Raw genomic sequence first — 230,686 nt, forward strand, 5'->3', positions numbered from 1 at the left:
TTATACTACTTCCTGGAATTGGGGAGATGATGAAATATTCAACCCGGAAGGTGACAGCCACATGACGCATCAGGTCGATTTGGGTAACTTCCGTGCATGGTCTACCAATAATCAATGCTGGCTCTATCGTACCGGCAGTGATCCTACGGCTACTTATCATCCGAACAGTGACGGCAATGCTAAGTTTAAACATTCACTGTGGCCACATGCATGGTATTGTATACGTAAGGCTAACATCGGTATCGCTAATCTAGAAAGGTTAACGGAAGCTACGGATGAGGAGAAAAAATTGATTGCCGGTCAGCTTTATTTTTTCCGCGCATGGTGGCACTTTGAAATGATGCAATATTTTGGTGGCTTGCCTTATATTGATACAGTCTTATCTGCTACAGAGAAAATGTCTTTGCCACGTCTGAGTTATCAGGAATGTGCAGATAAAGCAGCAGTCGATTTCCGTATGGCAGCGGATTTGCTTCCTATTAATTGGGATAACACAACTGTTGGCAAACAAACCGCGGGTAAGAATGATTTGCGTATCAACAAGATTATGGCATTAGGCTATCTGGGCAAGAATTATCTTTGGGCTGCCAGTCCTCTGATGGAACATGGTGCACAGCTAGGTGGAAGCAATACTTACAATTACAATACAGAATATGCAAAAAAAGCAGCAGAGGCATTCGGAGAGTTACTGACACTTGTCGAAAGCGGGCAGACGCAATATGCATTGGCGCAGTTTGATTATAGTGATATTTATAATCATACCAAATCGGCATCTGCTTCTAATAGTTATTCTGAAATATTCTATACTACTGGTCAGAACTGGAAAATGCCGGGTACTACAGAAGCTATTTTCCGTGGTCCGTCCGAAGACTTCAACGGTAGTAACTGGAATATGACCAAGTTGTGGGGACCTAAAATTTATGGTTTGGTTGAACATGATAATATCATCCACCAACCTACTGCCAACTATGTGAATTTATATGGTATGGAGAACGGTTTGCCATTGAGTGAAGATGAAACAAAATCCGGTTTTAGAAAGAATTTTCCATTTAGAAATCGTGATGCCCGTTTTTATCATGACATAGTTTTTGACGGATTCCATTATGTCAATGCAGCTATTCCTGAAGCAGACAAGGAATTCTTGCGCTATTGCACTCTGTATACGGGCGGAGCTATGAGAGCCGTGGCCAATGCTAGCCGTACCGGCTATTTCATCCAGAAATTAGTACCGCATCAGGCTAATAAATATGACGGACTCTATAATTGGTCGGGTAACCTGCATACATATTTACCTTACATGCGTTTGGCGGATATTTATTTGATGTATGCTGAGGCTTGTGCGGCAGTAGACGGTGCTGCAGGTAAATCTACAAATTTTGGTAAAACGGCTGAAGATGCGATCAATACTTTGCGTAAACGTGCAGGAGTAGGCCCTGTTGGTGGAGGGGAACCGGGTGATGAAAAAGGTACTCTTTGTCCGGAATATATTTCCAATTCCCAGAAATTTATGGATGAAGTTCGTCGTGAACGTGCTGTCGAGTTGTCTTTTGAAGGTTTCCGCTTTAACGATTTGCAGCGTTGGTTGCTGCTGACCGAAGAGCCCTATACTATTAAGACTTCACAAGAATTCGAACGTGTAGAGAATGAAGACTTTTATAAGAATAATGATCCGGCAGAGGCAGAAGTGAGAAACTTCCGTGAGGAGACTATTTTGAAACGGGTATTTGGAACGAAGCATTACTGGTTCCCCTTATTGGATAATGACGTGTATCTGTATGCTGAATTCCCGCAGAATCCGGGATGGTAATCCCTTATGGTTACTGAATGTATAATTATAAATGAATAAACAATGAAACATATATATAGAAGATTCATTCTCAGTGCAGTGCTTGTTTTTCCGGTTGTTATTTCTGCCGGTGCACAAGAGTTGGCAGGGGAGAATGCAAGTTCGCTGCAAAACGATTCGTTGGTGCAGGTGGCTTTCCGAAAGGTTTCTCAGAACAATTTATTAGGAGGTGCCTCAGTAGTAAATGTAGAGGAATTGACGAAGAAAAATTACAATACATGGAGCTTGACCGATATGCAGGGATATGTCGGTGGTTATAATGGTAACTCATTGTGGGGAATGGATGAAAAGCTGATATTGGTGGACGGGGTACCTCGCAATATTGATTATATTTCTCCTACGGAAATCAGCCAAATAACCTTTTTGAAAGGTGCGCAAGCTGTGGTGCTCTATGGAAGTCGTGCGGCTAAAGGAGTAATTATGATTACAACCAAAAGAGGTAAGAGTACGGATCTTCAAGTAGATGTACGCGCCAATACAGGGTTTTATGTCGCAAAGAGTTACCCCGAATATTTAGGTTCGGCCGAATACATGACTCTTTATAATGAAGCACGTGCCAATGACGGGCTCGGTGCTCTCTATAGCGCGGAGGATATTTACCATTATGGATCCGGTGAGAATCCTTATCGTTATGCTAATGTGAATATGTATTCGTCGGACTATATCAAGAAGGCATATAATCGTTCGGATGTTACAGCTGAAATTTCGGGTGGCAATCATCGTGCCCATTTTTATACGAATATAAATTATCTTCGTTCCAATGACGTTTTCAAAATCGGTGAAGCGAAGCATAATGGGACCAATGGTTTAAATATTCGTGGTAACGTAGATTTGACATTAAATGACTTTATTACAGCTTATGTGAATGCTAAAGTATCTTTCTATTCACGTCGTAGTGCCAATGGGTCTTATTATTGGAGTGCGGCATCTACATTGCGTCCCAATCGTATTTCTCCGTTGATTCCGTTGAGCTATATTGATGCAAATGCAGTTAGTGCATGGGATTTGGTGGCGAATAGCAATAATATAGTTGATGGAAAATACTTTTTGGCAGGAACACAATCTGATATGACAAATGTATTTGGCGATTATTATGCTTCAGGTTATAGCAAAGCAACAGATCGTTCGTTCCAGTTTGATGCGGGAGTGAACATTGGTTTGGACAAGGTGTTGAAAGGACTCTCTTTTCATACTCGGTTTTCTGTAGATTACTCTACTGCTTATATTACTTCTTATAATAACAGCTATGCCACATATGCGCCTACCTGGTCTAATAATGGCGGGAAAGATATTATTGTCGGTTTGACAAAATACAATGAGGACAAGAAGTCCGGTGTGCAGAATATCAGCGGCAGTTCGGATAACCAGACTGTTTTATTCTCCGGCCAGTTCGATTACGAAAACACTTTTAATGATGATCATCATTTGGCTGCCATGTTAATAGCCTCTGGTTATCAACAAAGTTATTCAGGAGAATATCATAAGACAAGCAATGTAAATTTGGGCATGCAGTTGGGATATAACTTCCGCAATAAATATTATGCCGATTTTGGTGGGGCTGTTATACATTCCGCAAAGTTGGCTCCGGGACATCGTAATGCTTTCTCACCTTCTTTGACATTGGGCTGGAAATTATCAAACGAGAGCTTTCTGGAAAATTCTCCGGTAGTGGACGAACTGATGTTGAGTGTGTCCGGTAGTATCTTGAATACGGATTTGGGAATTGACAACTATTATATGTATGATGGTTATTACAATCAGTCGGACGGTGCATGGTGGGGATGGCGCGAGAGTGTATCCCTACACTCTACTAACTCCAAACAAGGGGCGAATGAAGACTTGAGCTTTATCAAGCGTAAAGAGCTTTCAGTTAATCTGAAAACTTCTTTATGGAACCGGATGATAACAGCGGATGCATCTTTCTTTGTTAATTCAATCGAAGGTAAAGTCGTGACTTCTACTACTCAGTATCCGGAGTATTTCTTCACTTATTATCCGACTGCTTCGTTTCGTCCGTACATCAACTACGATAATGACCGTCGCATGGGATTTGATTTCAACGTAAACTACAACAAACGTTTCGGCAAGGTTGATTTTACAGCGGGCGTTACCGGAACTTACTATACAACGAAAGCTACCAAGCGGGATGAATTGTATCAGGACAAATACCAATATCGTAAAGGATATGCTGTTGACGGTATTTGGGGATTACAGTGCATCGGATTCTTCAAGGATGAGCAGGACATCATCGATTCTCCAGAACAGCGTCTTGGCGGTACAATAAGACCGGGTGATTTGAAGTATGTAGATCAGAATAATGACGGTATAATTGATGATAAAGATCAGGTTTATCTGGCTCGTGGAGGTTGGTATGGAGCTCCCTTGGCGTTGGGTATAAACTTGACTGCTAAATGGAAAGGATTAACTTTCTTTGTATTGGGTACAGGTGAGTTTGGCGGACATGCCATGAAAAACAACGAGTCTTATTATTGGATATCCGGTGAAGATAAATACTCGGCAGTAGTCCGGGGGCGTTGGACTCCGGAAACGGCAGCAACAGCTACTTATCCGCGTCTGACTACAGAAAGTGGAACTAATAACTTTTATTCTTCCGACTTCTGGATGTATAAGACGGATGCTTTCCGTTTGGCAAAAGTACAGGTCACGTATGACCTGCCTTCCAAGTGGTTTAAGAATAGTTTTGTTCATGGAGTATCCGCATATATCAGCGGTTCTGATTTGCTCACAATATCCAAGGAACGCAAGGCGCTGGAATTGAATGTTGGCTCCAGCCCGCAATGCCGCTTCTATAATTTAGGTGTGACTGCAACTTTCTAATACAGATTATTTCAATAATTAAAGAACGAAATTATGAAAAATATATTCAAATTATTGGCTTTCTTACCTCTGCTGACTGCTTGTGACGATTTGTTTGAACCGGCACTGGAGAACAACAGAGATCTTGAGGCTATGTATAAAGAACCGAGCTATGCGCAGGGTATACTTGCGAACGCTTATATTATACTTCCTTACGAAACTTCACCTACAAGTGACTTGGCTACGGATGATGCTGTGACTAATGAGATTTCCAGTAACTATCTGCGAATGGCTACAGGTTCCTGGACTGCCAATAATAATCCGGTTTCCCAGTGGCAGAATCGTTTCAATGCTATCCAGTATATCAATCTTTTTTTGGAGAATGTAGATAAGGTAGAATGGGCAAAAGATGAACGTATCTCTACCATGTTTCTTGATCGTTTGAAAGGAGAGGCTTATGGGTTGCGTGCACTGCATATGTATTATTTGTTACGTGCACATGGTGGTAAGATTGCGGACGGCACATTGATGGGAGTACCTATTATTTTGAAATCGGAAGGACCGGATGCGGATTTTAATCATGCTCGTGCCACTTATTCCGATTGCGTGAAGCAAATAATGGAAGATGCTGATAAGGCTATCGAATTATTGCCGCTCGATTATAAGAAATTTGCAGATAGTGAGATACCGGAAAAATATAAAAACATCGGTGTGACGAATGCGAGTGATTATCGGCGTGTTTGTGGTGAAGAATATAGAGGGTTGATGAGCGGACGGATTGCATTGGCAGTCCGTGCACAAACGGCTCTGTTAGCTGCCAGTCCGGCATTTCAAAGCGGGTCGGGAATGACTTGGGAACAAGCTGCCGATTATGCTGCTGAAATTATAGAGAAAGCTAACGGTGGCGGCGGCTGCGGGCTGGATGCAGATGGATTGGAGTGGTATACACTTGCGGATAAAGATTATGGAACGGGCGGCAGTCCCGCCGAGGTTATTTGGCGTAGTAGTACAGATGATAATAATACATTGGAAACAGCTAACTTCCCTCCATCACTTTACGGAAACGGTCGTGTCAATCCTACCCAGAATCTGGTGGATGCCTTTCCTATGGCGAACGGTTACCCTATTTCTGAAACATCAGGCAATTACGATGCAGAAACCCCGTATGATAACCGTGATCCGCGTTTGGCAAAATACATCGTTTACAATGGTAGCAAGCAAGGTCCTAGTGATACGGAAATTATTACAGGGACTTACGGAACGAATACAGACGTTGTGAATAAGGAAAGCGGAAGGTCTACTCGTACAGGTTATTACTTGCGGAAACTATTGCGTAAAGAGTGTAACCCTAATTCACAGTATAATACAAAGAAGAAGCATTATACCGCACGTATCCGTTATACAGAGATGTTTCTGATTTATGCGGAGGCGGCTAATGAGGCTTGGGGACCACAGAATAAGCATGGACATCTTTTTAGTGCTTATGATGTAATCAAAGCCATTCGTACGCGTGCCGGTTTAGGTATCGATAATGGAGATGCTTATTTGGAGAGCATAAAGGATAATAAAGACAAGATGCGTGAACTAATCCGTAATGAACGCCGTATCGAACTTTGTTTTGAGAATTTCCGTTTTTGGGATTTACGTCGCTGGAATGTTGATTTGACCAAACTGAATGAAACTGCTCTTGGGGTGGAAATAAGCAAGAATGGTTCTGTAATGAACTACTCTCCGCTTACGGTAGAGAAAAGGAAGTATGAGGAGTATATGATTTACGGGCCAATACCTTTTGCTGAAGTAATGAAGTGGAGCAATCTGGAACAGAATGTCGGTTGGAAATAATTGTAAAATAATAAATAATGAAGCATATGAAATTAATTAAATTAATATTTGCCATGTCAGTTGGAGTCTTTGTTTCATGGACGATGACATCCTGTGAAAATCAAGATAATGAATTTCCTGATTATGAGGGCGGCACTTCAGTCTATTTTGCAACCCAGTATCCGGTGAGAACGTTGGTTATGGGTGAAGATGAGTATGATACGACGCTGGACAATGCTCATAAATGTAAGATTAATGCTACTATGGGCGGTGTTTATGCTAATAAGAAGGATATCACGATAGATATTGAAGTAGATAATACATTGTGTGATAACCTTTATTATTCGTATACTTCTGCATCTGAAAATGTGCCGGTAAAAGCTATGCCTTCCAACTACTATACATTATCTGATGATAAGATCACTCTGAAGAATGTATTGATGGATGGTGTGGAAGTCTCATTTACTGATGCTTTTTTTGCTGATCCCGAAGCATTGACCGCTACCTATGTTATACCTTTGGTAATGACAGGTGTGACTAATGCTGACCGTATTTTGAATGGTACTTTGTCCGAAGGGGCAGAAGCCGTCAGATGTAATTCGTCAGTGTGGTTGGTGCAACCACAGGATTATGTACTTTATTGTGTGAAATACATCAATAAATGGACTGGTAAGTATCTGCGTCATGGCGTGGACAAAGTGACAGAAAACGGGACAACTACCGAGAATGATCGCCATAACGAGTATGTAGAAGATGATGAAATATGTCAGGCTGTAACAAAATCTTTGACTGAAACCATTCTTACAGTTACTACCAATTTAGGGACAACAGACAATCCGCGTAATATCAGTTATAAGTTGCTGCTGGTTTTTAATGGCGATGAATGTGTGGTTTCCGGGTTGGACGGCGTTACGGCTACTGGTACTGGTAAGTTTGTTCAAGACGGTGAGAAGAATAGTTGGGGTAATAAAGACCGTGATGCCATTTATTTGAAGTATACTGTGGATTTCAGTAATGGATTAAAGCTTGAAACAGAAGATACACTGGTTGCGCATAGTCGTGGCGTGGCAAGAGAAGATTTTACGCCGATCTATGTGAAGAATTAATCGTTAAATCTAGAAGAATATGAAATACTATAATAGAATTTTACTGCTTGCTATGGTTGCCGGAATAACTGTATCTTGTGCGGATGCGCTTTTTGCGGACTACAAGACAGAGAAACCGGAGAGTCTGAAAAAGTATGAGTACTTGAACGAATATGGTGATTTGAAAACATATATTGACCGTATCTCCCATCCCGACTTCAAGTTGGGAACGGGGGTCACGGTGAGTGATTTCTTGAAGCAAGATTTGGTTTATACTTTGACTGTCAACAACTATGACGACGTGACGGCTGGTAATGCCATGAAATATAGCTCCTGTGTAGATGCCAAAGGAAATATGGATTTCGGCACAGTCAAGAAGTTTGTGAAAACTGCAAAAGAAACAGGAATTAGTATTTACGGGCATACGCTCTGTTGGCATTCACAGCAGCAAAATGCTTATTTGAATGGGCTGATTGCGGATAAAGAACCGGAACCGGTTCCTGGTAGTTCAGAAATCGCACTTCATATAAAAACCTCGAAGCCTCAAGTGAATGTATGGGATTGGGAATTGTATTATGATTTGGATGAAGCATTAATAGCAAATCAAGAATATACTATAAGTGTGCGGATGAAGGCTTCTTCGGCTATAACCTTTCCGTTCTGGCCGGGGAAGAAAGATGGGACTGACACTCAATATGGTGCAGGGACCTTTTCAGCGGGTGAGCAATGGTCAACTAACACATTCACGTTTACGCCTTCTGCTGATATCGATAGGTTACGGTTCTGTTTCGGTTTGTTTGGCGGTGATTTGTATTTTGATGATTTAACATTGACTGCCTCGGGCTCTGATAGAAATTTGATTATGAACTCTACTTTCGAAGAAAGCAAAGATCTGTCCCGATGGAGTAAAGCGAGTTGGATTGATTTTGCTTATGGGATAGAGGAGGTCCAGGAAAGTGGATCCGTGTTAACTAATGTATATATATTAGAGGATGACTTTTCAAGCGGAACAGCTATGATGGGTTGGGGAAATAACTCGACTCGGCAGGTGATTGACGGAGTACATCAAATGACAAATCCGTCGGAAGTAAATTCTTGGGAAGCACAGGCAGGCTATGATTTTTCAGCTCCTTTGACAGAAGGGACTACCTATTTTTTAAAGATGAAGATTAAAGGCAGTGTAGCAGGTAGTATTGGGGCGGTCTTTCAAAAACCGGACGGATTTGCCGGGCGTGGTGACTTCCCTTCCATACCAATTACAACAGAATGGGAAGAGGTTACTGTATTTACCAACTGCACGGGAGATGCGGCTACTCGTATTCTTTTTAATTATGGGAAGTATGCCGGTACCATCTATATTGATGATTTGTCTATATATTGGCAGAAGTCGGGTAATACGATTCCTCTGACTCCTGAAGAGAAAGAAGAAATCCTCACGAACGAATTGGAACGTTGGATTAAAGGTATGTTGGAATCTTGCGGTGGTTATGTTAAGGCATGGGATGTCGTGAATGAACCTATTTCCGGAAAAGATTCGGATGGGGATGGCTATTACGATCTTCAGTCAGCTTCTCAAACAGATGATAATGGTGTTTCCGGTGAAAACTTCTATTGGCAGGATTATTTGGGTGATGATTACGCCCGTATTCCGATTAAGTTTGCGCGTAAGTATTTTGCGGAGTCCGGTGGTAACCCTGATGAGTTGAAACTTTTTATTAACGACTATAATCTGGAATCCGACTGGGATCAGAATAAGAAGTTAAAGAGCTTGATACATTGGATCGAACGTTGGGAATCTGACGGGGAAACAAAGGTGGACGGTATCGGTACTCAAATGCATGTGTCTTACTATATGAATCCTGCTACTCAGGCTAGTAAGGAAAACGCCATTATCAATATGTTTACCCTGTTAGCTTCTACCGGTAAGCTCATAAAGATCACAGAATTGGATATGGGTATTGTCGATGCAGCCGGTGAAACGATACTGACGGAGAGTCTGACAGACGAAATGCAGCAGAATATGTCTGATTTCTATCAGTTCATTATTGAGAAATATTTTGAGATTATTCCGGTGGCACAGCAATATGGCATCACTCATTGGAGCCCGACAGACAGCCCTTCTGAAAACTCCTTCTGGAGAAAAGGACAGCCAATTGGTCTGTGGGATTTGAATTACAACCGCAAACCTGTTTATGTCGGTTTCCTTGAAGGTTTGAGAAATGGTACTGCCAGTAAATAAATGAGATAGAAAACTATCATGTAGTTTATGCTGATTTAGATTAGGCACGCTCGTCCGGATAGCGGAGTCTCTCGATAGAGCTCCGCTATTATTTTAAATAGATGTAATTAAATAGATTGATGAAATTATGAAAAGAATAATAGGTATATTAACTTTGTCTTGTCTGTTGTTTTCTGCTTGTGGCAAGGATGAAATTCCGCAAGAGGAAAACGAAAAGAAAACAGAAGAAACAACACCCGGTGGTGATACCGGCGGTGATGAATCGGATGATGATCCTGATTCTCCGAAGCTGGTTGTTCCTTTACATGTAGAGGGACGTTATCTGAAAAATGAACAAGGGAAAATTGTCAACTTGCATGGATTTACGCAGACTTATAGTCCTTATTTTAATAACAACGCATGGAGTAATTATGATGTAAGCAGTTGTCTTAGCTATAACAAAAGTATGGTGGATAAAATACTGGCTGCCGGATGGAAATTTAACTTTGTACGTCTGCACATGGATCCTTATTGGAGTGATGATACTACGTTGCCTTATGTGCGTTATGAAGGACATGAACGTTTCTCGGAAACACGTTTCAAGAAGTACCTGAAAGAGTTATTTGTCCCAATGGCGGAATATTTTATTTCTAAAGGGATGTATGTGGTGATGCGCCCGCCGGGAGTTTGTCCACATGCAGGTGATACTGAAGATAACAGGTATCTAGGTATAGAGTTGGGAGATTCTTATCAGGAGTTTCTGCTGAAAGTATGGGACATTGTATCGCAGAATGCTGTTGTGAAGAATAATCCCGGGATTATGTTCGAGTTGGCTAATGAACCCGTTCATATAAAAGGTACAGACGGTAAATATGGTGGTGACGGTGATGCTTGCTTCATCAATATGCAAAAGTATTTTCAGGCGATTGTTGATAAAATACGTGGAAATGCTTGTAACAATATCATTTGGGTACCCGGATTGGGCTGGCAATCTCAGTATAGTGGCTATAAAAACCATCGTATCGAAGGAGAAAATATTGGTTTTGCCGTACACTGTTATCCGGGCTGGTATGGAAGTGATGCCGAACAGGACAGTGGTGAAGGAAATGGCTCCTCTACAGGAGGGGGATATGAACCTTTCCAACGTGGTTGGGACAAGCAAGTAGGTCCGGTAGCTAGTTTTGCTCCTGTCATGGTGACTGAGATAGACTGGGCACCGAAGAAATATGATGCAACATGGGGGAAAAGTATTACGGGAGTGGCGAAAGGCGAAGGTTTTGGAGCTAATTTCAAATACATAGCCGATCAATCTGGCAACGTTTCCTGGCTGTTCTTTACTACAAAGTCTCATGAACTGGCTGCTTTTAAGGATGTAGCGGGTGAACCGGGAAACTATACTTTTTTGAATGATCCGGAAGCGTGCCCGTGGGCTATTTATCACTGGTTTAAAGAGTATGCCGAAATGGATGAATAATAATATCAGTTTTGTTACAAGATGAAGAAGATTATATTATTAAGTTGTTTATTATGTGCAGGCATATTTGCCTTTGCACAAGACCCTAATTTCCATATTTACCTTTGTCTGGGACAATCCAATATGGAAGGAAATGCAAAGATTGAGGCCCTGGATACATGCAATGTCAATGAACGCTTTCTGATGATGGCGGCTGTTGATTGTCCGTCTTTGGGACGCGTCAAAGGACAATGGTATAAGGCTGTTCCTCCGTTGGTACGTTGCCATACAGGGTTAACACCAGCCGATTATTTCGGACGTACATTGGTGGAAAGGCTGCCTGATAATATTAAGGTAGGTGTCATCAATGTAGCTGTAGGTGGTTGCAGGATTGAACTGTTTGATGAGGAGAATTGCGAAGAACATATTGCCTCTCAACCGGAATGGCTGAAAAATACCGCGAAAGCGTATGGTAATAATCCTTACCGTAGACTAAAAGAATTGGCTGTAGAAGCACAGAAAGCCGGTGTGATTAAAGGTATCCTCTTGCATCAAGGCGAGTCTAATACCGGTGATAAAGAGTGGCCTCAAAAAGTAAAGAGAGTCTATGAGAATCTGTTGCGGGATTTGAATCTTCAGGCAAAGGATGTTCCCTTACTGGCGGGAGAAGTGGTGCATGCCGACCAGAATGGTAGATGTGCAAGCATGAATGAGATAATCAATACGCTGCCGCAAGTGATTCCGACCGCATATGTGATTCCTTCTTCGGGCTGTCCTGCCGCAGAAGATAATTTGCATTTCACGGCAGAAGGATACAGAAAATTGGGAGTGCGGTATGCCGAGAAACGACTCCTTTTGTTGGAGAAAGAACCAAACTCCGGGATTACTACCGAACCGGCATCCACTAATATTCCGGGATATGACTATCCCCGGGTGGATAAAGAGGGGCGTGCTCATTTTCGTTTCTATGCTCCGCAGGCTACCAAGCTACAAGTGGATTGTTGCGGAAAGAAGTATGATATGTGGAAAGATACCGGAGGACTCTGGACGGTTACGACCGACCCTCTACCTGTAGGATTTCATTATTATTTCCTGATAGCAGACGGAATGTCGGTAACAGATCCTTCCAGTTACACATTCTTCGGTTGTTGCCGTATGGCAAGTGGCATCGAAATCCCTGAAGGTGAGGAGGGGGATTATTATCGTCCTCAACAGGTACCTCACGGGCAGGTTCGTTCCTGTACGTATTATTCGGAAACACAAAAAGAGTTTCGTCGGTGTATGGTATATACGCCGGCAGAGTATGAAACTCATCCGAAGAAGCGTTATCCGGTACTATATTTGCAGCATGGTATGGGAGAAGATGAAACCGGCTGGAGTACACAAGGACGTATGAATCATATTATGGATAATTTGATTGCATCCGGCAAGTGTGTGCCGATGTTGGTAGTGATGGATAGCGGAGATGTGGAAGCTCCGTTCCGGCCGCGTCCCGGAAAGGATATAAATGAAGAGCGGGCTCTGTATGGCGCAACTTTTTATGATGTTATCCTGAAAGACTTGATACCTATGATAGACCGTACGTTCCGCACCAAGACCGACCGCGAACATCGTGCGATGGCAGGATTGTCGTGGGGAGGACACCAGACTTTTAATACTACACTGCCCCACCTTGACAAGTTCTCTTATATAGGGAGTTTTAGCGGAGCAATTTTCGGATTGGATATGAAAACTTGTTTTAACGGAGTATTTTCCGATGCGGACGGGTTCAATAAAAGAGTGAATTATTTCTTTCTTGGTTGTGGTACGGAAGAACAAATGGGAACAAAAAAAATGGTAGAATCACTCCGCGAATTGGGAATCAAAGTCGATTATTATGAATCGAAAGGTACGGGACATGAATGGTTAACTTGGAGACGTTGCCTGAAAGAGTTTCTTCCAAACCTGTTTAAACATTAAATAATATGAATATGAAACTTAAACAAGCTGCGGCAGTATTGCTGTTTTTAGGGATATTGCCATATCATTTATCTGCGCAAAATCCGATTGTACAAACTTGCTATACTTCAGATCCTGCCCCTATGGTGCATGATGGTACATTGTATGTCTATACAGGACATGATGAAGATAAGGCTGATTTTTTCTGGATGCAGGAATGGCGTGTGTACTCTACCAAGGATATGGTGAATTGGACAGACCATGGTTCTCCTCTTGCTATTGAATCATTTGCTTGGGCGGACGACCGTGCCTGGGCGGCACAGTGCATCGAACGTAATGGTAAGTTTTATTGGTATGTCTGTTTGCACTCTAAACTGACTAATACCATGGCGATCGGTGTGGCAGTCGGTGATACGCCTGTCGGTCCTTTTAAGGATGCCATCGGTAAACCCCTTCATGACGGGAGCTGGGATTATATAGATCCTACCGTATATATAGATGATGACGGTCGTGCTTATCTGTATTGGGGAAATCCGAATATCTATTATGCAGAATTGAATGAAGATATGATTTCTTTGAAAGGTGAAGTGGGTAAACTGGAACAGACTGTTGAGAGCTTTGGTGCACCCAATCCGGAAAAGCGTGTCAAAGGTGTTAAGTATAAAGATACTTATACAGAAGGTCCATGGCTTCATAAACGGGAAGGAAAATACTATCTTCTTTATGCTGCCGGAGGTGTACCCGAACATATTGCCTATTCCATGAGTGACGGACCTCTTGGTCCGTGGAAGTATATGGGAGAAATCATGCCTTTACAAGATACAGGCTCGTTTACTAACCATTGTGGAGTGATAGACTATAAAGGCAATTCTTATTTCTTCTATCATACGGGTAAGCTGCCGGGTGGTGGAGGTTTCGGGCGAAGTGCGGCGGTGGAGCAGTTCAAATATAACGCTGACGGCACTTTCCCGATTATTAATGCTACCCGGGAAGGGGTATCACCGATAGGCACGCTCAATCCTTACGAAAGGGTGGAAGCTGAAACTATCGCGTTTTCTGAAGGTGTGAAGTCCGAGCCAAATGTGAAAACCGGTGTATATATATCTGACATTCATAATGGAGACTATATAAAGGTACGTGAAGTGGATTTCGGCAATAAATCTCCCAAACGGTTCACTGCTACCGTTGCCAGTGCCCTTCGTGGCGGGACACTTGAAGTACGTACAGACAGTATAAGCGGACCATTAATTGCGGAACTGACTATTCCTTCAACGGGAGGTTGGGAATGCTGGAAAACATTGCAGACTGATATTGTAAAACCGGTCACAGGAATACAAGATATTTATTTTGTATTCAAAGGACGTAAAGGCTGCAAACTGTTTAACTTTGATTGGTACAAGTTTAACAGATAAACATGCTAGAGAGCAGTTGGGTTACTCTTCTTTTTTACTCAACTGCTCTTTCATATACATTGAAGGCGGCATTCCATACAATTCTTTGAATGTTGTTGAGAAATTGTTAGGATCAGTGAATCCTGTTAACATGGCTATCTCGGATATGGTATGCTGTTTTTCGGACAATAAACGTGCGGCTTCTTTTAAACGTATATTACGTATAAAGTCACGGGTTGTCTGGTTGGTGAGTGCCTTGAGTTTCCTGTGAAGATGTACGCGGCTGATACCTACTTCGGTGGTGATTGTCTCTATTGTCAAGTTAGGATTACTGATATTTTCATTGATCACTTTCATAATACGTTCCATCAATTTTTCATCGGGTGATTTCACTTCCAGTTTCTGAACCTTGTTCTCCTGGTTTTGCTGGCCTGTAAATACTTTGCGTAACTGCTGTCGTGTATTAATCAGATTTTCTACCGTCTTTTGCAGAATTTCGATATTGAATGGCTTCATGATATAGGCGTCGGCTCCTGTATTCAGACCTTCAAGGTTGTCTTCTTCCCTCGTTTTCGCAGTAAGCAAAATGACTGGGATGTGGTTGAGGTTTACATTCTGCTTGATCTTCCGGCATAAGGTAAGTCCGTCCATTTCGGGCATCATGATGTCACTAATGACTAAATCCGGAGTCTTTTTAAATATTTGCTCTAATGCTTCTTTACCATTACGGCTTTCCATGATATGAAATTTGTCCCCAAACTCCTTCGCTATATAATTTCGGATTTCTTCGTCGTCTTCTACAACTAATACGCGATATTTAGTTTTTACCCTGACTTTCTTTTCTTCCTCATTTTCTATAATGGGAGAGATGACAGGAACAGTTGGTACGGTTACTGTTACCTTTTGCTCATTGTTGTCAACTTCTTCAGGGCGTAGATGCTTGTTACCCAACGGTAATCGGATAATAAAACGGCAACCCGGTTGTTCTTTATTATTTTCTACATAGATAATTCCATGATGTAATTCCACTAATGAACGAGTAAGATGTAATCCTATTCCTGTTCCGCCTTTCGGATTCTGTTGGCTGTTACGGATTTGATAGAAACGTTCGAAGATGTGTTCTTTTTCCTGTTCATCGATGCCTGTTCCGGTATCCGAGATAATTATTTCGGCATATTGTTTCAAGGGATCGGGCAGCGTATTATCTTCTCCCGTACGGATGGTAATATCTATGTTTCCTTTTTCAGGAGTAAACTTGAAGGCATTAGACAGAATATTCAGGATAATCTTATCAAAATTACCTGTGTCTACCCATACATTCAGTTCTCGGAGCGTACTGTGAAGTTGTAGCCGGATATTTTTTGTATTTGCCTGTTGACCGAAAGTTGTACATAAATCCTCAATAAAAGGAATAATGTTGGTCTCCCGGAACATCAGGAACATTTGTCCTTTATCAATTTTCCGAATATCCATTAGTTGATTGACAAGATTCAGAATACGTTCCGCATTTCTGTAGATAATATGATATATTTTCAGGCGTTCATTGTTGTCCTCATTCTTAATCAGTTTCTGTAGAGGGCTGATGATTAGAGACATCGGAGTGCGTATCTCATGAGAGATGTTGATAAAGAACTGCAATTTTGCTTCATTGATTTGTTCGGCATGGATATGTTGCAGCATTTCCTGATGCATTCTGTACCGATGTCTGATCTGAAGAATAATGATAAATATAATGGTCAGTAATAATAAATAGTAGATAACTTTGGCCCACCATGAAGCATACCATGCAGGAGATATAAAGATGGTAATTTCTTTTATATTTGAGTACACAGTGTTGTCTTTTGCTCTGATTTTAAAGTTATAGGTACCGGGTTTCAGATTGCTGAATGAGATACGGTTTACACCTTTGGGCAAACTGATCCATTTTTCATCGTTGATAGAATAAAGGTAGTTGATGTGTTCGGGGGCATTTAATTCCAGAGTGGCAAACTCGATACTGAACACATTGTCTTTATGGGATAGATAAAACTCTTTTGCGTTGAATACAGGGCAGTTGATAATATTATGAATACCGGATTTCATTCCTTTTCTAACCGGATTGTTATGCAGGAAAAAGTCGGTAATCCGGATATTCCATGTTTTTGCCGGATTGATAATGTCTTGCGGATTGAAATAGGTGATGCCATTCATTCCGCCAAACCAGATAATACCTTGTTTATCTTTGAATGAGGCATTCTTGTAGAACTCATTTCCCTGTAATCCGTCGCTGACATAATAATTGATAAATTTGTTGTTTTTCTTTTGGAATTGGGAAATTCCGGCATTGGTGCTTATCCAAAGAAAATCTTTTCCATCTCCTTGTATGGCATATATTGTATTACTGGGCAATCCGTCTGCAGTAGTATAAGTGGTTAGTTCTTTCGTTTTTTTATTCCAACCGGATAATCCTTCGGAACTGCCCAACCAGACAATTCCGTCGGCATCTTCAAAGATTGAATAAATAACGTTTTGTGAGAGTATCTTATGACTTTGAAAATCAGGGCTGTCAAGATCTATACAGTTGACGCCGTCATAAGTTCCGACATACAGTTTATTATCATCGGAATAGTGCAAGCAACCTATCCATTCGTTGATTAGAGATGTCTGAGATTGTACGGATGTAAATTCCTTAGTTTTCAGGTCATAGTAGAACAAACCGAATCCCATTGTCGCAATCCAAAGACGCTTGTTTTTATCTTCTGCGAAGTCATATACACGTTGTATATAGTTGTTGTTCTTATCTATCAGTTGGTACTGGTAATCGCATAATCCTGTCTGTTTGTTCAGCTTTCCCATACCGTTGATAAAGGAGCCGACCCAAATGTTGTACTCGGAATCTTCATATAGTTTTATAACTGTCGAAGGCACAGAATTAGGGTGATTAGTATGCGAGAAATGTTTAGCCGGTTCTAACTTTTTTGTCAGGGCATAAATTCCGTCATTGTCGGTTCCTACCCATAACATACCGTTGTTGTCTTTGCAGAATGAGGTTATACAACTGGAACCGATCATGTTTTTATCCATGGATTTATGTCCTATATACTTGAAACTGTTTGTTCGGGCAGGTATCTGCATGACTCCTTTCTGATAAACAGCCAACCATAAGTTACCGGAATTGTCTTTTAGGATAGAATGTATTTTTGAATTTTTTGAATCAAAATAGTTGTTGTCAAAATTGTATTCGGAGATTTCATGAGTTTGGTTATTGTAAACACTCATACCTTTACCGTCAGTTCCGATATATAATTCATTTTGTGGTCCGGAATAGAGGAAACAGATAGGAAATTCTCTCTTTTCTTTAAAATCAACAGGTATAAAGGAGTCTTGTCTTTTGTTATAGACGAATAGTCCTTTTCTCATACTTCCTACGTAAATATTTCCACGTGAATCTTCACATATACTTTTGATATATCCATTGTCTTTAGATAAATATAAAGTAAGTTGGTTATTAGAATCAAGACGATATATTCCTTCTTCTCCTTTTGCTATCCAGACATTCTGTTTCTTGTCTTCAATCATAAATCCTGTTGATGTTATGGGAATATCAATTTTTTGAACGGTCAACTGGTAATCTTTGATATTCAACTTACACAACATATTTCCGGATACCCATATTTCTCCATTTCTCCTTTCGATAAAAGAAACAATATTGCTTTCAAATATTTCTCCATTGTCTTCTCTTATTGCAAGTGGGGTAAAATTGTCTGTAGCCGGATCATACATTTGAATTCCCATATATGTACCGATAAACAAACGACCTTTGCTGTCTTCAAAAACAGTACGAACAAAACTGTGGGCTAACGAATGTTCATTATTGGGCTCATGTTTGTATATGGTAAATTTAGCACCGTCATAACGGTTCAGACCATCTTCTGTTGCAATCCAAATGAAACCGTTTCGGTCTTGATATATTTGATTAATCAAACTACTGGATAGCTCTTTGTCAGTAGTGAATAACTTAGGAGATTGCCCGTTGCATAACAAAGAAAACAATAATAATAGAAAAGTCAATACATTTTTCATAGTTTATAGATCGTTGTTTGTAGTACAAAGAAAACTAAAAACCTAAATATAACCTAATAAAAGATGAATATTTTCAATAGGCTCCGGGAGCGCAATCGGATGTTGTAACATCGTTCGTAAAAAATGTAACACGAGAAAAGATTCACCTCTCCTTATGTGTTATTGTTTTCATTCGATTGTATTTACAATATAGGTTTTACCGGCCTTTGTTTCGATGTCATATTCATAAAACTTTTGCAGTTTGGGAGATTGCGCACTTACCCCTTTGGCTACAAGAGGTTGTTTGATAGGAGTGGTGGCGAATAAACTATTTGAGCACTCTTTCCCGTTTACTTGTTTTAAGCCTTTCCCTTTCAGGGGGGCATAAGACCGGATGCGGAGCGTACCGCCTATATTCGATCGGATGATCGCTTTATTTAACACATTGTTTTTCCAGTCCATATCGACAGTAAAGTTTCCACGTGCCACCAACCCCTTCACACTTCCTTCTTCCCATGCATCAGGCAATGCTGGCAATAAATGTACGGCACCGTCATGACTTTGAAGCAACATTTCCGCTACTCCGGCTGTATAACCGAAATTACCGTCAATCTGGAAAGGCGGATGGGCATCCAGCATATTGGGATAGGTACGTCCGTTCGGATATTCTTTAGCCAAGTGATCGTTGGGCAATAGTTGAATCATATTTTTGATGATTTGGAAGGCATGGTTTCCATCCAGCATACGTGCCCAGAAATTGACTTTCCAGCCGATACTCCAACCGGTAGCCTTATCACCGCGTTGCAGCAATGTGTTTCTTGCTGCCTGAAATAACTCGGGATTCGAGTATGGAGAAATTTGGTTACTCGGATATAGCCCGTACAAATGTGAAATATGACGGTGCTCGTCCTTGGGATTGTCAACATCTTCCAGCCATTCTTGTAGTTGGTTATGTTTCCCTATTTGCATAGGTGGCAATTTCTCTAGCGTTTGTTTTAGGGAGTCTTGGAAAGAGGGGGCTTCACCTGCGATGTGTGAAGCCAATAAGGTATTATGCAGTGCATCAAAAGCAATCTGGTTATCCATGGTGCATCCGGCAGTGACCGGACCATGTTCCGGTGATACAGAAGGAGACACTACCAACCATTTATACACTGGATGTTCTACCAGAAAATCCATGTAGAACTGCGCTGTTCCTTTCAGGATGGGATAGTACTCTTTCAGGAACTCTTTATTTCCTGTAAAGAGGTAATGTTGCCAGATATGTTGTGCTAACCAGGCTCCCCCACTAGGCCACATGCCGGCTGCAGCAAAGTCTACAACTCCGCAAATTCGCCATAAATCAGTATTATGATGCGCCATCCATCCCCTACAATCATACATGGTTCGGGCTGTTTCTGCTCCTGTGGCAGATAAATCTTTCAACATAGAGAATAGCGGACTATGTGTTTCACTTAAATTAGTGACTTCTGCCGGCCAATAGTTCATTTCTGTATTAATGTTGATGGTGTATTTACTATCCCAAGGTGCATGAGTACTGTTGTTCCATATACCTTGCAGATTAGCCGGTTGTCCACCCGGTTGCGAAGAAGAAATCAGTAAATAACGTCCATAATGGAAAAGTAGAGCTGCCATTGCCATGTCTTCCCCATTTCCGAAGTTTTCAATTCGTTTGGGAGTCTCCAGTTGGGAAGTTTTGCCTGTCGGTAATGTAAGGCGTACACGGTCAAATTGTTTTTTATAATAAGCGATATGGCTTTTGAGAGCTTTTTCGTAAGGTATTTGCATTGCTCTTTTCAGATATTCGCTGGTCCGGTGGGATTCATCGGCGCTGACATCCTGGTAGTTTACGTAGTTGGTTGCTGCCGATATATAAAGGATGGCTTCTGTTCCTTCATTTATTTGGAGCGTATTTCCTGCCGGGCGGAGAGTGCCATTCGTTTTTACTTGGATTTGACATTCTGCCCGTAGTGCGGCTTTCAAACCTTCCTGTTCTTTTCCTTGACAGGTGACGGTCAGCTTATCATTCTGAACATTCACCTTATGTACTAAAGGGCAGTTATATGCAACAGTAAAGTTCAGTGCGTTTGCTTTACTTGCTTTGATATGCATAATAATGACATTATCAGTAAATGAAGCAAAAGTGGTGCGTGTATAAGTGACGTTATCCACTTGATAACGGGTAGTTGTCGTTGCGTTCTCCAGATTCAGATCGCGGTAGAAGCCGGATGCATTTTGGTGTTCCGGAAATTCCAGATAAAGGCTACCTAATGTCAGATAGCTCATACCGTGTTGCTGAGTTAAGAAGTTGGCGTCAATGAGTCTTTGCGCTTCCTTGTTTCTCCCTTCAAAAATCAGTTTGCGTACAACCGGTAGAACATGTACGGCATTCGGGTTATTATTATTGTATGGAGAACCTGCCCAAAATGTTTCTTCATTGAGTTGTAATTCTTCGCGTTCGATTCCGCCATATACCATGGCTCCAAGACGGGAGTTACCAATAGGGAGGGATTCCGACCAATTTTGTGCAGGTTGACTATACCACAGCTTCAGGTCCTGTCCTGAAACAAGGTTGCTTATTAATAGGAATAATACAAAAAAAGTGTTTCTGTTCATATTGTATGGATTTGTAGCAAAGGTAGCTCATTTCCCAATACAAAAGGCAAAAAAATGTTTCTGAAATCTACCTTGGAAGTAACTTCTTTTCATATTTATGTTACTAATATATATGATGTATGTTCCACAGGATAAAATAATAACTGCCGGTCCTTGTAAAAAGAAGCCGGCAGTTATTATTTAAGCAACTAGCAGGTATACCTGATCTATGTTACTTTTTAGCTACTAAAACTATATTATTAATATCTACTTTTTTGTTTTTTCCCATCCCAATGGTGACTTTGGTAATAGAGCCTGGATCAATTGTAATCTTACCGGCTTTTTCATCTTTAAAAGCACTGAATTGCACCTTCTTCTTGCCTTGTGTATAAAATCCCATAGAAACTTTTACCGTTTCACCGTCTTGGGTATATTCTATTTTTAATGAACAGATGGCATTTGTGGCATTTTCATCTAATTTTTTGAAGTTGGTCGCTTCAAAGTTTATTCCGGTGTAATTAGTGTAATCATTTTCTGGAAATACCAAGTTTCCATAACCGGTGGAAATTAAGGTCTGCCCTTCTACTGTCAGTTTGTTATTGGCTTCGCATTGACTGACTTCGATAGTCTTGTCTACTTGTGCATTGACACTTAAGATTCCCAAACATGCAACTAGTGCTGCTACTAAATACTTTTTCATGTTATTTTCTTTTAGAGGTTAATAGCTGATTTATTTTCTATAGGCAAAGTTAGGATATCTTTTCGGAGAGATAAAAAATCTGTGTTTCAATAGTTTTTGTATATGTTTCATTCTTTTTTTGGTGCAAAGGGGACTAAATTTAAAAACAAATGAAACGAATTAAATAGTCCGATTTTGAAAAGAATTACTTTCTTTGCACAAAGAAAGGACAGTTTACTATGAAAAGACTATTACTGCTGATGATTGTATTTTGGGGTGGAATTGTACAGGTGGTCGCCGAGAATACATTGTTCTATGATTCCAAACAATTAACTTGCGATCTGATTACTTCCATTTGCCAAGATAAAGATGGGTTTATTTGGATCGGGACAGATTATGGCCTTAATAAATTCAATGGTATACAATTTACTCATTATTATAATAATCCAAAGGATAGCACTTCGTTATCCGATAACTCTGTAAAAGCCCTGATGCTTGACAATGAAGGCACGTTATGGGTGGGAGGTATTGGCGGATTACAATATTACGTTCCGGAAGAAAATGCATTTCGAACAATTAAGTTTGAAGAAAACTCATCTTTCCATATCATGTGTATCACTCAATTGCGTTCGGGTGAAATATGGGTTGGCTCTTCCGGGAGAGGAATTTTCCGTATTCGGAAAGATACAGGAACAGGTGTGCAAATGACAGATATTCCCGATGTATCTGAACATGCCCATTATGGAGTAATATATGAAGACCGTCATGGGAGCATCTGGATTGGAGTAAACGGTATCGGTTTACTTCGATATGATCCTTCTACACGAACGAGTAAGATGTACACACGGGCTATTTTAGATGGCGGTTCTTCAATTTCCGGAATGGCCGAGGATCATTCGGGTAATTTCCTCCTTTCCACGGGTACTGCTGCTTATTATTATGATAGAGAGAATGACAGCTTTACCAAAATAGAACATAATGAATCTTGGTTGCCGGCACGTTCCATACTCGTAAGCCAAAAAGGGACACGTTATTTGGCAACCTTTGGCAAAGGATTGAAGGTTATTCAACCCGATTTGAAAGAACTTCGTTCCGAGGTGATCACTCTTCCTTTTATTGATGTCAATAATGCTAAAATACGTGCTATTTATGAAGATCATAACCAAAATTTATGGATAGGGTGTTATCATAGAGGAATGGTTATGGTGTCTAAAGAATCTACACCTTTCCATTTCTGGAGTATTCCTACCCGTGAATATCCGCAGGCTGGTGTGATAACTGCCTTGTATAAAGATGATGATGGACATATCGTTAGCGGTGTAGAAGGCGAAGGAGTGTTTAAAATTACTTCGGAAGGAAATATAACCGATCATCTGTTTTCAGGTAAAACGGTTTCATCCATCTATAAGGATTATAGTGGTAATTTGTGGTTTGGAGGCTATTATTCCGGGCTTTATATGCAGGATACCAAAGGGAACGTACGTTTTATGTTACCGGAAATTAAATTGAAGGATATAAAGAAGATCACAGGTGATGATAAAGGAAACCTATATATTTCTTTATTCGGTTCCGGATTCATACGATATCACCTACCCACTCAAACAGTCACGGAATATCAAAGTTCCTCCGGTGGGTTAAGGAACAATTGGATTTATACTCTACTTCTTGATTCCCAAGAAAGATTGTGGATAGGACACTGTAATGGAGTGGATTATTTCGATCCTGTAACCGAGAAATTTACTCCTGTATTGAGTCAATCATTAGGTAATTTCATCGCTTACTCATTATTGGAAGACGTACGTGGAAATATTTGGGCGGGAACGAATAAGGGACTTATGTGTTATCATCCCGAAACAAAAGAACTTCATTACTATGATGAAGAAGACGGACTTTCTAATAATTTTGTATATGGGTTGGCAGAAGATGAGAGGGGGAATATCTGGTGTAGTACCTTGAAAGGCATTAACCTGATAAAAGTCGCTGAAAATAAGATTGCTTCCTATTATTCCGAACGTGGATTGGTGGATAATGAGTATACTATTGGGGCCAGCTATCAGTCAATGAATGGCCTTATCTATTTGGGAGGTGTGAAGGGAATAACGACTTTTCATCCGGATAGCGTCACAGCTCAAAAAGGGAAGTCGACTGTGATATTATCCAATCTTTATTTAGGAGGAGAAGCAATGACAGCTAAAAGTAAATCCGGTGGAAAACCCATTTTGGATACTTTTGTAACTCGTGCCGACAAAATTAGTCTGGCTTATGAAGACAACACGTTTACGCTTGAGTTTTCCACATTGGATTATCGTAATTCAGGAAATATTTTCTATGAATATCGTATCAGAGAGTATGAAAAGAACTGGACCTCTACTCAATTGGGAATCAATCAAATCACATACAATCATTTAAATTCCGGCAAGTATACATTTGAAATACGCGCCTGTGAGAACGGGCAGTATACCCCTGTGAAGGTGATACGGATTGATATTGCGGCACCGTGGTGGCGTTCGTCTCTGGCTTATGTTTGCTATGCGTTGATATTGTTTGTTGTTGCATTCCAGATTTATTTGAGTGTTCGTCGCCGGCACCAAAAAGAAATGAATGAAGAGAGAATCAAACTATTTATCAACCTTTCACATGAGATTCGCTCTCCAATGACTTTGATTGTGAGCCCGTTGGAGAATTTGTTAAAGAGAGACTATGATACCGATACGATGAAGATGTTGCGCCTGATGCAAAAAAATGCGAATCGCATTATTAATCTGATGAATCAGTTGCTTGATATGCGTAAAATTGAAAAAGGGCAATTGAATATTCATTGCGTTGAAACGGACATGGTGGATTATATCAAAGAATTGATCTCTTTATTTACTTATCAGGCGGAGAAAAGGAATATAAACTTGTGTTTTGATTATGAACAAGAGGAGCTTCCGGCATGGATTGATCCTAATAATTTTGATAAAGTATTGGTAAACCTGCTGTCGAATGCTTTTAAATATACACCGGATGGAGGTGAAATAAAAATCAGCCTGCGTGAGAAGGTGAATGAACTTACTGTTGGAGATTTGCAGCATTTTATTGAGATTGAAGTAATTGATACTGGATCCGGCATTGACGCCAACAAATTGGAAAAGATATTCGAACGTTTTTATCAGGCACCTTCCAATGGTTTCAATGGAAGTATCGGTTTTGGTATAGGACTGAATCTGTGCCGGATGATAGTCAAATTGCATCACGGTACTATCAATGCTTGTAACCGACAAGATGCGCAAGGAAGTCGTTTCATTATTCATATTCCTTATGGGAAAGACCATTTGAAGAAATCCGAATGGACGGATGCGGAAAACAAAACTACTTCAAGAGTTCCTTCTGTCTTGGGACTTTCTCAAGAAAGTGAAGAAGAAACGGCTACGACAAGAAACCATAAAGCGAGTTATAGGATTGTGATCGTAGATGACGATGATGAGATTCTTCGTTTCCTGGAGGCGGAATTGAGCTCGCAATACAAGGTATATATTTGCCGTAACGGGAAAGAGGGTTTGCAAACCATTCTGAAACAACAACCGGATCTTATAATTTCTGATGTCGTGATGCCTGAAATGGATGGTATCTCACTTCTGAAAATGGTTCGCAACAATCCGAATGTGAGTCATATACCGTTTATCCTGTTGACTTCAAAAGCGGAATATAAAGACCGTATTGAAGGATTAAGTAAAGGTGCGGATGCATATTTAGGAAAACCGTTTGTCGTTGAAGAGTTGAGAGTACATATCAAGAATCTGATTGAGACAAGATTGTTATTGAAAGGAAAGTTCTCTGGTGTCAGGGATCAGGTGGGAAAGATTGAAATTGCTGAAAATAAATCTGGAGATGAACGATTGATGGAACGGGTTATGAATGTGATGAATAAGTTTCTGGATGATTCGGAATTCAATGTAGAAATGCTTGCCAGGGAAGTCGGATTGAGTCGTGTACAGCTTCATCGTAAAATGAAAGATATTACAGGAGTTTCAACATCAGTCTTTATCCGGAATCTACGGATGAAGAAAGCGGCAGCACTGCTTCAGGAAGGGAAGCTGAATATTTCAGAAATAGCGGATGCGGTAGGCTTTGATAGTCAGGCTAATTTTGCAACTGTTTTTAAGAAGTTCTATGGAGTATCTCCTTCGGAATATGCTGCGTCTATCAGAAATAAAGGCGAATGATGCAAATTTAAAACTGCGTTATACATATAGCTAACTTTACGTTACATTTTACCAAACGTTTTAAAATACAAGATTGTAGTTTTGTGCTGGTTGAGGGCAATCTAAAGAATCGACAGATGCAAAAGTACAATCTTGTATTTTACTCTTGACTCCTTTTCCTATATTTTAATAATGAATGCATGAACACACAAAGTTGTATGAACAGGCTTTTAAAACTGAATTTCAGAACATAGCCCGGCAAGTTGGCAACAAATCAATTATGATGGCGGAGAACTGTTCTTATCATCCTGTCGTTCCCGAAGATGCCTCCATAAGGAAAGTAATACAGGCTGATACTCCAAAAGAAAGTTGGTATCAGGAACTGAAAAACACTGATCCATTTGTCGAATTAGTATTGCCGAAAATGAGTGTTACCACCGTTTTTTTCAAATTCAAAACAAATTGAAACGTATTTAAAAAGCAAATAAACGTATGTGCAACTTGATGTTACATTTCAAGTAGTGTAGTAGAATGTAAGTTCATACTTTTGTGTCGGACATTTGCTAAATATGTGTGTAAAATAATAAAGCAATATTTTATAAATGTAATATATATGAAGAACAATTATTTTTCAAGATGTGTGCTGCTAGCCGGATTATGTTCGGTTATTATGTTTTTTGCAGTCACTCCTGTTTATGCGACCGGAGGTGCATTTTCTCCTCTTCCGCATGTTGTCTCTGAAGGAGACATTACTGTTACCGGTAAAGTGGTTGATGATGCCGGAGAACCTTTGATAGGTGTTAGTATTCAAGTGAAAGGTACTAGTAAAGGTGCTACTACCGATGTGAATGGTAACTATACACTGAATATATCATCAGCTTCTACCCTTGTATTCTCATATATTGGAATGAAGACCATTCAACGGAAAGTGACGAAAGGCGGCAAACTGGATATCACGATGGAGAATGATGAGAATATGTTGGATGAGGTGGTAGCGGTAGGATACGGCTCAATGAAACGTTCGGACTTGACAGGATCAGTCGTTTCCATCAATGCTAAGTCCATAGAAGAATCAATGGCTTCTACAATTGACCAGGCGTTGCAGGGACGTGCGGCAGGATTGCAGATGACGCAAAACTCCGGTGTCCCGGGTGGAGGTACATCTATTCAGATTCGTGGTGTGAATTCATTAAACAGTACCAATGAACCTATTTATGTAGTAGACGGAGTCATTATCTCCGGTGAAACAGGTTCGAATACAAGTAATGCTATTGCGGGTATTAATCCGGCTGATATTGAAAGCATTGAAATTTTGAAGGATGCTTCGGCTACTGCCATTTATGGTGCGCAGGCGGCTAATGGTGTTATATTGATTACGATGAAAGCTGGTGTAACAGGCAAGCCCCGAATTAATTTTCAAGTCTCTATGGGAAATCAGGAAATACCGAATACAATTGATATGATGAATTTGCGTGATTACGCTCGTCACTATAATGAATTGTATGCCCTTATAAATGCCAGCAGGGTGAAAGATGCTTTTAGTCATCCTGAAACTTTAGGTGACGGTACTAACTGGCAGGATGAGATATTCCGTAATGCTCTGTTGCAGAACTATAATCTGTCAATTCGTGGCGGAACAAAAACGGTCAGCTATAACCTGTCCGGTGGATATTTGAGCCAGGACGGTATTTGTATCGGTTCGGATTTTGAGCGTTACACCTTCCGTATGGGAACAGAGATACAGGTTACTCCTAAGGTTCGTTTTGGAGGTACGGTGAATGTATCTTATACCAAGCAAGGTACAGGCATGGCTAGTTGGTCTATCATTCCCAATGCACTTTATCAAGCACCGGATGTTCCCGTACGTGATGAGAATGGTAACTTTTCCGGGCCGGAAGAGGACGATCAGCAGAATTTAAGCAACTACAGTAATCCGGTAGCGTTGGCGGCGTTAACGCAGCGTAATAATGAAAAGGGAGGTGCTCGTGCCAATCTTTTCATGAAAATCAATCCGTGGAAATGGCTGACTTACCGTACTGATTTTACGGCAGACGGCAATATCGATAATTATCAATATTTCCTTCCCCAATATGAATTGGGATACTCAAAGAATCCTTATCCTACTAATGAACACTCCAAAAACTACGGGCTTTACTGGGGATGGAAGAATGTAGTGACGATGGAGAAGACGTTCAAACGTAAGCATAAGACAAGTTTGATGTTAGGACATGAGATGACTTCCAGAAATTCAGATTATCTTCAGGGAAAACGTACACATGGTGATAATCTGCTGACAGACTTGGATGCAGGTGATGCTGCGTATGCCACCAATAGTGGAAGGGCAAGCAAGGCAACGTATCTCTCTTATTTCAGTCGTCTGTTTTATAGTTACGACAACCGTTACCAGTTAACGGCTACGGTACGGCGCGATGGAACATCCCGTTTTGCCAAGGGAAATCAGTGGGGGACATTCCCATCAGTAGCTGTGGCATGGCGTCTTTCCGAAGAGTCATTCTGGCGTCCGCTGAAAGATGTGGTTAATAACTTCAAGTTGCGTTTGAGTTATGGTGAAGTTGGTAACTCCAATGTCACTGCATTTGCTTACCAACGGATGGGAACGTATGTGCAGTCTATCTGGGGGACGAGTTTGCAGACCGCCAATATCGCTAATCCCGATTTGACATGGGAGAGTACCCGTTCTTGGAATGCAGGTATCGACCTGAACTTTTTTAATAACCGCGTCGAGTTTATTCTGGATGCATATATCAAAAAGACAAAGAACCTCTTGTTGCAACAAGATTATCCGGGATATATGGGAACTACTGGTAATGGTGCTGCAACAGCCCAATGGGCGAATATAGGCTCCATGGAGAATAAAGGTTTTGAATTTACATTGAACACGGTGAATATCTCCAACAGGGATTTTCAGTGGCGTACAAATGTTACATTCAGTTTGAACCGCAACAAGGTAGCAAGTATGAATACAGAGAATGCCTTTATCGACAAGACTTATCAAAATAGTGGTCAGACGGAAGTGATTACCCGCACTGCAGTCGGAAAGCCTGTCAGTCAGTTCTATGGCTATAAGGCAATCGGCCGCATCAATAGCGCTTCCGATTATTTGATAGATAATGGTGATGGAACTAGTACGGTAAAGATTGCTACCCCGGTATTGCGGGTAGGTGAACAGGTGGTTAACTCGGGTACGGATAAAGGTAGCCTTATCAAACAAATTTATATTGGCGACTATATTTTTGAGGATTTGAATAATGACGGAGTGATTGACGAAAAAGATCAGACATTCTTGGGAAGTCCGTTGCCTAAATTTACCTATGGTATTAATAATACCTTTAATTATAAGAATTTCGATTTGACCATATTCCTATACGGCTCGTATGGAAACAAAGCGATGAACTATCTGTCCCGTCGTATTACTAACCCCAATTCGAGCGGTAATGTACACGCGTCCGTTGCCAACCATGCCCGTTTGGGATACCTTGATGGAAATCCGGATAATACCGATGTCTGGAACATGTATATTCTACCCGGTTCTAACGGTTTATGCCGTATGTCTGTTAATGATGCCAATGATAACGACCGTATCAGTAGTCGTTATGTGGAGGATGCTTCTTTCTTGCGTATACAGAATATCGCTTTGGGATATACGTTACCAAAGAATTGGTTGAAAAAACTGAAGATAGAGAATGCGCGCATTTATGCGAATATTAAAAATGTATATACATTCACAGGCTATGACGGTTACGATCCGGAGATTGGCTCTACACAGGCGCAATATTCTTATTCCGGTCAGAGTATGTTGATGTACGGAGTGGATACGGGGCGTTGCCCTTCTCCCCGGATTTATACATTTGGTATTGATTTAACCTTTTAAATAGAAAACTTCCATGAAAAAGAATATTATATTATCAGTTGTTTGTGGAATGGTCGCGATGGCAAGCCTAACTTCCTGCAATGACTTCTTGCAAGTAAGTGCCACCAACCAGAAAGAAATGGACAAATCCTTTACTACTTATGACGAGTTGCGTTTGGCAACAGCTTATCTTTATATGAAACCTTGGTTTGGTTTTCACAGTACCCGTCTGTTTGCGATGGGAGATGCACGTGGAAACAATATCTACGGTGACAACAACAACGAGACAGGCTATGCTCCTTATTGCCTCTTTACCGACAAACCCAATACACCCGGACTTGCCGATGCGTGGAATTCACTTTACATTGTTGTTACGCAGGCAGACTACATCATTAACGATTATGCGCCACAGGGACGCCAACATTTCAGTGAAGTACAAGCGAATGCTTGCGAGGGAGAAGCACGTTTCATGCGGGCGGCGGCTTATTACTATTTGGCTTCCTACTGGCATGATGTGCCCATTATGGAGAATCCAATTGCTCATACGGAAGCTTTCAATATGGCTCCCACACGCTTCGAGGATGTGATTCGCTACGGTATCCGCGACTTGGAGTACGCTGCGGAGTGGTTGCCGCTTGCCGACGCGGATGGTCGTGTGACTCGCTATTCGGCTTTGGGACTACTGGCACGCTATTATGTAACGCTGGCAGCGTATGCGCGTGGCGGACACTGTACACAGGCTACTATGGATTATTATGAGGCCAGCGGTTCTCACGATTTGGCTGACATTCTTTACGGCTTGGCCAAGGAGGCTGCCGGAGAAGTGATTCTTGCTCAGAACAGATATGGATTGATGGAAGAATATGAAGAAATCTTCCGGGTACAGAACAATAATTGCAAAGAGGTATTGTTTGCTTTGCAACCGCTGCAAGGTGTCGACTCCTACGGAATGGGTAACAGCAACGGAAGCGGTTTGTGTTCTTACACAGAATTGCTGAACGGCTTAAGTGCCTACAACTCCTCTTATGTATCTTACGACTGCCTGCGTATGCTGATTAATTCCGGCGGACGTTCCCGTCTGCGTGGTAATGTGCTTTGTCCGGGAGAGTTCTATGACTATATCGGTACACATTTAGAGGATGGTGGTTGGGCTGCCGGATATAAAGGCGGGCAGAAAGCGGCTGGATTGGAAACGAACAGAAAAGTTGCCTTCAAGAAACAGGTGGTAGGCAGTGCGGAAGATACCGACAATATAGCTATTTCCGGGAACTCCGGTTTTTGCACACCGATGTTGCGCCTTGCGGAAGTTTACCTGCTGTATGTGGAGGCTTGTATGGGAACCAGTGATGAGCTGACCGACCGGGGTGCCTTGAAATATTACGACGATGTCCGGAAGCGTGGCTACAAGATGGAGATAGAGAGTGGCGAATTGACCTACTATGACACCAACTATCTCACCCGTAATGATTTGTTGAGAGAATTTCGTGTAGAGTTCTTTATGGAAGGTCTTTGGTGGCCTACGTTGGTACGCCGTTCGTTTTACGACACAAAGTGGGTGACCGACTTTATCAATAATGAGTTGGTTATTATGACCGAAGGTGATGAAGGAGGACAGGTACGCAGTGACGAATGGGACAGCAACAGATGGTATGCTTACTATTATACGATAAACAAGAACACTCTTCAGGCAGCATTCAGCTCTGACAGTCCCCGCCAGTCCGACGGAGCCAAACTGGCGGTGCGAGCTACTCATACTCCATTGGCGGAAGGAGATTACGTACATTCAAATACCTCTGATGACAATGTATGGGCATTTTCTTATCCGGAAGTGGAAAGTACCCGTGACCCGTTATTAAATACAGCACCTGTTGCTTATGATTTTAACAAATAAGATGACTACTATGAAGATAACAGATAAGATATTAACGAATTTGTGTTTGAGCACTTTATTGTTGTTCTCGTTGTTTGGCATATTTTCTTGTTCTGACGACGATGATGATGTCCGCATATACAGTGTGTGGAGCAATATGCTTGGTGAAGAAGCTAAACAGATTACCTCTGTTTATACCGGAACCTGGATTCGGGTGGACGGTAGCGGCTTTAGTGGTTTGCAAGCTATTTATTGCAACGGTTTGCAGGTGAAGGAATACAATTCTACTTATATGAGTGACTCTCATCTTACGTTTAAAGTTCCCTCCAGCGTTCCGATGGCACATGAGATAGAAGAGGAATCAGTGAAAAATACCCTCAGGGTGGTAACTTCCCACGGTGAAGGAGTATACCGTTTCATCTTTAAGGATGTGAACAAGATGCCCGGTATTACTGACGTGTCATACACGCTGCCCCATCCGGGCGACTACATCACCCTTATAGGGAAGTACCTCAATGGTGCATCGGCCGTTTACTTTCCGGGCAATGACGGCAATGAAGTGCAGGTTCCCTATATCGAGGGCGCTGGGGATATGGTGGTATCCGAAGATGGAACGCGGATAACTGTTAAGGTGCCTGATGGAGTGGGCGAACGGAGCGGTTCCCTCCGGGTGGAGATGGCAGAATTGGGTGAGAACTATTATACCCCCAATTATATGTTCTACGACAAAGCAATGTTTGTGCACGACCATGAAGGAACCACAGCTTTGAACTATGGTGTGTCCGGAAGCGTCGTCTCTCCGCAGAAATGTGCCTATTACTCAATCAACGCGGTGGATGTGCCGCAAGTGCCCGCAGGTGCCAGAGCCTATGTCTTCAGTATACCCGAAACAGCTCCGGCCACTCTTCCGGTGGTAAGCGATAATAATTCGCCTTTCGGTTATTTCCGTTTCAATACAGGAATGCAATTACAGTATCTGATAGACAACAGTGACGGAGAATGGGCCAGAGAAACGGATGCCCGCAAGGCTGCTTTGCAGGCAGACATCTATATGAACCATGATTGGAGCACCGGTGTGGTAGGCTGGCGCATGAACAAGAATGGCGGAAAGGGTAATGGTGAAAGTGCATGGAATGTGGCTTCGTGGACTAACAATAAGCCATACGCATTTAACGGCAGCTGGAAGACTCTTACTTTCGAGATACATACCAAGTATGCCAACTTGGGCGAGGCGATTGATGCTTGGAGTGTGAGCGGTGTACACTCACTGTTCACTATCCTCAACTTCGATGTCCTGTCGGCCGGATTGACCATGAAAGAGGGATCGGATTTCCGTATGTTCATCACCAACTTGCGTTTGGTTCCCTATGTGACTCCGGAAGAATAAAATATAAACATGAAACAGATTAGATATGAAAACTTTTAAATCTATACAATCGGGAATAATTGCTTGTCTGATAATAACCTTTGTAATGGGATTATTTTCTTGCAGCGATGACAATGAAACGGTAGATAATCTGCTGCCTCCTACCATTGTAAAAGTGTGTGTTTGGGATGAAGACATTGAAGAATGGATTATTCCCGGAGCAGAAAGTAAAATTCGGATTGGTACTCCTTTACGTATTGAGGGTACTAACATGGCGCAGACGATTGCCGTCTATATCAATGGTGGGCTCATTTCCGTTTTTCATGCGGAAGACAATGCGATAGAGTTTGTTATTCCAGACATTCCTGTAGATGAAGGAGCGATTAAAGAGGTTAACCTCAATTTGATCCGGGTAGTGAATAAGGCGGGAGCCGCTACTTGTACGGCCGAAGATTTTCAATTCTTTGGCAGGCAAATTACTGTGACCGGTTTTTCGCTGACAGAAAATGAAGGAAGAACGTGGGAAGCAGCGCAAGAACTGCCGATAGGTGGTAAGATACGTATTGAGGGTAACGGACTGAAAACAGCCAATGAACTGTATATTAATGGTGCTTCTGTTGATTTGGCCGGTATCCCTGCCGAAGAAAAGAGCGATGCTTTCCTGATTGTGACTATTCCGGAAACTTTGCCTTTCGGGAATGCTGTCGAGAATCCGGACAGCCGGAATAAGATGCGTCTTGTGACGGCTTATGATGATCGCACGTTGGATTGTGTTATTGCGGGCAAGCAGGTAGAAATCAGCCGAATTACAGATGCAAATGGTAATGCCATTACGGAAGCCGGGCGCAACTCGGTGGTTGTCATTGAAGGAAAATACTTTGCCACTTTTCAAAAATTGTCTTTCAACAATCAGGAAATAGAGCCGACAACGATAGAAAGCAACCGTATCATTTTCACAGTACCGATAGATGCGGAAGATTTTACAGTGGGCGACGGAGAACTGACTGTTGTCAATGCGTATGATGAAAATGGTGTTAGCCGGGAATTTACTCTTTTAGGTTTTGTCCCTAGTGTGACGGAAATTTCATATACGATGCCTAAACCAGGTAATGTGATCCGGCTTACAGGTGTCAATCTGTACGATAAGGCGAAAGTCTTTTTCCCTTCTTCCACAGGTGAAAAGGAAGGTCTCGTTCAGAGTGCTTCATCGGATGCGACTTCCATGGATGTACTCGTGCCGGAAGGTGTAGGAGATAAGGCAGGATATATTCGTATAGAGAGCGAAGGTGCTGATGTTGAAGTGAAAGGAATCGTCATGTTCTACAAACAGGGAGTGTTCTTGCAAGAGTTTACGGATGAAGAGTTGAAACTGGGCAGTCCGTCAGGAAGTCCTATGGCGTATAATAAATCAGCATTGTATAACCCGGATAACCGTCCGGCAAATGATACTCATCCGGTGAATCCCGATTACTTTATTTACTTTAAGAGTAGTTCTGTTCCGGTAAGTACCAGTAGCCATGGAGCTTATTTGAGATTCTCGACAAGGAGTCAATTGGAAAAGCTATTGGAGAAAACGGATATTGAGATAACCAGAGAAACTCTGATTAAAGATATTGCGATGCAGGTCGATATATATATGCCTACCCCATGGATAAGCGGAATGTTGGCTTGGCGTGTGAATAAAGACGGAGGTGGGCTGAATGGATCCCGTAATATAAATATTGCTCCGTGGAGAGTGGATAAACCATTTGACTTTAATGGAGAATGGCATACCTTTACTTATAGATTCACAGACTTCATATTGGATACGGCAGGTGAGTCGGAAACAATGACGCTGGGAGCTTGGTTAAGTAAATATGCTATAACTTATACGTCATTGTTTACTTTCTCTAATGGTAATTTCATGCACAAAAATGGTCAGACTGCAGATCCTCAATGGAATTGTGTGAATATTACAGACTTTGAAATGGGACTTGCCAATATGCGTTTGGTTCCGCTAGTGCCAATAGAACTATAATAAAAGAATAATATGAGAATACGAATGAAAAGTTTCTTACTTATGTTTTGTTTGTTTGCCGCAATAGCAGCGAACGCAAAAGAAGAGCCTATTCAACTTTTCCCTCGGACGTATGGGTATTTCTCCAGAGGAGACAGCGAAACACAGACGATTACTTATGACCATGCTTACGGACAGTACGGTTGGAAGAATACGAAAAATGTGGACCTTTCCATTTATAATCATATTGTTTTAGAGATAGAGGCTACAGACTCTCGTGTGGAAATCTATGTACTTTATGATGGAGTTGAAAAGAGCACTTGTATAGGAGGAATAGATGCCGGAAAAACGAAAACCGTTTGTGAACTTGAACATATAGATAAGGTGCAGGCGATTTACATCGCTAAATCAAAGGTAGGTATAACCAAGATTGTCAAGTTTGTGCTGACAGATGAAATAGATTAAGTATTTATTTGTTGAAAGAAACAGTCCTCGCTACGGAATTATTCTCCGTAGCGAGGGCTGTTTTTGTGTATAATCGACCTCTTATTCGGAAAGTTATTAGCCTGTAAAAATCCTATCTAATTTATGATCTCATGCCTTTGAGTAAAATCACACTATTGTGCTCAGGTAATATATCGTGATTGGTGTTCTTTTTATTATCAGCCTTGCCTTCTTGTCAAGTAGCTTGTTTGCAGGCTGATTAAGTGAGGAAATATAAGAAGAGAAGCTGGTATAGTTGCGTTGGGATGCCGGTATCGTTCCATTAAAGTACCGGTATCATTAATTTCCCACGGCCGTGACAAGATCTTCCCACGGCCGTGGTAGGAACTCGTCACGGCTGTGGGAAGAAGCTACCACGACCGTGAAGAATTAAGTATACCGGTATCCTGATCGAACAATAGTTATTGAATGATATAAGTATGCCGGTTGTATGACGGATGTTTAATGGCGGCTTTTCTTGAAAGGTAAGTAAAGCTGGAGGATAGGAGATATGGGAGAGCAAAATCATAAAATAATAGGCTGACAATAACATTTTATAAGTTTTATTGTCAGCCTATTGTCAGGGCTTATTGTCAGCATCTAATGGGTTGAAAATCATTTATCTAATGAATAGGAATGACAGCTGACAATAAGAACTGCAAAATTTATATGTAAATACAATCAGTGTGTAGTAATTGACTTGTCTCTACATTGATCTTTTTATCTATTATCTCTCTTGCTTTTCGATTCATTCATAAACAGATAAGATTTCTTGTAGCCTCCGTAGTCTACAACCAACTTTTCCAGCACGATGCCCGGATCAAGAGGTTTGAAAGTGATTGTATGCATACCGTCCGATGTATTCGGTACATTCAGTTTGACCTTTTTCTCAACGATGCGTCGTGCGACTGTCGGATAGTATATGCTGTATACATTTTCAGGAAGCTCATTCAGATTATGATTGAAATTGATTATCTGATTCTTTCCTCCTTCGAATCCGATACTGTACTCATGCCCTTTCCGGTCGTGGAAAGCAAGAGTGGATTTCACTATCACGTGAACAGTCACTTTGTCGACTCCTTTGGGCAACTTTATCTTGTAGGAGATAGAAGCTCCGTCAGTAGGTTGTGTGTAAGGCATCAAAGCCATGCCACTAGGGGTACGCCCCATATAGGGAATCACTGTCCATTCCGTACCAGGCGCTGCTTTAGCGCTGTAGTAATGTTCGGCTTCTATGGCTATATATCCGTCTTGTCCGGTGAATACGTATCCACCGACAGCCTTTTCCGGATGCTCGATTCGGTAGATTTTAGGCAGTGTATCAGCAGGGAAATTATCATTCCATGAGGTATAACCGATATGTTTCTGAATCATCATGTTCTTCCATTTGCCGCCGGACATAACGTTGTTATAATCGTCACTCAACGCTTTATCCCGTGCAAAAGCCTGTTCCACTTTATCTGCCCATTCATTAGCTTGCGGATTGTTTTCTTTATACAATTTATGGTTCATGGCTTGTGCATAATACATCTCGTACAGGTTTGCCATTGCTTGAACAGGGAAGAGGATTAATTGCTTGTAGGCATCTTTATATTCCGGTTTCAGTGATATGTATTGTCTTAAAGCTTCCGCTTCCAGTTTCAGATATTCATCAGATACTTGTTTCCATTCGCCAGTTTCCAGGTTATAAGTATTCCGGTCGAGCATTTCTCCTGTCACGCGGCCGTTGTATTTGCTGTACAGGTTTAAGATTCGCATAGCTTCATCCGCCTGATCTTCGCCAAACTGTTGTGCGCAGAAACGGCGGGGATGATCCAGCAAGTTGGAGACGTTGAATTGCTTGGGATTCCATGCCATATCCATGAAAAGCGTGATCGGATATTCCATTGGTTTCAAATCGCCTACATTCAGTATCCACAGCTTTTCTACTCCGTAATCGTATGTGAGTTGAAGTTGCTCCCACATATTTTGTATAGGTGTTACGTTCAGCCATTTGGAGTTTCTCGGAGCACCTACGTAGTCTACATGGTAATACATGCCCCAACCGCCCGGATGCTTACGTTCTTTGGCATTTGGCAGGCGGCATACATTGCCCCAATTATCATCACACAATAGCATGATAACATCATCGGGCACACGCATACCTTTATCGTAATAATCCAATACTTCTTTATACAACGCCCATACTTGCGGAGTCTCTTTGGCCGGACGTTTGGTGACTTCCTCAATAATCTTACGCTGGTTTTTAACTACATTTTCCAGAAGTTTCACATTGGTGCTTTCGCTCATGGCAGCATCTCCGTCTCCGCGCATACCGATGGTTACGATATCTTCTGTGCCCTGCATCCGTTCGATGCCTTCACGGAAAAATTGGTCGATTACTTTTTGGTTGGTCGTATAATCCCATGCTCCATACTCTTTGCGTTTGCGTGACCATTCTTGATGATTGCGTGCCATCGGTTCATGGTGGGACGTGCCGATAATGACTCCCATTTCACTTGCTGTTTTACTATTCTGCGGGTCGTCAGCATAGAAAGCCCAGCTCCACATGGCCGGCCAAAGGAAATTACCTTTCAGGCGTAGTATCAGTTCACACACCTGTGCATAAAAACGATGGTCGCCATAGTTGGTGCTGTAAGTGTGTTTTACCCATCGGGTAAGACACGGTGCTTCATCATTCAGAAAGATACCGCGATAGGTTACGGCCGGCTCTCCGTCCGAGTATTGTCCGGGTTTAATATATACATTTGCTTGTTTCATGACAGGAACATCTGCCCACCAATGCCAGGGAGATACTCCCATCTGTTCAGAAAGCTCGTAGATACCATAAATAGTGCCACGTCTGTCGCTGCCGATGATAACTACCGCTTCATCTATTCCCTCACAAGGATGGGCGATGACTTGCAGGATGTATTTTTCATTTTTTCCATCCAATTCCTTTTTGTCTATTTTTCCTGCTGACACCAGCTTCTTTGTAAAAGGAGTGCCATAAGTACCTGCAATGATACACCGTTTCGAACTTGTGCTTGTGATGAGTTCGGGCTTTTGTCCGCATACTTGCAGTATGTCTTGTTGAAGATTGCCGGCAGCAATCATTACTCCTTTGTCTTCGGAAGAATCTACATATATCGGACAAGGAACTCCTTTGGATATCAACGGAAAATGATTACCGGTCGGTGTGAATACTACGAATTGTTCAGCGGCAAATGCCGCTATACTCACAACAGAGAGGTAGAAGAACAGAAATAATTTTTTCATGGTTTCAATATTTAATAGTTTGTTAATCATTTATCTTACGTTTCACTGTAACCGGATATTCTACTTTGTAGATGATTGGTAATTGAAAACTCGATGCGGGAAGTCCTTCTGTATTGTAGATGGAAGAGGGGGGATTGTTTTCCCATGCATAGCGGATGCTTGACGGTATTCCTTTTCCGTTCCAGATGGCGATTACATGATCGCCTTCGGTATAGGCTTCTACAAATTTATATTTTCCATCATTGGCAGCAATGGCAATGCCTTCTAATGATTTAGCGTGTTTTAAAGTGCCCGTTCCTTGCTTGAAAAAGACAACGATCCGACCGTCTTCTTTCAGTTCGGCAACCTCTGCCATAGGACCTTCTGCTATGATATTCTTCTCACCGAAAGCTAGCTTATTCATTTGAAGCACACAACGGTGTGCCAAGTCTTTTTTGTTGAGCGGATGAATATCATTACTTTCACCTAAATCAATGGCAGTAGCCAGTCCGGCATTCTTTAACTGAAGACTTGCTTTACGTTGTGCTTCACGCACTTGTGCGTTGCCGCTTTCTACAGGCACCTTGCTTCTTTGTTGGTAATTCGCAAGTTGCACGATGACGAAAGGCAGGTTTTTATTGTTCCATTGGATACGCCAGTCGTTTACAAGATCAATCAGATGTTTTTCATAATGTTTGCTACCTTCAGGACCCGTATCTGACTCTCCTTGATACCAGATTACACCTCGTATTCCGTAGTTGCGTAACGGATGAATCATGCTATTGTATAGTCCGGTGGGTTCATTTTGGAATCCTGTAGTAGAGGGAATACGCTTCATTATACAGCCTGTTTTATACTGCCACATAGCGGTCAGCGGAATTGTTTGCCCGGCTATTTCCAATTGGTAAGGCTTCCCTTTTACAAATTCCGGTCGGCCGGCACTGCTGACAAGACGGATGACAATCTCGTTTTCACCGGCACGGAGTAAGTCTGTCGGGACCTGATAGATACGCGGTGGATATTGATAACTTGTTCTTCCTATACAGATACCGTTTATATAAGTAGCATCCGAGTCTTTTAGTGTTCCCACGCGTAAAACAGCTTGTTGTCCGGCTAATGATTCGGGTATGTTAATTCGCTGGCGGAAGTAATGTACTCCATTGATAGGAGCGTTCCAACTACCTCCCCAGTTCGAGTTGAATACATCCACTTCTTCCCAATCTGAAGCATCGAAGTTTTTATGCGTCCATTTTTCTTTGTTTCCAAGATCATTGGACGATTGCTGTCGATGCCATTGATTCACTTGTTCTTTTTGGGCGTTCTTCACAGAATCCGGATAATCGGGATTGATGTACTGTGGGGATTGGAGCTTTTCCCGGAATCTGGCATATTTCTCGAGTGACTGGCGGGTAGACCATGATGCTATGTTTGTCCCTCCCCAGCTACTATTGATAATGCCAATTGCAACTCCTTTCTCTGCCTGCATTTCTTTTGCGAAGAAATAACATAGGGCTGCGAAGTCCAATGCATTCTCCCGGGTACAGATTTTCCATTCATTATTGCTATCTTGTTGAGGTTCGATAAAGTTGTAAGCATACGAAGTTTTGGTATAACGGATCAGATTATTTTCATACGATACGATTTCATCCTTGTATTTATCCATGACACGCTTTACGGTAAGTTCCATATTCGATTGTCCGCTGCATAGATACACGTCGCCGACGTATACATCTTGTATTATTTTCTGGTTGACTCTCAATTCGTAGGGACCTCCGGCCTTGTGCTTCTGCAGATTGACCGCCCATTCTCCTGTTTTAGAAGCCTGGGTTTTGTATTGCTTTCCGTTGAATTCGATAACAACTGTTTCTTTGGGATCTGCAAAACCCCATAATGGGATAGGGGTGTCACGTTGTAAAACCATCCTGTCGGAAAAGATTCCGGGAAGTCTTACTTCTGCCTGCATACCTATTGTATATAACAGCAGGCTCAAAATGATGCAAATGTTCTTCTTCATAAATAGTATATTGAATGAGATTATCTTCTTTGTGTCTTAAATTCTAAGAATGATTTATTTTTCGTCTGTACTGTGACACGATGCAAAGATAGTTGGTATTGATAAGAACGGGCTTTGGGTATGTTTCAATTATTTATACTGTTGATACCAATCCGCTTTTTCTTGAAGTTTTTTTTTCTTCGGGGATAAAATGAAGAAGTGTGAACAAACCGGTTTGTTCAATAAATATTTTTGATTTTGTTTCAAAATCATTTTGTATTGTATCTATGAGGCTGTCGGATGAATAATAATGGTTGATGTGCCATATTCCGTATTAATAAGATTGGTATGTGATGCGTATAATATAAGTTGGTTAAACAAGAGTAAGTAGAGATTTTAATGATCTTGAGAATATCGGTAAGAGTCAATCGCTTTTTTAACTGAACCGTGTAACAGCAACAATTTTTGTGCATGGTCATGATCTAATCCCAGTTCCTCCATAATCATCCTGGTTCCTCTTTCTACCAGTTTATGATTACTAAGCTGCATGTTTACCATCTTATTTCCTTTCACCCGTCCGAGTTGAATCATCACCGACGTACTGATCATGTTCAGAATCATTTTCTGTCCGGTGCCTGATTTCATTCTCGAACTTCCTGTGACATATTCCGGACCGACAATCATTTCGATGGCGACATCGGCTTCTGCCGCCATTGGAGAATCGGGATTACTGGTGATGCAACCTGTCAGGATACCATGCTTGCGGGCTTCTCGTAAGGCACCGATTACATAAGGAGTAGTTCCCGAAGCTGCAATGCCAATCACTGTATCTTTTTGATTGATATGATATTCCGTAAGTTCTTCCCATCCCCGGTTCATATGGTCCTCGGCACCTTCTACCGGATTGCGCAGGGCGGTATCCCCACCGGCTATCAATCCGATAATCCAGGTAGGGGGCATTCCGAATGTTGGAGGTATCTCTGAAGCGTCCAGCACTCCCAAGCGACCACTGGTACCTGCACCCATGTAAAAGATACGTCCACCCTGTTTCATGCGGGGCACAATTTGGTTGACGAGCAGTTCGATTTGTGGAATGGCTTTTTGAACGGCTAGCGCCACCTTTTGGTCTTCCCGGTTAATGTCTTCTAATATTTCCCGTACGGACTTCTTTTCCAGATTGTCGTAGAGCGACGGTTGTTCGGTTATCTGCATATTGATAATGGCAATTGAGTAAAAATACAAATTACAATGGTTGAGATGAAGCGGTATGATATAAAATTAACCCCTCCATCGGACTTTGGAGAATCTTTCCGATTCTGACTCCTGTCTCTTGTGCAGCTTCTTGTAATATCTCCCTGTAGCAGTGAGCCACTGATCCGATAAAGTGTACAGGATACTGCGTGTAATCATATTGCATTACGTTTCTTCGGAAGAAAGCAATAAAACTGCCAAGCACTAATTGTCGTATCCCCGGCTCTTCCAGATGTTGCGCTATAAAAGGGGACAGACTTGCCAGAAAACGATTCGGGAAGGGCTGACGGTAAACCCGGTCGATGATTTCGGGAGCTGTCAGGTCGAATTGTTTTAGAAATGCTTCTTGGATGGCAGGAGAAAGTTGATTCTTCAGAATGTCTCCCACCAGTAATTTGCCAAGGACGGCTCCGCTTCCCTCGTCGCCCAAGATGAATCCAAGAGGGGAGATGTTGTTGACAATCTCTTCACCATTGTAGAAACAAGAATTGGAACCTGTGCCGAGGATGCAGGCAATCCCTGCTTCATGTCCGCATAGTCCGCGGGCAGCGGCAAGCATATCCGAGTTGGCTTTGATATTTCCGATGATGGGCAGGCTGTCGGCGATGGCCCGCCGGAGAACAGGAGCCCTTTCGGGAGTGCATCCTGCACCATAAAAAAAGACGGAGTTGATCGTTCCTTCCGGTAGTTGTGGCAGAAGGGAATGTGTCAGCTCTTGTTGAATCTCTTCTTCTGATTGGAAGAAGGGGTTAATTCCTTTTGTTCCAATTCGTTTGATTGGGGTGCCGTTGAAAACGATGCACCAGTCGGTTTTGGTAGAACCACTATCTGCAATGAGTATCATATCTTTGAGCTTTTTATTGTTTCTTTCCGAAAGCATCTTCCAGTCGGTTGCGAATCATTAATGAGGCGACGATACCGGGTATGGTACAAATACAAACCCAGATAAAGAAATTTGTGTATCCGAGATGTTCTTGTATCCATCCTGCAGGCATCCCCGGAAGCATCATGCCCAGTGCCATAAATCCGGTTCCGATAGCATAGTGCGCCGTTTTGTGTTCACCTTCCGCAATATAAATCAGATATAGCATATAAGCGGTAAAGCCGAAACCATACCCCAGCTGTTCGATAGCTACACAAATGGCTATAAATATAGGATTGTCCGGGGTGGCGGCAGCCATCCATACATATAATAGATCGGGAATGTTGATGGCTAATGCCATGGGTAATATCCATTTTTTGAATCCGTCGCGGGAAACGAGGAAACCACTGATGATTCCACCGAGTAACAAAGCTACGACGCCTATGGTACCGTAGATCATTCCGACAGTTGCCGTAGATAAACCCAGTCCACCTTTATCGCTAGTGTCGAGCAGGAAAGGAGAAGCAATTTTGGCTAACTGTGATTCTCCCAACCGGTAGGTGAGGAGGAAAAAGAACATGAGACCCAGGTTTTTTTTCTGAAAGAATGTGACAAAGGTCAGGAGAAAATCTCCCAACAACTTACCCGGTGTGAGTCCGGGACGTTTAATATCCGAATCAGGATGGGGGAGGATAAGCCGATGATAGATAGTAAGAGCCAGAAATAATCCGGCGAGAAGGTAGAATGTAATACTCCATGCCAAGGGAATATTGTTCTGTGATGTTTCCAGCCATCCTGCCAGCATGACTAGAATTCCCTGCCCGAAAATATTAGCAAGCCGATAAAACGTATTTCGAATACCGACAAAGAAAGATTGTTCCTTATTATTGAGTCCGAGCATATAGAAACCGTCTGCTGCGATGTCATGCGTAGCGGAACTGAACGCCAACAACCAGAAAAAGGCAAGAGTCAACTGTACATAATGAGCAGTCGGAATAAAGAAGGCTATTCCTGCAAATCCGGCAGCGATGAAACCTTGCATGGCAATAATCCAGGCGCGTTTCGTTTTCACCAGGTCGACGAATGGACTCCATAGCGGTTTGATAGTCCAAGGAAGATAGAGCCAGGAAGTGTATAAGGCTATTTCCGTATTGGATAATCCCAAACGTTTGTACATGATAACAGCAATTGTCATTACCGCTACATAGGGCAGCCCTTCTGCGAAGTAGAGGGTTGGTATCCAGCTCCAGGGATTTCTCTTTATAGTGGGTGTTGTCATGGTATTATTCTTTTTTATTGATATTGTTTTTCGAGCGTACTGCCGGGGTAATAGTGAGACAGTATTTCTTCATATTTGTAACCTTGCTCTCCCATTACGGCAGCACCAATCTGACAAAGTCCTACTCCATGTCCCCATCCGGCTCCGGTAAGGATGAATCGTGAAGGTATTTTATCCTCTTTATGTCCTTTTTCTTCATATTCCTTGTCTACTACGAAGGCGGAGCTATACAGATGGGAAGTAGATAGGGTACGACGTATTTCCAGTTCTTTTCCGATAATAAGCGTTCGCAAAGTTCCTACAATTTTCAATCGCACAAGACGTCCCGACGTTCCACGTTCTATAGGAATTAAATCCAGAATTTGCCCGAAATCAATTCCCGAACGTTGATGAATCAGTGTTGAAAGTTCTTGTTGGGAATAGCTGACTTTCCAACGATAGAAGTCTGCCGTTTCCTGGTCATAGTTGTTTAATACCTGGCCTAGAATCTCTTTATCCTGCGTGTTGCAGAATGCGTCAGGTGAAGTACGGATCCATTTGTCAGCCTCTGTCTCTATTGTCAAATCGGGCAGTTGGTTTTCGACCTTACAATCCCGTTGACCGATGAGATAGGGGTGCTTTACGTTTTCCCAACAATTCTGGAACTCTTCAAAAGCTCCGCCGCAACATTTAGAGAAACGGGTGTCACAAATCGTTCCTGCATACATCAATACTTCACCCCGGGTAGCAATGACTGCCTCGATAGCTTGTGGTGTTGAGGCACGTGTAATTCCTTGATACCGTTGGCAGTGATCGTCTGCACATACGTCAAAGTTCTTGTGTGCTTCGTGGTCGTACCATTTGATAAATTGAGAATTGAGGATGGAGAATTGAGAATTGGCTACGCTATCCTTTTGTATAGACTTTCCTATTTTCTCGTTCTCCATTTCTTGGTTTCTACTCTCTGTCTTCCACTTATTCAACAGCCAGCTTCGGGAGATAACGGCATGTGCCTTTAGTAGTTCTAAAGAAGCAGTAGCACTCATTTCTGATGAAATCACACTGATGAGATATTCCTCGATGGAGATCACATTGATAGCAGTGAGTTGCTCTTCTTCAATGATTATTTTTAGCTCTCCTTTGAACCTTTGACTTTCTTTACGTTCCCAATGAAAGTTGATGCCGATAGTAACATCCTGCAGTTCGAAGAAAGAAGAAGTAGGCTGTTGAGGAGTGAAGGATAGTTTGTCATACTCTTTCCCCTGCCAACAGATTTTTCCTTTCTGATAGACGGTTTGCTGTATTCCGGAGATTACTATTCCATCAGAAGATATAAAGCTTTCCGGAAAAGAGAACCTAATCTCTTTTCCGGAAAGAATTCCAACTGCGATATGAGGTTCGGTCATAATACGGCTTTAATGCGTTCTGATATTTCTTGTAGCTTTTCCTGAGATATAGATACTTCCCGATAGATATCGTATATCTTTTCAATAGTCAGTTTCTTCATATCTTCTTCACGTACTATGGGAAATATTCTGTTCATTTCGGCAATGGCGGGACTAATAAGAATCTGTTCGGCTCCTTCTGCGTAGTAACAGTCCGGACGATGTTTGTTGCGTAGGAAGATATTACAAGAATAAGGGCGTGCGGCCACTGATTCAAATTCATAGTCGTAGTTATCTCCGAAGAATTCTTTGGTGCGTTCCAGACCATACCAGGCAAGAATATTCATCATGGGCTCTTTCCCGTGGCTATTTGCCGCCAAAATGTCGTAAATCTGATAAAAGGTTTCTGACATTGTTTTCTTATTGTCCGCCTGGATATTGATTAAACAGACAGGAGAATTTACAGAAATTATATTCACCTGATCGTTGTCTATTAATTTCGAACAAGTATTATCGTTATCGGTATCGTAAAACACTCCATATATGATTTCGTTTTTGCTACAGGCTTGAAAATGAGCATGGTCGGGAGCTGAGGCTCCACATTCCGGACCATTATACATGAGGAAGTAGTCTTTCATGATGTCGGTGAATTCTATCATGTCTTCAAAACGTCCGGTTATGGATTGCGGTTGATGTTTCTTATCCGCGATCGTGAGGTGGGTATTGAATATGGGGTAGGGATTTACCAGTATCTGATAATTCCTATAGCTGAGAAACTCTTGTTCCTGCGGGCGGTTTGTCTGGCAGAGGAAGCAAGACCGCGAGTGAATAGAGGTGGCATCTGTCTGTGCGGTAGTCGACAAAATACGTTTCGGATTAAAGAATAATTGTGCTTGTACATATTCGCCATCTATCTCTCCATTCATTTTTTTTGTTTGTTCCCGATATTGTTCCAGCGCTCGGAAATTCTCTTTGGCAAGTTCCCATGAAAGGATTTGCTTTTGGAATAACTGTTCGATTTCTTGCTGGAAATTCTCTAATAGCGCATCTTGTTGTTGGATGCGTTGTTGCAGTTCCCAGGTGCGAAGCCGGTCTTTATACAAATTGTTTTGGTTGACTTTCTCGATGGACAATGCAGCGTCCGAATTTCCTTCCCATCGGCGGCAAAGGTAAATCACGTCGTATATTCTGCCTATCTGATAATCGCGTGAAATTCTCAATCCAAGGGCATAGTCCTCTCCATAGCTTGTGTTCGGAACTTTGATTTCCCGAAGAATGGGCGTATAGAATGCACGGGGAGCTCCCAGACCGTTGATACGTAATGCGTTGTTCCGTCCGTTGTCGGGTGTCCATTCTTTATGGTCAATGATGCCGGGAGCAATTTCCTGCATCTCAAAGTCGGTCATCATATAAGTGCCGATTACCATGGCGCATTTCTGTTGATAGAAAGCGTCGACTATGATTTGCAGGGTATATTCGTCTTTGTACACATCGTCGCTGTCAAGCTGAACGGCAAACTTTCCACATTTTTCATGGTGGATGCCTACATTCCAGCAACCACCGATGCCAAGACTGTCCTTATCAGGAATTACGTGGATCAGCCGTTGGTCGGTGCTTAGTGATTGAAGTACTTCAGACGTGCCGTCTGTTGAATGATTATCAATCACAATGACATTGAAAGGGAAAGTCGTTTGCTGACTTAAAGCTGACTGAACAGCCTCTTTAATCGTGCGTATGCGGTTGCGCACGGGGATAATAACAGAAGCTTCATATTCGAAAACGGAACTGGAAAAGTCCACAAGTCGGGCATCCTGATTCAGATAGCCGCCGATTGCTTTTAAATGACTGGTACATGCCTGTTCCATTTCGATTTGTACCTGGCGATTTTTAGGGTCTACGTAGTCAAATTGTTTTTCACCGCTTTTTCGTAGGTCATTTTCTACTTCCGTGTATAGATATTCATTGATATGCACCAGTTCGCTCTTTTGAGAAACTTTGAGTCTTAAATCATATAGACCTGCATATTGATATTTCTCTTTTGTAGCTTTTGCTGCTTTCTTGAAATCATCGCTTCGGAACAATAATAATGAACCGAAATCGAAATCATCCCGAAGACTGCCGAGTTGATAGTCAATGGTTGGAGTCGGTTTTACTGTGCCGCCCACCTGTTGATTGTGATCCGCGTATACCATGCCTGCCTGACTCATTTCCATGATTTGAACCATTCTCTCAAGTGCAAACAGATTCAATTGCAGCGCAGTATGTTTGGTATAAAGCAAGGTATATGTTCCGTTTGAATGTGCGGCAATGGCTTGCATTGCTTCTGTGGATTGTAACTTCTCTACATTGATAAGTTCACATCCGGGAAGACAGACATTGGTAATAGGGGATGCTAATAAATAGATGTTATCTACTAACTCCGATGCACGTAATTCTTTCACCGTTTTCATGGTTTCTTCCAACCTGCTAAAAGGGAGAAAACAGTTGATTGTTGTTTTCATTATCTTATTTTTTAATGGGGTGTGACGTCGCTTTGTCTTGTTTTTTAATGAGCAAAGATAGCCCGATAAAGGTAAACAAAGCATTGATTATCAGTAATTCGTAGCTGATTTGATAACCGTTGAACCATGCTTCCGAATTCCTTTGCAGGACATAACAAAGTACAGGAGAAGCGATAGCTGCCAACGGAATATATTTGTCATAAACTTGTTTCTTGGTGAAGATACCGAAAGCAAATAGTCCGAGGATGGGACCATAGGTGTAACTGGCTAATGTATAAATAGCATCGATCACACTGGTATTGTTCAGTAGGTTGAAAATGAAAATAACGATTCCCATAACAATAGCCATACCGATATGTACATGTTTGCGTATCTTGCTAAGCGCTGTATCTCCTTTTCGCTGTGCATGTAAGATATCTACAGTGAAAGAAGTGGTCAGGGCCGTAAGTGCCGAACCGGCAGCCGAGTAAGCGGAAGCTATTAATCCGATGATAAAGAGTATACCTACTATTCCCGGAAAATAATCTCCTGTGGCAATCATTGGGAATATCTCATCACTCTTGTCCGGATTGGCGATTCCCTGCTTTGCCGTAAATGTATAAAGCAATACACCGAGCATGAGGAACAACAAAATGACAAAGAATTGCGAGATACCGCTTGTAATCATATTCTTTTGAGAATCCCGGAAGTTCTTACAGCTAAGATTGCGTTGCATCATATCCTGGTCGAGTCCGTTCATGGCAATGACGGTGAACACTCCTGCAAGGAACTGTTTGAAGAAATAGCGTTTGTCGTTCACGTCATCAAAGAAAAATGTTTTGGAGAAGTCACTATCTGATATGGTAGTAATCAGGCCGCTAAAGTTGAGGTGCAAGCTGGAAGCTATGTAATGAATGCATAGTACCACAGAGACTACCAGGCAGAATGTTTTCAGCACATCCGTCCATATCAATGATTTCACTCCGCCCCGGAAGGTATAGAGCCATACTATAAATACAGTAAGCATGACATTCAACAGGAAAGGAAGATGGAAAGGCTCAAAGATCAGCAGTTGCAGTGTCAGGCATACCAGAAATAGTCGAACGGCAGCTCCCAGCATCTTTGAGATAAAGAAGAACCATGCTCCTGTTTTATAAGATGATGCTCCGAATCTGTTCTCCAAATATTCATAAATAGAAACTAGATTCATCCGATAGAACAGTGGGACAAGTACAAAGGCTATAATAAACTGCCCGACTATAAAGCCGAGTACCATTTGCAGATAAGAGAAACAGCTGGTTTGTACCATGCCCGGAACAGAGACAAAAGTAACCCCCGAAATCGTGGAACCAATCATGGCAAAAGCAACAATATACCATGCCGATTTACGGTTTCCGACAAAAAATCCCTCATTGTCGGCTTTGTGTCCTGCTATATAAGAGATAGTGAACAGGATTATAAAGTATGCCACAATAGTAATAGATATAACGGCTGGACTCATATCTGCTATTTAAGTTCGTTTGAGGATGAATGATCCGAATCAGTTTTTCTTTGTCTACAAAAGTAGGGAATTTATCATATATATGTATACTCTTATATGTTTTTTATTCCCGGTGTGCCTCCGGTGACATGCTTGGAGGAACGCCAATTCTTATTGAGTGAAGACAACTCCGGTGATTTCTTTCCAAGTGAAATGCCGGTTGTCCTTTTGTTGTCAGTATCGTGCATCTCATCTCTAAAACGACAAGTATCAAAAGTTTGTCCTTTCTCCGGTTTCTCGCTACAAGAGAGTGCCAGATAGCCTCCGTCGTTATTAAGAGTCGGGAATTTGGATATTTCTATCAGGTTCTCTCCATTTACTTTATGTTTTTGAATGACCTTACCGGTGTATTTGGTGAAGCAAAGATAACTTTTGGATGGAATGGTGAGGGGAGCGGAGGAATTCTCCTTGTAAAGAGTTGTGGTGCTGTATACGGTGCCGCTTTCATACATTTTATATAGATAGAGAGCTGGCAGACTAATTGCTTTTTCTCCCGGATTGTAGATTTCTATATATTCTGCACCATCAGTAGCATTGTTATACATTATTTCATTGAAAAGAAGCATACCTCTTACATCTTCCGGTAATTCGGGAGTGTCAGGGTTGTCCGGTAGATCTGTTCCGGGATTATCAGGTGTTTCATCAGGTGTAGTGTCCGTTTCTACGTTATTAGATAGCTGTATGTGATGAAATGTGAATCCTTTACAGCGGGTTTTGGTATAAATGCAGTATATACCGCAATAGTGAGAAGTTTGTATATCGGTATCTTTTATTTGTTTTTCTTTTACGTATTCATTCTCGGATTCACGTCGTGTCCAAAAAGTCCAGTAACCATTATTGTCACATTCTACTTTTATATATAGTTTTGGTGAAGAGTCTCCTTTCATCAACTCTCTTCCCGAGGCCAGTAGTTTAGATTGGTCTCCGTTTTGACGATAAAGAGTTACATTATCTTTTGCTCCTCCTATCTGAATATAATAACCGTTTAAATTACCGGAAAGAATGTTTGAGGAAGAAGTCAGATAAAATCGTGCATAATTGTTGGCGGAAGGGTTGAAGGTAAGATGAACTCCAAATTCCCAACGGGTATTTTTTACAGAAGTGGAAGGAATGGTGACATAAGCTGTTCCGGCGTCTTCCTGTGGATCATTCAGATGGATTCCTTCTTTAGAATTGATGGTAAATTTGTCCATCTCTCCTTCCCAGGGAAGGTCGGGCGTGATAGTGTCTTCTCCTTCCAAATCTCCCTTTTCTTCGTCATCAGCAGGGAGCGAACAATTATAGAACAATATGATGAAGATACTTAGGAAAGCAAATGCTTGGTAAACTTTCATACGTTTTTTAATTTGAGTTTTTTCGTTTTACCGTATTTGTTTGTGTATAATGCAGAAGCAATTGCGGTTTTAATAGTTGAATGAGTTGACAAAGGTAGACTTCTTTGTTGGAAAAAGACCATATTTATTGAAGAAATAATTGTAAATCCTTTTGTTTTTTGTAAATGCGTGGAAAGGAAACAGTGAGGGGTTATCAAAAGTCAATAAATTAAATATGACTTTTGATAACCCCTCACTGATGTTACATTCAATATTGAGACATTATTCGAAGCGTGGCATTACATATTTATCAGTGTAAGATGTGAACGTAATACCTGGCATGGAATGAACGTTCGATTTGTTTTCCAACTTCTTTATCAACGAATAATCGTTGGCATCCAATGCGTAATAATTGTCTGAAGCCGGAGTTGTCACGCGGACTGTCCAGTCGAACATATTACCGATGATGGTGAGCGCATCCGTTTTTGGATCAAATGCCGGAATCCCAGTTTTTACGATTTCATATGTCCGGTTCTGCAACACATAGAAAGCGTTGTTGACATCGGTCATAAAAGCAAGTGTCTTTTTGTTTCTGAACTCGGTCAGATACAGATGTTCTAATGTCAGTCCTTCAGGCAAGGTGATGGCACGGACATACGGACGTCCTTTCACCTGTTTCAGATGAAACAGACGACGGTCTGCGTCCAACAGAAGATAACCTTCGTCATACTCCTTTTTTACTGTCGGATTTCCTACGATCTCCGTTGCCGGAAAACGAAAATCCTTCTTAGTCATAGCTTCGGTAAACTGAAGGCTTTTATCTTCCTTCACGCTGTTGGTAGCCATGTCGATAAATTCGATCCCTTTGGAGGTGATACGGAATACGTCATCCGGCATTTTCAGGTCTACACGTCCTGACATAGATTCCATCAGCGGGTAAAGTCCGATAGAAGGCGTGTTTATATCCGAAGGTACACTACGGAAGTTGAAGTTTTCCGTCTGCACCATTTTGGGAGTCACTGCGATTCCTTGAATGGTATCCGGAAAACGCTCATCAGACATCAACTGGCGGAAATAAAACATAGGCAGGATGCTGTCGAAAGCAGCTTCCGAATAAATGTTTCCTGCAAGGTCGCGGCGCACGGTTCCTTTCCCTTCTTCTTGTCCCATCTGGGCGAAATCGCCAATTACGAAACTATACAGGGTAAAGGGAGTCTTTTCCGGCTTTACGATAAAGAAATTGTAACACCAAGGCAACTGCCAAAGAAGCAGAAAAGCGATGGTTACATATAATAGTATGGTACTGAAACGTCTCATTTCTCAATCTTTTAATATTTAATCTTTTATTTTTATTGGTTAATCCTGTTTTCCGGCCTTGAACCGTACGATAGAGAGCCACGAGAAAGAGGCTGTCAACAAAGTATAGACCACTAAATAAGGGAGAAACTTGTTGTATGCTTCCGGTGTAGGCGACAGGAAGAAGATTCGGAGTAACAATACTGCGATAATGAGATTCAGGATACGGCGTTTCCATGCCGGTTCGAGGCAAATCCATGCGACGAGCAGATAGCCGGAGATGCCGGCGAGATACCACGTTAAAGCGGTTAGCAGTATGTGGTTTTTGAGTTCATGAGCAAGTATTCCGTTTAGATAGATCTCCATCAACAGGAAATTGGAAGCGAAGCAGACAAGAAGCAATATGAGTCCGGATAGTAACATATTGCCTGTCATTTTCAGTTCCGGATAAGGCAGATGGAGAGTCAGTTTCAAACATTTGCGTTGCATCTCGGGGACAAACTGCACGATTGCCATCAGGATTCCGGCAATCAGAGGGATATATTGCAGCATATCAATGAAGATGACATCCCGTTGCAGCATGACTTCCCATACATGGGCAGCCCCTTTCATTTCTACCACCCGGTTGATGCGGAGCATACAGTAGCCTGTAAAACCAAGTGTGGCGAGCACGGCAAGCAGAAAATACCACCGTGTCTTTATCCATTCTTTATAAAATATAGCGTACATTCTTGAGGATTTATGATTTATGAATGATGATTTATGGGTTACGAGTTGCCAACTCTTGTTCTTAATTTAATCAGTATTTCCCGGTGAGCCCGATAAAGGCATCTTCCAAATTCACTTGTTCACAGTGCAAGTCTGTGTAGGGCACTGACATTGATTTCAGTTTGGCTTCTGTTTCTGCCGGTTGCAGGAAGGAGAAAGTCTCCAACTGGTTCCGCATGACAGAAGGATGGTAGAAATCATCCGATGCAGGAAGTTCATAACCTTCGGGTATAGTGAAGGTGTAGCGACGTCCTTTTTCCAGTAATTCGGCGATTGGTTTCTGAATCAGTATCTTTCCGTAGTCCATAATAATGCAGTCGTCAACGAGACGTTCCATATCCTGAATGATATGTGAAGTCAGAAAGACGGTTTTTCCTTCCGAGCGGGCGTAGTCGCGGAGATAGTCGACAAACAGGCGGCGGTAGCCGGGATCGAGTCCGAGTGAGAAGTCGTCCAGTACCAGAAGTTCCGGATTTTGTGCAAGGATAAGTCCGAGAGCTACTTGAGAGCGCTGTCCGCAGGACATACGTGAGATACGTTGTCCGGGAGCTACTTTCAGTTTATTCATCAGTTCGTAGTACGCTTCTTTTTTCCACTGGCCGGGGTAGAAGGCTGCGTAGAATTTTTCTATTTCGGTGATGGTCATGAATTGGTATTGCACATGACCTTCGATGAGCAGTCCGATATTGCGGCGCAGAGCCGGTGCCATTGTTTGTATCTCCTGTCCGAAGATGCGGCATTCTCCCGAACGGGGTTTCAGGTAACCGCTCAAGATATTGATAGTTGTGGTTTTGCCCGTACCGTTCTTTCCCAATAGTCCCAGGATACGTCCTTTAGGCACTGTGAAACTAAGGTTTTCGTAAATCAACCGTTTGCCATAGTAGTGCGTCAGGTTGTTACATTCGATAATTTGTTCCATTTGATTTTATCTGTTATTTCGATTCAAAAGAAGAAAAGGAAAAGAATGGGAATCAAGATTCCGACAATGATTTCTATTCCTCCTCTGCCGATAATGCCCTTGTTCCCTTTCAGCATGATGATGCCGGAGAGAGTAATGATAATAAGGGCGATAGCGAAAATATCCGCGAAGTAAGTCCACCATTGTCCCGGATTGTAATGTAAACGGGACATTGCTCCGATAAGCGGGCGACGGGTGACAGATTCATATACCGCTTCTCCTGTCTTCACGTTTACCAGGAGGTTGGAACCGCCTTTCAAGAATACTTTCATTACATCCGTTTTCGGGAAGTAATATTTGGTATAGTTGCCGGTTTCTCCTAACGGTTCCAGTAGAGTAAGTACTTTCTCTTTACTCATTCCAGCTTTATCAGGTAGCTTTTCCGCTATTTTATATTCTTTCCGTGTGATGGAGAAGTTCGGATTAATCGTGTCGCGGTGATTCATTACAATTCCGGAAATGGCATATATCAATACCATTCCGGAAAAGAAAAATGACAGGTCACGGTGTATGAGCCGACTCCATTTACGGATGTTACTACTCCACTTCATACGAATTAGCTTCCATAAAATAGAAAGATAAATACTCTTTTCCCGTTTCTGCCTTGCGGTCGGCTATTTTTGCGCGGAAGTCTGCGATGCGGGCTTCGGGGCTGTTAGCCGTTTCGCCGCGTGCTTTCTTTTCAGAGTCGCATCCGGCTTCGCTTGTTCCGTGTTTCTCGGCAGTCTGTGCTTTCAGTTGCGCTTCCCAGTTTTGGAGGTAGGCTTCGTCGATGCGTTGTTCTTTTAATGTTCCGGTAACACGGACGATAGAGTTTACACATTTAGGATCGAAGGCTCCCAATGTTCCGGCTTCTACACGGATCACTTGTGTATCGTCACTACCCATCAGGAAGATTTTCTTTGCACCATGTTTGCAGGTATGTGTGCAAACGCCTTCAATGGTAACTTCTTGCCCTGCAAGGTTTTCGGCATTGGCAAGGAGAGAATCGATTTCCAAAGCGGAAGATGCAGACTGTTCTGTTGTCGCTTCTGATGCGCTTTTCTGTTGTTTGTTACCACATGAAGTTCCGATAAAGGTTATTGCCATAAGGGCAATTGCGATTGTTAACTTTTTTGTTTTCATTATTATTGCTTCGTTTTTATATAGTTTGTAATCAGTTTTTCGTTTGTTTATAGCTTATAATAGTTCGCCTTACGAGCGGGGAGTTTAAATCCTATTTGAAACCATTCGTTTCAAGCCTCGAAACCATTGGTTTCACGCCGAGAAACAAAGTGTTTCAGGGCATGAAACAAATATTAGTTCTTTAATTAGCGGCTTGGTCCTTTACACAACGGAGTTGCTGACCTGATTTAATGCTGATATAAGGAACGTTGATGCGTCCTTCGGGATAGCTTTTTGTAAATGTTGTCATTTGGGTGAAGAACTGGATATTGGTTAGTTTTGTTGGATCTGTCTTGTCTAGATAAAGTGGCGCGTAACAGGTAGAAGACATAATATATGTCAAAGCCGGTTGTCCTTTATATTTTTCTAAAGTTTCTGATGTTGTATTACCTGAATAGAACGTTGTTAACTGATATGTAGGTGTAGCGGCAAAAGTACTTTGCATTCTCACACCTGATAGAACATAGTTCCAGCCCGCAGCGTTGTATTTACTCATATTTCCTCCACTATATTCCTTGTCATAGAAAAGAGCATCTTCTTTAGTCGTATCACTTTCGCCTTGACCTCCTTTAGCAAGACCACATAAATCAAGGAATTCGGCACGGGTAGGAATATGCCACCCTTTAGGACAGATACCTTGAGCGCTTTCAAACTCATAGCAATTCTCAGCCGTCACTTCCTTACCGCCAAGTGCCGCATATATGTCATAGAAATAGCCTAGCTTTTTTATAGAGTTCTCATCGGTTAAAGCTTCTGCACCGGTAGCTGTAATTTTATCTGTAACTCCAGTAAGTTGATACGGATACCAAATATGAGCGTCAGCTGTCGGGTCACTTGACGGCGTATATCCTTCCGGCACATAACGTAATGGTTCTGCCATCCAAGTCGTTCCGTTAGCAAGTTTGATTGTTTTATAAGTCTCTCCATAATAGACGAAATATCCATCATGTTCCTCAAAATTAGTATCACCTGGTGTTTCGTCTTCTTTCGGTAATTTGTCATCATCACTACAAGATGCGAAGAGTGCTGCTGCGAGCATAAACATTAAGTACTTTTTCATGTTCTGATAAATTTAGTTTATATAATTATATTGATTAATTTAAAATGTATATCCTAGTTTGATGGTTTCATTCCACCGATTTGCTCCTGCTATGTATTTAAGGTTGAAACCATGTGTATATTCGGCTTGGATTTCTGCATAGATTCCTCGATAAAACTTGTATCGGAGTCCAACTTCAAACGTTAGTCGGGGGGCTGTTGCGTATTCGTTCTGTAGATTATAATACTCTGTCAATCGGTACGGAGGTTCACCCGCCTCTGATTCAGTTTTAACTGTTTTACTCTTCTCCGTATAATCTCCGGCAGAGAAAATACCGGAAGTTTTCAGATCAAACAGTTTGGTGTGGAATGTGCCGGCAAGGTATATACGCCCACATGTCATGGTCTGTGAAACGGAGTAGGGGAACATCTGTGTAGTCAGACTTTTCAATGATGACACATTCGCGCCAAAGCGTAGTTCTCTCCGGGGGGCTATGAACTCATATTCGGATTGGACAGAAAAGACACTTCTTTCAAAAATGCGGTTAGAACCATAAACATGAGTAGTCGTTATTCCGTTGGAAGTTTCCCGACCTAATACATTTTCATTATTAAATTGGCGTGACCAAGTCAAATTTAACCGTAGGAAGTGTGCTGCATTTCCTTTTGAGAAACGATAGCTCAAGTGTGAAGTGACCCGATTGGCCGGGAATTTGAACCAGATGCTTTCCTTTTCTCCAGCCGAACCTGATGAATGGCTGTATTCCACATCTACATAAAAAGCCTTCCATTGGAATTGAGCGGCTGCTCCGTGAGATAGTTCTTTAATAGGAAATCCATTCATACCCGATTCATTCAGATGAATTCCGCTGCCTTCCCATGTCTCATACGCACCGTACATTAGTCCTTTGTCCAAGAAGGCATAGTACGATGTAGCAGCGGTGCCGATTTCTTCTGCTTTGACCGATTCACTGTTCTTGCCAAAAATGTAAGAGAATCCTATGGCATAGTCATCCGAATGATACATTATACTTGGAGCTACTTTTAAGTCTAGTCTATAATTGGTATGCCGCAGATCTTTACGTTTCGAGTAGTTGGCGGAGGTAAAGTCTATTTTTCCGCCTATACGCCAACAGGGGGCAATGTCTTTGGCTATACCTCCCATGAAAGCATAAGTCTGTAAATCTTTCCGGCCGGGAGTAAATTCCAGTATGTCTACCGGGTAGAATCCCGGATGAATGAACATAGAACCACTCATATTTCTACCGGAAGTGTGATCAAACGAAAATGAACCTGTCAGAGAATAGCTTTTTAGATGTGTGATAGACTTTGCTATTGCACCTGCGTTCCATAACTTATCAGCTTCGTAATAATTGTGGAAATCGCCATGATTATTCCTGCCATATAGTTCAGCATAGGAAACGGTGGTACTGTCCACCATTATTCCGGTAACGTTTGCTCCGGCATTCCAAGGATTACGCCGTTCCACAAGATCGTAAGATTGTGCCGAGACTGTGGATGCCACGTACAAGAAAAGACAAGTTATATATATTCGTTTCATATTACTCATGCAGGGATTGTTTTTCTCTTTCATAAAAGTCCGAGGAAGAGTTGTTGGTATCTTCCAGTATTTCATAGCCTGCTTCACGAGAGGCTTCTTCATCGGTATGGCGGTACAGGGTTCGTCCGTCATATAGCGCACTTTGAGTAACATAACCCGCATCGACAGAAGGCGGCATACGTTTCATATTATTGGAAGAACCTCCATAGTATATTTCTACTGCGTCTAATACCCAGTCGACCGGTACTTTAACAATCCTGTCTACTGTGCTTCCGGGTTTTTGAATAACATTGTCTGCCTGCGATACAAAATCTTGTATGGTAGTGTCTTTTGCCTTAAACAAGACAGTGGCAGGAGAAAATACAGAGAAAGTATAAGCATTTGCCTGTCCTGTTTTTATCACAACATTCAGATAATGGTCTGGCGTTATCTGGTCGCCCGGTGCGGGGTGATACAATGTATTCCAGAAATATACGGGATTATAACAAACGAAATATCCGGGTTTGTTCAGATTGACCGATTGGGGGTATTGCGCTGCGTGGTCGATAGCTCCGCAGATAACAACTACGGCATCTTCGCCAGGAGCCAAAGGGAATGTCTGTCCCGTACCTCCGAACTGCCAGACACACTGTGCCACAGGTAAAAAGTCCGGAAAGATGGTAGCTCCAGTCGATTCATCCTGTGTTACCCATACATTGGTTGCCTGCGAGTTATAAGGATCGAGTGAGCCGAAGCATAAACCATCGAGATATTGTGTCTCGGAGGTGTTGTTGTGTAGAATCATGTATTTGTCTGACTGATAGTTGCCTTCAAACGGTAGCTTGGTGCATCCCCCGCAATAAATCTCCTTGATAACAATGTCACCGGACCTGGAGTGCACCAGTGGCAGATTGAGGGCGAGGTCTCCATTCACAAGTTTCACCTTGTCTGCCAATCCGTTGAAGATATCCTGCTCCGCTTTATCACTTATCTGAATGCGGTATATGCCTTTGGTCAGGCTGAAACGGACTGTTCCGTTTTTATCTGTTTTTGACGTATACGAATTCCCCCGGTCTATATCTTCGATTTTTACGATAACTCCTTCTCGGAGATAATCTGAGTATTCGTCCGGATATACTGCATTTACTTGAAGCGTATGCAGTTGGTTATCGTAAGGGTTGTCCTTGTCAATGTCTGTACAACTTCCTGTGGTGAGGAATGTCATCAGTAATAATATGTATGCTAGTTGCTTCATTGTTCTAGAATTTTATGCGGCAAGTTAATCCATAGTAAAAATCCGGAGTAAAAATGGCGCTTACTCCTGTTGCGTAAGAGGTTACATACTTCCGTGAATTCGTGAAGTTGATCGCATTGAGAGCGAGCGAGACATGATCGCCTATTTCTTTGGTTATATTGATATTGGCGGAGAAATAGGGATCGTATCCATCCGCAGCGAACGTATAGGCATTGCCCGATTTGCGTATCAGGTTTGCGAATGCGGAATTCTGGGCTTCTTTTTCGGTAAAAGGGCGTATCTCATTATTGAGATCAAGGTATGCTACCGGATAAATCGCTGTATACGAATTGCCGTCATAAATACTACCTCCTGTTCCCGCATTACTATTATCACTTACATTGAAAGCATATTCTTTACCGTTGTATTCGGACAGGTTCTGTGACCGTTTTAATAGAGAGGCCTCCAGCCGGAATGATATAATCAATCTGGCTTTGGGGATACGGGTTATTGCCGTTATATTGGCGTCCAGAGAATGAGTACGTTTGCCGTTAGCTGTTGTCGATGAATTATCTCCGTTGGCATAGATACCTACATATTGGTAGGAACGATTTGGGATACCGGTATGTGACCACCCTGTTTGATAGTAGTAAGACAACGAATTATCTATATATTTCATATAATCATAGCTGGCATCCAGTCTCAATTGTGTACGAATAGGAGTTATTTCGGGAAAATCGACAATCATTTCCACTCCCCGGCGATTGATATCCGGTCCGTTGTCCGGTGAAACGGAATTGACAAAAGTACGGTTCGTTACTTTTACGTCCATAGGTACCCACTTCTCCGATTCATTTCCGCGTATATACACCATTCCTGTTTGGTTGTTTACGTTAATTTGCGGATTGGCAGGCATGCTGAATCCGTCCGGTAATTGCAGGACATCATAAGAAAACGGAGTATAGGCATTGGTGTATTTATAAGGATTTTTAGTACGGTTGAAATAACCAACCAATGATATCTTGGTCTTTGCGATTTCGATATCGACTCCCAATTCTGCGTTTTGATTCCGTTGCCAACGCAAGTTTTTATTATGTAAGAGCACGTATGGTTGGCTGTAATAGACGTAGGATGATTCGTTATTGTTATAAGAAACACCAAAAGTTTGTATGTCACGATACTCCTGTCTGGGATAGAGAATGTAATAAGACGGCAGTTTCTCGGCAACTCCCCATCCACCACGGATTGATATATTCCGGTTCAACTGCCATTTGGCATTGAAACGTGGTGAAAACGTATTCAGGTTTTTATATTCTGTTCCACTGATGAAAATCTTTTCCCAGCGTATACCTGCCATGAGTCTTAGTGTAGTGCTTCCGAGAGGTACTGTCAGATTCTCTTCAGCATAAAGTGAAACATTATGCATATACGGATAAGCAATGTACGGACGCGGGCGATATCCGTTAGGAGCTAATGACGGGTTTTGGTAGTATTCCCCTTCTCCTATGTTACCTGTTGATTTCCACTGAATTCCTGCTATCAGATTACTGTTCACCTTTTTAAAACGTCGGTTCCACTCGTATTTTAGGGAAGCGGCATAATCCAGTTCTTTTGAATCTATAATTTGGTCGGCGAAATACGAATAAGGCAGTTTATCGGCAAGGAAATAACCTTCCTGTTCAGCATGTACAGCCGGTTGTTCAGACGCATACGTGTAGGGAGTATGTGCGTGTGACTTATTATCATTGTAATGGAGGGATGCGTCAAATTTCAGATTGGTAATCCATGACTTGTTGAGCAACCAGCTTAATGATGTGTTTGCCCGGAACACGTTATCCCTTACTTTTGTATATTCTCCGGTATAGGCATCGGGATCATCCTTGGTGTTCATACCTCCGATGTTTCCAGTGAAACCGATATTAAATCTGAAAATGTTCCGGAATGTATTATTATAGTTTGCAGAGAATCCTCTTCGTGTGTAGGAAGTGTAGGGTGATGATAATTTCCGGGTGGCTTTTGTCCACTCGCCACTGATATTAACGGTACCTTTGTCATTTCCCAGAGCCAGTCCTTTTGAAAATGAAAACTGTTCTGTGCGGGGATTAATGGCCAATAAGATCTCCCAAGGTGTTTTACCTTTTTTTGTCCGGATATTGACCATGCCACTGTTCAAATCTCCATACTCTGCTGAAGGTACACCTGTTATGACTTCTACCGATTCTATATTTGTAACGGCAATACTGCGTGTATCTATTCCGCTCATATTACCGAAAGATGCATTATTTCCCATGCGTATACCGTCTACAGCTACTGCTGTTCCGAAAGTGGCGTTGCCAACGGTTGAACCTCCGTCTCTTAGTGAAAATACATTATTGGTAGTCAGATCCGGGACTTTCGTCTTTCCTCCCGGAAGAAGGGCGGATATGTCGCTGACGTTAGATACTTGAAGGTGTTCCAAAGCATTGCTTCCAATGATGAGAGTCGTATTCAACTCACTTTTGGGAGCTTGTGCTGTTATAACTACATCATCTAGCGCAAGGGTATTTTCTTTGAGTTGTATCGTTAGATCTTTGACGTTGCTGCGGATATCAACCCGAATTGTTGTTGTGACGTAACCGAGAAAGGAAACCTCCAGATTACATTTTCCTTCCTGAACTCCTTGTATTGTGAAATCTCCGTTCTGATTGGATACAGCCCACAAATAGGTACCTTTGATAATGATGGATGCTCCCGGTAATGGAGTGTTTGTCTTTTCTTCGGTGATACGACCAGAGATTGTATACGTACCCGGGTTGGCTGTGGCTTTAAATACAATACAAAAGAGAAGCCCAAAGAACGCTATGTTTAGTCGAAAATGTCCCATATACAAATTTTGTGCAAAGTTCCCTAAATATATAATGCAGGGCAATCGCAATAAATGACTATTTTTGGACATTTGATACCTATATGTGGTGATGGGGATTTTCGCCTGTTAATCGAAAAATGGTTTGTGATATAATAAATAGGTATATAAAAATAGTGACCGACTTGCATTACGACGATTGTCGTATAGCAAGCCGGTCACTTATTTTGTTTTATTTATATGCTTCTCTTGAAGTCTAGATGTTTTTTACTTTAATCAGGTATTCGGCAATCTGAACAGCATTCAGGGCGGCACCTTTCTTAATCTGGTCACCTACAATCCAGAAAGTCAATCCGTTTTCGTTTGTCAGGTCTTTGCGGATACGGCCTACATATACCGGATCTTTACCTGCCAGGAACAGCGGCATCGGATATTCTTTTTCTGCCGGATTGTCTTGAAGAACCAGCCCTTCACCGTTAGCGAATGCTTCACGAGCTTCTTCTACGGAAATCGGACGTTCTGTTTCTACCCAGATACTTTCAGAGTGAGCGCGTAATGCAGGAACACGTACACAAGTTGCACTAACCTTTACGTCAGAATGCATGATCTTACGTGTCTCATTATACATTTTCATCTCTTCTTTCGTATAACCGTTCTCTGTAAATACGTCAATCTGCGGAATCAGGTTGAAAGCCAACTGATAGGCAAACTTCTCTACAGTCACAGGCTCGTTTGCCAATACCTGACGATATTGTTCGTACAATTCGTCCATAGCGGCAGCACCTGCACCACTTGCTGCCTGATAGGTAGATACGTGCACGGTTTTTATATGAGAAAGCTTTTCGATGGCTTTCAGTGCAACTACCATTTGGATAGTCGTACAATTGGGGTTGGCAATAACGCCACGAGGACGTTCCAGTGCGTCTTCGGCATTTACTTCAGGCACAACCAAAGGTACATCGGCATCCATACGGAATGCGCTGGAGTTGTCGATCATCACAGCACCGTACTTGGTGATTGTTTTTTCGAACTCCTTGGATGTTCCTGCACCGGCAGAAGTGAAAGCAATGTCTACCCCTTTAAAGTCATCATTGTGTTGTAAGAGTTTCACCTCGATCTGTTTACCGCGGAAAGTATAAGTTGTTCCGGCACTACGTTTAGAACCGAACAAAACTAACTCGTCCATCGGGAAGTTTCTCTCATCGAGCACGCGCAGGAACTCTTGTCCTACGGCTCCGCTTACGCCAACAATAGCTACTTTCATCTTTTTCTTTTGTTAAATTGTGAATATTGAATTCTTTCCTTCATTCTGTCGAATCGGAAAGATTTGGCTGCAAAATTATAACAATTTAGCATATAAACATCGCTTTTGAGAGAAATATTTCAGGCTTTCGATGGATTTCTTTAACCTTACGTATAATCAAGTGTGGTTGTTGGACGGGATAAACGCACCAAAAGGGATGCGTTTTCCGTCGCGATGCGAATCGGATTGGTTTCGTAGCCTGATAAGATTGTCTTTATTGCCTAATATTACTTCGTTCCACTATAGTGTAACGCAAGGATAACTATAGTCTCCCTTGCGTTCCACTATAGTTATCCGCAAGAGACACTATAGTAGAACGAAATAAAAGTGCCTAACGAAATATATCTTGATAGGTAAGCGGGAGAAAAGAAGTAGTAAGGTGAGTAATTGACTACTGAATAATACGTCTGGACATTCATTGTGATTCTGCAAACTTTTTTGTTCCTTTGCATTGAATTCCTAAAGCCACAGCCTATGAACTTGTTTGATTTTAATTTAACCTTACCGATTACCGACCCGACTTGGGTATTCTTTTTGGTATTGATTATCATTCTCTTTGCTCCGATGATCCTCGGACGTCTTCATATACCTCATATTATAGGCATGATTCTGGCGGGTGTATTGATTGGCGAACACGGCTTTCATGTGCTCGACCGGGACAGCAGTTTCGAACTCTTCGGCAAAGTGGGATTATATTATATCATGTTCCTTGCCGGTCTTGAGATGGACATGGAGGACTTTAAGAAAAACCGGACGAAAAGTGTTGTGTTTGGCTGGCTCACCTTTCTGATTCCGATGGCGCTGGGAATATGGAGTAGTATGAGTATGCTGGGCTATGGCTTTCTCACGGCGGTGTTATTGGCGAGTATGTACGCTTCCCATACTTTAATAGCCTATCCTATTATTAGCCGTTATGGATTGTCGCGTTTGCGCAGTGTCAATATAACCATTGGGGGGACGGCTGTCACTGTTACCCTTGCTTTGATTATTCTTGCCGTCATAGGTGGTATGTTTAAAGGTACCGTTGATGGTTGGTTCTGGGTGTTTCTTGTGGCAAAAGTGGCTTTTCTCGGATTCCTGATTGTATTCTTCTTTCCCCGCATCGGACGTTGGTTCTTCCGGAAGTATGATGACAGCGTGATGCAGTTTGTGTTTGTGTTGGCAATGGTTTTCCTCGGAGGAGGATTGATGGAATTCGTGGGAATGGAAGGAATTTTAGGTGCTTTCTTGGCAGGCTTGGTGTTGAATCGTTTGATTCCTCATGTCTCTCCTTTGATGAACCGACTGGAATTTGTGGGAAATGCCTTGTTTATTCCTTACTTCCTGATTGGTGTCGGGATGATTATTGATGTAAGGAGCCTGTTTACCGGAGGTGAAGCATTGAAGGTGGCTGTTGTAATGACAGTGGTGGCAACCTTTAGTAAATGGTTGGCTGCCTGGATCACGCAGAAGATATACCGGATGCAGTCAAATGAACGGAGCATGATATTCGGCTTGAGTAATGCGCAGGCCGCGGCTACACTGGCAGCAGTATTGATCGGCCATGAAATTATTATGGAGAATGGAGAACGCTTGTTGAACGATGATGTATTGAACGGCACGGTAGTGATGATACTTTTCACTTGCGTCATCAGTTCTTTGGTGACCGAACGTTCGGCCCGCCGTTTCGCTCTGGATGAAAATGTGCAAGCGGAAGAAGAAGCTAAACAGATAAATAAGGAACAGATCCTGATTCCGGTCGCTAATCCGGAGACGATTGAAGATTTGGTTAATCTGGCTTTGGTAATAAAGGATGCCAAACAGAAGAATGCATTAGTGGCATTGAATGTGATTAATGACAATAACAGTTCGGAGAAGAAAGAGCAGCAGGGCAAACGTAACCTGGAGAAGGCTGCCATGATTGCTGCTGCCGCCGATGTGCCTGTCACGATGGTGAGCCGTTATGATTTGAATATTGCTTCGGGGATTATCCATACGATCAAAGAGTATGAAGCTACGGATATTGTGATCGGTCTGCATCGGAAGGCTAATATTGTCGACTCTTTCTTCGGACATCTGGCTGAAAGCCTGCTGAAAGGTACGCATCGTGAAGTGATGATTGCCAAATTCCTGATGCCGGTTAACACCCTGCGTCGAATCAATATCGCCGTTCCGCCAAAGGCTGAATATGAATCGGGTTTCTCAAAGTGGGTGGAACATTTCTGCCGTATGGGAAGCATCCTGGGCTGTCGGGTTCATTTCTTTGCCAATGAGCGTACATTAATGCGACTTCAGCAACTGGTGAAGAAAAGATATGCAGGTACCCCGACAGAATTTTCCATCCTGGAAGAATGGGAAGATCTTCTGTTATTAACAGGACAGGTGAATTATGACCACTTGCTGGTTGTTGTTTCTGCCCGTCGCGGATCTATCTCCTATGATACCTCTTTTGAACGTCTGCCGGCGCAGTTGGGAAAATATTTCTCTAATAATAGTTTGATTATCTTATATCCCGATCAGTTTGGAGAACCGCAGGAAATTGTGTCATTCTCTGATCCTCGTGGACATAATGAGTCTCAACATTATGAGAAAGTGGGTAAATGGTTCTATAAATGGTTAAAGAAAAATTGATGGAAAGATACGACTGGCAACAGAGAACAGCACTCCTGTTGGGAGAGGAAAAGATGGAACGCATCCGAAACGCGCACATATTGGTTGTGGGACTGGGTGGAGTGGGAGCTTACGCTGCCGAGATGATCTGCCGTGCAGGAGTCGGGCGGATGACGATTGTAGATGCCGATACAGTGCAGCCTACCAATATGAATCGTCAGTTGCCGGCCATGCATTCCACACTGGGAAAGGCGAAAGCGGAAGTATTGGCTGCCCGTTATAAAGATATAAATCCGGATATCGAATTGACTGTTCTGCCCGTCTACCTGAAAGATGAGAATATACCGGAACTGCTGGATGCCAATCAATATGATTTTATAGTAGATGCTATTGATACGATCAGTCCGAAATGCTTTCTGATTTACGAGGCGATGAAACGTCGTATAAAGATTATTTCCAGTATGGGAGCAGGAGCGAAGAGTGACATCACCCAAGTTCGTTTTGCCGATCTTTGGGAGACATATCATTGCGGTTTAAGCAAGGCGGTACGGAAGCGCTTGCAGAAGATGGGAATGAAACGGAAACTTCCGGTAGTGTTCAGTACGGAACAAGCCGACCCGAAAGCCGTGTTGCTGACGGATGATGAACAGAATAAGAAATCGACATGTGGAACAGTCAGTTATATGCCGGCCGTGTTTGGGTGCTATTTGGCTGAATATGTCATTAAACGATTATAAAGGCTATTATGATAAAACTAGAAGGTATAACGAAGAGTTTCGGCTCATTACAGGTGTTGAAAGGCATTGATCTGGAAATCAACAAAGGAGAAATTGTCAGTATCGTAGGTCCGAGCGGTGCCGGTAAAACGACTTTGTTGCAAATCATGGGCACTCTCGATGAACCGGACGCAGGTACGGTGCAGATTGACGGAACAATAGTAAGCCGGATGAAAGAGAAAGAACTATCTGCGTTCCGTAATAAGAATATCGGTTTTGTTTTCCAGTTTCATCAACTGTTGCCGGAGTTTACGGCATTGGAAAATGTGATGATTCCTGCCCTCATTGCAGGTGTTTCTTCAAAAGAGGCAAATGACCGTGCCATGAAGATTCTGGATTTCATGGGGCTGGTTGACCGGGCCTCTCATAAACCGAATGAACTGTCGGGAGGTGAGAAACAACGGGTAGCGGTAGCGCGGGCTTTGATTAATGATCCGGCAGTTATTCTGGCAGACGAACCATCCGGTAGTCTGGATACACATAATAAAGAAGATTTACATCAACTGTTCTTCGATTTGAGGGACCGTCTGGGGCAGACTTTTGTCATAGTGACGCATGACGAGGGACTTGCCAAAATCACGGACCGGACAGTCCACATGGTGGATGGTATGATTAAAAAACATTAATTAGAGAACCTAACTTCTAAAAATGTATACCAAAAAGGTAGAGCCTTGCAAGTGTTCTATCTTTTAGTTATATATTTATAGTCGCTTCTCTACAGAAGTCTGTGAAGATGATAGTAGAGTGTTTGTTTTGTTTGTGTGTGATGCATTCTTGTCTGGTGTGATAGGAATGCATCTTTTTTTATTAATTATAACAAATGTAGGGCTCGATCCGTTCAAGATCAGCCGGAGTGAACTCCTCATAAAGGGATAGTTGCTTCAGACTTTTTAAGATTCCTTTCTTTTTCCGATATTCAATGATAACCTTTGCTTGATAGTAGTTTATATATGGATGACGCATCATTCGTTCCATGCCCGACTTGTTTAAATTGACACGGTGTGTCTGGCTGGTATCGATAGAAAACCACGGGCGGAGTTTTTCTGCTTTTAGATGAATCTCCTGTAACTGTTCTATCCGGCAAAAGCCTCCCAGCCGTTCGCGGTAATTCACAATCATCCGGGCAATGCTGCTTCCGATTCCCGGAATCTTTTTAAGTTCGGTGGTATCAGCGGAGTTGAGGCTGATGACAGTTCCCGGGTGGTATTTCACAAGTGTGTCCCGTTGTATGCTTTGCATGGTTAATAACCGTACTGTATCTTTATCTTTCGAACTGAAATCTTCTGTGATTTGGATATAAGGACGAAGAGTCTGGTATTGTTCTTTTGTGAGTCCATATATCTTCCGAAAATCCTCCGGATGGCGGAATCTGCCTTGTTTATGGCGATAGTGCAGGATATTCTTTATCATCCACGACGGTAATCCGAGCGAAAGGAAAGTAGTGGAGTCCGCGGTGTTCGGATCAAACACGGCAAGTTTGACTTCCTGTTGCGGGAAGGATGGAAAAGAATGACCGGACCTGTTGTGGGGTTTTGTTTCCCGGAGAGAGGAGAGAAAGTCATTATATTCTTGATCGGATTTCTCATTCTCTGTGCAGTAGCCGGTATCTTCGGCACGAGTGAAAAAGGCAAAGAGTTTAGGAACTGCATATACTCCTAAAATAAGAACGACAAGGACGATAATGCCTTGTCGTTCGGTTTTAGTATAATAAAGGAAGTCTTTCCACATTATAGCTTGATTAATCCCAGTTCATTGATAAATATCAGTGAGATGGCGATTGGTGCGATATATTTTAATATAAAGATGATAAGCTTGTATACCGGTATTTTTAACGAGCCGTCATTGGTGATCTCTGACCATACAATCTTCTTGTCCAGATACCATCCGGTAAAGAGGGAGATACACAGTCCGCCAAGTGGTAACATTATTTTGGCTGTTGCGAAGTCGAAGAGATCGAACATTCCCAATCCGAAAATGGTGAATCCTTTCATGACTCCCAATGATAATGAACAGAATATTCCGAGGAAGACACAACCGCCGGTGACTAACCTTGCCGCTTTTTCACGGGAAAGATTGAACTCCTCGTGAAGATAAGCGGTTACTACTTCGTGTAAAGAAATGGTAGAAGTTAAAGCAGCCATTGCCAACAACGCGTAGAACATTACAGAGAATATATATGCTAGTACGGGAACTCCGCTGAACGCTTGTTGGAATACATTAGGCAGCGTGATAAAGATCAGACTTGGACCTGAATCCGGTTGTATGCCAACCGAGAAGGCTGCCGGGAAGATGATAAATCCTGCCAGTATTGCCACAAAGGTATCAATGATTCCTACGCTGAAAGCTGTTTTAGTCAGGTTGGTTTCTTTACTGAAATAAGAGGCGTATGTGCAAAGGCATCCCATACCCAGGCTCAAAGAGAAGAAAGCCTGTCCCATAGCACTTAAAAATACATTTCCGTCCACCTTGCTAAAGTCGGGTTTGAGCAGGAATTCAATACCCGCACCGGCTCCCGGCAGAGTGACTGAACAAACTACCAGTATGAGGATAATGATAAACAAGGTAGGCATCATGATCTTCGAAGACTTTTCAATCCCTTTTTCTACTCCTTTCACGATGATGAAATGAGTAACCAATAAGAATGCTACCAGCCATACGACCGGTCGCCACGGGTTACTGGAGAATTGTTGGAAAGAAGAGATAAACTCTCCGGAAGTTTTTCCGGCAAAACCGTTGGTGGCAGCCTCAAAAATATATTCAAGTGTCCATCCAGCTACTACTGCATAATAACTAAGTATCAGGAAACCTGCCAATACTCCCATGCGTCCTACCCAACGCCAATGCGTTCCCGGAGCTAATGTTTGATATGCTCTCGCAGTGTTGGCTCTTGAACGGCGTCCTATTAGGAACTCGGCAATCATAATAGGCAATCCCAAGAGAAAAATGCAACCTAAATAGATCAGTATAAAAGCGGCACCTCCATGATTTCCCGTTTCATAGGGAAACCTCCATATATTACCCAACCCGACTGCAGAACCGGCAGAAGCGAGTATGACCCCTAATTTGCTACCGAAGTTCGCTCTATCATTTTTTGCCATAAATCTTGTTTTATCTTACAAATCGTTATAAAATATACGAGTTAAAGTGCAAATATAGAAATTGATACTTATATTTGCACGAAAACTGTAATATTATTTAGATATGCTATCTTATATTAAGAAATATCCTATCTCGCTTTTTATCATTTTGGCAGTGATTTATCTGTCGTTCTTTAAACCGCCTAAGACGGATTTGAATGAAATTCCCAATTTAGACAAACTGGTTCATATTTGTATGTATTTTGGTATGTCGGGGATGTTGTGGCTGGAGTTTTTGCGTGCACATCGCAGGGATCACGCTCCGATGTGGCATGCGTGGGTAGGTGCATTCCTCTGTCCGGTGCTTTTCAGCGGTTGTGTGGAGTTGCTGCAAGAATACTGCACTACTTACCGGGGAGGTGACTGGTTGGATTTTGCGGCCAATACAACAGGGGCGATTCTGGCTAGTTTAGTAGCCTATTATGTCGTACGGCCGAGGATGATGAAGGCTGATTGAAATTTGCTGGTTAGAAGGATTTTCAGGCACGGATTACGCGGATTACACGGTTGTTTTATAAATGCTAATTCTAAAATCCGTGTAATCCGCGTAATCCGTGCCTGAAAAAATAATATAATTATAAGTATTCCACCGTTGAACTAAGTTTGATTCCATTGGAACCTTTTATTAGAATGGTATATCCTTTGGGTTTATCTTCCTGCAAATCCTTTATGACTTCCTGCACATTTGCATAAGTTTTAAACGAATGTTCACTTGCGGCAAACTGTTCTCCCACAAGCCATACTTTCTCAAAATCACTTTCTTTTATGTAGTCAACGATTTTCTGATGTTCGGTCGGCCCTTCAGCACCCAGCTCGCGCATGTCTCCTAATATGAGCATCTTGTGAGGGACTGGCATATTCCGGAAGTTTTGCAAGGCAGCCATCATGCTGGTTGGGTTTGCGTTATATGCGTCGATGATAAGCGTGTTATCTTCCGTCTTTTTAAGTTGGGAACGGTTGTTCTGTGGCGTATACTCTGCCAGAGCTTCATCGATCTTCTTTGCTTCCACTCCAAAGAAACGTCCGATAGTGATTGCGGCCAGGGCATTCGGGAAATTATATTCTCCGATCAACTGTGTACATACTTGATGGGGTTCACCGTCTTTACCGGCTTTCCATTCAAAAGCAAGATAAGGTGAATTACCGGTAATCCGGCCGTTGACGTAGAGATCATCTTCTGTTCCGTAAGAAATCAGGTTCAATCCCTGTGAGATATTCATCAAATAGGTGTTATCGTGATGGATAAAGGTGATGGCATCTTTCTTGCGGAGGAAATCATAAAGCTCGCCTTTGGTCTTGATTACTCCTTCAAAAGAGCCGAATCCTTCCAGATGAGCTTTGCCTACATTGGTGATAATGCCATAATCCGGTTCGACTATTTCGCAAAGAAACTTGATTTCTCCCGGATGACTGGCACCCATCTCAATGATGGCAAGGTCATGTTCCGGTTTCAATCGTAGCAGGGTAGTCGGTACACCGATGTGGTTGTTGAGATTACCTAAAGTATAAAGCACATTATAGGCTTGGCAGAGAACACTGGAAATTAACTCTTTGGTGGTCGTCTTCCCATTAGTGCCCGTAATGCCGATCACTCGCGTTCCGAGTTGGCGGCGATGATAGTTGGCAAGCTGCTGCATGGTTTGCAGGCAGTCGTCTACAAGTATATATCGTTGATCGCCTTCTATGGCATACTGCGCTTCATCGATAATGGCAAACGCGCATCCGGAGTCCAGCGCTAATTGGGCAAATGCATTACCGTTGAACGACTCACCTTTCAAGGCGATAAACAAAGAACCGTCCGGACAGTTCCGGCTATCAGTAGTTACTGATTGGCAATCCAGAAAAATCTGGTAAAGAGCAGAAAGTTTCATAACCTGATCTTTTTATTTAAAACGTTGCAAAGATAGGCTATTCTTTCGGATTTGATGGGAGTTCGGACAGTTTTTTGCTTAGGCGTATATCAAAGGAAGAGTCAGGATCATCCGGCATCCTTCTGTATAAGAAGCGTCGATTCGGAGACTACCTCCTAACTTTTCGGCAATACTCCGGCATATCGGAAGTCCGAGTCCGGTTCCCTGCGTGAAAGAGTCCATTTTGTAGAAACGTTCAAATACTGCTTCCTGTTGATCTTTCGGAATGCCTGTTCCTGTATCGGTGACACTGATTTCAATTTTCTTTTCAGCTTCCAGCACGGAATAAGCGATGCGAATACTGCCATGAGCCGTAAATTTAGTGGCATTATGTGCCAGGTTGTTCAACACTTGTGATATACGTTCCGAATTACTGCGTATGAGCAGGCTTTCCCTTTCAGGTTCGAATAAAACTTCCACATCTTTCTGCTTGTTATCTTTGGCAACTTCAGATGCAAGTTGACAGATCGTATTAAGGTCTGTTTCAGCGTCAGTGGGCAGTTGTTCATATTGATCCAGTTCGGACAGCGTGAGCACATCAGTGACCAGTCGAAGCAAGTCGTTACTGTTGCTTTTGATGATATTGACAAACTCCTGTGTTTCCGGATTGTTGCTGTAATGGTCGCTTAATACCTGCGAGAAGCCTACGATAGAGTTAAGTGGCGTACGGATTTCGTGCGTCATGCTTTGGATAAACGTTGTTTTCATCCGGCTGTTTGCCTCAGCTATATCTTTGGCTTTACGCAATTCTTCCCTCGATACCATAAGTTCTTCATTCCTTATTTTAAGTTCGGCTTCCGAAACTTTCAGTTTGCGTTTCAGGAAGTTTTCTCTATAAAGGAATACAAATAAGATACCTAATAAAATAATCAATGAAATAATCAAGGTTGTTTTATTATGCAACTCCTTCTCTTGTGCCTGAAGCATGAGTTCTTTCTTTTCGGCATTGAGCTTTTCTACATTTAATAAGGTGGCGAATTCGCTGCTGGCCACTTGTTCATTGGCTATTTTCAAAGAGTCATCCGCGTTGATGTACATTTGCAGATATTTGACCGCCAGGTTCATATTCCCCATCTTTTGGTAGATTTCTCCCTGTGTGCGATAATGGATGCTGCTAAGTATACTCTCGCTTAAACGGCGTTCTTCTTTTTCCTGCATCTTTGCGGCTTCCAGCGCTTTCTGATATTGTTTGGTCTGCTGGTAGTATAAACATTCTATGTTATACAGTCTTTTTTTGATAGACTCCAGTCTTTTGTCCTGTTCAAACGCAGCCTGACACTCCTTCAGTAATTCTTCGGCAGCTTGAAAGTCGCCAAACTTGCTATGGTAGTTTACATACTCCAATTTGGCAGATATTTGTTGCGTAGAGGAATTGGCGGTCGCAATGGCTTTTTCCACAGCTTCCAATGCTTCTTTTTGCTTTTTCTGGTCGATGTAATAGTTGGCTATCTGGGCATAAGTTTGGGAGATGTTGTAGTTTTCGAGCTTGTATTTTTCTGTCAGCTCGATTTCTTTCAACCTCCATTCGAACGCCATCGAATCGAATCTTTTGATGGTGTAGATTTGCGACATGATGTTATAGCAACGGGAGAGGCCGGTCTTGTCATCCTCTTTTTGAGCTTCTTTTAGCATATTTTGCACTTCATAAAGTGCTATGTTTGTTCTACTTGTTTTTAGATAATAGGTGACTAATCTGTTCGCCCATGCGAAGTAATAGTATTTAGGCTGATGAGTGGCCTTGGCGAATTCTTTTACTTTGTTGGTATAGTAGATTACGCTATCTTCATTGGTTCCCTGAAAATAAAAATAATCCAGTTGAGTGGCTATGGCTACTGCCTGCATTCGTTCGTCATGCCGTTCGCCGGCCATTCGGAATAAAGTGTCGGACATACTAAGTACAACTGGCTCTAATAAGTATTCTTGACAACGTTGATAATATTCATAGAGAGTAGAGTCAACATTGAAAGTTTCAGCCTCTTTTTGAGCTTTTGCAGTGGCGGTAAAGAACAAAATGAGGAAAAGAAATCCTATGCGAAATAGGGTTAATCGGCTCATGGTATGAATTTTTCGGGTTCTTCTATAGTTTGCAAATATACGTTTATTTCTTCTTTTTAGTACGAATACTTGCTTTTTTTATCTACATTTGTAGGCGATCTAAAAGGAATGTTGTCAATGATGAAACCTATATCTCCTATTTATATAAATGTAAAAGGGCGGTTGCTCGATCTTGCTACTCCGCAGGTGATGGGAATTTTAAATGTTACTCCCGATTCTTTCTATTCCGGCAGCCGGATGCAGACTGAAGAAGACATTGCTGCCCGGGCCCGGCAGATACTTGATGAAGGTGCTTCGATGATTGATATAGGAGCCTATTCTTCACGACCGAATGCCGAACATATTTCTGCCGAAGAAGAGATGCGAAGACTGCGCACCGGTTTGGAAATTCTGAATCGTAATCATCCCGAAGCCATTATTTCCGTTGATACTTTCCGGGCTGACGTGGCGGAAGAATGTGTGAAAGAATATGGAGTCGCTATTATTAATGACATAGCTGCCGGTGAAATGGATCACCGGATGTTTCAGACAGTAGCCAACTTGGGAGTACCTTATATTATGATGCATATGAAGGGAACTCCCCAAAATATGCAGAAAGAACCGTCTTATGATAATCTGATTAAAGATGTTTTCCTGTATTTCGCTCGTAAAGTACAACAACTTCACGACTTGGGAGTGAAAGATATCATTCTCGATCCGGGATTCGGATTCGGAAAGACATTGGAACATAATTATGAACTGCTGGCACATCTGGAAGAGTTCCATATTTTCGAACTTCCCGTTTTAGTGGGAGTTTCACGAAAATCGATGATTTATAAATTGTTGGGAGGAACCCCGCAAGATTCATTGAACGGGACAACCGTATTGGACACTGTTGCGTTAATGAAAGGAGCGCATATCCTGCGGGTGCATGATGTGCGTGAAGCGGTGGAAGCTGTCCGGATCACAGAGAAATTAAAAATAGAGAGTGGATATGACAAATAAGAGGAGGGTGCATGTTTTTTGAGTTTGGCATAAAAGATTTTATCGATATTCTGCTGGTAGCTTTTGTTTTGTACTATACCTACAAACTGATGAAAGCTTCCGGTTCTATCAAGGTATTCACCGGAATTCTGGTTTTTATCCTGATCTGGCTGGTGGTGACGCAAGTGCTGGAAATGAAATTGTTGGGCTCTATTTTCGATACATTGATGAATGTGGGTGTGATCGCGTTGATTGTTCTTTTTCAGGATGAGATACGCCGTTTCCTCTTGACTTTGGGATCTCACCGGCATGTCAGTGCACTGGCCCGTCTCTTTAACGGTTCGAAAAAAGAGTCGTTGAAGCATGACGATATCATGCCGGTGGTAATGGCTTGTTTGAATATGGGGAAACAAAAAGTCGGTGCATTGATTGTCATCGAGCATAACGTTCCTTTAGACGAAGTCGTCCGCACGGGCGAACTGATTGATGCGGCGATCAACCAACGCTTGATCGAAAATATATTCTTCAAGAATAGTCCGTTGCACGATGGCGCAATGGTAATCAGCAAAAAACGCATCAAGGCAGCAGGATGTATTCTTCCTGTATCCCATGATTTGAATATACCGAAAGAACTTGGCTTGAGACATCGTGCAGCAATGGGAATCTCTCAACAGTCGGATGCACATGCTATTATTGTTTCGGAAGAAACAGGCGGTATCTCCGTTGCCTATCGCGGACAATTTTACCTTCGTCTGAATGCGGAAGAGCTGGAAAGCCTGCTGACAAAAGAAAACTGATTTTATAGTGACCTCTAAGAACCGTGGAATCCATGTAATCCGTGCCTTAATTCATCATTAAGCTCATATATGGCTTTAACGGCTGGAGTATTCTATCGGTTAGTTCACTAATATTCATCTGTATATGCGCACCGGGCAGCCGCTCGGTACTATACATACACTTCCCTTTACACAGGTAATAATAACCGTTATTCACCGACAATTGCTTGTCCGACAATTCCAGCTGCATTTCATCTTCGGGGAAAGCCGCGGCATAGATTTGCAGCACTTCTTTGGCATTGATGATACGTGCCATGCCCAACGGATATTGAGGCTGTTGATCTTCGGGAGGTAAGAGTTGAACCATGCACTTATATCCGGTGTGTTGCCTGATAGCATACAATAGGCTATATTCCACATCTTTATCTTCAGCGCAAAGCTCATTGATAATGATATGTTTGTCTCCTTTATATATAATAGTCACCCCCTTGATTTCGTTTTCTTGTCTGGCTGCAAATAAGTATCCTCCGCTGATGGCAAGATCAGTCATAATAACCTGAAAGTCTTCCGGCGTGTGCTGAATACAGCAAGCCCGTTCGGAAAGCTTCTTATTCAAATAGGAATAGGTCTCTTCCTGAAACTCCGAAACCACACTGACCGCTATCTCTTTAGAAGGAATAAACTCCGGTAAAATGATCTCTTTAGTTGAATACTTGAATACGGAAGCATATCCCATGCGGGCATAGTAATCGAACAACCAGGACTCTGCCGGTATCAATGTACTGAAATGTACTCCATTTCGTAACATCCGGGCGAAAGACTGTGATAAAAGCTCTCGCATGACCCCTTTGCTTCGGAAATCGGGATGCGTACAGGCTCCTGAAATATAGGAAGTCTGCACTGTCTCTCCGCCGAAAGTCATCGGATAAGGAAGCATCTGAAGCGCAGAAATTACCTCATCGCCACTTTGGATGGCGACATTCACCTCTGTTTTATAGCGCAGTCTGAAGTACATTTCAACGAATTCTTCACTATCGTCAAAACAGATTTTCCACAATGCTTTTACTTGCTCCTTTATCATCATATTTATAATGGGGTTACCATTTAATCATATTCATGGGATGCTCTTTGAGGCAAGCCATATATTTTTCCAGAATCGTTGCCGGCTGGTAAGACAGTTTGGCTTTGCGCAAACCTTCAATGCCTAAATCCTCTTCCCGGTTGATATAGATATATTGTTCGGGAATCCGGTTGGCGAATTCATAATTAATCATAGCATACGCACCTTCAATGCTGGTATCCGCTTTTTCTACATGCACGCCGAACGTCTCATGATTGATAGGCATACCGAATGTGAATGCGACGATTTTACCGTTCACATGCAGGATGCCTCCCGTCAGTCCGAGTGCTTCGAAATTGTGAAGGGCATAAATCAGGGCGCGGCGTTCGTTGCCTGTCCCCTCCTGTTGGTCACAATTATTCACTTTACACCACTCTGCTTCCAGATCCAGACATTCCTGAATACGGTCCGGGGTAATCGGTGTGTATTCGTAATCCGGATAAGTGTTGCGGAACCGGTTGATATGATTTCTTTTCGCCTGGAATTTCTTCCCTTTCAGCGTAGAAAGATCACTTCTCAAATAAATATAATCCGCATAGTCGCGGTCTTCTGTGAAAGTGAACTGTTCCGGAAGGATGGTCTCAAGATCGGTGCGCATATTGCTGCACACTCCCAGCATACAGAAATGCTGGTTCTCTTTGCGGGCATCTTCTATCAGCTCCCACAATACTGCTTTCAAATCTCCTGCGCCTACGGGCATCATATAAGCAAGTTGATCTCCCGCCCAGAACTTGAATACCAGAAAGTCATCGACCACTGCGAATTGAGTGTCATATAAGAACCTCCAGCTGCAAAGATTGGAGAATGAAAGGTCGCAATTGCGGCGATCACTTTTCATCGTGAATGAGGTGATTGTGGCTTTGTCTGCTAATGTGATATCTTTAAATGGAATCATAAGATTGCTTTTTGCGTTTAACTCTTTATATAACGGAAAATCAAGAGATTTTGTTTTTACAAGACACCTAATAATCGAAGGATCGTAGGTGTGAGCAGTGCAGTGAAGATTCCATTCAGTGTCAGTCCCAAACTGGCGTATGCTCCATATTTGCTGCTGATATCCATTGCGGTAGAGGTTCCGACAGCATGAGCAGCTGTTCCCATCGAAAGTCCTTGGGCGATCGGACTGCCTACACGCATGATTTTCATGGTCTTAAAACCACAGATCGCTCCTAATAAACCTACTGCTACAACAACTGCCGCTGTCAGCGACGGAATACCGCCAATGGCTTTGGTTACTTCCATCGCAATCGGAGTCGTAACCGATTTGGGAGCCAGAGACAGGATTACTTCTTGGGAAGCCCCCATGAACTTCGCAATCAGCACTACTGAAATAACTCCGACGATGCAACCTGCCAGTTGAGACAGAAGGATAGGCAATAACTGCTTTTTTATCATTTCCAATTGAAGATATAAAGGTACGCCTAAAGCAACAACAGCCGGGCGGAGCCAGAACTCGATCAGATGTCCTCCTTTATTATAGGTCTCGTATGAGATATTTGTCATTTTAAGAAAGATGATTAATAGGGCGATGGTCAGCAATATGGGATTTAATAATACCAGTCCTGTTTTCTTCTGAAGCAATTTGGCAAAGAAGAAAATCCCGAAGGTGATAGCCAACAGGAAGAAATTATTCTCTAAGAAACTCATTTGTCTTTATTCGTTAAGTTGATTTTATCTTTAAGGTGCAGTTTCTCCGACAGATGGAAATCCGTCAGGTGAAGTTTGCGCGCCAGCTTAATCTGACGTGCCAGCCTGAACTTGCGGACGATTTGGTGCACCCATCCCGTAACGACAAGTACAAGCGCGGTGCTGACGATGGTAGCTATCACTATCGGCCAGAACTCTGCCGCGATGACATCAAAGTACAACATGAGAGCCACACCGGGCGGAACGAAAAAGAATCCTAAGTTGGCAACCAGAAAATCGGACAATCCTTGTACCCAATGTAATTTGATCCAACCTAATTTTAAAAAGAGGGTGAGCAGCAGCATACCGATGATGCTGGAGGGGAGCTTGATACCCGTAAGATAAACTATTAATTCACCCAAAGCCAAACAGCCAAATAAAATGGCGCACTGACGTATCATATACTAATAACCTATTGATTTTGTTTGAAAACACTGCAAAGGTATGAAAAATAGGAGTACAGTGTTAAATATTATAATATTTTAGACTTGGGAGAGAGAAATAGACGAAATTGTAATGTAGATATTGCAAAATTGAGTACTTTTGCACCGCAAATTACAAATTGTAATGAGGTTTTATAATAATATTCAATATATCTATGCTCAATTTAATCAACCAAATCGTGGCGCGTGCGAAAGCAAACCGCCAACGTATTGTTCTTCCGGAAGGAACTGAAGAACGCACATTGAAAGCTGCCAATATGATTTTGACAGACGAAGTAGCTGATCTAATTTTACTGGGTAAACCGGCAGAAATTAATGAACTTGCTGCAAAATGGGGATTGGGAAACATCGGTAAAGCTACTATCATTGATCCTGAAACTTCTCCGAAACACGAAGAGTATGCGCAGTTGTTGTGTGAACTTCGTAAAAAGAAGGGGATGACTATCGAAGAAGCCCGCAAATTAACGAATGATCCTTTATTCTTTGGTTGTTTAATGATGAAGAACGGTGACGCTGACGGTCAGTTGGCTGGTGCTCGCAACACTACTGGTAATGTATTGCGTCCTGCTTTGCAGATTATCAAGACTGCTCCGGGAATCACTTGCGTATCTGGTGCTATGTTGCTCCTGACTCATGCTCCCGAATATGGAAAGAATGGAATTTTGGTCATGGGTGATGTGGCCGTAACTCCGGTTCCTGATGCTAACCAATTGGCGCAGATTGCAGTTTGTACAGCGCAGACTGCCAAGGCGGTTGCCGGTATCGAAAATCCGAAAGTTGCTATGTTGAGTTTCTCTACCAAAGGTTCTGCTAAACATGAAGTGGTAGACAAAGTAGTAGAAGCAACTAAAATAGCTAAGGAAATGGCTCCGACTCTTGATTTGGACGGTGAACTGCAGGCAGATGCGGCTCTTGTTCCTGAAGTAGGTGCAAGCAAAGCTCCGGGTTCGGAGGTAGCCGGACAAGCAAATGTACTGATCGTTCCGAGCCTGGAAGTAGGTAACATCTCTTATAAGTTAGTTCAACGTTTGGGACATGCTGATGCTATCGGCCCGATTCTTCAAGGTATCGCTTGCCCGGTAAACGACTTGTCTCGTGGTTGTTCTATTGAAGATGTATATCGTATGATTGCTATCACGGCTAACCAGGCTATTGCTGCAAAGGCAAATAAATAAGTATTAGGTATAAAGTAGTAAGTATTAAATTGACAACGAAATGAAAATTCTGGTATTGAACTGCGGAAGTTCATCTATTAAATATAAATTGTTCGATATGACCAGCAAAGAAGTGATTGCGCAAGGTGGTATCGAAAAAATCGGTCTGAAAGGATCTTTCTTGAAACTGACTTTGCCGAACGGTGAAAAGAAAATTCTGGAAAAAGATATTCCTGAACATACAATAGGAGTAGAGTTTATCCTGAATACATTGATTCACCCCGAATATGGCGCTATCAAATCTTTAGATGAGATTAATGCGGTAGGTCACCGTATGGTGCACGGAGGCGAACGTTTCAGCGAATCTGTATTGCTGAACAAGGAAGTGTTGGAGGCTTTTGCAGCTTGCAATGATCTGGCTCCGCTTCACAATCCTGCAAACCTGAAAGGTGTGAATGCAGTTTCTGCTATTCTTCCTGATATTCCGCAGGTAGGTGTATTTGATACGGCTTTCCATCAGACCATGCCGGATTATGCTTACATGTATGCTATTCCTCACGAATTGTATGAAAAGTATGGTGTGCGTCGTTATGGCTTCCACGGAACTTCTCATCGTTATGTGTCAAAACGTGTATGCGAATTCCTGGGTGTGAATCCGGTAGGACAGAAAATTATCACTTGTCACATTGGTAACGGTGGTTCTATCGCTGCTATCAAAGATGGTAAATGTATGGATACTACTATGGGCTTGACTCCGTTGGAAGGTTTGATGATGGGTACTCGTAGCGGTGACATTGATGCCGGTGCAGTAACATTTATCATGGAAAAAGAAGGCTTGAATACTACTGGTGTTTCCAACCTGTTGAACAAGAAGAGCGGTGTACTGGGTATTTCAGGTGTATCAAGCGATATGCGCGAACTCTTGGCTGCTTGTGCGGCTGGTAATGAGAAAGCTATCCTTGCAGAGAAAATGTATTATTACCGTATCAAGAAATATATCGGAGCTTATGCAGCTGCATTGGGTGGTGTAGATATCATCCTGTTTACTGGTGGTGTAGGTGAAAATCAGATGGAATGTCGCCGTGAAGTTTGTAAGGATATGGAATTCATGGGTATTGAACTTGACAACGATGTGAATGCTAAGGTTCGCGGTGAGGAAGCGATTATTTCTACTCCTGCTTCTAAAGTGAAAGTAGTAGTGATTCCGACAGATGAAGAACTGTTGATCGCATCCGATACAATGGATATTTTGAAGAAATAATAACTGAACTGATTTATATTGTACGGGGATGTGCCAAGATTGGGACATTCCCGTCTTTTTTTTGTTTTAGTTTTTATCTCATTGTTCCTTCCATTTACTTCCAAGAAACAACATTGTTATTATTATTGTTATTTGTAACTTACAGGTTTGCTTGTTCTTAAAAATACCTGTATGTTTATTGTGTAATTAAATAAAGTAATAGTAACATGTTAAAAGTAGTAGCATTTATGAGGCAAGTGGCTAATGGGCTACAAATGGGGGAAAACTTTGGGACGGCTCACGTGTATCGTAGCAGTCTCAATGCCATTATTGTTTATTGTGGGAAAGGAGATTTCACTTTTGATAAAGTAACTCCGGGATGGTTGAAAGGTTTCGAAATACATCTTCGTAGCCGTGGTTGTAGTTGGAATACAGTTTCAACTTATTTGCGCACATTTCGTGCAGTCTATAATCGTGCGGTCGATCTTCAGAAAGCCCCTTATGTACCGAATTTGTTCCATTCGGTTTATACCGGTACTCGCGCTGATCGTAAGCGAGCTTTATGTGAGGAAGACATAAAAAAGGTATTTGCAAAATTACATTCATCGGTTGCAACTCCGGCTTTGCGATGTACACAAGAGTTATTTACTCTGATGTTTTTACTTCGTGGTTTGCCTTTTGTCGATCTCGCATATTTGCGTAAGAGTGATTTGCATGATAATGTGATTACTTATCGTAGGCGTAAGACAGGGCGTACCTTGTCGGTGACATTGACTCCGGAGGCAATGCTTTTGGTGAAGAAGCACATGAATTGTGACCCTTCTTCTCCATACCTTTTCTCATTGTTGAAAAGTCCTGAAGGAACAAAAGAGGCATATCGAGAGTATCAGTTAGCATTGCGCACATTTAACCGGCAATTAATGTTGTTGGGTGAATTGTTGGGGCTGGGCGATAAATTGAGTTCATACCTCGCGAAACATCATACAATCTCTATCTAATTGAAAATTAAACAGTTATTTCTGTTTAATTAATATCAGGTAACGATTTAGAAACGAGCGAATTACAATATTCTGTTTTCTTTTGCCTCTGTCAAAGAACGATTCTTTCAATGCAAATATACACTTTACTTGTGACAAAAGCAATCTTTTTCTACATTTAATCGACTTACAGTCAGCCTTAAAGAGGGTATCTGGTCTCATTCCATCTTCTTCCTCAAAAATAACATAGCAGTCTAAATTGGTTTATGTATGGGATAGGTCTTGTTCATTCGATCCGGTAGACTACTATACATAAAAGTATAAAGGCGAGATACGACAAGGAGATGCCATGCTTTTGTGTAAGGGGAATCTCTCTTAGCTTATCGCAGACCATGTATAGCTAAGTGTTTTGAGAATAAACAGTCTGTAAAAAACGGAAAGACACCGATTATGGGCCGTATCACCATCAATGGAACCCAAGCCGGTTTCAGTTGTAAGAAAGAAGTGTCCCTCGCTTTGTGGGACGTCAAAACCAACCGGGCCAAAGGCAAGTCCGAGGAGGCCCGTACACTCAATCAGGAGCTTGACAATATCAAGGCGCAAATCACCAGGCACTACCAGTACATCTGCGACCACGACAGTTTTGTTACAGCCAAGAAAGTCTATAACCGCTATGTCGGCTTCTCAGAGGAATGCCACACCCTTATGAACCTTTTCAGGGAACAGCTGGAACCGTATAAAAAGAAAATCGGCATAGAGAAAGCCGAAAGCACCTACTGCGGTCTGGTTGCCGATTACAAGAGTCTCCTGCTTTTCATGAAAAGCAAGAAGAATGCAGAGGATATTGTCATCGAAGAACTTGAGAAATCATTCATCGAGGATTACTACAACTGGATGCTCGGTACATGCGCTTTGGCAAACTCCACTGTCTTCGGGCGTGTCAATACCTTGAAGTGGCTGATGTATATCGCGCAGGAAAAAGGCTGGATACGGGTTCATCCGTTCGCATCATTCGAGTGTATGCCCGAATACAAGAGGCGTTCTTTCCTTTCCGAAGAGGAACTGCAAAGGATAATCCATATAGAACCGAGATACAAACGCCAGCGTGCCATGCGCGACATGTTCCTGTTCATGTGCTTCACCGGTCTTTCCTATGTGGACTTGAAAGCCATAACATACGATAATATCCATACCGACTCCGACGGCGGTACATGGCTGATGGGCAACCGTATAAAAACGGGAGTGGCGTATGTCGTAAAATTATTGCCCATTGCTATCGAACTGATTGAAAAATATAGGGGTACGGATGAAAAGAAAGACTCCCCGAATGTGTCTTTCCGGTAGGTGAATACAATGCCATGCGGCTCAGTCTTGGAATCATAGGCAGGAAATGCAACTCCGGGGCGAGGTCACCCCGCACATCGGACGCCACGCATTTGCCGTTCTGGCCATACTCAAGGGGATGCTGCTGGAAACTCTTCAGAAAGTGTTTGGGCATAAGTCCATCACATACGTCCTGCGCATCCATTCACTTGTCCGGCGCAGGCGGGGCAATCTTTTTCTGGAAGTCGCCCATCTGTACGACCAGCGTGCTGACCAGCTTTCTCAACTCCTAATACGCGCTTGTTTCAATAATTGTCAGTTCCATACTAAAATTCTTTTTAAGATTCTGAATATGCGACAAAGTAACGCACATCCTATATCCTTTCCAAACAGATAATATCAGAGTCTTCCGTTGGCGTGCATTGGCGTATCCAACGTTAAAAGAGAAGGTCCTTCACCTGCATCCATGCGGCAACGGAACTTCCATTCCCTTACTTGTTTTCCATAAATTTATAGGATTAATTTCTGGTGCATGATATTAATAGTCATTATTCTGTCTGCTTTTTTTGCTTGCATAATTGCAGCTAACAGTTATCTATTCCAGAACGCATTGTTATGGAAAATGGCAAGCTGTTTTGTTGGTTTATGGATATTGTGTATGATAATTACCGTCTTCGTTTGTCGTAAACTTGAATGCTCTAATTAAAACAGTACGGTTGTCATGCTTTGTGTGTTTTATTATAAATATTATGAATTATTTGGAATTGATATGTAATATAGATAATTTTGCAGTCGGGAAATGGTTTCGGGAGGTTTACGCCTTCCGAATGAAAAGGGAACCCGGTGAAAATCCGGGACAGTACCCGCTGCTGTGAGTCCACAAAAACGGACATCGAACTTTTGCCACTGGTGTAATACCGGGAAGGCACGATGACCGGGACGAGTCAGAAGACCTGCCATGACCGGAATGAGATTTACACCTGCGGGATATACGGGTCGTAATCAAATAAGGAATAGCTCATCGGCCATTCAATATTTGAAGACAGACATATTCCCGTTCGTGTAAGTCCGCACGAACGGGAATTTTTTGTGTTTGTTAATAATATGTTTTACATTAAAATGAGTGACCTATGAAAAGAAAATTACGCTTTCTGGCAGGTGCCTGTCTATTTACCGCAACCGCCTTGTTCTCTGGCTGTAGCTCGGACGATGACTTTTTGATGGACCCGGTTGATTCCGGAACTTCGCAAACCCGTGCTGTGACAAATTCGGACGGTACTTTAACTATCACTTTCGATGATTTCGATCCCGGCATGTTAGCAGGACCTACCTCGGCCGGAGAAAATCTTTATTCGTACCAAGGGTATCCTCAAGTAACCACCATTTACGACAATACTCCGGAAGAATATCTCTTCCTTTCAATGTTTAATACTGTAGGTGGAAGCACAGAGTATTCCAGCGGCGGCATCGCACTTTCCAACTGGAACATCCGCTCCAATCAGTCGGGAAATACCGGAGACTGGTGGTATTCTTATCTAAACCAATGTTCTGTCTATAACACTGCGGTGGAAGCGGAAGGACAGAATAAGGAAGCCGGGCACAGCGGTTCCAATTTCGGTGTCGTTTACGGATATGTGGATGCTTACAATCAGGCATGGATGGCTAAACCAGAATTTTATTTCAATGTTCCCCGGAAATTGGTCGGCCTGTGGATCTGCAACACCTCATACACTTATGGTGTCATTACTTATGGTAATCAGTTCGGTTCTACGGGGGTAGCGACTCCTCTGAAAGAGATGAAAGGGTATTTCCAAGTGAATCTGGAATGTTATGATGCGAATGGCGGTCTGATCCGCACTTACAAACGTCTTTTAGCCGATTATCGTAACGGCCAACAACAGGTTGATCCTATCACGACATGGGATTATTGGGAAATCAATGCCGAAGGGGTGCAAAGTGTGAAATTCAACTTCGAGGGTTCGGATTCGGGAGCATACGGTTTGAATACTCCGGCTTATATCTGTATTGATGATATCACCATACAATAAAAAGAATACAAGGATATCCCTTCTGTCGGGGGTATCCCTGTTATTTTTCTAAAATCCACACATCATGCATCGTTTTCACTATTTTATTATTTCTGCCTGTATGCTGTTCACCTCCTGCAACAAGGATGAAGTCATTACCGAAGAAGTAGGAGGACAACCTATAATAGAACTTGACAGCGAGACCGGTATTTACACGGTCAAGGTCGATCACGAATTGACTATCGCCCCGACATACCAGAATGTTGAAGATGCTCTTTTTGCTTGGACGATAGACGGTACGCTGGTTTCTTCGGGTCCGTCTCTTCAACGTACATGGAATGAATGCGGGGATTTTTATGTCAAACTAAGAGTAGACAATGCGGAAGGCTATGCCGAAGAGGAACTGAAAGTAGAAGTGAAAGAACTCACCCCTCCGGTCATCTCACTGGCACTACCTTCGCAGGGGCTAAAAGTCGTCCGGAATACCGATTACACATTTACTCCCGATATTCAGCATTCGGATGTCGAAGGGTTCAAAATCGAATGGGTACGGGAAGGAAAAATCGTTTCCACCGAGAATACTTATACTTTCAATGAAAAAGAACTCGGTGTTTATACGGTGACAATCAACGCTTCCAATATAGATGGGACAACAACGAAAGACGTAAGCGTAGAGGTCGTGGAAACGATGCCCTACGTTGTCAAATTCCCGACCCCGTCTTACCTGCAAACATCCACGGACAGGTACACTTTTGCCGACCGTCCTGTTTTCCTGCGTCCGTTGTTGGAGTATTTCGACAATCCCCGTTTTGAGTGGAGTGTGGACGGTCAGGTCATGGAAGGAGAAGTGGAACGCATGTTCAAGTTCACGCCGTCCGCACCCGGAGAATACACCGTCTCCTGTACTGTGTCGGAAGACACACCGACGGAAAAAATAAGCAGGAATATCGACAAAGGGAAAACGGCTGTCACTGCCACCGTAAAAGTCGTTTGTGTGGACAAAAAGGAACAAGACGGCTTCCGGGCTTCGGGAAGTTCCAAGCTCTGGAATAAAGTCTATGAATATACCCCAGCTCCCGGCCAATTTATCAACGAGACGAGCACGATAGGCGGTATGACCGGCAACGAAACATCCCCTGAAGCGGCTGTCGCATGGGCAACACAGCGTTTGAAAGACAAACTGCACGTCTCTTTAGGTTCTTTCGGGGGTTATATCATCGTCGGCTTCGACCACAGTATTCCCAATTCGGGTAACCAATATGATTTCTGTGTTCAGGGGAACGCCTTTGACGGCAGTTCCGAACCGGGTATCGTATGGGTCATGCAAGATATAAACGGAAACGGATTGCCGGATGACGAGTGGTACGAACTGAAAGGATCTGAAGCAGGCAAGGAAGAAACAATACAGAATTTTGAAGTGACCTATTACCGTCCGGAAGGCAAAAAAATGGATGTCCAATGGATCAGTTCCGACGGTAGAAACGGCTGGGTAGACTATCTGTCCGCTTATCATACACAAGACTATTATTATCCGGCTTGGATTTCGGAAAACAGTTATACCCTGACAGGCACTTGTCTGGCCGCCCGCAACACCCAAGATTCTCAAACCGGTTATTGGGATAATCAGAGTTATGACTGGGGGTACGTGGATAATTTCGGAAACGACCAGATAGAAGGCGGCAGTACGGTGGATGGAAGCGGACAAAGGAACGGTTTCAAAATTTCCAATGCCATCCATGCCGATGGAACGGAAGCCAATCTGCAATATATTGACTTTATCAAAATACAATGCGGTGTTCTGGCCAAAAGCGGCTGGCTGGGCGAAGTTTCTACGGAGGTATTTTCTTTTGAGGATCTAACCAAATAATAAAAATTACAAGTATGAAAATTTATTTTCTTCCCATGCTCCTATCCTTGTTCTTTTTGGGAGCGTGTGACAAAAACGATGAAATTATACCTGAAGATGCAGATGAAAATTTCATCACATCGGTCGTGATGACCGTGGACGGGAAATCGTACACGGCCGACATTACGGACAATACAGTAACAATAACCGTTCCCTATACGGTATCGCTGAACAACGCCGAAGTGGAATTCAAGTACACAACTTCTGCAACAATCATACCTGATCCTGAAACGGTAACGGACTGGGATAACGAACGAACCTTCCGGGTGACATCCTATAACGGAGATGCCCGCGAATATACCTATAAGGTCGTGAAAAGCGAGATAGAATCTGACGGAGATGTGGAGTTGAAGACCACCGAGGAGGTAGCTTCTTTTGCCGCAACCAAAACAACCGTTGTCAAAGGGAACCTGATTATCGGCTCTGATGCGGAAGAGGCAGAAAAAATCACTGACATATCTGCATTGGCATCTTTGAAAGAGGTTACTGGCAACATTGTCATTCGTAACAGTTACAACGGTGCAGACTTGACAGGGTTGGATAATATCGTTTCTGCCGGAGGTTTACAGGTAGGTTCGACCGATGTCGCCTCGAAAGCTACGGAACTTCACATGATTTCCATGAAAGCATTGGAAACGCTCTCCGGAGACATATCGGTATATAACGACCAAGTGACGTATGTCCTATTCGAGAAACTGGCAACTATTGAAGGAAGCGTGATGTTCAATGCGTCGTCGTTACAGAGTTTTGAGTTTCCGGTTCTGACTACTGTAGGTCAGGATCTGAATCTTCAAGGACTCAATGAAGAGAACACAGCAGCCGGTTCGATTGCGTCTTTGGAAATACCGGAACTGACAAGTGTCGGAGGGGTCTTGTCCGTAAACAATCTTGCCAAGCTGACTTCCATGAGCTTCCTTAAGCTGAAAGAGACCGGTGGCCTTGATTTCCATACCGTCCCCGTGATGTTGGAAACCATCAACCTTCCGGAAATCGAAACAGTAAACGGAAGTATTATTATGGAAGCCAATATGGAAGCTCCTCCTACCGGTAGTTTTGTTCCCCAACGAAATGACGTGCTTCAGGCTTTCGGTGGAATGGACAAACTGACAACGATAAAGGGACAGATAAAGATAAAGAATTTCACGGCACTCAAACAACTTCCCGACTGGAGCAAGATCACCACACTTGGAAGCATCACGCTGGATTATCTTGAAGATGTGAGCGGAACACTGCTGTTGCCGAACGCCCGATTTGAAACCTTCGGAGAAACAGCGCCCCAGATTGAAATTATAAACAAGGTGCAGCTCTCCAAAATTGAAACAGCCGAAGATTTGTCAAATGTAAATTTTGTCATCACCAGTCTCACGAATAATAAGTTCCCTGAAATCACGTTCAAGAATATCAAAGACTTCACTTGTAAGCCAACCACCAACAATACCGATTATACCATATCGACAATTCAACATGTATATGGAAATCTAAATGTGACAGGCCAAATGCGAAGCAATGCCAAATTTCCCGACTTGGAAATCATAGATGGATATGGATATATCCAAATACCCATGTTTGCTTCAATCACAATGCCAGTCTTGAAAGAAGTGGGAGGACAGTTCTATTTATCTGGAAATTTTACCAGTTGTAACTTGCCCTTACTATCCAAAGTTTGTTGTTCAGCTTCTCCTGTATATTATAAAGAGGGAGAGGGTTCGTTAGCAATATCTTTACAAAGTAAATCGCTGGATATTCCGGAATTGCTTCACGTAGGAGGTGAAGGGTTGTTCGTTAATAAAGCAACAGGCATTACTTGTGATAAATTACAGACTATAGATGGTACGCTACAGATAAAAAGTGCGACTTCTCTTTCTCAGGAAACACTTTCCATGGAGAAGTTGGAGACCTTGCATGGGGTTGTTTTTGACGGTTTGACGAAATTTACCGACTACACTTTCTTCGGCAAGTTTATAGAAAACGGAATGATTACGGGGGAAAGTTGGAGCGTGACGAAATGTGGGTATAACCCAACCTTCCAAAATATGAAGGACAAACAATATACGCAGCAGGATTAAACCTTATACCTTAACCAGAGTACCCGTAATGATTCGGGTACTCTTTTTTATCCGAATGACAATGAGCAGAACAATACAACGGATTTGCCTTTTTCTTTTCTGCCTGCCAGTTTTCGGCAGTTGCATGAAATGGGATTACGGAGAGATGGAAGATTTCTCTGTATCGGCCTCTGGTCTTTTCATTACCAACGAGGGGAATTTCCAGTACAGCAATGCCACGCTTTCCTACTACGATCCCGCCACGTGCGAAGTGGAGAATGAAGTGTTTTACCGTGCCAACGGGTTCAAGTTGGGCGATGTGGCCCAGTCTATGGTTATCCGGGACGGTATAGGCTGGATCGTGGTGAACAACTCGCATGTGATTTTCGCCATCGACATCAATACTTTCAAGGAAGTGGGCCGTATCACAGGTTTCACCTCACCCCGGTATATCCATTTTCTGTCGGATGAGAAAGCCTATGTGACGCAGATATGGGACTACCGTATCTTCATCATCAACCCCAAGACATACGAGATTACCGGCTATATCGAATGTCCAGACATGGACATGGAATCGGGTTCCACCGAACAAATGGTACAATACGGCAAGTACGTCTATGTGAACTGCTGGTCGTACCAGAACCGCATCCTGAAAATCGACACGGAGACGGACAAGGTCGTGGACGAACTGACCATCGGCATACAACCTACTTCGCTGGTCATGGACAAATACAACAAGATGTGGACCATCACGGATGGCGGTTACGAGGGCAGCCCATACGGTTACGAGGCACCGTCTCTCTATCGTATAGACGCCGAGACTTTCACCGTAGAGAAACAGTTCAAGTTTAAGCTGGGCGACTGGCCTTCGGAAGTCCAGCTCAACGGTACACGGGATACACTTTACTGGATCAACAACGATATTTGGCGAATGCCGGTGGAAGCCGACCGTGTTCCCGTCCGGCCTTTTCTGGAGTTTCGGGACACCAAATACTACGGCCTTACGGTCAATCCCAACAACGGGGAGGTATATGTGGCCGACGCTATTGATTACCAGCAACAAGGTATCGTGTATCGCTATTCGCCGCAAGGCAAGCTGATCGATGAATTTTACGTGGGAATCATTCCGGGAGCTTTCTGCTGGAAATAACGAGGAAGGAGGACAAAAATGAAAAGACATCTTATTCTATTGTTCGTGGGGGTAAGCCTGCCCTTTCTGCTTGCCGCCCAGCAGAAAAATTCCGTCAGCATTACCAAAAGGGTACTACGTATTCCGGAGGTTACGGTGGTGGGCAAACGACCTATGAAGGATATAGGCGTGCAACGAACCCGTTTCGATTCCATCGCCATGAAAGAGAACATCGCCTTGTCTATGGCCGATGTGCTGACATTCAACTCATCCGTTTTTGTCAAGAACTACGGACGCGCCACGTTATCCACCGTGGCTTTCCGGGGTACCTCTCCCTCGCATACCCAAGTGACGTGGAATGGTATGCGCATTAACAACCCGATGCTGGGCATGACGGATTTTTCCACCATCCCTTCTTACTTTATCGATGATGCCTCGCTGCTGCACGGAACGTCATCGGTAAACGAAACGGGCGGCGGCTTGGGTGGTCTGGTCAGGCTCTCCACTTCTCCGGCCAACCATGAAGGGTTCGGGTTGCAGTACGTGCAGGGAGTGGGGTCGTTCAGCACGTTCGACGAGTTTCTCCGCCTGACCTACGGTGACAAACACTGGCAGTCCTCCACCCGTGTGGTGTATTCCTCTTCCCCCAACGACTACAAATACCGAAACCGGGACAAGAAGGAAAACATCTATGACGAGGACAAGAACATCATCGGTTCCTATTACCCGACGGAACGCAACCGCAGCGGGGCTTATAAGGATCTGCACGTCTTGCAGGAAATTTATTATAACACGGGCGAAGGCGACAAGTTCGGGCTAAACGCCTGGTATATCAATTCCAACCGGGAACTGGCGATGCTCAGCACGGATTACGGGAACGACATGGACTTCGAGAACCGCCAAAGGGAGCAGACGTTTCGCGGCGTCCTCTCGTGGGATCGCGTGCGGGAGAAATGGAAGGTCGGTGTAAAAGGCGGCTATATACACACATGGATGGCCTATGATTACAAGCGGGACAAGGGAAACGGCGAAATGGCTTCGATGACCCGCTCACGCAGTAAGATTAACACGTTCTACGGAAGTGCGGACGGGGATTATGCTCCTTCAGAGAAATGGCTGTTCACGGCCGGTGTTTCCGTACACCAGCATTTGGTGGAAAGCGCGGACAAAAATATCATCTCGCAGGAAGGTAACAAGGCTGTTGTCGGGTATGACAAGGGACGTGTCGAGTTTTCCGGTTCCGTTTCTGCGAAATGGCGGCCTGTCGATCGTTTTGCCGCCTCGCTTGTCCTTCGCGAGGATATGTTCGGTACGGAATGGGCCCCGGTTATCCCGGCTTTCTTCATCGACGGGGTACTGTCGAAAAAAGGCAATATCGTGGCGAAAGCATCCATCTCCCGGAACTACCGTTTTCCCACGCTGAACGACCTCTATTTTCTGCCGGGCGGTAATCCCGACCTGAAAAGCGAGCACGGCTTCACATACGACGTGGGGTTGTCGTTCTCGGTGGGGAAAGAAAATGTATATGCTTTGAGCGGTGGTATCAACTGGTTCGATTCGCACATCGACGACTGGATCATCTGGCTACCCACAACCAAGGGATTCTTCTCCCCCAGAAACCTCAAAAAGGTACATGCTTACGGGGCAGAGACCAACGCCCACCTTGATATAATGCTCGGAAAGGACTGGAAACTGGATATGAACGGAACTTTCTCGTGGACTCCCTCGATCAACGAGAGCGAACCGATGAGTCCGGCAGACCAATCCGTCGGCAAACAGTTGCCATACGTGCCGGAGTTTTCCGCAACGGTGACCGGACGTCTGTCATGGCGGACATGGAGCCTGCTTTACAAATGGTGTTATTACAGCCAGCGTTATACCATGTCGAGTAATGACTATACCCTGACGGGCTATCTGCCCCCTTACTTCATGAATAACGTGACACTGGAAAAACAGCTCTCTTTCCGATGGGCCGATCTGTCGCTAAAGGGCAGCATCAACAACCTGTTCGATGAAGAATACCTTTCCGTATTGTCCCGTCCCATGCCGGGCATCAATTTCGAGATATTCATCGGCATAACACCCAAGTTCGGAAAAAACAAAAATAGTAAACGATAATCTGCATCAATATGAACGCATTAAAGAATTTAAGCCTGATTTTGTTGCTTTCTCTGGCATTTACAGGCTGCCACAACAAAAGCTCAAAAATCAATGATTTCAACCTGCTGCTTTATGCTCCCGAATATGCCTCCGGCTTCGACATCAAAGGGGCGGGCGGGAAGGAAAGCGTACTGATAACCGTCAGGAATCCCTGGCAGGGAGCGGACAGTGTAACCACATGGCTGTTTATCGTCCGCAACGGTGAAGAGGTTCCCGAAGGGTTTGCAGGACAGGTACTCAAAGGAGACGCCAAACGTATCGTGGCGATGTCTTCCACTCATATCGCCATGCTTGACGCAATCGGTGAAGTCCGGTGTATAACCGGCGTTTCGGGAATCGACTACATTTCCAACCCAGACATCCAAGCCCGCCGCGACAGTATTGGCGATGTCGGCTATGAAGGGAACATCAACTACGAGTTGCTGCTCTCGCTCGATCCCGACCTCGTTCTGCTCTATGGGGTGAACGGCGCAAGCGCAATGGAAAGCAAACTCGAAGAACTCGACATACCGTTCATGTATGTCGGCGATTATCTTGAAGAGTCGCCTCTCGGCAAGGCCGAATGGATGGTAGTGCTTTCAGAAGTCACAGGAAAACGTGAGAAGGGTGAAAAAGCCTTTGCCGCAATCCCGGTCAGATACAACGCCTTGAAAAAGAAAGTGGCCGACAGTACCCTCGGCACTCCTTCGGTTATGCTTAATGTTCCCTATGGCGACTCGTGGTTCATGCCTTCAACCCAAAGTTATGTAGCCCGCTTGATTACTGATGCGGGAGGCCGCTATATCTACCAGAAGAACACGGGAAACGCTTCTATCCCCATTGACTTAGAAGAAGCATATCTGCTCGCGTCGGATGCGGACATGTGGTTGAACGTGGGAATGGCGAACTCCCTTGACGACTTGAAGGCATCATGTCCGAAATTCACCGATACCCGATGTTTCAAAAATGGAGAGGTGTATAACAACAACGCCCGTACCAACACAGCCGGGGGTAACGACTATTACGAGTCTGCCGTCGTGAATCCTGACATCGTGCTCCGCGACCTCGTGAAGATATTCCATCCTGAACTGGTGCAGGAAGAGTGTGTGTATTACAAGCAACTGAAATAGATGCGTTCCCGTTCGACTATATTATTCTCCATATTGATTACGCTCACGGTCGGTCTTTTTTTACTGGACTTGGCCGTGGGAGCTGTCAACATTCCGATCCGCGATGTATGGGCAGCACTGACCGGGGGAAATTGTTCCCGTGCCACGGAAAAAATCGTACTCAACATACGCCTCATAAAAGCTATAGTGGCACTGTTGGCCGGGGCTGCCTTATCGGTCAGCGGTCTTCAGATGCAGACCCTCTTCCGTAATCCTCTTGCCGGTCCCTATGTCCTTGGCATCAGTTCCGGTGCAAGTCTCGGTGTGGCACTTGTGGTACTTGCCGGGATCGGTTCATCAATAGGCATTGCCGGAGCAGCGTGGGTGGGTGCGGCTGTCGTGTTGCTCGTGATAACTGCCGTCGGACAGCGAATAAAAGACATCATGGTAATCCTGATTCTGGGCATGATGTTCTCATCGGGCGTAGGTGCTGTCGTGCAGATATTGCAGTACCTCAGCAAAGAGGAATCGCTGAAAGCCTTTGTCATTTGGACGATGGGGGCTTTGGGTGACGTCACCTCCGGACAACTTCTGATTCTTGTTCCATCGGTGTTTGCCGGACTGCTGTTGGCTGTACTGACCATCAAACCGCTTAACCTCCTGCTGTTCGGAGAGGAATATGCCGTAACAATGGGACTGAATATTCGGCGTTCACGCAGCCTGTTGTTTCTCTCGACAACGCTGCTCGCCGGAACGATAACCGCTTTTTGCGGTCCGATAGGTTTCATAGGTCTCGCTATGCCTCATGTCACAAGAATGCTTTTCCAAAATAGCGATCATCATGTCCTTCTGCCCGGAACAATTCTTTCGGGAGCATCGATATTGCTTCTTTGCGACATCATTTCTAAAATATTCACCTTGCCGATCAACGCCATTACAGCTCTATTGGGAATCCCAATCGTCGTATGGGTGGTTTTACGCAACAAATCCATCACCGCATGATAGAATTACAGCATTTTTCCATAGGTTACAAAGAAAACTCGTTGCTCCACGAGGTAAATGCCACGATAAAAAAAGGTCAACTGACAGCCCTTATCGGAAGAAACGGGACAGGAAAATCGACGTTGCTCCGCGCCATAGCCGGTCTGAACCGGTGTTATTCCGGAAAAATCATTCTCGACGGGCACGACATCGCCTGCATGAAAACCGAAGATATGGCAAAAACGCTGGCTGTCGTCACGACCGAGCGCACGCGCATCGCCAACCTGCGGTGCAAGGATGTCGTAGCCATAGGCCGTGCTCCTTATACCAACTGGATAGGTAGGATGCAAGAAACAGATAAGGAGATAGTCATGCAATCGCTCATTTCGGTGGGAATGGAGGCTTATGCAAACCGCACGATGGATAAAATGTCGGATGGCGAATGCCAGCGTGTGATGATTGCTCGTGCATTGGCACAGGATACTCCTATCATTCTCCTTGATGAACCGACTTCCTTTCTTGACATGCCTAATCGCTACGAACTTGTGGCGTTGCTTCGTAGGCTTGTCCACGACGAGAAAAAATGTATCATGTTCTCGACACATGAACTTGACATCGCGTTGTCCATGTGCGATTCGATAGCATTGTTAGATACCCCGAATTTAAGTTGCTTGACCGCGTCTGAAATGCAGAAAAGCGGATACATTGACAGACTTTTCCAAAATGAAAACATCCGTTTCGACTCCTTATGCGGTACAATGATTTTGAAACAATGAGTATATACACTGTAGAAAATTTTACTTCAGACATCACTGTTGAAGGATACATCGCCGAATTCCGTGACGAACCACATTTTCTTGAACTTTGCAAACAATGTACCAATTACGGTAAAAGTTGGGGGTGTCCTCCATTTGATTTTGATACGGAATCGTTTCTCCGACAATACAAGTATGCACATCTTATGGCAACGAAGATAATCCCTGAAGACAAAGATATTCCGATTGAATATACACAAAAACTCATTTTACCGGAACGGATACGAATCGAGAGCGAATTATTGGATATGGAACGGAAATATGGAGGGCGTTCATTTGCCTATATAGGTAAATGTCTTCACTGCTCAGATAACGAGTGTACGCGTAACTGCGGCACACCATGCCGACACCCGGAAAAAGTGCGTCCGTCACTCGAAGCCTTCGGATTTGACATAGCCAAAACGCTTTCTGAACTTTTTAACATCGAACTTCTTTGGGGAAAGGATGGCAAATTACCTGAATATCTTGTTCTCGTAAGCGGATTTTTTCATAATGAATACGAACTTTGCAACATAGCATACTAATGATTCGGACATGAAATAAACAGACAAACTAACCACATTCGGTTCAATCTGTTTTGTGATTTCAAATGAATTATAATTAGATATGTAAAAAGCGACGCTGGAGCTTGAAATAAGTAACGGTTTATCGGTGTATTCTCCGTTAAACCGTCCTGTTTTCGTTAAACGAAAACACAACTTGCTGTCCGCAGGAGCGGACCACATTTATCCAATAATTATTGTGTATTAGCCCATTGTATGGCTATTCTCCTGTGATTTACGAGGCATTTCCATCAGGTGTTTGCCGGCTGCTCTCCCCATAAAAGGGTGGATATCTCTCCATAATCATATGACTTACGTCCATAATTCGGGAATAAGGAGGCGAATATACGGGAAATCTGCCCTTTACATGCCCTATTGTCCATTAATGGATTGTTACTTCTACACATCTACAAATGGAGAGCGGCAGTGAGCCGTATATGGTTTATGGTTTTTCTGCATTATCTTCATTAATGGATTACTACTTCTACACTTCTGCAAATGGAGAATGTAGCCGTGTACACCTTATGGTCTTCCTTCATAATTCTCCATTAACGGATTAATACTTTTACACTCCCATAGACCGATAATTTAAGAATCCGTATCCGGACGGATGCGCGCTCTCACGCCTGCCCATAAGGATTAAAAAGGAACGGTGGACAAGGAAACGGAATCCCGCTCGCTTTTCCACACCACTACGGGCCTCTGATGTCGCCTCCGCATAGGAAGAACCGTCCGAACGGAACGGCATCTCCGTCCCCCCCGTCATGTGTATCATGACAATAACTGACTTTGGATGACTATAAGTGACAGGTGGTTTCATCCTGTTCTCTTCTTCCTTTATTTTGTATTCCGAGACAATACCAGTTGTGTAATTTAATAATTTAAGATTTTAAAATATGGATTCAGAAAAGGAAAAGAACCGGCTTTCCGATATCGTTCTCGAGAGGGTCGGACTCACGGGGAACCTTCTGTCAGCTCCCGTTTCCCCATCCCTGGAACCAGTGGTGGAGATACCAAGTCATGGAAGTCAGGTCCGGGCAGGGAAAGTGACAGGTCCGGAGGAATACAAGAGGAGGTTTCTGGTTCCCGCTCCCAGAGCCGCTGAGTGGAAGACCGCCTACATTGATGGGAGACTGCACCGCCGGATCGCCATGCTGGTCAGGGCCGCCGGCTGCGGCAGCATCTCCGGTTTTATCATCCGGTTGTTGGAACTCCATATGGAGGAACACAGGGAGGACATCGCCTCCCTGCTCGGTGAGGTCTACCGTCCCTGGGATGAGGACGGACAGCCGGGAGGAACACCTCGCCGATAAAACGTTGTCATTGTCCAAGAAGGCATATCATGACAGGAAAGAACGTAAAAGAGCGGATTGGTCTTGGCGGGATGGACGCGGACCGCATCCGTGAGATCATGGGGGAAGCGCCTGCCTGTCCCCGGAAGAGACGTGGAACGTCCGGTAACGACATTATACGTCCCGCAAGGAAAAATGGCCCCATGCAACCGTCCGTCTACGGGGAGGAATACCTGCATGGCATTGCGGGCGTGCAGCGTCGGTCGCTGCATATTCCCGCCGCCCTGCACCGGAAACTGTCCATCCTGGCGGGAGCCTCGAGAAACGGAAAGGTCACTCTGGAGGGGTTCATCAACCACCTTGTCTCGCGGCATCTGGAAGAATACAGGGAAACGACGGACATGATTCTGGAGGAGTCCCTGCCCGGCCCGGTCATAAAGGCTCGTCCCCCATGACAGGGGATCTCCCCCGATGGGAGCATTATTTTTGTTTCTGAAACAATAGTGTTTAACTTTTAATGAAAAAGAAGTATGATGAAAAAAGAAAAAGAGTTGTTGGTTGCCATCGCCAGCCAGAAGGGTGGCGTGGGAAAATCCGTCTTTACGGTACTGCTGGCCAGTGTCCTGCATTACCGCAAAGACGTGCGTGTGGCGGTTGTGGACTGTGACTCCCCGCAGCACAGCATCGCCCTGATGCGTGAGAGGGACATGGAGAATGTCATGAAAAATGACGACCTGAAGGTGAACCTGTACCGGCAGTACGAAAGAATCCGTAAGCCTGCCTATCCGGTCATCAAAAGCGACCCGGAAAAGGGGGTGGAAGACCTGCGGCGTTATATGGACGAAAAAGGGGAGACTTTCGATATCGTGCTCTTCGACCTTCCCGGAACGCTCCGCAGCGAGGGGGTGGTTCATACCGTTGCCGCGATGGACTATATCTTTGTCCCGCTCAAGGCGGACAATATCGTCATGCAGAGTTCCCTGCAGTTTACCAAGGTGCTGGAAGAGGAGCTGATCGCCAAGGGGAACTGCAACTTGAAAGGAATCCGGCTGTTCTGGAACATGGTGGATAGAAGGGGACGGAAGAATTTGTATGATGCCTGGAACCGGGTCATCCACAGGATGGGGCTGCGGCTGCTGTCCTCACACATTCCGAACACCCTCCGCTACAACAAGGAGGCGGACCCTGTCTGTAAGGGTGTCTTTCGTTCCACGCTGTTTCCACCCGATCCCCGTCAGGAGAAAGACTCCGGCCTTCCTGAACTGGTGGAGGAGATATGCCATGCCATCGGTCTGGAGGAATCCGATACCGAGCGGTAGCGGATGATAGGATACAGACACCTTGAATAAGGGCTTTTAGCCTAAGATAAAGTAAGATAATTGCATGATAATAAGTTTTTTACAGATGTGACTTCTCCTATAAAAGCATTACCTTAGTAGTGTAATGTGCGCCAAGAGGTCACACAAGTAATTGTTCAGCATCGTGTCTGAACCTATTGTTCCATCAATAGTAGCCTGAAGAGGCGTACGTGACTGGCAACGGTCGGGTGCGAAGCTCTCTTGACAACGACGTTCCAACCTAAGCATCATAGGCGAAGAATGTCAAAGCTGACTGATATGAGTAACCTAAGTGAATCGCCGTACCATCGTGACTATGAATTAGCTCACGGATATTTATGGGCCATTCCAAAAGGCAAGCAGTCAGGATAGTACGCTGTTACATCGTGCTACACGGATGTCGCACTGCTGGTGGATAGGCGGAGTCTAAGTCGGTCGTCAGTTATTTGTGCGAAACTTGGTAAGCCCGTATCTCTCCCGTCAGCCAATAACCGATGGGTGGCCAATTGTAAGAGCGGCCGAATGAGGTGCGGGTAAAGGATTGTGGAGAAAGCGAATGCCATGGTGTAATGCCCTGGATAAAGGTTTCAACGTCACCCTACGCGAAAGCGGGCAGACTTCCACAGGGTAATTCTTTGTGAAACGAATTGTAGAACTTCAAGTATAAAGAAACAGCAAAGGAACAAGGCGCAAGCCGAGTGTGCATCTTCAGCCGGACGCAAAACCGTGTGGAAAGGAATAGACTTCGCACGATGCGAACGTAAGGTATCAATCGTTCACTGACTGCTATGTTCGGTATTAATGCAGACTGAATCCTTAATCATTTATCCAAACTCTTGAAATATCAAAGCCTGATTTAAGTGCAGATAACTGATAGAGTTTGGATAAATGGAAAGTTTGAATAAAATACATTATTATCAATTTCTACAGATATTTTTCCTTGCGCTCACACCCCACTGCATATTTGAGAAAACAGAATGATTTAACATACTATTTTTCATATCCAATCTTTTTTAATACTCCCCATGATAATACTCACTATAAAAAGTCCAATCGAATAATTTTACGCGGTGATAAATGAAATTAATAGAAAGCGATTACCTTTGAAGAAAAAGTCTGTAATTTGGTCAAGAGAAAAGTACAATAGGTCAAAACATGGATATTATAATTCGCTTTATTTGCACTACCATTTTAAATCTAATTGTATTAATCCTTATTATAAACTTTAATATCTGCACTATGAAGAGAAAAGTACTATTAAGCACATTGTTTCTAATACTACATTTCACTGTAGCATTAGCACAGCAAGTAACTATTTCAGGGCAAGTGTTGGATGAGAAGAGTGAACCTCTTATCGGTGCCACGATAAATATCGAAGGTACCACCAATGCAGTAATCACCGATTTAGAAGGAAAGTTCACGATAAAAGTACTTCCTTCTGAAAAACTGGTCATCAGTTATCTGGGATATAAGCCCAAAACTATCACTATCGGAAAGAACCGAAGATTTGATATCATTCTAGACCCTTCAGTCACAGAGATGGATGAGGTGGTTGTTGTAGGCTATGGTAGCCAGCGAAAAAGTGATATTGCAACCGCCGTTGCTTCTGTGAATATAAAAGATATTGTAAACAGTAGTTCTACGCAGACGTTGCAAGCACTACAAGGCAAAATCAGCGGAGTACAGATTATCCCCACAGACGGTTCATTGTCAAGCGGAATGACTTTCAGAATCAGAGGTGTCAACTCCGTCACAGGAGGAACCCAGCCTCTCTTCGTCATTGATGGTGTACCAATGCCTACTCAACAGATCACCAATGAAGATACCGAAACGGTAAACAATCCTCTGCTGGGACTGAATCCAAATGATATTGAATCCAATTTGAATTATTGGAATCCTCGTCCTATCAAAAAGGATAATCCATATTTGACCGTCCAAAGGAAGCTCTCTCCACAGACTGTGGAGGATTTCGCCAATAGACTGTTCATCTACCAGGTAGGAAAAAACAATCATATCGGCTTTCCATTCCGCAAACCCTCCCAGATGGAAATCCTTAACTTTGAAATGAGGAACTATTTTGCAGAGACCAATACCAATTATAAAGCCTTTGCCACGGGTGGTGACAAGGCGCAAAGCTGTTGGATGGCCAATTTTGTTCCTTTTGACAAGGTTACAGACATATATCTCTTTGAATCCGCTATTGACGCAATGAGTTTCTACGAAATAAACCATTATACTAAAGAAACCACATGCGCATTCATAAGCACGGGGGGATATGTCACCAAATCCCAAATAGAGAATATAAGCCGTATATTCCCATCTGATAAGGTAAAGTGGAATTGTTGCTATGACAATGATGCCAGCGGTAATGGTTTTGACATCACCACAGCATATTATCTCAAAGGTGAGGAATGTAAAGCTTTTGCAAGGACCAACACTGGAGACACATATAAGACCATCTATTTAAGTTTCCCGGATGGAAACACACAGACCTTCAAAGAAGATGCATTTTCCTCCGGCGAGTATCTTAAACAACATGGTATAGACAATGTAAATATCATCAAACCTTCACGGTACAAAGATTGGAATGAGCTTCTTGTCTATTACAAAAGATTTGATTTGAACCTGGGTCCAGGAATGAAATTCATCCCGGCTATCGAAAAGACCATATCCCAACTGAATCTAAGAGGATATGAACAATTGGCCAATAGTATCAGTTCTTCCACAAAAGAACTGGTGGATTCTCTGCTTGAGCAAGCCAATTACTGCATTTCCGCACCTCTTGCCGAGAGCGGCGCTTATACTCTTATGGTAGACTGTAATATCTTCATGGGGCTGGACACGATGGTACCGGTACCAAGCAACTTATATGTTATAGAAAAGTGCACGCAAAAAAAGATATCGGCACATGCCATAAATGAATTTCTTAAAAAAGAATATATAAACATTTTTAGAGACATGAGTTCATCTGATTTCAAAAATTTTCTAGAGAAAGACATCCTAACTTATACAAAGGGTGCTGTAGAAAAGAATTTTGAGAAAGTGATATTGACTTTCGGATGGAGCCTTAAACCTTCAATTCTAAAAAAAAAGAGTTTTGACTTAGAACATGGTATATAGCATAACAATACAGCATGATACCATAATAGTAGCTGTTTCAAGCAGACATGTTGTCACAATTCCTGCCAGGTTTAATGGAATGATTCTCGGGCTTTGGAACTTGATACAGATTTTCGTTGCCTACTGTAATGAGAATCCGAATTGGGTGAGTAATGTCCGGTCACTGTGGGGTGACCGATTCAAATAGGGACAGGTATGGAACGGATGCCTATTCATGCCCCTATTATAGCTGACACATGGACTTTTATACATTCTTGCACTTTTTAAGTGGGTAAAAAAGTACTATTTGTATTTTATACAAAAAATTGTTTGCTTAATGAAATGGAACATACATTGCCAATGATATTTAATACCTATATATAGGTATTAGATGCGTTTTTATACCCAAAAAATGGTATTTTTATAATCTTTTGTAATATCTAATTTTGCGTCCTAAAATAGATCTTTTATCGAAGAGAGATACAGTTTCCTTATATTTGAACTGGGGCTTCTGTAAAGTGCGATAAATATGAGGCTGGAACGGAGCTATCAGAAGAATTTTGGAGAAAATCCGTTTTTTAACTTAGTTAGATCTATCAATGAAAATATAAGTATTTATCTGCGTTGTATTAAGATATAGCATATCAGAACTACAACCATCCCGTTTTTTATTTAGATTTGCAGTTTGCTTTTAATCACTCAAGATCCGTATTACTATGTATGGAACTTAAATAAAGTACTAATATATATTGGATTTTCCTAAATATAATGCAGTTGCTATATTGTTAGACAACAGACGGTTGAGGTCTGTGAGATTATGCAACGGCACCAACAAAAACAACATGTATTTTTAATAATTTTAGTTTTGTTACACACAATGGTTTGTTTTAATTTAAAATTTACATATAATTTTGCATTATTAATAAATATGATGTTACTTATGAAAAAAGGTATTTTGGGGTGTAATATTATATACTTGTTTATACTTATTTGCATAGGAATTGCCCTCCCTATCAAATCGCAAAACAATTACAAAGTAAAACTTACAGGCACTGTTTATGAGTACGACCACAACAACAAGCGTTTGCCTTTAGAATTTGCAGCTGTGTCTATTCCTGAAATTGCACTAGGGACAACCTCTGATGAAAATGGTAGATACATACTGGAAAACGTACCTACTGGTAAAATTCGTATGCAAATTCAATATTTGGGCAAAGTCTCCATTGACACCTTAATAAATGTAAATAAGGATTTGGTTCTTAATTTTACAATGAGGAATGAGGATTTTAAGTTGAAAGAAGTTACAGTAACTGCAACCAACAGCCGTTCAGGCAAATCCACATCTTCTCACATTTCCCGCTCTGCTATGGACCATATGCAAGCGACCAGTTTATATGATGTAATGTCATTGATGCCAGGTGGAATTTCACAGAATCAAGATATGAGTTCGGCACAACAGATTAACATCCGTCAAGTTTCCAGTTCCAGTGGTCCGGAAGCTCCGATGAATGCTATGGGCACCGCAATAATTCGTGATGGTGCCCCCATCTCAAATAATGCTAATCTATCTGCGATGAGCCCTACGGTATTAAGTGGTACGGAAACACCCGCTTCATTGGCCGGAGGTGCCTCGCCGGCTGGTGGAACCGATGTTCGTAGTATTTCTACTGAAAATATAGAGTCTATACAAATCGTTCGTGGTATCCCTTCTGTTGAATATGGTGATCTGACCTCAGGAGCAGTAATTATTAATACAAAAGCTGGTCGTGAGCCGCTACGTGTCAAAGCAAAAGCCAATCCCAATATCTATCAGGTGTCTATGGGAACCGGTTTTGAACTTGGAAAAAAGAAAGGCGCTTTAAATGTAAGTGCAGATTATGCTTATAATACGAATAATCCAATATCCAGTTACCAGCACTATCAGCGTGCCACAACAAAGTTGCTCTATTCAAATACTTTCTTTAATAATAAGTTACGTACCAATTCCAGCTTTGATTTTATTTATGGTAAGGATCAACGTGAACGTAATCCTGATGATGAACAAACTAAAACAGCTTCGGAAGGCCGCGATATAGGTTTTACTTTGAATACCAATGGTACATGGAATATAAATAAGGGCTGGTTAAAAACACTACGCTATGTATTGTCAGGTACGTATATGGATAAAGACAGTTATTATGAAACCGTATACAGTTCTGCTACATCTCCTTATTCCATGACCACTACAAACGGTGCGGTACTTAGTAACTTTGCAGGTCAGCATATCTATGATGCCAATGGTAATCAAATTACTAATTTTGGACCGGAAGACATAAATCATTATGCTGTTTATCTACCAAGCAGCTATTTGGGACACTATGAGATCGATAGTCGTGAAGTTAATTTGTTTGCTAAAGTGACGAGTTCTCTATTCAAGGCGAGCGGTCATGTAAACAACCGCATCTTGATTGGTGCGGATTTCCGGAGTGACGGTAACGTTGGTAAAGGAAAAACTTATGACCCAAGTACTCCTCCTTATCGTAGTCAATACGGTCATAATTCATCTTTCCGTCCACGTAACTATAAGGATATTCCTTTCATTAACCAATTTGGTGCATATGTGGAAGATAATTTCAAATGGTCCATAAGCGGTACGCATGATTTGAACATTCAGGCTGGTGTGCGTTATGATCATACCTCAGTAGTAGGAGGCATTTTCTCGCCACGTGTAAATGCATCCATTGATTTGATTCCGAATCTATTAAGTCTTCAGGGAGGTTACGGTATTGCTGCAAAGATGCCTTCTCTTCTCTATTTATATCCAGAAAATGCATATTTTGAATATATCAATATAAATGAGCTTACCAATGAAAATATTCCGGAAAGCCAGCGCTTGTTTATGACTACCACAGAAGTTCGGCAAGTAGATAACTCAGATTTGAAGATTGCCCAAAATCATAAAGCAGAAGTCGGTTTTAATTTACGAGTGGGTAAAACCAATCTGAATGTAATAGCTTATAAGGAGCGTCTGAAGGATGGTTATGTAATGAGCCAAACCTTCAACACCTTCAATACATTTATCTACAATGAATACCAGCGCACAGAAAACGGGATAGAGCTTAGTAGTAGCCTACCGGTATTGTCTACTTATGCAAAACCAACTAATAATTTAAATATAGAAACTAAAGGTTTAGAATTTGATTTGAATATCGGACGTATTGATGCTATCCGTACGGCCTTCCAAATAAATGGCTCATGGATGCGTACTAAGAGTTGGCGTCAGGGTTATAGCTTCTATGACAATAGCGAAGATGCTGCTTCAGCCCGTAAACCGGTGGCCATTTATTCTCAAGAAGGCAATGCAAGTTACAAACAACAATTTGTAACGACTTTACGTGCCACTCACAATATCCCGCGTATCGGTTTTGTTGTTACGATGACAGCACAAGCTATTTGGCAGCAGTCTAATTGGAATACATTTGGAAACGATTCTATACCTGTGGGCTATTTAGCATTGGAAGATGCGTCTGTAAATATGTTTCCCAAGGGGAAATATACCACTACCCAGCAAGTAAAGGATGCAGGATATGGATATATGTTGAATAATGTAAGTCATAATAATGCTATAAAAGAATCATACAGTCCTTATTTTTGTTTTAACTTGAATGTAACTAAAGAAATTAGCAATATGCTACGTGTTTCTTTCTTTGCCAACAATATGTTCAGAAGTTATCCGCGCAGAGAATCCAAACGTAATCCGGGTTCATATATTCAATTGAATAACCGATTTTTCTTTGGGCTGGAATTATCACTCACTTTATAATGTTTAGGAAGTTATGAAAAAATATTTAATATATTTGTTTACATTGGCAAGTACCCTTTTGATAGGATGCGATTCGTTCAGGGACATGTCTGGCACAGCAGAAGTGAATCCTATCACAGTGGATGTATATTTGGATATTACCGTTGAAAATATATCCACACTGAAAGATCTGACTGTAAAGTTCGACAATTACGATGAAGATTTACATTATGTAAAAGAAGTAACTGATAATAGTGTGAAAGTTGACGGAATTATCCCCGGAATTTATTCGGTAACAGTATCCGGTACAGCGATCGATACAGAAAACAATGAATACTACATCAATGGCAATTCTGTAAATGCGGCATTATTTAAGCATGGTAGCGCATTGAATATTGAAGTACAAGGGCTTAAAGTGAGCCCATTAATATTCAAGGAGATTTATTATTGCGGTAGCCGTCCGGAAAAAGGAGGAGTCTATTTCCGAGACCAGTTCTATGAGATATACAATAACTCTGCTGACATTTTGTATTTGGACGGTATTTATTTCGCAAATTTAACTCCGGGTACAGCTACCACTAAATTACCTATTTGGCCGGAAGCGGACGGTAATAATTATGCATATGGAGAACGTGTGTGGAAATTTCCAGGAAATGGAACCGAATATCCGTTAGCGCCAGGTGAATCTTGCATCATTTCTCAATTTGCCGCTAACCATCAGTTGGACATCTATAACCCTCAAAGTCCTATAGACGGCAGTAGTTCTGAGTTTGAGTTTAATATGAATAATCCAAACTTCCCTGACCAGGCAGCTTATGATATGCAACATGTTTTCTACCAAGGAAAAGCAGAGATGGGAAGTATACCACAATATTTGACATCCGTATTCGGAGGTGCTTATGTGATTTTTCGTGTTCCTGAAGGAGAAGCTTGGGATCCGGTCAACGATGAAAATATGAAGACAACAGATCTTAGCAAACCGAACAGCAATGTTTATTATGCAAAAATACCTATTAAATATGTATTGGATGCTGTTGAAGCAGTAAACAATGAGTCAAAGATGAATGCAAAACGTGTCCCCGGTGTACTTGATGCAGGTATTACTTGGGTAGGAGCTACTTATTGCGGTTTAGGTATTGCTCGCAAATTGTCCACAGACGAAGAAGGTAATCCTATTATTCGCGAAGAAACAGGTACATATATATATCAGGATACAAACAACAGTACGGATGACTTTGAACGTGGCGTTGTTCCTGTAATGCGTCGTAATGGAGCAAAAATGCCTTCATGGAATCACACATTGTAATAATTAACTAAAAAGACAGAACAATGAAAAAACAATATATGAACTATATGAAAAGCTGCCTGCTGGTAATGATAGCCTGCCTTGTAAGTATGGTGGGAGCGGCACAGGGCTTCTCTCCCGCCGCTATGGAACAATTGAAAACAAGACGACTATGGTCTCATTCACAGAATGCTGCCGGTATGCCATTCGATGATATTCAGAATTATTCGAATGTTATATTGGGATATGACTTACAGGACGGAAACTATTGCCGTCCGCAAGAGGGGCAGAAAGAGGCTATCGTAGGTGTATCCAGTGAAGGCTTTATCAATCTGAAAAATGCATATGTGTGGGGAGCATTTAATTTTGCACAAAAAAATCTGACAGATGCCGGATATAACGCCTCCATTGCCGATCCATTCAGGGGAATGCCTTACTATGTCGCAGACCAGCACTTAAGCAAATGGAGAAATCAATATTACGATCTGAAGTTTCGTGCAGCTACTCCTTTACTTGGTAATCATTGGGCATTGGGGTTGGAAGGTAATTATGTAGCTACATTAGCTGCCAAACAGCGCGACCCGCGTGTGGATACCCGTTTTTATACGCTGGGACTGACGCCGGGGATTACTTACAAGTTGAATAATTCACACAAGTTTGGTGCAAGTTTCAAGTATAGTTCTATCAAGGAAGACTCAAGAATGAGTAATGTCAACTCTTATGTGGATCAGGACTATTATATATTATACGGTTTGGGAACAGCCATAAAAGGAATAGGCAGCGGTGTAACCAGCAATTATATTGGAGACCGTTTCGGTGGAGCTCTCCAGTACAACTTCAGTATGCCCTCTTTCAATTTACTGCTTGAGGGCAGTTACGATGTAAAAGCGGAAACTGTTCAGCAGAGCTATACGACTCCTAAAAAAATAGCCGGTGTAAAAGATAAAACTGCTCATGTTTCTTTAACGATGATTCAGGAAGGAAAGGACTATACCAATTATATGAGAACCACATATACAAATCGTAACATCGATGGTATTCAGTATATTTCTCAACGCGATAACTCTGAATCACAAAGTGGCTGGGTGGAATTATATAATAACATCCGTTCTACGTACAAGGCACAAACCGCTTCTCTTAATTATGCATTAAGCAGAAACCGCGGGAATGAATATAGTTGGAAAGCAGAATTAAATGTGAATTATACCAAGCAAGACGATGAATATTTAATGCCTAATTCTGTACAGAATGCAGAAAATTTATCTTTAGGCTTAGGTGGCAAAAAAAATTTTGTTTTAGGCAATAGTTTGAATCGCAGGCTTTTAATAGATGTTCATGTTGCGTATAACAATAATCTGGGAGGTGAATATGTATATGGTGGCAGCCATGCAGACTATCCAACTGTAACCGAATTACAACAAGGGCTGACTAATTATTATACCTGTGATTACTATCGTATTGGCGGGTCGATAACGTATTCGCAACAAGTCAGAGAAAACAGACGTATGAACTTATTTGCAAAAGTTGTATTCGATCGTGTAAATACCTCTGACTATGATTATGATGGGCGTACTCATTTATCGATAAGTTTAGGATGTAATTTTTAATGCTACATAACGAAATCTATATTACAAAACATGCGTAAATTAATAACTGGAAGTTTGATGCTCTGCAGCATATTATCTCTGCGGGCACAGACATTTGTTAAACCGGCTGTGAAAGTAAAGGACACCTCTTTTGCTGTAATTACAGATAAAGGGACATTTCAGGCTTGTGAAGCCGAGCTTAAAGCCTATCAGGAGATTCTAGGAATGGAAGGGTTGCCTACGTTCATCGTATACAATGAATGGAATAAACCGGAAGATGTAAAGAAAGTTATTGTTAAGCTCTACAAAAAGGATAAATTGGAAGGAGTGGTATTTGTCGGTGATATCCCTATTCCAATGCTCCGCAAAGCCCAGCATATGACTTCCGCTTTTAAAATGGATGAGAAAAACAATGACTGGAGAGATTCTTCAGTGCCCAGCGACCGTTTCTACGATGATTTCGACCTACAATTCGATTTTTTGAAACAGGACAGTGTCGAAAATAATTTCTTCTATTATAATTTGGCTATAAAATCTCCACAGCAAATTCGGTGTGACATATATTCTGCACGTGTCAAAGCTGTTGATAACGGCGAAGAACCGCATGCGCAAATCAGCCGCTATTTTAAAAAAGTGGTGGCTGAGCACCAGATAAACAATAAATTAGACCAATTCTTCTCCTATACAGGTGATGGCTCTTACTCTAACTCATTGACTGCATGGACACCGGAAACCTTTACTATTCGCGAACAAATGCCGGGCGTATTCGATAAAGAGGGACGGGCCCGTTTCATCCGTTATAATTTCAGCGATTATCCCAAGGACGATGTCATTAATATGCTGAAACGCACAGATCTGGACTTGTCTATTTTTCATGAGCATGGTATGCCCGAACGTCAATATCTTTCCGGTAGTCCCGCTACTAATAGGTGGAATGCTCATGTAGATGCAATGAAGTACTATTATCGTGGTTTAGCGCGTAGAAAGCAAAACAACAAAAAGTCTTTCGACGAAATGCTGGATATGATGAAAAACACATACGGTTTGGACACTACTTGGATTGCAGGCTATGATGATCCCAAAGTAATTGCAGAAGATTCTTTACTAGACCTGCGCACCGGTATTATCCTGTCGGAAGTTACAGAGTTTAAGCCTAATAGCCGTATGGTAATTTTCGATGCATGCTATAATGGTGATTTCCGGGAAAAAGATTACATTGCCGGACGTTATATCATGTCGGAAGGAAAATGCGTAACTACTTTTGCCAATTCAGTCAATGTACTGCAAGATAAAATGGCAAACGAGATGCTCGGCCTGTTAGGTATGGGAGCACGAGTGGGGCAATGGGCTAAATTGACGAATATTCTCGAATCGCACATTACCGGTGACCCTACTCTACGTTTTCAATCTATCAATGAGGTAGATGCCAATGCTTTGTTCAAAGAACCATATAGCGAGTCCCGCATGTTGGAGTTATTACAGTCGCCCTATGCCGACATACAGAATTTTGCTTTGCACAACCTTTATCGCAATGACTATCCGGGTATTTCTGATTTATTAAGAAAAACTTTTGAAACTTCCTCGTTCATGATGGTACGTTTCACCTGCTTGGCATTGCTTGAGAAGATTAGTGACAAAAACTTCCGGGAAGTCTTACACTTGGCCATTACGGATTCCTATGAATTTATTCGTCGCACCTCTGTTCGTATGATGCAACATGTGGGACTGAACGAGTATGTTTATCCGCAAATCAAAGCCTATGTAGAAGACAACCTATCCGAGCGTGTGGCATTTAATGTGAGTTTGGGGCTTCAAGTCTTTGATCAGGCAGCCGTACAGGCGGCAATTGATAAAGTAATGGCTGAGACCTATGTGTTGCAAGACAAGGAGGAGATGCGTAAGGTTTTGGAGAATGCCAATAATAGTCGTAGCATGCAAAAAGAGTTATTAAGCAAAGAAACTTCCGAACGTTGGCGCATCCTTTATTGCAATTCTCTGAAAAATCATATGGCACATGCCTGTGTAGACGGCCTCTTGGCTTTACTTACCGACTCCAGTGAAAGTGAAAAGCTAAAAACCTGTTTATTGGAGGCTTTTGCTTGGTTCACTCATTCTTATCGGAAGCCTGACATCCTTCGGGTATGCGATCAACTGAGAAAAGATAAGAGCTTATCCGAGAACCTTCGTGAAGAAGCCGACCGTACATATTACAGACTTAAAAATTAATTGGCCATGATTAAAAAAATAATATATCTGGCATTTCTTTTGCCATTGGCAGGAAATGCACAAACAACAGTCATAAAGCCATTGGTCAAACAACCTACCGCTTTTGCTATCATAACAGATAACCAAACTTATGCAAATACCAAAGATGCCATGCATCAGTACAAAACTGCGGTTGAAGATGATGGTTTGGCAACTTATCTGATCAGCGGTGACTGGCAAAATCCAGATCAAGTCAAACAGATAATCATCAAAACATATCAAGAATGCCCTTCATTGGAAGGTCTGGTTTTAATCGGCGATGTGCCTGTCGCATTGGTACGTAATGCGCAACACATGACTACTGCATTCAAAATGAATGAGAAAGCCTTTCCTTGGGATCAGTCTTCCGTACCTACCGACCGCTTTTATGATGATCTGAACTTAAAGTTTGAGTTCATCAGGCAAGACTCAGTAAATCATCAGCATTTCTACTACAAATTGACAGAAGACAGTCCCCAGCGGCTAAATCCTACTTTCTATTCAGCTCGTATCAAGTATCCGGAAAAAAAGGAAGGGGATAAATATGCGGCCATTGCCTCATATCTGAAGAAAGCTGCTGCTGCCAAGGCAGATAAGCATAATCAATTAGATCGGGTATTCTCATTCAATGGTGCTTCTTACAATTCCGATTGCCTGATTGTATGGATGGATGACGAAAAAGCTTATATGGAGAACTTTCCATTAGCTTTTGGTCGTCAAATGGGATTCAAACATTGGAACTTCCGAATGAAACACCCTATGAAATATAAGTTATTCAGCGAATTGCAACGAAAGGACCTTGACTTATTTATGTTTCATGAACATGGAATGCCAACAGGGCAGCTTATTAATGATGAATTGGCATGCACTGATTTCAACAATCGTTATAAAATGTTGAAGAGTACACTTTATAATGCAGTCATGTCCCATGTTGGAAAACGTGACAAAGACACCTTACGTATTCAGATGCAGGAAAAACGACAAGTGAATGAGGTGTTTTTTAAAGACCTGGACAATCCTAAGTTCTGGGAAGCAGACTCTCTTCACTACGCTGATGAACGTATCGTAACGGAAGATTTAATGAAGAGAAATCTTTCCACTAATCCGAAGATGATAATGTTTGATGCGTGCTACAACGGTTCTTTTCACGAAAACGACTATATAGCAGGACAATATATCTTTAATGACGGTCAGACATTAGTAGCACAAGGAAATACCCGTAACGTATTGCAAGACCGCTGGACTATTGAAATGATTGGTTTGTTGTCCCATGGTGTACGAGCCGGGCAATACAATAAGCTAATCGTATCACTTGAAGGTCATTTGTTTGGTGATCCCACTTTCCGTTTTGCTCCTATCGAAGCCAATACTTTAAGTACCGATATAACAATACACAAAGATGACAAAGCCTATTGGAAGAATTTGTTAAACAGCCCATACGCTGATGTACAAAGTTTGGCCATGCGTATGCTGGCTGACGCCGATACCCAAAAGGAATTATCTCCGTTGCTCCTGAAGAAGTACCGGGAAAGTGGCTTCAATACGGTTCGTATGGAAGCTATCAAGTTGTTGAGCCGTTATCAGGACGACAACTTCATCGAAGCATTACGCGAAGGTTTGAACGATACTTATGAAATGGTAGCTCGCCAAAGTGCCATTTATGCTGGATTTGTAGGTGACGATTCCTTATTGCCCGCTATTGTGGAAGCATTGGTCGAACATAATGAACGCTTACGCGTACAAATGAGTGCCAACAAGGCTTTAAGCCTTTATCCGAAAGAGAAAGTAGAAAAGACAATAGAAGACTTTTATGCAAAAGTTGACCGTTTGAATGAAAACGAAGAGAAAAAACGATTACTAAGAAGCCTGGAAAGAATGTTTGTACAAGAGGCAAAAGTCCATCAGACCTTGATGGATGTAGCTGCACCGGAAGCAAAACGTATCAGTGCAATCCGCAATGTGCGTAACTATACATTCCATTTCCACGTGGATGATTATTTGAATGTAATTCGTGATGCCGGTAATCCACAGGAAGTACGTGTAGTAATGGCCGAAGCATTAGGTTGGTTTACTAATTCTGTACAACGGCCACACATTCTTGAAGAAATAAAGAAGATGCAACAAACAGCCAATCTTCCGGAAGATTTAAAAGCAGAGCTTGAACAGACAATCAAAAGATTAAGTTTATAAATATGAATAAATACATCCTTTTGGCAATTACCGCTTTGTGCTTACAGGATATGCAGGCGCAAACAGTTGTACATCCTAGTATAAAAACAAAGACTACTTTTGCAATTGTAGTCGATCAGAAAAGTTATGATGAAGCGAAAAGTGAAATTGATGCTTATCGTACCAGTATAGAAAAAGAAGGTTTAGGTACTTACTTGCTAATTGATGATTGGAAAAGGCCCGAACCTATTCGTGAGCAACTTGTCAAATTGCATGAGAATGAGAAAACGCCTTTGGAGGGTTGCGTATTTATAGGTGACATCCCTATTCCAATGATTCGTGATGCACATCATCTATCTTCGGCTTTCAAAAGGTCTCCCAAAGCCAATTGGCAGAAATCAAGCGTTCCTTCCGACCGTTATTATGATGACTTCGGATTAAAATTTGATTATATTAAACAAGACAGTTTGATACCTGACTATCATTATATGACATTGCGTGCTGATTCTAAACAGTATATTTCACCGGATATTTATTCGGCCCGTATCCGTCCATTACATTTAGAAGGTGAGAACCGTTATCAGATGCTACGCGATTACTTAAAAAAGGCAGTTGCCGAAAAAGCAAAGCAAAATGCATTTGACCAACTGACTATGGCCCGTGGCCATGGTTACAATTCTGAAGATCCTTTGGCATGGAGCGGTGAGCAAATAGCCTTACGTGAGCAATTGCCGCAAATATTCAAATCGGGTAATACAGTGAAGTTCTATGATTTTAACATGCGCTATCCGATGAAACCATTATACTTGAACGAGATTCAGCGCGAAGGATTAGATGTCATGCTATTCCATCACCACGGTGGCCCCACCATGCAGTATATCAATGGCTATGAAAATGGTTCCGGTATTAATTTGAGTATTGAGAATGCCAAAATATTCTTGCGAAGCAAAGTGCCTTCATACGCCAAGAAACATGGGCGTGAAGCTGCTATCAAAGAATATGCCAAGCAGTATGGGGTGCCTGAAAGTTGGTGTGCGGAAGCTTTCGATGAGGAGAAAATAAAATCGGATTCCATTGTAAACCGTAATATGGATATCTATACTGAAGATATTCGTCTTTTGACTCCTAATGCGCGTTTTATATTGTTCGATGCTTGTTTCAACGGTTCTTTCCATTTGGATGACAACATTGTAGGCTCTTATATATTCAATAAGGGTAAGACCATTGCTACTATGGGATGTACGGTTAACACCATTCAAGATAAATGGCCGGATGAATTTCTCGGCTTGTTAGCTGCCGGTATGCGCATCGGGCAGTTCACTCGTTTTACCTGCTTCTTGGAAAATCATCTGATCGGTGACCCGACTTTTCACTTCACCAATAATGCCGGGCTGGATATGGACATCAACCAAGCTTTAGTTGCGCAGGAAGGAAATGTTACATTCTGGAAAAAACAGCTGAATTCCCCTATGGCTGACATGCAGGCAATGGCGCTCCGTCAATTGTCAATGGCAAATTATAGTGGTCTCGTTGAGTTGCTGAAGAAAAGTTACCACGAATCGAACTATTTCGTTGTGCGGTTGGAAGCATTACGCCTATTAGCTTTGAACTATCCGACAGAGGTTGCCGATGTATTGCAGACAGCCATGAACGACAGTTATGAACTGATCCGTCGTTATGCGGTGGAATACGTTGAAAAGAATTGCAATCCGGAATTGTTGCCGGCATGGATAGAAAGCTATTTATTACGCGGACATGAAAACCGCCATCGTTTCAGAATTTTTAGTGCTATCAACACGTTCGACCATGATATGGCTTTGAATGAATTGAAGAAACAGGCTGCCGATTGGTCTTTCTACGATTCTTCCTATGTGAATGAATTGTTAGAATACCTTCCTCGCCAAAAGAAAGGACTTGAAAGAGATTTTGCACTTATTGACAGTCCGGAAAGTACTACCAAACAGATACAAAGCGAAATAAGTAGGTTCCGAAATAAACCTATTGCTAAAGCTATTGAGCCATTACTGAACATTATAAAAAATGAAAGCCAAGAAGAAGAACTTCGCATATTGGCTGCTGAAACATTAGGCTGGTATAATTTATACTATAATAAAGCAGATATAATCAAAGAACTTAACACATTTAGAACTTCCAATCAAAAGCTAATGAACGAAGTTACCAAAACAATTAATAGGCTGAAAAGTCAAAATAGGTAGAATCATCCAAACGATGAGATAGACCGGATCCAAAGGGCGGTTCTGCCATTCCTGAGCAGCCTGGTTGACTTTGTTCGTGATGATGGAAATAGCTGATGTGGACAGTTCTATCTCATAGATTTCACGCATCTCCTCTTCTATGTCTGACACGCTCATTCCTTTGGCATATAGGGAGATAACAAGTTTTTCTTTAATATTATCGACACTATACAGGGACATTCAGTAAATGTCTATAGTATAACTCCTCAACCAGTTCCAGACACCAATCATTAAAACAGGGATATTCCTAAAATAATAAAATTTAAGGCAACTAATTCATTGCGAGTTAGTTGCCTTTTTTGTATCTTTAAGCATTCCCCCCAAAAAACGGTTTGACGGCCAAAACGGGGGTAATCTAAAATAAAAACACATGGTAAAGATACAAAAAATCTCAGAAATCGAACCTCGTTTAGGTTTTACCGAGTTCGATATGCTAAAAAAATATCGTCAAAGTTTTGCAACGAGTGAATTAGGTCGCCTCCATGCTCTGTTTCCTTTCTCGGAACTGGCCCGACAAATGCATTTGAAGTCCTCTGCTTTGGGTCGTAAAAGTTATTTTTCTCCCGAAGGTAAAATAGCCTTGATGGTCTTGAAGTCCTATACCAACTTTTCCGATGCACAACTGATTGAGCATTTAAACGGTAATATTCATTACCAGTTGTTTTGTGGTGTTCAGATTGATCCGCTTCATCCACTAACCAATCCTAAAATCGTTAGTGCAATTCGTCAGGAACTAGCGCATCGCCTTGACGTTGAGCCCCTCCAGCTCATTCTTGCCGAGCATTGGAAACCTTATCTTGAGAACCTTCATGTCTGTATGACCGATGCCACCTGTTATGAAAGTCATCTGCGTTTTCCTACTGATACCAAACTCTTATGGGAAGGTATTGTATGGCTTCATCGTCATCTGTGCAAACATTGCCAGACCTTGCACATACAACGTCCCCGTAACAAGTATCTTGATGTACGCCGTGCCTATCTTGCTTATAGCAAACTGCGTAAACGCAGGAAATCACAGACTCGTATGATTACACGAAGGTTACTTCAGTTATTGGAAAATTCAATACTGCCAACAGATAATCCAAATGATCGCCTGTCATAATATAACAGGCATTGTTCATTACATAATTGTTGGCATCATATGCAAAAGCCATTTGGTTTCCGATTATTTTCCATACAATTTTTGGCTTAGAAAAATCCTCCCAATAACTGATGCTATCTTGTGTTTCAAACCACTCGTTACTAGTTTTCTTTCGGGCTTTTATTTTTTTGCCATTAACAATATGAGTTTCTCCTGTTTGTTCTAAACGCTCTATGCCAATTGACAGAAGATAATTTTTCACCGCAGGATAACTTTCTATATCATAATGCCGCGAAGGAAATGTGGCTATAATCCACAAGTCCGCCCATTCATATTCATATCTCTTGATATCCCTGCCACGAAGAATCGGTCGTATAAGTTCAGCCGTCCGAACACGTTCATCTTCTGTTTGACAATTCGCTAGTATCTCATCACGCTTTTCGGTAGAAATGATAAAAGCATCATTGAAACCAGTTTTTATCCCATAGTTGATTTGGATGTTCCAATCCTTCAAGGGTATTCCCACAGACTCAATCTTCTGCTTGATGCTCTGTTCAATGGGAGACAATATCACCCATGGGATAGAATCTGCAAAGTTACACTTCACGCCTTGTTGCTGCACGAAATCGCTCAAATTATTCAAGCCATTCGAATCTTGTACCAAACAAGCTTGTGTGTTAAAAATATTTGCTGCTTTTTGAGATAAAAGAATATTTGCTTCTACCGTTATTGCATCGAATATTTTTATACCTGCAAAATCTACCAACATAATAGGATTGGTCTTGCTTGCGAAATAACCTCGCAAGGCTTCACCATACCCTGCACGCATCCATTTATTAGACGTGATATAGCAAAGAAAACCATTGGGAGTAAGCAGGTTCATACCCAACTCATAGAAGAGGCAGTAAATATCACCAGTGCGTGCATAAGTTATGTAACCCATGCATTCTAATACATCGGCACTCTTACCCATAGATTGTAACTGAATGTAAGGTGGATTGCCAATGATACAGTCAAATCCCAAGAAGTTGCCTTCGGCATCGAGTACTTCTGGAAACTCTATACGCCATTCGAATGCACCAAGATAAATTTTGTTGGAGCGTATTTCCTCAAATATATTTTCTAAAGTCGCAATTTCTTTCTTTAAATCGGCAATGCGCTTGTCCGACGCTTTCTTTTCCTTTTTTGTCGGTTCAAACAGTTGAGGCGCTTGTAAGTTTGCCAACTCAGAGCGGCGTTTGTTCAATCTAACCAATCGTGCATCCCGGCGGTTGATCTCTGTTTTCAGTTTCGACTTGATTTCTGTTATAAACGTTTCCAAATCCTGCTTTTCGCTTTTACTTTGGGCATTTTTATATTTAGCTACAGCCTCCTTATATTGGCTGATGCTGATACTAGACTCTCGCAGTACGGTCTGAATACTGTCTGTCAAAGCGAATCGGTGAAGCAAAGAATTTCCACATTTGATGTTAATGTCGATATTTGGTAAGGTTTCTAAATAAGTGTAATTACTTTCAGCCGTATAGTAAGCATTCTTCAACAATCCAATCCACAGTCGTAGGCGGCAAATCTTCACAGAGTTGGGGTTAATATCAACGCCAAATAAACAGTTCTCAATGATTTGACGCTTCTCCTTGAAAAGAGTTTCCTGCATGCGGCGACTTTCCGCATTGAGTGGGTTGTAAGCAAATAAATTACCTTCGGTATCGGTAACAATCAGCTCGTCATTTTCAATGGCAAGTTGATAGTCCGCTTTGCGGATACGCTTACCGGTAGCATCTACCAAAATACCTAATTCGTATTTCAAGAGTATCAGTTCATTGAGAGCAGACACAAGAAAGTGACCCGAACCAACAGCTGGATCACACAGTCGCAAACTGTTAATTAGTTCATTAGCTTCGACTATATTGTCAATATGGTTGTATAGTTCTATACGGGTGGTACAATTCCAGCCATAATAACCATTAAACTTTTGCAACACGGTCTTGGTGATTGCTTCACGGCACATGAACATAGTGATAAAGCCTGGAGTGAATACTGAACCATCCTTGTGACCATTTATTTTCTCGAATATAAGCCCTAAAACAGAAGCATTGATGAGTGTTTTAGCCTCTTCTTGCACTTCTTCACTGCCTTCGCTCGCAAAGTTATAAGCGTCGAGAAAAGCAAACAAATATTGCAGGGTGGGTAATGCGTTGACTTGTAGATTGCGTTTTTTATTTCGTAATACGCTACTCGCCAAGACAGGAAGTACCGTACGTTGTGAAAGGCTGTTTATCTTAATTGTTTTACTTTCCAAATCTGTCACCTCGAAAAGAGAACTGTTAAGATAGGGAACGTAAGCAAAATCACGCATAATGGAGTGTGTGCGGCTGCCCATGTCACGTGCAAGCACTTGGAAAAAGAGTGTGTTGAGATCATCATAGTCATGAATCTTAGTTATTGAAAGAAATTTATAGATTGCATCTCCATTGTGGTATTTCAACATCTGAGCCTCCAACAGTTTCAAGAAAAGGATACGATTCATCCAAGTAATACACAATTCCATTGCAACATTGAATAACCGTTCCTCATAATCATTCCCATACAAACGACCATTTATGTGACGCAAACAATCTTCTGCATCCAGTTGGTTAATAGTATTCTCTAGTAATGAAGCCTCGTCACGCCGTTCCACAGCTTTGCGTACAATCACGGTTTTATTATTCTCTTTGCGTTCCTCAATACCAATAATGTGTAGCAGCTCAGTGTAGAATCCACGGTTGAGCGAATTGCTGTCATTTTGGAACGATAGCTTCAAAAGATGTGTATCGCTGAATATCTTATAAAGTTCGATAAGTTTGCGTGAAGCGCTACTGTCTGTTCTATCAAGCAGGTGTTGATAGTCTTGTAAGTTGAAGTAAGTGTATTCAAGGCTATCTTTCACCTCCTCAATATAGGTTGTTGCAATTTCAGTATAGAAGAAATCGGTTTTGTTACTGGTTTTGCGTCCATCCACAAAGTCTTGAAACTCACGACGTAATTGTTTGTTCTGATAGAATTTGCGTTCAAACTCATGGGCATCAAAAATAAAGAATTCATGAATATTAGTAGCGATGAGATATTTAATATCATTGTTCTTCTTATTGACACGTTCTTTAAGATAGTATAGCAATAATTCCTGCAAAGCCTTACGATTAAGATTGTCATTAGAAATCATCTCACCTTTGTTGGTGGTACTCTTTACTTCAATCAATAACCCTATATTGGACTTGATAGTTTTATCCAATCGGATAGCCAAATCAATATCTTCTTCGGGAGCCATGTAGTATGGCTTGTAGAACGTTTCACTCAGAAAATTACGTAAATGTTCTTTTTGCGTGTGTTCTCTTTGCCCATCCACAATATTGTCTCTCAATGTGCGAAGGGCATTTTTGAATAAGTCAAAATCTGTTGTTTCAATCGCAACCTGTCTATATGCTTTGTTCAAAACTTGATTCGGTTTGAGTAGTCCCATAATGTTTGGTAAATGAGTTAATAAAATACAAAGGTAGTCTAAAAACTTGATAATAAAGAATGAACGTATTGGTTTAACGAAAGTTTGTTCTACTGCCAGCCATTATCAACAAACAATAGCAGCAGTAGATTTGACATGATTCTACTTATTATATTGTAATAGCCAGCCAAAGTAATCTTTTCACATCCGGATCTATCACAGGTTGGATAAGTTGTTAACCTGAAGGTAACCGACCTGATGGTATAGGAACAGGAAGAAGTCTGTAATCATGGCATTTACCCGGATAGAGAAGCCACATTTTTTATTGCCGGACTTCCGGCATTGCCTCATCCATGTGTGAAAAGGAGTTTTTTCTTTCACCACAACGTTCCTTTCACATACCCAAAGGGGGTAGTGGATCCAGACCTGCTTCGGCTTTCTTTTTCCTTCCCATATGACAAAAACCGACTATCCATGACTATTCCTGCCAGTGTGCCGGTCGTGCTTGCCTCTCATGGTTTCTTCCCTTATATTCGCACTGATATTTAAACGAGTTGAAAATATGGAAATATGCTACATCGAGGCCGGTGTCCTTGAGAGGATGCTGGCGCGCGCCGAGAACCTGTCCGCACGTGTGGACAGATTGTATGAGAGAAACCGCTGTAAGGAACCCGGAGAGTGACTGGACGGCCAGGATGTCTGCCTGCGCCTTGACATCTCGCCGCGTACCCTGCAGACTCTCCGCGATACCGGACGGCTGGCGTTCACCCGCCTCCAGCGCAAGTTCTATTACAAGCCCGGGGATGTGGAGAAGTTGATGGTCTACGTCGGCATCAGACGCAAGGAGAAGGAGGTGAGAGAAAGAAGGAAGAACGGAAACCTTTAAAGAGCGGAAGAGATGGAAGGCATTATCGACAAGGAGAACGAACGTGTCCGCAGGTTCTTTGCCCTGCTGGACGACATGGAGAAAAAAGTGGAACGTCTTGCCCGTGACAACCGTCCTCCCTTCAACGGGGAACGGTTCCTGACCGACAGGGAGCTTTCCGGGATGTTGAAGATCAGCCGCAGGTGCCTGCAGGATTACAGGGACCAAGGACGGATTCCCTATATCCAGCTTGGCGGGAAGATCCTGTACAGGCAGTCGGACATCGAGAGGCTGCTGGAGGAGAACTATCACCCTGCATTGGTATAATATCGTATTTAAGTTTAAGGATTGTCGCCGGAATTGCATTTACGATTCCGGCGGCAGTTTTTATTTAGCCTGCGGCTTCCTTGCCGGCCGCGGGCTTTCTTCTTTCCATCAGCCGGTTCATGTCCGAGGATATCTTCCGGTCGGTGACCTGGGCGTAGACCTGCGTGCTGTCGATGTTCGTGTGGCCCATCATCCTGGCGATGCTCTCTATCGGAATACCTGCGGTCAGTGTCAGGGTCCCGAACGAATGCCGGGCCATGTGGTAGGACAGGTTCTCTTTCATGCCTAATGCCACGCCCATTCCATGTACCTCATACCAGAGGACGTCGCGGACCGGCAGCGGGAATACCGGCCTGTCGTCATCCGTGGTGTTGTAAAGCTCCAGTATCTGTCCGGCTATGGGATGCAGCGGGATGAACGCCTCCACGTCCGTTTTGGCGCGGCGGATGCGGATATACCTTCTTCCTTCCGAAGTCGTTCCGATGTGACGGGGATGGAGAGCCCTCGTATCCGCGTAGGCCAGACCGGTCAGCGAGGAGAAGATGAACGTCCTGCGTGCCAGCTCCATCATCGGGTCGGGCAGCGGGGTTTCCATCATCCGCTTCAGTTCACTGCGGCTGATATGCCTTAGTTTAGGTGTTTCTTTCCTCTCGTATGCCACGTCCTCTATCGGATTGGCTCTTAGTATTTCCCGGTCCACGGCGATGTAGATGAGCCGGTTGAGCCAGCACAGGCAGTGGTTCACGTGTCCGTTCCTGTGTCCCAGCTCCTTCTTGAGAAAGACCTTGAACGATTCGGCGAACTCCTCGGTGATGTCCGAAAAGGCGATGTCCTTCATCCCGCGGGATTCGATGAACTGCCTGAGGTTGAGCTGGGTGGTCTTCGACTGGCGGTAGGTGGAAGTGGAGTTGATCTCCTTGGAGCGGACCCTGAGCCGTTCGCGTTCCACCTCTCCGGCCTGCAGGAGGTATTCCGGTACGGAATTGGCGCCTGACACGGTGGTCTTGAGCAGTTCGGCCGTGACCACTCCCTGGTTCCTCAGCAGGTTCCCGTACGCCTCTTCCAACCGGCTGCGGAAGGCGGCAAGGCGGTTGTTCTCCCTGGCTGTTTTGATTTCACACTTCTTGCTGTCCCAGTCCCCGGGTTTGCAATAGACGCCTGTCGTGACTGCCGATTTCTTTCCGTCGATGCTGATCCGGCAGAGGACGGCGGTCGTGCCGTCCGATTTCACCTTGTTACGGTTGATGTAGAATAAGAGCTTGAATGTACTGCGCATGATAATGATTGTTTAGGGATTAAAGGATAAGTTTCAAATCGCGGGTTGCCTCGACGAACCTGTCCATGTCCTCGAACAGCTTCTTCGGGGTTACGCGCGCGTATATCTGGGTGGTCTTTATGTTGGAGTGTCCCAGCATTTTGCAGATGGTCTCTATCGGCACTCCCTCCTCGAGCGTGACCAGCGAGGCGAAAGAATGCCGTCCCATGTGGTAGACAAGGTCCTGGCTCAGCCCTGCCATCAGGCGCAGGGATTTCATATTGGCCCTGAGCGTGTGGTAGTCCTGCGGCGGGAAAAGAGTCTCGCGGGTATCGTCCCGGTATTTCTCAATCAACGCGACGGCTTCCGGAAGCAGCTTGACACGTCCGAGGTAGTCGGTTTTCTTTCGCTGGTATTTCAGCCAGAGGCTGCCCTCGTCATCCCGGAAGAGGTTCTTCCGGGTGATGCTTACCGCATCGGCATAGGCGGTGCCGGTGTAACAGGCGAAGAGGAAGAGGTCCCGGGTGATGACATGTGACCTGCGTTTTTCCGGTATCTCCAGATCACGCAGCTTCTCGAAATTCTCACGGCTGAGTGCTTTCGGTGTTGTCTCCTTCTGCTTGGGCAGCTTGAAGTGGCAGAAATGGTATTTCTCCGAGTGGCCCTCCTTGTAGGCGATGCGGCAGATCTTTTTCAAGATGGCCAGGTAGCCGCGAAGCGTGTCCACGGCATATCCCTTTTCCAGAAGGATGAAATCCTGATAGTCGCGGATGAACTGCTCGTTGAGCTGCCCGAAGACAAGGTCCGGAACCTTGAATTTCGCCTTGATGAATTCGGAAAGCGTGCGGTAGGTGAAGAGGTAGGTCGAGAGTGTGGTGGGCGCACGGTCCACACCGACACGGGCCTTCATTTCCCCGTTATGCCGGTCGAGAAGTTTGAGCAGGGTCATCTGCATGCCCGCATTGCCCTGGAACATGTCCCTGACCGCGGCGGCATCGAAATCCCTTTTTCTTTCCATGAGGGAATTGAAGGCCGAGTGTACGGCAAGCAGCAGTCTTTCTATTTTTTCATTGGTCTCCACCGCTTCCCGGCTCTTGCCGTTCAGCCGGCTCTCACGCGCGTTCCACAGCCCGGGGGTGCAGGAGAGCTTGCAGCTGAACTGCGCCATCGTGCGGTTGAGGGTGATCCGTCCCATGATCGGGGCTTTGCCGGTCTTGTCCGGCTCGCTCTTTTTCAGGTAGAGCAGCACCTTGAATTTTTCCACTTTCATAACGCTCTTTTTTAGGTTGTAAAAATACTCCTTTGAAAAGCGTCCTTTGGCATGCAAAACATTGAGAAACAGTGAATACAAATCCGCTTTGTTCTTATCGGTAAAAATTCGGTTACCTGCCGTCGTTTCCGAAACAGGCGGCTAACAGTCTGGTAACTGAAACGTCGCAATATTTTGTTTTCTTTTGCAGGTCTGTCTGTTCTGCAATTCTCGCAAAATGCTTAATTATAAACGTTTTACGTTTAATTATCGTCATTCTGTTTTTTATTGCATTTCTAAATATTACTTATACCGCCCGTCATACATGGGCCACAACAGCGTATTATTGTGAAATTCATCCGGGCATTATTTCCGAAGCGATGGGGCATTCATCCATTACAGTGACGGAGACTTATCTGAAACCTTTTCAGAATAAGAAAATAGATGAAGCAAACAAGCGGGTTATTGATTTTATCCGGTATTCGGTTCAGAATGCAATTTGTTGAAAATAAGCCTGTTACTTTGTAGGTAACGGGAATGAATACCGGTGCAAATATGAGCATATTTCTTAAAACAACCAAACGAAATCGCACATTTTTTCCATTAAAGCACTCAAAAGAAGAACATAGACAGATAAAACACGTGGATTCTTTGTACTAGGGTATGTTAACCTCTAAATTTTGCATAAGATTTCCCTCCCCTCTACCTCTTTCTCAAAGTAGGGGTTAAAAAGTTTCATTGTATATTATATCATTTATAGTATTGACTACTCAAAAAGAGCAGGGACAAAGGTTTTCCCGTTACCTACAAAGTAACAGGTATGCTATTATTGAAACTTAGTGTTTAATAATATATTATTAATGTAATTTTTAAGTAGTTATGAAGAAAAAGTTTGTAAAAGTGATGCTCTTCGGGGCGCTGGCGCTTTCTACTATCAGCTACGTAGGATGCAAAGACTACGATGATGATATAGATGGTTTGCAACAGCAGGTCGACGCCAATAAGAGTAAAATTGAAGAGGTGGATGCTGCAATGAAAGCCGGTAAATTTATTGTCAGTTATACTCCTGTAGCAAATGGTTATGAGTTGTCTCTTTCTGACGGTTCTAAATTGACTATCACCAATGGTAAAGATGGAGAGAACGGACAGCCGGGACTAAATGGTGAAACGGTCATTCCTAAATTTAAAGTATCAAGTGACAACTATTGGCAGGTAAGTACTGATGATGGCAAAACCTATGAGTATGTTTTAGATGCAGATGGAAATAAGGTTAATGCTACTGGGAAGAAGGGAGAACAAGGTGAACCTGGCCAGCCTGGCGAACCAGGTCAGGATGCATCAGCTAACGTGTCTATTAATAAAGATGGGTATATCGTTATCGGTGATGTGGTAACAAGCTTGAAAACTGATACTCAAGTTCCTTCTATCGTTATAAATGAAGTGGATGGTTTGTACGTTATCACTCTTGACGGTAAAGAATATAAAATGTTGGCAGAAGGTTCTGCTTATAATGGGTTGCAAAGCATTATTTACAGAAGACAGGCAGCTGATGATCGGGAGGATTTTGTAAGATCAATTGGTTTGATGTCATCCGATGATCCTGACGCGGAATTATTGGCAACCAGTGCTTCAGTTGCTACTTTCAAGGTATGGCCTACTACGTTGGATCTGGGTAAAGCTGTATTTGCATTTACCGATACATACAAAACCAGAGCACTTGTTCCTACATTGAAATATGTAGAAGGTAGTGCAAGATGGGTGGATAACCGACAAGGTATCTTGAGTGTAAATATGATTCCCGAAAACATTGAAGTTGATAAACCTTACGCTTCTTCTTTGGATGTAACAATTAACGGTTATACAACAGCCTCTGATTACTTCAACTTCAAAGCTGAAAAATGGACTCCGGCTGATTTGAGTTTTGTGCATACAAAAGATGCAGTTAAAGTTCCTACTGATATTTTGGCTGATGCAACTACCGAATCCGATTTTTCATCTTATGTTGAATATACATTTGTTTATAACAAATCTTATAATCTGAATGATTCTGTAGCATTGGGACATGATGTGGAAGAGAATTTCATTTCAATGGCTGATTTAGGATTTAGTGGTATCACTGTTGAATTCAAACAAACAGCCGATAAGGCAAAAGGTATCTTTGAAATTAAAGACGGTGTTATTACAGCTAAATCTAGTGAGCAAGCTTCTGCTATCAATGAATTATGCTATGTGACAGCAACTTATAAGAATGAAAAAGGTACGAAAATCATTTCTTATGACTTTGCAGTGAAAGCTGTTCGCGAGCAGCAAGTGGCTCCGGCGTTGGTTGATATTGATGTAGAAACGAAAGATGCAGCTGCAGCTGATAAGTTAGCTAAATTGCAGTATAGCACAAGTGAACAAACTATTGACTTGAATGTGCGTGCATTCTTGAATTCACTGGGTGGACGTGACTATATGTCTGACAATGAAAACGTAACTCCTGTTAAATATGGTTTGTATTACTTGACTAATGAAGATGGTAAGACTTATGCTAACAAGGTTAATGCATATATTGAATTTACACCAGGTACAAGCACAGATTTGGATAATCTTAAATTGATATTCCCTGCCGGAACTGTTATCAATGGAGATCAGCAGTTGTATTCATTTGAAACATGGCCAGGTGGTGGAAACGCAAAATATGAAATTACAAATTCTGAAGAATATGCATGGCGTAAATCTACAACAACTCATCGCGTTAACGGCTCTAACAAACAGTATACTTTGAAATTGAAGGATCTTGTTAAGTGTGAACGTAAAGTGATCATCAAGCAAAATAGTGCATTTGTTGTGAATGGTAAGACAACTATTACCGGTGTATGGACTGAAGCTGATAAGTCATTCAGTATGACAGCTGATTTGACAGTTCTTTATGCTGCATATAATACAGATAACAGTACTTCTAGTGAAGTTATTGAATATTATCTGGCTCCGCAAGCAAAACAGTCTGATGCTGTTAAAGCTGTTTATAATCAGATAAGCATTGCTAATAATGTTATTACTGTGACTCCGGCTGTAGATGTGAAGACTTTAGGTGCCATCAAGATCGGAGCTAAAATACAAGGAACTGATATTGAAGCTACTATTCTTGATATAAATGGAAAAGAAGTGACTTATTGTGAACCTGTATTGCGTTCTCCGCTTGATGCCTTGTCTAACAAGTCTTCTATTGATTGGAATATAGATGGTGATCAGAATAAGACTATCAATGTAGGAACGAAAGCAGAAATCAAGATGTCTGACAAAGATATCAATGTAACTAAGAAGAATGTAGTTATTGAAAATGGAGTGGCAAAAGCTCCTTGGGCTGCAGCTTATGGCATTGATGCTGACGCTATTACTTATGCAATCGATGGATATAGTGCTACTGTAAATGATGGTACCTATACGATTAATCCGTCAACAGGTGTGATTACATGTAACAACACAGCGATTGTTCAGTCATTGGACATCTATGTGAAAGTAACTGTAAATCATAACTGGGGTACAGAAACTATTAATAGGATCACTGTGAAGGCTTCTTTGAAATAGTCCTATTTTAAATAAAAAGAAAGGGTAACTCTTTTCCTCTGTGTAGAGTTACCCTTTTATTGATAATATAATTGTCCGATATGGTGGTATCGGATATTATTTGTCGAATTATTCATCTTTGTGAAAAGATGGATATATTATTTCCCACTAAGGATTTTTGACATCCTTAAATTTATTAGATGAAAAAAGGTAAAGACTGCACTTGTGAAAGACCGGTCTGATAATAAACCTTTATTTCGAAGGGCGTTCCAATTTTCCCTTATTTCCCAGGAACGCCCTTTTTTATTTCCTAAGAGTTATTCTGGGACCTTCAAATTGGAAGTTGTAATAGACTATTACAGACGTGGATTTTATAATGCCTTTTTCTTAAATTCATATCTTTGAGACGGAGCTTGCGGAATTTGCATAAAGAGCTGGCATCTATCACATCTTTTGTGATACTATGATACCAAAAACATCATAAATCCAATAATGTAAATTGGATTTATGATGTCATTTTTAGAGATAGAAACTTAAAGGGATCTTTTCAGTGCCCTCCGATTTCAAGTCCATCTTTTTTTATGAAACCGTCTGAATAATTATAGTCTTTTGAATGTAACCTTTGACGGATAATTCTTTAGGTGATATAGTCATTTTAGACAATGATAAGCTCAATCCCCATTTCTTCAATCGCTTGAGCCATTGACTGGGAAATGCCGGAGTCTGTAATTATCACATCAATACAGTCTAAACTACAGATTTTACCGAATCCACGTCGCCCGAATTTGGAAGAATCTGCTAGGATAATGGTACGCAATGACGCCTCTATCATTTTCTTGTTTAGGACAGCTTCTTCAATATTAGAGTTTGTGATTCCGTACTCCAGATCGATACCGTCTACTCCTAAAAAGAGTTTTGAACAAGTGATTTGTTCAAAGAATAAAGAAGTGTAGTCGCCAATGACAGAAAAGGAATTCTTGCGTACGATTCCCCCGAGCTGGATTACTTCGATATTATTAATGGTATTTAATAATAAGGAGGTTTTCAGAGAAGCTGTAACTACGGTTAAGTGGTTGATGGGAGTGATATGCTCGGCAAACGTATGTACGGTAGAACCGGAAGCGATAATAATAGAATCGTTTTCTTCTATTAATTTAGCTGCGGCAGTAGCGATTCTTTTCTTTTCTTCTTTCCGAAGCTTTTCTTTTTCGTGCACATCAATATCTGATGTTAATGGGTTGACCGGACTTGCACTTCCATGAGTACGGTAGAGAAGTTTTTTTTCTTCCAGATGTTTTAAATCTTTTCGGATCGTTACAGGAGTAACTTCCAGTTCTTTAGCGATTTCGTTTACTTTGATGAAACCGTTTTTCGCTAAACTTTCAAGAATATACTTATGTCTTTCAGCAATACTTGTCATAATTCCCTGTTTTTATCACAAAGATAAACTAAATATTAATATGTGGCAAATAAAAAGATAAAAAGTTTCATTCTATGATATAGAGCTTCCGTTTTATATATAAAATGGTATTCTAACGAAAAATAATTTGCTTTTTATATTGGATAATATTTCTTTTTGTGTATTTTTGCAGTGCTGATTTATAAATAAAGAAAGAAAACGAAATATTTATAAGGAATGAAACGAAGTGATTTGCTTGAGAGGATGCTCAATTGGGAATGTGAATGTGATATCTTGGTGATCGGTGGTGGAGCTACCGGATTAGGGGCTGCAGTGGACGCAGCCTCCAGGGGGTACAGAGTTATTCTATTGGAACAGCATGATTTTGCTAAGGGTACTTCTTGTCGCAGTACGAAGCTGGTACATGGAGGAGTTCGGTATCTGGCTCAGGGAGATGTCTCTATGGTAGTTGAAGCATTACATGAACGTGGGCGTATGAGGCTCAATGCTCCTCATCTAGTGAAAGATATGCGTTTTATAATAGGCAATTACCGCTGGTGGGAAAAGCCTTTTTATGCGGTGGGGCTGACTTGTTATGATTTACTGGCCGGACGCAAAGCATTGGGACGTTCGTTACCGATGTTAAAACGTTCTGTATTAAAAGAAATACCTTCTTTAAAGCATGAAGGATTGAGAGGTGGAGTGGTATATCATGACGGACAGTTTGATGATTCGCGCATGGCTATAACGCTGGCACTGACTGCTATTGATAAAGGTGGAGTGTGCTTGAATTATATAAAGGTGAATTGTTTGCTGAAAGATACCTCCGGAAAAATAAATGGGGTGCATGCTGTCGATACGCTTGACGGGAAAGAATATCAGATAAAATCGAAAGTAGTAGTGAATGCTACCGGAGTCTTTGTGGACGATGTGATGAAGATGGATGAATGTGATACCCGGAGGAAAGTACGTCCCAGTCAGGGAGTGCATTTGGTAGTTGATAGTAAATTCTTGGGTGGCCACTCGGCACTAATGATACCTAAAACAAAAGATGGACGCGTCCTTTTTGGAGTGCCCTGGCATGGAAAGGTGGTGCTTGGCACAACGGATACCCCTCTGAATGAGGCTTCTTTGGAACCGAGAGCATTGGAAGAAGAGGTTGATTTCATTTTAGATCAGGCCGGGCAGTATCTCGAACGGAAACCGACCCGTGCCGATGTGCTTTCGGTTTTTGCCGGTTTGCGCCCTTTGGCTGCGCCAACGCATGCTGATTCGAAGAAAACGAAAGAGATTTCACGGAATCATAAAATCTATCGTTCGAAATCGGGGCTTTTGACAATTACCGGAGGGAAGTGGACTACTTATCGTGCAATGGCTGAAGATGTCATCAATCAGGCCATCGTAATAGGAGGGTTGTCTCCTGCGGAATGTGTGACGAAGAATTTGAGGGTTCATGGATATACAAAAGAGCAATTTGATGAGAATGACTGGAATTATGTGTATGGCAGCGACGCGGACAAAATACAAAAGATGATAGAAAAAGAGCCTTCTTTTGCTGAAAAGTTGTATGAAGGTTATACTTTTACAGCGGCTCATGTTGTGTGGGCGGCTCGTGAGGAGTTTGCGCAGAATATAGAAGATGTGTTGGCCCGTCGGGTGAGGATGTTATTTCTGGATGCCCGTGCTGCTCTTAAAATAGCTCCGAAAGTGGCATCGGTATTAGCGACGGAACTGGGAAAGGACAAAACTTGGGAGCAGGCGCAGATAGCTGACTTTAGCCGATTGGCAAGAGGGTATATCTTGAATTAAAAGAAAAAAATACTTTAATTGTTGTTTGTAAATAAATGCTTATGAAAAGTTGTATGGTTTTGCGGAGAGGGCTCGTGGCCTCATTGATGTTTCTTCTGTTGGCAGGGATACAGTCTGTGTCGGCGCAGGAAAAACTACATCTGTTAAAGTTTGACGGTGTCACACAATTGAAAGACTTCTTTAAATATGTGGAAAATGGCTCAATCATTGTAAGCGGGCATCGTGGTGGATACGAAGATGGGTATTCGGAAAATTGCATCGAAGGTTTGGAAAATGTGCTGAAGCAAATGCCGGCTTTCTTCGAAATCGATCCTCGTCTGACAAAAGATAGCGTGATTGTATTGATGCATGACGCTACTTTGGATCGTACAACAACAGGAACGGGAAAAGTTTGCGATCATACCTGGAAAGAGTTGCAGAAGCTTCGTTTGAAAGACCATTCGGGAAAAGTGACCAACTGCAAGATTCCTACTTTGGAAGAAGTAATCAAATGGAGCAGAGGTAAAACGATTATAAACCTTGATAAGAAAGATGTGCCGATGGCTATGATTGCGGCTTTGATCAAAAAGCACAAGGCGGAGGGACATGTGATGCTGACTGTGCATACCGGTGCTCAAGCCAGATATTATTATGACCGTTTTCCGACGATTATGATGTCCGCTTTCGCCCGTAATATGAAAGAATTTGAGGACTTGTCGATATCAGGTGTGCCATGGGAAAATATGATCGCTTATGTAGGGCATAGTATGACACCCGAAAATAAGAAAATCGTTGAAATGCTGCATGCTCGTGGCGTGCGTTGTATGATTAGCGTGGCGCCTACGCACGACAAGTTGCCTTTGAAAGAAGAACGGGCTTTAAAATATAAAGAAGAGATAGATAAGAAACCGGATATTATAGAATCTGATATACCGACAGAAGTATGGACAGTTTTGCAATCTCGATAGATTGTTGCCCTGATATGGTGCAACGTCTGTTTACTATCGTAAAGGAAAATCCGGTTAGTGAACTAACAATTAATACTGTGAAAATGTCAAAAGTGGAACAAGCATTGAAAGCTGCGAATGAGACACGTGCTCTTCGCGTAGGAAATGGAATATTAAATGAAGTAGCCGGACTGTTTAAGGAACAGTTTGCAGGAAGAAAGGCTGTAGTGGTAGCTGACGTAATTACCTATCGTGTTGCTGGCGAAAGAGTAGAGAAAGAGTTGCGTAATGCGAATATAGAATTATTACCATCTTTTATTTTTACTGATTCCGACCTGTATGCGGAATATTCGTATGTTGACCGGCTGGTTGAATCGTTGAAAGTGCATGACGCTATTCCGGTAGCTGTCGGCTCCGGTACGATTAATGATTTAACGAAGTTAGCTTCTCATCTTGTCGGAAGAAGATATATGTGTGTGGCTACTGCCGCTTCCATGGATGGATATACTGCATTCGGCGCTTCCATTACTGCAAATGGCGCTAAACAGACTTTTAGCTGTCCGGCACCGCAAGCTGTATTGGCTGATATTGAAATAATAAAGAAAGCTCCCAGGGCGATGACGGCATCAGGATATGCTGACTTGTTTGCAAAAGTGACGGCTGGTGCCGATTGGATTCTGGCCGATTGGATGGGCATAGAAGATATTGATGAAAAGGCGTGGTCGATTGTGCAGGATGGATTGCATGATGCGCTTTCGAATCCTGAAGGTGCGGTGGCTGGAGACGAAAAAGCGGTGTCGCAACTTATTGAAGGATTGATGCTGGGAGGTTTTGCCATGCAATGGTCTAAATCGAGTCGTCCGGCTTCGGGGGCGGAACATCAGTTCAGCCATCTTTGGAATATGGAACATCATTTAAATCAGGGTGAGCATGTTTCTCATGGCTTTCAGGTGAGTATAGGTATGTTGGCTATAACGGCATTTTATGAACAAGTGTTGAACACTCCATTAGAGAAACTGGACGTGGAAGCGTGTTGTGCGGCATGGCCTGAACCGGAAATAGCCGATGAGGTAGCTCTTGATATGTTTGCCGGTACTGATTTTCCTACTATTGGTCTACAAGAGACGAAAGCGAAATATGTGACACGGGAGCAATTGGCTGTTCAATTGCGGCAGTTGAAAGAATACTGGCCTGAAATTCGTGAACGTTTGTCCAAGCAGTTGATTCCTTACAAAGAAGTGAAACAATCCCTGCGGCAGGTAGGCGCTCCTATAGAACCGGAACAAATCGGTATTACACGGAAACGCCTGCGTGAAACGTTTGTTCGTGCACAATTTATTCGCCGTCGTTTTACTGTCCTCGATTTAGCTGTACGGACAGGATATATGGAACAGTGGCTGGATGGATTGTTTGGTAAAGGTAAAATATGGGAAATAACAGATTAATCATGACAGGAATGGAACTACAAGGAATGGCGCCCGAAGTGGCAAAGAAATTTAAATACTGGCAGACGCGGACGATAATAGCAAGTATGATAGGCTATGCTCTATTCTATTTTGTTCGTAAAAACTTGAGTATTGCAATGCCTGCCATGCAGGATGATTTGGGAATAACCAAGGGTGACTTGGGATTATTTCTGACCTTACACGGATTGCTGTACGGAGTTTCCAAGTTTGCCAACGGCTTTGTTGGCGACCGGGTGAATGCCCGCTATTTTATGGTGACAGGTTTAGTGCTCTCTGCAGCATGTAATATTTGGTTTGGGTTTAGTTCTGCTGTGGTGATGTTTGGCATCGTGTGGATGTTGAACGGATGGTTTCAGGGAATGGGATTTCCCCCTTGTGCCCGTTTATTGACGCATTGGATACCTCCTACGCAGTTGGCTACAAAGATGTCGGTGTGGAACACCTCACATTCTGTAGGCGCAGGTTTAGTGGTGATTGTTTGTGGATATATTGTCAGTCTCGGATGGCGCTGGTGTTTCTGGTTCCCTTCTATTATAGCCTTGGTTGGTGCGGCCGGTCTGTGGTTTGCTTTGCGCGATACGCCTCGCTCGGTAGGTCTCCCGGAACTGAACTCAAAAACGGGTGTAGAAGAAAAAGAAGATACTTCTGCCGAATTTAAGCAATTTGTGCGTAAGAATGTCTTTGGAAATCCGGCGATTTGGATACTGGCTATTGCCAACTTTTTTGTGTATATCGTGCGCTATGCTGTACTTGACTGGGGACCGACTCTTTTGGGAGAGTGGAAGGGAGTTTCTATTCATCATGCAGGTTGGATGGTGGCAGCCTTTGAAATATCCGGAATTGTAGGTATGCTGGTAGCCGGTTGGGCAACCGATCGTTTCTTTGGCGGACGTGGTCCACGCGTTTGTGTGATTTGCATGGCACTGGCTACGGTGTTTGTTGCTTTATTCTGGGGAATATCCCAACCTCCCATGTGGCTTGCTACGCTTTTATTGGGAGCGGCAGGATTCTGTATTTATGGTCCGCAAGCTTTGGTAGGTATTGCTGCGGCTAATATAGCCACAAAGAAAGCAGCCGCTACGGCAGTCGGATTCACGGGATTGTTCGGATATGCCAGTACGTTGGTCTCCGGTTGGGGATTAGGATTGTTGGCTCAACATTATGGTTGGAATATTGCAGTGGGTGCATTAATCCTGATTGCTATAATGGGAACTTTGATATTTATGGCCGCATGGTCGGCAAAAGCAAATGGGTATGATAATGATTAATGAGGTAGAACATAAATTGAATGCGGAACTTATGGATCGTATTCGTCGGATCAAGCATATTGCTTTGGATATGGACGGAACGATTTATAACGGAAACACGTTATTTCCTTTTACGATTGCTTTCCTGGATAAAATGAAAGAATTGGGAATTGGTTATTCGTTTCTGACGAATAATCCTTCCAAAAGCACGAATGATTATCTTCGACACCTATCCGGCATGGGGATTAAAGCAGTGAAAGATGAATTTTATACATCGGCTCAAGCGACCATAGATTATATACGTGTATATCATCCGGAGTGTAAACGGCTTTTCTTGTTGGGCACTCCCAGCATGATAAAAGAATTTGAGGAAGCCGGATTCGAGTCTACTGATGACAATGCTGATGATGAACCGGATGCAGTGGTTGTCAGTTTTGATATGTCGCTTGTTTACTCGCGCTTATGTCGTGCTGCGTGGTGGATTAATCAGAAGAAGCTCTATATTGCTACTAATCCGGATCGTGTGTGTCCTACGGATAAACCTTTAGTGTTAGTGGATTGTGGCTCTATTTGTTCCAGTTTGGAGTATGCTACGGGGCGGGAACCGGATGTTGTGATTGGAAAACCCGATCCGCGAATGTTGAACGGAATAATGGAACGGCATAACTTGCAGCCTGATCAGGTAGCTATGGTGGGTGATCGTATTTATACCGACATATTAATGGCGCAGAAAGCAAATGCTTTGGGAGTGCTGGTACTTTCCGGCGAAACAACGTATGAGACAGCTATTGCTGTTCATCCTAATCCGGACTTGATTTTACGTGATCTGGCAGCATTCCAGCAAATGATTTTGTTGGCTCATGAAATAGATTAGATTGGTGCATGAAAATGCAATAGTATATTTATTTTTAGTGTTTTTGATAGGTATGATGTTACGGACAGTTCTACTGTCCGTAACATTTTTTTTGTCAGAAATGATCTTGGTTTCTATTGGTGCAGTCATGAGTACATCAATTAAAAACTCCTCCCTGAATCCAATTTGATTGAAACGATATCACTGTATTACCCTATAGTGAATCTTATTCATTCCCGGTGCGGTTTTGAACTAATTGTGCCGAAAATAACCAAAGCCCCAATAAAGTTTGGTTCTCCTCCTTCACATCCTTCACGGATGGTAATCGTCTGTTTGATAGGTGTTTGCTGTGAACAAATAAAGAAAAGTCTTTTCTTCACGCCCTTCACGCCTTCACAATCCCCACAGTTTGCACTTTCATAGCCCGTAACCTTTGCATCGGCATTGTCAATCTTAGCAAATTGAACAGCTTGCATCTAAGAAGCCGACTAGAGTTGTCTACCTAGTCGACTATTGTTGTCTAATCAGCCGACTATAGTCATCCAGGTAGACAACTATAGTCGGCGATTAATAAATAGAAATAAAGTATATGATAAGACGGTAGTTTATCAGTAATAAGAAGGCTGATTTTTAATATTGGTAATGAATAAAATATATTCATAACTGTGCAGAAAGGAATCAAGCAAATGAATCTTGTTAGTGAGTTAAATCATTTACTCTTATAATGGGTTGCGCAATTCAGGCCATAAAATTGCCATCTTTTGAATTGGTATTGAAGCCTGTCTAAATAGTCTTCCCAATTTTTGTGCTCTGGGCTACTCCAGCCTATTTCGGCAACAGCATTGGCACGGGGGTATGCCATGTATTCCACTTGTTCTGGAGTTTTTATGTATTCTGTCCATACATTGGCTTGTACTCCTTTTATATGTTTTGCTTCTTGCTCCGTCAATTCCTTGGGAATCGGGTTATATCCGTATGTCCATTCAAGTGCGCAGATTCGTCCGTTTGCTAAAGGAGATATATCCATACTTGCCTGGTAGTGGTCAAGATATACATAAGTGTTAGGAGTCATGATGACCGGATGCCCTGATTTTGCCGCGGTAATTCCTCCGGCAACACCTCTCCATGACATCAACGCTGCATTAGGGGCTATTCCGCCTTCTAATATTTCATCCCAGCCAATCAGCTTTTTCCCATTCTTATTCAAGAATTTTTCAACTCTTCTGATGACATAGCTCTGAAGTTCATGTTCGTCTTTCAATTTTAGTTCTTTTATTTTCGATTGGCATTTCGGGCAGGACTTCCAACGTGTTTTCGGGCATTCGTCTCCTCCTATATGTACATATTCTCCGGGAAATAACTTGAATACCTCCAGCAGAACATCTTCAATGAAAGGATAGATGTTTTCATTGCCGGCACAAAGTACATCGTCGTAGATTCCCCATCTTGTACCTACCTCATAAGGTCCTCCCGTACATCCTAATTCGGGATAAGTAGCCAGTGCGGCGAGCATGTGTCCCGGGAGATCAACTTCGGGAATGATGGTAATATAACGTTCTTTGGCATACGCCACTATCTCTTTGATTTCTTCTTGTGTATAAAATCCTCCATAGGGCGTCCCGTCGTATTTTCCCGGAATTGTGGCAGAATATCGGTTGATGATTGTTTCTTTGCGCACGGAACCGGTTTCGGTCAGCTTCGGATGCTTCTTGATTTCTATCCTCCATCCTTGATCTTCTGTCAGATGCCAATGAAAGCGGTTCATTTTCTGCATAGACATTAAATCAATGTATTTTTTGATAAAAGAAATAGGATATAAATGTCGGCCTACGTCTAAGTGTAATCCCCGGTATTCAAATTGTGGTATATCTGTAATGTTCGCTGCGGGGATACTCCATTCGTTTGTGTATGCTGTTGTGTTGGAATAGATTTCCGGTGGCAGCAGTTGCAATAAAGACTGTATGGCATAGAAGAATCCGGCTTCTTTGTCTGCCAGCACCTGTATCTGTTCGGGAGAAATATTGATTTTATAGCCTTCATTTCCTAAAGTAGGATCGTTGGCACGGTTGAAAATCAAATAGTTACCGGATAGATTTTTTGTGTTATTCTGTATCTTTAGAGACAATTGTGCTATCCGTGTCAATCTGTCCGTCAGGAATCGTAAAGGCGCTTCGGCATTTTTATCTTTTAGTATAATGCGGGTTTCTTTAGTAAAGATGAATTTGCCTTGCTTCTTTTCGAGAGAGCGTGGGGCAGGGATGATGTTATATATGTTTTGAGATTCTGTTCCTACCATATAATTCATACCACGAAGGCGGAAAGCATACTTCAGTGGTTTTTTCTCTGTATTGAACGCATTTTCGATGCTTGCACACAATGTGTATTGAGGAGATTTGATATCGTCACCATTCAAAAACAAAGTAGTTTGGCTCATTGGAGACAGAGTCATTTCATTTTGTTCCGGTTTTAAATTATCGCATTGAGTTATATGAATGTGATAAGGGATACTGCTTTTGTTGGTGATGTCAACTACCATGCGGGTATTATTATTGATAAGACGGGTGCGTATATCCAAAGAGGAGCTTATTAACTTCTTTAGCCATCTTTCTTCACCGGAAATTGTATCGTTCAATAGTTCTACAAAGCAGTGATCTAACAAAGCATTGCGGAGGTATCCGTCACTTCTTTCACGTGCAAACACTAGAGTTGTTTTGTTTTTATCTTTTATATTATCTAATATTGTTTGACATTTTGACATCGTATATTTGCTGACAGCTACCATTCCTTTGTTTGTTGCATAGCTCGCCAGTTCTTTGTTGTTGATGAAAATACCGTTTAATCCTTTCTTGAAGGCTCCGTCTATTGCATCTTTGCTTTCGACGGGAGAACTCAAATCGCATTTTAACAATACGAAGTCAAATAATTCCGGAGTAGATAAACTTTCTTCTTTGTTTTGTGAAAATGTAGTAAATGTGGTGAAAAGGCAACACATTATACATAATAGTTTCTTGCTCATACAGGAGTCGTTTTTAAAGGGTTATATAGATTTAATACTTAATTAGGCTTTTACTTCGTTTTCTTTAGTAGCTTATTTGAAGCAAAGATAAATATAAAAGGTTGTAAAACGAAACTAATTAAGAGATATTTTCTTTTTTAATTGCTTTTTCTTGTTGTTTGCTTTTGAATGTTATACTTTTGTGTTTCCTTTGTTTCTCTGTTCGCTTTTTTATTATTAATACTAACTCTTGAAATTATGATTCAAAAGAAACTAATTGTAAGTGTGTTTTTTCTCGTTTGCTGCGTTGTTACTGTAATGGGACAGAGTTTGAAATATTATAATGCAGATGATTTTCCGCTTATAGGTAAGATGTCTGACGATACGGAAGGGCGTTATGCCCGTTTACCTCTTTCCTGTAAGGGGAAAAGTGAAAAGTGGGTATGGATATTGGGACAGGATACGCCCGGACTGGCTGTACGCTTTGCGACCAATTCAACAACGATTGCTGCCAAATGGAGGGTGAAAAGAAATAATAATATGTTGCATATGGCCATGGTGGGTGTAAAAGGACTTGATCTTTATGTATTAAAAAGTGGCAAATGGCGTTATGTGCGTTGTGCTCGTCCAAAAGGTAAAGAGAATGAGGGAATAATCATTTCTGATATGAAAAGTGAAATGAATGAATATATGCTTTACCTGCCTCTTTATGATGGTATTGAAACACTTGAAATAGGAATAGAAGAAAAGGCTGTGGTTCGCCAACCCCAAGTGGAATCGCCCGTGACAGAACGCCCTGTTATCTGTTATGGAACAAGTATTACTCAAGGCGGTTGTGCAACGCGTCCGGGGATGGCGTATACAAACATCCTTTCTCGTATGTTAAACAGGGAAGTTGTGAATTTGGGTTTTAGCGGATATGGGCATTTGGAATATGAAATAGCAGAGCTGATGACACATCGAAATCCTTCAGTTATTGTGATGGATTTTATTCCCAATGTTAGTGCTTCCATGTTGAATGAGCGTATTGAACGATTTATGAGTATTATTGAAGATAAAATACCGGGAGTACAGATTTTGTTTATAGAACATGTTCCTTTTCCATTGGCAGAGTTTAATCTGAAAAAAGGGGAGTGGGTTGAAGAAAGTAATGAGGCATTACGAAAAGCATTTCGGGAGTTGGAGAAGAAAGGTTATCAGAATCTTCACTATTTAAAATCGGAACATTTATTGGGCGAGGATGGAGAGAGTACGGTTGATGGCGAGCATTTTACAGATTTAGGATTTGATAGGTTTGCAAAAGGAATTTATCCGGTGGTGAAAAAGCTTATAAGGCATGCGGAAAGATAAGAGGAAAGCCTCTTCGGCTACCGTTAAGGTAGAAGAAGAGGCTTCTTTTTAATAAATCCGGACTGGGGGTATGCCCTATTTATTATAACGAATAGCAAAATAATTCATAGCACTGGTTGCATTACCTTTTACCGAAATTGTAGCTCCCTTATCAATCCAGGAGGCGCCGTTACTGGCTTTGTTGTTCTCGGGCATTAAACGGATGTACACATTCTCTTTGCCTAGCAAAGTTAATGGCAACTCCACATCAATAGCCTTATAACCTGGGCATTGAGATAGCAACGTGTTAGCCCATACTACCATGTCAGGTACGGTATAGGAGGTAATATAATGCCAGTCGGCTTCATTGTCCATATCACCGGTCAATGACCATTCGGCTTTCCAAAAGCGAGGTTTTCCCACTTGGTTACCGACATTATTGCTGACGCTAAGCTGCATGGAGAGATGATTGGTTGTGATGTTTTTGGTCGAGAAGTTTACAATCCAGGCATAACCACGATTGTTCTCTTCATCCCACCAATAGGGGTTCGACCAAGCTAGCCAAGCATTGCCGCTTGTATTGCCTTTTCCGTCGGTGTTGGTATCTTGGTAATTCTTCTGATAGTCTGTTCCATCTTCAAGAATAATACCAAACCCGTTTACATTGCCTCTATTGTCTCCAAAAGGACCTGTTGCGCTATTACCTACAGGACCAAGATATGTGTAATCACTACTTCCATTTCCACGCAAACCGTTACCGATCTGATGTTTGGTATAAGTGTGACGGAAGCGACCTCCATCTCCATAGGTAGAAGGGAAAGAACCATCTTCTTTGATGATGCCATTGGTGTTGATATAACGGAATTCAGTAATCAAGCCTGAAAAACTGTTTTTGAAATCATCTGCCATCTTAAAGTCGGATCTCGACATGTGACGAATCTGATAACGACCGATGTCGCCGGCTTTCTCTTCATCAATCAATCCGTTTGCTGCTTCCAGGTATTCGAAACGGGTGAAAAGCTCATGTACGATAACACCGGACATATTGCCTGAGCCATAAGGCAAACGAGTACCGTCACGGCGATAGAGGCAAGTGGTATTGGTGTAGATATACATACTGTTACCATTGATGTCACGCATCAATGTGGCGTATTTGGCACAACGATGAGCACCACCGGCGTTGGCATAGCCTTCGTTGATCGGAACCAGGCTGCCTTTGCGGACAGGCAGTTCACAATCTTTCAGTGTGACATAAGTATAGATGTCTTCGTCCGTCAGATCTCTCATATATTTTTCTTTTACGGGTAAATCCGACGCAGTACCTTCGGTGGACGACATGACCATAGAAGCTGTTACTCCGGAAATCGTGTAACGTTCGGGATCTTCTTGCAAGATTACCTTGGTTCCTTTTAATAGGATCTGAACTTTGCTGTAACGTGAGAATGTATTGTCGTCCGCTGTGGGAGTTTCAATACAAAATCCGTAACGTCCGTCAAGGCTCTCGATATAAGCGGTCTTCTGTGCGATAGTATAGTCAATTGAATTTTGAGTCGTCTGTATGTTATCGCCTACATTGCCAGAGTTGCGGTCGCTTACTACATATCCGGTAATATAAATATCATCAGTCACCTTCGTACCGTCCGTTTCACCCAAATTGCGAACATCTATAAACGAAACCTCAACGCCCAATTCGTCCTTTGCATTTGCTTGCATTAGGAAAAGTTGTTGTTTGTTTTCGACTTCCCAACCGTCAATGTAAACCAAGTTAACGGTAGCCGTACGTACTGCGCGTTCGTCGGGATTCGGATCGGTCTGGATGACAAGAAAACCATTCTCATAAGTGATATCCCTGACCCAACCATCCTCTTTGTCGGGCACTGTCATAGCAGCTTCGTCACCTGTGTAATCTACACTGATATTGAGATCTTTTATGTCGACATTCATGTCGAGCTCTGCTCTAACTTCGCCTCCATAACCATGTACGGTCATATTAGGCTTAGCTAATTTAAATGTCGGGGTTTTCACGCCTTTCTGTTTCAGGTAGATCGTATCTGAAAGGTTTGCACTAGTGGCAGTCAGGCAGATTTTCGCCATACGCGGGAAGCCGTCGTTAAAATCATACTCTACATGGAGCGTACCGTCTCCCGAAAGATTTCTTTCGGCTACTGCTACCCATTCACCGCTATTATCTTCAAGCGCAATGTTATAATTCTGGTTCGAATAGACTTTAATGGCCAAGTCACCAGCATCAGAAGAGAGCGTATAGGTCTTTCCGTCGGCTCCAAATTCTTCAAAGTTGGCTTCATCTCCATTGTCCAATTCGCAGGCGGACAATGAAAGCATGAAAGCTCCTAAAAAAGTGACCAGTTGTATTGGTCTGTATTTAATAAATTGTTTCATATTAGAGTCATTGTATTTAACTGATAAACACTAATTTTTTTATTTTCATTCCTTTCCCAGTTGGGTAATCGTAGTGCTGGTTGTCACTGTTTTCTGTCCACCATTAATTGTATTGGCTGGGATGGAAATTGCTAAACGCACTTGGGCGCTACGGGGCTCATAAGTAGGATTGGCAGCCAGTTTAATATGAAGTTTTTCGCTATCATAGGACACTTCTTCAATCCAATTTTCTTCGGGGTTGCCGGAGCTATACGTTACGAGATATCCGATGCGGTAGAGGTCGTACTTTAGATTAGTGTCGAGCTCCAAATCGAGTATAGTGGTGGAAGCTGGCGTTTCTACTGTCTGTTCATTGATGATGAGGCGAGCGTCACTTGACGAAATTTCGCCGCTCTGTACCAATGTTATTGTATCACGAAGATGCTCTTCGGTTTCAAAAGCCAGTTGCACTTTACGGTTCACGCCATAGTTGGCAGCGTATGAGAATATGATTTCGCTGTTCTCCTTGCCGGAGAGGCGGTCGATAGAAGCCCAGTCTACTTTCTCCACGAAATGAGCATTCCAGTTCTTCGTGGCATACACTAAGATGTGGGTGGTTCCTGTGCCCGAAGATAAAATCAGATTCTTCTGTGTGAAGGCCAGTGGAAGTTCCCATTCAAAATCTTTTTCACAGCTTGTAAGTATGAAGCTGAATGTCGAGATTATCAGTAGGAGTAGATGATATAAGTATTTTCTTCGTATCATAATTGTAAATTGTTTCATTATTTATAGTAACAGTCCTATCATTTTTCCCAAGTCATATAGACCGGACGATGGTCAGAGTATTTCTTGGTAAAGTCGTCGATGATAAAGTTCCCTCCGGTGAAAGCGGACTTCAAGTCAGGCGAAATATAGATGAAGTCAATACGTGCCCCGAAATTTTTCTCCGAAAAGTTTTTATCGAGACGTGCCGAATCAATAAAACCGAAATCAAGAATACGCTGATGCACCGAGTAGTCGATTTCTCCATTTACGAGATTCTTTAATGCAGGGCGCTTTTCCTCTTCTTTGCGAAGACGGTCGGCCAGGCGTCCGTCGGCATATTTTCCGGCATCGACAGGGGATACGGAATTGAAGTCACCCATGATGAGCCATTTTTCGAATGGTCCATTTTGGCGGATGGTTTCGAGAATGAGATCAATGTCAAGCTGGCGGCTCTCATAACGGTGCGGACTAAGGTGTAGCGAAATAATGTGATAGCCATTTATCGTACCCATTACGAATCCATGCCACATGTTGTTCTCCACCTTCATGATGTTCACGATAGGATATTTAGATGTTATGGCAGTAGGAAATCCTTTCTCTTTCTGCAACACTGCATAAGGGTGCCCATAGGAGGCAGCTAATGCTTCAAGTGATTTTTGCGTAAATTTATTGGCTTCCTGCAGACATACGATGTCGGGATCCTGGTTGCGCATCCATGTAGAGAATATGGTCTTTCCTGCGGTGGTATCGGCACGCATACCATATTCTATGTTGTAAGATATGATTTTCATGGCCTGTTTTCCTCGTTTGTCTTTGGCAAACCCAGGCAAAGCCATCATCAATGCAAATAGTGTTATTCCTAACCAATTTAGTTTCATATGATTTGAATATCTGGATAAATTATTATTGAGGAGTAGTTGAACCGTAGTAAGCATCATAAGCTTTGTTATCGAGCGCATAGCCAGAATAAACGACCTGCGTGTCCGGAATCGGATAGTATTCATGACAAGGACGGATATTCTCCTTTAAACTTGATGAACCGGTGTTTTCATAAGTCTGCGTATACCAGATTCCCCAACGAACCAGGTCGAATTTACGCTGGAACTCACCAATCAGTTCGCGTCCGCGCTCTTTCTGGATTTCATCCATCAATCGTGCCCAGGTGCGGAATTTCGGGTAGTCACCAATGCCTGCACGGTTGCGGGTCATATTCAGATATTTCATAGCAATGTCAGGATCTTGCTCCAGTTGGCAGTAACATTCTGCTTTCATTAACAGTGCGTCGGCATAGCGGAATATCTTATAATTATTTCCGTCGCGGCTGCTGTCAAGATATGGACACCAGAATTTCGGACCCGGCCAGGGAGCAGTGCTTACACTTTTGAAAGCATGGCCGTTGTATTCCCAAGCCATATTATATTGGGCACGTAAGTCACCGCCAATCTTTGTTTGCAGATTCTGGCAGAAATAAGCTGTGGGACGCCAGGGAGTCCAACAAGTAGACTTGTCGCCCAATTCCGGAATTTCCACGCCGTCATATTCGCAGGTACCTGAACGGCGGGTGATAGGCATACAAATGCTGGCAAGGTTGGAGGTATAGTTCAAACCACCGGCTACATAAGAGTGCTGGATTTCAAAGATTGATTCAGGCGTATTCTTGTTACGGAACATTACATCTTCGAGTGGATATTGACCGAGGTCGCCATAAATCTCTTCGAGCTTGGATATTGCGTCAATCGCTGTATCCCACTTCTTGTTCCACATCGCCATTTTGGCAATCAGCATCCATCCTGTGGCAGCACCCGTACGATTGGAGCCCACTTCTGACGAACGTACCTGATCCATCAGAGGAACAATTGCTGATAATTCCTTTATCAGATATTCACGCGTTTCCACAGCTGACATACGGCCCAAGCGTCCTATCTTTTGCTGTGTTTCCACATCTGCCACATGTTCTGTATAAAAAGGCACATCGCCAAAGAATGAAGTCAGTAGGTAGTAATAGAACGCACGCATGATTTTGCCTTCGCCTAATAGAGGAAGTTTCTCATTCTCTTCGAGTGGAGAGTTTTCGATTCCATTGATGGCAGCGTTACAGTACATTACGCCTTTGTAACCATTGTTCCAAACGGTTTCACCGTGGCGGGGCTTTGCGGGGGAGATATCCAGACGGGAATCCAATGTACCCGAATTGATATACATGAGGTCGGTGCAGGCCTCTGTAGCGATGAAGAGTGTATAGTTGTAGGTTCCGTTTAAAGGAATATAGCACGAGTTGAGCGCAGAGAGACATTGTTCCTTCGTCTGATAAAAGTTGTCGGGTGTAGAAAAACTTGACGTATCTTCTTCCAGACTACAGGAAGCTAGCACGAACATTGACAGAAGAGCGGTCAACCAATTTTTTCTTTTCTTCATTATCATAGTTTTCATATTATTGCATTAATTAATATCTGATTTGGGCACTGAACGTAATGGTACGCGGTTTCGGGTATGCACCCAAGTCCATACGTCGTAGGGTAGAATCGCCGCTGGTTGATACGTCAGGGTCGAATCCGTTGTATTTCTTCCAGAGGTAGAGATTCTCACCGTTTACACTTAAAGTCAGATCACGGATACATTTCGTTTTCTTGTAGAGGTTGAATGTGTAGCCGATGGAAATACTCTTCAAGCGCAGGAAGGTTGCGTCATGAATCTGTAAGTCACTGGGTACGTGTGTATCAATACTTCCGGCACGAGGAAGATCGGAGTTCGGGTTACGAACCGGATGCCAAGAGTCGAGCATGTAACGGTATTGGTTGGTAAACGTACTTCCCGACATATAGAGTTCGGCATAGTTGTAAATTTTGCCACCCAGGGAGTAGTTGAAGTAGATGCCCACTTTTAAGTTACCGAAACGGAAAGTGTTCTGCAAACCTCCATAAATCCAAGGATCGGCATTGCCCAGATAAACCAAGTCGTCCTGACTAAGCGTTCCGTCGTGGTTGATATCGTAGTAGCGTACCGAACCGTTTGAGGTGGTAGAAGGAGATGCGTAGGCAAAAGTGGCTTTATTACGGTTCACTTCGTCTTGATTCTTCCATACGCCACCATATTTGAATCCCCATAGGGCGTTCAAGGGGTAGTCTTTTACATAACCGTACATCATATATGAGTTGTTGCCCGGTGCACCATAAGCTTTTACAAAATCTTCCGTACCGATGTCATCCACATTTTGTTCATTGTGGGCAATGGTGAAGGTGGTCGACCATGAGAATTTTGGCTTCTCGATATTACGGCTTTCGATGGTTAGCTCGATTCCCTTGTTTGAGGTTTTGCCAATGTTGGTCAGGCGGGAAGAATAACCGGTCTGTGTCGGTGTCTGTAAGGTTAGCAACAAGTCTCGGGTCTTCGAGATATAGGCTTCGGCAGTCACGAACAAACGGTTGTTCAGGAACGCCAGGTCAATACCAAGATTGTAGAGGTCGGTCTTTTCCCAAGTCAGGTTAGGGCTTGCCAGACGCGAAGGGTAATATGCTGCAGGTTGCGAACCGCCAAAAAGGTAACCGTTTGTGGTACTGGAAAGAGCGGCCAGCGAACGATAGGCGCTAATTGCGTCATTACCGGTACGTCCGGCGCTTAAACGGATTGCCATTTCATTAATCCAGTCGATCCCTTCCATAAATTCTTCTTTAGCGGCATTCCATTTCAAAGCTGCAGAAGGGAAGAATCCCCATTTGTTATTGGCGGCAAAGTTGGAAGCACCATCATAACGACCGGTTACGGTTAAATAGTATCTCTGTTTATAGTTATAGTTGAAACGAGCCAATAGAGACATTTTAGTACGTTTGCTGGTGCTCGATGAAGCCGAGTATGTTTGTTTATCTTGTACGGCGTTCATATTGTTCCATTTCACGTTGTCGTCCATATATCCTTTGCCATTCAGCGAAAAATCATTTGAAGAAAGGCGTTGTCCCGTGAAACCAAGAAGCCCGTCGAATGTGTGTCCCGAATCCAATGCTTTTAAATAAGACAGGGTGTTTTCTGTCAGGAGGTTGTGGTCGTCATACTCGGCGCGATAAGCTTCGCCTCCCTCTCCTTCAACCTTGGCAGGCAAGGTGCTTGGATAGTAGCGGTAAGTGTGACGTTGATACATATAGTAGGTGAACTGACTTTTAAATTTCAAATTCTTAATGGGTTCGATTTCGATGAAACCAGTATGGTTGGTAGAGTGGCGTACCTGATAGTTGGTGTTGAGCAATATGGTAGCCAACGGAGTGTTGATCTTCTGTCCGGAATAGTAGAACGGGTTATAGTCATCCATTGGTTTAATGGTAGGACTCAAATAGATAGCGGAGTTCCACCATCCTGTACCACCGATAGAAGCTAAATTCTCGTCGTTGTGTCGCCAAGTGTAATTGCCGGTATATCCCACTTTCATCCAATTAAAAAGTTGGTGGGTAAGTGAAACACGCCCCGTGATACGTTCCTGACCGCTGCGGCGAATTACCCCCTCGGTGTTGTTGTAGCTCAAAGAAACATAATAAGACGTTTTCTTTGTTCCTCCTGACAAAGAGAGTGCGTAATTCTGATACATGGCTGTACGTCCGATCGTATTTACCCAGTCGGTTCCTTCGCCCAAAGAGAAGGGATCGGAGTAAGGGTATGATGACAGGGGAGTGCCATCAGTAATCTCATCATTACCATCCGCAGTATTAAAGTAAGCATAATCGTTACGGTATTGTGCCAATTCAGATGCATTCATGATGTCGAGCTTCTGTGGAATTTTGGAGAAACCGATATCTGTTTTGAAGCTAATACTCGGTTTGTCTGCATTTGACAGTCCCTTCTTGGTGGTAATGATGATAACACCATTACTACCTTTCGAACCATAGATAGCTGTAGAAGATGCATCCTTCAGTACAGAAATGGATTCGATATCGGCGGTGTTCAAGTCGTTCAGGTCATGAACGGCATCCATAACGCCATCGACCACGATCAGTGGTTCATTAGAGGCCGAGATTGAGCGTGTACCACGGATACGGATAGAAGTAGTGGCACCCGGTTCACCGGTTGTTGACATAATATCCGCGCCGGCAATACGTCCTTGCAAAGCCTGGTCGATAGAAAGTACCGGAGCGTCCTGGATATCTCCCATTTTAACATTCGATACGGAACCGGTCAGGTCGGCCTTCTTAACAGCTCCATAACCGATAACCACGACTTCATCCAAGGCTGTTTTCTTATCTGGTAAGAGTTTTACATTGATCTTTTCGCGTCCCGTCACATTGATTCTTTTCTTTTCATAGCCGATAAAGCTAACCTCCAGGGTGCCATTGGCAGGGACCTGTATCTCATACCACCCGTTAAGGTCGGTCAAGGTGCCGACTTGTGTTGTAGCTTCCCTGATGGTTGCTCCAATCATAGGCAAGCCTTCTTCGTCGAATACCGTACCGGTCACTTTGATTTTTCTATCTGCGTTCTGCGCCACTGCTTCCGGAAGCAACAGGCAACATGCCACCAGCATGAGCAAAGTCTTTCGGAAAGCATTCCGACAGAGCGATGCATTGTATTTATTTACTAATTGTCTCATGTGCTTTTATAGATTAAGCGCTTTCTTAAATAAGTTTATTCATTATAAATGCGGCAAGTTACCGTCACTGGATAGTGATCGGAATAGTTGTCGGTGAAATTGTCCATCAAGATCTGGGCATTGAGCATGTTGCGCATAGCCTCTCCCGATGCATAGATGAAATCGATGCGTGAACCTTTATAAGACCCGTTGGGACCTGTCCATCCTCCGTAGATGGTAGGGCAGCTGCGCACGAAGTTGATATTCATCTCACGAACAGGATCTCTATATCCATTGTCGAGAATGGCTTGATGCACCTGATAATTGAGAGTGCTTCCTGTAGAAAGATCGTTTTTATCAAGTGGGGAGAAAGAATTGAAGTCGCCCATCATCAGCCAGTATTTTTCATCAGGATACTTGCGGATAGTATTGTCGAGATACGTTTGGATCTCTTCCAAACGGTAAGCGTCGCCATTGGCGGCATTTGAACCGGAGGGGGTATACGAGAAAGGATAAAGATGAAGTACCAGAATGTTGATACCTTTGATCTTGACATGAATACCTCCATGCCATACCCCATCCAAAATGCGGCTTACCACTTCAATGGGATATTTGGAAGTGATAGATACGGGATAGCCGCTTTCCTTGCACATTTCGGCATAATTATGTCCCCAACGAGATGATAATGCTGTTAGCTTTTCTTTGGTGAATCCATTGGTTTCTTCAATGGCCATAATGTCGGGGGCCTGTTCGTTGACCCAAGTTACAAAGTTGTTGTAGTCGTTGGCTTTATCCAACTTCATTCCTTCGAGTACGTTGTAACTCAACACTTTTAATGTTTCAGTCGTCACACTGGAACCGCTGTTTAATTCGAGGTCTCCAGTCGGCAGTTCTTCATCATCGCTACAACTGAAGTTGCATACAGCCATTGCCAATGCCATTGCAGCATAAAGTATTTTGCTAAATTTATTCATTGTACGTTATCTATTTATTTGTTATAGCGAATGCTTACATACATTAGTCCACTTGTGCTGTTGTTGTTAATTACAGCTGTGTCATAAGTAGTGGTTGTTCCGGCTTTATTAGCTGAAGGAATCAGGCGCAGATAGACAGTGCTTTTACCCAACAAATCAAGAGGTAACTCTATATTAGTGTTTTTCCATGCATTCAATTGTTCGTAGAGTGTATTTCCCCATTGTACGACGTCAGGAATTGTGTACTCACCAACTTTCGTCCATTCGCCATCTTCGTTCCCATGTTCAGACCATTCTACATTCCAATAGCGGGGTGCGCCGACACTGTAATTCAATGTGGCAAGTTGTAGTGATACGTGTGTGCCGATGATGCCAGAAGTCGAACACTTAATCATCCAGCTATTTGCTTTTCCTGTAGAAGAGTTCCACCAGTTTTTAGCTTGGAAGGCCAAGTTCTTGCTAGCGGATATAATACCTTTTCCGTCAGTTACTCCGTCAATAACTCCCAGATAACCATAATCGGTTGAGGCTGTTGGAGTTACGGCAGTATGCCATAATTCACCATTTCCTTCAGAAGGAAGTACTTTCGTACCTGAAAGCTTAAATGCATTCCATTCAGCAATAATAGTAGAAAAACTATTGTTTTTCGATTGGTCGATTTTAATGTCTTCACGCGAGAGGTGACGCATCTGATAGTGTCCGATATCTCCACCATTCTCGAAACGAGTGTATTCTTCATGTACAATGACGCCTGATATTGTTCCTGAACCTTGTGGCAATATATTGCCATCGCGACGGTAAGGACAATCAATATTTGTCATCAAAAACATACTTTGTCCCTGATTGTCGTGCATTAATAAAGGATAACGGTCAACACGTTTCTGATTGTAAGTGGGACAGTAACCCTCATTGAAAGGTGTAAACGGCCCTTTACGAATAGGAAACTCACAGTTTTTCAATGTTACAAAAGTATACACATCATTATCAGTAAGTTCAGACATTGTGCGTTCTTTCTTTACCAACTTCGTAGCATCACCTTCTTCTTTAGAAATAAAGCTCTTGAAAGTCATGTCTGTCAACGTGTAACGTTGAGGATTATCTTCTTTCTTTAAAGTCAGACCTTTCAACCAGATTTTCACTTTATCGAAGGGAACAAGTTCATTCAGTTCTTTTGTATCAAAAACCAAAGCAAAACCATACTTTCCATCTAAACTCTGCACATAAGTGGTGCGATAAGTAGTACTTAGGTCGATATCTGTTTTAGAAAGCTGCGTATTAGCTGCATTATTAGCACCGGTAGCATCGCAAACGACTATCCCCTCAATAGCCACATCCTCCTCAATTTTTTGAGAACCAGTCGCATCGTTCACTAGTTTGCGAACCTCGGCAAATGAAATGGTTTCGGTTTGCTTGGTACCTCCCATCTCCATCTGACCTATATTAAAATCTGTAGTATGAGCTTTTCCCCAGTCATCAACATACGTAATATGTAGTGTAGCATTACGTTCTCCCACTTCAGGCTCATTGGCAGCAACCTTCACCTGCATTTTATTCATTTCTTTGTTAAATAAAAGCTGTGATACCCACTCTTCGCCTTTGTCATAATCCACAGTCATCGCAATACGAGTACTGTCACTAGCAGGAATATTAGTATTCAAATTCACTTCCAATTCTTTACCTACTGCAGAAACACGGGCTTCTTTGTCTGGAAAAGCGATAGAAGGAGATACACCATATTGATAAATATAGATAGTATCTGCTTTTACTTTATTGGCAAGTTTTACAATCACTTTACCTTTACGAGGAAATTTTTCATTAGCTCGCCAAACTAAATTAAAACTTCCGTCTCCTTCTCCACTCTTACGCTCAATATTGACCCATTGACGGGTTAATGAATCGCGCTCCACCGTCCATGCGCATGTCGCTGTCAAAGGGACTTCACGCCTGCCTGCTTCTGACGAAATATAAATATTGGACGCATCACCAATGGTTACCACTTCCAGTTCTTCATCATCATCACATGAAAAACAGGAAAGTGACAAGGTCACGATACTAAGATATAGAAATATGTTTTTCATTACTTTGTTTTTATTCATCTAATAAATAATAATATACATCGTCCAAGCGATAGACATAGAAATTATCTACAAATACACGATTATTGCCTGTAGTGAGAGTGTAGTCACCACCAATGATTTGAAATTTGGTATTAGCAGTAACAGGGCGTTCAGGAGGACTTACCACATAAAAATTATGGCGTCCTTTATTCCACATTGTAGTAAGTACATCAGGATCAAGAGGGTCATAATAATCCAGATCGATCGTTTTTGTCGTAGTGTGGGTGTCAGCAAATTCGCCTCCATTCAATATGTTGATAACTAATTTATTATTATCTTTTGTCCCATCCTCTTCAGTATAAGCAACCGCATCAAATGAAACAAGCAGTACAGAGTCTCTTACAATGTCAGTAATGTAGGGTGTGATAAGATCAGCACCATGTCCTTGATCGTCACCAAGGCGGATAAAGCCGAATTTACCATAACAATAAGCTTTGTCTTCCTCCTTTGCGATAGTTGACGACCACTGATACTCTTTTTGTGCTTCCGTCCAGTCACCAATCAATTTTTCATTCGTAGTCACATTGGGAGAGGCAGTAGATGAACCATATTTCAGCCATTCAAAATCTTCACCTAGCCGGGTTGTGAATCCCTGGCGAATGTTGATAAACCTGCCGTAGTCGACCTCGGGGGAGGTGATTGAAACGGTAGCGATACGGCGTTTGTAATCTTTGGTTTGTGCTTCCCATGCGAGATGCCATTCGTCTTCACCAGTCGCTTCGTCCCGGCCCACTTTTTCTGCTTTCAACCAATTTTCAATTACTTCTTCTTCCTCCTGTTCGTTGGCAGGAACTTTGCTTTGTACCAAAATTGAATAATTCGTATTAGTCTTAACAAAGATTGAAAGCTGTCCTGCCTTAGGAGGAATATTGAGAGCTTCATCAGGCTTCATCTCTACTTTCTCTCCTGTCTGGTTGTCTACATGACTCACACTAATAAACTCGTTCCTTCCTTCTTCGCTGTCATCGCAACTCCAGTAGGAAGGAAGTAATAAGAATAAGGTTAACAGAGGTAACCATTGCCTCCATCTTACATTTTTGGGCAAATGTTTACACGATAAATTAATTTCCATCATATAAAATATAAATTAATTAAAAATAAAATACTCTTTGTTTTAAATGCAAATAACTATATAATATATTGCTTAATAATGACGGAGGATTTACAGTTCTGTTAAGAGGTTATCTATTAGAACAAAATCGGAATAATTTAGCATGGGTTTCATGCAAAATTCACATCGGTAAAGTGATAAGTGTTTCTTTCTTTTCATAGCGTTTGTAGTTTCTACTTTTATCTTTTGTTATAGGTTGACGCCACAAATATAAACATAAAAAGCATATAAACAAACTTTTTAGAAAGAAAACGAAAGAAAATAAATGTAATGGAAAGAAAAAGAAAGGGGAGGTGCATAAAAAATAACTTTTTTATTGTGATAGTACTGAACATCATCGGTATTACATATTCTTATTTATTACTTGTATTCACCTTCAGGCGAATATAGTTGGGATAGTGGTGAAAGAAGAAATCAGTCAGATTTATTCAATCATCAAAAGCTTGCCGGAAAAAGAAGAAATGTGTTGATGTTAATCAAGTATCATGGTCTGAAGAATAAAGAAGTGGCGGAAATTTTGGGAATCTCCGTTCCATTTATTTTTTGTCAATCTAAGAAGCTGTTTCCTTTTTTTTGTCTTACTTTGCATGTCAAATAGTTATATCCCATTTTTGATATGCGTTACTCTGTCATAATCCCCGTTTATAATCGTCCCGATGAAGTGGATGAATTATTGCAAAGTCTTACCATGCAACACTTTAAGGATTTTGAAGTTGTTGTTGTAGAAGATGGTTCCTCCGTTCCCTGTAAAGGAGTAGTAGACCGGTATGCAGACCGGTTGAATATAAAATACTTTTCTAAGCCTAACTCCGGTCCGGGACAGACCCGTAATTATGGGGCAGAACGTAGCGAAGGGGAATACCTTATTATATTAGATTCTGATGTCATTCTTCCCGAAGGATACTTCGATGCGGTAGAGAAAGAACTTCTCGCTTCTCCTGCCGACGCTTTCGGCGGCCCCGACCGTGCGCACGATTCTTTCACGGATATCCAAAAGGCGATAAACTATTCCATGACTTCTTTCTTTACGACCGGAGGAATCCGTGGCGGGAAAAAGAAGATGGACAAATTCTATCCCCGCAGTTTTAATATGGGAGTTTGCCGGGCAGTGTATGAGGCTTTGGGCGGATTCTCAAAGATGCGTTTTGGAGAGGATATTGACTTCAGTATCCGTATCTTTAAGAACGGTTATACTTGCCGGCTTTTTCCGGATGCCTGGGTGTATCACAAACGGCGCACTGATTTGAAGAAGTTTTTCAAGCAAGTGCATAACTCCGGCATTGCCCGAATTAATCTTTATAAGAAATATCCGGACTCTCTGAAACTGGTGCATTTACTTCCAGCTGTATTTACGTTGGGAGTGGCACTCCTATTATTAGGGACTCCATTCTGTCTTTTCAGTTTTACGCCGTTCATTCTTTATGCATTGCTGGTATGCATGGATTCTACTATTCAGAATAAGAGTCTGGCTATTGGCATTTATTCCATAGCCGCTGCATTTATACAACTTATCGGCTATGGTACAGGTTTTTGGCGTGCATGGTGGCAGCGTTGTGTCAGAGGGAAAGATGAGTTTGAGGCTTTCCAAAAGAATTTCTATAAGTAACCTACTTTTAATTTGTTTACTACCATTCCTATTTTTACTTAAAAGGAATGTTGCATGACACCCGGGTCTTAGCATGCCTGACACCCGGGTGTCGTGCTGCTCAAGACCCGGGTGTTGTTATGTCTGACACCCGGGTGTCGTACAACTTACCTTAGCATAAAAAAAAGAAGAAGACTATAATCAAGTTTTTTTCCATTGCCTCTATCATTAAATAAAATAAGCCTACCTTTACACTTTCAAAACATAGCAAATGGAAAGTAAACACAAACTATCCATCAACCAATGGGCACTGGAGGACCGCCCACGGGAGAAAATGATGGAAAAGGGAGCAGCCGCATTGAGTGATGCCGAACTACTCGCTATATTAATCGGCTCCGGAAATACGGAAGAAAGTGCTGTAGAACTGATGCGACGTCTGCTCCTGTCTTGTGATAACAATCTCAATTCATTGGCAAAATGGGAAGTCTGCGACTATTCCCGTTTTAAAGGTATGGGACCGGCAAAGAGTATCACGGTGATGGCAGCTTTGGAACTTGGAAAGCGGCGGAAACTGCAAAGTACAAAAGAAAGACTTCAAATCACTTGTTCAAAAGACATCTATGACATTTTCCAACCTCTGATGTGTGATCTTGAACAAGAAGAATTCTGGGTCCTTTTGCTGAATCAGGCGACGAAACTTATAGATAAGGTACGTATCAGTACTGGTGGAATAGACGGAACATACACCGATGTACGCACCATCCTTCGGGAAGCATTACTGCAAAGAGCTACCCAAATAGCTGTAGTTCACAATCATCCTTCAGGGAATACCCGTCCTAGCCAACCGGATAAAACATTGACGGAGCATATTCGTAAAGCTGCAGATACAATGAATATTCGGCTGATAGATCATGTCGTCGTTTGCGAAGACGGGTTCTTTAGTTTTACGGATGAGGGATTACTTTAATTTCATTTATACCTTAATATTCCCTTTTACAACAATTTACTGTCTTGATACGTTTTTCATATAAGGTGAAGATGAAGAATAAATGTAATATTCTTTAGGTACAGGATGCGCATTCCGCACCTAATTTTTTATGTTTCGTTTTTTATCTCTATCTTTGCAATACATAATTAAATGGAGACGTTATGGAGAAATTTGAAATAGAAGAAAAGATTGTAGCCATACTGAAAACAGTGTACGATCCGGAGATTCCGGTGAATGTATACGATCTTGGACTGATTTATAAGATAGATGTTTCTGATAATGGGGAAGTTGTGTTGGATATGACATTGACAGCTCCTAATTGTCCGGCTGCTGATTTTATCATGGAGGATATTCGTCAGAAAGTGGAATCAGTGGAAGGTGTCACTGCAGCTACCATTAACTTGGTGTTTGAACCGGAATGGGACAAAGATATGATGAGCGAGGAAGCAAAGCTTGAACTAGGCTTTCTTTAGTTACGAGTGATAACCTCATAATCAATCTCTTATAACTAACAACTCAAAACTCATGAAGAACGTTTATTTCCTTTCCGATGCGCATCTCGGGTCTCGTGCCATAGAACATGGACGCACCCAGGAAAGACGCTTGGTGAACTTCCTCGACAGTATAAAACATAAGGCTTCTGCCATTTATCTGTTAGGAGATATGTTCGACTTCTGGTATGAATTCCGGCTGGTGGTTCCTAAAGGTTATACCCGTTTTTTGGGAAAGCTGTCAGAACTGACAGATATGGGAGTGGAGGTTCATTTCTTCATCGGTAATCACGATATTTGGTGTGGAGATTATCTCACAAAAGAGTGTGGTGTCATTATGCATCGCGAGCCGTTGACTACCGAAATCTATGGGAAAGAATTCTATCTTGCTCATGGTGACGGGTTGGGCGATCCGGATAAGAAGTTTAAATTACTCCGTCAGATGTTTCATAGCAAAACTTTGCAAACGATGTTTTCAGCTATCCATCCCCGTTGGAGTGTAGAGTTAGGTCTGTCATGGGCAAAGCATAGCCGGCAGAAACGGGCGGATGGAAAAGAGCCCGATTACATGGGTGAGAATAAGGAACATTTGGTACTCTATACCAAGGAGTATCTGAAAAGCCATCCTAATATCAATTTCTTTATCTACGGGCATCGGCACATTGAATTGGACTTGATGTTGAGCGCTACTTCCCGCGTACTGATTTTGGGAGACTGGATTAACTTTTTCTCTTATGCTGTGTTCGACGGAGAGAATCTCTTTTTGGAAGAGTATATTGAAGGAGAAACACAAGCTTAATTATTAGTCATCACCAATTATATAGGTTGGATTATAATTTATTTATAGACAATATAGCAGGGATATCCTCAAAATATTAAAATCAAAGGCAGCTAATTCATTGCGATTTAGTTGCCTTTGATTTTATCTTTGAGGGTGTATCAAAACACTTGGAAGTCTAAAAAATAACAGATTGACAGGCTATTTACTTTTGAATTTACTCTCAATCTGTATTAACCAGCGCAATTCCTAGTGAAAACTTATTTTTTCGTTACGATCAACTTCGCTTTCACTCTATTGAAGTACAACTTAATGGTATAAGTACCATCCTCGCTCACTTTAAAATTATTGTCGCTGCCCGCTTCTTCAAACTCTCCTTCTACATCATTGGTGCCGAATGAATGAGTCCATTCGTTATCCGCACGGATCTTCCATGCGTTGTCAGCTTTCAGATCCAACGTGGCGGTTAAGTAATAAGCTCTGTTTCCTGAAGCATCCGATTCAAAAGCTAAAGTCATCGGAGTGTCTGCAGCTGCCTTTCCCCAATCGTTATGTGTACCTGCAATTCCCCATGCATCGGCTGATGCTTTTGTAGAGAGTTCCAAAGTTGTTTTATTAAAAGAGAATTTATAAGAATACTTATCATAACAGGTAATATTACCCGTGCCGGTAGCCAGTGTGATGGAAGCAGGATTCTTTTGAGTGGCATCATCGGTTCCCCAACTCGTGTTCCAAGACGCTTCAGGAGAAATTTTCCAGCCGTCTTTAGCCTGATTGCCAAAGACTACCCATCCCTCGTAAATGCCATCATCATTGGCGGAGAACAGTAGCTGGCATTGCTTGAACGAATCATTCGGATCTCCCCAGCTACAGTAGGCTCCCGGTAGATATACTTTCGGATATTCGGGATCGCCGATGAACGGAGTGATTTGAGCGGACTCTACATTTGAATAGAAAGAATCGGTTGCATCTGAAATAGAAGAGGCGATACGGAATTCGAAATCATAGGGCTCTACGGTGACTTCCATTTCATAAGATTGAAACAGTTTCATTATTTTGCTGTTCAAATCCTGTGTAGTGATGTTATAAGGTCCCTCTTCCGTAGAGGAGTACAATGTTATTGCATTTCCGAAATTCTTTCCTTTCAGGTCCATTTGCAATGAATTGGTAATCTGGGCTGCATATCCTGCCTGGGGATTGGTCCATTTAAATTCTATCGCTGTGGTCTGGGCTTTATTCGCGTCCAATACATAAGTATCGGCAATGCCCGACAATACGGAGGGAGTCGCTTCGCTCTCATTGTAATATACCTTGTCCAGGTCGCTGTCACAAGCACTGAATATCAATAATGATAGGCAAATTGCTGATATATATTTTGCTATTTTCATGTCTATAAGTCATTTTATTATTTATAACCTTCGTTTTGTTCCAGTGATCCGTTTACGCTGATGTCTGAAACAGGAATAGGGAATATATTGTATCTTTCGTTGACACCTACTCCGGTAATTACGCCTCCTTTGGAAGGCCATGTATAAGAAGAACCGGTAAACTTGCCGTAGCGGATCAGGTCCATGCGGCGAACGCCTTCCCAGTAGAGCTCACGCCCTCTTTCGTTCAATATATTCTGGTAATTGTTGGCTTTCAACCATGCCGCATCAATCTTATTGTGCGGTGTGTCACCATAACCACGGTCGCGCAATTTGTTCACATAATCTACCGCAGTATCCATATCTCCGCCTTCGCCGCCGCGTGCCACAGATTCGGCATACATCAGGTAGACGTCTCCCAAACGGAACAAGGGGAAGTCGGTGTCAACCCACAATACGTCTTGTCCCGGTGCTCCTGTACTGGTGAGGTTGCTGTATTTAGGCACGCCCCAGCCTTCGGTATCGAAGTTACCGGTCACTCCGGTGGTTATTTGATAGTTACATTTACCGTTATAGTCGTCAAAGATTCCTCGCTTGTCCAGTATTTCTCCGGGTTTGCGATTCGCGTTATCTGCAAAGTCGAACAATTCTACCAGGTTTTGTGTGCCGCGGAACTGGCTCCAGCCTTCGCGAACACCGCCACCGGCTTCTTTGCGTGAGCCGACTACCAGAGCTGCCATTCCCCAGGATTGAGTTTTTTTGCCATCGAAGATGACCGGATAAATAATCTCTTTCAGTGTTTCGGGATTCTCTCCGTTGTCTGCTTTAAACAAGTCATCGTAGTTTTTAGCCAGCGAATAGTGTGGAATAATACGTTTGCAGGCAGCAATGCAATCCGTGTAGCGGGCTTGTCCTGTATACACTTCGGCATTGAGGTACATACGTGCAAGCAATGCGTCTACAACTGTCTGGTCTGCACGTCCGTATTCGGCACGAGTGGCGGGCAGGTCGGTTCTGATGGTATTCAGTTCGCTTTCAATCCAGTCGAACAATTCGGGGCGCGATAGCTGCGACGGAGTGAGTGAATAATTATTTTCAGTAATGAACGGAGGTTTGGCGTACGCATCCAATAGAATGTAGTATGCTAGTGCACGGTTAAAGCGTGCCTGTGCCGCATAGCTTTTCTGATCGACTTCTACAGGAGCATTGTCGATGTTCTTCATAAACTCGTTGGATAGTGCCACCACAAACATACAACGCTGATAGACTCCTTCAATGATTTCGTTTTTGCTGGTACTCCAGGTCAAATTGTTGATTTCACCTACCCAATCCTTGTTTTCCGCATTTTTAAGTTCATCAGTGGTTTGTTCCTGCATGGTCCACCAGCAACGCAGCAATACGGTGTTGCCGGCATCCAGACCTGCAATGTCGGAGTCATCGCCGCCTTGTCCGGAAAGTGCCCATACGGAATATATTTTGTTTAATCCTTTGGTATAACTTGCGGCATCCGTATATGCTCTTTCCGCTGTTACTACGGTCGAGTCTAATGGTTGTACATCCAAATCGCCCACGCAACCGGTGAAACTGGTGAGGCAAGCCAACATGGAAGCTAGTATATAGTATTTCTTTTTCATGATATTCCGGTTTTAGAAGTTAAGATTGATGCCTAGTGTAAAGATACGTGGGCGAGGCCACATGCTGCCGTCGATGGCTGAAACTTCGGGGTCCAGACCGCTATATTTGGTGATGGTAAACACATTTTGCACCGAAGCGCTGATTCGTCCCGACAGGTGGTTGGTAAACAGTTTTTTGAACGAATACCCCAACGTAATATTATCCATTTTCAAGAAGGAGGCATTTTCGAGGAAATGATCGCTGGCTCCCTGTTCCGTGCTATTGATCCGGGTGAATCCGGTGTTGTAGATTTCTTCGTAGTAGTTTACCAAAAAGCCTTTGGCGCCGAAGTTATCCGCTGTGCTATTGCCTGAAGCAAGAGAGTTGAATACATAGTTGCCGAAGTTGGCACGCAAGTTGAAACCTAAGTCCCAGTTGCGATACGTAAATTCGGAACTCAATCCCATGAATACTTTTGCCATCGGGCTTTTGCCTGTCAGATAACGGTCGGCTTCGGTAATCGTGCCGTTGCCGTCACGGTCTACGAAAGCGTTCTGGATCGGTTTTCCATCCTTGTCATATACCTGTTGGAAGAGATAGAAGGTGTTGGGTTGTTGGTTTATCTGGTGCTTCTGGTTGGTTCCGGCGTCGATACCCTGATATTCGGGATTGTAGGTGGCGGTCAGTTTGGTGATTTTGCTGTCATTCCAGGTCACGTTGTAGCCCAGGTTCCAGGAGAAATCTTTGCTTTGTATCGCCATGGCATTGATATTAAACTCGACACCCTTATTTTTCATTTCACCCACATTGGCTGTAATCTGATTGGTGAAGTTAGTACCCGCAGGCGTGCTGACGGTGTTCAGCAGGTCTTTGGTATGTTTCTGATAGAATTCGATGCTACCGTTGATACGGTTGTTGAGGAAACCATAGTCGATGGCTAAGTTGTAGGTGGCGGTCTGTTCCCACTTCAGGTCGGGGCTGTAACCGTTGGGTTTCAGCAAAGTCGTACCCAGATAAGTATTATTGGGGTTGGTACTGAATGAGTAGGTAGTGAGATACTGGTAGTCGCCAATCTCTTGCTGGCCGGTGACACCGTAGCCTACACGCAGTTTCAGTTTTGATAAAACATCTTTTGTTCCTGCCATGAAAGCTTCGTCGCTCATCGTCCATGCCAGTGCTGCCGAAGGGAACAGACCCCAGCGGTTGTTCGAACTGAAACGGGAAGAACCGTCCCGGCGCAGAGTGGCGGTAAGCAGATAACGCCCCATAAAGTTATAGTTCAGGCGTCCGAAGAAAGATACCAGGAAATTTTCGTAAGGAATACGGCGGTGGTCGTTACGGATGTATCTGCCTTCTCCTTCATCGTAGGTATAGCCTTCCTTCTCTCCTTCGCTACCATCGGTAGGGTTGGAGTAGTTGATGTCATGGTTTGCATAATAGAAATGTTGCCAGGAATATCCCGCCATTACGTCAATATGGCTCTTGATCGGTTCTATCTCTTTGGAATAGTTCAGATAAAAGTCGAGCAGATGGTTGCGGCGCAGATTGTTCCAGGTATTCCCGCTTCCCAGATTTTTGAAATTAGTGTCTTGTGCGCTTTGAATGGAACCGGGCAGTACGAAGTTGCGTCCTGTAGTCTTTGCTACGTCATAACCCACGTTCAGGTTGGCATGCAGGTCTTCCAGTCCATGAATCTTGTAATCCAGTTGGATATTGCCCAAGCTACGGTTGGTTTTTCCGTTGTTATCTCTGTCATACAATAAGGAAAGCGGATTGAAAGTGGCAAGCGACTGAACTGCTCCGGGCACTTCCGACCAGTTCCAGTAGCCGTGATAGTTGCCGCTATCCGTGTATATCGGCTTCGTGGGGTCAAAGAAAGCGGCTGCACCTACTGCCCCCGAATCGGCGAAACGGTTCTTATTGATTGTACCTTTTACATTGATATCTACGCTCAAATGCTCTTTGAAGAACTTGGGACTAAGGTTGACTGCGGCAGTATAACGTTCATAACTAGATGTCTTGAGTGTACCGCGCTCGTTATTGTAACCGACGCTGACACGATAGGGCAGAATGCCTGTCTTGCCGGAGATGGCTATGTTCTGATCGGTGCTCAAACCTGTCTGGTAAATAGCATCCTGCCAGTTGGTAGATTGACCGGGGTATCTGTTTAAGATTTCTTTTACGGCGTCGCCCTGTGTCGTTCCTTCATACTGATTAAGCAGTACTTCGCGGAATTGGTCGGCATTTAGTGTCGGCACGCGTTTGTAAGCGTCTTTAGCTGTGAAACTGCCTGAATAGGAAATCTTCACTTTACCCTGCGAACCTTTCTTTGTAGTGATAATGATGACACCATTCGATGCACGTGAACCGTAAATAGCGGTAGCAGAAGCATCTTTCAATACGGTGAACGTTTCAATGTCATTGGGATTGATGGTGGCAAGCGCATTGGGGGTGCCCGGAGCGGCATCGTTGGAAGTCGGGATACCGTCAATCACAATCAACGGGTCGTTGGACGCATTGAGAGAAGCACCTCCGCGAATACGGATGGTGGAGCCTGCTCCCGGGCTACCGTCGCCGGGGGCAACAAACAGTCCCGGCACTTTACCCTGTATCAATTCTTGTGGTGAAGTAACAGCGCCACGATTCATCTCTTCGGCTTTGATAGCTACCACAGAACCGCTTAAATCGCTCTTTTTCACCGAACCGTAACCAATAACTACAACATCGCTCAACACCTGGCTATCATCTTGCAGTGTCACTGTGACAGACGGGGTAGCTTTTATTTCTACGGGTTTATAGCCGATATAAGAAATAGACAAAATAGAATTTTGAGGAACATTCAGTGTGAAATTACCGTCAAAGTCGGTAATTGTTCCATTGGTAGTGCCTTTTACAACAACGTTGGCACCGATAACGGATTCTCCTGTAGTGTCTTTCACGTGTCCCTTGACGGTGACTTGCTGTGCAAAGGCACCCAATGATAAGAATAACCCTAACAGTAAAGGGAGAATCACTTGAAAGATTCTGGAATTAATTTGCTTCATCCATTCTAAAAATTAAAGTTAACAATATAGTGATATTATCATACCCTTGAAAACATTTCGTAAAAAATACCTATCGAAAACATTCATTCTTTTAAAGGCTATGAGATTATAGCCTTTTTAATCCTTTTACTTCTGCTTTATCTTTTACCTCTTTGATGCTGATTGCATATCCTCCTCCGTTGGCAGCACGCAAAGTCATCTTACTTTTGTTCGTCAGAATACCTTTTTTGATGGTATATGCCTGTGGATTCTCTTTCCAGTCAGCATCTTTGGCGTCTGCATAAACGGTGGCAATATACTGTTTGCCCGGAGTCAGAAAATCGAATGTCAGTTTAGAAGTATGTCCGTTCTCACCGGCTGTGCAACCGATGTACCAGTCATTAGTACCTTTTGCTTTGCGGGCAACGGTGATATATTCTCCCGGTTCTGCTTCCAGATAGTTGCTTTCGTCCCAGTCGATTGCTACGTCTTTGATGAATTGGAAAGCATCCATAAACCGTTCGTAGTTTTCAGGAACATCGGCAGCCATTTGTAACGGACTGTACATCGTCACGTATAAAGCCAGCTGGCGGGCAATAGTAGAACGTACCTGTGAATTATTTGCAGGATTCATTTTGTTACAGTGAGTTTCGAAGATACCCGGAGTATAATCCATCGGACCGCCAATTAATCGTGTGAAAGGCAGGATAGTGGTATGATATACTTTGTTTCCTCCGAATGACTCATATTCCGTACCGCGTGCGGATTCGTTACCGATTAAGTTGGGATAAGTACGGCAAATACCTGTCGGGCGGGTTGCTTCGTGTGCGTTGACCATGATTTTATAATCGGCGGCTTTCTTTACTGCATACAAGTAGTGGTTGTTCATCCATTGACCATAGTGGTGTTCGCCACGAGGAATGATATTGCCTACATAGCCACTCTTTACGGAGTTGTATCCATTGTCTGCCATAAACTGATAAGCCTGATCCATGTGGCGTTCGTAGTTGCGTACAGAAGCGGAAGTCTCATGGTGCATCATCATCTTAATACCTTTACCGGCTGCGTAGCGATGTATTTCCTGTACATCGAAATCAGGATATGGAGTAACGAAGTCGAAAACGTAGTCTTTGCTGTTGCCGAACCAGTCTTCCCATCCTTCATTCCATCCTTCCACTAACACAGCATCGAATCCGTGAGTGGCGGCGAAGTCAATATAACGTTTTACGTTGGCTGTATTGGCAGAATGTTTGCCGTTCGGTTTGGTTTTAGAATAATCCGTTTCACCAAGTTTCACGCTGGTCAGTTCGTCGGTATACGCCCATGAACCTTTTCCGGTAATCATGTCCCACCATACACCGATATATTTTACCGGTTTTATCCATGAAGTATCTTCTAGTTTGCAAGGCTCGTTCAGATTGAGTGTAATACGTGAGGCAAGGATATTGCGGGCATCGTCGCTGACAATCACAGTACGCCATGGAGTATTGCAAGGAGTTTGCATATAACCTTTATCCCCTTGGGCATCCGGAGTTAGCCATGATTCGAATATCATATTCTTATCGTCCAGATTCAAGTTCATACATGAGTAATCAACCAGAGCTGCTTCGTGGAGATTGATGTATAAACCATCGTCGGTTTTCATCATTAATGCGGTTTGTACACCTGTTGGTGAGAATACTGTTTGCGAAGTGTTGGGTGTAACAGCCTGTTTCATCAACCCTCTGATTTCTGACAGGCGGGAAATGGTATAATCATATTCTTGTGTATCATAATCACCCGGAATCCAATAAGCTGTGTGGTCACCTGCCATGGCAAATTGTGAATGCTCATCCTTGATTATAAAGTAGTTCAATGTTTTCTGTTGGGGAAACTCATAGCGGAATCCCAGGCCATCATTGAATAAACGGAAACGTATCAGGATGGAACGGTCGTTTGCCGGTTGGTACAAGGTCACTGCCAGTTCATTATAATGATTGCGGATTTCCTTTTCTTCTCCCCACACCGGTTTCCAGGTTTCGTCAAAAGTAGATGTACGCGCATCTTTCACTTCGAATCCATCAAATAGATTTGTTTTTGAATCGAGTTTGTCCATATCTCTGCGGTCTACCCAATCGAAGTCGGTTTTAGTCGCATTCTCCTTTTTTAGCTCCAATCCCAGTTTACTAGGTTTGATAACAGCTTTTTCTTTGTAACTCAATTCGTACATGGGAGCACCTTCCTTATTTAATTGGAAAGTCATTACCAGATTTCCATCCGGTGAGGTCAGTTTCTGTTGAGCGTTCGTGATGAACGAAATACAGAGTAAGGCAATAATTAATAAATTCTTCTTCATTTTATCTTATGGTATTAAATTGTAAGCTAATCAATTCGAGCTTTCAGGTGTTTTGCATTAGGAATATCGCAAATGTAAAGACTATCCTTGCCGGCTCTGTGAATTAGAATAAAAATACAAGTTTGTATAAATGGCAATATCTTGTTTATTAGATGATTAACGTTTGGTGGCCTCTTCATAAATATAAGTTGTTATGAACTTATTCAGAAGGATAAAATTAAAATTCCGCGGCTTTGAAACGTATATTCTTTGTCTAATTTGACTATTTCTCCTGTCAATACATTATGAGCGGATGAGGCAGGCAGTATTTCCTGATATTCGTTCAGGCTGATGGTTTGTTCCCGGTTGTTTCCATTGAGGAATACCACTACTGATTGATTACCATATTTACGTTCGTACACATAAACTCCTTTGTTGGGAGAGAAATGTTTTAATTTCCCTTTGGCAATGACTTCGTTTCCTTTTCTCCATTGAAGTAATTTTTGGAGGAAAGAGAAAGCCTCATTTTGTTGTGCGGTCCGGTTGGTTGCGTCGAAGCAATTCTGTGTGTCATTCTGCCAGCCTCCGGGAAAATCACAACGGAGTAAGCCATCTCCATTAGCTTTGTCGGCAGCCATCAGTATTTCAGTGCCATAATATATTTGCGGGATTCCTCGGGTAGTCAACAGGAATGTGAGTGCCTGTTTGTAACGGTCTAGGTTTTGTGTGGCTGCTTCCGAACGGTAGAAACGGGAAGTGTCATGATTATCAAGAAAGACTAATAAGTTCATTGGATCAGCATAGACGATGTCCTGTGATAGATAGTCGAAGAGCCGGTAAAGTCCTCCGTTCCAGTCGTTTGTTTCTTCATCGAAAGCACTGTTCATCTGATCCGTCAGTGGGAAATCCATAACCGTACGCAAATGGGAATTTTTGGGAGCGGCTACTTTACTGTCCTTTTGCCAGTAAGAGACAAGCACGTTACTGCCTATCCAAGTTTCTCCTACGATGTTGAAATCGGGATATTCTTCTGTTACAGCTTTACACCAGTTGGACATCATGTCGAAATCCGCATAAGGATGTGTGTCTTGACGAATACCATTGATACCTGCATACTCAATCCACCAGATACTGCTTTGTATCAGATAAGTAGCTACATGACGGTTGCGTTGGTTAAAGTCCGGCATACATTCACTGAACCAGCCGTCTACTACTATTTTCTTTGCATAGTCCGAAGCGTACGGATCTGAAGGAGTAGCCGTCTTGAAAGTGGTCTGTACATAGTTGCCTTTGAAGTTGAACCAATCTTTGGAAGGCATATCTTTGAAGAGGTAATTCTGATCTCCGCAATGGTTGAAAATCATATCCATTACTACTTTCATTCCTTTATCGTGCGCCTGCTCTACCAGACTCCGGAACTCCTCATTGCTTCCGAAACGACGATCTACCTGATAATAGTCGGTAATGGCATACCCATGATAGGAACCTTCCTTCATATCATTTTCCTGAATAGGATTGAGCCATATGCTCGTCACTCCCAAATCGGCAATGTAATCCAGATGATTCTCTATTCCTTTCAAGTCACCGCCATGGCGTGCAAAAGGATCGTTACGGTCTACTTTAGCTTCCAACATTCCGGGAACTATATCATTAGACGCATCACCATTAGCAAAGCGGTCCGGCATGATGAGATAAAGTACGTCACTGGAATTGAAACCTTCCACTTCGGAAGCTGACGCCCTTCTTTGTTTGAGTTCGTAAGGGACTACCGTTTGCTTTTTACCTTGTTTCAAGATGATTTCGAATGTCTGTGGGGCTGCTTCCGAAATATTCATATATAAAAGCAGGTAGTTCGGATTTTCTTGTTTGACAACCTCTTGCAGCATGATGTCTTTGGACGAAATGCTAACTTCTGCAGAGGCTATATGCTCTCCATACAACATGACTTGCAGTTGCGGGTTTTTCATTCCTGCCCACCAGAATGCAGGGGCTACTTTTTTAATTGTAGTTGCGGCGAATAGCGAACTGCAATTTAATAATGATACAAGCAAGATTACGGATAAAAAAAACTTTCTCATGGTAACGTAGATTTTAAATGTTTGCTCGGCGAACCGATGTTGCAAATGTAGAAGGATAGGAGGCTGTATTTGGAAACTAGAATATAAATATAAACGCTTAAAATATTTATTGTATTGTAAATCAGTATGCTAATGGCAAAGAGACGATGAGAAAATACAAATGAAAATTAAAATAGTTATGAATATATATTTCATTTTCATTACTATATTCATTATATTTGTGACATCATTAAAAAGCAACCTATGAGAAATCTGGTCCATTATATTTTGTTTCTTCTTTTAACCTCCTCCGTTTCATTGTCTGCAAAGCAAACAGAATATGGAGCGGCTCTTAAAAGACTGGACGACATTATAAATAAGAAAGAGACTTATCAGCTTCAGAAAGAAAAGCAGATTGATGCCTTGAAAGTCCAGCTTGCTCATTCGGTTGATCCTGCTGACAAATATCGGCTATACGGTTCTTTGTTTGATGCTTATCTTCATTATCAAGCTGATTCCGCACTTCATTATATAAATAATAGGAAGGAGATTCTCCCTCAATTGAATCGTCCGGAATTGGAGAATGAGATTATCATTAACCGGGCAACAGTATTGGGGGTGATGGGAATGTATATTGAGGCAATGGAAGAGCTGGAGAGAATTCATCCGGAGAAATTGGACGAAAGAATGTTACTGTCTTATTATCAGACTTACCGTGCCTGCTATGGTTGGCTTGCCGACTACACCACCAATAAAGAGGAAAAAAAGAAATACCTGAAAAAGACAGATTTGTATCGTGATTCTATTGTCAGCATCATGCCTCCGGAAACAAACAGGACGATTGTTGCGGCCGAAAAATATATAGTCAATGGTAAGGCTGATACGGCTTTAGTTATGTTGAATGACGCATTGAAGGACGTTGTTGACGAACGTCAGAAAGTATATATCTACTATACGCTGTCCGAAGCGTATGGTATGAAGAAAGATACAGAAAAAGAAATATACTACTTGATATTGACGGCGATAGCAGATTTAGAATCATCGGTGAGGGAATACGCCTCTTTGCAGAAGCTGGCACACCTTATGTATGAGCAGGGAGATATTGACCGCGCCTACAAATATTTGAGCTGCTCGATGGAAGATGCTGTAGCTTGTAATGCCCGTCTACGTTTTATTGAGGTCACAGAGTTCTTTCCAATCATTGATAAGGCTTATAAGTTGAAGGAAGAAAAAGAGCGTGTGGTTTCCCGCGCCATGTTAATCAGTGTCAGTTTGTTATCATTATTTCTTCTGGTTGCTGTCTTCTTCCTGTATCGGTGGATGAAAAAGCTGTCTGTGATGCGGCATGATTTGAGTCTGGCTAATGAGCAGATGCAGCTAGTGAACAAAGAGCTGGAACAGACAGGGAAAATAAAAGAGGTATATATCGCCCGTTATCTGGATAGATGCGTCAACTATCTGGATAAACTGGAAACCTACCGGCGTTCATTGGCCAAATTGGCGATGGCATCACGTATCGAGGATTTGTTTAAAGCCATAAAGTCCGAGCAGTTTATCCGGGATGAACGGGATGAGTTCTATAATGAATTTGATAAATCTTTTCTGAAACTATTCCCGAATTTTATTTCTGCTTTTAATGAATTGCTGGTAGAAGAAGCACGGGTTTATCCGAAATCCGATGAGTTATTGACAACAGAGCTTCGGATCTTTGCCCTTATCCGTTTGGGAGTGGTAGACAGTAATAAGATTGCTCATTTTCTCGGTTATTCTTTGGCCACTATCTATAATTATCGTAGCCGGATGCGTAACAAAGCTGCCGGAGACAAGGATCAGTTCGAGCAGAATGTAATGAACCTATAATGTTAGCAATATGTTATTGCTTCGTAATATACGAGCCAATAATGCTTGTGTATAAAGCAAATATCCGCTTTTAGTATTCAATAATCCACTGTGTATCTCTCTTTTTTTTCTACCTTTGTAGGCAACTAATCTAAAAATAAATATACTAGAGAATGAAAAAGTTAATCTACACACTGTTCTTTGTCCTTATCTCCGTTGTAGCCAACGGGCAGGCAAAGTACGTATTCTATTTCATCGGGGATGGAATGGGAGTCAATCAAGTAAATGGTACGGAGATGTATCAGGCGGAAATTCAAAAAGGCCGTATTGGCGTCGAGCCTTTGTTATTCACTCAATTCCCGGTTGCTACTATGGCAACTACTTTCTCGGCTAAAAATTCAGTAACCGACTCTGCGGCTGCAGGTACTGCATTGGCAACAGGAAAGAAAACTTATAATCATGCAATTTCTGTGGGAGAGGACAAGAATGCTATTCAGACTGTAGCAGAAAAGGCAAAGAAAGCTGGTAAGAAAGTTGGTGTAACTACTTCTGTTAGTGTAGATCATGCTACTCCTGCCGCATTCTATGCACATCAACCCGATCGTAATAGGTATTATGAAATAGCTTTGGATTTGCCAAAAGCTAATTTTGATTTTTATGCAGGTGGTGGTTTTCTCAAACCGACTACATCCTTTGACAAGAAAGAAGCTCCCAGCATTTTTCCTATTTTTGAAGAAGCCGGGTATACAGTAGCACGCGGTTATAATGATTATAAAGCAAAGGCCGGAAAAGCAGAGAAGATGATCCTGATTCAGGAAGAAGGAGCCAATCCTTCTTGTTTGCCTTATGCTATCGACCGTAAAGAAGGCGATTTGACTTTAGCGCAGATTACAGAAAGTGCAATTGATTTCCTTACTAAAGACAATAAGAAAGGTTTTTTCTTGATGGTAGAAGGTGGTAAAATAGACTGGGCGTGTCATGCGAATGATGCTGCTACAGTGTTCAACGAAGTGAAGGATATGGATAATGCGATCAAGGTAGCTTATGAGTTTTATAAAAAGCATCCGAAAGAAACCCTTATTGTCGTTACTGCCGACCATGAAACAGGTGGTATCGTGCTGGGTACAGGAAAATATGAGTTGAACTTGAAAGCGTTGCAGCATCAGAAACATTCTGCTGACGGACTTTCACAACGTATCAGCGAATTGAGAAAGTCAAAAGGCAACAAAGTGACTTGGGAAGATATGAAAACATTCCTGGGTGAAGAAATGGGCTTTTGGAAACAATTCCCTATTTCTTGGGAACAGGAAAAGAAATTACGTGATGAGTTTGAAAAATCATTCGTGAAGAATAAAGTCGTATTTGCTGAAAGTATGTACTCTAAGAGTGAACCGATGGCTGCACGTGCTAAGGAAGTGATGGATGAAATAGCTATGGTAGGTTGGGTAAGTGGCGGTCACTCTGCCGGTTATGTGCCTGTATTCGCTATCGGTGCAGGTTCTCAACTGTTTGGAGAAAAGATTGATAACACGGAGATTCCTAAAAGAATTGCGAAAGCAGCAGGATATAAATAAGAATAGAACCGTATGTATATAAAAACAGCCGGAAGTCCAAGGACTCCCGGCTGTTTTTATATATTCTTGTAAATTACGCTTTTACACGTCCTACGTAAGAACCATCGCGAGTGTCGATTTCAATCGTTTCACCTTCGTTGATGAACAACGGAACGCGTACGGTTGCTCCTGATTCTACAGTGGCAGGTTTCAGTGTGTTGGTAGCTGTATCACCTTTCACGCCCGGTTCTGTATAAGTCACCTTCATTTGAACCTTGATCGGCATATCTGCATAAAGAACTGTTTCTGTAGAAGCGTCAGAAACAACTTCCAATACTGCACCTTCGAGCAGGAAATCAACACCGTTAATCAAATCGTGAGCGATAGGGTGTTGGTCGAATGTTTCTTGGTTCATGAAGATATAATCTTCTCCTTCTTTATACAAAAATTGGTATGGACGACGTTCTACGCGTACATCTTCCAACTTTTCACCGATGTTGAAACGGCGTTCGAGAACGTAACCGCTAACTACATCTTTCAGTTTAGTACGCATGAAAGTATTACCTTTACCTGGTTTTACATGCAGGAATTCGATACAGAAATAGAGCTTTCCGTCCATACGGATACAAGTTCCGTTTTTGATGTCTTGAGCATTAATCATACTGCTATTTTCTTAATATATTATTGTTATTTAATTGTTTTCGCAGGAATTCGACTGCAAAAGTAATCTAAATCGGTAAAAAACACAAAAACTTTTGAGCAAAAATGAGTTATCTCTTGGTTAATTTAAAAAAAATGCCTATTTTTGCAGCCCGATTACGTAGAATAATAACATAAAAACAAGATACAGTAATGAAAAGAACATTTCAACCCTCTAACAGAAAGAGAAAGAACAAACACGGTTTCCGTGAGAGAATGGCATCGGCTAATGGTCGTAGAGTATTAGCTGCTCGTCGTGCAAAAGGCAGAAAGAAACTGACTGTTTCTGATGAGTACAACGGACAAAAGTGATAATCACCTGTCATCAGGAAACAAAAAAGGCGGAGAATTTAATCTTCGCCTTTTTTGTTTCCTGATTTTCAAGAGAATAGTGTGTTAAAAAACGATATTGTTTGCTCTTGTTTATGACTTTTTGCTTTTCTTTGTGGAATAGAATAAAACTCGTAAACAAACATATGCGATGGAAGAGCAGATCCGGGACTTGAGAACCCGCATAATTATAATAAGGTTGTTGAAATCTATAGGAGTGGGGATTATAGTTGCAGCAATTCTGGCGATGATAAGCGTTCTTGCATAGTAGATGGGGACATTTTTCATCGCCTACTTTTTAAAAGTTCAACTATTTTGTCGTATCTTTGGCGCATATTAACAGCAATGCGTATGACTATTAAAGAATTCTTTTCTTTTAAAACAAATAAATTTTTCTGGGTGAATATTATCGCCATGATTGTGGTGGTGGTAGTGATGATATTCGGTGTATTGAAATGGCTTGATATACATACTCATCATGGTGAAACTGTTGCCGTTCCCGATGTGAAAGGGATGACGGTGGACGAAGCGGCGAAAATGTTCCGGAATCACGGTTTGGCATATGTGATTTCCGATACCAAATATGTTAAGGATAAAGCAGCAGGTATCATTCTCGAACTGAAGCCGGGAGCTGGCGAGAAAGTGAAAGAAGGCCGTACGGTATACCTGACTGTCAATACATTGGATGTACCTTTACGTGGTATTCCCGATGTGGCGGACAACAGCTCGCTCCGCCAGGCGCAGGCTAAATTGTTGAATGCCGGTTTCAAACTGAATCAGATTCAATTGGTGAATGGTGAGAAAGACTGGGTATACGGCGTGAAGTACCAGGGACGCCAGTTAGCTGCGGGAGAGAAAATCCCTGTGGGATCTTCGTTAACATTGATGGTAGGAGACGGCTCCGGTGATGCGTCGGAAGAAGACTCTGTCGATGTCTCAGTAGATACAGACCAGCCGGTTACGTCAGAATCATCATCAGCTCAGGATGATAGTTGGTTTTAATAGATAATAACAGAAACGGACTTGCATGATAGAGGAAGAACTTCCGGATGAACTGGAGAATGATTTGGATGATATAGAACCTGTCGGTGACGAATCCCAGCTTTACGAACACTTTCGCGTGGTTGTAGATAAGGGACAAGCGATGGTCAGAGTCGACAAATATCTGTTCGAACGTATTGTCAATGCTTCGCGCAACCGCATCCAGAAGGCTGCCGAAGGCGGATTTGTTATGGCCAATGGCAAATCGGTGAAGAGTAGCTACAAAGTGAAACCGCTGGATGTCATTACGGTGATGATGGATCGCCCCCGTTATGAAAACGAAATTATTCCTGAAGATATTCCCCTTACTATTGTTTATGAAGATCCTTATGTAATGGTGGTGAATAAACCGGCAGGACTGGTAGTGCATCCGGGACACGGTAACTATCACGGCACGCTGGTCAATGCGCTGGCCTGGCACATGAAGGATATACCGGATTACGATGCTAATGACCCGCACGTGGGACTTGTTCATCGCATCGATAAAGATACTTCGGGCTTGCTGGTGATTGCCAAGACACCGGATGCCAAAACAAATCTGGGACTCCAATTTTTTAATAAGACTACCAAACGCAGATATCGTGCTTTGGTGTGGGGCGTTGTGGAACAAGATGAAGGAACGATTGTCGGTAATATTGCCCGCAATCCGAAAGACCGGATGCAGATGGCGGTGATGTCTGACCCGACGGTGGGCAAACATGCCGTTACGCACTACCGCGTATTGGAAAGACTGGGCTACGTAACCCTTGTGGAATGTATACTTGAGACAGGGCGTACCCATCAGATTCGTGTCCACATGAAACATATCGGCCATGTATTGTTCAATGATGAACGCTATGGCGGGCATGAGATACTGAAAGGAACTCATTTTAGTAAATACAAACAGTTTGTAAATAATTGCTTTGACACTTGTCCCCGACAGGCTTTGCATGCTATGACGTTGGGGTTTGTGCATCCCGTCACAGGTGAGGAGATGTACTTTACTTCCGAACTTCCGGATGACATGACCCGGCTTATCGAGAAGTGGAGAGGCTATATAAGTAATAGAGAATTAGAATGAAACGCAACATCGCTATCGTAGCAGGAGGAGATACCTCCGAAATCGTAGTTTCCCTGCGTAGTGCACAGGGTATTTATTCCTTTATTGATAAGGAAAAGTATAATTTGTATATCGTGGAGATGGAAGGCCGTCGCTGGGAAGTACAATTGCCGGATGGAAACAAAGTGCCGGTAGATAGAAATGACTTTAGTTTTACGAACGGAACAGAAAAGGTTGTGTTCGACTTTGCTTATATCACCATCCACGGTACGCCCGGTGAAGATGGTCGCCTGCAAGGCTATTTTGATATGATGCGTATACCGTATTCCTGTTGTGGAGTATTGGCGGCTGCCATTACTTATGACAAGTTTACCTGCAATCAATATTTGAAAGCTTTTGGAGTGCGCATTGCCGAATCATTGTTGCTGCGCCAGGGACAATCGATTTCTGACGAAGAGGTAGTGGAAAAGATCGGTCTGCCTTGTTTTATCAAGCCTAGTCTGGGAGGTTCGAGTTTCGGAGTTACGAAAGTAAAGACAAAAGAACAAATACAGCCGGCCATTGTTAAAGCTTTCGGAGAGGCGAAAGAAGTGCTTGTAGAAGCGTTTATGGATGGAACGGAGTTGACTTGCGGTTGTTATAAGACAAAAGAGAAGACAGTTATCTTCCCGCCTACGGAAGTGGTGACGCACAATGAGTTCTTTGATTACGATGCTAAATATAATGGACAAGTAGATGAAATCACTCCTGCGCGTATCTCGGACGAACTGACCAAGCGTGTGCAGATGCTGACTTCGGCTATCTATGATATATTAGGTTGCTCCGGCATTATCCGTGTAGATTATATTGTGACTGCCGGTGAAAAACTGAATCTTCTCGAAGTCAACACAACTCCGGGAATGACTACTACCAGCTTTATCCCCCAGCAAGTGCGTGCAGCCGGACTGGATATAAAGGATGTGATGACTGATATTATTGAAAACAAATTTTAATCACGTGATGGATCTGACAGAGTTTAATGAAATTCGTCCTTACAATGATGAGGAACTTCCTCAAATCTTTGAGGAACTGATTGCTGACCCGGCTTTTCAGAAAGCTGCTATCGGGGCTATACCGAACGTTCCATTTGAACTTCTGGCGCAGAAGATGCGTGCCTGTAAGACTAAACTTGATTTTCAGGAGGCATTTTGCTATGGCATTTTGTGGAAGATAGCGGCAGATCATACCGCCGGACTGACACTGGATCATACCGCCATACCGGATAAAAGTAAAGCTTATACGTATATATCGAATCATAGAGACATTATTCTCGATTCGGGCTTTCTCTCTATTTTGTTGATTGACCAGGGAATGGATACGGTAGAAATAGCGATTGGAGACAATTTGCTGATTTATCCCTGGATTAAGAAATTGGTACGTGTCAATAAATCATTCATTGTGCAGCGGGCATTGACAATGCGGCAGATGTTGGAATCTTCGGCACGTATGTCCCGTTATATGCATTACACCATTTCGGAGAAAAAACAGTCTATTTGGATTGCGCAGCGTGAAGGACGCGCAAAAGATTCGAATGACCGTACACAAGACAGTGTGTTGAAAATGCTGGCAATGGGCGGTGAAGGTGATTTGATAGACCGTTTGATGGAGATGAATATTGCTCCGCTTGCTATTTCATACGAATATGATCCGTGTGATTTTCTGAAAGCGCAGGAGTTTCAGTTGAAGAGAGACATCGAAGGGTATAAGAAGACAACGCAGGACGATTTGATTAATATGCAGACCGGTCTTTTCGGATATAAAGGCAGGGTACATTTTCAAGTTGCCTCTTGTCTGAATGATGATCTGAAAGAGTTGGACCGTTCGTTGCCGAAACCGGATTTGTTTGCCCGTATCTCTGCCTGTATTGACCGCCGCATTCATCGTAACTACCAGATATATCCGGGAAATTATGTGGCGTACGATTGGCTGAATGGCACGACGGAATTTGTGTCCAATTACACGGAAGAAGAGAAACAACAGTTTATGAACTATATTGAACAACAATTGGCAAAGATCAAGATTCCGAATAAGGATGAGGACTTTTTGCGTGAGAAGTTGTTATTAATGTATTCCAATCCGTTAGTTAATTATTTAGCAGCTTGCCGATGAAAAGAAGAAAATTACATGTTATTTGGTTGTGGGGATTGCTTTTCCTGATGACTGCCTGTGGAGATGATGACTATTATTATCCTTCGGTAAAACTGGAATTTGTGACTGTAAAGGCCGGAGATGATGGTCGTATACAAACGCTCATTCCTGATAAGGGAGAGGCTTTGTCTGTGGCGGAAGACCGTACGGGTTCTACTATTGCCGCAAATACTTCCAGACGTGTAATGAGTAACTATGAAGTGCTTTCGGGTGGAAGTGCGGCTACTATATATTCTTTGCAATCGCTCATTGTGCCGGTGCCTAAGCCGGAAGATGATCCGGTGTATAAAGACGGTATAAAGCAAGATCCGGTAGAGGTGGTCAGTATCTGGCTGGGGAGGGATTATCTGAATATGATTCTGAATCTCAAGGTCAGTACAGGCAAAGGACATACTTTCGGCATAGTGGAAGATGTGTCTGAACTTAAAACAAATGGTGTTGTGAATATGTTATTATACCATGATGCGGACAGTGATGAAGAATACTATAATCGGCGTGCTTACATTTCTGTTCCTTTGGCGCAATATATTGATGAGGAGCATCCTGGCCGGACCATAAATATTAAGTTTAAATATTGTACGTACGATAAGGATGGATCTGCGGTAGTATCTGAAAAGTATTGTGATCCCGGGTTTGACTATATTCCTGGGCAGAATTGAATAATAGAGTATATATGTTTAAATTGAATCAATTAATCGTGGGGATATTTTTATTTCTCTCTTCCCTTTTCTCTTGTCAGCAGAAAGGAGATTTTCAATCCATGAATGTAGAGGAATTTGATTCTCTTATTCAGAATGAGGATATACAACGTCTGGATGTCCGTACACTTGCGGAATATTCGGAGGGGCATATCACGAAGACAATCAACATCAATGTGATGGATGATTCTTTTGCTTCAATGGCTGATTCATTATTACAGAAGGATAAACCGGTGGCTGTGTATTGTCGTAGCGGCAAGCGGAGTAAGAAGGCTGCGGCAATTTTAAGTGAGAAGGGCTATAAGGTCTTTGAACTTGATAAAGGATTTAACTCCTGGCAAGAAGCTGGTAAGGAGATAGAACGTTAATAAATAGACTCCGTTGGTCCTCGAGACTTACGGAGTTTTTTTATTTCCAGAACAAGGCATCTATTTCAAATCCAATATTGAAGTTGTGTAGAATATATCTGGTTTTATCTGTAACAGGACTTGGATTTCTGTCTGCTTGCGGAGCATAGTAAGTATAGTTTCCTTTACCAATTCCGGTGTTGTAGTTCAAGAATAATTTAACCCCAAAGTTTTGTCCGGTGGCATGCATCAGATATACGCTGAAATCTATGTTGGGAATTGGATGGATGGTGCAGTGAATAAGCGGATCTGTTGTTTCCTGCCCTTTGTATCGTATTCTTGCCCTGTAACTGCTAGACCATCCTACACCTCCCAGAACGCTACCACCAATATGTAAATCCGGACAGAGGCAGGCGTTGTAATATATACCTCCCGCCAGGCTGGCATAATTCATCGATTCAGCTTCAAAGTTTTCGATATAGGCTTCGGTTTCCGGGTGATAACTGAAGAATCGGTCGCTAGCCACATGGGGGCTGGTTTGTGCCACTGTGAATTTACCTCCAACGCCCCAATGAGAACGGAAGAACCACGCACCGTTGAATGATGCGATGGCACCGCCCATACCTTCTATCTCAATGCCTTCGGGAAGGTGCATTTCACGTTCACCTATATTATATCCCATCTGGAGTCCGAAGAAAGAATAAGAATCGTCCTGACTCACATTCCACGTGCGGGGAGGACGGACAATTCCTTTATTTTTGAATATGAGATCTGCAAGGTAATAGCCTAACTCGGTGGAGACAATGCCGATACCTGCACCTGTCAATACATCCGAGAACCAATGTTTATTATTCATCTGCCTGCTCAATGCTGTTCCTGTTGCCAGCGAATATCCGAGAACGCTATAAAGCGGGCTGCGTGTAGTTCCATACTCTTTATGCAGCATAGTGGCAAACATAAAAGCAGTGGCTGTGTGCCCTGAAGGAAAAGAATTATCAGCACTTTTGTCCGGTCGCTCTTTATGTATGGTGCTTTTTAAAGTGTTGACTGTTAATGCCATGATTCCTGCCGAGAACGCATCAGATGTCAGCATTCGTCCCCACGAACTACGTCCCTCTACTCCGAACGACTTTAGACCTAGCATCACAATGCCCGGTGAATACTGTAAGTAATCATCATAGTGAAAACGAAAGCGGGGAATGTATGAATTACGTATATTTTGAAAAGCCTTGTCTTTGTGATAAGTCAATACTCCGGCAAGAATAAGCGGGGCGCCAATGTGAGTTATTTGATATGCTTTACTGTTCCAAATGTGGTGGTGAAGAGGGGTGTAGGAAGAATCTCTCTCCAGACTGTCTCTGATTTGTCCTTTTAGAGGCATACAAAGTAGGCACGTAAAGAATAAACAGATGAAGAATGACATTTGTTTCATAGCGCCAAAATTAAGGATATTGTTTGATATATAACGCTTTTACTTATTACGATGTTGTTACATTTACCAAATATTTGATGGTGTTTGTGTAGAAAATTACGGTATAAAAAAGCATCATGTAACGAATATTGTCAGAAGACATTCGTTACGTGATGCTGATAGTTATTCTTGTTTCGTTTAGATTATTATTCTAACCCTTCCAATAATTTCTTCAGAACGACAGTTGCCGAGATTTCACGATTGGCGGCTTCCGGAATAACAATGGATTGAGGGCTTTCGATTACATCGTCTGTCACAATCATATTTCTGCGAACCGGAAGACAATGCATGAAATAAGCGTTGTTGGTAACTGCCATCTGGCGGTCGCTGACGGTCCAGTCGCGGTCTTTACTTAATATCTGTCCATAGTTGTCACCGGTGTAAGCTGCCCAGTTTTTCGCATATATGAAATCTGCTCCTTCAAAAGCTTTCATCTGGTCATATTCCACTTTTGCGTTACCTACGAATTGCGGAGCCAGTTCATAACCTTCGGGGTGGGTGATGACAAATTCGTAATCCGTTGCATTCATCCATTCCGCAAAGGAGTTGGGGACGGCCTGCGGCAATGGACGCGGGTGCGGAGCCCAAGTCATGACCACTTTGGGGCGTGCTGTTTTCTTATATTCTTCAATGGTAATCAAGTCGGCGAAACTCTGTAGCGGATGGCGTGTGGCCGCCTCCATCGAAAAGACAGGGCGCCCGGAGTATTGGATGAATTGATTTATAATCGTTTCCTGATAGTCAAAATCGCGGTTTTCGAAACGGGCGAAAGAGCGTACCCCAATGAGATCGCAATAACAGCCCATCACCGGAATGGCTTCTAATATATGTTCCGGTTTATCACCATCCATAATTACGCCGCGTTCGGTTTCCAGTTTCCATGCACCTTGATTGATATCTAGTACCATTACATTCATTCCCAAGTTGATTGCAGCTTTCTGTGTGCTAAGGCGGGTGCGTAAACTGGAGTTGAAGAAGATCATCATTAAAGTCTTGTTTCGTCCCAGTTCTACATATTTGAAGCGGTCTTTTTTAATTTCGAATGCTTCTGCAAGGGCTGATTTTAAATCGCCGATGTCCTGTACGCAAGTAAAATTCTTCATATCATTTATCTTTTAATTCTTAATTTTCAATTAGTTTCGCTTAAAACCTTGTTTGATTTTTAACATAAAGGTATCGTCTCAATTTCTTCTCGTTTGTCCATCTCCTTCGATGACCCATTTGTAAGAAGTGATCTCTTCCAGTCCCATCGGACCGCGTGCATGTAGTTTTTGCGTACTGATTCCGATCTCTGCTCCTAATCCGAATTGTGCTCCGTCGGTGAAGGCAGTAGATACATTGGTGTATACGCAAGCTGCATCCACTATCTTTGTGAACAAAGCTGCACGTTCCTTGTTTTCGGTAACAATACACTCGCTATGTTTGGAACTGTTTTCCTGAATATGTCCTAAGGCATCTTCGAAGCTTTTTACGGTCTTGACAGCCATTTTATAATCCAGAAACTCTGTGCCGAAACTTTCTGCTTTTGCGTGTTCCAGGAGTTCGGCAGGGTAGCGGCCTTCTAATGCTTGATAAGCCTGCGTGTCAGCATAAATAATGACATGGCTGTCTTTCAGTTTCTCGCAAAGCATAGGGAGATCGGTCAGTCTCTTTTCATGTATAATGGTGCAGTCCAGCGCATTACATACGCTAACCCTGCGTGTCTTCGCATTATGGATAATAGCTGCCCCCTTGTTTACATCTCCAAATTCATCAAAGTAAGTGTGACAGATACCTGCCCCTGTTTCAATAACGGGAATTTTTGCATTCTCGCGTACGAAATGGATCAGGCTACTGCTGCCTCTGGGGATAATTAGGTCTACGTAACCCACTGCATTCAGCAATGCTGCCGTAGCCTCTCTGTCAGCCGGAAGTAGTTCTACAATGTGCGGATTGATATTGAATTTCTTCAATACTTCATGAATCACACTGATGATAGCCCGGTTGGAACAATCGGCATCACTTCCTCCTTTCAATATGCAGGCATTTCCACTCTTTAGACAAAGGGAGAAAACATCAAAACTGACATTCGGACGGGCTTCGTAAATAATCCCTATCACTCCGAAAGGAACGCTGACTTTTGTCAATCTCATCCCATTGGGGCGAACACTTTCTTTCAACACTTTACCCAAAGGAGAGGGGAGTGTCGCTACATTGCGTGTATCGGCAGCAATGCCTTTTAAACGTTCTTCCGTCAATTTCAACCGATCGTACTTCGGGTCATTTTTGTCCATCCGTGCGAGGTCTTTTTCATTCTCTGCGAGAATGAAAGGTGTTTCTGCAATTGCTGCGTCAGCTACTGCATTTAAAATCTGATTGATGATGTCATCATTCAGCAAGGCTAATTCCCGACTTGCTACCTGTACGGCAGCGAAGGTCTCGTTTAAATTTGTAGTCATTTGCTCCTTTTTTGCATTAAATGGAAAGATAAACTATGCAAATATAGTGAATGATGTGAATAAAACTTGTTGAAAACAGAAATAAATGTTGCTTTTGTGGTGGTATATCAACAATATATGGGTGTTTTTAATATGGATGTAGCTCACGAATTCTATAATATCCGGATAATTTAAAATCCTGCATTTGTGTTGCAGATGCTTTATCTATGATACATTATACAATCGAAGATAAACGCTTGTCTTCAATCAAGATGCTAATATTCTCTTGATTGAATAATAACTTCATTTTCTTATACAATAATGAACTGTTTTAGCCTATTCTGACAAGGGTTTATTCTCACTGCAGTGAGAAAAAGTTCTCATTGCAATGAGTATTTTTTCTCATTAGTATGAGTATTTTTTCTCATCGTAGTGAGAATGTATGAGAATATGTACTTCCCTGATAATGGTTGACTAATTTATTTCTTATCACTGCTGCGGGCTAACTTGAAAGATTACTAACCCTATCTACAGTTGATCTTATTATTGATTATTCAATGTATAGATAGTCATAATGTACTACCGGTTTCTTTCCATGCTTACCGATTGCTTCTTGTGCCTGCTTGGAGTCGCAGTTCACCTTTCCAACACCCACTTGATTTCCTTGAAAGTCCATGATACGCACAATGTCGTCTTTCTCAAATTCACCTTCAACATGAGTGATTCCGATGGGGAGGATACTGACTGCCTTTTCGGAGTTTAGAACTTCAGTAGCACATTCGTTGATGTGAATTTCTCCTTTGGCAAACCCCTCGCTATGAGCGATCCATTTCTTGACACTGGATACCGGTTCGTTTGAAGGGATAAAGCGTGTACAAAGCGTCTCATTAGGATGCTGAAGCAAATCTACCAGAATGTTATCCCGTTTCCCGTTGGCAATAATCACTGTAATCCCTTCGTCAGCTACTTTGCGGGCAATATTTGTTTTCGTCAACATTCCCCCTCGTCCGAAACTGGACTTCGTTGCCTGGATATAATTGGATAAATCTTTTCCGTGATCGATTTCCCGAATAACAGAAGAACCCGGATCAGCAGGAGAACCATTGTAGATTCCGTCGATGTTACTTAGGATAATGAGGGCTTGTGCATCCATCATAGAAGCAATGAGTCCGGACAATTCATCATTATCAGTGAACATAAGTTCGCTGACGGAAATTGTATCATTCTCGTTGACAATAGGAATGACATTGTTTTCAAGCATTACCGTCATACAGTTTTTCTGATTCAGATAATGGCGACGGGTACCAAAACTTTCTTTCGTGGTTAACACCTGACCAACAGGGATACTATGCTCGCGGAAAAGTTCGTAGTAACGGTTGATGAGCTTAGCCTGACCTACGGCAGAAAACAACTGGCGTTGGTCTACACTATCGAGTTTTTTCTGTGGATGCACTTCACTGCGCCCGGAAGCAACAGCTCCCGAAGAAACCAGAATGATTTCCACCCCAGACTTATGCAATTCCGCTATCTGGTCGACAAGTGCCGACATACGGGTAACATCCAGCGTTCCGTCGCGGCGCGTCAATACATTGCTTCCTACTTTTATTGCGATTCGTGTAAATTCCTGTTTCATTCTTGCTAACGATTTGAAAGCACAAATATAGAGCTTTTTGCCGATATGTTACCAAAACAGGCTAAAAAGAATTATCTTTGCAGTCAGATAGAGAAAAGATAAACAATGAAACATACAAATCCACAAGTAGAGCAGATGACCTCTTTCATCGTAATGGATGTGTTGGAGAGGGCGAACGAATTGCAAAAACAAGGCATTGATATTATTCATCTGGAAGTTGGCGAACCGGATTTTGATGTGCCGGCCTGTGTGGCGGAAGCGGCAAAAGCGGCTTATGATCGTCATCTTACTCATTATACGCATTCTTTGGGCGACCCGGAACTGCGGCGGGAAATTGCCGCTTTTTATCTGCGCGAATATGGGGTAACGGTAGATCCGGATTGTATTGTCGTGACTTCCGGCTCTTCTCCGTCTATTCTTCTTGCATTGATGTTGCTCTGCAATCCGGATAGTGAAGTGATTCTTTCCAATCCGGGGTATGCTTGCTATCGCAATTTTGTGTTGGCTACGCAAGCTAAACCAGTTTTGGTTCCTTTGTCTAAAGAGTATCTGCAATACGACATAGAGGCTATCCGTAAGTGTGTGAATCCGCATACTGCGGCTATCTTTATCAATTCTCCGATGAATCCGACCGGAATGTTGTTGGATGAAAAATTCCTGAAAGAGGTGGCTGCGTTGGGAGTTCCTGTCATTTCAGATGAAATTTATCACGGGCTTGTGTATGAAGGACGTGCGCACAGCATTCTTGAATATACGGATCAGGCTTTTGTCCTGAACGGATTCTCTAAACGTTTTGCGATGACGGGGCTTCGGCTGGGCTATTTGATAGCACCTAAATCTTGTATGAGATCTTTGCAAAAGTTACAGCAAAATCTGTTTATCTGCGCGTCCAGTGTTGCCCAGCAGGCAGGAATTGCCGCATTGCGGCAGGCTGATCCGGATGTGGAACGGATGAAGCAGGTTTATGATGAGCGTCGCCGATATATGATTGCCCGTCTCCGGGAAATGGGTTTTGAAATAAAAGTAGAACCTCAAGGGGCATTTTATATTTTTGCTGACGCACGCAAATTTACTACCGACTCTTATCGTTTTGCATTCGATGTACTCGAACATGCACACGTCGGCATTACTCCCGGGGTGGATTTTGGTACGGGAGGCGAAGGATATGTACGTTTCTCCTATGCAAACTCATTGGAGAATATCCGTGAAGGACTCGACCGCATCAGTCGTTATCTTTCTCGGCCCGGCTCCTGATAAGCGCGGTGGCCGCTTCGTATTGATCCTCGGTGACAAGAACGGATACGGAAGGAGCGATATAGGGTGCCAGTGTACCCATAATCCCATCTTTGATTACGCAACGGATGTCATTGCTTTCTAATAGCCCTTTGATGATCTCGGCTTCCCATGGGGATCCGGAGAATACTTCTATTGCTTTGCTATAATCTTCTTCTTTCATGACCTTACTTATTAGGGGTTATCTACAAATATAACAAAAAAGAGAGAGAAACGGTTACTTTTTTCTTAAATTTTATTCGAGTGTGATGTGTTTTACGCTAATCTGCTGTTTCAGGAAAGTAGAGGCTGATTCTGAAAACTTTTCTTCCGCTTCGGTCGTGTAAAACTGACAGCTTCCATTCTTCGTGCATTTTGCGTCCATTTCGGGATGTCTTTTCAGATAGTCTTTCAGACTTTCCGCAACATACTCGCCTTGCGCAATTACACTGATATGCTCCGGAATATATTGCCGGATTTTGGGCAGAAGTATGGGGAAATGAGTACATCCGAGAATGACGGTATCTATTTGAGGATCCTTCGATAGCAATTGGTCGATGTATTTTCGGATAAAATAGTCTGCTCCTTCGTCCTGTGATTCATTGTTTTCAACTAGTGATACCCACATCGGACATGCTGTGCCGCTGACCTGGATTTCAGGAAACAGCTTGTGTATTTCCAACGGATACGATTCGGATTTGATGGTGCCTGCTGTTGCCAGTACACCGATATGCTGATTTTTGCTAATCTCTCCGACACACTCTACGGTAGGGCGGATGACTCCGAGCACACGGCGAGCCGGATCGATGCCTGGTAAGTCATTCATCTGAATGCTGCGCAAAGCTTTTGCGGAAGCTGTATTGCAAGCTAATATAACCAGATGACATCCCATATCAAATAGTTTGTTGACCGCTTGCCGGGTAAATTCGTATACGACCTCAAAAGAACGTGTTCCGTAGGGAGCACGTGCATTATCTCCCAAATAGATATAATCATATTCCGGTAATACTTCTCTTATCTTGTCTAAGATGGTCAGACCTCCGTAGCCGGAGTCAAATACTCCGATCGGTCCGGGCGTATGGGATAGATGTTGCTTCATGACACACTTGATTTATATACGCAAATGTACGCCAAAAAAAGGGAAAGAGAAAGAAGATGCTCCTTCTTTCTCTTTCCCTTTTGGTATTTCTTTATTCTTGGTCGGTTCTTATTTGATACCAAGATTTGCTTTTACCTTGTTAGTCAAGTTGATGCTCTGTGCTTCGTTTACATAAGGAATCGAAGTTCTTGCCAAGTCGAAGATATAGACTACACCTTCAGCAGCGCCTACAGCTTTGATAGCATTGTCCAATTTCTGATAGATAGGAGCCATAGCATCATTTTGTGCTTTCGCCATCTGTTGTTGGGCATCCTGCTGGAACTGTTCTTGTCTCTGCATCATGTCCTGCAACTCTTTTTGTCTTCTTTCAGCAATGTTCGGGGGAAGAGAATCCTTAGCAATAGCTTGCTGGAATTCCTGATATTTCTTGTTGAATTCTTCCTGTGTTCTTTGAAGTTCGGCAGTAAGTTGTTTTTCCAAAGTCTGAATATCATTTTGGGCTTTGGTGAATTCCGGCATCACAGTGATAATCTCCTGTGCGTTGATATGACCGAATTTCAGGTTCTGTGCAAATACACCCATTGGGAGTGCAAGCAACATTACAAGTGCAATTTTTTTTAGCATAGTTCTATAATTTATTTGAATGATTTTTAGTTATTTCCAGCTGCAAATGTATGAAATTAATTTGAATATCCTAATTTTCTTAGGATTTCATCACTAATATCTATGCGTGGATTTGCAAATATTATGCCTGTTGCAGAGGCTCTGTCGATTACCAAATCATATCCATGTTGCTGTGATATAGCTTTTACAGCTTCATAAATATCGTCCTGAATCGGGGTTATCAACTTGTCTCTCATCTTGGCTAATTCACCTTCCGGACCGAAGTAATTACGCTTCAGCTCGGCTGCTTCTTTTTCCTTCGCTACGATTGCATCTTCTGTCTTTGTTTTTTGTGCGGCAGAAAGAGTGGAAGATTTTGCCTGGTAATCCTGGAACATCTTCTGTGCTTCTTTAGCCAGAGCTTCTACTTCACTTTGGTATTTCTTCGTAGCTTCTTGCATTTGCTCATTAGCGCTTTGAGCTGCCGGAATATTCTTCATGATATATTCCGTATCGATCAGTGCAAATTTCTGTGCATTTGCCGCCATGCTGACAGCAAATAGCATCATGATTAATAGAACAGACTTTCTCATAACGTTTAGTTTTTGATGATACATTAGAATTCTTGTCCTAAGATAAAGTGGAATTGACTTCCTCCGTATTGTTTAGAACCAAATACTTTATCGAAACCGTAACCCCAGTCAATACCCATCATACCAATCATCGGCAGGAAGATACGAACACCGACACCGGCAGAACGTTTCAACTCGAATGGATTGAATTTCTTGATATCGTGCCATGCGTTACCAGCTTCAAGGAAACCTAACACATAAATGTTAGTACTTGTTTCCAGCATCAACGGATATCTTAATTCAATGCCAAGGCGTGCGTAAGCATAACCTTCAGATCCGTATGGAGTTAATGAGCTGTTTTCGTAACCACGCAAAGCAATACTTTCAGTTGCATAAGTTGAATAGCCGGTCATACCGTCACCACCCACGTCGAATGTTCCGAACGGGGATTTCTTGTATTGGTTGTAATGACCTAACAAGCCGAATTCAGTACGTGTCATTAACACCAGACATTTCGGATGTGCAATCGGGTCCATCAGCGGAGTATACGTTTTGCCTTTGAATTTCCATTTGTGGTATTCTATCCATTTATGAAGTTTATTCATGTTGTCCTGGGTAATGCTACCTGTTTCAGGGTTACTATAATATCCCTTATAGTCTTTACCGTCCATTAACGAGTAAGGCGGTGTGAGCTGAACTGACAATGAGAAATCTGAACCTGAACGGGGGAAGATCGGGTTGTCAATAGAGTTACGTGCCAAAGTCAATGAAATGCTAAGGTCATTACATTTACCGTTGGTTACCGGGAAATATTGCCAGTCGCTCAAGTTGTAGCGTTGGTAAGCTAATTCTGCAGAAAGAGTGAAATAGTCATCCGGCCATTTCAGACGTTTACCCCAACCTACGGAAAGTCCCCACATCTTGATAGACTTGTCCGGGTCATAATAGTTTTCGTAGTTGTTATAGTTTCCGTAATTGTACATACCATAACCGCCGTAACCACTATACATACTGTTGTAGTAGTTGTTGAAGTAGCTGGAATTGTAGTAACGGCTACTGATGTCGGTCTGTACAGAGAAGAATGCCGATACAGAGAATGAGTTCGGACGTTTACCGCCAAACCATGGATCGAAGAATGAAATACTGTATGATTGGTAGTATTTAGCATTCGTCTGTCCGCTGATAGTCAACGTCTGTCCGTCACCTTGCGGCAGGATACCACGGTAGTTTTCACCCGGGTGTAACAGGTTGGCTACAGAGAAGTTGGTAAACTTCAAACTCAATTTACCAATGATACCCGTTTGTCCCCAACCGGCAGAGAACTCTACCTGGTCATTAGCTTTCGAGGTCAAAGGCAAACCTATGTCAACAGTTCCGTTCATCGGATCCGGTTGAATATCCGGTTGCAGTTTTTCCGGGTCAAAGTGTCCCATCTGCTGGATTTCACGCAAAGAACGCATCAAGTCTTCTTTACTGAACAGCTGTCCCGGACGAATACGAAGTTCACGGCGAACGACGTTTTCATACAAGCGGTCGTTACCACTGATCTTAATCTTATTGATAGTAGCCTGACGGCCTTCATAGATTCTCATTTCGAGGTCGATAGAGTCACCTACGATATTTACTTCTACCGGATCAAGGTTATAGAAGAGGTAACCGTTATTGTAATATAAGTTACCGATAGCATCATCATCTGTAGAAACACGCTCATTCAACAACTTTTGGTTGTATACATCGCCTTTCTTCATGCGAAGCAGGAAGTTCAACTGTTCCGACGGATAAAGAGTATTACCTACCCATGTCACGTTACGGAGATAATATTTCTGGCCTTCATCTATATCCAGATATACATCTACTGTCTTTTCATCATACTGTGAAATGCTGTCTTTAACGATCATTGCGTCACGATATCCCAGCTCATTATACTTGTCGATGATAAGTTGTTTATCTGCTTCAAAGTTTTCCGGCACGAATTTCTTGGTGCGGAACAAGTTTAGAAGTTTACCTTTCTCATTGGTTTTCTTCATTACTTTTTTCAGCTTGGAAGCCTTGATTGCAGTATTTCCTGCAATAGTGATTTTGTGTACTTTGATTTTCTCTTTTTTGTCTATATCAATGTCCACGATCACCTGATTCTCGCTGGAAGGATCGTCTTTTTGTGCGATGATTACTTCGGCGTTTTTGAATCCCTTGTCATCAAAATAACGTTTAATCAATGTTTTGGCACGGTCTACGGTATTCGGAGTAATCTGCATACCTTTTACCATTCCTAGCTTGGCCTCAAGGTCCGTACGTTCTGACTTTTTCACACCATGATAGCGTACATCTGCAATACGTGGGCGTTGTGTCAGACTGATTTTTAACCAGATTTTGTTGCCTTCTATTTTTTCGGCTGTAATTTGTACATTCGAGAACAAACCATGACGCCAATAACGTTTGATTGCTCCAGTGATTTCGTCACCCGGCACAGTAATTGTTTGTCCTACCGATAGTCCGGATAGTCCAATCAATACATAGTCTTCATAATTCTTCACGCCTTCGACTTTAATATCTGCTATCTCATACTTTTTGGGTGTACCGGAGTATAAGATGACAGGTTTTGAGTCTTCATCAGTGTTAGCATTTTGCGCAACGCCTGTTGTCGCAAAGCAGCACAGGCAGACAAACGTTATGAATATAAAGGAAATACGATAATGCATTTATGTTATAATTTGATGTTTCGAGTTATATTAGCTGATTTGTTCACTGGTTTTGCCGAATCGGCGTTCCCTTTGTTGGTATTCCCAAATGGCTTTGTAGAGTTCTTCTTTGTCGAAGTCCGGCCAAAAGGTATCACAAAAATAAAGCTCCGAATAAGCACATTGCCATAAGAGATAATTGCTTAGCCGGATTTCTCCTCCCGTTCGGATCAGTAAATCCGGGTCGGGCATAAAATTAGTATCCAGATGAGATGAGATACACTCATCGGTTATTTGCTCGGGAGATATTTCTCCCGTTTTTACTTGCGTCGCTATTTGCCGTACCGCTTCTGTTATTTCCCAACGGGATGAGTAACTAAGAGCTAGTACCATATACATTCCACTATTCCTGGATGTGCGTTCTATACATGACGTCAAACTTTTCTGCACTTCAACCGGTAACTTCTTGAAATCACCGATTACGTTGAAGCGAATATTGTTCTTCATCAGTGTCTCTTCTTCAATAGATTCTAGCAATAGATTCATCAAAGCCGCTATCTCGTCTTGCGGCCGATTCCAGTTCTCGGTTGAGAAGGTGTAAAGTGTCAGGTACTTAATCCCCAGCCTGGCAGCATCTTCAGTAATATTCTGTACCGTTTCTGCGCCAGCACGGTGACCGTAAGTACGTTCTTCCCCTCGTTGTTTTGCCCATCGTCCGTTTCCATCCATAATGATAGCTACGTGTTGTGGTATCCGAGTTTTGTCTATTTGTTCTATATAGGACATCTTCTTATTTTAAACGTATACGTTTTTATTTCCCGGCTTTTGCCAAATCAAACCATAGTTGATTAAGACGACCACGCCATACCTCTGATTTATAAGAATAAGTATGGTGGTTCGTAGCTCGTGTACTATCGTCATCTTCTACTTCTTCATCAAAACTAGCATTGCCTGCACTGAAAAGAATATAGATGCTATTATTGCCTTCATTTACTACAGTTGAATAGCTTGCTCTACCCCTGAATTCCGGCTTTTCCGGACTTGGTTTAAAGCCAGACTCACTCCAATCCTGATAAGGTAGATAAAATTTCTTATTTGCCTTTTTCCATGCAATACCTGCTTCAGAAACATAGAATGATTCAAATTCCTCTCCGAAAATATAGAACTTATTGTTATAATATATAATGGAAGGGTTGGTCAATGCAGGACAACTTGTATCTACATTATTGGGCGGTAGCGAAATCCATATCTCTCCCATATATGCCCAAGGTACAATCGTTTCGGTTTCTCCAACAGTTGGTTGCTTTTTATATTTACCAATCAACATGATTCCTTCCTTGTTAGTAGCTGTTGTATAGGTAGTGTAGGAAATATTGCCAATCGGGAAGTCATCCGGTACTTCTTGAAGCTTCTTTTCTGTCTCTGCTATAGATGCGATTTCAGCGGTTGAATCAAATACTCTCTTGCCGTCATCAGTCTTGATATATGTTATTTTATTACTTAGTGGTGCCAGAAGCAAATTGACGTGATTGCCACTAAATAAATCTGACTCTGACCATGTTGTTCCGTCTGTGGACTCATATACCTTTCCATCTTCTGTTGCAGATGTTGCATATAGTTTCTTCTTATATGATAAAATTGAAGAAGGGAGTTTGTCGTCAAATTTAGATTTGCTGTCACTCACAACACTTGAGCTCCAATTCATTGTGTTACCTATTTGTGCACGGTATACAGTGAGGCTACCATTAGAAATAGAATAAGTCAAAATGTCATTCTCTAAAACTACAGTTTTTTGCTCTCCTGTGAGTTTGTCATCATTAATGTTTCCACAGTAATCCCATCTTAACGAATCCGGATCATACTGATGCACATTTACCTTAATGGTATATTCCTTAGTTTGATTAGGAGATATACCTGCTAAGGCTTCTGTCGACCATACCTTTATAGTAAGTGGCTCCCGAAGATCGATAGAATCATTGATGTTTATGACAGAATCGTTACCGCTTTTGTCTTTCATTGTAACGACGCCTGATGCCGTTGTTAATGTTTTGATTAAAATCTTGTCAATGATGGTATCGGCATGAACAGGAAGAGAGTCTTCGTTATAGATTTCACGTGATAATTGGTCAATTGTGAATTTATAACTCCCAAGGCCTGCTGTGTCAAGTGCAAACGCATGTATAGTTGCATCCGGGCTATATTCGATGTTATTATCGTCATCAAGACATGACGTTATAACAAATGACACCATGAAAAAACTCGCAATGAATGATAAAAACTTTATTTTCATTTGAAAGATTGTGTTTATTTACAAGTTGCAAAAATAGAAACATTTTTTCCGATAATGAACATTACAGGTAAGTTTTATATAAAATTATAGATAATAACACTGTTTTTATCGACATAAAACCCCCTGAATAGAACTATCTTAGCTATATTCGACGAACATGATGCCAAATTTGTCTTTCGAAGTGTTCTTCTATCGAATAACTAAAATTATCGTCCATTTGAGGTGCTTTAACACCGGAATGTAACCGGTTGGGGCACTTTTCGATATAGGCTTCATCCCATAGCTCATTATCAATGAATGATTGCAGCAATTGCCTGCCTCCTTCCACCAATAATGATTGTATTTTTCGTTGATACAATGCTTCCATGATCTGTTTCAGTGGGTTATGGTTAAAGTTAATGGTAATATATGTGATGTTCTTTTTTTCTAGCTGTTGTTTTTCAGTAAAGATTAATGTAGGCACGTTACCATCGAAAATATGTAAATCATTTGGAAGAGATAATGTGCGGTCTAATACAATGCGTATCGGGTTATGTCCATACCAGTTGCGTACCGTAAGTGACGGATTATCCAATAAAGCAGTTCGCCTGCCTACCATAATCGCATCCGCCTCCGCTCTTTTTTTATGCACTAGCATGGAAGTAAGAGGAGAGGAGAGGACTACCGGTTTTCCGTCTGTACGTTCTATATCAATAAAGTGATCGGCGGATTCTGCCCATTTCAGTGTGATGAAAGGACGGTGAAGTGTATTAAAAATGATAAAACGACGAATCAGCGATTTACATTCTTCCTCTAATACACCGACTGTCACTTCCCGTCCGGCATCCCGTAATTTCTGGATTCCCCGTCCGGCTACTTCTGAAAAAGGGTCTTGACAACCGATAACAATGCGGGGAATCTGCTTTTCTATAATAAGATCGGCACAAGGAGGCGTTTTTCCATAGTGGGAGCAAGGCTCCAGACTGACATAAATTGTAGAATGTTTCAATAATGACTCATCTTTGACAGAACGGATTGCGTTAACCTCCGCATGCGCCTCGCCGCAGCGAATGTGATAACCTTCACCGATAATACGCCCGTCACATACGATAACAGCCCCTACCATCGGGTTTGGAGGCACATTGCATAACCCATTCTTTGCAAGCTCAATGCAACGCCTCATGTATTTTTCTTCTTCCATTTTGGTGCTCTTCGCCATATTATTCTTACTTTTGCACTTCGAAATTGTGAAAATATGAATCGTATCACCGCTTACATTCGCCAATCTTTGCAGGAAATCTATCCACCGGAAGAGGTAAAAGCCCTTTCGATGCTGATTTGTTGCGACATGTTAGGTTTAGATGCGCTCGATATTTACATGGGCAAAGATATAATTTTATCCGAATGCAAACAGCGTGAATTAGAAAACATTATATTCCGTTTACAGAAAAATGAGCCTATACAGTACATTCGAGGTTTTGCGGAGTTTTGTGGAAGGAATTTTAAGGTTGCTTCCGGCGTACTGATTCCCCGACCGGAGACTGCGGAACTTGTGGAGCTAATAGTGGAGGAGAATCCGAATGCCCGTCGTCTATTAGATATAGGTACGGGAAGCGGATGTATTGCGATCTCTTTGGATAAAAAACTTCCGGATGCAGAAGTAGAAGCTTGGGATATTTCGGAAGAAGCATTGGTTGTTGCCCGTGAAAACAATGACGTCTTGGAAGCCGGGGTGAGATTTCTACAAAGAGATGTTCTGGCCGATGATTGGGAAAAGACACCGTCTTTCGATGTTATTGTCAGCAATCCGCCTTATGTGACCGAAACGGAAAAGAACGAAATGGACGCTAATGTCCTTGATTGGGAACCGGGACTGGCCCTGTTTGTTCCTGACGAGGACCCTTTACGGTTTTATAATCGCATAGCCCGTCTGGGAAGTGAATTACTCTTGCCGGGTGGGAAACTTTATTTTGAAATCAACCAGGCCTATGGCCGGGAAACAGCACACATACTTGAAATGAACCAATATCGTGATGTTCGTGTTATAAGAGACATATTTGGAAAAGATAGAATAGTTACAGCTAACCGATGAGTGCACAATTAACTGATGAAGAGGCTTTAAATCGCGTAGCCTCTTACTGCTCCACTGCCGAGCATTGCCGGGCAGAAATAAATGAGAAGTTACAACGTTGGGGAATAGCCTATGATACCATTGCGCGTATTCTTGACCGACTGGAATCAGAGAAGTTTATCGATGATGAACGTTTCTGCAGAGCTTTTGTGAATGACAAGTTCCGCTTTGCCAAATGGGGAAAAATGAAAATAGCCCAGGAACTTTATATGAAGAAGATCCCATCTGATGTGGCATGGCGTTATTTGAATGAAATTGATGAAGAAGAATACCTTTCTATTCTGCGTGATCTGCTGGCTTCCAAACGGAAAAGTATCCATGCAGCAGACGATTATGAATTGAATGGAAAGCTGATGCGATTCGCTATGAGTCGTGGCTTTGAACTGAAAGATATTAAGCGTTGTATCGACGTTCCTGATGAAGAGGAACAAATTGACTGAAAAAATAAACGGATTCTTCTTTTTATTCTCGTTCAATTTCTGTACTTTTGCGGCAAATAATTAATAGTTAGTTTAGTTATGAAAAACTTAGAGAGACTATTTGCGGAGAAACTGTTGAAGATTAAAGCTATTAAACTTCAACCCGCTAACCCTTTTACATGGGCTTCTGGATGGAAATCCCCCTTTTACTGTGACAACCGTAAAACTCTGTCCTATCCTTCTCTTCGTAATTTTGTGAAGATTGAAATTACACGTCTGATATTGGAACGATTCGGACAGGTGGATGCGATTGCTGGTGTAGCTACAGGCGCTATTCCGCAGGGAGCTTTAGTAGCTGATGCATTGAATCTGCCGTTCGTGTATGTTCGTTCTACCCCCAAAGATCATGGATTGGAAAACCTGATTGAAGGTGAACTTCGTCCGGGTATGAAAGTCGTAGTCGTAGAGGATTTGATTTCTACAGGTGGTAGTAGTTTGAAGGCTGTTGAAGCAATTCGTCGCGATGGTTGCGAAGTAATCGGTATGGTTGCAGCTTATACGTATGGATTCCCGGTAGCAGAAGAGGCATTCAAAAATGCAAAGGTGACTTTGGTAACGTTGACCAATTATGAAGCAGTGCTTGATGTTGCTCTTCGTACAGGTTATATCGAAGAAGAAGACATACAGACATTGAACGAATGGCGTAAAGACCCTGCTCATTGGGATGCTGGAAAATAAGATTCATTTTTTGATCAAACATATTCGGTAAAAAGAACTGTTCGGACAATATTTGGCCGGATTGTTCTTTTTTTGTTTTATACTAATAGAAAATTATGAGTAATTTTGAGAGTAGTGTCAAGGTAATACCTTACAGTCAGGAGCGCGTATATAATAAACTTTCGGATTTAAGTAATCTGGAAGCAGTCAAAGACCGTTTGCCAAAAGATAAGGTGCAGGATTTGAGTTTTGATTCGGACACGTTGAGTTTTAGTGTTTCTCCTATTGGACAATTGACTTTGCAAATTGTAGAGCGCGATCCTTGTAAGTGTATAAAATTGGCAACAACTAACTCTCCTCTTCCTTTTAATATGTGGATTCAATTGGTTGAAACTGCAGAAGAAGAGTGTAAAGTGAAGGTAACTATCGGAATGGACCTTAATCCATTTATGAAAGCAATGGTGCAGAAACCTCTCCAGGAAGGTTTGGAGAAGATGGTTGATATGCTGGCAGTTATTGAATATTAATCTTATTTTTTATGGCACAGAAACTTTGGGAGAAGTCCGTACAGGTAAATAAGGATATCGAACGTTTCACGGTAGGTCGTGATCGTGAGATGGATCTTTATTTGGTCAAGCATGATGTGCTTGGCTCTATGGCTCACATTACGATGCTTGAAAGCATTGGGTTGTTGACGAAAGAAGAACTGGACCAGTTGCTGGTGGAATTGAAGAGTATTTATGCCTCGGCTGAAAAAGGTGAATTTGTGATAGAAGACGGGGTAGAAGATGTACATTCACAGGTAGAACTGATGTTGACCCGCCGTTTGGGTGATATCGGAAAGAAAATACATAGTGGCCGTTCCAGAAATGATCAGGTTCTGTTGGACTTGAAGCTTTTTACCCGTACACAAATAAAAGAGGTTGCCGAAGCGGTAGAGCAACTATTCCATGTCTTGATCCGTCAGAGCGAACGATATAAAAACGTTTTGATGCCGGGATATACACACCTGCAGATTGCAATGCCTTCTTCTTTTGGTTTGTGGTTTGGTGCCTACGCTGAGAGTCTTATGGACGATATGCTGTTTTTACAAGCAGCATTTAAGATGTGCAATCGTAATCCATTAGGTTCGGCAGCCGGATATGGTTCGTCTTTTCCTTTGAACCGTACCATGACGACTGATTTATTAGGCTTTGACTCAATGAATTACAATGTTGTATATGCTCAAATGGGGCGTGGGAAGATGGAGCGCAATGTCGCTTTTGCATTGGCTACGATTGCCGGAACAATCTCCAAATTAGCTTTTGACGCCTGTATGTTTAACAGTCAAAACTTCGGTTTCGTCAAGTTGCCCGATGACTGCACCACAGGGTCCAGCATTATGCCTCATAAAAAAAATCCCGATGTGTTTGAACTGACACGTGCTAAATGCAATAAATTGCAATCGCTTCCCCAACAGATTATGATGATTGCGAACAATCTGCCTTCCGGCTATTTCCGTGATTTGCAGATTATCAAAGAAGTTTTCCTTCCTGCTTTTCAGGAATTGAAAGACTGTTTGCAGATGACAACCTATATCATGAATGAAATAAAGGTAAATGAACATATTCTTGATGATGATAAATACCTTCTTATTTTTAGTGTGGAAGAGGTAAATCGTTTGGCGCGCGAAGGTATGCCTTTCCGTGATGCATATAAAAAGGTAGGCTTGGATATTGAAGCAGGTAAATTTTCGCATACTAAAGAAGTACACCATACTCATGAAGGTAGTATCGGTAACCTTTGTAATGCAGAAATCTCCGCATTGATGCAGCAAGTGATTGATGGATTCAACTTTTGTGGAATGGAGAAAGCGGAGAAAGCACTGCTTGGAAGATAAAATAAACTTTCGGAGGATAGTTTTTTAAACTTTCCTCCGAAAAGATTTGGCAGAAACAAGTAAACTACTTATCTTTGCACCCGTTGAAAAAACGCGGAAATAGCTCAGTTGGTAGAGCATAACCTTGCCAAGGTTAGGGTCGCGAGTTCGAGTCTCGTTTTCCGCTCTTTCTTTGAAAGGATGCTCGAATGGTGGAATGGTAGACACGAAGGACTTAAAATCCTTTGGCCATTGCGGCTGTGCGGGTTCAAGTCCCGCTTCGAGTACGAGTATTCTTTATAAGGCTTTATGAATCATTGATTCATGAAGCTTTTTTTGTTTTTATGGGTGTATAATATACATTTTATTTATTTTCTGGAAAGCTCTATATGATAGCTGCTTGGAAGAAATAAACCAAAAAAGAGTTATAATATTTTTTTATTGTGTTATTAATCTTTTATTTTGCTTTTAGATTATAATTTGATGTTTAATATTATATTGAATCATTCCTTTGACCTAAATATATGTAATATTTGATTTAACCGCTAACACTGAAAAATACTAGAGAGATGGAGAATAATGACAGGCAGATTGAATTAAAGTTTCAGAGGTTTTTCACTGTGAATTTTCCGAAGGTAAAGAACTTTGCTCAAATGCTGCTAAAATCGGAAGCGGATGCAGAAGATGTGGCTCAAGATGTTTTCTGTAAGCTCTGGTTGCAGCCTGAGTTGTGGCTGGATAATGATAAAGAACTAGACAATTATATTTTTATAATGACTAGAAATATAGTTCTGAATATCTTTAAACATCAACAGGTAGAACAGGAATATCAGTCGGAAGTTATAGAGAAGACTCTTCTTTATGAATTAACAGAAAAGGAAGAGATCTTGAATAACGTGTATTATAAGGAGATGTTGATGATTATTCAGCTCACCCTGGAGAAAATGCCGAAGCGTCGGAGGTTGATATTCGAACTTAGTCGTTTCAGGGGATTAAGTCATAAAGAAATAGCTGATAAACTTGATGTTTCCATTCGTACAATAGAGCATCAGGTTTACTTGGCATTGATAGAATTAAAGAAAGTACTTCTCTTTTTTATTTTTTTTCTCCAATATTTTTAAGTAGTGTGTGTATGGTAGTTGTATTTAGTATATAAAGCCAAAAAAGAAAGAAAAAGATTCATGAAAAATTATATTCAGCAACTCGTAGAATTGTTCGGTCATAATAGTTATTCAGCCGGAACACAGAAGAAAGTACAACAGTGGTTGGCTGACGAGGATCATGTTGATGAAAAGAATGAGGCTCTTCGTGAGCTATGGAAACAAGCCGGGGAACAAAGAATTCCTGATGGAATGCAACAATCAATACGCCGGATGCAACAGAATTTGGGAATACAGTCTGAAACTTCTCATAGAAATTATCAGTTGCTTATATGGAGAGCAGCGGCTATTTTCTTGTTAGCAGTCTCATCCGTTTCTATTTATCTAATGTTGGAAAAGGATCGGCCGGAAAAAGATTTAGTTGAATGTTTTATACCGACAGCAGAAATTCGTGAACTTACATTGCCGGATGGTACGCATGTTATGTTAAATTCAAAAAGTACATTATTATACCCGGATCAATTTACAGGAGAAACCAGAAGTGTGTATTTGATTGGCGAAGCTAATTTCAAAGTGAAACCGGACAAGAAACATCCTTTTATTGTAAAAGCGAATGATTATCAAATTACAGCTTTAGGAACCGAGTTTAATGTAAATGCTTACCCCGAAAGTAATGAACTGATTGCCACATTGCTGGAAGGTCGTGTGAAAGTAGAATTTAATAATTTGATGTCGAATGTCATATTGAACCCCAACGAGCAATTGATATATAATAAACAGACCAAACAACATAATTTGCGATTGCCGGAGATTAGTGATGTGACGGCATGGCAACGTGGTGAACTGGTCTTTAGCAATATGCATTTAGAGGATATTTTCACTAATCTCGAACGAAAATTCCCTTATGCTTTTGTATATAGTCTTCATAGTATGAAGAAGAACACATATAGTTTCCGCTTCCGAAATCAGGCAACTATGGAAGAAGTGATGGAAATTATATCACAGGTGGTAGGAGATGTAAATTATGTACTTGAAGGAAATAAATGCTATGTAACTAATAAGAAATAAAACCTGTTGTAAAACCTATTAAAAATAAAATGCTATGTGAAAAAGTATCCGGAAGGAATGCCCGTTCCTTCCGGATGTGAAATCAATTCTCTTCAATATTAGCGCATATTGACGCTATTCTAAATGATCCCAGAATAATAACCAATTAACTAATACTAAAAAGATGCTACAAATTTACGAAAAAATAGCAGAACAAATAGCTCATAAGCGGGTCTTTCTCACTTTTTTAAGTCTATTATTACTTATACAGACCCAAGCTTTTGCTCAAAACGATAGTAAAATTACTATCCAGCAAAAAAACATCTCTGTGATTGATGCCTTGAAAACTGTGGAAAAACAGTCAAAAATGTCGATTAACTATAGTAATTCCGAACTGAAGGGAAAGCAAATTGTAAATCTTAATCTGCAAAATGCATCGTTGCCGACAGCCCTTGATGCAATCTTAAAAGGAACAGGTTTCGCTTATCAGATTCAAGGTAATTACATTATAATTACAGAAAAGAAACCAGTTGCTGTTGTACAGACTATGAAAGACATTAAAGGAAAAGTAACCGATGAAAAAGGGGAACCGTTGATTGGGGTGAATATAGCTGTAGATGGTAGTTCTACTGGTACAATTACTGATCTTGACGGAAACTTCTCCATCAAGGCACCGGATAACTCTCAATTTAAAGTATCTTATATAGGATATGCCACTCAGGTTATCCCAGTTTCAAAAAAAGATTTCTATCAGGTTGTAATGAAACAGGATACAGAGGTTCTGGAAGAGGTTGTGGTGACGGCATTAGGTATCAAACGTGCAGAAAAAGCATTGTCTTATAATGTACAGCAGATTAAGAGTGACGAACTGACTACTGTGAAAGATGCAAACTTTGTGAATTCATTAAATGGTAAGATCGCTGGTGTGACCATAAATAAGAGTGCGAGTGGTGCCGGTGGTGCAACGCGCGTTGTGATGCGTGGGGCAAAATCTATCGAAGGGGATAACAATGCTTTATATGTGGTAGATGGTATTCCTTTGTTCAACACCAATATGGGAAGTACAGACAGTGGTATTATGGGCGAAGGTAAAGCTGGTACAGAAGGCGTTGCGGACTTCAACCCGGAAGACATTGAAAGTATTTCTGTGTTGAGTGGTCCTTCAGCCGCTGCGTTGTATGGTAGTAGTGCGGCAAACGGTGTCATCCTGATAACAACCAAAAAAGGTAAAGAGGGTAAACTATCTATTCAGTTTTCCTCTTCTACTGAGTTTAGCAAAGCGTACATGACTCCGGAATTTCAAAATACATATGGAAACAAGAAAGATATGTATGAAAGTTGGGGAGAGAAACTGCCAACTCCGTCAAGTTACGACCCTAAGCATGATTTCTTCAATACAGGTACGAATTTCATTAATTCACTTACGTTGACTACGGGAACTAAGCAGAATCAGACATTTGCTTCTATTTCATCCACCAATTCCAATGGCATCGTGCCTAATAACACATACGACCGTTTAAACTTCACTATTCGTAACACTTCTACATTTCTGGACGATAAGTTACAACTAGATTTGGGAGCATCGTATGTGAAGCAAAAAGATAAGAATATGGTTTCGCAAGGTCAGTATTGGAATCCGGTGATGGCTGCTTATTTGTTTCCACGTGGTGAGAACTTTGAGGACATAAAGAATTTTGAACGCTACAATGAAAGCCGTAATTTGCCAGTGCAATATTGGCCTGTAGGTGAGTCTACGTATGCTTCTCAAAATCCTTATTGGACAGCTTATCGCAATGTAGCTACCAATGAAAAGAGTCGTTACATGTTTAATGTGGGCTTGACTTATAAAATAACCGATTGGTTGAATGTGGCAGGTCGTTTCAGAATGGATGATACCTATGTGAGTTTTGAACGTAAGATTTACGCTTCTTCCGATCAGAAGTTTGCAGAAGGTACCAAAGGGCACTATGGATATACTAATTATAATGACCGTCAGGAATATGCTGACTTTATGCTGAATATCAACAAACGCATTCAGGATTTCAGTCTTGCTGCCAACCTTGGTTGGAGTTATTCTAATTATTGGGCTTTGGAAAGGGGATACAAGGGTGCATTACTTAAGCTCCCCAATAAATTTACCACGACTAATATTGATACAAAGAATGGACGTATCTCCGAAAAAGGAGGCGGTGACAGTATGCGTAATCATGCCATCTTTGCCAACGTAGAATTGGGTTGGAAAAGCATGCTCTATTTGACTTTGACCGGCCGTAATGAATGGAATTCTCGTTTGGTAAATACCAACGAAGAATCTTTCTTCTATCCTTCTGTAGGACTATCAGCCATTGTTTCTGAAATGGTAAAACTACCTAAAGTTATCTCTTACTTAAAAGTACGTGGTTCTGTCACCGGAGTAGGTGCTCCGATATCTCGTTCGGGTTTGACTCCGGGTACGGTGACTGATCCGCTTGTGGGTGGTCTTTTGAATCCTACCTATATCTATCCTTTCACCGATTTCAAGGCAGAACGTACCAAATCATATGAATTTGGTTTGACTTTGCGTCTGTGGAATAAGTTGAGTGCGGAAGTTACTTATTATCATTCTAATACGGAGAACCAAACATTCTTGGGCGAACTTCCCGAGTATACCGGATACAAGCAAATCTATTTGCAGGCAGGTGATGTAGAGAACCGCGGTTGGGAAGCTTCGTTGGGATATAATGATAAGCTTAAAAACGGATTGTCTTTCTCTTCTACTTTGATTTTCTCACGCAATGTCAACAAAATCAAAGAAATGGTAACTAATTATGAGACAGGTCTGGAGGGAACTTCACCGATTAATATTCCCGAAGTAGTGAAAGACAAAGGGCGTACGATTTTGAAAGTAGGCGGTAGCATCCATGATATTTATGCCAATACATTCTTTAAGAAAGACAGTCAAGGATTTGTGGCAGTAGAAAGTGATGGTAAATTTGGTATGGAAAGAGGTGAACCTGTCTACTTGGGCAAAACTTCTCCTGATTTCAATCTCGGTTGGAGCAATGCATTGTCATACAAAGGTTTTGGTCTAAACTTCCTGGTTAACGGACGCTTTGGTGGTGTAGTGACTTCTTCTACCGAAGCTTTACTTGACCGTTTTGGGGTTTCCAAACGTTCGGCTGAAGCACGGGATGCCGGGGGCGCTTTGATAAAAAATCAAGGTAGAGTAGACGCGAAGGCTTATTATCAAATGATTGGTACAGGAAACTATGAAACCTCCGGTTATTATGTGTACAGTGCTACCAATATTCGTTTGCAAGAGTTGTCGCTTAGCTACACCATGCCTAATAAATGGTTTGGTAATGTGCTGAGAGATGTTACGGTTTCGTTCATCGCAAACAATCCTTGGATGTTATATTGTGAAGCTCCGTTTGACCCCGAACTAACACCTTCAACAAGTACTTATGGACAAGGTAACGACTACTTTATGCAGCCAAGTGTACGTAGCTTTGGTTTTGGCATTAAATTTAAATTATAATAAACCAACTTTATTATGAAAAAGATAAATCAATATAAACTCTTAGCAGGTATATGCCTCTTGTCATTTTTGACGGCATGTGATTATGAAAGAATCAATACCAATCCGTTTGAAATGACTGAAGAAGAGGGACTAATGGATGGTTTCGCTGTGGGCGGTTTGGTTACGGCTATGGAACAAACTGTCTTCCCGGTGGGTACACAAGCCGATGATACAGACATTATTAATCAATATCAGACAGATTATCATCTTTCGGCCGATTGTTGGAGTGGTTTCTTCGGGCAGAATAACTCTACCGGTTGGAATTCAGGTCGTAACAATACCACCTATTTTTTAATTGACAGTTGGATTGCGGGTACTTATACACGTTCGTATACCAATGCCTTTAATTCTTGGAAAAAATTGAAAGTATTTTCAGAGAAGAATGATGCTCCTGAGATCTATGCGCTGGCACAAGTTTTGAAAATTTCGGCTTGGCACAAAACATTAGAGTGTTTCGGACCAATACCCTACACCCATGCTGCCGATCCAACTATGAATATACCTTTCGATTCGGAAAAAGCCGTATATACTGCTATGTTTCAAGACTTGACCGATGCTATTGACGTATTGACAGAAAAAGCTGTGAACGGTGTAAAAGTAATGGAAGAATACGATGTAGTTTATGCAGGTGATACTAAGAAATGGGTGAAATACGCCAATTCATTGATGCTTCGTTTGGCAATACGCGTTCGCTTTGCTGATGAAGAAATGGCAAAGAAGTATGCCATCCAGGCTGTCGGACATTCTATAGGTGTAATGACTGCAAGGGATGATGAAGCACAGATGAGTGTGGGTGCCGGCATTACTTTCCGTAATAACATTGAATGGTTGTCTGAAACGTACGAGGAGTCACGTATGGGATCATCTATATTCTCTTACTTAATGGGATATGCCGACCCTCGTTTAGGCGCTTATTTCAAGCCTGTAGATGCGGCAAGTACAGTAGGTCAACTAGCCTATGACAGTAAGAAATATCAAGCAGTACCTTCCGGACATACTTTTGCACCGAATGATGTTTATAAATTATTCTCTAAGCCAAAGATTGAAAGTAACACTCCGACTTATTGGTTACGTGCTTCCGAAGTTTATTTCTTGCGTGCCGAAGCGGCTTTGGTATGGCCTGCAGATTTTGGTAATGCTGCTGAGCTTTATAAACAAGGTATTGAAATGTCGTTTCAGGAAAATGGTGTAACTACTTCTGTGGATACTTACATGAACTCTAATAAAGTACCGGTGAAGCATGAATTCACAGGCTCCTATGCTTGTAGTTTCCCTGCTCCTTCTACTGCTACTGCTAAATTTGAAGGTAGCACAGAGCAGAAATTGGAGAAGATTATAATTCAGAAATGGATTGCGCTTTTCCCTAATGGTCAGGAGGCATGGACAGAGTGGAGAAGAACCGGATATCCAAAATTGAATCCTGTAATGGTAAATAATGGTTCGAGTCAAGGTGCAACCAAAGAGAGTGGCGTACGCCGTATGATTTATCCTACCAGTTTTTACCAGACTGAGGATGGACAGGCTATTTACAACGCAGCTTTGCTGTTGCTTAATAACGGTCAAGGTGGCGAGGATAAATCTTCAACTCGCTTGTGGTGGGACTGTAAACGATAACCTATAATCACTATTTTGATACAAAATGAAGAATATGAAAACATTAAGAAAATTAGTATATCTCTTCTCTCTGACAGGCTTACTGGTAACAACCTCCTGTACTGAAGTGGAAAATATAGATATGGAGCACATCGGAGGTAATAATACGATGGGTGATAGTGAATATTATGCCAACCTGCGTGCCTACAAGGCGACTGCCTGGAACTATGGACGTCCTGTAGCTTTCGGATGGTATTCCAACTGGTCTCCTGCCGGAGCTTATCGAAAAGGATATCTGACCTCCATGCCAGATAGTATGGACTTTGTTTCTATGTGGAGCGGTGCTCCCGGACGCTACGATATCACTCCCGAACAAAAAGCAGATAAAGAGTTTGTGCAAAAGGTGAAAGGTACAAAGCTATTGCAAGTGAGCCTACTTTCGTATATCGGTAAAGGGGCGACTCCGAACTCAGTATATCTCCCTGTAGAAAAACAGGCAGAGGAAGAAGGCTGGAGTGACTCCAAATTGGAAGAAGCGAAAAAGAAAGCTCGTTGGGAATTTTGGGGATTTGAAGGTAAATTCAATAGTGATAACCATTATGAATGTTTAGCAAAGTTCGCTAAAGCTCTTTGCGACTCTCTGGATGCAAACGACTGGGATGGCTATGACGTTGACTGGGAAATCGGAAGCGGTGTGTTTGACATGGATGGAACACTGAGTGAGAATAGCCACTTAATTCATTTAATTAAGGAGATGAATAACTACATTGGTCCGAAAAGTGACCCGGAAGGTAAAGGGCATAAGATGATCTGTGTTGATGGTCAAATCTATGGTCTTACCAAAGAACTGGATGAGTATGTCGATTATTGGATTATCCAAAGCTATGGTTCTTCCAGACCTAATCTTGAAGGATATGGTGTAGATCCTAAGAAAGTAATCTGCACAGAAAATTTCGAAAAATATGCTGTCAATGGTGGCCAACTGCTTAACCAGGCTGCTCATATGCCGTCAAAAAGTTATAAAGGTGGAATAGGGGCTTATCGTTTCGATAACGATTATGACAATACTCCCGACTACAAGTGGATGCGTCAAGCCATTCAAATAAATCAGCAGGTTTTCAATGAATGGAAAGCAAACCAAAGCAAAGAAGAAAATAAGTCAGAATAGACGGGTTGGTAAATCAATAAAACGAAAGAATTATGAATAAACATAGATTCAATTATTTGGTGTTAGGAGGCATGGCATTGCTGATGAGTGCTTGCAATAACAGCGAGAGCAACTTGTTAGAGCCTAAACTTTATTTTGAAAATAGGGAATATGTATTCTCGTTAGAAGATGAAAGTGAAGTAAAGACGTTTGATTTGGCTTCAAGGCTTTCTTCTATGGTCTCCTCTCAGGTAGATGTATCGTATACCATAGCTGATCAAAGTGTGCTGGACGAATACAATACGCAGTATGGAACGGCCTATGAAATGTTCGATGCATCGAATGTAAAATTAAGTAGTGCAACTTCAATTATTCCAAGTGGAAAGTTGTATGCGGAAAACGTGCAGTTGGAACTCTCTAATCTGGAGGCACTTGAAGAGGGGAAATCATATGCTTTGCCAGTGCGTGTGCAGTCGGCTTCTATATCGACTCTTCCCGGAACAAGCATTGCTTATTTCATTCTCTCTAAACCTCTAAAGATTACGAAGGTCGGTACATTTAATAGTAATTACATTTCAGTAAAATTCCCAGTCGGAACTTATTTCTCATCGTTCACTTATGAGGCATTGGTTTATATCGACAGGTTTGGCGATAACAATACGATTATGGGAACTGAAGGCAAAATGATCCTTCGTATCGGTGACGCAGGAGGAGGGGTAACTCCTAGGGATATTCTGGAAGTCGCAGGAACACAGGGATATAAAGTCAAGGAGGCATTACAGTCGAAACGTTGGTATCATATCGCTTTGACTTATGACCAACCTTTGGGAAAAACGGCTATTTATGTCAATGGTTCGAAATGGGCTGGATCGGACTGGGCTATTCCTGGTTTTGATCCGAATTCAGATGTAGGTTTCAACATCGGTAAGATTCCGCGTTTCCCATGGGGAGAACGTCCGTTGTATGGTAAAATGTGTGAACTTCGTGTTTGGAACGTAGCTCGTACGGAAAATCAACTTAAACAAAATGTGCTGGGCGTTGATCCGAAATCGGATGGGTTGGTACTCTATTATAAGTTGAATGGAACGGAAGTTGAAGAAGGAGGAGCCATTACAGACTCTACCGGCAAAATAAATGGTACAACTAATGGTATAAAAATTGCCACACTGGATACTCCGGTGGCTATTGAATAGTGACAAACATAAGTTTGTGAAATACCAGTATATCCAGATAAGTTAATCGGCAAATAAATAGCTGAACTTGAATAAACAGGGACTGGTTTTTAGGTAAAGAGAAGAAGGAAACCTGCGAATAAAGCTAATGCTTGTTCGCAGGTTTTTTTAGTATGCTCGGCATGAGTATTAGCTACCGGGTGCAAGTCCCCAATGAGCCCTAATAGCGGGAATCATACAGCCAATAGCAATGGTGTCCCTCGTGAGGTGGAATCTGAAGGAAGCTGGCGGCAAACATCTGGTCTGACGTACAGAAACTTCATATAAGGCATATAACCGTGGGTAAGGTTGCTAAAGAAACCAAAGCCCTATAGCTATTCGGAACGGTTGGTGTAAATGAAGCAGACATAAGATGGAAAGTTAATACCCTTATCCGAGGAGGTCTCACGGACGTACAGAATAGTTTTTTTTTACGAAATGTATGGAGTAAAGCTTACCGTGAGAAGTCAGCAGAGGTCATAGTAGTGGGGGTAGTCGATACGTTCCATGAAGGACTGAACCTAATAATTAAACGATAGTAATTGAAAGTTACCTTATGAAGGATAGAATGCAGAAAACATCAGCTCAAGCTAATGGTTGCCCTCAAAGAGCTAGGACGGAATCCGAATGGAATGGGGGAGTGCAGACTTTCATGTGGATGACTGAAGACAACATCGTGGAAGTACCATTTGACAAAGAGCACCTGTTGGAAACCATCCTCAGTCCCTTGAATCTGAATAAAGCCTATAAGGCTGTAGTCAGAAACAACGGTAATGGCGGTATCGATAAGATGTCATGTGAGCAACTGTTGCCATGGCTAATCCCCAATAAGGATGAACTAATAAGTTCTTTGCAGTCCGGGACTTACCGTCCCAACCCTGTTCTCAGGGTAGAAATTCCAAAGGATAATGTCAAGAAACGCCTTTTAGGTATCCCCACTGTGGTAGACCGTCTGGTGCAACAAGCCATAAACCAAGTACTGCCCCCGATATACGAGCGTCAGTTTTCCAAGAGAAGTTACGGTTTCCGTCCCAAAGTGGGCTGCCATGATGCCCTTCGGAGAGCGCAAAAGATAGTGGATGAAGGCTATAAATACGTAGTCGATCTCGATCTTGAATGCTTCTTTGATACGGTAAGTCATAGCAAGCTGATAGAAATACTCAGCCGCACCATAAAGGATGGAAGGGTAATAAGTCTAATACACAAATATCTTTGCAGTGGTGTAATAAACCGGGGATTGTTCGAGATGAATACAGAAGGGACTCCCCAAGGAGGCCCTCTAAGTCCTCTGTTGAGCAACATCATGCTCAATGAACTGGATAAGGAGCTGGAAAGACGCATGCTTCCCTTTGTCCGTTACGCAGATGATGCGATTATATTCTGCAAATCCAAACGAGCTGCCCAACGTGTAAGGGAATCAATAACTCGGTTCATAGAGGGTAAACTCTTCCTTAAAGTGAACCGTGAAAAGACTGTTGTGTCTTATGTAAGAGAGGTAAAGTTCCTGGGCTACTCCTTTTATGTAATGAGAGGACAATGTCTTCTGACAGTGCACTCCAAATCCAAGAACAAGATGAAATCAACACTCAAAGAGTTGACAAGTCGCAGTAATGGTTGGGGTTATGATATTAGGAAACAGAAACTCAAGAATTACATAAGAGGCTGGATTGCCTACTTTCATCTTGCACAAATAAAACGTTTCTGTATTGAAACTGACGAATGGTTAAGGCGACGTATACGCATGTATATTTGGAAATCATGGAAGAATGTCAAGACCAGAGTGGCTAACCTAAAGAAATGTGGTGTTCTTGACTGGCAAGCCTATCAATGGGGAAACACGCGTCTTGGCTATTGGCGTGTGTCAAACAGCAGATTGGTAACCTCTGCAATGTCTAATGATATGCTGCGTAAAGCTGGCTATGTGGTACTAATGGACTGCCTACTCGATTATACCTGTCATGGGGATATCTTGTCTCTAGTGTTGATTAAGGATCAACGTAAAAAGCAGAGGGGGCTCATTTTTATGCATATAATTTATGCGGTTCATGTAAACCAATATGTAAACCGGAAAAATACGAATAAAATCTGTTGAATCCATAAAGCGAAGATATTACGGAGAAAGCTTTCTACTGTAATTATGATCTTTTTAGGGAACTTTCCAAGTAATGATTGGTGCTGCTTCCGATGACATAAGATTACAGACGAAAGTAGCTATAAAATAGGAGATACTATCTTTGGCAGTTCGATATGTTCTCAGTACATTTGTTTCTGATAAAAGAAATAAATGTTCAAGATGAATATGGAAGAAAGTAATAACGGAAGCAAGAAACTGCAAATACGCAATAGTACGGCTGAATTTCTTATTTTTCAGATAGAGAATAAAGAAGAAGGCATTGAAGTGCTTTATCAGGACGAAACTTTGTGGCTGACGCAGAAGACGATGTCGATATTGTTCGATGTTGATATACGCACAATTAATGAACATTTGAAAAATATATATTCGCAAGGAGAAGTAGATAAGAATACAACTATCCGGAAAAACCGGATAGTTCAAAAAGAAGGTAATCGGAATATTTCTCGTGAAGTTTTTATTTATAGTCTTGATGCCATCATTTCAGTCGGCTATCGCGTCAATTCCGTACGCGCCACTCAATTCCGTCAATGGTGTACGTATATACTTCGGCAGTTTGCTATTCGTGGATATGTCATTGATAAAAAACGAATGGAGAACTGGGCGAAACGCATAGACAAATTCTTGGATAGTGATGACCGCCCGGTTTTAAATGATTCAGGAAAAGTTTCTACCGAACAAGCGAAAGACTATGCGGAAACTGAATTTGAGAAATACCGTATCATTCAGGACTGTTTGTTTCAGTCTGATTTCGACAAGTTTAATACTGGTGATACACTAGACTTTGTGGATGAAATTAAATAAGATAACCTCTATTCATCTATGAAACAAAACTCTCAAATTTAGATCTCATAATGATTGGTACCTGTTTTATTGTCATACTGTCAGGAATATATTCAAGTAGATGAATATCAACCTTCTATCACCTGACAATAACCATTGATAATAGGCTGACAATAAAATATCCCGACTTTTATTGTCAGCCTTACTTTTATCTCTTATGATAGCTTTATTACCTGATAAACAGTACCTTTATAAGTATGCTTCGAAGGAATACCGCATTTTTGCAGTAATCTCCCGAAGTGGTATACTTTGTTATCAGACAATGACATACCGCTTTTCTTCTTCAGATAATTCAATATTTCGACCGGAGTAAGAAATTCCCCTTCCTCTTTCGTTTGCGCAGTCTTGAAATACTGATAAAACAACTGCAACATAGCCGGTGTCTGCTCAAACTCACGGTTGTTTTCCGTCATAATCTGCTCATCCTCACTGTCAAACCAGTAGCGTTCGCCATGATGAATCTCGTGCATGGCTTGTGCATAAAGCTGTTCATAATCTATCGGCTGTGTAGTGTCGATGTTTCCCGTCACTTCAATGCAAATGAAACGGCGGCTTCCCGAAGGATCAGTCAGCAAATCCTTCTGATTGCTTGTGCCGATAAATGAAGCATACCGTTGCAATTCAAGTACCGAACGACCGTGCGGTTTCCGTAGATTGACCACAGGCTTTTGAAGAATATGTTTCAGGAATCCCTGTTGTGGCAGAGTTATCTGGTCAAACTCATCGATGTTGATGAGCGCAAACCGATTCAGATACAGTTCTGCATCCCGTTTATGGCTGAAATCAATGCTGTCTGTATAGTAAGCGCGAAGCGCAGGCGGAATCATTTCACGGCAGAAAGTTGATTTATGAGTTCCCTGGCGGCCCACTAATATGGGCGACGTATTGTTCGCGTGCATTTTATCTACCCCTCTCCAATGTGAAACCATATTCAGGAACCAACGGTGGAAAAGCAATTCCCAATGCGGATTTTTGCAAGGAACCCTGTTTGCCAAAGCATGAATACGGTCTTTGCCGTCCCAATGAGGCAGATGAAACAGGAACTCTTCCAACGGATTGTAGATTGGCACACGGTTGGAATGTAAGTATCGGTCTATGTCCCTGTCCCATACGCCAATACCTTCGGATTGGGCATCAAGCATGATACTGTTTTGTGCCCGTTTGTCAATAGGATGAAAATAAAACTGAAACGAGAAACGCTCCCGGTATTCCACTTCCCCGATCTGCGTATTATAACGGAACTCATAACGGCGATTCATAAATTCGTCCATCTGCAGGCTAAGGCGTTGCTCTTTAGTCAGGCAGTTGCTTTTGGGCACTCCCTTACATTCCTTATATACGTTTCTTATCATTTCGCGTATCAGCATCGGATTTTTTCTTTTGTAATAACGCATGATGGTTCGTCGGGTTACCTCCTCTTCCGGGATGTCGGAGTAGTAACAATTTTCGGCAAGCGGGACTACTAAAGTTTGCAAATCGTGATCGTTTCGATACCAGTCTGTTTCCATTTCTTCGAATGTCTTCCGCAATGCCGCTTCATAAAGCAATGCTACTGTATCTTCCGTGTCATACCCCGGCAGTGCTCGATTTAGTGGAGATGCTTCAGTGCTCGATTTCTCATGATAAGTCATCTCGCCGGGCATACCGATGGGTTGTGAAAGATAGAAGGGGACAGGGGTGGGACGATAAATCAAGTCCGGATCATAACTAAGACGTGAGAATTGTTCCAGTTTCGGCTCTTTCAATAGAATGTTGAAGGGAAGTTGAGGCTGATAACATTTAATGGCAAGCCGGTAAGCATGTGCCTGAAACACTTCGGCTTCTTCCGTTGTTTGCGGTAAAGTACCGTCCGGACGGGTGAAGCAAGTCCATATCTTGACGCTTTTACCACTTGCTCCCATAAAAGCCAGCATTGTTTGGGGAAGTTCGGCTGCCTTTTGCTTCACGATTTCCACTTCTGTCTTTCCGGCTAGCGGGCCGATGGTCAGTTCTACAATGCCATTGTAGGTTTTCATTCGCTTCACTCCGTTCACTCGCCCGAAGGCTGCTGCGGGAATCACTCGTGGTAGTTTGTTGGCGAGGGAACAAGGCTCGTCGGGTAGAACAAAATGCAGGGCCTGACGTAATTCGGTTACCGGGCGGAGCTTGGTTTCTTTTTTCATTTTTTCTATCAGCAGGTCGATGTCTGTCACGCTTAGTGCCTCCGTATCTCCGTTTTCCCTGATTTGTGTAATCTTCATTTTTCTTCTCTTGATATTTAATGAGAGTAAGTGTTTGTTATTGGTTTCAAAGGTACGGATAAGGTACTTGTAAAACAAACTATTTGCGCTTTATCGCGATAAAGAATGTGCTTTCTTGTTATACTCTATTCAAGAAGGCGGACTTGAAACATTAACAAGTAAGTAAAGATATGCTCGCCACTGTGTATTGTTGCCTAAAGACACCGTTATTCTTACGTTAACTTACCGGTATTGGTAGTTCGCCACGGCCGTGACGAGATCTTCCCACGGCCGTGGTAGGAATTCGTCACGGCTGTGGAAAGAAGTCACCACGGCCGTGGGAAGGTGAAGATACCGTAGCTTTAGCTGAACAATACTGCTGCCTTAGCTGAACAATGCCGTAGCTTTAGCCGAACAATACCTGCTTCTTTTGTGAAAGATACCAGATGCGCAGCATTCAATTAACGGGGGCGACATTCGCTTCGTAGCGAGTTTATATTTCTTATACGCTCTTTGCTAATATTGAACTTCCTCTCTTTCAATACAAAACTTCCTGTATTTATTTCCGTATTTCCACTTTGTTTCGAAAAAAAAGCATATCTTTGTCATACGCTTTCTGTTCATCAGCGTGATGAAATAGGTAAGAAGCGTTTTTTTATATTTATAAATAGGAATATTTACGACTTATCCCTCGTATTTGAAATCTAGCAAGTTTCTGTCCGTAGAGGGGTGGTTCAACAGATATTCCACGTGAATGGCCGTATGTCAACATATCGATGAAAGATGTGTTATATATACACAATTAGCGTGGATGTCTGTTGTTATCATTATCTTTCGGACGGGTTTGCTAGGCCTCAAATACGGATAATGGTTCAACAGCATTCACGCTTTTTTTGTACCCGGTTGGTTTCATGATCCTTATAAATCCCCAACCCCAATCTCCTGTCCGCCCGGAATACAAAAAGCGCGAATGTTTGTTGAATCAACATCAACAGAGCACTATTTATTCCTTGTTGTATAACAAATTAAAAACAAACACTATGTCACAATGGATTAGCATAGAAGCGGCAGCCGAGAAATACCGACTCGAAAAAGAGTATATCTGGCTCTGGGTGGAAATGAAAAAAATCACAGTGTCTTATGAAAACGATACAGTTTCCATAGATGATGATAGTATTCAGCAATTCATAAAACGGACTAAGCTGGGAATTACGTCTGAATATATCGATGAGTTAGAGCAACTTTGCATGGAAAAAAACAAAACCAGCAGATTGTATGCTTCACTCTTGAATATGCGGGATCAGGAATTAATGGCAATTAGAGGACAAAGTTCGCGACTGGACGGTTTATGGAAAATGGTGGAGGAACAATACGAAAGACTGCGATCCTTCGAGAAGAATTCTATGTCGGACAACGCTATTTGTAGCAACTGCTGGATCAGAAAGATATGCAGGAGATTGAAACGAATTCTATAATTCTGCTGTGAATTTAATCTATTAAATAACAGGCTGACAATAAAAGTACGATCTTTTTATTGTCAGCCTATTGTCATAGCTTATTGTCAGGGTGCAATGAGTTGCTAGTCACCGTATTATCCTGCGAAAACTTCTGCTGACAATAAGAACTCTCCAATTTATATGTAAACCTAAAACCTATGAAACTTTTCTGTTATTAATTACACGCATGGCCGCAGTATAGTATTCGCAAGGAACAGAAATCAAAATACTGTTTAAACCATTGTCTTTCGTTGACACTTGAATATAAGCTTCATTCAATAAACTCTTTACGCTGGCTACTTCCCAAGGACTACCAGCAAAAACTTTGATTTGAGAAATCTTTCTACTTGTAATCATGATCTTTATAGTGTGTTTTTGTTTTTACTGCGACAAAGATAAGGGAGAAAAGCAACATAGAGGTGCAATATTGTTTCATATATAGTATACAAATGATTCATTGAATCAGGATTTGTATTAATTGACCAGTTTTTTGCGTTAATAAGAGTTGTTTTCCCTCACATCATTCATTTCTTATTTTGCGTATTTGTTATTGTTTCTACAAGGCTATTGATATAAACCTCTATATTATCATAGGCAGTACTTAGATTTCTTCCGTTTGCATCATATTTGTTGGGGTTCAATCCGTTGGCGGTTTCCCATTCGTCAGGCATGCCGTCATTGTCAGAATCGGTAACTTGTGGCAATGATTTTAATGTTGGCCATGCGTTCCAGTCGCTACCAGCTCCGGAAGGCTTTAGGTCTTTCTGACTATCGATAAGTCCGCCCTTAGGATAATTCTGACTTTTCCAATGGATGATACCTTTGTCGCAATGTTCACAAGGACCGTTCGGACAGGGTTCATCTCCTAATCCGTTGTGTTCGTTCTTTCCGATGAATTGTGCCGTTCCTGTGCGTGTCTCTTCAACGATACGAGTATCTATATCATCTCGTTTGAGACTGCAACCCGCATATTTCAACACCAGTTCGTAAGCTTTTTGTGCCGTGTGGGTAGTTACCGCATCTACTTCTACCGGAGTATCCCGTTTCAGTTCATCGAGAGAGTGACCGGTGTTGTTACGGATACCAGTCCAGTTGTCTTTGTTCACTTTTGCGGCGGCTGCTTCTGTCAGTTGGTTTCCCGCCTCGAAGTAATTCCGGCTGATATGATACTGTCCCAATACCCCTTTGATTGGTGCAAAATCTCCATCAGAAGAGCTGATGTCGATAGCCATCACACGATTGGCCACTTTGGCATCCGTAGCGGGTCCGGGTTTGTAGTAGTTGTCCACAATGTTAATACCCATTGCTGCGCCGCCATAACATCCGTTACCGCTCCAGTTATAAATAACATTATTACGCATATCAGTACGTTCCTGACCTTGATATTTTACTCCGGAACCGAAACGTGGTGTACGACTGTCATGGTGGGCCATCAGATTATGATGATAGGAAGCGTTGACTCCTCCCCAAATACCGCCATATCCATGAGGGCCTTTGGTATGTCCCGATAAGCGGAGACTTTCTGAAATAATACACCATTGCATGGTAAAGTTAGTATTATCATAGAATGAAGCACATTCGTCAGTGCTCCAACTGATGGAACAATGGTCAATCATGATATTGTTTTTCTGGCGTCCTCCCAGAGCATCTGCACCGTCGGAAGCCGAAGAACCCAGCAAATCCGTATCTCCCATCCGGAAACGCAGGTATCGTAGAATTACATTATCGGCCGATACATTTACTGGAAAGTGAGCCAGGCAGATACCGTCTCCGGGAGCTGTCTGTCCGGCTATCGTGACATCACCGTTCCGAATGTCCAGTGTCGATTTTAGATAAATGGTGCCGGATATACAGAAGACAATTATACGAGGCTCCTTTTGTTCGATGGCATACCGGAGGGTACCCGGTGCTTTGGAGTCTTCCAGGGATCTGACAATATATACCTTTCCACCTCTTCCTCCTGTAGTGTTCATTCCTCCTCCTTCAGCTCCGGGAAAGGCATATGCTGTTTCTTCCACTGGTGGAGATACGGAGGGAGAATCCGGTGGAGTCTCCTGTTCTTTATTTTCTTCATTGACTGAAGATGTGGAACAGGAGGAGAACGCTTCTACTTGTGTGGCAAACAGTAGTGCCACGAAAATGAATTTTACCTTGTTGTTTTTCATATCTTACCTGATTTTTTATAAAGTGTGATGATAGTGATACTGATACAAATGTAAGCGGATAGAATTTGATAGACAACTGGTTGCATAGATAGTGCACCAGATTGCACAAAAAGTCCGCAACTTTTGAATGATATTAAAAAAGTCCACGCAAACAAACAAATAGTGAGAAAGTATTCATGTTGTCCCGTATACTTTTGTAACGTGAAATAGTAACTGCTCAAGGCAGGACGACCAAATAATAATGGAATAAGAATCTATCATTAAGAATATAACAAATAATTTATGAAAGCACATTTATTTTCAAAGATGTCCCAAGGACTATTGTTGTTATCAGCTTTGCTGACAACAAGTTGCAAGGAAAGTAGCAATAACTTTTTTGTTCCCGACCATGAAGCCCCTTCCTTGGTGTCTGTAACTCCTGTAAATGGTGAAACGGCAGAAGAAAACAATACGATTCTGCTTACTTTTAACGAGTATGTGAAAGCGGGAGAAGGGAAAGCGAATTTTAATGGCGAGGAAGTGGAGTTGACTTTCAAAGGTAAAACAGCGTCTTACGCTTATACTGCTTTGGACTATAATCAGGCCTGTCAGTTCAGCCTCCCCAAAGGTGCAGTCATAGACTTTCAGGGAAATGTATTCGAAGGTGTCAGTATTCAGTTTACAATCAGAGAACGTCCTCAACCGGAAGCACGTATATTTGATGCGGTGGTCAGTCTTGACGGAAAAGGGAACTATACCAGTATACAGAAAGCAATAGATAATGTCCCCTTGAAAAGAACAGAACCCTGGCTCATTTTCGTGGCGAACGGAACATATGAAGAACAAATTATTATTCCTGAAGACAAACCGTATATTCATCTCATCGGACAGGATGTGGATAAGACAATTGTCAAGTTACGAATTAACAGCTCAACCGAAGCCAGTGCGACTGATCCGGATGTGTGGAAGTACTCTTATAAGAACTTAGGAAAAACGGAAGCCGCTATGGTATCAGTGAAAGCTACGGATTTTTACGCAGAGAATATATCTTTTGTAAACGGATATGGCAAAGAATTACAGAAAGGTCCTATGGCATTGGCAATGTATACCCAGAATGACCGCAACTCATTCAATAATTGCAAATTCCTCTCGTATCAAGACACCTGGCAGACCGGGCCTAAATCGGATAACGGCAGACTGTATGCACAGAATTGCTGGATTGAAGGAGCCGTTGATTACTTCTATGGAAACGGGAATTGCTTCCTCGAACATTGCACCTTTTATAATATGAGGGATGGCGCAATTATTGTTGCTCCTTCTCATAAAGTAGGAACACGTTGGGGATATGTGTTGAATAATTGCATTGTGGATGGAAATGAATTGGCTGATACAGAAAGTGTCAAGTTGGGGCGTCCCTGGCATAATTCTCCGATAGCTGTATATCTCAATACGATCTTTAATATAAAGATAGCTCCGGAAGGATGGACGGATATGGGAGCTATTCCTCAAATGTTTGCTGAATATAACAGTAAGGATAAGGAGGGGAATACTGTAGATTTAAGCCAGCGTAAAACGCAATATACCTATCAGGATGAACAAGAGAATCTGGTGACAGGCATTTGTCAGGCTGTCCTTACGGCAGGTGAAGCAGCTCGGTATACGTATGAAAACGTTGTTCGTGAGGGCGATAATTGGGACCCGAAGAAATATATGGAACAAATATCCGCACCGGAAAATCTGAAAAGAGAAAACGGAATATTAAGTTGGGATGCTTCAAAATATGCAATTTGTTATTTGGTAATTGCGAACGATGAAACTGTACAAATAACCAAAGAAACGTCTTGTAATGTTGAGGAAGGAAAGACATATCAGGTGAAGGCCGTTAGTGAGTATGGGTCTTTGAGTGAACCTTTAAAAGAGTGATGACAATTAAAACTTTAAAATATGAAAATGATAAGTAAAGTATTCAGTTGTATGTTGGCTTTTTCTTCTCTGTTGGGGAATGTGGAAGGACAAAACATCTATAGAATATGGTATGACAAACCCGCTTCTTATTGGGAAGAGGCACTCCCGGTTGGTAATGGACGGATTGCAGCAATGGTGTTCGGTGACCCTCAACTGGAACAAATACAGTTGAACGAAGAAACAGTGTCGGCAGGCTCTCCTTACCAGAACTATAATGAAGAAGCAAAAGCGGCTTTGCCGGAAATGCGCCGATTGATTTTTGAAGGAAAGTACGAAGAAGCGCAGAACATGGCGGCAACGAAGATTCTTTCACAAGTGGGGAATGAAATGCCTTACCAGACGGTGGGGCGTCTGAATATCCGTTATCAAGATCACAAAAAGGTAAATAATTACTATCGTGATCTGGATATAAGCAATGCAGTAGCTGTGACCCGCTACAAAGTAGACGGAGTGGAATTTACCGAAGAAACATTTGCATCATTTACCGATCAACTGGTTATCAGGCATATCAAAGCGTCCAAACCGGGTGCAATCAATTGTGAACTGTTTTTTAATACCCCGATGAGAGATCCGAAACGTAGTATTTATGGAAAGAAAGGTTTGCGGCTGGAAGGTATTACGTATGGCAGCCGTTATTTTCCGGGTAAAGTGCACTATTGCGCCGATTTGGATGTGAAACATAAAGGTGGGAAAGTAATAACTGCCAATGACACGTTGCTTAGCGTTCAAGGAGCCAGTGAACTTACATTGTATATCTCGATGGCGACTAACTTTGTCAACTATAAAGATATATCGGGCGATCCGTATCAACGGAATAAAGCTTATTTGAAAAATGCAGCGAAAGATTATAGTAAAGCGAAAGCCGCTCATATTGCTGCTTATCGGAAACAATTCAATCGTGTAACTTTGGATTTGGGTGAAACTTCCCAAGCCAATAAGCCGATGGATGTACGTATCAAGGAATTTTCTTCATCCTATGATCCGGCATTGATAGCATTGTATTTCCAGTATGGACGTTACTTATTGATTTCATCTTCACAGCCCGGATGCCAGCCCGCCAACTTGCAGGGCAAATGGAATCATAACCCGGGGCCTCCCTGGAGCTGCAATTATACAACGAATATTAATGCTGAAATGAATTACTGGCCGGCGGAAATCACCAACTTGGCCGAACTTCATAAACCATTCATCCAGATGGTACGTGAATTGAGCGAGAATGGGCGTGAAGCTGCCAGTCGAATGTATGGTTGTCGTGGCTGGGTGTTGCATCATAATACGGATTTGTGGCGTATGACGGGTGCGGTGGACCGTCCTTATTGTGGGACATGGCCTGTGGCTAATGCATGGCTTTGCCAGCATTTATGGGACCGTTATTTGTTTTCCGGTGATAAGAAGTATTTGGAGGAAGTATATCCGATGATGAAAAGTGCTTCGGAATTCTTTGTCGACTTTCTGGTACGCGACCCGAACACGGGTTATCTGGTTGTCACTCCTTCCAACTCACCCGAGAATTCTCCGCGCTGGATAAAGAAGAAAAGTAATCTTTTTGCAGGAATCACAATGGATAATCAGTTGGTTTTTGATTTATTTTCAAATACATGCGAAGCTGCCAAAGTGCTGAACGCAGATACTGATTTTTGTGATACATTGAAGAATATGCGCCGGCAGTTGCCTCCGATGCAGGTAGGGCAGTACGGACAATTGCAGGAATGGTTTGAAGACTGGGATCATCCTAATGATCGTCACCGGCACATCTCTCATCTTTGGGGACTATATCCCGGTTATCAGATTTCTCCTTATCGTTCTCCGGTACTTTTTGAAGCGGCAAAAAACACATTGATACAACGGGGAGATCCTTCTACCGGTTGGTCAATGGGATGGAAAGTTTGTTTCTGGGCCCGTATGCTTGACGGGGACCATGCTTATCAGTTGATAAAGAATCAGCTGACTTATGTCAGCCCTGAAATACAAAAAGGACAGGGAGGCGGAACGTATCCTAATTTATTCGACGCTCATCCACCTTTCCAAATAGATGGTAACTTCGGTTGCACGGCTGGTATTGCCGAAATGTTGGTGCAAAGTCATGATGGTGCGATTCATTTGTTGCCTTCGTTGCCTTCGGAATGGAAGAGCGGGACAGTGAAAGGGTTGCGTGCCCGGGGAGGTTTTTTGATTGATGAATTGACCTGGAAGGACGGTAAGCTGGTAAAAGCTGTGTTACGTTCGGAAACCGGAGGCAATCTGCGCCTGCGCTCTTACTGGAAATTGGCTGCTGAAGGAGCATTGTTGAAACAGAAGAAGGAAGAGGAAGCGAATCCGAACGCATTATTTAAAGTACAGCAAATCTCACGCCCGATGATTAGTGAAAAAGCGCCTTTAAAAGGAGTGGCATTACGTGATACTTATTTGTATGATGTGGATACACGCGAAGGAGAGGTGATTATTGTTACAGTAAAATAAGACATTCTATATAAAAAGTCCACGCTTTTGCATAAATAATGAGTGGAAAACAGATGTAAAAGTGTGACTTTTGTAACATCAAAAATGAAAAAAATTAATCAAGATAATACTATGGATGTACAAAGACATTTATTTTTGAGAAGATGCTTTGCGTATATATGTTGCTTGCTCTTGTGCTTTATAACGGCGACAACAGTATATGCACAGAAGGTATCTGTGAAAGGAACGGTGGTGGATACCAACGGCGATGCTATTATTGGTGCTAGTGTGAAGGTGTTGAAAAAGTCCTCCGTCGGTACAATTACCGACTTGGATGGAAATTTCACTTTGTCTGTTCCCGAAGATGCAACAAAGTTGGAAATTAGTTTTGTAGGAATGAAATCAGTTGTTGCGACTGTGAAACCGGGCAAACATCTGAAAGTTGTGTTGGAAGAAGACAATCAGACTTTGGACGAAGTGGTAGTGGTAGGATACGGAACCTCACGTCGCGGAGATTTGACCGGTGCAATTTCTTCAGTGAGTGAGAAGGTTTTGAAGGATATTCCGATAACTTCTGCGGCTGCGGCTATTACAGGAAAACTGGCAGGTGTGAATGTAGTGGCTACTGATGGATCGCCCGATGCAACAATCCAGATTACAGTGCGTGGTGGTGGTTCTATTACCCAGGACAATTCACCGTTATATATTGTTGACGGTTTTCAGGTGAGTAATATCAATGATATTCCTCCCGGTGATATTCAAAGCATTGATGTTTTGAAAGATGCTTCTTCTACCGCCATCTATGGAGCTAAAGGTGCGAACGGCGTTATTCTTGTTACTACAAAAAGCGGTAAGGCGGGAAAAACAGAAATCTCATTCAATGCTCACTGGGGTGTCAGTAATGTGTATAATCTGACGGGGGTACTTTCACCTTACGAATACTACTGTTATCAGAAAGAACTTGATCCGGGCACCTCTCTGACCAGTAGCATTAATTCGATGTATGGACGTTGGGACGATCGCAATATTTATCGTTCGGTAGAAGGCAAGAACTGGCAGGATAAAGTATATGGAAACACCGGATTCAAACAAAGCTATAATGTTGGTATAACAGGAGGAACGGATGCTACATTGCGTTATAATTTGAGTTATACGCGGGATGATGAGAAGTACATTATGCTCAACTCCAATTATGTGAGGGATAACTTGAGTGTGAAGATGGATAAAAAGTTGAGTAACAAATTGAAGTTTGAGTTTTCTAGCCGTCTGACTAGAATGGTGATTGACGGTGCGGGTACCAATGGAGGTAAATTGAGAGATGCCGTTCTTTTCTCGCCAATCAACAGCCTTGCAAGTATAGATGCGGGAGATGCTTTGGGGGGTGAAATTGATTACTCGGATGATGCATTGTTATCATCATTGAATGATCCTGTATATAATACAGTGAATGAATATAAGAAGCAAAACCAGTTTTCTATGACTTATAATGCCGGATTTAACTGGGAAATTGTTAAAGGATTGACTTATCAGCTGAAAGGTAGTTACGCATACACTTATAATTATACCGATAATGTCTGGTTAAAGAAAACCGGAGAGTCTAGCTCCAATGCCGGTCAGCCCGTAGCCAAACGTACGGATGAGAAAGGTGCACGATGGAACTTGCAGAACATATTGAGTTACCGGTTCTCTCTGAAAAAGAATCACCGCCTTGATCTGATGGCCGGACATGAAATGGTGAGTAATTACAGAAATCAGATGATTGCCTCATCCAAATATTATCCTATGGATTTTACGGCGAGCGAAGTGTTGGCTATGTGGAACTATGGAGAATCCCAACCAACGTATACCACTATTGGTGAACCTTCCCGTACGGCATCTTACTTCGGTCGTTTAAACTATGCTTTCAAAGATCGGTACATGTTCACTTTTACAGCCCGTGCCGACGGAACGAATGTGTTCGCTCCTGAAAACCGTTGGGGATTTTTCCCGGGTATGGCATTGGCATGGCGTATTTCCCAGGAAAAATTTATGAAGCAGACGGAAGACTGGCTGGATAATCTGAAACTTCGTGTGAGTTACGGGTCAGTTGGTAATGCGCGTGTCAATTCATACTGGAGACAGGATTATAAAATGGAATCTTCTGCCAATAGGCAATATTATCTAAATGAAACAGTACAGAGTGCCCTGAAATTGCAGAACACCTTGCGGAACGAGAATCTGACTTGGGAGACGAAGTTATCCTCTAATGTGGGAATAGATGCCAGCCTCTTTAATAGCCGTTTGAATGTGACGGTTGACTTCTATAATGATATAACGAAAGATTTAATCTTACGCATGGATCTTCCTTCAAATTCGGGATATGAATATCAGTATCAGAATGTAGGCCGCAGCACGAACAGGGGAGTTGAACTTACGCTTAGCGGAACGATTATCAATAGTAAAGATTTCTATCTGGGCGCTAACTTCAATATATCATTCAATAAAAATATAGTGAATAAACTGGATGGAACGGCAACCGTATTGAGTGCGCAATCCAACTGGCGACCGGATATCGGCTCTGATGATTTTCGTGCTATTGTAGGTCAGGCGGTAGGACAGATTTATGGATTCGAAGTAGAGGGCTTTTATTCTGTAGACGACTTTACGTTTGATGAGAATACGAAAAAATGGATACTGAATAAAGGGGTAGTAGACGACAGGGCTTTGTTCTCTAACGACTTGCCTAACTTTGGTCCGGGCTTTATCAAACTGAAGGATCAGAATAATGACGGTGTGATTGACGCGGATAATGACCGTAAAGTGATCGGTAGTGTACAGCCAAAGCATATTGGCGGATTCGGGCTGAATGCTGCATGGAGAGGGTTTGACCTGGCGGCTATGTTCAATTGGTCGTATGGTAATAAAGTATATAATGCCAATAAGATTATGGCATCCACTCATACGAATCGTAAATATAATAATATCAGGGATTTTATGAGCCTGGAAAACCGTTGGTCGATTATTGATCCGGAAACGGGTGCCAATGTAATGTATGGTAATGATGCTAATCCGGAGCGCTTTGTTGAAATCAATTCCAAAGCCTCTATCTGGATGCCTATGATGGGGCGTACGCTTGTGACGGACTGGGCGATTGAAGATGGTTCTTTTTTGCGTTGTAGTAACCTGACGTTAGGGTATACGCTTCCGGTTACTGTGACTCGTAAGCTAGGAGTCAAGAATCTGCGCGTGTATGCTACGGCCAATAACCTGTTTTGCTGGACAGCTTATTCCGGACAGGATCCTGAAGTGAGCACACAACGTTCTACCCCTTTGACTCCGGGTGTGGATTATTCTGCATATCCGAAAGCACATTCTTATGTATTCGGTCTTAATGTTACTTTTTAATACTTGAAAAATGAAAATACAGAAACTATTTTTAGCAGTTTTATCCTCCTCTGTGTTATGCACTTCGTGTATGGATAATTTTTTGGATACCGAAAGTCCTTCTATTCCAAGTGATGAGAATCTGTTTAAATCGACAGCTCTGACGGAAGCAGCCCTGATGGGTGTGTATGCGACAATGACGGACACCTATATATATGGTCAGAAACTGTGTGTCAACTGGCAGGGAGCTTCTGACGTGGAGGTTGGCTCGGGTGCGTTTTCTACGGAAAACTATAATTCGACACTTCGTGATGAAGGTGCTGGCAATTTTTATGACGATAATTATAACCGGAATACCAGATGGGACAAACTTTATTATCTGGCAGAATCCGCCACTACTATCGTAGATGGTATACGTCGGTCCACGTTGATGCAATCTACTTCGGACAAGGCTGCCATGCGTAGATATTTAGGAGAGGCATTAGCACTAAAAGCGTTAGGCTATTTTGAACTGATCCGTTATTGGGGAGATGTGCCATATAAAGAGCATGCGTCTGAAAGCGGATTGGGAAATGTCTATATAGGAAAAGTGGATCGTGATATTGTTTATAATTATATCATAGAGGATTTGAAAGAGGCAATTGAATATCTGCCTTGGATGGGAGAAGAATCATATACGGTAGAACGCATGAATAAAGGTTTTGCCAAAGGACTGCTGGCAAAAGTAGCGCTATTTGCCGGAGGATGGTCTGTACGGGATGGAAATCAGTTTCCGGACTTGGAGGTGGAACATCATCCGACCATTCCGGAAATGAACGGATATTTCGTCGGTCGCCCTAAGAATTGGAAAGATTATTATGAGCTGGCTGCCAAACAGTGTGCGGAGATTTTGGGAGCGACTGATAATCCTCATGAGCTTGATCCCAGTTATGAGAATATTTGGTCTACTGTCAATCATCTGGAATACAACAAGTATAATGAAAACCTGTTTGAAGTTGCTTTTGGTGAAGGACAGAATGGAGATGTGGGGGCCACGATGGGATACAACCTGAACAGAGGGGTTTTTAATACCACCCAAGGTATGGGAGGGGCAGGATATGCGGCTACTACTGCTTACTATTTTTATTCATTTGATCCGGCAGACACCCGTCGGGATGTTACTTGTGTTTTCCAGGAATATATCAATGAGAATGGAAAAAATAAGGAAGTTATTCGCTGTAACCCATTAGGAGTGGCTTGTGGTAAATGGCGTTGGTATTGGATGACTGATAATTATATGAAAGTCCGTTTCCCGAAAGCTAATTCACGTATTGCTACTGGTATCAACTGGATTTTGATGCGATATTCAGATATTTACCTGATGTTTGCGGAGGCTCAAAATGTATTGACAGGGCCGGATGCAGTTAGTCCGATTGCTGGTATGTCTCCCCGACAGGCTTTGGAAAAGGTTCGTGAAAGAGCATTTGGTACTGGTGCTCCCGAAATCACGCAGTATGACGCGGATTTCTTCACGGCTATTGTCAATGAACGGGCATGGGAGTTTGGTTGTGAATCTATTCGTCGTCAGGATTTGACACGTTGGGGATTGTTGGCGGAGAAAATAGAAGAGATGAAAATAGGTCTTTGTATGTTGTATGACTACAAGCCGGTGACTATTTTCGGGAAGACTTATCAAGTGGATGAAATACCGAGAAAAATCTATTATAAATATGAAGACTCTGATAATCCGGAATACATTGATATGTCGTCCGTTAATTTCAATGAGGACATGGGAACCGGTACTGCTTCTGCATCAAAAGGACAGTATGAGTGCAACTGGATCAGCATGCAGGTGACATTGAATAAGGATGGTGATATAAATGCAACCCTGAATACTAATTATGTGAAAACAATGGCTAGAATATTGGTTTGCGGTACAGGTCTGAATGCGTCTTACGACTATTCGAATTTGTTTGGCAGGTTGAACTGGGGCGGTGAGGCCGAAGCGGAGTTCCGTAAATATTCTGTTGGTAATGGAGTGTGTAATTATCGCCATGTATTCGCTATTTATTATGAGGATGTCAATAAGACGCAAGGGTATGTTTCTAATTCGTATGGTTATAAATAATTAATGGTAGGAAAAGATGAAAAGACTAGTTAATAGATTATCCGGAGCATGCCTGTATGTACTATTGGCTTTGATAGTGGGTATGTCTTCCTGTGAGGACGATGCCAATGACTGGACAGTTAATAAGAACTATGATGCTTTGTTCCGTCCGTTGACGTTCGATAAGTCGGCTACCGATGCGACTTCGGTTACATTAAGATATTCGCAGATTGTGAATGCAAAAGTCTATATTTTTGAGTTTTATACGGACAGCTTGGAGTTTAATGCGGAAAATTATGTAAGGACAGATACGATTCTGAAAGATACATTGACTGTATTTTCAGAGAGTAATACGCCTATGAGGATGGAATATCGTACTTTGTTTCAGGAGTTCAACGGTTCTACGCAATATTCTGTTCGTATGAAAGGAGAAGATGCGCAGGGAAAGGCAAGCACTTATGTCAGTGTAGCATTTAAAACTCCGGATGAGCAATTATTTACCGGAGTGGAAGTTACAGCTAATTCCGCAACCTTGATATGGGAAGAAACGAACAGAGTAACTCATCTGACGTTGGCTCAAATGGTGGATACGAAATATGGTGAGGAAAAACAGATTGATTTGACTTCGGAAGATATAGCCGCTTGTTCGAAAACACTCTCCGAATTGGAGAATGGAGCGACCTATCGTGTTCGGATTTATAATAATGATGCATTACGTGGTTCGTATGTATTCAAAACACTTGGATTGGGTGGTAGCGAAATCCTTTTTGTGGAGGCTACGGAAACCGGAGTCATTGATTTAAGTACATTGTTATCTAATTTTGTGAAAGAGAAAGAATGTAGCAATGTAACTGTCCAACTTACTCCGGGGGCGGTGTATAAGGTAAGTGAACTAAAGATTCCGGGATTGGATAATATATTATTTACCAGTACGGAAGCTAATGAGAATAATCGTCCACAGCTTATTGTGACTAATAAAATATCATTGGCTTCTCCGATACAGTCTCTGTCATTCGAGTTTGTTTGCCTGAATGGAAATGGCGAGGCCAGTTATATGACGGATTGGAAAAATAGTTCTTATGCCCAGTCTATTTCATTCACAGGCTGTGCTATACAGAACATAAAACGTACGCTTGTACGTATTAGCAACGGAAGTGGTGTGTTCATGACGGATATTACGATTGATAACTGTGTCATATCCGAAGTTGGTACGGACGGATATGGAATGATTAATTTCGGAAAAAATATCGATCAGTTGGAAAAGGTTTCTATAACGAATAGTACATTGATTAATATTGGTGACCAGTTGATGGACGTGAAAGGGGGAATCGGTGATGTGATATTGGAAAATTGTACTTTCTATAATTCTATGGATGCTAAGAAGGAATTGCCTAAAGTTTTCCGTTTTGATAATGCGGCAAGTACTCCGCCTTCTCCGAAATCTGCGACAATGCGGAATTTGATTTTCTCCGGTCCGAACAAAGGAAAGAAAATGAATAGTGGAAATGGTGCTTATGACATTTTGAACTTCTCTGATAATTGTTATATCACCTCCGACCTGCAGGAAGGCAATAACAGGTTTGAAGAAATAACGAGAATAAAACAAAGCTCGGATGACTTGTTCGTTGATCCATTGAACGGTGATTTCCATATTAAACCGGAAGCCGGGTTTGCCGGAACGGGTAATGCTGGTGATCCACGTTGGTATTAATTGATCCTATAATTGTTAGGTATAAAGAATATCATGAAGAATATTGTATTATCAATTTTATTGATGAGTGCCTGTGCAATGATTTATGCACAGGCGGACTCATCGCCTTATCAGGCTATTGTAGCTGTTGATGGTAGTGGAGATTATAAAACGGTTCAGGAAGCAATCAATGCTGTACCTGACGAACAGACGAAACCTTGGTTGATTCTGATAAAGAATGGCTTGTATAATGAGCAGGTGATTATCCCTAAGAATAAGCCATATGTACATTTAATAGGCCAGGATAAGGATAAGACCATTATTTATTTAAACTTGAATGTTGGTAGTAAACTGACCGGTAAAGAAATAGGTGGAAAAACAGCTTATTGGGAACACTCGGTTCATAATCCTTCCTCTCCAGTTTATAAATATGAGGGATCGGTAGTGGTGGTAAAAGGAGACCACTTTTATACGGAAAACATTTCGTATGTGAATGACTGGGGAGTTTTATCAGATAATGGTCCGCAGGCTTTGGCTATGAATAGTCAGGCAGATTGTGCTTCCTTTTATAATTGTAAGTTCCGTTCTTTTCAAGATACTTGGATGACTGCCAATAATGATGTCAGTCGGCACTATGTGAAAGATTGCTGGATAGAAGGCGCGGTAGACTATTTTTATGGTGGTGGTGATGTGTTGCTGGAAAACTGTACGCTTTATAATGTACGGAGTGGAGCAGTAATAGTGGCTCCTTCCCATAAAGATGCCAAATATGGTTATGCTTTTCGTAATTGCATTATAGATGGAAACAGTGAAGCGGCTGACGGACGTTTGAAGTTGGGGCGTCCATGGCATAATAATTCGAAGACGGTGTATATCAATACCATCATGCTTATCCCTGTCGCTGATGAAGGATGGACGAATATGGGAACGGTTCCCGGGATTTTTGCCGAATACAATAGTCGTGATGCACAGGGTAATGTGTTGGATTTAAGTAAACGCAAAACGGAATATCAATATAAAGACCGCCAAACCGGTAAGGAAGTATCGGGTACCTGTCAGGCAACTATAACGAAAGAGGAGGCGGACAAATATACGTACGAAAATATGATTCCGGGTAATGATGGCTGGAATCCGCGTATTATGATGGAGAAATTAGGAAGTCCGCGCAGTCTGGTTTATCAGCATGGCACTCTTAAATGGAACCCTGTGAAGAATGCGATCGGATATATTGTATATGATGGAGAACAGATTCTCGGGACGACTACTGATACCTCTTTTCCGGTGTCGAAAGTGAATTATGCTTTGAAGGTATCTGCCGTGAATCAATATGGAACGCAAGGTAAAAAAGGTGTATTGTAATTGAATATAGAAAACTGGTAAGGAAAGGGGAGGTGCTTATGAGGCATCTCCCTTTCTTTCTTTATATTCTGTAGGAGTGACTCCCATGATTTTTTTGAAGCGCCTGCTAAAGTACTTCGGGTCATTGAAACCGGTCATATAAGCAATTTGGGAGAAACTGTATTCACTTTTTTCAATTAGTTGGGCGGCTCGTTTGATGCGCATTTCACATACGAAATCTACCGGAGTCAGCCCAACAATAGATTTTAATTTTCGGTAGAATACCGTACGGCTTAACATTAGTTTGTTGGCGAAGTCGTCGATGGTGATATCTGTATTGTCCATTTGTTCCTCCATAAACGCCATTACTTGTTGCATGAATTGTTCATCGTATGGAGTCACTTGAGGTTGTGAAGGCTCCCACCCATTTATATGATCTTCTTCTTGAGTATGCTCTGACAGTTTCGATAAATATAGCTCTTGTAACTGTTTACGTTGACGGAGCAGCGACAAAATTCTGGTTTTTAAGTACGTAGAGCTGAATGGTTTGGTAATGTAGTCATCGATGCCTTGTTCCAGTCCTGCTATCCGATCATCTAAAGAAGATTTTGCTGATAGTAATATAATAGGAATATGGCAGGTGTTATGATCGGCTTTGATTGCTTTCACCATGTCTAATCCATCCATGACCGGCATCATGACATCACTGATTATCAGATCCGGAATGTACTGCTGTGCATATTTTAATCCTTCTTTTCCATTTGCTGCTTCGAGAACAGTGTAAGTCTCTGACAGGATATTCCATAGGAAATGACGTAATTCATTGTTGTCTTCGACAATAAGAATGGAAGTTTTTTCATCCTCTGCGTCGGTTTTATTTTCATTCTCTGCGTATGCTGCCTTGAAGGATGTACTATCCGAATCTTCTTCAGTAGCTTGTATCGTCGGTGAATTATTGTCACTGTCGGATAAAATAAATTCGGCTTGTTGATCGTCTGCAAATGCTTTTTCTTCCTTAGGAAGTGTGACAATGAATTCACTTCCACTTCCCGGCTCGCTTTTCACTTGGATATTTCCGTGATGTAATTCTATTAATTCGCGTACCAGTGAAAGCCCAATGCCGGATGAGGGCTGCAAGATATTGTATTGTGCCAGTGTTTCAAATCGATAAAATAGGGATTGTTGCTTTTCGGGAGCAATGCCAATACCTTCATCAGATACGGAGATGGTGACTTGCTCCGAACCTGTTATCATATTTACCGTTACTTTCTTGCCGTTCGGTGTATATTTGAAGGCATTTGAAAGTAGATTGAAGAATATCTTTTCAAATTTGTCACGGTCTACCCATGCGTATATTTTGTCTGTATTAGTTTGAAGTTGGAAATCAATTCTCTTTTCTTTTGCTATAAGGTGGAAGCTTTCCATTATCTTCTGTAATTGGGAAACGAGTTCTGTCTTTTCTACCAACACTTTCATCTTCTTATTTTGGATTTTGCGGAAATCCAGTAGTTGATTGACCAGACGAAGCATACGTTCTGTGTTTTTATGTACCAAATTTAGATGTTCCCGAACTGTCGGAGAGATTGTTTCATGCGCTAGAATTTCTGATACAGGGCTGGATATTAAAGTTAAAGGAGTGCGTAATTCATGTGAAATATCAGTGAAGAAGCGTAATTTGATATTGGATAAATGTTGTTCCAAGTCAACCTGATGCCGCAAACGGTAGATATAGAACAGAATGTATACAATGATAGTAGTGAATAACACGAACATGACAATATAGAATAACCATGCCCAGTATGTTTCCCAAAAAGTGGGTAAAACATGAATGGGGAGAGTGCGTATATTATCGGTCCATACTCCGTCGCTATTGCTGGAACGGATTTGCAGTTGATATTCTCCGGCAGGTAAATTTATGTATGTTGCAGAGCGGTTATTACCGGCTTCGTTCCATTCTTCTTCCAGACCTTGCAGGCGATAAGCGTATTCGATGGCATCGGGATTTACATAATCAATGGCTGCAAATTGAAAGGTGACATTACGTTCCGAAGGATTTAGTTCCAGTTCTTTTATGTCATCAAGCGCTACATGAAGTTGACTTCCTTGTATTTTGAGTCCGGTAAATACAATAGGAGGTACATAAGAACTTTTTTTCATTTGTTCTGTGTTGATTTCAAGTATCCCTTGATTGGTTCCGAGAACGATTTTCTTTTGACTGGTTAGTGTGGGAACTGCTTCGGTGAGGTTCAGTTCTCTCTGAAAGTAATTACTTCCATAATTCTCAAATGTTCCTTGTTGTGGATTGAATTTGGATATGGTGTTTTCGGAGATTACCCATAATTGTTTTTGAGTATCTTCGAGCATTGAAAGTACCAAATCAGAAGCTAATCCGTCTTTGATTGTATAACTTTTGAATTGTATATCTTCCGTGAGTAGATTTTTAGAGATAATCTGGCTGATTCCTCCGGTGAATGTTATTACATAAGTGTTTTTTCGACTGTCAGTAAATATTTGCATGACATCATTACTGCTAAGGCTGGAATCTACGTTAGGGATACGGTTGCTATGATAGAACTTAATTTCTTCTGGCTGATCGAACTTATTGGAGAATGTAAGTAAACCATTGGTTGTGCCAATCAATAACACTCCGTTGGGGGCTTCTGCGATATGTCTTATTTTGAGTGAAGTAGAAACAGGATAGTTTTTCAGCCGGTTGCCGCTATGGATAAAGTTGGTAGAACCATCAGGTGCGTGTGATAATAGGTTGAGACCACCTCCATAACATGCGATCCATATATTGTCATGGCTATCCTGAATAATACTATAGACACTATTGTTACTTAAACTGTATGTATCTTGTGGCTGATGGACGAATTGTTGTAAAAGATAGGAGTGCTCATTTTTCTTCTTTAGAAGGATGAGGCCGTCTTTTTTGGTTCCCATCCATATATTTCCTTGTTTATCTTCCATAAAACAGTACACACTTTTTCCGAAAGTAACCTCTTGAGGGGTGATTATGCCCTGTGGAGAAAGGTAGCCTTCTAATGTCCCATCCGGACGGTAAATTCTGACGTTTCCCTTTTTGGAAGCAACCCAGAGACGTTTCTGTTTGTCGGCAAGAAAAGCACGTATTTCCAATCCATTGTCTATGGGACGTATTTTGTATTTATTGGGATAGAAAGATATTTTGTCTACGCCCCGGTCATTGGTAATCCATACATTCTGTTGCCGGTCGGTATAATAATAACGAATAGAGGGGGCAAATAGGGAAGCGGGATTATTTTCATCTGCAAAGTATAGTTTCAGTTGATTACTGTCGCGGTCATAATAGCATAAATGCCCTTTTTGAGGACTCATCCATAGTGTGCCTTCATGGTCTTCAAAGATCATGTACCGGTTGTCGCGTTCATATTGGATTAGGTTTTGTATAGGAGCTGTGAAGTGCTGCTTATCTCCTGTTTTCAGATTTAGCTTTATCACACCGGAGGTATTGGCAAAGATCCAGACTTCTCCGGTTTTGTCCTGATAAAAAAAATGAGCTTCATTGGATGGCTGGGTGGCTGTCTGTATATTAAAATGCTGGAATTTTTTCTTTTCTGTATCGTATGTTATAAATCCGTTGTCAGTTCCTAAGCCGATCCTGTCATTAGAAGGGGAAATGGAAGATATGGAATAGATATCTGTGACAGGACATGGTAGCTCCTGGAATTTTATATTTCCGTTCTTGGGATCATATATTGCGATTTTTCCGGAAGTTGAGATAAGATATATTCTCTTATTATATTCTTTGACCATTTTGAACGGATAATCGCTGTTGATTCGTTTTTTCCCGATGATGGTTACTCCCTTATCTGTCATGATCCATTCGTCCCCGTCGGAATCTTCGTAAATGTCGAATATCTTGTTTCCTTTTAAATTTTGGTTGAAACTGCTGTATAAAATGATATCTTTTCCTTCTTTGCAGGTTTGCTCATTGATTCTGAAAGCATAACCTTGTTCGCAGGTGATCCATGTAATCCCTTTATTTAAGGTATAGATATTGCTGACTGTGTTGGTCTGTTGCAGGGATGATTCAATAGGAAGGAGTATGTCAATAAATTTTTCTGTTTGAATATCAAATAGATATGCACGGTTATCATAAGATTTGCACCATATATCTCCGTCTTTGCTTTCTGTAATATAAGAGAAACGGTTGGTCGTTAAAGTACAGCCGTCTCCCGGAAATGCTTTGTAATTTTTAAATGTGTATCCGTCGAATTTGTTTAGTCCATTCCAGGTGGCGAACCAAAGAAATCCTTTTCTGTCTTGCATTATATTCACTACTACTCCTTGTGAAAGACCACTGTTGACAGAGAAGTGTTTAATCTGACAAAGCGGTTGAGCAGCCACGGTCAGACTGGTATATAAACATAAAAGAAATGCATAGAATGTTTTCATTATATTCTTTTTTATGTGTAGAGCAAAAATAGATAAAACTGGATTAAAAAGGAAATATAAA

At 42.2% G+C, this 230,686-nt stretch carries 155 protein-coding genes, 2 tRNA genes, 5 pseudogenes and 1 riboswitch (1 of these 163 only partly in view); of the genes and pseudogenes, 92 read left to right on the plus strand and 70 right to left on the minus strand.

The window, feature by feature from the left end; all coding sequences use genetic code 11:
• The 8 genes and pseudogenes from GD631_RS06875 to GD631_RS06910 form a co-directional block, all read left to right on the plus strand.
• Nucleotides 1–1,807: the 3' portion of a RagB/SusD family nutrient uptake outer membrane protein gene (locus tag GD631_RS06875; protein ID WP_004324534.1), read on the plus strand. 194 nt of this gene lie to the left of the window's left edge; only the last 1,807 of its 2,001 coding nucleotides appear in the window; its start codon lies beyond the left edge, outside the window; the stop codon is at nucleotides 1,805–1,807.
• A 42-nt stretch (nucleotides 1,808–1,849) separates the two neighbouring features.
• Entirely contained in the window at nucleotides 1,850–4,684 is a 2,835-nt protein-coding gene (locus tag GD631_RS06880) for a SusC/RagA family TonB-linked outer membrane protein (protein WP_143256939.1), read from the plus strand.
• Between the two features lie 33 nt (nucleotides 4,685–4,717).
• The gene (locus tag GD631_RS06885; protein ID WP_143256940.1) at nucleotides 4,718–6,505 is read left to right on the plus strand and encodes a RagB/SusD family nutrient uptake outer membrane protein; all 1,788 of its coding nucleotides are present in this window, start codon (nucleotides 4,718–4,720) and stop codon (nucleotides 6,503–6,505) included.
• Nucleotides 6,506–6,531: 26 nt separating this feature from the next.
• Nucleotides 6,532–7,590 (plus strand): DUF5627 domain-containing protein, encoded by a 1,059-nt coding sequence (locus tag GD631_RS06890; RefSeq protein ID WP_143256941.1) that lies wholly within the window; start codon nucleotides 6,532–6,534, stop codon nucleotides 7,588–7,590.
• Between the two features lie 19 nt (nucleotides 7,591–7,609).
• Nucleotides 7,610–9,808, plus strand: coding sequence for an endo-1,4-beta-xylanase (locus GD631_RS06895; protein ID WP_143256942.1), 2,199 nt, complete (start codon nucleotides 7,610–7,612; stop codon nucleotides 9,806–9,808).
• A 127-nt stretch (nucleotides 9,809–9,935) separates the two neighbouring features.
• Nucleotides 9,936–11,249: pseudogene (locus tag GD631_RS06900) on the plus strand (glycoside hydrolase family 5 protein); the annotation flags it as partial.
• Nucleotides 11,250–11,282: 33 nt separating this feature from the next.
• Complete coding sequence (locus GD631_RS06905) at nucleotides 11,283–13,199, plus strand: sialate O-acetylesterase (protein ID WP_143256944.1); 1,917 nt, start codon at nucleotides 11,283–11,285, stop codon at nucleotides 13,197–13,199.
• Between the two features lie 5 nt (nucleotides 13,200–13,204).
• On the plus strand, nucleotides 13,205–14,590 hold the full coding sequence (locus GD631_RS06910; RefSeq protein WP_143256945.1) for a glycoside hydrolase family 43 protein: 1,386 nt from the start codon (nucleotides 13,205–13,207) through the stop codon (nucleotides 14,588–14,590).
• A gap of 21 nt (nucleotides 14,591–14,611) precedes the next feature.
• On the opposite strand, the gene GD631_RS06915 is transcribed toward GD631_RS06910, so the two are convergent.
• The 3 genes from GD631_RS06915 to GD631_RS06925 all read right to left on the minus strand — a co-directional run bounded on the left by GD631_RS06915 (nucleotide 14,612) and on the right by GD631_RS06925 (nucleotide 21,905).
• Nucleotides 14,612–18,631, minus strand: coding sequence for a hybrid sensor histidine kinase/response regulator transcription factor (locus GD631_RS06915; RefSeq protein WP_143256946.1), 4,020 nt, complete (start codon nucleotides 18,629–18,631; stop codon nucleotides 14,612–14,614).
• Nucleotides 18,632–18,799: 168 nt separating this feature from the next.
• Nucleotides 18,800–21,226 (minus strand): glycoside hydrolase family 95 protein, encoded by a 2,427-nt coding sequence (locus tag GD631_RS06920; protein ID WP_143256947.1) that lies wholly within the window; start codon nucleotides 21,224–21,226, stop codon nucleotides 18,800–18,802.
• 211 nt (nucleotides 21,227–21,437) lie between these two features.
• Nucleotides 21,438–21,905, minus strand: a complete 468-nt coding sequence (locus GD631_RS06925; protein ID WP_143256948.1) for a hypothetical protein — start codon at nucleotides 21,903–21,905, stop codon at nucleotides 21,438–21,440.
• A gap of 218 nt (nucleotides 21,906–22,123) precedes the next feature.
• Between GD631_RS06925 and GD631_RS06930 the strand changes: the two genes are divergently transcribed.
• The 7 genes from GD631_RS06930 to GD631_RS06960 all read left to right on the plus strand — a co-directional run bounded on the left by GD631_RS06930 (nucleotide 22,124) and on the right by GD631_RS06960 (nucleotide 35,636).
• Nucleotides 22,124–26,089: a two-component regulator propeller domain-containing protein gene (locus tag GD631_RS06930; RefSeq protein WP_143256949.1), complete on the plus strand. Its 3,966-nt coding sequence runs from the start codon at nucleotides 22,124–22,126 to the stop codon at nucleotides 26,087–26,089.
• A 175-nt stretch (nucleotides 26,090–26,264) separates the two neighbouring features.
• Nucleotides 26,265–26,534 (plus strand): hypothetical protein, encoded by a 270-nt coding sequence (locus tag GD631_RS06935; protein WP_223225794.1) that lies wholly within the window; start codon nucleotides 26,265–26,267, stop codon nucleotides 26,532–26,534.
• Between the two features lie 147 nt (nucleotides 26,535–26,681).
• Complete coding sequence (locus tag GD631_RS06940) at nucleotides 26,682–29,960, plus strand: SusC/RagA family TonB-linked outer membrane protein (protein ID WP_143256950.1); 3,279 nt, start codon at nucleotides 26,682–26,684, stop codon at nucleotides 29,958–29,960.
• Between the two features lie 13 nt (nucleotides 29,961–29,973).
• Nucleotides 29,974–31,830 carry a RagB/SusD family nutrient uptake outer membrane protein gene (locus GD631_RS06945; RefSeq protein WP_143256951.1) on the plus strand — a complete coding sequence of 619 codons (1,857 nt, stop codon included), beginning with the start codon at nucleotides 29,974–29,976 and terminating at the stop codon, nucleotides 31,828–31,830.
• A 10-nt stretch (nucleotides 31,831–31,840) separates the two neighbouring features.
• A complete protein-coding gene (locus GD631_RS06950) occupies nucleotides 31,841–33,196 on the plus strand; it encodes a glycan-binding surface protein (protein WP_143256952.1) in 1,356 nt (451 codons plus the stop codon).
• Between the two features lie 25 nt (nucleotides 33,197–33,221).
• The gene (locus tag GD631_RS06955; RefSeq protein ID WP_223225793.1) at nucleotides 33,222–35,192 is read left to right on the plus strand and encodes a glycan-binding surface protein; all 1,971 of its coding nucleotides are present in this window, start codon (nucleotides 33,222–33,224) and stop codon (nucleotides 35,190–35,192) included.
• A 12-nt stretch (nucleotides 35,193–35,204) separates the two neighbouring features.
• Nucleotides 35,205–35,636 carry a hypothetical protein gene (locus GD631_RS06960; protein ID WP_223225792.1) on the plus strand — a complete coding sequence of 144 codons (432 nt, stop codon included), beginning with the start codon at nucleotides 35,205–35,207 and terminating at the stop codon, nucleotides 35,634–35,636.
• 738 nt (nucleotides 35,637–36,374) lie between these two features.
• Here GD631_RS06960 and GD631_RS06965 read toward each other — a convergent pair.
• From GD631_RS06965 to GD631_RS07055, 19 genes are all read right to left on the minus strand, one after another.
• On the minus strand, nucleotides 36,375–38,912 hold the full coding sequence (locus GD631_RS06965) for a glycosyl hydrolase 115 family protein (protein ID WP_143256953.1): 2,538 nt from the start codon (nucleotides 38,910–38,912) through the stop codon (nucleotides 36,375–36,377).
• 22 nt (nucleotides 38,913–38,934) lie between these two features.
• A complete protein-coding gene (locus GD631_RS06970) occupies nucleotides 38,935–40,905 on the minus strand; it encodes a sialate O-acetylesterase (RefSeq protein WP_143256954.1) in 1,971 nt (656 codons plus the stop codon).
• A gap of 375 nt (nucleotides 40,906–41,280) precedes the next feature.
• Nucleotides 41,281–42,096: an N-acetylmuramic acid 6-phosphate etherase gene (gene murQ / locus GD631_RS06975; RefSeq protein ID WP_143256955.1), complete on the minus strand. Its 816-nt coding sequence runs from the start codon at nucleotides 42,094–42,096 to the stop codon at nucleotides 41,281–41,283.
• A 31-nt stretch (nucleotides 42,097–42,127) separates the two neighbouring features.
• On the minus strand, nucleotides 42,128–42,979 hold the full coding sequence (locus tag GD631_RS06980; protein ID WP_143256956.1) for an ATPase: 852 nt from the start codon (nucleotides 42,977–42,979) through the stop codon (nucleotides 42,128–42,130).
• 13 nt (nucleotides 42,980–42,992) lie between these two features.
• Nucleotides 42,993–44,276, minus strand: coding sequence for an MFS transporter (locus GD631_RS06985; RefSeq protein WP_185911595.1), 1,284 nt, complete (start codon nucleotides 44,274–44,276; stop codon nucleotides 42,993–42,995).
• Between the two features lie 14 nt (nucleotides 44,277–44,290).
• Entirely contained in the window at nucleotides 44,291–45,661 is a 1,371-nt protein-coding gene (locus GD631_RS06990) for a SpoIID/LytB domain-containing protein (RefSeq protein WP_143256957.1), read from the minus strand.
• Nucleotides 45,658–48,141, minus strand: a complete 2,484-nt coding sequence (locus tag GD631_RS06995) for a DUF4922 domain-containing protein (protein WP_143256958.1) — start codon at nucleotides 48,139–48,141, stop codon at nucleotides 45,658–45,660. Before GD631_RS06995 ends, GD631_RS06990 begins: the two co-directional genes overlap by 4 nt.
• A gap of 4 nt (nucleotides 48,142–48,145) precedes the next feature.
• A complete protein-coding gene (locus GD631_RS07000) occupies nucleotides 48,146–49,621 on the minus strand; it encodes a sodium:solute symporter (RefSeq protein WP_143256959.1) in 1,476 nt (491 codons plus the stop codon).
• A gap of 92 nt (nucleotides 49,622–49,713) precedes the next feature.
• Complete coding sequence (locus GD631_RS07005; protein WP_143256960.1) at nucleotides 49,714–50,994, minus strand: lamin tail domain-containing protein; 1,281 nt, start codon at nucleotides 50,992–50,994, stop codon at nucleotides 49,714–49,716.
• Nucleotides 50,995–51,255: 261 nt separating this feature from the next.
• Entirely contained in the window at nucleotides 51,256–52,290 is a 1,035-nt protein-coding gene (locus tag GD631_RS07010; RefSeq protein WP_143256962.1) for a DUF4857 domain-containing protein, read from the minus strand.
• Nucleotides 52,291–52,329: 39 nt separating this feature from the next.
• Nucleotides 52,330–52,998, minus strand: coding sequence for a hypothetical protein (locus tag GD631_RS07015; protein WP_015532263.1), 669 nt, complete (start codon nucleotides 52,996–52,998; stop codon nucleotides 52,330–52,332).
• A gap of 70 nt (nucleotides 52,999–53,068) precedes the next feature.
• Nucleotides 53,069–53,956, minus strand: a complete 888-nt coding sequence (locus tag GD631_RS07020; RefSeq protein ID WP_143256963.1) for an ABC transporter ATP-binding protein — start codon at nucleotides 53,954–53,956, stop codon at nucleotides 53,069–53,071.
• Nucleotides 53,957–53,979: 23 nt separating this feature from the next.
• The gene (locus tag GD631_RS07025; RefSeq protein WP_065537510.1) at nucleotides 53,980–54,546 is read right to left on the minus strand and encodes a PepSY-associated TM helix domain-containing protein; all 567 of its coding nucleotides are present in this window, start codon (nucleotides 54,544–54,546) and stop codon (nucleotides 53,980–53,982) included.
• Nucleotides 54,533–55,120 carry a hypothetical protein gene (locus GD631_RS07030; protein ID WP_143256964.1) on the minus strand — a complete coding sequence of 196 codons (588 nt, stop codon included), beginning with the start codon at nucleotides 55,118–55,120 and terminating at the stop codon, nucleotides 54,533–54,535. Before GD631_RS07030 ends, GD631_RS07025 begins: the two co-directional genes overlap by 14 nt.
• Nucleotides 55,121–55,301: 181 nt before the next feature.
• The gene (locus GD631_RS07035) at nucleotides 55,302–56,219 is read right to left on the minus strand and encodes an FISUMP domain-containing protein (protein ID WP_143256965.1); all 918 of its coding nucleotides are present in this window, start codon (nucleotides 56,217–56,219) and stop codon (nucleotides 55,302–55,304) included.
• Nucleotides 56,220–56,258: 39 nt separating this feature from the next.
• Nucleotides 56,259–57,767 (minus strand): DUF6850 family outer membrane beta-barrel protein, encoded by a 1,509-nt coding sequence (locus GD631_RS07040; protein ID WP_143256966.1) that lies wholly within the window; start codon nucleotides 57,765–57,767, stop codon nucleotides 56,259–56,261.
• A complete protein-coding gene (locus GD631_RS07045; RefSeq protein WP_143256967.1) occupies nucleotides 57,760–58,992 on the minus strand; it encodes a DUF4876 domain-containing protein in 1,233 nt (410 codons plus the stop codon). The genes GD631_RS07040 and GD631_RS07045 overlap by 8 nt, the downstream gene beginning before the upstream one ends.
• A 4-nt stretch (nucleotides 58,993–58,996) precedes the next feature.
• Nucleotides 58,997–61,834, minus strand: a complete 2,838-nt coding sequence (locus GD631_RS07050) for a TonB-dependent receptor (protein WP_143256968.1) — start codon at nucleotides 61,832–61,834, stop codon at nucleotides 58,997–58,999.
• Nucleotides 61,835–62,069: 235 nt separating this feature from the next.
• Nucleotides 62,070–63,077 (minus strand): aspartate-semialdehyde dehydrogenase, encoded by a 1,008-nt coding sequence (locus GD631_RS07055; RefSeq protein ID WP_004299708.1) that lies wholly within the window; start codon nucleotides 63,075–63,077, stop codon nucleotides 62,070–62,072.
• Between the two features lie 513 nt (nucleotides 63,078–63,590).
• Between GD631_RS07055 and GD631_RS07060 the strand changes: the two genes are divergently transcribed.
• Genes GD631_RS07060 through GD631_RS07070 form a run of 3 tightly spaced genes read left to right on the plus strand, consistent with a single transcriptional unit; the run spans nucleotide 63,591 to nucleotide 67,107 of the window.
• A complete protein-coding gene (locus GD631_RS07060) occupies nucleotides 63,591–65,726 on the plus strand; it encodes a cation:proton antiporter domain-containing protein (RefSeq protein WP_143256969.1) in 2,136 nt (711 codons plus the stop codon).
• Nucleotides 65,708–66,442 carry a tRNA threonylcarbamoyladenosine dehydratase gene (locus GD631_RS07065; protein ID WP_143256970.1) on the plus strand — a complete coding sequence of 245 codons (735 nt, stop codon included), beginning with the start codon at nucleotides 65,708–65,710 and terminating at the stop codon, nucleotides 66,440–66,442. Before GD631_RS07060 ends, GD631_RS07065 begins: the two co-directional genes overlap by 19 nt.
• Before the next feature lie 8 nt (nucleotides 66,443–66,450).
• Nucleotides 66,451–67,107, plus strand: a complete 657-nt coding sequence (locus GD631_RS07070) for an ABC transporter ATP-binding protein (protein ID WP_143256971.1) — start codon at nucleotides 66,451–66,453, stop codon at nucleotides 67,105–67,107.
• Nucleotides 67,108–67,288: 181 nt separating this feature from the next.
• On the opposite strand, the gene GD631_RS07075 is transcribed toward GD631_RS07070, so the two are convergent.
• Both GD631_RS07075 and GD631_RS07080 read right to left on the minus strand, forming a co-directional pair.
• Nucleotides 67,289–68,209 carry a ComEA family DNA-binding protein gene (locus GD631_RS07075; protein ID WP_143256972.1) on the minus strand — a complete coding sequence of 307 codons (921 nt, stop codon included), beginning with the start codon at nucleotides 68,207–68,209 and terminating at the stop codon, nucleotides 67,289–67,291.
• The gene (locus tag GD631_RS07080) at nucleotides 68,209–69,579 is read right to left on the minus strand and encodes a sodium-dependent transporter (protein ID WP_143256973.1); all 1,371 of its coding nucleotides are present in this window, start codon (nucleotides 69,577–69,579) and stop codon (nucleotides 68,209–68,211) included. The genes GD631_RS07075 and GD631_RS07080 overlap by 1 nt, the downstream gene beginning before the upstream one ends.
• A gap of 103 nt (nucleotides 69,580–69,682) precedes the next feature.
• Between GD631_RS07080 and GD631_RS07085 the strand changes: the two genes are divergently transcribed.
• Nucleotides 69,683–70,075 carry a VanZ family protein gene (locus tag GD631_RS07085; protein ID WP_143256974.1) on the plus strand — a complete coding sequence of 131 codons (393 nt, stop codon included), beginning with the start codon at nucleotides 69,683–69,685 and terminating at the stop codon, nucleotides 70,073–70,075.
• 118 nt (nucleotides 70,076–70,193) lie between these two features.
• On the opposite strand, the gene GD631_RS07090 is transcribed toward GD631_RS07085, so the two are convergent.
• The gene (locus GD631_RS07090; protein ID WP_143256975.1) at nucleotides 70,194–71,489 is read right to left on the minus strand and encodes a UDP-N-acetylmuramoyl-tripeptide--D-alanyl-D-alanine ligase; all 1,296 of its coding nucleotides are present in this window, start codon (nucleotides 71,487–71,489) and stop codon (nucleotides 70,194–70,196) included.
• Nucleotides 71,490–71,567: 78 nt separating this feature from the next.
• Nucleotides 71,568–73,583 carry a tetratricopeptide repeat-containing sensor histidine kinase gene (locus GD631_RS07095; protein ID WP_143256976.1) on the minus strand — a complete coding sequence of 672 codons (2,016 nt, stop codon included), beginning with the start codon at nucleotides 73,581–73,583 and terminating at the stop codon, nucleotides 71,568–71,570.
• Nucleotides 73,584–73,700: 117 nt separating this feature from the next.
• Here GD631_RS07095 and folP point away from each other — a divergent pair, with 117 nt between their 5' ends.
• A complete protein-coding gene (gene folP, locus GD631_RS07100) occupies nucleotides 73,701–74,567 on the plus strand; it encodes a dihydropteroate synthase (protein WP_185911596.1) in 867 nt (288 codons plus the stop codon).
• 11 nt (nucleotides 74,568–74,578) lie between these two features.
• Nucleotides 74,579–75,343 (plus strand): diadenylate cyclase CdaA, encoded by a 765-nt coding sequence (cdaA, locus tag GD631_RS07105; protein WP_004299718.1) that lies wholly within the window; start codon nucleotides 74,579–74,581, stop codon nucleotides 75,341–75,343.
• Nucleotides 75,344–75,389: 46 nt separating this feature from the next.
• On the opposite strand, the gene GD631_RS07110 is transcribed toward cdaA, so the two are convergent.
• The 4 genes from GD631_RS07110 to GD631_RS07125 are packed head-to-tail and all read right to left on the minus strand — an operon-like array spanning nucleotide 75,390 to nucleotide 78,529.
• Nucleotides 75,390–76,406: a GNAT family N-acetyltransferase gene (locus tag GD631_RS07110; protein WP_143256977.1), complete on the minus strand. Its 1,017-nt coding sequence runs from the start codon at nucleotides 76,404–76,406 to the stop codon at nucleotides 75,390–75,392.
• Between the two features lie 13 nt (nucleotides 76,407–76,419).
• Complete coding sequence (locus tag GD631_RS07115) at nucleotides 76,420–77,337, minus strand: DUF2156 domain-containing protein (RefSeq protein ID WP_143256978.1); 918 nt, start codon at nucleotides 77,335–77,337, stop codon at nucleotides 76,420–76,422.
• Nucleotides 77,338–77,393: 56 nt separating this feature from the next.
• Complete coding sequence (locus GD631_RS07120) at nucleotides 77,394–78,089, minus strand: LrgB family protein (RefSeq protein ID WP_004305057.1); 696 nt, start codon at nucleotides 78,087–78,089, stop codon at nucleotides 77,394–77,396.
• Nucleotides 78,086–78,529, minus strand: coding sequence for a CidA/LrgA family protein (locus GD631_RS07125; RefSeq protein WP_143256979.1), 444 nt, complete (start codon nucleotides 78,527–78,529; stop codon nucleotides 78,086–78,088). The genes GD631_RS07120 and GD631_RS07125 overlap by 4 nt, the downstream gene beginning before the upstream one ends.
• A 197-nt stretch (nucleotides 78,530–78,726) precedes the next feature.
• Between GD631_RS07125 and pta the strand changes: the two genes are divergently transcribed.
• The 14 genes and pseudogenes from pta (at nucleotide 78,727) to GD631_RS07190 (ending at nucleotide 95,940) form a co-directional block, all read left to right on the plus strand.
• Nucleotides 78,727–79,746, plus strand: a complete 1,020-nt coding sequence (gene pta / locus GD631_RS07130) for a phosphate acetyltransferase (RefSeq protein ID WP_009039813.1) — start codon at nucleotides 78,727–78,729, stop codon at nucleotides 79,744–79,746.
• A 40-nt stretch (nucleotides 79,747–79,786) separates the two neighbouring features.
• A complete protein-coding gene (locus GD631_RS07135; protein ID WP_143256980.1) occupies nucleotides 79,787–80,986 on the plus strand; it encodes an acetate kinase in 1,200 nt (399 codons plus the stop codon).
• Between the two features lie 206 nt (nucleotides 80,987–81,192).
• Nucleotides 81,193–81,945: pseudogene (locus tag GD631_RS07140) on the plus strand (tyrosine-type recombinase/integrase); the annotation flags it as partial.
• A 447-nt stretch (nucleotides 81,946–82,392) separates the two neighbouring features.
• On the plus strand, nucleotides 82,393–83,286 hold the full coding sequence (locus GD631_RS07145; RefSeq protein WP_004289225.1) for a phage integrase SAM-like domain-containing protein: 894 nt from the start codon (nucleotides 82,393–82,395) through the stop codon (nucleotides 83,284–83,286).
• Nucleotides 83,287–83,332: 46 nt separating this feature from the next.
• Complete coding sequence (locus GD631_RS22325; protein WP_004289226.1) at nucleotides 83,333–83,662, plus strand: site-specific integrase; 330 nt, start codon at nucleotides 83,333–83,335, stop codon at nucleotides 83,660–83,662.
• A 386-nt stretch (nucleotides 83,663–84,048) separates the two neighbouring features.
• Nucleotides 84,049–84,240, plus strand: a riboswitch (cobalamin riboswitch).
• A gap of 155 nt (nucleotides 84,241–84,395) precedes the next feature.
• Entirely contained in the window at nucleotides 84,396–85,313 is a 918-nt protein-coding gene (locus GD631_RS07150; RefSeq protein WP_004289228.1) for a DUF4465 domain-containing protein, read from the plus strand.
• Between the two features lie 64 nt (nucleotides 85,314–85,377).
• Nucleotides 85,378–87,159, plus strand: coding sequence for a PKD-like domain-containing protein (locus GD631_RS07155; protein ID WP_004293827.1), 1,782 nt, complete (start codon nucleotides 85,378–85,380; stop codon nucleotides 87,157–87,159).
• A gap of 14 nt (nucleotides 87,160–87,173) precedes the next feature.
• Nucleotides 87,174–89,264 (plus strand): SGBP N-terminal domain-containing protein, encoded by a 2,091-nt coding sequence (locus GD631_RS07160; protein WP_004311297.1) that lies wholly within the window; start codon nucleotides 87,174–87,176, stop codon nucleotides 89,262–89,264.
• Nucleotides 89,265–89,292: 28 nt separating this feature from the next.
• On the plus strand, nucleotides 89,293–90,393 hold the full coding sequence (locus GD631_RS07165; protein ID WP_004293828.1) for a YncE family protein: 1,101 nt from the start codon (nucleotides 89,293–89,295) through the stop codon (nucleotides 90,391–90,393).
• Between the two features lie 18 nt (nucleotides 90,394–90,411).
• Complete coding sequence (locus GD631_RS07170; RefSeq protein WP_004311295.1) at nucleotides 90,412–92,490, plus strand: TonB-dependent receptor plug domain-containing protein; 2,079 nt, start codon at nucleotides 90,412–90,414, stop codon at nucleotides 92,488–92,490.
• A gap of 11 nt (nucleotides 92,491–92,501) precedes the next feature.
• The gene (locus tag GD631_RS07175) at nucleotides 92,502–93,641 is read left to right on the plus strand and encodes an ABC transporter substrate-binding protein (RefSeq protein ID WP_004289233.1); all 1,140 of its coding nucleotides are present in this window, start codon (nucleotides 92,502–92,504) and stop codon (nucleotides 93,639–93,641) included.
• Complete coding sequence (locus GD631_RS07180) at nucleotides 93,642–94,622, plus strand: FecCD family ABC transporter permease (protein ID WP_004311292.1); 981 nt, start codon at nucleotides 93,642–93,644, stop codon at nucleotides 94,620–94,622.
• Complete coding sequence (locus tag GD631_RS07185) at nucleotides 94,619–95,377, plus strand: ABC transporter ATP-binding protein (RefSeq protein ID WP_004289235.1); 759 nt, start codon at nucleotides 94,619–94,621, stop codon at nucleotides 95,375–95,377. Before GD631_RS07180 ends, GD631_RS07185 begins: the two co-directional genes overlap by 4 nt.
• Entirely contained in the window at nucleotides 95,374–95,940 is a 567-nt protein-coding gene (locus GD631_RS07190; RefSeq protein WP_004289236.1) for a DUF2284 domain-containing protein, read from the plus strand. Before GD631_RS07185 ends, GD631_RS07190 begins: the two co-directional genes overlap by 4 nt.
• A gap of 583 nt (nucleotides 95,941–96,523) precedes the next feature.
• Here GD631_RS07190 and GD631_RS07195 read toward each other — a convergent pair.
• Nucleotides 96,524–96,733, minus strand: coding sequence for a hypothetical protein (locus tag GD631_RS07195; protein WP_005829337.1), 210 nt, complete (start codon nucleotides 96,731–96,733; stop codon nucleotides 96,524–96,526).
• Nucleotides 96,734–96,854: 121 nt separating this feature from the next.
• On the opposite strand from GD631_RS07195, the gene GD631_RS07200 reads away from it, so the two are divergent.
• The 3 genes from GD631_RS07200 (at nucleotide 96,855) to GD631_RS07210 (ending at nucleotide 98,569) form a co-directional block, all read left to right on the plus strand.
• Entirely contained in the window at nucleotides 96,855–97,271 is a 417-nt protein-coding gene (locus GD631_RS07200) for a DUF3408 domain-containing protein (protein ID WP_004327094.1), read from the plus strand.
• Between the two features lie 29 nt (nucleotides 97,272–97,300).
• Entirely contained in the window at nucleotides 97,301–97,705 is a 405-nt protein-coding gene (locus tag GD631_RS07205; RefSeq protein ID WP_004315818.1) for a DUF3408 domain-containing protein, read from the plus strand.
• Between the two features lie 75 nt (nucleotides 97,706–97,780).
• Nucleotides 97,781–98,569 (plus strand): ParA family protein, encoded by a 789-nt coding sequence (locus GD631_RS07210; protein WP_004311277.1) that lies wholly within the window; start codon nucleotides 97,781–97,783, stop codon nucleotides 98,567–98,569.
• A gap of 108 nt (nucleotides 98,570–98,677) precedes the next feature.
• Here the strand turns inward: GD631_RS07210 and GD631_RS07215 are convergent, their stop codons facing one another.
• Nucleotides 98,678–98,839: a hypothetical protein gene (locus tag GD631_RS07215; protein WP_153260286.1), complete on the minus strand. Its 162-nt coding sequence runs from the start codon at nucleotides 98,837–98,839 to the stop codon at nucleotides 98,678–98,680.
• 987 nt (nucleotides 98,840–99,826) lie between these two features.
• Here GD631_RS07215 and GD631_RS07220 point away from each other — a divergent pair.
• The 7 genes from GD631_RS07220 to GD631_RS07250 all read left to right on the plus strand — a co-directional run bounded on the left by GD631_RS07220 (nucleotide 99,827) and on the right by GD631_RS07250 (nucleotide 114,967).
• Nucleotides 99,827–101,707, plus strand: a complete 1,881-nt coding sequence (locus GD631_RS07220; RefSeq protein ID WP_004327093.1) for a carboxypeptidase-like regulatory domain-containing protein — start codon at nucleotides 99,827–99,829, stop codon at nucleotides 101,705–101,707.
• Between the two features lie 910 nt (nucleotides 101,708–102,617).
• Nucleotides 102,618–105,488 (plus strand): TonB-dependent receptor, encoded by a 2,871-nt coding sequence (locus GD631_RS07225; protein ID WP_004311273.1) that lies wholly within the window; start codon nucleotides 102,618–102,620, stop codon nucleotides 105,486–105,488.
• Nucleotides 105,489–105,501: 13 nt separating this feature from the next.
• On the plus strand, nucleotides 105,502–106,773 hold the full coding sequence (locus GD631_RS07230; protein WP_004312956.1) for a DUF4876 domain-containing protein: 1,272 nt from the start codon (nucleotides 105,502–105,504) through the stop codon (nucleotides 106,771–106,773).
• A 23-nt stretch (nucleotides 106,774–106,796) separates the two neighbouring features.
• On the plus strand, nucleotides 106,797–108,359 hold the full coding sequence (locus GD631_RS07235; protein WP_004327091.1) for a DUF6850 family outer membrane beta-barrel protein: 1,563 nt from the start codon (nucleotides 106,797–106,799) through the stop codon (nucleotides 108,357–108,359).
• A gap of 30 nt (nucleotides 108,360–108,389) precedes the next feature.
• On the plus strand, nucleotides 108,390–110,564 hold the full coding sequence (locus GD631_RS07240) for a HEAT repeat domain-containing protein (RefSeq protein ID WP_005651733.1): 2,175 nt from the start codon (nucleotides 108,390–108,392) through the stop codon (nucleotides 110,562–110,564).
• Nucleotides 110,565–110,570: 6 nt separating this feature from the next.
• The gene (locus tag GD631_RS07245) at nucleotides 110,571–112,772 is read left to right on the plus strand and encodes a HEAT repeat domain-containing protein (protein ID WP_004311266.1); all 2,202 of its coding nucleotides are present in this window, start codon (nucleotides 110,571–110,573) and stop codon (nucleotides 112,770–112,772) included.
• A gap of 2 nt (nucleotides 112,773–112,774) precedes the next feature.
• Nucleotides 112,775–114,967, plus strand: coding sequence for a hypothetical protein (locus GD631_RS07250; protein WP_004311265.1), 2,193 nt, complete (start codon nucleotides 112,775–112,777; stop codon nucleotides 114,965–114,967).
• A 3-nt stretch (nucleotides 114,968–114,970) separates the two neighbouring features.
• Here the strand turns inward: GD631_RS07250 and GD631_RS07255 are convergent.
• Nucleotides 114,971–115,144: pseudogene (locus GD631_RS07255) on the minus strand (transposase); the annotation flags it as partial.
• Nucleotides 115,145–115,376: 232 nt separating this feature from the next.
• Between GD631_RS07255 and GD631_RS07260 the strand changes: the two are divergent.
• Nucleotides 115,377–116,063, plus strand: a pseudogene (locus GD631_RS07260) (transposase); the annotation flags it as partial.
• On the opposite strand, the gene GD631_RS07265 reads toward GD631_RS07260, so the two are convergent.
• Nucleotides 116,035–119,583, minus strand: coding sequence for a type IIG restriction enzyme/methyltransferase (locus GD631_RS07265; RefSeq protein ID WP_122130308.1), 3,549 nt, complete (start codon nucleotides 119,581–119,583; stop codon nucleotides 116,035–116,037). The pseudogene GD631_RS07260 and the gene GD631_RS07265 overlap by 29 nt on opposite strands.
• Nucleotides 119,584–119,778: 195 nt before the next feature.
• Entirely contained in the window at nucleotides 119,779–119,943 is a 165-nt protein-coding gene (locus GD631_RS07270; RefSeq protein ID WP_005651720.1) for a hypothetical protein, read from the minus strand.
• 301 nt (nucleotides 119,944–120,244) lie between these two features.
• Here GD631_RS07270 and GD631_RS07275 point away from each other — a divergent pair, with 301 nt between their 5' ends.
• Together GD631_RS07275 and GD631_RS07280 are read left to right on the plus strand one after the other, a co-directional pair.
• Nucleotides 120,245–120,448 (plus strand): helix-turn-helix domain-containing protein, encoded by a 204-nt coding sequence (locus GD631_RS07275; RefSeq protein ID WP_032849094.1) that lies wholly within the window; start codon nucleotides 120,245–120,247, stop codon nucleotides 120,446–120,448.
• Between the two features lie 12 nt (nucleotides 120,449–120,460).
• Nucleotides 120,461–120,754, plus strand: coding sequence for a helix-turn-helix domain-containing protein (locus tag GD631_RS07280; RefSeq protein WP_004311261.1), 294 nt, complete (start codon nucleotides 120,461–120,463; stop codon nucleotides 120,752–120,754).
• A gap of 64 nt (nucleotides 120,755–120,818) precedes the next feature.
• Here GD631_RS07280 and GD631_RS07285 read toward each other — a convergent pair whose 3' ends face one another.
• Both GD631_RS07285 and GD631_RS07290 read right to left on the minus strand, forming a co-directional pair.
• A complete protein-coding gene (locus GD631_RS07285) occupies nucleotides 120,819–122,030 on the minus strand; it encodes a site-specific integrase (protein WP_004311260.1) in 1,212 nt (403 codons plus the stop codon).
• Between the two features lie 19 nt (nucleotides 122,031–122,049).
• Complete coding sequence (locus GD631_RS07290) at nucleotides 122,050–123,279, minus strand: site-specific integrase (protein ID WP_004311259.1); 1,230 nt, start codon at nucleotides 123,277–123,279, stop codon at nucleotides 122,050–122,052.
• Nucleotides 123,280–124,137: 858 nt separating this feature from the next.
• On the opposite strand from GD631_RS07290, the gene GD631_RS07295 reads away from it, so the two are divergent.
• A complete protein-coding gene (locus GD631_RS07295; RefSeq protein WP_143256981.1) occupies nucleotides 124,138–126,831 on the plus strand; it encodes a PL29 family lyase N-terminal domain-containing protein in 2,694 nt (897 codons plus the stop codon).
• A gap of 634 nt (nucleotides 126,832–127,465) precedes the next feature.
• On the opposite strand, the gene GD631_RS07300 is transcribed toward GD631_RS07295, so the two are convergent.
• Nucleotides 127,466–128,230 carry a DeoR/GlpR family DNA-binding transcription regulator gene (locus tag GD631_RS07300; protein WP_065537542.1) on the minus strand — a complete coding sequence of 255 codons (765 nt, stop codon included), beginning with the start codon at nucleotides 128,228–128,230 and terminating at the stop codon, nucleotides 127,466–127,468.
• Between the two features lie 216 nt (nucleotides 128,231–128,446).
• Here GD631_RS07300 and GD631_RS07305 point away from each other — a divergent pair, with 216 nt between their 5' ends.
• The 5 genes from GD631_RS07305 (at nucleotide 128,447) to GD631_RS07325 (ending at nucleotide 134,531) form a co-directional block, all read left to right on the plus strand.
• Complete coding sequence (locus GD631_RS07305; protein ID WP_143256982.1) at nucleotides 128,447–130,018, plus strand: glycerol-3-phosphate dehydrogenase/oxidase; 1,572 nt, start codon at nucleotides 128,447–128,449, stop codon at nucleotides 130,016–130,018.
• A gap of 41 nt (nucleotides 130,019–130,059) precedes the next feature.
• Nucleotides 130,060–130,965, plus strand: a complete 906-nt coding sequence (locus GD631_RS07310) for a glycerophosphodiester phosphodiesterase family protein (RefSeq protein WP_143256983.1) — start codon at nucleotides 130,060–130,062, stop codon at nucleotides 130,963–130,965.
• Between the two features lie 83 nt (nucleotides 130,966–131,048).
• Complete coding sequence (locus GD631_RS07315) at nucleotides 131,049–132,389, plus strand: sn-glycerol-1-phosphate dehydrogenase (protein WP_143257140.1); 1,341 nt, start codon at nucleotides 131,049–131,051, stop codon at nucleotides 132,387–132,389.
• Between the two features lie 11 nt (nucleotides 132,390–132,400).
• Entirely contained in the window at nucleotides 132,401–133,678 is a 1,278-nt protein-coding gene (locus tag GD631_RS07320) for an MFS transporter (RefSeq protein ID WP_143257152.1), read from the plus strand.
• Nucleotides 133,665–134,531 (plus strand): HAD-IIA family hydrolase, encoded by an 867-nt coding sequence (locus GD631_RS07325; RefSeq protein ID WP_370511853.1) that lies wholly within the window; start codon nucleotides 133,665–133,667, stop codon nucleotides 134,529–134,531. Before GD631_RS07320 ends, GD631_RS07325 begins: the two co-directional genes overlap by 14 nt.
• 209 nt (nucleotides 134,532–134,740) lie before the next feature.
• On the opposite strand, the gene GD631_RS07330 is transcribed toward GD631_RS07325, so the two are convergent.
• Entirely contained in the window at nucleotides 134,741–134,986 is a 246-nt protein-coding gene (locus tag GD631_RS07330; RefSeq protein ID WP_143256984.1) for a hypothetical protein, read from the minus strand.
• Nucleotides 134,987–135,219: 233 nt separating this feature from the next.
• Nucleotides 135,220–137,526, minus strand: coding sequence for an Sb-PDE family phosphodiesterase (locus tag GD631_RS07335; protein ID WP_143256985.1), 2,307 nt, complete (start codon nucleotides 137,524–137,526; stop codon nucleotides 135,220–135,222).
• A gap of 237 nt (nucleotides 137,527–137,763) precedes the next feature.
• On the opposite strand from GD631_RS07335, the gene GD631_RS07340 reads away from it, so the two are divergent.
• The gene (locus tag GD631_RS07340; protein WP_143256986.1) at nucleotides 137,764–138,855 is read left to right on the plus strand and encodes an SGNH/GDSL hydrolase family protein; all 1,092 of its coding nucleotides are present in this window, start codon (nucleotides 137,764–137,766) and stop codon (nucleotides 138,853–138,855) included.
• 75 nt (nucleotides 138,856–138,930) lie between these two features.
• Here GD631_RS07340 and GD631_RS07345 read toward each other — a convergent pair whose 3' ends face one another.
• From GD631_RS07345 to GD631_RS07380, 8 genes are read right to left on the minus strand one after another with little or no spacing between them, the layout of a single operon-like run.
• Nucleotides 138,931–141,234 carry a DUF5689 domain-containing protein gene (locus GD631_RS07345; protein ID WP_143256987.1) on the minus strand — a complete coding sequence of 768 codons (2,304 nt, stop codon included), beginning with the start codon at nucleotides 141,232–141,234 and terminating at the stop codon, nucleotides 138,931–138,933.
• 45 nt (nucleotides 141,235–141,279) lie between these two features.
• Nucleotides 141,280–141,978 (minus strand): BACON domain-containing protein, encoded by a 699-nt coding sequence (locus tag GD631_RS07350; RefSeq protein WP_185911597.1) that lies wholly within the window; start codon nucleotides 141,976–141,978, stop codon nucleotides 141,280–141,282.
• Between the two features lie 38 nt (nucleotides 141,979–142,016).
• A complete protein-coding gene (locus GD631_RS07355) occupies nucleotides 142,017–142,856 on the minus strand; it encodes an endonuclease/exonuclease/phosphatase family protein (protein WP_185911598.1) in 840 nt (279 codons plus the stop codon).
• Between the two features lie 25 nt (nucleotides 142,857–142,881).
• On the minus strand, nucleotides 142,882–144,393 hold the full coding sequence (locus GD631_RS07360) for a RagB/SusD family nutrient uptake outer membrane protein (protein WP_223225791.1): 1,512 nt from the start codon (nucleotides 144,391–144,393) through the stop codon (nucleotides 142,882–142,884).
• 28 nt (nucleotides 144,394–144,421) lie between these two features.
• On the minus strand, nucleotides 144,422–147,547 hold the full coding sequence (locus GD631_RS07365; protein WP_185911599.1) for a SusC/RagA family TonB-linked outer membrane protein: 3,126 nt from the start codon (nucleotides 147,545–147,547) through the stop codon (nucleotides 144,422–144,424).
• Nucleotides 147,548–147,582: 35 nt separating this feature from the next.
• Nucleotides 147,583–148,500 (minus strand): endonuclease/exonuclease/phosphatase family protein, encoded by a 918-nt coding sequence (locus GD631_RS07370; RefSeq protein ID WP_143256991.1) that lies wholly within the window; start codon nucleotides 148,498–148,500, stop codon nucleotides 147,583–147,585.
• Nucleotides 148,501–148,514: 14 nt separating this feature from the next.
• Nucleotides 148,515–150,578: a DUF5689 domain-containing protein gene (locus GD631_RS07375; protein ID WP_143256992.1), complete on the minus strand. Its 2,064-nt coding sequence runs from the start codon at nucleotides 150,576–150,578 to the stop codon at nucleotides 148,515–148,517.
• 10 nt (nucleotides 150,579–150,588) lie between these two features.
• Nucleotides 150,589–151,692, minus strand: a complete 1,104-nt coding sequence (locus tag GD631_RS07380; RefSeq protein WP_143256993.1) for a hypothetical protein — start codon at nucleotides 151,690–151,692, stop codon at nucleotides 150,589–150,591.
• Nucleotides 151,693–152,197: 505 nt separating this feature from the next.
• Here GD631_RS07380 and GD631_RS22415 point away from each other — a divergent pair.
• From GD631_RS22415 to GD631_RS07405, 5 genes are all read left to right on the plus strand, one after another.
• Nucleotides 152,198–152,326: a hypothetical protein gene (locus GD631_RS22415; RefSeq protein WP_370511859.1), complete on the plus strand. Its 129-nt coding sequence runs from the start codon at nucleotides 152,198–152,200 to the stop codon at nucleotides 152,324–152,326.
• A gap of 18 nt (nucleotides 152,327–152,344) precedes the next feature.
• A complete protein-coding gene (locus GD631_RS07390) occupies nucleotides 152,345–153,334 on the plus strand; it encodes a glycosyltransferase family 2 protein (protein WP_143256994.1) in 990 nt (329 codons plus the stop codon).
• Nucleotides 153,335–153,584: 250 nt separating this feature from the next.
• Entirely contained in the window at nucleotides 153,585–154,280 is a 696-nt protein-coding gene (radC, locus tag GD631_RS07395) for a RadC family protein (RefSeq protein ID WP_143256995.1), read from the plus strand.
• Nucleotides 154,281–154,462: 182 nt separating this feature from the next.
• Entirely contained in the window at nucleotides 154,463–154,774 is a 312-nt protein-coding gene (locus GD631_RS07400) for a metal-sulfur cluster assembly factor (protein WP_143256996.1), read from the plus strand.
• A 52-nt stretch (nucleotides 154,775–154,826) separates the two neighbouring features.
• Nucleotides 154,827–155,591 carry a UDP-2,3-diacylglucosamine diphosphatase gene (locus GD631_RS07405; protein WP_143256997.1) on the plus strand — a complete coding sequence of 255 codons (765 nt, stop codon included), beginning with the start codon at nucleotides 154,827–154,829 and terminating at the stop codon, nucleotides 155,589–155,591.
• A 239-nt stretch (nucleotides 155,592–155,830) separates the two neighbouring features.
• Here GD631_RS07405 and GD631_RS07410 read toward each other — a convergent pair whose 3' ends face one another.
• The 5 genes from GD631_RS07410 to GD631_RS07430 form a co-directional block, all read right to left on the minus strand.
• Nucleotides 155,831–156,958, minus strand: coding sequence for a SusE domain-containing protein (locus tag GD631_RS07410; protein ID WP_143256998.1), 1,128 nt, complete (start codon nucleotides 156,956–156,958; stop codon nucleotides 155,831–155,833).
• A gap of 17 nt (nucleotides 156,959–156,975) precedes the next feature.
• Entirely contained in the window at nucleotides 156,976–158,571 is a 1,596-nt protein-coding gene (locus GD631_RS07415) for a RagB/SusD family nutrient uptake outer membrane protein (protein WP_143256999.1), read from the minus strand.
• Nucleotides 158,572–158,583: 12 nt separating this feature from the next.
• Nucleotides 158,584–161,595 carry a SusC/RagA family TonB-linked outer membrane protein gene (locus GD631_RS07420; RefSeq protein ID WP_143257000.1) on the minus strand — a complete coding sequence of 1,004 codons (3,012 nt, stop codon included), beginning with the start codon at nucleotides 161,593–161,595 and terminating at the stop codon, nucleotides 158,584–158,586.
• Nucleotides 161,596–161,701: 106 nt separating this feature from the next.
• Nucleotides 161,702–163,909 carry a glycoside hydrolase family 97 protein gene (locus tag GD631_RS07425; RefSeq protein WP_143257001.1) on the minus strand — a complete coding sequence of 736 codons (2,208 nt, stop codon included), beginning with the start codon at nucleotides 163,907–163,909 and terminating at the stop codon, nucleotides 161,702–161,704.
• 203 nt (nucleotides 163,910–164,112) lie between these two features.
• Nucleotides 164,113–165,966: a glycoside hydrolase family 13 protein gene (locus GD631_RS07430; RefSeq protein WP_143257002.1), complete on the minus strand. Its 1,854-nt coding sequence runs from the start codon at nucleotides 165,964–165,966 to the stop codon at nucleotides 164,113–164,115.
• Between the two features lie 243 nt (nucleotides 165,967–166,209).
• Here GD631_RS07430 and GD631_RS07435 point away from each other — a divergent pair, with 243 nt between their 5' ends.
• Together GD631_RS07435 and GD631_RS07440 are read left to right on the plus strand one after the other, a co-directional pair.
• Nucleotides 166,210–167,805: a SusR family glycan utilization regulator gene (locus tag GD631_RS07435; protein WP_143257003.1), complete on the plus strand. Its 1,596-nt coding sequence runs from the start codon at nucleotides 166,210–166,212 to the stop codon at nucleotides 167,803–167,805.
• A 152-nt stretch (nucleotides 167,806–167,957) separates the two neighbouring features.
• Complete coding sequence (locus GD631_RS07440) at nucleotides 167,958–169,358, plus strand: alkaline phosphatase (protein ID WP_143257004.1); 1,401 nt, start codon at nucleotides 167,958–167,960, stop codon at nucleotides 169,356–169,358.
• A gap of 73 nt (nucleotides 169,359–169,431) precedes the next feature.
• Here GD631_RS07440 and efp read toward each other — a convergent pair whose 3' ends face one another.
• Nucleotides 169,432–169,998, minus strand: coding sequence for an elongation factor P (gene efp, locus GD631_RS07445; protein ID WP_004312989.1), 567 nt, complete (start codon nucleotides 169,996–169,998; stop codon nucleotides 169,432–169,434).
• Between the two features lie 191 nt (nucleotides 169,999–170,189).
• On the opposite strand from efp, the gene rpmH reads away from it, so the two are divergent.
• From rpmH to GD631_RS07480, 7 genes are all read left to right on the plus strand, one after another.
• Nucleotides 170,190–170,348: a 50S ribosomal protein L34 gene (rpmH, locus tag GD631_RS07450; protein ID WP_004299762.1), complete on the plus strand. Its 159-nt coding sequence runs from the start codon at nucleotides 170,190–170,192 to the stop codon at nucleotides 170,346–170,348.
• Between the two features lie 369 nt (nucleotides 170,349–170,717).
• Complete coding sequence (locus tag GD631_RS07455) at nucleotides 170,718–171,368, plus strand: PASTA domain-containing protein (RefSeq protein ID WP_143257005.1); 651 nt, start codon at nucleotides 170,718–170,720, stop codon at nucleotides 171,366–171,368.
• A 25-nt stretch (nucleotides 171,369–171,393) separates the two neighbouring features.
• Nucleotides 171,394–172,467, plus strand: a complete 1,074-nt coding sequence (locus GD631_RS07460; protein WP_143257006.1) for an RluA family pseudouridine synthase — start codon at nucleotides 171,394–171,396, stop codon at nucleotides 172,465–172,467.
• Nucleotides 172,464–173,438, plus strand: coding sequence for a D-alanine--D-alanine ligase (locus GD631_RS07465; RefSeq protein ID WP_143257007.1), 975 nt, complete (start codon nucleotides 172,464–172,466; stop codon nucleotides 173,436–173,438). The genes GD631_RS07460 and GD631_RS07465 overlap by 4 nt, the downstream gene beginning before the upstream one ends.
• A 7-nt stretch (nucleotides 173,439–173,445) precedes the next feature.
• Nucleotides 173,446–174,594: a 1-acyl-sn-glycerol-3-phosphate acyltransferase gene (locus tag GD631_RS07470; protein WP_143257169.1), complete on the plus strand. Its 1,149-nt coding sequence runs from the start codon at nucleotides 173,446–173,448 to the stop codon at nucleotides 174,592–174,594.
• Complete coding sequence (locus tag GD631_RS07475) at nucleotides 174,591–175,292, plus strand: NigD1/NigD2 family lipoprotein (protein ID WP_143257008.1); 702 nt, start codon at nucleotides 174,591–174,593, stop codon at nucleotides 175,290–175,292. The genes GD631_RS07470 and GD631_RS07475 overlap by 4 nt, the downstream gene beginning before the upstream one ends.
• A gap of 14 nt (nucleotides 175,293–175,306) precedes the next feature.
• Entirely contained in the window at nucleotides 175,307–175,699 is a 393-nt protein-coding gene (locus GD631_RS07480) for a rhodanese-like domain-containing protein (protein ID WP_143257009.1), read from the plus strand.
• Nucleotides 175,700–175,739: 40 nt separating this feature from the next.
• Here the strand turns inward: GD631_RS07480 and GD631_RS07485 are convergent, their stop codons facing one another.
• The 4 genes from GD631_RS07485 to proB form a co-directional block, all read right to left on the minus strand.
• On the minus strand, nucleotides 175,740–177,110 hold the full coding sequence (locus GD631_RS07485) for a phosphatase PAP2 family protein (protein WP_143257010.1): 1,371 nt from the start codon (nucleotides 177,108–177,110) through the stop codon (nucleotides 175,740–175,742).
• A 185-nt stretch (nucleotides 177,111–177,295) separates the two neighbouring features.
• Nucleotides 177,296–178,252, minus strand: coding sequence for a Rossmann-fold NAD(P)-binding domain-containing protein (locus GD631_RS07490; protein ID WP_143257011.1), 957 nt, complete (start codon nucleotides 178,250–178,252; stop codon nucleotides 177,296–177,298).
• Nucleotides 178,253–178,330: 78 nt separating this feature from the next.
• Nucleotides 178,331–179,587, minus strand: a complete 1,257-nt coding sequence (locus GD631_RS07495; RefSeq protein ID WP_143257012.1) for a glutamate-5-semialdehyde dehydrogenase — start codon at nucleotides 179,585–179,587, stop codon at nucleotides 178,331–178,333.
• 529 nt (nucleotides 179,588–180,116) lie between these two features.
• A complete protein-coding gene (gene proB, locus GD631_RS07500) occupies nucleotides 180,117–181,199 on the minus strand; it encodes a glutamate 5-kinase (RefSeq protein WP_143257013.1) in 1,083 nt (360 codons plus the stop codon).
• Between the two features lie 105 nt (nucleotides 181,200–181,304).
• Between proB and GD631_RS07505 the strand changes: the two genes are divergently transcribed.
• Nucleotides 181,305–182,453, plus strand: coding sequence for a pyridoxal phosphate-dependent aminotransferase (locus GD631_RS07505; protein WP_143257014.1), 1,149 nt, complete (start codon nucleotides 181,305–181,307; stop codon nucleotides 182,451–182,453).
• Here the strand turns inward: GD631_RS07505 and GD631_RS07510 are convergent.
• From GD631_RS07510 to ribD, 8 genes are all read right to left on the minus strand, one after another.
• Nucleotides 182,422–182,655 carry a DUF2007-related protein gene (locus GD631_RS07510; RefSeq protein ID WP_004313000.1) on the minus strand — a complete coding sequence of 78 codons (234 nt, stop codon included), beginning with the start codon at nucleotides 182,653–182,655 and terminating at the stop codon, nucleotides 182,422–182,424. The two genes, GD631_RS07505 and GD631_RS07510, sit on opposite strands and share 32 nt — an antisense overlap.
• Nucleotides 182,656–182,727: 72 nt before the next feature.
• Nucleotides 182,728–183,570, minus strand: coding sequence for a glutamate racemase (gene murI, locus GD631_RS07515; protein ID WP_143257015.1), 843 nt, complete (start codon nucleotides 183,568–183,570; stop codon nucleotides 182,728–182,730).
• 108 nt (nucleotides 183,571–183,678) lie between these two features.
• On the minus strand, nucleotides 183,679–184,194 hold the full coding sequence (locus tag GD631_RS07520) for an OmpH/Skp family outer membrane protein (RefSeq protein ID WP_143257016.1): 516 nt from the start codon (nucleotides 184,192–184,194) through the stop codon (nucleotides 183,679–183,681).
• Between the two features lie 56 nt (nucleotides 184,195–184,250).
• Nucleotides 184,251–184,766 (minus strand): OmpH/Skp family outer membrane protein, encoded by a 516-nt coding sequence (locus GD631_RS07525; RefSeq protein WP_143257017.1) that lies wholly within the window; start codon nucleotides 184,764–184,766, stop codon nucleotides 184,251–184,253.
• A gap of 23 nt (nucleotides 184,767–184,789) precedes the next feature.
• Complete coding sequence (gene bamA / locus GD631_RS07530; protein ID WP_143257018.1) at nucleotides 184,790–187,444, minus strand: outer membrane protein assembly factor BamA; 2,655 nt, start codon at nucleotides 187,442–187,444, stop codon at nucleotides 184,790–184,792.
• A 30-nt stretch (nucleotides 187,445–187,474) separates the two neighbouring features.
• Nucleotides 187,475–188,209: an isoprenyl transferase gene (locus GD631_RS07535; RefSeq protein WP_143257019.1), complete on the minus strand. Its 735-nt coding sequence runs from the start codon at nucleotides 188,207–188,209 to the stop codon at nucleotides 187,475–187,477.
• 25 nt (nucleotides 188,210–188,234) lie between these two features.
• Nucleotides 188,235–189,713 (minus strand): BamI family beta-barrel-assembly machinery protein, encoded by a 1,479-nt coding sequence (gene bamI, locus GD631_RS07540; RefSeq protein WP_143257020.1) that lies wholly within the window; start codon nucleotides 189,711–189,713, stop codon nucleotides 188,235–188,237.
• Between the two features lie 142 nt (nucleotides 189,714–189,855).
• The gene (gene ribD / locus GD631_RS07545; RefSeq protein ID WP_143257021.1) at nucleotides 189,856–190,911 is read right to left on the minus strand and encodes a bifunctional diaminohydroxyphosphoribosylaminopyrimidine deaminase/5-amino-6-(5-phosphoribosylamino)uracil reductase RibD; all 1,056 of its coding nucleotides are present in this window, start codon (nucleotides 190,909–190,911) and stop codon (nucleotides 189,856–189,858) included.
• A 36-nt stretch (nucleotides 190,912–190,947) separates the two neighbouring features.
• On the opposite strand from ribD, the gene prmC reads away from it, so the two are divergent.
• The 15 genes and pseudogenes from prmC (at nucleotide 190,948) to GD631_RS07620 (ending at nucleotide 207,409) form a co-directional block, all read left to right on the plus strand.
• Nucleotides 190,948–191,784, plus strand: coding sequence for a peptide chain release factor N(5)-glutamine methyltransferase (prmC, locus tag GD631_RS07550; RefSeq protein WP_143257022.1), 837 nt, complete (start codon nucleotides 190,948–190,950; stop codon nucleotides 191,782–191,784).
• Nucleotides 191,781–192,263: a regulatory protein RecX gene (locus tag GD631_RS07555; protein ID WP_143257023.1), complete on the plus strand. Its 483-nt coding sequence runs from the start codon at nucleotides 191,781–191,783 to the stop codon at nucleotides 192,261–192,263. The genes prmC and GD631_RS07555 overlap by 4 nt, the downstream gene beginning before the upstream one ends.
• Before the next feature lie 78 nt (nucleotides 192,264–192,341).
• Complete coding sequence (pyrE, locus tag GD631_RS07560) at nucleotides 192,342–192,980, plus strand: orotate phosphoribosyltransferase (protein WP_004299787.1); 639 nt, start codon at nucleotides 192,342–192,344, stop codon at nucleotides 192,978–192,980.
• Between the two features lie 95 nt (nucleotides 192,981–193,075).
• Entirely contained in the window at nucleotides 193,076–193,486 is a 411-nt protein-coding gene (locus GD631_RS07565) for an SRPBCC family protein (protein WP_008024483.1), read from the plus strand.
• Nucleotides 193,487–193,497: 11 nt separating this feature from the next.
• Nucleotides 193,498–194,838: an argininosuccinate lyase gene (gene argH, locus GD631_RS07570; protein WP_143257024.1), complete on the plus strand. Its 1,341-nt coding sequence runs from the start codon at nucleotides 193,498–193,500 to the stop codon at nucleotides 194,836–194,838.
• A gap of 93 nt (nucleotides 194,839–194,931) precedes the next feature.
• Nucleotides 194,932–195,004: transfer RNA gene (locus GD631_RS07575), tRNA-Gly, on the plus strand.
• 16 nt (nucleotides 195,005–195,020) lie between these two features.
• Nucleotides 195,021–195,104 (plus strand) — tRNA-Leu (locus GD631_RS07580).
• A gap of 282 nt (nucleotides 195,105–195,386) precedes the next feature.
• Nucleotides 195,387–195,938 carry an RNA polymerase sigma-70 factor gene (locus GD631_RS07585; RefSeq protein ID WP_143257025.1) on the plus strand — a complete coding sequence of 184 codons (552 nt, stop codon included), beginning with the start codon at nucleotides 195,387–195,389 and terminating at the stop codon, nucleotides 195,936–195,938.
• A 60-nt stretch (nucleotides 195,939–195,998) separates the two neighbouring features.
• Complete coding sequence (locus GD631_RS07590; RefSeq protein ID WP_143257026.1) at nucleotides 195,999–196,985, plus strand: FecR family protein; 987 nt, start codon at nucleotides 195,999–196,001, stop codon at nucleotides 196,983–196,985.
• A gap of 163 nt (nucleotides 196,986–197,148) precedes the next feature.
• Nucleotides 197,149–200,481: a TonB-dependent receptor gene (locus GD631_RS07595; RefSeq protein ID WP_143257027.1), complete on the plus strand. Its 3,333-nt coding sequence runs from the start codon at nucleotides 197,149–197,151 to the stop codon at nucleotides 200,479–200,481.
• A 15-nt stretch (nucleotides 200,482–200,496) separates the two neighbouring features.
• A complete protein-coding gene (locus tag GD631_RS07600) occupies nucleotides 200,497–202,137 on the plus strand; it encodes a SusD/RagB family nutrient-binding outer membrane lipoprotein (RefSeq protein ID WP_143257028.1) in 1,641 nt (546 codons plus the stop codon).
• Nucleotides 202,138–202,171: 34 nt separating this feature from the next.
• On the plus strand, nucleotides 202,172–203,284 hold the full coding sequence (locus tag GD631_RS07605) for a glycoside hydrolase family 18 (protein ID WP_143257029.1): 1,113 nt from the start codon (nucleotides 202,172–202,174) through the stop codon (nucleotides 203,282–203,284).
• A gap of 32 nt (nucleotides 203,285–203,316) precedes the next feature.
• Complete coding sequence (locus GD631_RS07610; protein ID WP_143257030.1) at nucleotides 203,317–204,456, plus strand: DUF1735 and LamG domain-containing protein; 1,140 nt, start codon at nucleotides 203,317–203,319, stop codon at nucleotides 204,454–204,456.
• A gap of 574 nt (nucleotides 204,457–205,030) precedes the next feature.
• Nucleotides 205,031–206,425, plus strand: a pseudogene (ltrA, locus tag GD631_RS07615) (group II intron reverse transcriptase/maturase); the annotation flags it as partial.
• 333 nt (nucleotides 206,426–206,758) lie between these two features.
• Nucleotides 206,759–207,409 (plus strand): virulence RhuM family protein, encoded by a 651-nt coding sequence (locus tag GD631_RS07620; protein WP_143257032.1) that lies wholly within the window; start codon nucleotides 206,759–206,761, stop codon nucleotides 207,407–207,409.
• Between the two features lie 194 nt (nucleotides 207,410–207,603).
• Here the strand turns inward: GD631_RS07620 and GD631_RS07625 are convergent, their stop codons facing one another.
• The gene (locus GD631_RS07625) at nucleotides 207,604–209,688 is read right to left on the minus strand and encodes a BT4734/BF3469 family protein (RefSeq protein ID WP_143257033.1); all 2,085 of its coding nucleotides are present in this window, start codon (nucleotides 209,686–209,688) and stop codon (nucleotides 207,604–207,606) included.
• A 1,019-nt stretch (nucleotides 209,689–210,707) separates the two neighbouring features.
• Between GD631_RS07625 and GD631_RS07630 the strand changes: the two genes are divergently transcribed.
• A complete protein-coding gene (locus GD631_RS07630; RefSeq protein ID WP_004305010.1) occupies nucleotides 210,708–211,142 on the plus strand; it encodes a hypothetical protein in 435 nt (144 codons plus the stop codon).
• Between the two features lie 177 nt (nucleotides 211,143–211,319).
• Here GD631_RS07630 and GD631_RS07635 read toward each other — a convergent pair whose 3' ends face one another.
• Together GD631_RS07635 and GD631_RS07640 are read right to left on the minus strand one after the other, a co-directional pair.
• Nucleotides 211,320–211,520, minus strand: a complete 201-nt coding sequence (locus GD631_RS07635) for a DUF2007-related protein (RefSeq protein WP_143257034.1) — start codon at nucleotides 211,518–211,520, stop codon at nucleotides 211,320–211,322.
• 167 nt (nucleotides 211,521–211,687) lie between these two features.
• Entirely contained in the window at nucleotides 211,688–213,328 is a 1,641-nt protein-coding gene (locus GD631_RS07640) for a pectate lyase (RefSeq protein WP_143257035.1), read from the minus strand.
• A gap of 282 nt (nucleotides 213,329–213,610) precedes the next feature.
• Here GD631_RS07640 and GD631_RS07645 point away from each other — a divergent pair, with 282 nt between their 5' ends.
• From GD631_RS07645 to GD631_RS07670, 6 genes are all read left to right on the plus strand, one after another.
• Nucleotides 213,611–215,230, plus strand: a complete 1,620-nt coding sequence (locus GD631_RS07645; protein ID WP_143257036.1) for a pectinesterase family protein — start codon at nucleotides 213,611–213,613, stop codon at nucleotides 215,228–215,230.
• A gap of 21 nt (nucleotides 215,231–215,251) precedes the next feature.
• The gene (locus GD631_RS07650; protein WP_143257037.1) at nucleotides 215,252–217,732 is read left to right on the plus strand and encodes a glycoside hydrolase family 95 protein; all 2,481 of its coding nucleotides are present in this window, start codon (nucleotides 215,252–215,254) and stop codon (nucleotides 217,730–217,732) included.
• 111 nt (nucleotides 217,733–217,843) lie between these two features.
• Complete coding sequence (locus GD631_RS07655) at nucleotides 217,844–221,095, plus strand: SusC/RagA family TonB-linked outer membrane protein (RefSeq protein WP_074556761.1); 3,252 nt, start codon at nucleotides 217,844–217,846, stop codon at nucleotides 221,093–221,095.
• 10 nt (nucleotides 221,096–221,105) lie between these two features.
• Nucleotides 221,106–223,181, plus strand: coding sequence for a RagB/SusD family nutrient uptake outer membrane protein (locus GD631_RS07660; protein ID WP_074637349.1), 2,076 nt, complete (start codon nucleotides 221,106–221,108; stop codon nucleotides 223,179–223,181).
• Between the two features lie 16 nt (nucleotides 223,182–223,197).
• Entirely contained in the window at nucleotides 223,198–224,871 is a 1,674-nt protein-coding gene (locus GD631_RS07665) for a DUF5123 domain-containing protein (protein WP_074556735.1), read from the plus strand.
• 33 nt (nucleotides 224,872–224,904) lie between these two features.
• Nucleotides 224,905–226,209, plus strand: coding sequence for a pectinesterase family protein (locus tag GD631_RS07670; RefSeq protein WP_143257038.1), 1,305 nt, complete (start codon nucleotides 224,905–224,907; stop codon nucleotides 226,207–226,209).
• Between the two features lie 36 nt (nucleotides 226,210–226,245).
• Here GD631_RS07670 and GD631_RS07675 read toward each other — a convergent pair whose 3' ends face one another.
• A complete protein-coding gene (locus tag GD631_RS07675; RefSeq protein WP_143257039.1) occupies nucleotides 226,246–230,625 on the minus strand; it encodes a hybrid sensor histidine kinase/response regulator transcription factor in 4,380 nt (1,459 codons plus the stop codon).
• Between the last annotated feature and the right edge of the window lie 61 nt (nucleotides 230,626–230,686).

This window comes from Bacteroides luhongzhouii (assembly GCF_009193295.2).
Classification (GTDB): Bacteria; Bacteroidota; Bacteroidia; order Bacteroidales; family Bacteroidaceae; genus Bacteroides; species Bacteroides luhongzhouii.

What these genes read in the sequence shown, in the direction of transcription:
- GD631_RS06880 (WP_143256939.1), top strand. Translation starts at nt 1,850, where the DNA reads ATGAAACATATATATAGAAGATTCATTCTCAGTGCAGTGCTTGTTTTT.
- GD631_RS06885 (WP_143256940.1), top strand. Translation starts at nt 4,718, where the DNA reads ATGAAAAATATATTCAAATTATTGGCTTTCTTACCTCTGCTGACTGCT.
- GD631_RS06890 (WP_143256941.1), top strand. Translation starts at nt 6,532, where the DNA reads ATGAAATTAATTAAATTAATATTTGCCATGTCAGTTGGAGTCTTTGTT.
- GD631_RS06895 (WP_143256942.1), top strand. Translation starts at nt 7,610, where the DNA reads ATGAAATACTATAATAGAATTTTACTGCTTGCTATGGTTGCCGGAATA.
- GD631_RS06905 (WP_143256944.1), top strand. Translation starts at nt 11,283, where the DNA reads ATGAAGAAGATTATATTATTAAGTTGTTTATTATGTGCAGGCATATTT.
- GD631_RS06910 (WP_143256945.1), top strand. Translation starts at nt 13,205, where the DNA reads ATGAATATGAAACTTAAACAAGCTGCGGCAGTATTGCTGTTTTTAGGG.
- GD631_RS06915 (WP_143256946.1), bottom strand. Translation starts at nt 18,631, where the DNA reads ATGAAAAATGTATTGACTTTTCTATTATTATTGTTTTCTTTGTTATGC.
- GD631_RS06920 (WP_143256947.1), bottom strand. Translation starts at nt 21,226, where the DNA reads ATGAACAGAAACACTTTTTTTGTATTATTCCTATTAATAAGCAACCTT.
- GD631_RS06925 (WP_143256948.1), bottom strand. Translation starts at nt 21,905, where the DNA reads ATGAAAAAGTATTTAGTAGCAGCACTAGTTGCATGTTTGGGAATCTTA.
- GD631_RS06930 (WP_143256949.1), top strand. Translation starts at nt 22,124, where the DNA reads ATGAAAAGACTATTACTGCTGATGATTGTATTTTGGGGTGGAATTGTA.
- GD631_RS06935 (WP_223225794.1), top strand. Translation starts at nt 26,265, where the DNA reads ATGCATGAACACACAAAGTTGTATGAACAGGCTTTTAAAACTGAATTT.
- GD631_RS06940 (WP_143256950.1), top strand. Translation starts at nt 26,682, where the DNA reads ATGAAGAACAATTATTTTTCAAGATGTGTGCTGCTAGCCGGATTATGT.
- GD631_RS06945 (WP_143256951.1), top strand. Translation starts at nt 29,974, where the DNA reads ATGAAAAAGAATATTATATTATCAGTTGTTTGTGGAATGGTCGCGATG.
- GD631_RS06950 (WP_143256952.1), top strand. Translation starts at nt 31,841, where the DNA reads ATGAAGATAACAGATAAGATATTAACGAATTTGTGTTTGAGCACTTTA.
- GD631_RS06955 (WP_223225793.1), top strand. Translation starts at nt 33,222, where the DNA reads ATGAAAACTTTTAAATCTATACAATCGGGAATAATTGCTTGTCTGATA.
- GD631_RS06960 (WP_223225792.1), top strand. Translation starts at nt 35,205, where the DNA reads ATGAGAATACGAATGAAAAGTTTCTTACTTATGTTTTGTTTGTTTGCC.
- GD631_RS06965 (WP_143256953.1), bottom strand. Translation starts at nt 38,912, where the DNA reads ATGAAAAAATTATTTCTGTTCTTCTACCTCTCTGTTGTGAGTATAGCG.
- GD631_RS06970 (WP_143256954.1), bottom strand. Translation starts at nt 40,905, where the DNA reads ATGAAGAAGAACATTTGCATCATTTTGAGCCTGCTGTTATATACAATA.
- murQ (WP_143256955.1), bottom strand. Translation starts at nt 42,096, where the DNA reads ATGCAGATAACCGAACAACCGTCGCTCTACGACAATCTGGAAAAGAAG.
- GD631_RS06980 (WP_143256956.1), bottom strand. Translation starts at nt 42,979, where the DNA reads ATGATACTCATTGCAGATAGTGGTTCTACCAAAACCGACTGGTGCATC.
- GD631_RS06985 (WP_185911595.1), bottom strand. Translation starts at nt 44,276, where the DNA reads ATGACAACACCCACTATAAAGAGAAATCCCTGGAGCTGGATACCAACC.
- GD631_RS06990 (WP_143256957.1), bottom strand. Translation starts at nt 45,661, where the DNA reads ATGACCGAACCTCATATCGCAGTTGGAATTCTTTCCGGAAAAGAGATT.
- GD631_RS06995 (WP_143256958.1), bottom strand. Translation starts at nt 48,141, where the DNA reads ATGAAAACAACAATCAACTGTTTTCTCCCTTTTAGCAGGTTGGAAGAA.
- GD631_RS07000 (WP_143256959.1), bottom strand. Translation starts at nt 49,621, where the DNA reads ATGAGTCCAGCCGTTATATCTATTACTATTGTGGCATACTTTATAATC.
- GD631_RS07005 (WP_143256960.1), bottom strand. Translation starts at nt 50,994, where the DNA reads ATGAAAGTTTACCAAGCATTTGCTTTCCTAAGTATCTTCATCATATTG.
- GD631_RS07010 (WP_143256962.1), bottom strand. Translation starts at nt 52,290, where the DNA reads ATGAGACGTTTCAGTACCATACTATTATATGTAACCATCGCTTTTCTG.
- GD631_RS07015 (WP_015532263.1), bottom strand. Translation starts at nt 52,998, where the DNA reads ATGTACGCTATATTTTATAAAGAATGGATAAAGACACGGTGGTATTTT.
- GD631_RS07020 (WP_143256963.1), bottom strand. Translation starts at nt 53,956, where the DNA reads ATGGAACAAATTATCGAATGTAACAACCTGACGCACTACTATGGCAAA.
- GD631_RS07025 (WP_065537510.1), bottom strand. Translation starts at nt 54,546, where the DNA reads ATGAAGTGGAGTAGTAACATCCGTAAATGGAGTCGGCTCATACACCGT.
- GD631_RS07030 (WP_143256964.1), bottom strand. Translation starts at nt 55,120, where the DNA reads ATGAAAACAAAAAAGTTAACAATCGCAATTGCCCTTATGGCAATAACC.
- GD631_RS07035 (WP_143256965.1), bottom strand. Translation starts at nt 56,219, where the DNA reads ATGAAAAAGTACTTAATGTTTATGCTCGCAGCAGCACTCTTCGCATCT.
- GD631_RS07040 (WP_143256966.1), bottom strand. Translation starts at nt 57,767, where the DNA reads ATGAGTAATATGAAACGAATATATATAACTTGTCTTTTCTTGTACGTG.
- GD631_RS07045 (WP_143256967.1), bottom strand. Translation starts at nt 58,992, where the DNA reads ATGAAGCAACTAGCATACATATTATTACTGATGACATTCCTCACCACA.
- GD631_RS07050 (WP_143256968.1), bottom strand. Translation starts at nt 61,834, where the DNA reads ATGGGACATTTTCGACTAAACATAGCGTTCTTTGGGCTTCTCTTTTGT.
- GD631_RS07055 (WP_004299708.1), bottom strand. Translation starts at nt 63,077, where the DNA reads ATGAAAGTAGCTATTGTTGGCGTAAGCGGAGCCGTAGGACAAGAGTTC.
- GD631_RS07060 (WP_143256969.1), top strand. Translation starts at nt 63,591, where the DNA reads ATGAACTTGTTTGATTTTAATTTAACCTTACCGATTACCGACCCGACT.
- GD631_RS07065 (WP_143256970.1), top strand. Translation starts at nt 65,708, where the DNA reads ATGGTTAAAGAAAAATTGATGGAAAGATACGACTGGCAACAGAGAACA.
- GD631_RS07070 (WP_143256971.1), top strand. Translation starts at nt 66,451, where the DNA reads ATGATAAAACTAGAAGGTATAACGAAGAGTTTCGGCTCATTACAGGTG.
- GD631_RS07075 (WP_143256972.1), bottom strand. Translation starts at nt 68,209, where the DNA reads ATGTGGAAAGACTTCCTTTATTATACTAAAACCGAACGACAAGGCATT.
- GD631_RS07080 (WP_143256973.1), bottom strand. Translation starts at nt 69,579, where the DNA reads ATGGCAAAAAATGATAGAGCGAACTTCGGTAGCAAATTAGGGGTCATA.
- GD631_RS07085 (WP_143256974.1), top strand. Translation starts at nt 69,683, where the DNA reads ATGCTATCTTATATTAAGAAATATCCTATCTCGCTTTTTATCATTTTG.
- GD631_RS07090 (WP_143256975.1), bottom strand. Translation starts at nt 71,489, where the DNA reads ATGAAACTTTCTGCTCTTTACCAGATTTTTCTGGATTGCCAATCAGTA.
- GD631_RS07095 (WP_143256976.1), bottom strand. Translation starts at nt 73,583, where the DNA reads ATGAGCCGATTAACCCTATTTCGCATAGGATTTCTTTTCCTCATTTTG.
- folP (WP_185911596.1), top strand. Translation starts at nt 73,701, where the DNA reads ATGATGAAACCTATATCTCCTATTTATATAAATGTAAAAGGGCGGTTG.
- cdaA (WP_004299718.1), top strand. Translation starts at nt 74,579, where the DNA reads ATGTTTTTTGAGTTTGGCATAAAAGATTTTATCGATATTCTGCTGGTA.
- GD631_RS07110 (WP_143256977.1), bottom strand. Translation starts at nt 76,406, where the DNA reads ATGATGATAAAGGAGCAAGTAAAAGCATTGTGGAAAATCTGTTTTGAC.
- GD631_RS07115 (WP_143256978.1), bottom strand. Translation starts at nt 77,337, where the DNA reads ATGATTCCATTTAAAGATATCACATTAGCAGACAAAGCCACAATCACC.
- GD631_RS07120 (WP_004305057.1), bottom strand. Translation starts at nt 78,089, where the DNA reads ATGAGTTTCTTAGAGAATAATTTCTTCCTGTTGGCTATCACCTTCGGG.
- GD631_RS07125 (WP_143256979.1), bottom strand. Translation starts at nt 78,529, where the DNA reads ATGATACGTCAGTGCGCCATTTTATTTGGCTGTTTGGCTTTGGGTGAA.
- pta (WP_009039813.1), top strand. Translation starts at nt 78,727, where the DNA reads ATGCTCAATTTAATCAACCAAATCGTGGCGCGTGCGAAAGCAAACCGC.
- GD631_RS07135 (WP_143256980.1), top strand. Translation starts at nt 79,787, where the DNA reads ATGAAAATTCTGGTATTGAACTGCGGAAGTTCATCTATTAAATATAAA.
- GD631_RS07145 (WP_004289225.1), top strand. Translation starts at nt 82,393, where the DNA reads ATGGGCCGTATCACCATCAATGGAACCCAAGCCGGTTTCAGTTGTAAG.
- GD631_RS22325 (WP_004289226.1), top strand. Translation starts at nt 83,333, where the DNA reads ATGCAACTCCGGGGCGAGGTCACCCCGCACATCGGACGCCACGCATTT.
- GD631_RS07150 (WP_004289228.1), top strand. Translation starts at nt 84,396, where the DNA reads ATGAAAAGAAAATTACGCTTTCTGGCAGGTGCCTGTCTATTTACCGCA.
- GD631_RS07155 (WP_004293827.1), top strand. Translation starts at nt 85,378, where the DNA reads ATGCATCGTTTTCACTATTTTATTATTTCTGCCTGTATGCTGTTCACC.
- GD631_RS07160 (WP_004311297.1), top strand. Translation starts at nt 87,174, where the DNA reads ATGAAAATTTATTTTCTTCCCATGCTCCTATCCTTGTTCTTTTTGGGA.
- GD631_RS07165 (WP_004293828.1), top strand. Translation starts at nt 89,293, where the DNA reads ATGATTCGGGTACTCTTTTTTATCCGAATGACAATGAGCAGAACAATA.
- GD631_RS07170 (WP_004311295.1), top strand. Translation starts at nt 90,412, where the DNA reads ATGAAAAGACATCTTATTCTATTGTTCGTGGGGGTAAGCCTGCCCTTT.
- GD631_RS07175 (WP_004289233.1), top strand. Translation starts at nt 92,502, where the DNA reads ATGAACGCATTAAAGAATTTAAGCCTGATTTTGTTGCTTTCTCTGGCA.
- GD631_RS07180 (WP_004311292.1), top strand. Translation starts at nt 93,642, where the DNA reads ATGCGTTCCCGTTCGACTATATTATTCTCCATATTGATTACGCTCACG.
- GD631_RS07185 (WP_004289235.1), top strand. Translation starts at nt 94,619, where the DNA reads ATGATAGAATTACAGCATTTTTCCATAGGTTACAAAGAAAACTCGTTG.
- GD631_RS07190 (WP_004289236.1), top strand. Translation starts at nt 95,374, where the DNA reads ATGAGTATATACACTGTAGAAAATTTTACTTCAGACATCACTGTTGAA.
- GD631_RS07195 (WP_005829337.1), bottom strand. Translation starts at nt 96,733, where the DNA reads ATGATACACATGACGGGGGGGACGGAGATGCCGTTCCGTTCGGACGGT.
- GD631_RS07200 (WP_004327094.1), top strand. Translation starts at nt 96,855, where the DNA reads ATGGATTCAGAAAAGGAAAAGAACCGGCTTTCCGATATCGTTCTCGAG.
- GD631_RS07205 (WP_004315818.1), top strand. Translation starts at nt 97,301, where the DNA reads ATGACAGGAAAGAACGTAAAAGAGCGGATTGGTCTTGGCGGGATGGAC.
- GD631_RS07210 (WP_004311277.1), top strand. Translation starts at nt 97,781, where the DNA reads ATGATGAAAAAAGAAAAAGAGTTGTTGGTTGCCATCGCCAGCCAGAAG.
- GD631_RS07215 (WP_153260286.1), bottom strand. Translation starts at nt 98,839, where the DNA reads ATGATGCTTAGGTTGGAACGTCGTTGTCAAGAGAGCTTCGCACCCGAC.
- GD631_RS07220 (WP_004327093.1), top strand. Translation starts at nt 99,827, where the DNA reads ATGAAGAGAAAAGTACTATTAAGCACATTGTTTCTAATACTACATTTC.
- GD631_RS07225 (WP_004311273.1), top strand. Translation starts at nt 102,618, where the DNA reads ATGTTACTTATGAAAAAAGGTATTTTGGGGTGTAATATTATATACTTG.
- GD631_RS07230 (WP_004312956.1), top strand. Translation starts at nt 105,502, where the DNA reads ATGAAAAAATATTTAATATATTTGTTTACATTGGCAAGTACCCTTTTG.
- GD631_RS07235 (WP_004327091.1), top strand. Translation starts at nt 106,797, where the DNA reads ATGAAAAAACAATATATGAACTATATGAAAAGCTGCCTGCTGGTAATG.
- GD631_RS07240 (WP_005651733.1), top strand. Translation starts at nt 108,390, where the DNA reads ATGCGTAAATTAATAACTGGAAGTTTGATGCTCTGCAGCATATTATCT.
- GD631_RS07245 (WP_004311266.1), top strand. Translation starts at nt 110,571, where the DNA reads ATGATTAAAAAAATAATATATCTGGCATTTCTTTTGCCATTGGCAGGA.
- GD631_RS07250 (WP_004311265.1), top strand. Translation starts at nt 112,775, where the DNA reads ATGAATAAATACATCCTTTTGGCAATTACCGCTTTGTGCTTACAGGAT.
- GD631_RS07265 (WP_122130308.1), bottom strand. Translation starts at nt 119,583, where the DNA reads ATGGGACTACTCAAACCGAATCAAGTTTTGAACAAAGCATATAGACAG.
- GD631_RS07280 (WP_004311261.1), top strand. Translation starts at nt 120,461, where the DNA reads ATGGAAGGCATTATCGACAAGGAGAACGAACGTGTCCGCAGGTTCTTT.
- GD631_RS07285 (WP_004311260.1), bottom strand. Translation starts at nt 122,030, where the DNA reads ATGCGCAGTACATTCAAGCTCTTATTCTACATCAACCGTAACAAGGTG.
- GD631_RS07290 (WP_004311259.1), bottom strand. Translation starts at nt 123,279, where the DNA reads ATGAAAGTGGAAAAATTCAAGGTGCTGCTCTACCTGAAAAAGAGCGAG.
- GD631_RS07295 (WP_143256981.1), top strand. Translation starts at nt 124,138, where the DNA reads ATGAAGAAAAAGTTTGTAAAAGTGATGCTCTTCGGGGCGCTGGCGCTT.
- GD631_RS07300 (WP_065537542.1), bottom strand. Translation starts at nt 128,230, where the DNA reads ATGACAAGTATTGCTGAAAGACATAAGTATATTCTTGAAAGTTTAGCG.
- GD631_RS07305 (WP_143256982.1), top strand. Translation starts at nt 128,447, where the DNA reads ATGAAACGAAGTGATTTGCTTGAGAGGATGCTCAATTGGGAATGTGAA.
- GD631_RS07310 (WP_143256983.1), top strand. Translation starts at nt 130,060, where the DNA reads ATGAAAAGTTGTATGGTTTTGCGGAGAGGGCTCGTGGCCTCATTGATG.
- GD631_RS07315 (WP_143257140.1), top strand. Translation starts at nt 131,049, where the DNA reads ATGTCAAAAGTGGAACAAGCATTGAAAGCTGCGAATGAGACACGTGCT.
- GD631_RS07320 (WP_143257152.1), top strand. Translation starts at nt 132,401, where the DNA reads ATGGAACTACAAGGAATGGCGCCCGAAGTGGCAAAGAAATTTAAATAC.
- GD631_RS07325 (WP_370511853.1), top strand. Translation starts at nt 133,665, where the DNA reads ATGATAATGATTAATGAGGTAGAACATAAATTGAATGCGGAACTTATG.
- GD631_RS07330 (WP_143256984.1), bottom strand. Translation starts at nt 134,986, where the DNA reads ATGCAAGCTGTTCAATTTGCTAAGATTGACAATGCCGATGCAAAGGTT.
- GD631_RS07335 (WP_143256985.1), bottom strand. Translation starts at nt 137,526, where the DNA reads ATGAGCAAGAAACTATTATGTATAATGTGTTGCCTTTTCACCACATTT.
- GD631_RS07340 (WP_143256986.1), top strand. Translation starts at nt 137,764, where the DNA reads ATGATTCAAAAGAAACTAATTGTAAGTGTGTTTTTTCTCGTTTGCTGC.
- GD631_RS07345 (WP_143256987.1), bottom strand. Translation starts at nt 141,234, where the DNA reads ATGAAACAATTTATTAAATACAGACCAATACAACTGGTCACTTTTTTA.
- GD631_RS07350 (WP_185911597.1), bottom strand. Translation starts at nt 141,978, where the DNA reads ATGATACGAAGAAAATACTTATATCATCTACTCCTACTGATAATCTCG.
- GD631_RS07355 (WP_185911598.1), bottom strand. Translation starts at nt 142,856, where the DNA reads ATGAAACTAAATTGGTTAGGAATAACACTATTTGCATTGATGATGGCT.
- GD631_RS07360 (WP_223225791.1), bottom strand. Translation starts at nt 144,393, where the DNA reads ATGAAGAAAAGAAAAAATTGGTTGACCGCTCTTCTGTCAATGTTCGTG.
- GD631_RS07365 (WP_185911599.1), bottom strand. Translation starts at nt 147,547, where the DNA reads ATGAGACAATTAGTAAATAAATACAATGCATCGCTCTGTCGGAATGCT.
- GD631_RS07370 (WP_143256991.1), bottom strand. Translation starts at nt 148,500, where the DNA reads ATGAATAAATTTAGCAAAATACTTTATGCTGCAATGGCATTGGCAATG.
- GD631_RS07375 (WP_143256992.1), bottom strand. Translation starts at nt 150,578, where the DNA reads ATGAAAAACATATTTCTATATCTTAGTATCGTGACCTTGTCACTTTCC.
- GD631_RS07380 (WP_143256993.1), bottom strand. Translation starts at nt 151,692, where the DNA reads ATGATGGAAATTAATTTATCGTGTAAACATTTGCCCAAAAATGTAAGA.
- GD631_RS22415 (WP_370511859.1), top strand. Translation starts at nt 152,198, where the DNA reads ATGTTAATCAAGTATCATGGTCTGAAGAATAAAGAAGTGGCGGAAATT.
- GD631_RS07390 (WP_143256994.1), top strand. Translation starts at nt 152,345, where the DNA reads ATGCGTTACTCTGTCATAATCCCCGTTTATAATCGTCCCGATGAAGTG.
- radC (WP_143256995.1), top strand. Translation starts at nt 153,585, where the DNA reads ATGGAAAGTAAACACAAACTATCCATCAACCAATGGGCACTGGAGGAC.
- GD631_RS07400 (WP_143256996.1), top strand. Translation starts at nt 154,463, where the DNA reads ATGGAGAAATTTGAAATAGAAGAAAAGATTGTAGCCATACTGAAAACA.
- GD631_RS07405 (WP_143256997.1), top strand. Translation starts at nt 154,827, where the DNA reads ATGAAGAACGTTTATTTCCTTTCCGATGCGCATCTCGGGTCTCGTGCC.
- GD631_RS07410 (WP_143256998.1), bottom strand. Translation starts at nt 156,958, where the DNA reads ATGAAAATAGCAAAATATATATCAGCAATTTGCCTATCATTATTGATA.
- GD631_RS07415 (WP_143256999.1), bottom strand. Translation starts at nt 158,571, where the DNA reads ATGAAAAAGAAATACTATATACTAGCTTCCATGTTGGCTTGCCTCACC.
- GD631_RS07420 (WP_143257000.1), bottom strand. Translation starts at nt 161,595, where the DNA reads ATGAAGCAAATTAATTCCAGAATCTTTCAAGTGATTCTCCCTTTACTG.
- GD631_RS07425 (WP_143257001.1), bottom strand. Translation starts at nt 163,909, where the DNA reads ATGAAGAAGAATTTATTAATTATTGCCTTACTCTGTATTTCGTTCATC.
- GD631_RS07430 (WP_143257002.1), bottom strand. Translation starts at nt 165,966, where the DNA reads ATGAGAAAGTTTTTTTTATCCGTAATCTTGCTTGTATCATTATTAAAT.
- GD631_RS07435 (WP_143257003.1), top strand. Translation starts at nt 166,210, where the DNA reads ATGAGAAATCTGGTCCATTATATTTTGTTTCTTCTTTTAACCTCCTCC.
- GD631_RS07440 (WP_143257004.1), top strand. Translation starts at nt 167,958, where the DNA reads ATGAAAAAGTTAATCTACACACTGTTCTTTGTCCTTATCTCCGTTGTA.
- efp (WP_004312989.1), bottom strand. Translation starts at nt 169,998, where the DNA reads ATGATTAATGCTCAAGACATCAAAAACGGAACTTGTATCCGTATGGAC.
- rpmH (WP_004299762.1), top strand. Translation starts at nt 170,190, where the DNA reads ATGAAAAGAACATTTCAACCCTCTAACAGAAAGAGAAAGAACAAACAC.
- GD631_RS07455 (WP_143257005.1), top strand. Translation starts at nt 170,718, where the DNA reads ATGACTATTAAAGAATTCTTTTCTTTTAAAACAAATAAATTTTTCTGG.
- GD631_RS07460 (WP_143257006.1), top strand. Translation starts at nt 171,394, where the DNA reads ATGATAGAGGAAGAACTTCCGGATGAACTGGAGAATGATTTGGATGAT.
- GD631_RS07465 (WP_143257007.1), top strand. Translation starts at nt 172,464, where the DNA reads ATGAAACGCAACATCGCTATCGTAGCAGGAGGAGATACCTCCGAAATC.
- GD631_RS07470 (WP_143257169.1), top strand. Translation starts at nt 173,446, where the DNA reads ATGGATCTGACAGAGTTTAATGAAATTCGTCCTTACAATGATGAGGAA.
- GD631_RS07475 (WP_143257008.1), top strand. Translation starts at nt 174,591, where the DNA reads ATGAAAAGAAGAAAATTACATGTTATTTGGTTGTGGGGATTGCTTTTC.
- GD631_RS07480 (WP_143257009.1), top strand. Translation starts at nt 175,307, where the DNA reads ATGTTTAAATTGAATCAATTAATCGTGGGGATATTTTTATTTCTCTCT.
- GD631_RS07485 (WP_143257010.1), bottom strand. Translation starts at nt 177,110, where the DNA reads ATGAAACAAATGTCATTCTTCATCTGTTTATTCTTTACGTGCCTACTT.
- GD631_RS07490 (WP_143257011.1), bottom strand. Translation starts at nt 178,252, where the DNA reads ATGAAGAATTTTACTTGCGTACAGGACATCGGCGATTTAAAATCAGCC.
- GD631_RS07495 (WP_143257012.1), bottom strand. Translation starts at nt 179,587, where the DNA reads ATGACTACAAATTTAAACGAGACCTTCGCTGCCGTACAGGTAGCAAGT.
- proB (WP_143257013.1), bottom strand. Translation starts at nt 181,199, where the DNA reads ATGAAACAGGAATTTACACGAATCGCAATAAAAGTAGGAAGCAATGTA.
- GD631_RS07505 (WP_143257014.1), top strand. Translation starts at nt 181,305, where the DNA reads ATGAAACATACAAATCCACAAGTAGAGCAGATGACCTCTTTCATCGTA.
- GD631_RS07510 (WP_004313000.1), bottom strand. Translation starts at nt 182,655, where the DNA reads ATGAAAGAAGAAGATTATAGCAAAGCAATAGAAGTATTCTCCGGATCC.
- murI (WP_143257015.1), bottom strand. Translation starts at nt 183,570, where the DNA reads ATGAAGCAACATCTATCCCATACGCCCGGACCGATCGGAGTATTTGAC.
- GD631_RS07520 (WP_143257016.1), bottom strand. Translation starts at nt 184,194, where the DNA reads ATGCTAAAAAAAATTGCACTTGTAATGTTGCTTGCACTCCCAATGGGT.
- GD631_RS07525 (WP_143257017.1), bottom strand. Translation starts at nt 184,766, where the DNA reads ATGAGAAAGTCTGTTCTATTAATCATGATGCTATTTGCTGTCAGCATG.
- bamA (WP_143257018.1), bottom strand. Translation starts at nt 187,444, where the DNA reads ATGCATTATCGTATTTCCTTTATATTCATAACGTTTGTCTGCCTGTGC.
- GD631_RS07535 (WP_143257019.1), bottom strand. Translation starts at nt 188,209, where the DNA reads ATGTCCTATATAGAACAAATAGACAAAACTCGGATACCACAACACGTA.
- bamI (WP_143257020.1), bottom strand. Translation starts at nt 189,713, where the DNA reads ATGAAAATAAAGTTTTTATCATTCATTGCGAGTTTTTTCATGGTGTCA.
- ribD (WP_143257021.1), bottom strand. Translation starts at nt 190,911, where the DNA reads ATGGCGAAGAGCACCAAAATGGAAGAAGAAAAATACATGAGGCGTTGC.
- prmC (WP_143257022.1), top strand. Translation starts at nt 190,948, where the DNA reads ATGAATCGTATCACCGCTTACATTCGCCAATCTTTGCAGGAAATCTAT.
- GD631_RS07555 (WP_143257023.1), top strand. Translation starts at nt 191,781, where the DNA reads ATGAGTGCACAATTAACTGATGAAGAGGCTTTAAATCGCGTAGCCTCT.
- pyrE (WP_004299787.1), top strand. Translation starts at nt 192,342, where the DNA reads ATGAAAAACTTAGAGAGACTATTTGCGGAGAAACTGTTGAAGATTAAA.
- GD631_RS07565 (WP_008024483.1), top strand. Translation starts at nt 193,076, where the DNA reads ATGAGTAATTTTGAGAGTAGTGTCAAGGTAATACCTTACAGTCAGGAG.
- argH (WP_143257024.1), top strand. Translation starts at nt 193,498, where the DNA reads ATGGCACAGAAACTTTGGGAGAAGTCCGTACAGGTAAATAAGGATATC.
- GD631_RS07585 (WP_143257025.1), top strand. Translation starts at nt 195,387, where the DNA reads ATGGAGAATAATGACAGGCAGATTGAATTAAAGTTTCAGAGGTTTTTC.
- GD631_RS07590 (WP_143257026.1), top strand. Translation starts at nt 195,999, where the DNA reads ATGAAAAATTATATTCAGCAACTCGTAGAATTGTTCGGTCATAATAGT.
- GD631_RS07595 (WP_143257027.1), top strand. Translation starts at nt 197,149, where the DNA reads ATGCTACAAATTTACGAAAAAATAGCAGAACAAATAGCTCATAAGCGG.
- GD631_RS07600 (WP_143257028.1), top strand. Translation starts at nt 200,497, where the DNA reads ATGAAAAAGATAAATCAATATAAACTCTTAGCAGGTATATGCCTCTTG.
- GD631_RS07605 (WP_143257029.1), top strand. Translation starts at nt 202,172, where the DNA reads ATGAAAACATTAAGAAAATTAGTATATCTCTTCTCTCTGACAGGCTTA.
- GD631_RS07610 (WP_143257030.1), top strand. Translation starts at nt 203,317, where the DNA reads ATGAATAAACATAGATTCAATTATTTGGTGTTAGGAGGCATGGCATTG.
- GD631_RS07620 (WP_143257032.1), top strand. Translation starts at nt 206,759, where the DNA reads ATGTTCAAGATGAATATGGAAGAAAGTAATAACGGAAGCAAGAAACTG.
- GD631_RS07625 (WP_143257033.1), bottom strand. Translation starts at nt 209,688, where the DNA reads ATGAAGATTACACAAATCAGGGAAAACGGAGATACGGAGGCACTAAGC.
- GD631_RS07630 (WP_004305010.1), top strand. Translation starts at nt 210,708, where the DNA reads ATGTCACAATGGATTAGCATAGAAGCGGCAGCCGAGAAATACCGACTC.
- GD631_RS07635 (WP_143257034.1), bottom strand. Translation starts at nt 211,520, where the DNA reads ATGATTACAAGTAGAAAGATTTCTCAAATCAAAGTTTTTGCTGGTAGT.
- GD631_RS07640 (WP_143257035.1), bottom strand. Translation starts at nt 213,328, where the DNA reads ATGAAAAACAACAAGGTAAAATTCATTTTCGTGGCACTACTGTTTGCC.
- GD631_RS07645 (WP_143257036.1), top strand. Translation starts at nt 213,611, where the DNA reads ATGAAAGCACATTTATTTTCAAAGATGTCCCAAGGACTATTGTTGTTA.
- GD631_RS07650 (WP_143257037.1), top strand. Translation starts at nt 215,252, where the DNA reads ATGAAAATGATAAGTAAAGTATTCAGTTGTATGTTGGCTTTTTCTTCT.
- GD631_RS07655 (WP_074556761.1), top strand. Translation starts at nt 217,844, where the DNA reads ATGGATGTACAAAGACATTTATTTTTGAGAAGATGCTTTGCGTATATA.
- GD631_RS07660 (WP_074637349.1), top strand. Translation starts at nt 221,106, where the DNA reads ATGAAAATACAGAAACTATTTTTAGCAGTTTTATCCTCCTCTGTGTTA.
- GD631_RS07665 (WP_074556735.1), top strand. Translation starts at nt 223,198, where the DNA reads ATGAAAAGACTAGTTAATAGATTATCCGGAGCATGCCTGTATGTACTA.
- GD631_RS07670 (WP_143257038.1), top strand. Translation starts at nt 224,905, where the DNA reads ATGAAGAATATTGTATTATCAATTTTATTGATGAGTGCCTGTGCAATG.
- GD631_RS07675 (WP_143257039.1), bottom strand. Translation starts at nt 230,625, where the DNA reads ATGAAAACATTCTATGCATTTCTTTTATGTTTATATACCAGTCTGACC.